Genomic DNA, 230,686 nt, shown 5'->3' with positions numbered 1-230,686 from the left:
TTGCAATAAGGCTTTTAATGCACCTATAGGAACAGCATTTGGAGTTATAGTAGGAGCTCCAGCAGCAATAGGACTTCTAATGGCAGATAGTGCTTTAAAAGCATCAAATGTTGATATAATAGATCACTGGTCACCAGCTTATAAAACTAGTTATAGCAATGAATGTGTAACAACAATTTATGGTGATTCAGAAGCCGTTAAACAAGCTTTAATTACAGCAAGAGAATTAGGTACAAATATTTTATCTAAAATAGGAAGTACACCTACTTCACAAAGTACTCCTTACATTTAATTTTAGAATTTATTATTTTAAATTTGTATATAGCTTATTTTTAAATAAAAATTATTTAAGGGGGTGGTTAAACTGGAGAGCTTTGCTTTAGGACTTATTGAAACAATTGGTCTTGTAGCTGGAATAGAAGCAGCTGATACTGCTGTGAAATCATCTAATGTAGAGGTCATAGGATATGAAAATTCAAAAGGTGGAACAGTTGTAGTTAAAATAAAGGGTGATGTTGGTGCTGTAAAAGCTGCAATTCAATCTGCATCTGCTTCAGCGGCTTTAGTTAATAAAGTAGTGTCTACATCTATTATACCTAGACCTAACTCTGAATTAAAAAATATTATATTTGCTAAGAACAAAGCTACTACATCCTTAGAAAGTAAAAAAAAAGTTAATAAAGTAGAAAATGAACATAAATCTAATGAGGAAATAAAAAGATTAAGTGATAAAGAAGATATTAAGACAGTCGAAGAAAAAAATATAATATGCAATTTATGTATGGACCCAATGTGTTCAAGAAAAAAAGGAGAACCTAGAATTTCTTGTATACATTTTAATGAAATAAAGAAATAAGAGGAGGATATTATTATGCATGATGCATTAGGAATGGTAGAAACAAAGGGATTAATAGGGGCTATAGAGGCAGCAGATGCTATGGTTAAAAGTGCTAACGTAATATTAGTAGGATATGAAAAAATAGGATCAGGACTAGTAACTGTAATGGTAAGAGGAGATGTGGGAGCTGTTAAAGCAGCAACAGATGCAGGAGCAGCAGCAGCACAAAAAGTAGGAGAAGTAGTATCAATACACGTAATTCCAAGACCACATATGGATACTGAAAAATTAATACCAAAAGTTGAAAATTAATAACTAAGATTAAGTTAAATAATATTATTAAGGAATTTGTTTTAAAAAATATGTTCTGAATATTTGGAATATTGTTAATGATTGATTTTAAGGAGGATATTATTATGAAAGATGCATTAGGAATGGTAGAAACAAAGGGTTTAATAGGAGCTATAGAAGCAGCAGATGCTATGGTTAAAAGTGCTAATGTAACATTAGTAGGATATGAAAAAATAGGATCAGGACTAGTAACTGTAATGGTAAGAGGAGATGTGGGAGCTGTTAAAGCAGCAACAGATGCAGGAGCAGCAGCGGCACAAAAAGTAGGAGAAGTAGTATCAATACATGTAATTCCAAGACCACATATAGATACTGAAAAAATATTACCACAGTCTAATCTTTAATATAAGAAAGGGGTAGAAATTTCATATGGTTCAAGTAGATATAGAAAAAATAATATTAACTGTTACAAAAGCAGTTATAGAAGAATTGAATAAGTATAATGAAAGTTTAATACCCGTAGGAATATCTAATAAGCATATTCATCTTGGATTAAGGGAACTTGAAGGCTTATTTGGAGAAAATTATAAACCTAATATAAAAAAAGAGTTGAGACAGCCAGGACAATATGCATATGATGAAACAGTTGAAGCTAGAGGTCCGAAAGGATATTTTGAAAGAATAAGAGTACTTGGACCATTGAGAGAATCTACTCAATTAGAAGTTTCAATATCAGATAAAATGAAATTAGGTATAAATGCACCTATAAGACAATCAGGAAAACTTAGTGGTACTCCAGGAATATTACTGAAGGGACCTAAAGGGGAAATAAAAATAGATCAGGGTGTAATAATTGCTGCGAGGCATATTCATTTATCTACAGACTTTGCAAAAAAATATGGATATAGAGATGGAGAGTTAGTAGATGTAACTAGTTATGGTCCAAGAAAAGTAACTTTTCACAATGTAATTATTAGGATTTCAGATGATTTTGTACCAGAAATGCATATTGATACGGATGAAGCTAATGCTTCAGGACTAAAAAATGGTGATAAGATAAGAATTACTAAAGTTGAAGGAGTTTAGCTATGGGGTTAGATGATGCAAACAAAGGGTTAGATATTTTTTATAATTTAATAAAAGAAGAAAAGTGCAATGAAGTTAGTAATAACTTAAAAGTTGGAGTAGATCTAGGTACAGCCAATATAGTTCTTTCAGTAGTTGACAAAAATAATAATCCAGTAGCTGGAGCATCATATCCAGCATCTGTTGTGAAAGATGGACTAGTTGTAGATTTTATTGGTGCTATAGAAATAGTAAAAAAGTTAAAAGCTAAAGTAGAGAAGGTTTTAGGTACAACTATAAGTTATGGATCAACAGCAATTCCACCTGGAACTTTAGAGGGAAATGTAAAAGCAATTGGAAATGTACTAGAAGCAGCTGATATAGAATTGGTTAGTATTATTGATGAACCAACTGCAGCAGCAGCAGTACTTGGAATAAAAGATGGAGCAGTTGTTGATGTTGGTGGTGGTACAACTGGAGTAAGTATTTTAAAAGATGGTAAAGTATTATATACAGCAGATGAACCAACAGGTGGTACTCATATGAGTTTAGTTTTATCGGGGAATTACAATATATCTTTTGAGGAAGCAGAAAAATTAAAAAAAGATTCTAAAAAAGAAAAAGATAATTTTATCCTTATCAAACCGGTTATAGAAAAGATGGCTTATATTGTAAAAAAACATTTACAAGGCTATGATGTAAATAAAATTTATGTTGTTGGTGGAGCGTGTAGTTTCAGTGAATTTACATCTGTTTTTGAAAAGATTATTGGTATAGAAACTATAAAACCAAACCATCCATTGCTAGTTACACCTCTAGGCATTGCTGTTAGTTGCATTAAGTGAGGTGATTAATTTGAACTTTGATGAGATTGTCCAAGTCGTTTTAAAAGAGGTGATGTCTCAACTGGAAAATAAATCATTTAGAACTAAAAAAGCTGTGGTTTTTTTTACAGGAAGTACAGTGGGATTAAAAGAGAGCATCACGGAATTGAAAAAATTAAAAACTCAAGGTATAAAATTAAAAGCAGTTTTATCAAAATATGCATCACAGATAATAGATCCAAATATTATAAATGAAATTTTTAATATGGAAGATATTTATATAGATGATTATTTAGAAGATAGTAACCATATATATGATGAAGAATTTGATTTATTAATAGGTGCAACGTTAAGTATAAATTCCTTATCCAAAGTAGCAAATGGAATAAGTGATACCATGCCGACTGCACTTATATCAAAGTGTATTTTAAATGGTACAAAAGTAATAATCTCTAAAGACAGTGTTGATTTTAGAGAATGTAATACAAGAAGAAATCCGTACAAAAATATTCCTGTTCCATATATGAATATGATTAAGGGATATTTAGATAGGTTAGAATCTTATGGAATAAAGTTAGTTGATTCAGATAATATATTTGATTCTATAATAAAAAACGATTTAAAAAAAGATAGTTTACCCAAAGTTAAATCTAAAATAGATGATAGTAATATAAATGAAATCGTATTAAGTAATTTTAAAAAGGACTTTAATGAAAATCATAAAGCTTTAGAATTCAAAATAAATAAAAAAGTAATTTCAAGTGAAGATATCTCTAATAATAGTGGGAATAAAAAAATTGTAATTTCAAGTAATTCTATAATTACAGCTCTTGCGAAAGATTTAGCAGAAGAGCTTGGAATACAAATTATAAAAAGGTAGGGCAAAAATATGTATTTAGCAAAAGTGGTTGGAGTAGTGGTTGCAACAACCAAAAGCGAAGGACTAGTAGGAAAGAAAATGCTTATTGTACAACCATTAACTCCAGAATATAATCCAGCAGGAAATATTGAAGTAGCTATAGATTCTGTAGGAGCAGGTAATGGTGAACTTGTATTAGTAGCAACTGGTTATGCAGCACATCAACAATTTAATGCTAAGGATGCACCTATAGATAGAGCTATTGTTGCTATAGTAGATAGCGTTGAAGTAAGTAAAGAATGAAATTAGGGGGAAAATAGAATGAATGATTTCAATATGATAGATATAGAAAGTATAGTTAAAAATATCGTTAAAGAGCTTACAGGGAATGAGAAAGAACAAGGGGTTATAACTACTGCCGCTGTCCCAAAAGAAGTAAATCCATTAGCAGATATTGAAAAGAAAATAATGGGATTTGTGAATACTCCTACAATGCCAATTGGTGAATATGGTGTATTTGAAGATATAAATGATGCTATAGAGCAAGCATGGATAGCAGAACAAGAATATAGAAAAGTTGGATTGGATAAAAGAACTGAAATAATTGAAGCATTTAAAGCAGAAGTGAGAAAAAATGTAGAAGAAATATCTCGTAGAACTTTTGAAGAAACTGGAATGGGTAGATATGAAGATAAAATACTTAAAAATAATCTTGCATTAGATAAAACTCCAGGGGTAGAAGACCTTGAAGCTGGGGTTAAAACTGGAGATGGTGGATTAACTCTTTATGAAATGTCACCATTTGGAGTTATAGGAGCAATTGCACCATCAACTAATCCAACTGAAACAATAATAAACAACGGAATATCAATGCTTGCAGGAGGTAATACAGTTGTATTTTCACCTCATCCAGGAGCAAAAGATGTTTCAGTATTTATAATACAACTTATTAATAAAGCAATAGAAAGAGTAAACGGACCTAAGAATCTTATAGTTACTGTTAGAAATCCAAATATTGAAAGTACTAATATAATGTTAGCTCATCCAAAAGTTAATATGATTTGTGCAACAGGTGGTCCAGGAATTGTTAAAGTAGCATTATCAAGTGGTAAAAAAGCAATAGGAGCTGGAGCTGGAAATCCACCAGTAGTTATTGATGAAACTGCTGATATTGAAAAAGCTGCAGTTGATATTATAGATGGCTGTAGTTTTGATAATAATTTACCATGTATCTGTGAAAAAGAAGTAATAGTAGTAGAGAAAGTTGCAGATTACTTAAAGACTTGTATGTCAAAATATTGTGCGTTAGAAATAACTGATAAAAATATGCTTGCACAATTAGAAAAACTTGTTTTAACAGAGAATGGAACTATAAATAAAAAATTTGTTGGAAAAAATGCTGACTATATAATGAGTAAGTTAGGAGTTAATATAGATCCAAGCATAAGAGTTATATTTGCTGAAGTTGAAGCAAATCATCCATTTGCAGTTGAAGAACTTATGATGCCAATTTTACCAGTTATAAGGGTTAGAAATGTAGATGAGGCTATAGACCTTGGTGTTGAGCTTGAACATGGAAATAGACATACTGCTATAATGCACTCAAAACACATAGATAATTTAAGTAAATTTGCTAAAGCAGTACAAACAACTATATTTGTTAAAAATGCTCCATCATATGCAGGAATTGGATATGGTGCAGAAGGACATGGAACATTTACTATTGCAGGCCCAACTGGAGAAGGTTTAACATCTGCAAGAACATTTACAAGAAAAAGAAGATGTGTAATGGTAGATAATTTCTCTATTAAATAGAATTGGAGATGAGATTAGTGGAAAAAAACTTTTTAGATTTAATAAAAGATGGTGGATTAATTGGTGCTGGTGGCGCTGGATTTCCAACTCATGTAAAATTAAATGCAAAAGTTGAATATGTTATTGTTAATGGTGCTGAATGTGAACCACTTCTGAAAGTAGATCAACAATTGATGGCAGAAAAATCTTCTGAACTTTTATATGCATTAAACAAAATAGTAGAGCAAACAGAAGCAACTAAAGGGGTTATTGCTTTAAAGGGTAAATATAAGTCAGCAATGAAAAATTTAAATGAAAAATTAGGAGAATATCCGAAACTAGAATTATTCGAACTTGGAAATTTTTATCCAGCAGGAGATGAACAAATTACTGTTTATGAAGTAACTAAAAGAGTTGTTCCAGAAGGTGGGATTCCTTTAAGTGTTGGGGTTATAGTTATTAACGTTGAAACATTATTAAATGTATATAATGCTTTAGAAGGAAAACCAGTTACTGAAAAATTTTTAACTATTACAGGTGAAGTTAAAAATCCTATTACTGTTAAAGTTCCCATTGGAATATCAGTAAGACAAGCTCTTGAATTAGCAGGTGGAACATTGATTGATGAGTTTGAAATCATTGATGGTGGTCCTATGATGGGTAAATTAATAGAAGATATTAATAGACCTATAAAGAAAAATACTAAAGGATTAATAGTTATACCTAAGAGTCACAATATAGTTGTTTCAAAGAAAAGAAACATACAATCTATGTTAAAACAAGCAAGAGCAGCATGTTGCCATTGTTCAATGTGTACTGAGGTATGTCCAAGACATTTATTAGGACATAAGTTAGAACCAGATAAGATGATGAGAATTGCAAGTTATGGTGGAACTTGCAGTAAAGAAATTTTACCAACAGCTTCATTTTTATGCAGTGAATGTGGACTTTGCGAACAAGTTTGTGTAATGGGACTTCAACCTTGGAAGTTAAATAGTTTCTTTAAAGGTGAATTAGCTAAAAATGGCATTAAAAATCCTAATCATAATGCTCCAGAAAAAGCAGATGATTTTAGAGAATATAGAAAATTCCCAGTTCATAAGCTTAAGCAAAGATTAAATATAGAAAAATACGATGCTGAAGCACCACTTCAAAATGAGGAATATGATTTTTCAGAAGTTGTAATCTTAAGATCTCAACATATAGGAGCTAAAGCAGAACCAATAGTTAATATTGGGGATGTAGTTAAAAAGGGTGATCTTATAGGAGATATACCTAATGATAAATTAGGTGCAAAGATTCATGCAAGTATAGATGGAGTTATAAAAGAAATAAATGATGATAGCATTGTTATAAGTAGATAGGATAACTAGAAAGGAGAGAGTGAAATGAGAAGATCTATTGGATTACTAGAATTTAAAAGTATCGCAAAAGGAATTCAAGCAGCCGATGAAATGGTTAAATCCGCTAATGTAGAAATTATCTTAGCAACTCCAATGTGTCCAGGTAAATATATAGTAATATTAGCAGGAGATGTAGGAGATGTCACAAATGCTGTAGGTGTTGGTAAGGAAGTAGGACTTAGCTATCTTATAAGCGAATATACAATAGCTAGTGTACATGAAAAAGTATTTCCAGCAATAACAGCAACTTGTGATTTTGATAACATTTCATCTATTGGTGTTATTGAAACAATGTCAGCTGTTGCTTCCGTAATTGCAGGTGATACAGCACTAAAGGCAGCTAATGTAGAACTATTAGAGATAAGAATAGCAAGAGGTCTTGGCGGAAAAGGATACGTTATCCTTACAGGAGAAGTATCGGCTGTTAAAGCAGCAATAGAAGCAGCAGAAGCTAAGCTTGAAGAGGGAGGAGATATTATAGGAACTGTAGTATTACCTTCACCAAGCAAAGAATTAGTTCAAACATTATTATAGTAATATATTTAAAATGTTTAATATATTAGAATAAAAAATCAACCTTTAGAGTACTAGAGATTTCGGTTGATTTTTTATTATTTAGGAATTTATATTATTAAATTAAGCTTATTAAAAGCATAGTCTAAGGTATTTTCTAAGTTTAATAAATTCTTACCAGCACCTTGTGCAAGGGTTTGATTTCCACCGCCACGTCCATCTATAAGAACTATTGCATCTTTTAATAATTCACCCATATTAACATTTTTTATATTTTTAGAACATGAAAATATAAGGTTTATTTTATCATCATTTACTAGTGCAATTAGAGCAATTTTATTATCTTTTTCTGTTATTTGTGAAACAATTGTATTAACAAATTTTAAGGTTTTATTATTATATACATATTTAATAATGTTTATATTATTAATTTGAGCTGAGTTTTCTATAATTTCTTTAATTTCATAATTTGAAAGTTCAATACTCATATTTTTATTTTCATTCAGTACATTTTTTAATTCTAAGTTTAAATTTTCTATTCCATTTAAAGCTTCTTTTTCATTGCAATTTAAGTATTTACACATAGAATTTGCAAATGAATCTTTTTCTAAAGAATCACTTACAGCCTTTGATCCGGTTATAAATTCAATTCTTGATCCTTTTTTATGTTTTTCATATTTTTTTATTTTTATAAGTCTTAAATCTAATGTTGATTTAGGGTGAACACCACAACAAGCATTAAGGTCTAAATCATCAATTTTAACAATACGTATTTGTTCATTAGTATCTGGAAGATCTCTTCTAAGTTTCATATTTTTAAGCTCTCTTTTAGTTGGAGTTAGAAATTCTACATCTAAGGATTTTTCAATAATATCATTAGCATATTTTTCACAGGAACGTACCTGTTCTTCTGTAAGTATAGAATTAAAGTCAATGGTACTAAATTCATTTCCATGATGAACTGCAATTGTATTTATATTAAAAAGCTTAAAGAAGCATGCAGATAGTACATGTTGAGCTAAATGATGATTCATTCCATCTAATCGTCTTAACCAATCTATTGAACATTTAACATTATGTATTCTCGAAGGTTTTCTATCTAGTACATGATAAATTAAATTATCTTTTTCATAGATATTTAACACTTCAATTTCATCGATTTTGCCTAAATCATGTTTTTGTCCTCCTCCCCCTGGGAAAAATGCAGTTTTATTTAAAACTATATGAAACTCATTACCTACTTCTTTGACCTCGTCTATTTCAGCAGTGAATTTCTTTAAATATTGATCTTCGTAGTAAAGTTTTTGCATAAGATATTCTCCTTGTATTAACTTATATTTTATATAACTATAAGAACATTATAACAAGTAATTGCAAAAAATCATTTAATTAATAAATAAATATATTGAGTTATGTAAATATTAACCTTAAGGAAGGTGATAAACTCAATGAATTTAATTAATTATACATTATTTAATTTTATTGTTTATTCTTTTATAGGATGGATTATTGAAGAAGTATATTGTTTTTGCATAACTGGAAAATTTAAAGAGGATGGTTTTCTAATAGGTCCATTTAAACCTATGTATGGAATAACTGTAAGCATTCTTATAATATTAAAGAATTATTTTTCTGATTATACAACATTAATGTTAATGTTTTGCTTTTTTACACCATCTACAATAGAATACATAAGTGGATATTTATTAAAGGAAATTTTTAATAAAGTTTATTGGAGCTACTCTAATTTAAAGTATAATTTTAAGGGATTAGTTAGCTTAAAATTCTCTATAACTTGGACTTTAATGACACTTTTAGGATTAAAATATATAGAGCCAAATTTTCTTAATATCTTTATAAGAAGTGAAGTAATGTTTGTAAAGTTAACTATATTTTTATTTATTTATTTACTAGTAGATTTTTATATAACAGTACATAACTTATTAAAAATAAATCATATGAGTAAAATATAAATTTTAATATAGTTTTATAGAGAAGTGTAAGATGATGAGAGATATATATAGGAATTTACGCTTAATTCTTTTTGTAATTTGAAAGATAAAGTACGAAAGTATATAAATATTAAAATATACTTACATAAAAACCAAGAGCTTTAAAAATATTAATGTAAATTCCTATAAGTTATATGTGTATTAAAATTCTATTAGAAGAAAATTATTAAAATCCTCTTTTTTTAGCTTCAATACCACTTTCATTTAAAGCTGGTTCTTCTATAGTGGTGTTAAAACTACTTTTAGCATATTGATTTTGAGATTTAGTCCCATTTCTTAAAAAGTTATCTTTATTAAAAGTTTTCTTATTATCATTTTTCAATGCAATCATCTCCTTACTATGTTATTACAGTTATAGTATTAACAAAATTATATAAAATTAAAGTGGTAATTATATGAACAACTTAATTAAAAAGTAATTTTAATCGTTAAAGATGAAGTAATGACTGAATTTAGGAATTATTACAATTGCAGGATTATTTATGGTAAGAAAATATTTGATAAATAAAAATATATCTAGTGAAATCAAAGACTAATATATAAGAAAGTATTCACTAGATATAATGTACAAAATATAATATAATAAAAAATATTTTATTATAATTTGTGAGCAATTAATAGGAGGTAATTTGAACGAAGATAATTTTAATAAAAAAGACCTAGTAATAAAGAAACTATATAAAATCTTAGGACATGCTAGAATTTTAGAGAATATAAGTGTTCAGACTAATTCAAATGATGAGTTATCTAAAAAAATAACGGTTTTTAAAATAGCTTTAAATAATGCTAGCAAAATAATAGTACAATATTATATAAAGTATTGTATTGATGAAATAATAAAGGAATATGACAAAGGGGAACTTTTAAAGTTCAATAATTTAATAGATAAAGTTTTAAAGTGATTTTTAATATTACTTTTTAATATAGTGTAAATGCATAGTGTGTTATTTTTTACATACTATGCATTTTATTTTTATGCTATGTTCTAAATATGTGTTGATATTTTAATATCAGTCCACGAGATTTATACTACAATATCAACATAGTCTTAAAGCATTTTTTTATCTTTCTTTAGAAAATCTTTAGTTTTTACAGAATCTTCTCTTTATTTATTAAATATATAATTTAGTTATAAGTTGAAAGAGAGGTGTGCTTATGAATGATTAAAAGCAAAAAGATAAAAGCTAATTCTATATCTTATGTTATTATATAATTGCAATGATTTTTATTCTTTAGACCAATTATAAAAATCTTAAATTTTAAAATAAATTCTAGAATACCATATTTTAAAATTATAATTAGTATTCATAAAGAATAAAAATTAATCATATTGCCGCACCATTATTCCTGCACTGCGTTTGGAAAGGGTGCATGGCTAAAAAAAATCGACAGTTCTAAAGTCGCCTTGGCGATTTTGGTATGTAAAGGTGAGGGTTAATATTATGAAATTATATAATGTTTTAATAGTTGAAGATGAAAAAGAAATATGTGATGCAATTGCAATATATTTAAATAACCAAGGATACAATGTTTTTAAAGCTCATAATGGAATTGAAGGTCTAGATGTAATAAAAAATGAAATTATACATTTAGCTATAGTAGATATAATGATGCCTAAAATGGATGGAATTCAAATGACCATGAAACTTAGAGGTGAATTTGATTTTCCTGTCATAATGTTATCTGCTAAATCAGAAGAAATGGATAAAATAATGGGTCTTAATATTGGAGCTGATGATTATATTACTAAACCATTTAATCCTATGGAACTTCTAGCAAGAGTTAATTCTCAACTTAGAAGATATTCTAAGTATTTAAATGTTATAAATAATTTAGAAGAGAAAAATAATAATTTTATAATAGATGGTTTAGAATTAAATGCAGAAACTAAAGAGGTATTTGTAGATGAGGAGCCAGTAAAATTAACACCTATAGAATTTAAAATATTACACTTATTAATTAAAAATCCTGGTAGAGTGTTTTCAGCAGATGAAATATATGAAAAAGTATGGAATGAAAATGCAGTAAACACAGACACTGTAATGGTACACGTAAGGAATATAAGAGAGAAAATAGAAATTGACCCGAAAAATCCTAAGTATTTGAAGGTTGTGTGGGGAGTTGGATATAAAATTGAAAAGTATAAATAAGAGTCCGTATATTATAAATATAATAGCAATATTAATAGTAATAATGACGTCAATTGGAATAATAAGCTTTTATCCTACAATAGAAAAGGTATCTCAAAAAGCAGAACCTTCATCACCATATGAAGAGTATAATATGTTAAAAGAAATTTATGATAGTAGTTATGTTTTATATAAAGATCTTTTAGAAAAGGAACAAGATAAGAGTTTGAATTTTTCAGAAGTTTATATACAAGAGATAAACAACAATATAGATGAATATGGGGATGATGTACCTCAAAAGAACCATATAGACAATAAAGAAAAACTAGTTAATTCTCAACTTAGAAGCTTAGAAAGAAATTTATCAAGAAATTTAAAAAATCTTGAATATTTAGTTATCAATAAAAATGGAGATGTGACAAAAACTAATAGTGAAAACTCATTACAAGTATTTTTTTTAGAAAACAATACAGAAGAACTAGAAAAATTACAAGATACTTATGGATTTTATATAGTCTTGCAATTTGATGAAGAAGGAAATATTAAAGTGAATACTGTTTATGGTGCAGATGAATTTAATGTACGAAATAATCTTATAAATTTCGAATTTGAAAATTCACTTCATGTTTATGATGATAACGTTAAATTAAATAAAATAAAAGATACTACATTTGTTTATGCTATTCCTAAAGAATTAAAATACAATGATAGTATAAGCGAAATGATAGAAAGATCTAGCGTAAATATAAATAATGATGTAGTAGTATCAACAGTACTAATAATATTATCAACTATCTTAATAGTATCATTATTGATTCCTTATAAAATTGGAAAAGAAGTACTTGGAATTAAGTATATATTTAAAGTTCCATTTGAAGTTCTTGTATTTATATTTGGATGTGCAGCCATGATGTGTGGTATATCATCATGTGCAGCAATATTAAAAACTTTACAAGGAACGTTCGGAAATGGATTTGTTGGATTTGGAATAACACAAGAAACGGATTGGATGCTAAGGATAATTATAAATACGGTTTTATGGAGTGTAATAACTTTTGCAATATTAAGTGGAGCTATGTTCTTAAAGCATATATTTAAGACTGGATTTATTAAATACTTTAAAGAAAATTTACTTATTGCTAAAATATTCAGATTATCAAAAAAATGGGTAAACAATCTAGTCGATTATATGTCAAATATTGATTTAACGGATAAATCTAATAAATTTATTATTAAAATATTAGCTATAAATTTTGTTGCTCTTGTGATTATTTGCAGTATATGGTTTTTCGGAATCATGGCAGCACTTTTATATACAATAGTCTTGTTTATAATTTTAAGAAAATATTCGGATGATATTAAAGGTAAATATCAAATTCTACTTAATGCTACAAATAAGATTGCAGAGGGAAACTTAGATGTTGAAATAAACGAAGACTTAGGTCTTTTTAATAGCTTTAAGGATGAAATTAAAAAGATACAACAAGGCTTTAAAAAAGCAGTTGATGAAGAAGTAAAGAGCCAAAAGATGAAGACAGAACTTATTTCAAATGTATCACATGATTTAAAAACTCCACTTACATCTATAATAACTTATATTGACTTATTAAAAGATGAGAATATTAGTGAAGAGGATCGTAAATCATATATAGATACAATAGATAAAAAGTCACAAAGATTAAAATTTTTAATTGAAGATTTATTTGAAGTAAGTAAAGCAACAAGTGGGAATGTTCAATTAAATTTAGTTAAAGTTGATATAGTTGAACTTATGAGGCAAACACAAATAGAATTAAGTGATAAAATTAATAATTCTGGTTTAATATTAAAAAATAATTTTCCTGAAAATAAAATTATTTTAAATCTAGATAGTCAAAAAACATTTAGAATATTTGAAAATTTAATAAATAATATAGCTAAATATGCAATGAAAAATTCAAGAGTATATATAGATATTTTAGAAGAGGATGAATATATAGAAATACTATTGAAGAATATGTCAGAAGTAGAAATTGATTTTAATCCAAATGAGATAGTTGAAAGATTTGCTAGAGGAGATTCATCACGTAACACTGAAGGATCAGGTTTAGGTCTTGCAATTTCTAAAAGTTTTGTAGAGCTTCAAGGTGGAAGCTTCAGTATTGAAGTTGATGGAGATCTTTTTAAAGTAATAATTAAATTTAAAAGATAACTATTAATTAAAGAAATAATAAGTTGAGTAACAAAAAAGAATCTATTTTTATAGGTTCTTTTTTGTTACTCAAATATACTATAGAATTATTAGAGTTAAAAAATATATAGATAGATAAGCGAATAGAAAAAAGTTAATTAATAATTGAGGGCGGAGATGGTGAAGCTAATAAAAAGTTAAGTGATGTGATTTTATGGAATTTAATAAAATAACCTTAATATTATTATATAAAACGTTAGTGAAACATACCTTTAAAAAATACAACACAATAAAAATAACAAAAAAAATAAAATAATAAAAACACAAAATAAAATAAGGAAATATAAAAAACATTCTTTGTATTAAAATTAGAAATTGTTACAAATAGACAATATTTTTTGAAAGAAAGCTTATTAAATATAAAGATAATATATAAAATTGCAAAATAAATAATGTTTTTATTGATATTTAGTATTGACATGGGTTCGTTTTATTGTTAAAATTACATTTGAAAAAGAGAATACTTATCAAGAGTGGTGGAGGGACTGGCCCTATGAAGCCCAGCAACCTACTTTTAAGGTTTAATAAATGATATTGAAATCAATATGTAAAATTTACTTTAAAGGTGTGGTGCCAAATCCCGTTAGATAAGAAGTCTAATATAGTATGAGAATATTTAAAGCTTCACTATTGGGTGAAGCTTTTATTTTTTAATTCTTTAATAAATTATAAAATAAACTTAAAATATTTGTAAAAAATTAATTAAAGAATAAAAAGAATATATTTCCATAAATTGCCTAAGTATTTCTTTGACAAAAAGTTTGAAATGACAAAAGGAGGAAACATTTTATGAAGAAAAAAACAAGTATAGCATCATTATTACCACTATTAGTATTTCTAATAGTATATGTGGGGGTATCAGTACTTGCAGGTGATATGTATGCAGTATCTGTAATTATTCCATTTTCAGCAGCAGCAGTAACAGCTCTAGCTATGAATAAAGATAAAAACTTAAATGAAAAATTAGAAATATTTTGTAAAGGATCAGGAGATAATAATGTCATTCTAATGATATTAATATTTATATTAGCTGGAGCATTTGCTCAAGTAGCTAAAGATATGGGTGCAGTAGATTCAACTGTAAATTTAGGATTATCAATTTTACCAAGTAGCTTGTTAACTGTAGGCTTATTTTTAATAGCATGCTTTATAGCTCTTTCTGTAGGTACTTCAATGGGAACAATAGTAGCATTAGTACCAATAGCTGTTGGAATAGCAGATAAAACAGGAGTATTAGTTGCAATATCAGTTGGGGCAGTTGTTAGTGGTGCTATGTTTGGAGATAACTTATCAATAATTTCAGATACAACTATAGCAGCAACAAGAACACAAGGTTGTGAAATGAGAGATAAATTTAAAATGAACTTTAAGATAGTTCTTCCAGCGGCAATAATAACTACAATTGTATTTGGAATATTAACAAGAAATGCAGCTACAACAGGTATAGAAGAATTACAATACAGCTTAGTTAAAATAATTCCATACATTGCAGTAATAGCATCATCATTAATGGGATTAAATGTTGTGGTAGTTTTATTTGCAGGAATAATCATTGCTGCAGGAATTGGGTTTATTTATGGCAGCTTTGATGTTATTGGTTTATGTAGTTCAATATCTACTGGAATATCAGGAATGAGCGAGTTAATAATTATATCATTATTAATAGCAGGAACAATTGCATTAATTAAAGAAAACGGTGGAATAGAGTACATATTAAATAAAGGATTAAAGAAGTTTAAGAATAAGAGAAATGCTGAACTTGGAATAGCCACTTTAGTAAGCTTAGTAGATGTATGTACTGCTAACAATACTATAGCAATAGTTACAGTAGGTCCAATAGCTAAAAATATTTCAGATGAATTTGATTTAGAACCTAAAAGAGTTGCAGGAATAATGGATATGTTTTCTTGTGTTTTTCAAGGAATAATCCCATATGGAGCTCAATTAATTTCAGCAGCTGGTTTAGCTGCAATATCACCTTTTGCTATAATGAAATATTTGTTTTATCCTTATTTAATGGGAATATGCGCATTAATATCAATATTTATATACCATAGTAATAAGATGCAAAAATTAAGAGATAAGAAAGTAGCTTAGATTATTTAAATAATTAAAACAAGTAGATGATAAAAGAATCATTTACTTGTTTTATTTTTTAGTTGAAAGTTATTTTGATAATAATAATATGCTATAATTGACTTATAATGTATTTTATTTGAATAAAACTAAAAATTATAATGAATATGTATATTAAAAAAATATAAATTAAGGATGGATTTTGATAATGACAGGATTAACAATAACTTTTATTATAACAATAATATTAATTAGTGTTATATATTTACATATAAGGCGAAAAAATTCATTGTTAAGTAAAAGCTTTATTAGTATATATTTAATTTTTGCTCCACATATTGTTTTGATGGAGTATTTTTTTAGTACTCAAAGTAAAATTGGACAAGACAGTGGTATATATAAATGGATAATTTTAATTGAAATAGGTATTATCATTTTTTATATTTGGATTAAATTAAATACAGTAGTGAATATAAAAAAGGAAATAATAAGTGTTAGATTAAAAATAATGATAGGTGGACGAAGTCTTATACTTTATGGATTATATCTTATATTCGTCCAAAGTATAATATACATAACTGTATTTAAAATAATATTTAAAGAACATATACCTAATAATATTTTTATAATAGATAGTATTATTACTGGACTAAGTATTATTTTACTAATTGCAAATGGGATTCTACGAATTTTATGTACTTCAAGAAGATTAAACATTATAAAAAGATTTATAATTGCTTTTTGGATTTGGATTCCAATTATAAATATTTTCATAATGCTTTATGCTTGTCATATTGCGAGAATTGAGTATGACCATGAATGTTATAAAGTAATTAGAGATGATGCACGTATTGATTCCAATATATGTAAAACTAAATATCCACTTGTATTAGTTCATGGAGTTGGATTTAGAGATTTAAAGTATATTAATTATTGGGGAAGAATACCCAAAGAATTAATTCGTAATGGGGCTACAGTTTATTATGGAAATCAAGAAGCCTGGGGAACAATTATATATAATGCACAAGATATTAAAGATAAAATTCTCCAAATTATAATGGAAACAGGAGTTGAAAAAGTAAATATTATTGCCCACTCAAAAGGTGGACTAGATGCACGCTATATGGTTAGTAAATTAGATATGAAAGATTTTGTTGCATCATTAACAATGATTTCATCACCACATGGAGGATGTAAGTTTGTTGATATAGCTTGCAAAATACCAAATAGAATTTATAAATTCATTGCGAAATTATTTGATAAATATTATAGAATATTAGGTGATAAAAATCCAGATTTTTATACAGCAAGTAGACAATTTTCAACGTATCATAGTAAAAAATTTAATGAAGAAGTAAAAGATGTAGATAAAGTTTATTATCAAAGTTATGCAAGTGTAGTAAAAAATGTATTTAGTGATTATGTAGTGGCTATTCCATATATTTTAGTAAAGTTAACTGAAGGTGAAAATGATGGATTAGTGGCAATAGATTCTGCTAAATGGGGTGAATTTAAAGGTGTATTGAAAAGTAAGTATAGACGTGGAATTTCTCATGGAGATATTATAGATTTAAGACGAGATGACTACAAAGGATTCGATGTAATAGAAAAATATGTAGAGATAGTATCAGATCTTAAAAATAAAGGGTTTTAATTAAAAAAAGACAGTATATAATTTTGTTTTCACACAAAACTATATACTGTCTCTATTCTTTTCTTAACCATCCTGCTGGTTCTCTTTTGCCACCAACATAATATTTATTGCCTATGAAAGTTAGTTCAAATTTATCACGAGATTCTTGTCCCATATTTTGTTGAACCACTTCTATGTAATCATCACCTACTTCTGAAATTATTACTACATGTCCATAATTTGTATCTGTAAAAACTAAAAGATCATCTTTCATAGGTTTTTCATTATCACCATTTTTATATTGATATAATCCTCTTTTTTCATTTAATGCACCTTGTTCCAATTCCTGATCAAAAAAATCTTTTGCATTTCCATATACATCTGGCATTTTGTGGGCTTTTGCTTCATAAAAAAATCTCTTTATATATTCTACACATTGCCATTTATAGCCATAATAGTATCCATCATTACTATAGCTTTTACCATGATTTTTACCATAGTCACTACCATTATAATAGACATCAACACCTTCATATGTGTCTAAAATAAGCCCTATTCCATTTTTCTTATCTTCAATTTCTCTATAAATTTTAAGTGATGCAAAGAGGCCAATACTAACTATGATTAGTAGGGTAAAAATTATAATTAGATTACGATATAACTTTTTCATAATAAACTCCTTCTATGATAATATTTTAATTCTAATTTTATCTATTCATAAATTGTAAGTTTAAATTATTTATCAATCTAATTATTTTACCCTAAAACAGTAAATATAACAATATTATGGTTATATTTATATTGTATAATAATAGATACTATTTATATAAATTATATTTTACATCAAAAAAGCTATAAAGTTGAAGATGCAGTTATTACAAATATAGATTATTATACTAATGGAAAATCTGGATCATATCAAAGTAGTGTGGAATACAAGATAAAAAATCAATCATTAACAAGCAATATGAGAACTTCAATTGGAGATTATGTGGGAAAAGAAATTACTATTGGAGTAAATAAAGATAATTCATATAAAATACTTCCTGATAAATTTACTTTTCAAAGAAAGACAATTGTACATTCTATTTTTATAATAAGTATTATTATATATTCAATATACTTAATTGTTAATTTGTTTAGAAAAAGAAATAGTCGTATTAAGAGGTGAAAAATTAAAAAGCCAGTAAGCAAGGGCAGAAACCCCAAGTTTACTGGCTTTCTTTAGTGGAGGCACCACCCAGATTTGAACTGGGGAATAAAGGTTTTGCAGACCTCTGCCTTACCGCTTGGCTATAGTGCCATAGATTTTTATTTATCCATCTAATAATATATATGCAATATTTATTATTTTTGTGCTTTAAAATTCATACTTTTTAAATTATTTAGGTAGTAATGGTATTCTACTGCTTTCTTAATATAATGTATGATAAAAGTTATATAAAAAGAACAGAATTCATAATTAAGAATAAATGATGTAATAATATTTGTTATAAATTGATAGTTTGAGTAGAATTTCTATTTATATCAAAGTTATAAAGTTGAATTAATGTTAATTAGAGTATAAAATTATATTCACTAGAACATGTATTAATGAGGTAATAAATGATTAAAAAACTTATAATTGTTAACGGAACAATGGGAGTAGGGAAGAGTACTATATGTGAAAATCTTAATAAAGCTTTGCTTAATTCAGCATGGCTTGATGGAGATTGGTGTGCTATGATTAATCCTTTTATTCCTAGTGATGAAAATAAAAAAATTGTTATAAATAATATTACTCATATATTAAACAACTTTTTAGAAAGTTCATCAATTGAGTATGTAATATTTAATTGGCTTATTGAAAGTGATGAAATTATGGATTCAATACTAGATAATATAAATTTGAAGAGTTTTAAACTCTATAAAATAACATTGACTTGTGGAAAAGAAGAACTTTTAAAAAGAGTTGGTAGGGATATTTTATCTGGAAAAAGGGATAGAAATTCATTAAATAGGAGTTTAGAACGCTTGGCGTTGTATGATAAAATGGATACTTTAAAAATAGATACTACAAATAAAGAAACAAAAGCAATAATATATGAAATAATAAGTGAAATTTTAAATATTAGATAAACATCTATAGCATATTACATCATCACCTATACTAATTCTGTTATAACTTAAATTAACACTAGTTTTTAATGCTTAAATTTAAATATTTCTTGTATGCGAGAGTTTAATTTTTTTAATATACAACACATATTTATAATATTAAAAATAAAAACTTACATCAATTAATTAGATTATAAATATTCATAAACATAAGTTTAATATATTTGTAACTGTTAATATGTATTGAAATGATATAATAATACTATTATTTGTAAATTGGTGGAGGTGGTGTTGTATGAGGAATATTTATGACATTTTATTAGGTTGCATATTAATTATATATGTATGTATAGTTAATATTCTCAGTAGTTCAAAAATTGCATTTAGTTTACCTATTTTTATTTTAGGTATCATACTTGTTTTATATCATTTTATAAAACAAAAATTGGCTTTTAATAGATATTTCATGAAAATTAATAAAGTAATGAAATTTTTTATATGTATAGGGCTTGTATTGTTTCTTGCTGTAGAGATAGTAATAATCTCATGTCCAAAAAGCAATAAAGAAAACACTGATTATATAGTAGTATTAGGTGCAGGTTTAAATAATGGGAATCAACTTAGCTATATTTTAAAATCTAGACTAGATAGTGCTTTACAATGTATAAATGAATTTAATAATAATAGTTATATTGTTGTTTCTGGTGGTAAAGGGAATGATGAAAGAATTTCTGAAGCAGAAGCTATGAAAAGATATTTAGTAGAGCAAGGTATTTCTGAAGATAAAATATTAATGGAAGATCAGTCAAAAAATACATTCGAAAACTTTAAATATTCTAAAAAGCTAATTGAAGATCACAGCAAAAAAAGTATTGATAATTTAAGTGTTAAGATAGTTACAACTGATTTTCATGGATTTAGAAGTAAAATGCTAGCAAAGAGAAATGGATATAATGAAGTGAAATTATATACAAATAAAACCATATATTATCTTATACCAATATGCTATACTAGAGAAGCTTTTGCAGTAGTAAAGAGTTTTATATTTGATATATAATTACAATAAATTAAAAGAAGTTAGAAGTAAATAATGAAAATAGGACATGCATAAACGATATTACATTCGTTTATGCATGTCCTATTTCTTATACAATTTCTTTACCAAAAGGCATTAAAGATAATTTTGCTAGTTTTAATGATTGAACTGCAAAAGGTATTCCGACTATAGTAATACATAATAATAATGCACTTAAAAGGTTAGAAATACAAAGTCCTAATCCACCAAATATAATCCATAATATATTTAAAAGAAAGCTTATGCCACTAGAATCAGTTTCTACAACTTCTTTTCCAAAAGGCGCAAGTTGCAATCCTGCCATTTTAAAACATTGAAGACCAATAGGAATACCGATTATAGTTATGCACCAAAAGATTCCTGTGAAAAACCAACCAATTGCATTAACAAATCCTCCAAAAATAAACCAAATAATATTTCCTAAACAACTCATTAATAATACCTCAAATCTACTAATATTTTTTACTAATATATTATACTAGGATTTTAAAATTAAAGTGTAATAAATCATACTATTTAAGCTTAAATTAAGGTTTTAGTTATTTTAGAATAGTTTGCACTTAATATTTGTGTCAATATATGAACAAGTTAAAAATCAGAGAGAGTAATTCTTATCATATAAATGACATGCAACAGTATGTCCATTTTTTAATTCCACAAGCTTAGGCTGGATTTCTTTACATATATTTGTGCAATTTGGACATCTAGTATGAAATCTGCATCCTTTTGGAGGATTTATAGGGCTAGGAACATCTCCAGATAATATAATTCTTTCTTTTTTTATTTCAGGGTTAGGAACAGGTATTGCAGAAAGCAAAGCTTTGGTATAAGGATGAAGTGGAGAAGAATATAATGAATTTACATCTCCAATTTCAACGATTTTACCAAGATACATAACTCCAACTCTATTACTAATGTGTTTAACAACATTTAAACCATGAGCTATAAACAAATAAGTAAATCCTAATTCTTTTTGAAGATCAGATAAAAGATTTAAGATTTGAGCTTGAATTGAAACATCTAGTGCAGACACAGCTTCATCACATACAATAAGTTTTGGACTAACTGAAATTGCTCTAGCAATTCCAACTCTTTGTCTTTGCCCACCACTAAATTCATGTGGAAATCTATCTTTGTGATAAGATGACAATCCAACATAATTTAAAAGTTTATCAACTTTTTTCTCAAGTTCGACTCCACTTGCTATATTATTAACTTTCATAGGTTCTTTTATAATATCACCAATTTTCATTCGTGGATTTAATGAAGCATAAGGATCTTGAAAGATAATTTGAATGTTTTTGCTTATGTCTTTTCTATTATTTTTTCTAATAGCATTAATATCTTTTCCTTCAAATAGTATTTCTCCATAAGTAGAGTGCAGTAAATTAACTAATAGTCTTCCCATAGTAGACTTTCCACAGCCAGACTCACCAACAATTCCTAAAGTTTCACCCTTGTATATATCAAATGAAACATCATCTACTGCTTGAACGTATTGAGGTTTTTGAAAAAATCCTGAGGAACCAACAGGAAAATATTTTTTTAAGTTTTTAATTTCCATTAACTTTTCCATCTATTTTTCCTCCTTTTTTTCATCATATAAAAAACATCTAATTTCTCTATCACCTAAAGAAATTAAAGGCGGCTGAGAAGTAGCACATTTTTCTATACATTTTTCACATCTATCTCTAAATGCACATCCAGTTGGTAATTCTAATGGATTAGGAACCGTTCCAGGAATTATAAATAATTCTTCAACCTCTTCATCTATTTTAGGAATAGAACTAAGAAGCCCTTTTGTATATGGATGCTTAGGATCACTGAAAATATCTTTTACCGAAGCGTTTTCAACGACTTTACCGCAATACATAACCACAACTCTATCTGCAACCTCAGCTACTACTCCTAAATCATGAGTTATAAGTAAAATAGAAGTATTTAATTTTTCCTTTAATTTTAGCATAAGTTCTAATATTTGAGCTTGTATGGTAACATCCAGTGCAGTAGTAGGCTCATCAGCTATTAAAAGTTCAGGGTTACAGCTAAGTGCCATAGCAATCATAACTCTTTGTCTCATTCCACCGCTTAATTGATGAGGATAACAGTCTATTCTTTTTTCTGGAGAAGGAATACCAACTAAATTTAACATTTCAATTGATTTTTTACGAGCTTCTTTTTTATTACATCCTGTATGTTTCATAACAGCTTCACTAATTTGTTTTCCGATAGTAAAAACAGGATTTAAAGAGGTCATTGGTTCTTGAAAAATCATGGATATATTTTTACCACGCAAATTTTGCATATCTTTTTCTGATTTTTCTAGCAAGTTTTCTGATTTAAATAATATCTCTCCAGATATTTTGGTTTTACTTGTTTTAGAATGAAGTCTCATTATCGATAGAGAAGTAACGCTTTTACCACTACCAGATTCACCAACTAATGCAACGACTTCACCTTTCTTTATATTAAAATCTACACCATTTACAGCAGATATTGTACCTTTTTTAGTTATAAATTCTGTCTTTAAATTTTTTACATCAAGTAGCATTAAATTGTACCCCCTTTATGAATTGAGCTTAGGATCTAAAGCATCTCTAAGACCATCTCCAAATAAATTAAAAGCTAGTACTGTAAGCGTTATTGCAAGGCCAGGAAATAAAATTATATGAGGAGCATTATAAAAATAACTTCTTCCAGATCCAAGCATAGTACCCCATTCTGCAAGGGGTGGTTGTACTCCAAGTCCAAGGAATCCAAGAGCAGAAGTTTCTAATATTGCCGTTGAAATACCTAAAGTAGCACGAACTATTATTGGAGATAAAATATTGGGAAGTACATGCTTAAAGATTATAACAAAGTCATTGTTTCCAATAGCTTTTGCAGCTTGTACATATTCACTTTCACGAACAGAAAGCACACAACCACGTACTATTCGAGCATACTCAGGGATTGTAACTATGCTAATTGCTATAACTGCTTTATCAATGCCTTTTCCTAAAGCGCTCATAAAAGCAATTGCTAAGAGTAAAGAAGGAAAAGCTAAAATTATATCCATTACTCTCATTAAAAACATATCAATCTTACCACCGAAGTAACCACAAATAGAACCTATTATTGTCCCAATTGATAGAGCTATGGAAACAGATATAATACCAACTCTTAATGAAATTTTTGTTCCATCAATAACTCTACTAAATATATCTCTACCTTGTTCATCTGTACCTAAAAAATGCTGTGCAGATGGTTTTTGAAGTGAATTTGATAATTCTCCAGTATAAGGATCATAAGGCATTATATATTTGCCTAATATAGCAACTAATAGAATTAATAAAATAAATATTAAACCTACTAATGCAGCGCGATTTGATACTGTTAGTTTGAAGAATTTTTTAAATCTATTCCATTTTGTGTTTTCATATAAATTTACTTCATCTATAGAAGCTGAATTTTCTTGTATTAAATTAGTATCCATAATAATATATACACCCCTTTTTTAAGAGTACTTTATACGAGGATCTATATAAGCATAAAGTAAATCAACAAATAGATTTACTAATACAAATATTATTGCCATTATAATTACAGCACCTTGAACAACAGGATAATCAGCTTTTAATATAGCGTCTATAGTATAACTGCCTATTCCAGGCCAAGAGAAAACTGTTTCTGTTAATACAGCACCACCAAGTAAGGAACCAAGTTGTAATCCAATAACGGTAGAAATAGGAATTAATGCATTTCTTAGACCATGTCTTATAATAACTATATTTTCAATAAGACCTTTTGATCTTGCAGTTCTAACATAGTCTTGTTCTAAAACTTCAAGCATTGTTGAACGAGTCATTCTAGCTATGATAGCAGTTGAATATGATGCAAGTGCTATTACTGGAAGAGCCATATGCTTTAAAGAATCCCAAAATGCTGTTAAGTTTCCTGAAATTAAACTGTCTAACAAATACAATCCTGTAATTTTAATAGGTTCCATACCTATTGTTGCACGGCCTGAAACAGGAAGTATATGTAGATTAACAGAAAATATAACTATTAGAATTAAGCCAAGCCAAAATATAGGCATTGAAACGCCAAGTAAAGAGCCACCCATACAAAGATAATCTATAATTGAATTTTGTTTTACTGCAGAAATAACTCCTAAAGTAACACCTATTATTGAAGCAATAATTATTGCAACTATAGCAAGTTCAATAGTTGCTGGGAATCTTGAAAAAATTTCTTTTGAAACTGAAGTTTTAGTTATAAGTGAGTTGCCGAAATTTCCATGCATCAAACCTTTCATAAAGTCAAAATATTGAATATACAAAGGATCATTTAATCCTAATTGTTCTCTTAAAGCTGATATTTGCTCTTGACTTGCATGCTGTCCTAAAATTATTGATGTAGGATCTGAACTAAAAACATGCATTACTAAAAACACTAATACAGAAACACCAAAAAGTACTGGTATAAGAAGAAGTATTCTTTTTATTATATACTTGACCATAAATTCACCTCTTTTTTTATAATATTAAATTATAAGGTCCCGATAAAATCGGAACCCTTAAAGTTTTGCTTTAGATTTTATTCTTTATCTACGTTTTTAAAGAAAATAGAACCCGTTGGATGAACACTAAAGTTTTTAACATTAGGTTTGGAAGCAGCCATTTGTTTAGCATAAGATATTGGAACCCAAGGCGCTTGTTTAGCAAGTAAATCTTGAAGTTCACCATAAACAGCATTTCTTGCATCACCATTTGGTGTTTGTTTACCTTTCAATAAAAGAGCATCTACCTCAGGATTATTAAACCTGGCAACATTTAAACTACCAGCAATCTCTTTACTATCAAGTAAAGAGAAGAAATTATCAGCATCACCGTTATCGCCATTCCATCCATAGAATACGATATCGCCTTCACCTTGTTGAGTTTTATCTTTATATTCAGTCCATTGATATACATCTATAGTAGAAGTAACACCAATCTTATTAAAGTAATTTTGAATTGCTTCAGCAAGTTTTTGTCCTCCAACAGAATTATATGGTCTTGGATTTGAATAAGTAATCATGTGTATGTTTAAATCAGATAATCCAAGTTCAGCAATGATTTCTTTAGCTTTTTCAGGATTGTATTCATATGCAGCTACATTTTCTTTAAATCCAGGTATAAAACTAGGTATCTCTGTTTTTGCTGGATCTGCATATCCTTGATATAAATATTGAACTAATTCATTGCGATCAATAGCATATGATAAAGCTTCTCTTAATTTTACATTATTAAAAGGTGATCTTTCACAATTGAATGCCATATAATTGATATTCATGCCAGGTTTGCTGAATATGGTCATATTCTTTTCTTTTAATTTATCAACATCATTTGGATCTAAACCATCCATAGCATCAATAGCACCTGTCATAAGTTCACTGGCTCTTACAGAGTTTTCTTTAGTAATTTTTAATACTACTTTATCCAATTTTGATTTTTCGCCCCAATAATCAGTATTTTTTTCTATGGTAATTTTTTCTCCTTTTTCCCAAGAAACAAACTTAAATGGACCAGTACCAACAGGCTTCTCATTCAAATTTCCATTACTTTCATCTAGAGCTTTAGGACTTACAATTGGAGCTGCAAGTGACATAGCTAAATTAGATATAAAAGGAGTGTTTGGTGATTCAAGAATAAATTCAACTGTATTTTCATCAATTGCTTCAACTGTTTTAACACCAGCAAAAGTGAATGATGCATAAGGCATATCATCAGTTCTATTTGGAGGTAATTGACGAACTACTGATTTAACAACAGCTTCTGAATTAAAATCAGTACCATCATGGAATTTAACTCCTTTTCTTAGATGAAAGGTATACTTAGTACCATCCTCACTAATATCCCAGCTTTCAGCTAAGCATGGCTGGATATTAGTATTATCATCACCATAAGCAACTAGACCTTCATAGATATTACACATTACTTTAGCAGATTCCCCATCATCAACAAAAGCAGGATCAAGACCCCTTGGATCAGCTCCTTGTGCAAAGATAAATGTTTTTTCTCCACTAGAATTTCCTGAGTTATTATCAGTTTGTCCACCACAACCTACAAGAAAAGTAGTAGAAAGTATCGCTGTCAAAATAAGCGATAATGCTTTCTGTTTCATAAAATATCCCCCTTAATAATTTAAATCTTTTTTAATATATAAAAAGAAAAAATATAGTTTTATGTATAAACATACGAAATGATATTCTTTCTTTTTTTAATAACAAAATAATATTTATTTAAAAATATAATAATTTAGATAATATTTCCATTTATTAATTTAAATTATTATATCATAAATTTGTAATTAAATGCAATAAATAAAAATAAATTAATATTATTAAAGGCGTTTAATTAAAAAATACATAATTAAAAATTAATTTTATTAATAAAATATTAAAACATATAAAACGAAATATGATAGAAATTTATAAACTTAGAGAGGATTTTTATATTTATAATAAAAAATATAAGTTTTATTATAAAATGTAGAAGAAAGTTATTTTTTTATAAAAATTCATTGTATAGTAATTATTATTCATTAAGATTTTTAATTTAAGTATTTAATACTATAAAATTTGAATTTACTATAAAATTTATATAAAATATAAGATATAAATTAAAAATAAGGGAGAAAGAGTAGTATGTTTACAAGGGATGAACTTTTAGTAATTGAAGATGCATTAAAGATAGCTGATGAGGAGTACATAAAATTACTTGATAAAAATAAAAATAATAAGAATATGATGGTATCTTATAATAGAAAACAGAAAAAACTATGGCTTGTTCAAAATAAGTTAAAAAAGCTTTTGCAAGATATTAAATAATATTAATTATTGATATTTTTAAATTGAAAAATATCTAATAAAAAAAATGTATAAAAAAGCAGATATATTTAAAATATATCTGCTTTTTTTCTAAAATAATAAATTTTATATACAACTATATAAATAAGTATATTATGGTATATAATGAAATTAACAAGAGATTTAAGGGGTTGAAAATATGGGCGAAAAAATGAAAACGTATAAAGAAAATTTTAAAAAGGTAGATTTATCCGAAGAATTTTATGATGCAAGATTACAAGTAAAAGAACTATATGAAAATTCCTTGAAGTTACATGAATATATTGAAGAAGAATATATTTCTTCAGAAAATATGTTTACAGTAAATAATATTTCTAGTGGTATTGAAATAAGTGAATACGGAATTACAGGTTGGAGTGAAATAAGCTGGAGTAAAGATATAATGAATGAGATTAATAGTATTATTAAAAAGTTATTATCGATTAAGATGAAATTAAAGAGTGAAACTTCTTTTAATCAAAAAGAAAACGTTTTGATAAGGTTTAGTAATAATATTATAGATGAATTTTGCAACAATCAAAAGGCTTTCAAAGCATTGAATGAAAAATTAAAATTATGTTTTGAGTGTGATATAAGTAATTTAGATGGATTAATTTTTGATTTAAATAAAATGAGCAAGGTAGTATCCAAAGAGAGTTTAGAGATATTTGAAAAGTATAATTACATTGTTGATAAACTAAAATTATTATGTCTAATATAAGTAAATTTTTATGAATAAATATGTGTGGAGATGAGGAATGCTGGTATTTTATTCAAATGATTTTTGTGAATTTCAATATATTAGCAAGATATTAATAATTAATATTTAATGAAATCAATTATTTTATAATAGGCTATTTCAATTAAAACGTATTTGTGGTATAATTATGCAAAAGAATCGTAGCAATTTATCATACAAATATAAGCCGGTTTATTTTTATTATAAAAGTAACATTAATTAGAGATACTATTAATATAGAAATAAAATATTTTAATTTAAGGAGAGATACGTATGTTTAATAAAATTGAATTACCATATAATTATGATGCTTTAGAACCGTATATAGATAAGGAGACAGTAGATATACATTATAATAAACATCTTCAAACTTATGTAAATAATTTAAATAATATTTTAAAAGGTCATGAAGAATTTGCAAATGGAAAATCACTAGGGAAAATATTATCTGATGTAAATTCTATACCTGAAGAAATTAGACAAGGAGTTATAAATCAAGGTGGTGGAGTATTTAATCATAATTTATATTTTGCTATTCTTTCTCCAACACCTAAAAAAGCTCCAGAAGGAAAGTTATTAGATGAGATAAATAAGACCTTTGGAAATTTAGAAAATTTAAAAAATGAAATAAGTAATGCAGCAATAGGACAATTTGGATCTGGATATGGCTTTTTAGTTAAAGATGCAAATGGAAAATTATCTGTAACAAATGTACTAAATCAAAATAATCCTATTAGTAATGGTCTTATTCCTATATTGTGTATAGATGTCTGGGAACATGCATATTATTTAAAATACAAAAATCTAAGAGCTGATTATGTTAAAAATATTTGGAACATAATTGATTGGGCTAAAGTAGAAGGATTATATCTGAACTATTCAATCTAATAAATTTTGATGCCCGTTAAATACCTATATAAGGTGTTTAACGGGCATTTTTTATGCGTTCATTTTTAAGTCATACTTTAAAATACCAACATAATTTAAATTAATTAAGCTTTATTTAAGGTTAATAATATTTTTATATAAGATTCAGGTACTAATATATAGACATAGCGAAAGAGAACAAATGAAATATGGAGGATAAAAATGATAGGATGGGAATTTAAAAAATTAATTAAATCTAAAGGTATGATAATTTCATTAGCAGTTTTAACTTTTACGTTGCTAATTGTATCCTTTATTGATCCAGCATTAGAAACTAAAAATTCTTATATAGATGCTGAAAAAGGATACATTGAAGATAGTAGAGAAAAGTCTGAAATAGCAAATGAAAAATTTAATATGAAAGTATCAGTTTTGGAAGAATTAAGTAAGCAAGAAAATAATGAAGATAAATTTTCTAAAACAATAGCTTCAATATCAAAACAAAAAATAAGTAATATGAAAAGCTCAAAATATGAAGAGGTAGGATTTTGGCAAGTGTTTAACTACAGGGCAACTAATCCACTTATAAATATATCAATGCTTGTAATTATAATGATAATTATATCTAACCTTTATACCGATGAAATAATATCTTCAGTAAAAGATATTATACTTTCATCAAAGCAAAAGAAGAAAGCATTAAATTCTAAAATAATAATAGCACTTTTAATACCAATAGCAGTTTATAGTGTTTATTTATTAGGAATATTTGTTATAACTTATATTCAGCAAGGAGCACCTATTAATGGAGAATTAGAAGCATTTAGAATAGTTGATAATATAACAATACTAAATGGGAATCCAACTATAATTTCGTACATATTAAGCAACATTAAAATAGCATTTTTAATGTTTGAGGGCTGGGCTATGGCATCAATGTTATTTTCATTTATAAGCATGTCATCTATAAGTTCAATAAGCATGTTTGGAGTATTTATTGTATTAAGTAAAGTAGTATCAACTTTAAAGTTTATGCCAGCAATTATACTTTCAGTATTCTCATATGGTAATTACTATGATTTAATATTTAATTTTAACAGTTTGATTGGAAGTTATATGGGAAGTGTTAATTTATTAGGAAATGAAATTGGAGTTATAAGTTTAGTAAAAATTATTTTAGTAGTACTTTTTATAATTTCAACTATATTGTGCTTTGTAATAAGCAGAACAAAATATATCAATAGATAATTGGAGGAATTAATAATGAATAAATTAGAAATAAAAGATTTAACAAAAATATATGGTAGAAAAAGAGCAAATGATGGTATTACAATTACATTAGAAAATGGTGTTTATGGATTATTGGGACCAAATGGAGCAGGAAAAACAACTTTAATGAAACAAATAACTACACTTATAAGACCAGACAAAGGTGAAATCTTATATAATGGTGAAGATATATTTAAGATAGATGATAAATATAGAGATGTTATAGGATATCTTCCACAAGAATTTGGAGTATATAAGAATTTTACTGCAAAACAATTTTTACAATATGTTGGTGCATTAAAAGGAATGAGTGGTAGACGTTTGAATTCTAAAGTTGATGAATTATTAGAATTAGTTGGTCTTTATGATGTTAGAAATAAAGCAATAGGAAAGTTTTCAGGTGGAATGAAAAGAAGAGTTGGTATAGCACAAGTTTTACTAAATGATCCTAAGATAATAGTTTTAGATGAACCAACAGCAGGACTTGATCCGCAAGAAAGAACAAGATTTAGAAATCTAATAGCTAAAATATCAAGAGATAAGATAATAATACTTTCAACTCATATAATATCAGATATAGAATCAGTAGCAAAAGAAACTATAATGATAAAAAAAGGAAAGCTTCTTATGAAAGGAACTCATAAAGAAATATTATCTGATATGACTAACAGGGTTTACAACATAAGTGTTAATGATGAAAGTGAAATTAATAGAATTCAAGATAAATACAAGGTTGTAAGTATTCAAAGTGATATTAATTCAACTATATTAAGAGTAGTTTCAGATACAATGCCAAAGGAAATAAACGTAGAGCCCACATCAGCAAGATTTGAAGATGTATATATGTTTTACTTTGATTTAGAAAATGCAAAAGAGGTGTAATTAATATGATGAATTTAATAAAAGCAGAATTAAGAAAAATATTAAGTAAGAAGAGTCTTCTAGTGCTTTGGGCGTTACTTTTAGGGTTTGGATTTATTTTAATTAGAGATTTTGGAATGTCAGAAACTTATGCAGATATATTTTATAAAATAGAAGGTTCAATCCCACTTATAGGCTTAGTTATGTTTATAGCAATCTCAGGAAATTATACTAAAGAGTATGAATCTAATATGGTAGGATTAATAAACACCACCAAAAATGGAAAAAAATACATAACAGTAGCAAAAGCAATATCAGCTGGAATAGCACTATCATTAATTAATGTTTCATTTACCTTACTTGTTGGATTAAGAGGATTTGCGCTTGAAGGATTTAAAAGTTTAAATGATCCTATTAAAAATCTATGGTATTTTGGAAATAGTGAATCAGAAATTACAGTATTACAAATGTATATAATTGTTGTGTTATCTGTTACTTTAGGTTCATTTTTATTTGCACAAATAGGATTAACTTTATCATCAGCATTTAAGTCAGCAGCAATACCATTTATATTAGGTGGCGCAGTTATGGGAATTCCATTTTTCACTCAAGGACTTGTTTCAAAATCACTACTTAACTTTATAGCATTAACACCAAATTGGGTTATGATGAGTCAATTAATGGTTAGACATCAAATACCAGTTATGTATAGAGGTTTAGCAGTAGTAATATCAATAGTATTAATATTTGTACTACCTTTAATTGCATATAAGAATTTTACAAATAGTAAACGACTTTAATTATAAATTCCTTTTATTATATCTACTATTAATGTAAAATTAAATTATGAAAATTTTGTCGAAGAATAAAAACAAATGAAAGAGAGGACAATGTTATGAATAATAGGGTATTAATAGTAGATGATGAGATTGAAATTTTGAAATTGTTAGAAACAGTGTTGAAGAAAGAAGGATTTAATAATATATATACAGCGAAAACTTTAAAGGAAGGTTTAGCAGAGTTTAAAAGAGTAAAACCAGAATTAGTTATATTAGATATAATGTTGCCTGATGGTGATGGATATGAAATATGCAAAGATATAAGAAGTACATCTAATGTTCCCATATTATTCTTATCCGCTAAAACAGAAGAATTAGATAAAATATTAGGTTTTGCAATAGGCGGAGATGATTATATAACTAAACCATTTAGTCCTAAGGAAGTTGCTTTTAGAGTAAAAGCTCATTTAAGAAGAGCCAGTTATGTTAATGAAAATTCAAATGAGCTTAATAATGAAGAAAAAATAATAAAATTTGGACCGTATGTTTTAAATGAGAGCAGAGCAGAACTAATGAAAAATGATAAAGTAATAGAATTAACAGCTAAGGAGCTTAAAATATTATCTTTATTAGCACACAATCAAAATCAAATAATAAGTAAAGAAAAACTATGGGATAAGGTATGGGGAGAAGACTACTTTGGATTTGATAATACAATAATGGTTCATATACGAAAATTAAGAGAAAAAATAGAAGATGACTCATCTAATCCTAAATATATTCTTACAGTTAGGGGACTTGGGTATAAATTATCTGTAAAGGAAGATTAGAATGAAGACAAAATGGAAAATAACGGGGAACTTCATAGCTACTATTGTTGCAGTTGTCATATTAGTAGTTATAATGAATATCTTAACTATATTTAGCTGGTATACTTTAGATGTTAATATTAACTATAAAAACAATGATTCAAAAGATCCTGAGAGTTTTGCAAGAGACTTTTCAGAGTATATGTATGAAGATAATGGAGAATTAAAGATAACAGAAGAAGGAATTATATTATTAGAAAAGTCTGGGGCTTGGATACAGGTTTTAAATGATTATGGAGAAGAGATATCTAATATAAATAGGCCACAGGATGTTCCTAAAAATTATACGCCTTTTGATATGGTTCATAATTATAAGTATAAAATAGGTCCATTTGTAAATTTTTTATTAGAAAAGGATTTAAGTAATGCTCATGTAAATATAATTCTTGCATTACCAACTACATATGCAGATAGAATAACACTAAATTATTCTATGGATACAGCAATAAATCAAGTAAAGATAATAATAATTTTAACACTTATTGTAGATGCAATAATAGCTTTAATATTTGGATATTTATTTAGTAGAAAATTAACTAAACCTATGGGAGAAATAATAAATAATGTAGATGTGTTAGCAAAAGGTAACTATGAAATATGTACTAAAGAAAAAGGAATTTATAAAGATGTTTTTGCAAATATAAATGATTTAGCAAGTGCATTAAGGCAAAATGAAATAGAAAGAAAAGAATTAGATTCAATGAGAGAAGAGTGGCTGGCTAACATTACGCATGATATAAAGACTCCATTAGCTTCTATTCAAGGATATGCTGAAATTATTAGTGATAAAGAATATGAATTTTCAAGAGAAGAAATTCAAGATTATACAGAAATAATATATAGTAAATCTAAGTATATAAAAGAGCTTGTGGATGAACTTAATTTATCTACAAGGTTAAAGAATAATGCTTTAACTTTAAATAAGCAAAATACTAATTTGGTGTCTTTAGTTAGAAACATAATAATTGATATATTAAATGACAGTAGATATGAAAATAGAGACATAGAATTTAATAGTAATATAGATGTTATTGAAAAGGAAGTAGATATTATACTTTTAAAAAGGGCATTAACTAATTTGATTTTCAATGCAATAGTTCATAATAAAGAAGATGTTTCAATAAAGATAGAACTAAAAAAAGTAGATAGAATAACAATCTTAATAAAAGATAATGGCAATGGAATAAGCACAAAAGATTTAAATCATATTTTTGATAGATATTATAGAGGAACTAATACAGGAGAACATCATAAGGGGTCAGGACTCGGAATGGCTATATCAAAAGAAATAATAAATAATCATGGTGGAGACATTAAAATTAATAGCAAATTAGGATATGGAACTGAAATTACAATAGTGTTATAAATTTATAATTATAAAAACAAGTGATAAATTAACATTTTAAATAGTAAATTGCAAGAATATCTTGTATTATACTGTAAATTAAAAAAGATTAGGAGAATTATTTATGGAAGATATAAAAAAAGGAATTGATGGATTTACTATCAAAATATTGGCACTTATATTAATGACATTTGATCATATAGGAGAATTTATGCCTTATTCAATGAATATTCCTGTATGGTTTCATTGGCTAGGTAGAATAGTAGCACCACTATTTATATTTATGGTTGTAGAAGGATTTTATCATACTCATGATAGAAAAAAATATATTGGAAGATTATATATTTGGTCTGTCATTATGATACTAGGAAATACTCTTATTCAAAAGATTATGCCACATCCCAGTGAAATTGCTATAATGAATAACATATTTGCAACAATGTTTTTAATTACAATATTTTTGCAAGGAATAGAATTTATAAAAAGATATAGAGTGGAAAAAGAATCTAAATTTATGTTTTATGGTTTAGCATTAATTATTGGGCCACTACTAATAGGCATAATAATTTTATTGACTTTTGATTTTTTACCTATGATTTTAATGCGAATAGCTATGATTTTTGTACCTACACCATTTTTAGTAGAAGGTGGAATTGCTTGGATAGTTTTAGGAATAATATTATATTCATGTAGAGGCAAAAAGGTGGCTTTAAGTATCTTATATACAGTATTCACTGCATTTATATTTGTATCCGGAGCTAATGGAGATTATAGTTTAAGCAATAGCTTTTTAATTAATTATCAATGGATCATGATAGGAGCATTACCACTTATGTTATTATATAATGGTCAAAAGGGTAAAGGAATGAAATACTTATTTTATGTATATTATCCCGTACATGTTTATCTATTATATATATTAGGAATTTTATTAATAAAATAAAGTATAAAAAAGATATATCAAATTTGTTATTAATAACATTTTGATATATCTTTTTTATATATTTAGATTTTAAAATTACTAACAGTTTCAATTAATCTATTAGTATTAGTGGTAACATCTTTAACTGTTTTAACTACAGTGTCTGAATTATCAGAAATGATATGCATATTTTCAGTAATACTATTTGTACCACTAGCTAATTCTGTACTAGACGCACTTATATCATCCATTGATTTAACTACCTCATTCATAGAAATAGTTATTTTATTAGATATATTACTAAAATCCGTTGTAATATTATTAATTTTTATTGCATCTTCACTGTATTGTTCACCAGTTTTAACAATCATTTCATAATCGTTTATAACATTGGTGTTTATAAATTCTAGTATTTCTTTTGAAGTATTAGCTAAGTTTTCTACTGCATTTATAATTACATCATTAATATTTTTAATTTCTGATGCTGTACTTTTTGAGTCTTCAGCAAGTTTTCGTATTTCTTCAGCTACTACTGAAAAACCTTTTCCAGCTTCTCCAGCACGTGCAGCTTCAATGGCTGCATTTAAGGCTAAAAGATTAGTTTGAGAAGTTATTTGTAGAATAGATTCTGATAATACATTAATCTTTTCGACTTCTTTAGATTTTTCAATAGCATCTAAGACCTTTTGCTGAGTTTGTATATTAATCTTTTCAGCTATTTCTTTAGACGATATAGCTATCATTTTTAGTTTATTTGCTCTTTCTTTGATTAATAATGAATCACTAGCTTCATCTTTAGCTTTTATCGCAATTGATTCAATATTTGAATTAATTTCAGTAACAACAGCATTAATTTCTTCTGTAGAAGCTGAAGTTTCTTCAATGCCACTAGCTAGTTGTTCTGTAGTTGCATAAACATCTTCTATTAAAGTAGATAAAGTGTTAATATCTGAATTGGTTTCTTTTACTTTAATTTCAACGTTATTAGATTCTTCCATAATGATCTTTATTATATTCCTAAAAGAATTTTGCATTAAATTAAAATTTTTAGCTAATTCACCAATTTCATCATTACTAACAAAATCAATGTTTTGAGTTAAATCTCCACTGTTATTAGCCATTAATTTTAATTTAGCTAATATCTTATTTATTGGATTAACAATATTTTTAGTTATATATATAGATGAAAATACTATTATAACTATTAAAATAATAACTGCAACTGCTATCAATATTAATGTTTGTTGAATTGACTTTTGTATATTTTTAATTGATACTTGTACATTGTTATATGAAGTGTCTTTAAATTTATCAACTTTATTATTTATAGATTCAGCAGTTGTATCAAAACTTTCCATATAGTTATTTCCTTCATTAGGACCACCAGTAATATATGCACTAGCCATTACCTTGCCTACTTCATAATATGGTTTAAAGTCTTTCTTTATCTCTTCAATTTCTTGTATATTATTAGAATTTAGTTTTTTAAGATCATCTATAAGTAACTCAATATTTTTAGCATACTTCTCAGCTTCGTCAAATCCATCATCAAAACCTTCAGCAGCTCTTGTAGCACTTATATCAGTAAGCCATTGCTGAACTTGTACTACATTAAGTTTTAATTCATCTGCTTTTAATGCTGTAGTAAAATAAGTAGATTCCATTTCATTAACTAAACTTAAGTTACTTTTTATTTGAGTAAATTCAATAAACATAAAACTTAAGAAAAATATTGAAATTAAAAAAATTGGTATTAATATTTTTGTTTTTATACTTTTCATTGAAAATCCTTCCTCTCTTTTGTTTTTTGTAGTTTTATTTACCAAATTATAAAATACATACTATTATATCATATTTATAATTAATCAAATAAAATATTTGTATGAAAATGTTAACATGTGTAAGAAAATGATTATATATGTTATCAAGACACATAGTAATATAAAATATTTAGTAAAGTTTAAAGTATATTTTTATATTAAACCTTAAACAAAAAGAAAGTGATATTATAAGGATTATCACTTTCTTTTTGTTTATAGAATTAATAGTTTATATTTGTTTATTCTAAGCAAGCCCGAGAATTCTAACTATTGATGTAACTATAAAACATATAGTAATTCCAGTAATAGTTGGAACTAAAAATGAAATAGCTGTCCATTTTAAACTTTGAGTTTCTTTCTTTATTGTTAAACATGTGGTACTACAAGGCCAATGCATTAAAGAAAAAAGCATTACACATACGGCAGTAAGCCAAGTCCACCCATTTTCAACAAGCAAGCTATGAAGCTGTGCTGTACTACTTAATTCTAACATGCTTCCTGCAGCCATATAACTCATAATGATTATTGGAATTACAATTTCATTGGCAGGAAATCCTAATATAAAAGCCATAAGTATATATCCATCCAATCCTATAAGATGAGCAAATGGATTAAGAAAATTAGCACAGTGAGTTAATATACTAAGTCCATTAACATTTAAGTTCGCCATTAACCATATAACCAAACCAGCTGGCGCTGCAACAACTATAGCTCTTCCAAGAACGAATAAGGTTCTATCAAAAATTGATCTAACTATGATCTTACCAACTTGTGGTTTACGATAAGGAGGTAATTCTAAAGTAAATGAAGAAGGAATTCCCTTCAAAATAGTTTTTGATAATATTTTAGAAATTGTAAGTGTCATAAATACCCCTAAAAGTATTACACAAGTTAAGATTAGAGTAGATGCTATTGATTGAAATGGTCCTACAAACATACCAGCAAAAAACATTGTAATAATAGCAATTAAAGTAGGAAATCGTCCATTGCAAGGTACAAAGTTATTTGTAATAATAGCAATTAATCGTTCTCTTGGAGAATCTATTATTCTACAACCAATTATGCCTGCTGCATTACAACCAAATCCCATACACATTGTAAGAGCTTGTTTTCCACAAGCACATGATTTTTTAAAGAAATTATCTAAATTATAAGCAATCCTAGGTAAGTAGCCTAAGTCTTCAAGCAAAGTAAAGAGTGGAAAAAATATTGCCATAGGAGGTAACATTACAGAAACAACCCAAGCAAGAGTTCTGTATACGCCTTGAATTAATACACCCTCTAACCACACAGGAGCCCCTAAAGAAAATAGGAATGCTGAAAGTTTATCTTGAATCCAAAATAATCCAGTAGCTAGAATTTCAGATGGAACATTAGCTCCAGTTATGGTTATCCAAAATATTACTGCTAAAAGTAATATCATTATAGGAATACCAAATTTTTTAGAAGTTAAAACTTTATCTATTTTCCTATCAAAATCATTATATTTTTCAAGGCTAAAAGCTACTACATCTTTACTTACTTTTTCAGCAATACATACTAATGTTGTTACAATTTCATCTCTAAGCATATTTTCATCTAATCCATTAATTTTTAAATATTCTTTAGCATTATAAATAGCCTTCGCAATACTAGTATCATCTAGTAATTTAAATCCAATATAATTATCTATTGAAGACAATAATGTTAAATCACCCTCTAATAGCTTTAAAGAAAGCCACCTAGTATTTAGTTTAGATTTTAATTTATCTGGAAATACTTTTTCAATTAATAATATAGCATCTTCTATAAATGAACTATATTTAATACTTATAATGTTTTTCTCTACACTATTAAAAGATAAATTATAAATTTCATCTTTTAATTCTTGCAGTCCTTTGCCAATGTTTGCACTTGTGCCTACTACTGGAACACCTAATAAAGACGAAAGCTTTTCTAAATTTATCACTATACCTTTTCGTTTAGCTTCATTCATTAAATTAACACAAACTAAAACATTTTCAGTTATCTCAAGTGTTTGCAATACTAGATTTAAGTTTCTTTCAAGGCATGTAGCATCAACAATAACCACAGTAGCATCAGGATTTCCAAAGCATATAAAATCTCTAGCAACTTCTTCTTCAACTGAATTAGCCATAAGAGAATATGTGCCTGGAATATCAACTAAGGTGAATTCTTTTTTCTTATGAGTGTATTTGCCTGTAGCATTAGTTACTGTTTTACCAGGCCAGTTACCTGTATGCTGATTTAATCCAGTTAAATTATTAAAAACTGTACTCTTTCCAACATTAGGATTACCAGCAAGTGCAATTACTTTATCATCTTTAGAGGTTCTAATAATGTTTAAATCTTTATCTAAAGCATTAGTGCCAGTAGACTGGTTAGTTAATCCCATTAAAAAGCTCCTTTATACATTACTTAAAATTTTATTTATAAAATTAATGGATTAGACATAAATAAGCTTAATATTAAAGTGTTTCCACTAAAATTTTAGAAGCATCTTCAGATCTAATAGCTATAACAGCTCCTCTTATTAAATATGCAATAGGATCTCCAGATGGACTTTGTCCTAAAGATTCAACTTCTGTACCCGTTATTAATCCAAGATCTAAAAATCTTCGTCTAATTACTCCATCAGCATCCAATTTGCTTACTTTACATTTATTCCCTAAGGGTAGTTTGTTAAGTGAAATTGTATTACTTAAAGAATTATCATTCATAATTTGTATATCTCCTTTTATATAATGTTTTTAGTTTAGAGAAAGAGTGTTTCTTAAGGCTAAAAATCTTTCTCTAAACTAAGATATGAGAAATAATTCTAAAGTGACACACATAAAGTAAAAATATATAAATAAATATTGGTGGTGATAAAATGAAAGAAAATTTTCATACAGTAAGGGGATATGAAAATATAAATTCAACTAGAAAATTACTTACACCTGCTATGGAAGATTACTTAGAAATGATATATAGATGCAGTCTTGAAGAAAGTTCAATTAGATTAAATAAGATTGCACAAATGTTAAATGTAAGGGATTCATCAGCATCTAAAATGATGAAAAAACTAGGAGATTTAGCACTTATAAATTATGAAAAGTATGGAGTAATTGAACTTACTGAAAATGGTATAACTTTGGGCAAATATCTTTTAGATAGACATATAATAATAGAAAAATTTTTAAAATATCTAGGTGGAAAAGATGAAGTACTTATAGAAACTGAATTAATAGAACACGTGATAAGCAGCGAAACTGTAGAAAATATAAAGATGCTGAATATGTTTTTTGAGGATAATAAAGATGTACTAGACAAATATAATAAATTTAAAAAGTGTAATAAAAATTATAAATAATTAATTAATAATTCAAATAATGAATATAATAAAAAATGTATTTAATATTAAATCAATAGTTTCTAAAAGTAGTAACTCAAATAAACCTAATATTGTGTATATTCCATAATTATTTGTAAACTATTCTATTTTTAATATAAATCAATGAAAATATATACACTAAGTTCTTGATTTTGATATTATATAAATAGGGTTATTTATATAATACTTAGGAAGAGATGATAATGAAAGTTGATAAACCATCTATTATAGGTGGGGGTATTAGTTATTTGTATATCATTTTTTGGTGCTATGATTTTATTTAAAGTACAATATAAATTTGTAAATTCTAAAAACTTTAATTTAAAAAATATTTTTGTTAATGGTTGGAAAGAAAAAAGTGGCTATATGTATTATTATGAAAATGGTCAAAACATACTAGGATGGTTTGAATATAATGATGAATGGTATTATTTGGGGGATGATGGGAAAATGAGAACTGGCTGGGTTAAAGATCAAGCTAATTGGTATTACCTAAATGAAGACGGAACAATGGCTTCAAATATTACTATTGATTGATATTATTTAAATGAAAGTGGAATGTTAATTGATTCACCTAATAATACAAAATAGATAAAAAATTATAATAAATTTGTTAAATAAGTTTTAAAGAAATAACTAGTATACATTCAAATGAAGGGTGTGAAAAACATGTTTTTTATAGGTGTGTTCGGTATAGAAAATAAAGATAAGGAAATAAAAAAACTAGAAAATATAAGTTGTGAAAAGTGTAACAAAAATGTTACTGCAACATTAATTAAGAACTTTGAATTTTTTCATTTTTTCTTTATTCCTCTTTTTAAATGGAATGAAAGTTATTATTTAGTATGCGATAATTGCAATACTATTTATGATATTTCAAAAGAAAAAGGTAAGGCTATTGAAAGAAATGAAGATATATCAATAACTTATTGGGATTTGCAAAGTAGTAGCTATGAAGGTACTAAAACCAATTTTGCAACAAAAAAATGCTCATATTGTAATGTTAATTTAGAACGAAATTTCAAATATTGTCCTCATTGTGGAAGAGAACTTAAGTAACATTATAAAACTAATTTCATAATATATAGTTGTAATTAATTATAAGATTGAGGTATATTTGTGAGACATAATCATTGGACTATATTAAAATTTCGAGGAGATGTTAATAAAATATCATTCAATGTGGATGAAGCAAAACAAATAGCTAATGCTTTGAAAATTGACTTTTCAAGAGAAAAATTTAATTTAGAGGAATTTACAATGGGCATAAATGTAGAGTTAGAACATGGCACAAGATTTCCCAATGCAAATGTTACTAACAATGATCCAATTTTAACAGGTAAAATAGCATTGGCTCATTTAATAGAATTTCCAGATTATTATACTAGGCTTAAAAAATTTGAAGAAGAAGCTAAGAGTTATTGGAGTAAAATTTTATAGATTAATTAAAAGTCACCTATAATACGTATATAGGTGACTTTTTATATCTAAAATTATGGTTAGTTAAAAAGGAACTGCTAGATTCAGAAATAAGAAAAGAATTCATCTCAATATAAAAAAAGATATAAATTAGAATAACACAATATTAAAAAATTAAGATAATTCATAGAAATATCTGATAATATATTAACAGAAAGTACCTAGAAATAATTTAAATCTATTTCTAGGTACTTCTTACTATGAATTAGCTTATAATTTTAAAATGTGAGATTAGTTAATAATTTAAAAGACTGTAATTAATAGTACCATTTATTATTATTAATGACATAATCTTAAGTTATATATTATGTCATATTTTGAAACATAGTTACTATGTTTAAAATTCCATATCCCCATTGAGGGTTAGGATAAATATCACCAATTCTTTTAGTAGTACCTCTTGCAAGAAAAGTTTTTATACTTTGAGAATACATATAAGGATAATTACCATTAATAATTCCCCATTCAAACAGCATAGCGCAAGTTCCAGCTAATATAGCAGCTGATACACTTGTCCCGTTAACAATTGCAGTTTGATTATTTGGTGCCACAGTTAAAGCATTTACTCCACCAGCAACAACATCTATTTTATTTTGAAAATTTTCCATAAATGCTACACCGGAATAATCTACCATATTATTATTATTTTGATTGTAAGCAGCAGCAGTAATTAAATATTCAGAAGTTCCTGGATTGGTAATGGTTCCATAAGGATCAGCCCAACTAAATCCTGTATCTTTATGTTTAATACCTTCTTGAGGCATCCACGCATTAACTTTTCCATCTAAAATATAGTTTCCAATTAATCTAAGTTTCCATAGTCCTGGTTGTATGTTATAAAATCTAATACGTATTAATTCATCACCAGTGAATTCTTCTGGCAAATAGTAATTAACTTTTATTGACGTTTTTTCAAATATAAATGTATAAAGTTCAGTAGAATTAATCAAAGGAGGCATTGTACCTGTATTTTCTCCAGATGGGGAAACTATATCTAAAGAAACTACATTTGGAGACTCTGTCCAAATCTCAACCCAAAGATTTTTTTCTTCAGGGGATACATCCATTTCAATTGCTTTTATATAGTTAGTATAAGACAATACATTACTAGTATGATTTTTTTTGTTTCTCTCGTTTCCAGTTCCCGTAACAACTGCAATCCCACTATTGGATGATAGTGTTTCTAAATATTTTTCTAAAATATCATTTCCAGTATGACTTCCTAAGTTACTTCCAAGAGGAAGATATATAACTATTGGTTTAGAAACACGTAAAGAATATTTATATAAAAATTCTAAGGCTGCAAAGATAGAAGTTATATTAAATACAGGTATATTTACATTAAATTGTTCTTTAAATGAATAATCCTCTACTAATTTTACCACTACAAAATCAGACGATGGTACTACACCTTTTAGATTTGGATTTTTACCAGTTCCTCCAATTAGTCCAGCCATATTTGTACCATGACCTATATCATCTTTTGTTGGTACTATTTCATATGGTGATTTTCCATTTATAGATGCTTTAATAGCTTCATCTATTTTATCTTTTAAATAAATGCTACCAAAAGGTATACGGTCACTATCAGTATCATTATTTATTGTTTGATCCCATATACACTCAATTCTTGTTTTTCCATTTGAATCCATAAATTCTTCACATAAATAATCAATTCCTGTATCTATAATACCGATATTAACACCTTTTCCTGTTAAATTTAAAGGTAAATCTATCTGTAAAAAATTAGCTTGAGAGGCTTCAAGTGGAGAAATAGATTGAAGTGTATACATTTCAGCAGGTTTTACATATACAATGGAAGGAAATTTTGACAGTATATCAGTTAGCTCTGTGTCTTTGGGTACAGATATTATTGCATATTTATCATTAATTAATAATACATAATAATTAGGTTCTTTAGAAATTTCGCCCATAATATCACCTTGATATTGAATAATATAATTATCATTATTTGTATCATTAAAAATATTTCTAGGAATATTAAATTGCCTTTTCATAGTTTACCTCCTATAATATCTTTTGGAATTCGTATAAACAAATCATCTACATAATATTCGATGAATTCATCATATGTATTAATAGAGTCCCTATATGATCTACGAACAAATGTATTAATAGAGTTTCTATATGATCCACCAATAAAATTAAAAATTCCTAATAAATCTAAATCACCATAACCAGTTTCTTCATTTGGAAATGTAAATATCTTATTTCTATATGCTCCATGCATTAAATAACTTCTAACTTTTTTTGAATATATAGCTGGATCATTTTTATTTATAATTGCCCATTCTAATAAAAGTGCACAAACACCAGCTACTATTGCAGTAGCTGCAGAACTTCCAGATAGCAAGGAAGTGCCACCAGAAACTTGAGTTGTTAAAATATTTATTCCTATAGTAGCAACATCAGGATTAATTGCATTATTTGTATTAAATCCTTTTCCTGAAGCAGCAATTAAAGCATTATCATTGCCGTAGTAAGATGTAGTAACAGTATTAAAAGCTGTACTTGGTATTGTTAATGTATTAAGAGGATTTGGTTCGAGAAATATTGTATTTTCTGGCAAAGTAATTTTAGGTTGAAGCCAAATATCAAATCTTCCATTAGTAATATACTCTCCTAATAATTCGAATTTCCATATTCCGGGTTTTATAGCATTAAAACTGATATCGATAACCTCATGACCTGTATAATATTCAGGAGTATAGTAGTCAATATTTACAGTAGTATTTACAAAAACAAAATTAAATTTTTGAGATTTACCTATTTTTGATTTAATTAATTTAGAGGATTCTCCAGTTGGAGAAATTATAGTTAAAGAAGCTCTATTAGGTTTTTGTACCCATATTTTAAATGAAAAATATTTAAGTTCTTTAGATATCTTTAATTCAACTGTTTTCACATCATTTACATTTTTAATATAACCAGATGTATGGCATTGAGAGTCGCCTTCATTTCCTACACCAGTCACTATAACTATACCTCTTATACTTGAAATAGACGATACATATCTAGAAATTAAATTCATACCATCATGGCTACCTTCAGTACTTCCAACACCTAAGTATATTACCATTGGCTTTTTTACTCGTAGAGCAAAATTTTTTAGATATTCTATTGCATATAAAACTTCTGATGCATTATAAACGGGAATAGGACTAATTCTATTTTCAACTAATGTTTTTTTAAAATTTGTTGATTCAAATAATTTTACAACAACAAAGTCACTATTTTCAGCTATTCCTTTAAATTTAGAATTATATCCTTTAGCACCAATAATTCCAGCAACTTTTGTTCCATGCCCAATTTCATCTTTTGAAGGAACAATTTTATATGGATCTTCATTATTTTTATAAGCATTAATTGCATTATTTATTTGCTCATTTGAATAACTTTCACCAATATATAAAGAATTATCAATATTGGACTTTTCTCTAATGCTTTGATCCCAAATATTAATAATTCTTGAAGTACCATCTTCTCTAATAAATTCTTCATTTAAATAATCTATACCTGTGTCAACTATTCCAACTAATACGTTTTTTCCAGTTAAATTTAAATACGGATTAATTTTAATAACATTTATATTATCAACAGAATTTGGAGAAATATCTTGCAATACAAACATAGCTCTAAAATCTACAAATATAATTTCAGATACATCTTTTAAAAGTCGAGGTAAATCAGAAGAATTTACTGCTATAACTCCAAGAGTTTCATTAATTATATCTCCACAGGCATATGAGATTTTATCTATTTTTTCTTTAAAATTGCCTCTATATTCGATTAAGTAGTTTTCTGGATTTGGATCAAAGTATAAATTACATTGACGTTTATCATTTATCATTCATATTTAACTCCTAAGAATTATTATTTATATTATTATATTGTAATAATAAGTGCTTAATGATATTAGATTTATAATTATAGCAAATAAAAAAGCTAAATTGCCTAAATGAAAGTATTGAGATTACCTTAAATAAAATATAAAATAATTATTTGTAAAACAACATATATGAATTTGATATATGCTATAATATAAATCGCTTAAAATTTCACGTAAAAGATTGGAGTTAATTATGAAAGTAAATACTTTTATACCTAAATATATATATGATTTTAAATGTATAGGTCCAAAGTGTACAGATACATGTTGTGCAGGATGGGATATAAATATAGATTTAGATACATATAATAAATACATTAACAGTGAAGGGAAACTTAAAGATTTAGTACAAGGAAAGTTTATTAAAGATAAAAATGAACATGATACTTTTAATCATGGATTTATGATACTTAAAGATAAAAGTACATGTCCTTTTTTAAATTCTAATATGCTTTGCGATATACATGGAGAAATTGGAGAAGAGAATCTTTGTATAACTTGCAAAAGATATCCTAGAGTGTTTAATATTGTAGATGGTGTATATGAAAAGAGTGGATTACCTTCATGTGAAGAAATATGTTTTAAAGCATTTTTAAATAAAGATAAAATGGAGTTTATTGAATCAGAAGAGGAGCTTGATGAAGATACCATAGAAATAAGACGAATTATTGATAGTGAATCATTCGATGGAACAGAAAGTCTTCTTCAATATTTTTGGGATATAAGAGTAATTTCTATAAATATTATGCAATTAAGAGATTTTTCTATAAATGAACGATTAAATATTCTTACTGAGTTTTATGAAAAAATACAAAAACTATACAATTCTAATAATTATGATGCTTTGGAAGAACTTTTAGAAGAGTTTAATGAAGAATCAATGAATTACTATTGTTTAAATGGAGTAGAACTGAGAGAAAACAATATATTTTTTACTATGTTAGCGGATGAAACACTTATAAATAATATAAGAAGTTTTAAACTTAAAAAGTGTGTAAATGAATATAAAAATGGTATTTTGAAAGTGAAGGATGTATCTGAATATTTAGAAGATCACAATAACATTTTTAATTTTATAAAAGAGTATAGTTATATTTTTGAAAATTATATGGTAAACCAGATTTTCAAAGATCTAATACCTTTTAATAAAGGACAGAATTTACTACAAAGCATTAATATATTAAAAAATAGTTATAGAATAATTAAAGCATACATAATTGGAATTTCTATAAATTCTAATAATAAAATAACAGAAAATGATATTATAAGAGTTATTCAAGCTTTGAGTAAAGATATAGAACATAACATGGTTTTTAAAGAACTGCTAGAAGGTAAAAACATCAATTAGCATTAAGGCGAACACTTTTTTTGTTCGCTATATTATCGGGTATCACAATTTCATATTTAGAATTTATATAATAAATGTCTTAGTATCTATAAATAATATTATTAGTACCTAGATATATAATATAAGCAAAAATGTTACTTTATATGAAGAGAGGGAAACTACTAGATACTTTTGCTTGAAAAACTTGTTAAAGATAGAGAATAAGGTATTAATCTATAAAATGAACATTAAATATAATTATCTCTTGAATTTTATTACATTTTTAGGTATCATTATATTATTCAATAAATTACCATAATAGGTATTAATTATATTTGTAATTAATTTATCTTTACATATTATAATGTCTTAAAATTAAAATAATCATTATAGTATATTTTTTTAATTATCAAAGCAAACGTTTGCATAAAGCTTAAACTTAATATTCTTAATTAATGCAAAATAATGTTAATATTTTATAATAAATAACATATTAATTAGCGTATTCTTTTAATAAAATAACCATTTAAATAAAGAAAATACTAATGATCTTGTTTTAATTATGAAACCAGTATATTTTTTAAAATTTACTCAATATAGCTTGTATCAATAGATAACTAGGGAAGGGGGTATAAATAATAAATAGTTTAAATACTGATTTTAAAGAGTTAAATAAAAATAAAGGGGGAAATAAAAAATGAAATTTATGAATAAAAAATTAAAAAAAATTTTAGGATTTGTATTAGTTTTAATGATAACGGTTACGTTAAATTTATCTTCTAATACTTGCATTTATGCATCATCTATTAACACAAATTACAAAGCTTATGTAATGGCTCCATTAGATAAGATAAATGATTGGGACAAGTTTAAAGAACAACTAATAACTCTTAAAAATAAGGGGATATACGCTCTTACCACAGATGTATGGTGGGGTGATGTTGAATGTCAAGGTGATAATCAATTTGACTGGAATTATTATAAAACATATGCAAATGTTGTTCGTGAATCAGGATTAAAATGGGTTCCTATTATATCTACGCATGAATGTGGTAGCAATGTAAATGATTCAGCATATAGACCGCTACCTTCATGGTTATGGACACAAGATACAGTTGATAATATGCAATTTAAAGATGAAATAGGACGTTGGGATAAAGAATCTCTTAGTCCTTGGTGGTCTGGAATTGAAAAGCAATATGATGAACTTTATGCTTCATTTGCATCAAACTTTAGTGACTATAAAGATATTATAACTAAAGTTTACCTTTCTGGTGGTCCTTCAGGTGAATTAAGATTTCCATCTTATAATATAGCATTAAACTGGAAGTATCCAGAACGTGGATATTTGCAATGCTATAGTGATGCAGCTGTATCAGATTTTCAAAATTCAATAAAAAATAAGTATACAACTATTTCTTCTGTTAATGATGCTTGGAATACAAATTTAACAAGTTTTGAAGAAATAACTCCTCCTACTGATGGAGATAACTTTTTTGAGAATGGTTATAAGACAACTTACGGAAAAGACTTTTTAAAATGGTATCAAGGAGTTCTTGAAAAACATTTGGATAAAATAGCTTCAATTGCACATGAAAACTTTGACCCAATTTTTAATGTTAGAATAGGAGCAAAAGTATCTGGTGTACATTGGCTTATTAATAGTCCAAGCATGCCACGTTCTACAGAGTATTGTGCAGGTTATTATAATTATAGCTCTTTGCTCGATGAATTTAAAGAATCAAATCTTGATTTAACTTTTACATGCCTTGAGATGAATGATTCAGATGCATATAAAGATCCATTTTATTCAGAACCAAAAAGCCTGATTATAAATGTTGCAAATTTAGCTAAAGAAAAAGGTATGAAAATCTTTGGAGAAAATGCATTAGATATTAAAGATAATAATCAATCATATGAAAATTGCGCTGAAATGTTATATAATTATAATTTTTCAGGATTTACTCTTTTAAGATTTGGAAATCTTTTTAATAATGATGGTACAGTAAAAGCTGAACTTGATTCTTTTGCAAATATTGTTGTAAAAAAACCTGTTCCTGTAACATTTACAGTAGATAATGTTAACTTAAGAAATGGAGAAAGTTTATATTTAACAGGAGATGGATGGGAAATGGCTGATTGGACTACTGGATTATATCCATCACAATTTGATTATAAAGATGGAAAAGCAGTAGTAACTGTAAATCTTGCTGAAGGTAATAATTATGAATTTAAAGCTATAAAGAAGGATAGCAATGGAAAAGTAATTTGGGAAAATGGAAGTAATCATTCTTATACTGTTCCAATAGGTGGAGGATCATATAATTTTAGTTGGAATAATTAAAAAAATAATAATTATTTAATGTTAAGGGGCTGTTGCAAAAATGCAGCAGCCCCAATTCATCCACTTAAATATTTTTTTATATTATCGAGTTACCATAGTTGCTAATTTATTTCCAAATGTAACAGGGTTATCAGGAACCCATACTTTTCTATTTTTATCATCAGTTACTTTTTTAAACGCAAATGTATTTTCTACAGTGTCTGATGATGGTTCTGCACCAGTACAGTTTTCTATTAACTTTGAAATATAAAGTTCAGATAATTTATTTAATGCTGTTTTTCTATCTGTAATATTCATATTTTGTACTTCAGTCATTGCATCATTAGCAGCTTTTTCATCAAGACCTACTATATCAACATGAGTTGTTTTTATTTTTACAACTGCAGTTTCAGCATCACTTGATACTGGTTCTATAGTACAAGTTGTTCTTTTTTGAGCATTTAATTGAGCTTCAAAAATATTATTTATGTTATCATCTGTAAATGATAAGCCAGCAGAATTTAGATTATTTTTAATTGCATCCTTAAATGTTTGTTCAAGTTGTGTGTTTAATGTGTTTGCTTCCTCATCATTAAGGCCTAGAGATGTTAGAGCACTTGTATCTCCATAAATTGTTAAGTGGTGAAATGCTTCAGCAAATTTTTCTGGTGTTTCAGTCTTTTTACCACATCCTGCTATCATAGTCACTAACATTAAAGTAGATAAAAGTACTGTAATAAGTTTTTTAAAATTTTTCATTATTAATCCCCCTATGTAATTAAATGATCTGTTAAGTTATATAAAAAATAAAGAGATCCTTTTATAATAGCTTAACAAATTCTACTTACTTATTATCGTACGCATATAACATAACTTTACTTTTTATATATATTTAATATATTTTAGTATAAAATGTTATGAGATATTAGTAATTAATATGAGTTATTGAGTAAAAAATAAGTGATGAATTTAATAAAAGCATTATAGAAAAAAGTATGTTGATAAGTTGAAAATGGTTATCGAGAAAAACTAAAAAATCATAAAAGTCAAATTGTTCAAAAATAAAGGAGGAATAATATGAAAATATACACAATAGGACATTCTAACTACTCTTTAGAAAGATTAATTTATATGCTAAAGCATTATGATATTGATACTGTTGTTGATATAAGAGGGATTCCATACTCTAAGTATAATGTTCAATTTAACAAAGAGACAATACAAAAAGCTTTAACACAAGCAGGATTTATATATATTTATATGGCAGAAGAATTCGCTGCTAATCGAAGTTTAAAAATATCTTATACTGGGGAAGGATATGCAGATTTCGAAAGAGTAGTTAATGAATCTTCTTTTCTCAAAGGTATAGATAGACTAAAGAATGGAATAAATAAAGGTTATAGAATAGTATTACTTGGAGCTATGCAAGACCCAATAAGATGCCACAGGAGTATACTTGTTGGAAGAGCTTTAAGAGATAAAGGATTTAATGTTAAACATATATTGGATGATCATTCTATAGGAACACAAGAAGATATAGAAAAAAATCTTTTGGATAAATACTTTAGCAATAGAGCTCAACTTACAATAGATAGTTTATTAGGAAATGAAGCTAGTGAGGAAGAAATAATAAGAGAGAGCTATAGGCTAGCTAATAAAGAAATTGGATTTAGAGTTGAGGGTATAAACCTTCTATAGTCACTTTATGTTTTCATAAAATATGGTGTGACAATAATTAATTTAATACATATTCATGTATTATAGTATTAATTTAAATAACTGTATTTAAGTACTAAATTAAGGAGATAAATCATGAATATAGATTTCCATGTACATGGTATTCTTAGTAAAAAACTTAATTTTGATCCTGAATTATTTTTGTTAGGAATAGAATATGCAAAAGAAAATGGCTTGGATGGATTTATTTTATGTGAACATTTTAATGCAGTTGATCTAATGTCTTCATACTCTTATTTAGAAAATAACTATGAATATGATGGAGATAGATATATTGTTAATGGGTTTTCAGTTTTTATTGGTATGGAAGTAGATATAAGATATGGCGGTCATGTCATAGTATCAGGAAACAGAGATTCTATATTAAAAATTAGAACTGCTCTTGAACCTCATGTTAAAAAAAATAATTTTATTCCGTTTGGAAAACTACTAGATTTAGGTGAAAAATATGAATGCTTAATTATAGGCAGCCATCCTTATAGAGAAAATCACAAATTATACTTACATCCTAAAAAGTATTTAGAAAGATTGGATGCACTAGATTTAAATACAAAAGATATTTATAAAAGAGGTCTTGAGATTGTAGAGAATGAAGTAGCAAATTTATCAAAAATTTTAAATATACCCTATGTAACAGGAAGTGATAGTCATTATCCGGTACAACTTGGTACTGTAAAGACGTGCTTTGAAAATGAATGTCATACAATAAAAGAATTAAAGCAATGTATTAAAAATAAAAAATATAAAATAGAGATATCTAAAGCTTTAAAATTAAAAGTATACACTTCTAAAATAACAAAAAATTATTTAAAAAAACAGATAAAACTATCAAAACAAAGCTGTAAATAAAAATAATTAAGATTAATTAGGCTTTATACATTTTTTAAATCATTCATATACTATTTTAAGAATAATTGTTAAGGATAATCGTAATGAAGGATTTTTTTAATAAACTTTTAATATACAATAGGAAGAATTTTATTGATGGTGCAGGAGCAAATTATGAAACTATTGTTACTAACTATGTTAATCTAAATAACTTTTCAAGTAAAACTCAATATTTTATATGGGTAGATTTAAAAAATTTCAAAGTAAATATATTTAATGGAAGTAAAGGAAAATGGAAAATAGTTCATAGTTATTTATGTACAATTGGTAAAAAAGAAACACCTACTCCTACCGGAACTTTTACAATTGGAGTGAAAGGCTTATATTTTGGAGTGAATAAGGGGTATAAGTGTTGGTATTATACACAATTTAAGGGAAACTATTTATTTCACTCTATAATATATAATTTAGATGGATCGATTAGAGATGGAAGATTAGGAAAGGCTTTATCTGATGGTTGTATTAGGCTAAATAAAATAAATGCAAAATGGATCTGGGATAATATTCCCGAAGCAACTAAAGTTGTAATAAGTTAAATATAATTTTATCCAACTTATTTCAAAAGCATGGATCTTAATAAATTGAGTTTTATCCATGCTTTTATTTTGTTATTGATAAGAAAAAATTATAGATATAAAATAGATATAAATATATTACTTTTATACTATAGTTTAAAATAAATCTTAGCATAAAATTATTTTTGTTTTAAATTTATGTAATTAGAATTAATTGCATATAATTAAAATATAATTGTTTTTCTTAAAACTAATATTAAAAATGGAGAATAAATATGAATATAAATAAAATAATAAATAGAATTGAAAAATTAAGCCCTTATATAAATGGATGGGAAAAAGACAAGAGAGCTTCTGTAATAATACCTTTAGTAGAAATAGATGGAGAAGTACATATATTATTTGAATTAAGATCAAAAAAATTAAATGCTCAACCAGGAGACATATGTTTTCCAGGTGGCAGAATAGATAATAATGAAACACCAAAAGAAGCAGGTATTAGAGAATTTTATGAGGAACTAGGAATTAAAGACATTAAAATAATAAATGAATTAGATCTTACTATAAGGCATGATGGAATGATAATTCATACTTTTCTAGGAATAGTAAATAATATTAATAAATTGTCTATAAATGAAAGTGAAGTAGATCATGTATTTTATATACCTCTTCAATATTTACTTTCATATAATCCATTAAAATCAATGGGTAAATTAACTGTTACTAGATCTGATGATTTCCCATACGATTTAATTTTTAATGGAAAAGATTATAGATTTAAAGAAGGTAAATATATTTCACTTTTTTATAAATATAAAGACTATGTTATATGGGGAATTACAGCAAATATTTTAAAAAATTTTTTAGATAAACTGTCTTAATGCCCCAAACCTAGAAAAATTCTATTAAACAACTCAAAGTGTAATAAGTTTGATTAAAATGAAGGATTAAGGAAGACTACTTAGTCCTTTTATTTTATAGAATTATAGAATAAAACAGTAAAATAAGATAAATATATAATGAAAATGATTAGATATAAATTTATTTGGCATTGAATCAAAATTAAATTATATACAAGTAAATATAATTAATATTTTATGTACATACTATTTTTATAAGTACTTTTATAGTAAGGAGAGATTAGTATGGAAAGAGAACATTATATTATTCAAGGTTTATCAAATTCTAACATGAAAACGCAAGTTAAGAATGCATTAATAAAAATAGAAGGTGTAAATCAAGTGTGTATTGATGCCGCAAGAGAAAGTGTTGAAATAATATACAATAGTCCTGCAACACCATCAAAAATTAGAAATTGTATTTATCATACAGGACATAATATAGAATAATAAAAATTTAATTTAAATTTTTTAAAAAAGTATTGTAATCAATTACAAGCTGCTGTATAATGAACTCAAGATAAAGGTTAAACAATTTATCTTAAGTGAACTGACACTTAAATCCGGCAGAGGAGCATATCAGAAATAGGTATGCAGTTGTGATGGGCAACGTAAAAATCCCTGAAGCAATGTACGACGTACGGCGTACCCAGTTGGCGGACAACTTAAAAATCAGTTACTGGGAAAGAGCAAACATTGGTAAAATGTTTGCTCTTTTTGCAGTTTAGAAAATTAGTATTTATCAACTTATAAGATTTTTTAGATATATCTTAATCATTTGGGTTAATTAACACATCTGAAGAGTTCTTGCCTTAAAACAACTTTTATTTATATATCTAGTTAAAATAAGTTTTACTAAGATTAAATTTAATTTTAAAAAGTGGATATGCTATTTATTGGATGAAATATTATTATTGAGTTACAATATGTATGTAAGCTAAAATTTATAAAAATAGATAATATATTATAAATCAATAGTGTGGAGGTAAGATTAAATGTTTGAAGAAAATACATACCAAGAAATATTAAATAGATCACATGAAAGGTGTATTAAATATGGCGTGGGAAACAATATTCATAATCCTTCAAGAATACTTAAAAATAAAGAACTTAATATATTGATAAGAAAAAACTGTGAGTTAATAAATATAGCTAGACCATTTATGGAAATACTTTATGACTTTTTAAGAGGATCAGGATTCTCATTATATCTTACAGATAAAAATGGAGTTGTTCTTACTATTATAGGTGATGAAGATATAATAATAGATCAGATTAAAGTTGGAATTATAGAAGGAACAGATATGAGTGAAAGAAGTGCCGGAACTAATGGTATAGGAACTGCCCTTTATGAAAATTCCTCAATTCAGATTCTGGGCGAAGAACATTTTATAAAAGCTTTTCACATTTGGACATGCTCTTCTGCCGTTATTCATAATGAAAAAAAAGATATAATTGGCTGTTTAAATTTAACTGGTCGACGTCAATTAGCCCACCCTCATACTTTAGGACTTGTAGTGGCAGCTGTAAAATCAATTGAAAATCAATTGAAGGTTGAAAAGACTCAAAAAGAGTTATTTAAAGCACATCAATATTTAAATAAAGTTATGAATTCGTTAAATTTAGGGATTTTTGCTGTAGACATAGAAGGTATAGTGAAAGCTATAAACAACAGTGCATGTGATATGTTAAATATAAAAGAAAAAGATGTTATAAATAAGAATGTAGATTCTATTTTAGATAATTGGGAAGAAATATTTGATCATCTTAAAAGTGGAAGAGCATATGAAAATATAGAAATTACATATTCGAATAAAAAGAAAAGGTTTAATTTGAATGTATATCCAATAAAAGATAAAGAAAGAAATATAAGTGGTATTGTATGTATATTTAAAGATATGAAAAATGTATATAATTTAGTTAATAAGTATACAGGTAGAACAGCCCAATACACGTTTAATGATATAATTGGCAAAAGTGAGCAAATCCTAAAGTTAAAAGAACAAGCGAAAAATATAGCTAATAGTCCTTCTACAGTACTCATTCAAGGAGAAAGCGGAACAGGAAAAGAACTTATAGCTCAATCTATTCACAATAATAGTAATAGAAGAGACTGTAGTTTTGTTGCAATAAATTGTGGAGCAATACCTAAAAGCTTAATAGAGAGTGAGTTATTTGGATATGAAGAAGGAGCTTTTACTGGAGCTAAAAGAGGAGGATGCGCAGGGAAATTTGAACTTGCAAATGGAGGAACACTATTTTTAGATGAAATAGGAGAAATGCCATTAGATATGCAGATAAATCTTTTACGGGTCTTGCAAGAAGGATGTATTACTAGAATAGGTGGAAATAAAATCTATTAAATTAGAAAAATGTATTCCAACAATTGACAAAAATCTATATAATAATCTATTAAATTATGATTGGCCAGGAAATATTAGAGAATTAGAAAATTGTATTGAGAATATTATAAATATGGATGGAAATACTTCTTTTAGTTTTGAAAATAAAAAACCAGTTAAAGAAGAGTCTAATTGTAGCAATATAGATTTACAATATGATATGTTCTCATTAGAAGAATTAGAAGAAAGAGCAATAAGAGTTTGCTTAAATAATTGTAAGGGGAATATTACTAAATCCTGCAAAATTTTAGGTATAAATAGAAGCACATTATATGCAAAAATCAAAAAATATAATATTAAGTTTAGATAAAATTAATGTATATATTAAAATTACTGAAAAGCAAATTATAATATATATTTTTATATTGTATAAAAAAACAACAGTGTTGCAAAATACAACAGTATTTATTTAAAAAATGTTGTATTTTACAACACTTTTTTTACTTTAAATTTTATAGAATACAGCATAAACTTTAAGTTTAAAAGATATTTATTAGAATAATGGCATGATACATAAGTTTTTACAGAAAACTTATGATTAAGGAAATTTTAAAATTAAAATTGGCATGATCATTGCTGATAATATATTATGATAAAACCTAAAATGAATTATAAATATATTTTTGCAGTTATAAATGGTATTTTTAAACCGCATTTTAGTGAAAATTAAACTAGGAGGGATTTAGTTATGAAAGGTTTTGCAATGTTGGGCATTAATAAGGTTGGATGGATTGAAAAGGAAAGGCCAGTTGCAGGTCCATATGATGCAATTGTACGTCCATTAGCTGTGTCACCATGTACATCAGATATTCATACTGTTTTTGAAGGTGCACTCGGAAATAGACATAATATGATTTTAGGTCATGAAGCTGTGGGAGAAATTGTTGAAATTGGAAGTGAAGTTAATGAATTCAAAGTTGGAGATAGGGTTATAGTACCTTGTACAACTCCAGACTGGAGATCTTTAGAAGTTCAGGCTGGTTTTCAACAACATTCAAATGGTATGCTTGCTGGATGGAAATTTTCAAACTTTAAAGATGGAGTTTTTGCAGAATATTTTCATGTGAATGATGCAGATATGAATTTAGCACTTTTACCATCAGAAATATCTTTAGAAAGTGCTGTTATGATAACAGATATGATGACTACTGGTTTTCATGGTGCAGAATTAGCTGATATAAAAATGGGCTCTAGTGTTGTAGTAATAGGAATTGGAGCAGTTGGATTAATGAGTATAGCAGGTTCTAAATTACGTGGAGCAGGTAGAATTATTGGTGTAGGAAGTAGACCAATTTGTGTGGAAACTGCTAAATTTTATGGAGCAACAGATATTGTAAACTATAAAAATGGTGATATAGTTAAACAAATCATGAATTTAACTAATGGAAAAGGTGTTGATCGTGTCATTATGGCAGGCGGTGGCCCTGAAACATTAGGACAAGCTATATCTATGCTTAAACCTGGTGGAGTAGTTTCAAATGTTAACTATCATGGAAGTGGAGATACTTTACCAATACCACGTGTTGATTGGGGATGTGGAATGGCTCATAAGACTATAAGAGGAGGTCTTTGCCCAGGCGGACGTCTTAGAGCAGAAATGTTAAGAGATCTAGTAATATATAATCGTGTTGATTTAAGTAAATTAGTTACACATGTATATAATGGTTTTGAACATATAGAAGATGCTCTTTTATTAATGAAGGACAAGCCAAAAGACTTTATTAAAGCAGTAGTTATATTATAAATAGATTACTATTAAAATATTACTGGAGATTTTAATTTTCAGTAATATTTTTTTATTTAGAAAATTAGTATTATTACTTAAATTAAGTGTGTTATTTATACTAGTAATTAATATATTAAAATTATGATAATATTTTTAATGACTTTTTATGGAGGATAAACATGTCTGATTTAAATAATAGTGAATTATTACTATTATCTAATTTAATATATCTTAAATTAAATGTATTTAATGAGAATACTGTTGGTAAACTTGTTAAATCTATGTTATATAAGACTAACTTAAATAAAGCAATTTTAACTAGACGTGAATGCAAAGAAGTTGTAAAGAAGAGTGAATGGTTAGTAGTTTTAAAGCAAATACAAGAAAATGATAAACTAAATAACTTAAAGATCGAAAATATAGAAGTTGATAATACTGGAGTGAAAGCTGCTTGCTTTGTTGATAAGCATGATAATCATGTTTTTGTTGTATTTAGGGGCACTAAGACTATAGAAGAGTGGAGTGATAATGGTGAAGGAGCTTATATGTCTGATACACCCGAACAAATAAGAGCATTAAATTATATAAATAATCTTAAATATAAAAACATTACAGTAACAGGTCATTCAAAAGGTGGTAATAAAGCTAAATATGTTGCACTTTTATCAGATAAAGTAAATAGATGCATATCTTTTGATGGACAAGGTTTTTCAAATGAATTTATCAACAGATATTATAATGAAATAAATGCCAATAAAGATAAAGTGTTATCTATTAGCGCTAAGTATGATTATGTAAATTGTCTTCTTAATTCTGTAAATGAAGAGAAAATATATATAAATACATCCTTTCAAAAAAATCCATTATATTATCATAAAGCTAATATAATGTTGGATGGTAATGGTCGTCTTAGAAAAGAGACTAATGAATGCTCATTTGTAAAAATAATATATAACTTTTCCACATCACTAATATCTGAATTGCCAGAACCACATAAAAGTTTTGCTATAAATAGTTTAACTGACATTATTGAACTTATTTTATGTGATAAAGATTTAGACAGTAGTATATTACAAATTGCAAAAGGAATGTTGGTATTATTAGGATATACTAAACACTATAATTTAAAAGCAGAGATAAATTTAGCATACAATTTACTTCAGAGCTTAAGTACACCTCTTGTATTTTGGAATGATTTTATCAGAAGTGAAGAAAGTAAGTCTACATTAATATTAAATGATACATTATCAAAATTTAAAGCTTATCAAGAAAATATAATCTTTAAACTTAAAAGTTTAGGAACAGAGGGTGAACAAATAGCAGTTGTTATTGATAATGCTACTGATAATTTAATATATGATTTTAAAAATTCTCATTAATGAGAAAAAAACCATATTGTTCAATTATTAATATGGTTTTTGTTATTAAAGAAGACATTATTCATTATATGTTATATAATGATATAGATATTACAAAATATTATTAGATAAACTTAATATTAGGGGAGCTTACGCAAGTAGGCTGAGAGGAAGTTAAATGCAACTTCGACCCTTAACCTGATTTGGATAATGCCAACGTAGGGAATACACATTAAATGTTTTTAATGGGATATATCTTTATTGGTATATCCCATATTTTATTTTTAGGAGGAATTTGTTATGAACAAGAAAAAAACTTTATTAAACAATGGCTTATTATGGTTTGGAGCCTCTGTATCCATTGCAGAAATACTAACAGGTGGTTTAATAGCCCCACTTGGCCTAAAAAAAGGTATTTTAGCAATACTTTTAGGACATCTTATAGGATGTACACTTTTATATTTTGCAGGACTTATAGGAACTAATAGTGGTTTATCTTCAATGGAATCATCTAGAATATCTTTTGGGAAACATGGTTCTTATATTTTTTCTTCATTAAATATTTTACAGTTAGTTGGATGGACAGCTATAATGATTATTGGTGCAGCAAATGTATTAAATGCAGTATCTAATAGTTTATTTGGATTTGAAAATAAAGCATTATGGTGTATTTTAATAGGAATATTAATTATTATATGGATATTAATAGGCTTTGAAAATCTTGGCAATCTAAATGTTATTGCTGTTGGTGGACTTTTTATTTTAACACTTATTCTTGGAATAGTTATTTTTAAAGGAACAAGTATTGAATTATATGATAATAGTTTAAGTTTTGGAATGGCAGTTGAATTATCAGTTGCAATGCCACTTTCATGGTTACCACTTATAGCTGATTACACTAGAAATATAAAAGATAGTAAATTAATAACACCTATAAGTGTTTTAAGCTATTTTTTTGGTAGTGTGTGGATGTATATAATAGGTCTAGGTGGAAGCTTATATGCAGGAACTTCAGATATTGCACAAATTCTTATGCAAGCGGGACTTGGAATTATAGCTATGATAATCGTTCTAATGTCAACTGTGACAACAACCTTTTTAGATGTTTATTCAGCAGGTGTTAGTTGTACAAACATAAGTGAAAAAATCAGCACAAAGCATATATCTGTTATTGTTTGTATAATTGGAATATTAATTGCTATGTTTACTCCAATAGAGCAGTTTGAAAACTTTTTATATTTAATAGGTTCTGTATTTGCACCAATGATAGCAATAGTTATAACAGATTACTTTATACTAAAAAACAGAGAATTAAATTCAAAACTTAATGTGTTAAATTTAATTATATGGATAATTGGTTTTATTATTTATAGAATGTTTATGCAAATAAATATAGTAGTAGGAAATACCTTACCAGTTATGATAATAATAAGTTTTATATGTATAGTTGTAAATATATTAAAAGAAAAGTTACATAGATTTAACGTTAAATAATTATATAATACGAAAACAAATAGGGTAGGGTAAAAAATACTTTACCTTATTTGTTTTTTATGTAAAATTATAATAAATAATATACAAAGTTTTATACTTATATTAGAAATATGATAATATAAGTATAAAAATAAAACTTTATAGAAAAATGAGGAAACAACATGTCTATTTTAAATAAGTTATTAGAACCTAAGTTATTAAGCTGCCTAGAGAATGATATAAATATTGAAGATGAACTAATTAATAAGAAAGATCTTTCAAATAATCTGATTCAGGATTGTAAATTAGATTATACAAATGAAGAAAGAGTAGAAATAAACGGATGTAGGTTTGTAAATGTTATATTTAATGAATGTTCTTTTAGAAATATAAGTTTGCTAGACGTTATATTTGAAAATTGTGATCTATCTAATATAGATTTTTCTGATGGAAGCATACACAGAGTGGAATTTAAAAATTGCAAATTAACAGGAAGTAATTTTGGTGGATCTAATATGCAAAATGTACTTTTTAAAGAATGTTTATGTAAGTATTCGAATTTTTCATATTCAAAGATGAAATTAATAAATTTTGATGAATGTAATATGGAAAGTGGAATTTTCTTAGAATGTAATTTTAACAAAGTAGCTTTTAATAGTTCTAATTTAATATTCGGTGAATTTACCAATACCCTTCTAAAAGGAATAGATTTTACTAATAGTGATATATCATCAATTATATTGACGGGAAAAGAGCTGAAGGATGTTATAGTATCACCTCTTCAAGCTTTAGAATTATCTAAAATACTTGGAATTATCATTAAGTAGAACTAAAAAATATATGTATATTAGAAAGTATTTCTATTATATTTAATATTTGTAAGGAGAATTATAATGAGAGAATTTAAAATTGGAATATACAGACACTTTAAAGGAAAAGAATATGAAGTTATTGATATGGCAATTCATAGTGAGACAAGGGAAAAGTTCGTAGTATATAAAGCGCTATATGGAGATTTTAAAACTTTTATTAGGCCTTATGATATGTTTATGAGCAAAGTTGATAAAGAAAAATATCCAGATATAAAACAAAAATATAGATTTGAATATATACATGACTAAAACAGTGGTTAATTATAGCTATATATTAAATTCATGATATATTGTATAATTGAAGTTAGACAAATTTTGAATTAAATTAACAATATTAATACTATAATAAGATATTTATAAATATTATTTAATTAAGGAGCTGATTTTTTAATGAGCAAAGTTATTGTTATTGGAGCAGGCCCAGCAGGAATGATGGCTGCAATAACAGCTGCAAAAGAACATAAAGTAACGTTATTAGATGGTAATGAAAGACTAGGAAAAAAGCTGTTTATTACTGGTAAGGGTAGATGTAATGTTACAAATGCTAAGGATATTTCTGAATTTTTTGATTACATACCTGGTAACCCGCATTTTTTATATAGTGCATTATATACATTTACTAATGAAGATACTATAAATTTCTTTTCTAATGAAGGAATTAAATTAAAAGTAGAACGTGGAGATAGAGTATTTCCTGAATCTGATAAATCTTCTGATATAATTAGGGGTTTATCAAATGCATTAAGTAGAACAGATGTTAAAATAAAATTAAATTCAAAGGTTACTGATATAAAATATAAGGATAACAACATAACTGGTATTGAAATAAATAATGACGAGATTTTAAAAGCAGATCATTATATTATAGCAACTGGTGGAGCTTCTTATCCTCTTACTGGTTCAAGAGGTGAAGGACAAGAATTTTCTAAAAAATTAGGACATAAAGTAATTCCATTAAAGCCAGCACTTGTACCTATGGTTGTAAAAGATGCAAAAACTAAAGAGCTTATGGGATTATCATTAAAAAATGTAGAAGTTACAATAAAAGAAAATGATAAGAAAGTTGTATATAAAAATTTTGGTGAAATGTTATTTACACATTTTGGTGTATCAGGTCCACTTATTTTAAGTGGAAGTAGATTTATAGAGAATAACAAAAACTATAAATTACATATAGATCTTAAACCATCATTAAACTTAGGTGAATTAGATAAAAGAATACAAAGAGATTTTAATAAATACTTAAATAAAGATTTTAAAAATTCATTAAATGAATTATTACCACAAAAACTAATTCCAATGATAATAGAAATGTCTAATATACCTGAAGAAAAGAAAGTTAATGAAATCACCAAAGAAGAAAGAAGAAATTTAGTTAACCTTCTTAAAGATTTTTCATTCGATCTAAATGGGCTAAGACCACTTGCTGAAGGAATTGTAACAAAAGGCGGAATAGATGTTAAAGAAATTGATCCATCTACTATGAGATCTAAGATTATAGATAATCTTTCTTTTTGTGGTGAAGTTATGGATGTAGATGCTTTTACTGGTGGTTATAATGTACAAATTGCATTTGCAACTGGAGTAATTGCTGGAAGTCATATTGAATAAGAACTAAATATCTTCTTGTTTGAAGTAATAAAAAATTATATAATCTTATTAAAGGTTTTTAAACTAATTTAAGATTTTTAGAAAAGAGGAGTAAGTTTTGAAAATAGCAGTAGCAATAGATGGTCCAGCAGGTGCTGGAAAAAGTACAATAGCAAAATTAGTAGGTAAAGAGTTTAATCTTATGTATATAAATACTGGTGCTATGTATAGAGCTGTAGCATTAAAATGTAAAGAAAATAATATATCTGAAAATAATATAGAAAAGATATGTTCATTAATAGATACTATGGAAATGCATTTTGAAGATGATGATTTAATTTTGAATAATGAAAATATTCAAGATAAAATAACTCTACCAGAAATAAGTAGTATAGTATCATCTTATGCATCTATATCTGAAGTAAGAAGTAAATTGGTTAAACTTCAAAGATACATGTCAAGTAAATTTGATGTTATAATGGACGGAAGGGATATTGGCACAGTTGTACTTAAAGATGCTAATTTTAAATTTTTCTTAACTGCTACACCTGAAGAAAGAGCAAATAGAAGATTTAAAGAACTTAAGAATAGAAATATTGAATGTTCATATGATAATATCTTAAAGGATATTATAGATAGAGATTACAAAGATACTCATAGAGAAATAGACCCATTAAGAAAAGCTGATGATGCTATTGAAATAGACACTACTGGTTTAAATATATCTGAGGTCACAGAAAAAATTAATTCTTATATCAGAAAGTCAATTTAAAATATTTAAAGCTTTAGGAGAATACACTAATGAGAGAAGTAATTTTAGCACAAAATGCTGGTTTTTGTTTTGGAGTAAAAAGAGCAGTTGATGAAGCTATAAAAATACAAAAACAAGAGGGCAGAAGAATATATACTTTAGGTCCATTGATACATAATAATGATGTTGTAAAATTTTTAGAAAAGAATAATATCTATTCTATAAACTTAGAAAATATAGATACTTTAAATAAAGATGATGTTATTGTTATAAGATCTCATGGAGTATCAGAAGAAATACTAAAACTTTTGCAAGAAAATAAGTTAAACGTTAAGGATGCTACTTGTCCGTTTGTAACTAAGATACAAAAAAAGGTAAATAAATATTATAAATTAGGATATAATATAGTAATACTTGGTGACGCTAACCATCCAGAAGTAATAGGAATTAATGGTTGGTGCAATAATAAAGCTATAATTTCTAAAAATGGTAAAATTGAAGGGGATGTACCTGCTAAGGTATGTGTAGTATCACAAACAACAGAAAAAGCAGCTAATTGGGAAACTTTAATCAAAAATATTTCTGCACAGGCTAAAGAAGTTTTAGCTTTTAACACCATATGTGCAGCTACAGATGTGAGACAAAGAAGTACTAATAAATTATCAAAAGAAGTAGAAACTATGGTCGTAATTGGTGGGAAAAATAGCTCTAATACAACTAAGCTATATCAAATTGCTAAACAAAATTGTGATAATACTATACACATAGAAAATGTTAATGAGTTACCTAAAGATTTTATAAATAATAATATAAATAAAGTAGGAATTACAGCTGGTGCGTCTACACCAGATTGGATTATTAAGGAGGTAATTGGAATTATGAGTAATACAGAAAATATTAAAAACGATGATCAATTATCATTAATGAATCAACTTGATAGAAAGTTTGTGATTGGTGATGAGGTAGAAGGAGAAATACTTTTAAAAACAAGAGACACTATTATAGTTTCACTTGTAGGATATAAAATAGATGGGGTTATTCCTTTCAATGAATTAACTTCAAATGAAGATATTGAGAGTATGGTAGAAAGTCTTAATATAGGTGATAGTATAAAATCTAAAGTTATAAAATTACAAAATTCTGATGGATATGTTGTTTTATCAAGACTTGAATATGAAAAAGAAGAGGCCTATAAAGAACTTGATATATTATTTAATGAAAGCAAAACTTTTGAAGTTAAAATTAAAGAGGCTTCAGAAAATGGACTAGTTGCTTATTATAAAGGAATAAGAATATTTATTCCAGCTTCTCAAATAGATGTTAGATTTACTAAAGATAAATCTAAATATATTAATCAAGTATTAGAAGTTAAATTAATTGATTATTCTGCTGAAGAACATAAAAAAGTTATTGCATCTAGAAGAGTTTTATTAGAAGTTCTTAAGGAAACAGAAGAAGAGAAAATTTGGGAAAGTTTAAATGTTGGGGATGTAATTAAAGCTGAAGTTAAGAGATTTACTAATTTTGGTGCATTTTTAGATGTTAATGGAATAGATGGGTTATTACATTTATCTCAAATTTCATGGAATCATGTTAAAAATATAGAAGATATATTGAAAAAAGGTGAAATGCTTGAAGTTAAGATTATAGCTATAGATAAAGAAAATAAGAAATTATCTTTAAGTAGAAAAGAGTTACTTCCAAAACCATGGGAAAATGTAAAAGAAAAGTATCCAGAAGGTTCAATAGTTTTAGGTAAAGTTGTAAGAATAAATGATTTTGGTGCTTTTGTAGAATTAGAACCTGGAGTTGATGGATTAGTTCATATTTCGAAAATTTCATTTAATAGAATATCACATCCATCAGAAGTACTTAGTGTTGGCGAAGAAGTCAAGGCAAAGATATTAGAAGTTGATGAAGAAAATAAAAGAGTAAGCTTAAGCATAAAAGATATTTAACAAAATATGTATAAATAAAAAGAACCTCAATATAATTTATATAGGGGTTCTTTTTACTTTGAAAAAATTAACTTAAAAAAATTAACTTCTGTTAACTAACGGTACTTAATTGACTAAGTATTTTTTTAATACTATACTTTATTTATTAGAAGTGAGGAGTTTTATGTTTATAATAGAAAAGTTATCATTAAAAAATCTAAAATACTTTAAAATACTACAAGAAGAAGCTAATGATAAGTATATTAATAATAAAGATTTTTTTGAATTATATAATGAGCAATCATTTATTGCTAAGTATATGAAAAGAAGAGAAATTAGGTTATTTAAATATGACAACAAATATATAGGTTATTTATGGATTCAATATCCAATAACAGAAGTTATAAAAATTTTATCTTTATATGCAAGTGAAGCTTATATTAATCTTATTTCAAAAGAATTAATTAATATGTTTAAAAATAAAACTTTAAATTTTGACGTAGCAGATAGCAACATAACTTATGATATAATGACTAAATTAAAATTCAGTCCAATAAGAGCTACATCTTTAATGAAAATAAGGACATCCAATTGTAAATTTGATTTTAAGAAAAATATAAACTTTAAAATTTTCACTAAAAGAGAAGATGAAGGTTTAAGATGTTTTATTCAGAATTCTGTGTTTAAAGATAATGATAGAATTCCCTTAGTTCCTTACGATATAAAGCTAGAAGAAGAGGAGGATTATTATATAAATGATTTATGCGTTTTTATAATGATTGGAAATGTAACGATAGGCTATGGACAAGTTATTTCAAAAAAAGACCTTTATACAATAGTTAATGTTGGTATACTAGATGAATATAGAAATAAAGGGTATGGCGAAATGCTTATAAAATATTTAATATATTTATGCTACAAAAAACATATTTCACAGGTTACAATAAATGTTGATGTGAATAATTATAAAGCTTTTAATTTGTATAAAAAAATGGGGTTCGAAGAATACGGAAAAATAACAACATGGAGCAATAGGTTATAAATAAAAAATGCAAACAATTTTTAAATTTATGGGGGATGATTTTAGTGGATAACAAATTAATTTGGAAAAACCATGAGAAAATAGTTTATGGAAGAAAAAGTGATTTTAAAAGTCAATTAGATTTTCTTAATACAGTTAAATATGAACATAAGAAAATGACTAGATATGACTGCTACGTAGATAATATAACATTGAAAGTTTATATTATTACTGAAGAAGGACTAGAAAAAAATACTTTTATTCCAATTTCAAATACAGATATAAATATAGAAACAATGTATTGTGGAAATTTTTATACTATGGAAGGATTAAGTGGTAATTAATTAAGTATTTGATTAAAGAATCATATATTAGATCATGGTCTTTTAATTAATATAATTATTTGTTATAATACAGAGGTATAATTTTTTAAACTTGGAGGAATACTAATGAATTTTAATATAGACGCTTTAAAGACAAATAAAATAGATAAAAAAGAATTCTTCTTTATTGAAACTTGGGGGTGCCAAATGAATGAAGAAGATTCTGAGAAACTTTCAGGAATGCTTAAATCTCAAGGATATGAAGAAACAGAAAATAGAGATGAAGCTTCAATTGTAATTTTCAATACTTGTTGTGTAAGAGAAAATGCAGAAAATAAAGTTTTTGGAAATCTTGGCAGACTAAAAAATCAAAAAGAGAAAAATCCTAATTTAATAATAGCTTTATGTGGTTGTATGATGCAACAAAAGGGGATGGCAGATGAAATTTTAAGTAGATTCCCTTATGTTGACATCATATTTGGAACTCATAATGCATACAAGTTCCCAGAATATTTGCATAGAGTTCAAGTTGAAGGAGTTCAAGTTAAAGAGATTTTTGATAAAGAAACTGAAATTGTAGAAGGTGTTCCAATAGACAGAAAAAGTGACGTAAAAGCTTTTGTTACTATAATGTATGGATGTAATAATTTTTGTACATATTGTGTAGTTCCTTATGTTAGGGGAAGAGAAAGAAGTAGAAAGCCAGAAGATATAGAAAAGGAAATAAAAGAATTAGTGTCTAATGGATATAAAGAAATTACTCTACTTGGACAAAATGTAAACTCTTATGGTAAAGGTCTTGAAGAAGAAATTACTTTTGCACAGCTTTTAAGAAGAATTAATGAAATAGATGGACTTGAGAGATTAAGATTTATGACATCTCACCCTAAAGATTTAACTTTAGATGTAGTTTATGCCATAAGAGATTGTGATAAACTTTGTGAGCAAATACATTTACCTGTACAAAGTGGTAGTAATGAAATATTACAAAAAATGAATAGACATTATAATAAAGAACAGTATTTAGAATTAGCTAAAAAAATAAGAAAAGAAATTCCAGATGTAACATTCTCAACAGATATAATAGTTGGATTTCCTGGAGAAACTGAAGAAGATTTTCAAGAAACACTTAATTTAGTAAAAGAAGTTAAATATGATGCTGCATTTACATTCATATACTCAAGAAGAAATCATACACCAGCGGATAAGATGGAAAATCAAATTCCTGATGATATTAAACATGATAGATTCAATAGACTTGTGGCAACTGTTAATGAAGGTATTGTTGCTGGAAACAAGGCAGCAGAAGGAAAGATATATGAAGTTTTAGTTGAAGGAACTAGTAAGAACAATGAAAACAAATTAACTGGTAGAACAAGAAATGCTAAGCTTGTAAACTTTGATGGTTGTAAAGAAATGATAGGAAAGCTTGTTAATGTGAAAATAATTGAAGCTAAGTCATTTTCTTTAGTAGGAGAAGTTGTAGAGTAGGAAAGTAGAGTTGTTATATAAACTGTATTAGGATTAATAGATATTTATCTTAATGCAGTTTATTATTATTTTTGGTAATATAATAATCTAAAAGATTCTATAAGTACTCATAAAACAATAAAAGATTATTTAATTGCTTAGTAGATTTTTTTTAGCATGTGGTCAAAAGATAGATATGTGTAAAAAAAATTACAGTTCCACAATAATCATTTTGTCGATTTTTTATAAAGGTGCCATTTTCATAGCTACAGAACATGTGTTCTATAATCGTGAAAATGGCATTTTTATAATAGATTTACATTAAATAAACACAATAAACCTCAAATATTGATAATTATCAATATATAATTAACAGGATCATCTTATCTATTAATATAATTTATTTAATTAAATCTATAAATGTACAATTCAGTATATTTTCTAATTGTTTTGGATTCATTTCAATTTGAGATCCAATTTTACCACCACTAAATACTATTGTTCCACAATTCAAAGCGGTATTATGAATAAAAGTTTTAAATGCTTTCTTCATTCCGATAGGAGAGCATCCTCCTCTTATATATCCTGTAATTTTATTAATATCTTTAACATGTATCATTTCAATACTTTTTTCAGATGCGGCTTTTGCAGCTTTTTTCATATCTAATTCTTGTGCAACTGGAATAACATATACATAAAATTCTTTAGAATGTCCTTGAGTGACCAAAGTTTTAAAAACTTCATTTTCATCCTTATTTATTTTATGAGCAACAGCTACACCATCTATTTTTCCATCTTTATTTTGATAGTTATAAGTGGTATATTCTATTTTACTGCTGTCTAAAATTCTCATAGCATTAGTTTTACTTTCTTTTGCCATAATTTTTTCCTCCTGTTATATAAATAAAATATTACTGAATAAAAATCATTAGACCATATCTATCAATTTTTATTTAATTCATCTACCTATTAATTTTATATAAAAAATTCTAAGTAAATACATATATATTATATATTATATTGTATTTTTGTCCAATTTTTCATTCTACTTCTATTTTTAAAATAGAATTTGAAAAACAACAAAAAGTGTAATTCCTAGAATAAAGGAAAATTCAAATTCAATTTTTGATACAAATTCAATATTATAATATGTGTAAAACTTTATATTTTAAGGAAAATCAAAGAGAATTCTAGTGATTAGTTTACTAAATAACAATCATTAAAAATTTAATTATTTTTACAATTTAAGGAATAAAATTATTCATGGATAATAATTCTTATCTAAATGAAAATACAAGACTGATAAATATCCATAAAATTAAAAGTATATAATTTAGCTTATTGGTTAATAATTTAAGTTAGATGGATAATTAAATTGCAAAATTAAATTTATATTTTAATAAGCATTAAATCTAAAACCAAGATTAAAATTTCAAATAAATCAATTTTAATGCTAAAAATCGCTTAATTTTATTTCGGGAAATATACATTTCCCGAAATAATTGATTAAAAATTCATTTATTGGTATAATATATTTAAATCTTATGAAAATAGATTTAAATTATAATAAATGATGGTGATAAAATATATGAATTATGATATTGATTTTTTTCAAAACAACGACTTACCTAATTCGGTAATAGATTTTTTAAATTACTTAGAAACCATAAAAAATAAATCTACAAATACAATTGCTGCATACAAAAAAGATTTAACTATCTTTTTTAAATTCATGAAATTATATCGAGGACTTATTAAAGATAAAAATATAGAATTCGAAGAAATAGATATTAGAGATATTGATGATGATTTTTTAAAAGGTATAAAGCTTAGAGATCTATATGCCTTTATGTCTTTCATTGAAAAATATAGAAATAATAGCGCTTATGCAAGAGCTAGAAAAGTTGCTACTTTAAAATCTTTTTTTAAGTTTTTACAAGGAAAAGCTAAAATAATTGTGGACAACCCTACAACAGAGCTAGAATCCCCTAAGATAAATAAACGACACCCTGTATATCTTACATTAGATCAAAGCATACATTTACTTGGATCTTTAGATAAAAATGATAAAAATTACGCTCGAGATTATTGTATATTAACTTTATTTTTAAATTGTGGAATGCGTCTTTCAGAATTGTGTGGAATATTAATTGAAAAAATTAGAAATGATATTTTAACTATTATAGGTAAAGGTAATAAAGAACGTACAGTTTATTTAAATGATGCTTGCTTAAAAGCAATTGAAAATTATATGGTGGTTAGGGATGATTCTAAAGCTTTGCCAGAATACAAAAAGTTTTTATTCTTATCTTCTCACAATAAACCAATAAATCAAAGAACAGTTGAGATAATGATTAAAAAACATGTAAAAAATGCAGGGTTAACAGATGAAAAATATACTCCTCATAAATTGAGACATACTGCTGCTACACTTATGTATAAGTATGGAGATGTGGATATAAGAAGTCTTCAAAATATATTAGGCCATGAAAATATTTCCACTACTCAAATTTACACTCATGTAGATGATGATACATTAAGAGATGCCGTAAAATCAAATCCACTATCAAAATTATAAAGAATTCTCTCCTACTTTATAAAAAATCTCTATTATTATAGTCTAAAAATATAATAATAGAGATTTTAAAAATATAAGTAAATTACTTTACATAATATTTATACTGTAATTTATATTTATTATCTTATAGGATTTCCTAAGGTTTCTTTAAATTGAGCAACATAGGTTGGATCATTACCTTCATATACAACCAAAGTATTCCCTTTTTTATAATAATTAGGTTTAGTTTTGTAATCTACAGTGGCCCCTTCTATTTTCATTCCATCATCAGATATCCTTTTTATATCTTCATCAATTTTATTAGAATCATCATATTCATAAACTCTAACATAATCATTTCCGACCATGTAGTCAGTTTCTGCTCCACTAAAATAATCTTTTTTACTTCCATTTACTGCATCTTTAAGTTCATTACCAGCATTTACTACATCATCTTTAAAGTTTATTGCTGTATATTTTATGGTTTCCCCAGCATCTTTTGTTGCATCTTTAACGTTATTACCTAAATCCTTAACATCTTCTTTAACATTTTCTCCTGCTTCTTTCATGTTTGTTTTAGAATCATCAGAATTATTAGATCCACATCCTATAAACATTGAACATGATAGCAATGTAGCCAATAGTAAGGCTAAAATTGATTTTCTTTTCATAAATCTTACACCTCATTTCTAATTAATCTTCTAATTTAGTTTGCCAAAAAACACTTAATATATTCACATTCGTTAAAACCGCTATTTTTTTAAACATAATAAACATTATGTAAACTAATATAAATAAAAAGATGAAATAACTCATAATACAAAGCTATTTCATCCGGTACGATTTTAAATGAATAAATTTCCAAACAATTTATTAAAGTGATACTCTTGCAGCACTTTTAATGCTATTACATGTTTTTATTATTCATAGACTTATATAAACAATATTGCTAATAATAAAATTAATTTTTTCATAAAAATTATCTTTCTTTTTCACAACTATTTCAATAATAGTTGTGTTAAAAAAGGATATATTTTTTTATGCTTTATTTTTGAATTTTCTTACGCCAGGATATACTTCTTCTGTAAGTTCTTCTATATTATCATCATTAAATAATTCATTATCATCTAAATATTCAATATGATCGAATGCATCTTCATATTCTGTTTCTTCAGTAAGTTTAAATTCATCACTATTTAATCCTTTAGATTCAATGAATTTAGAATAAATATCTTTTAAGTTTAAATTATTTTGTTCTAATTCTTCTATTTGATCTTCATCAAGAGATGATTTTAAGTTATTAAAAAATTCTTCTTCTAAAATCTTATTTTCATCTTTAGTTTTTGAAATTTCTTCTATTTTTATAGCTTTAATATCAACACCATCTATTTCTAAGCATTTACCACAATTATCACATATTTTATTTTCATATATATCGCAATAATCATCATCATTATATTTATTTGTCATTATTAAGTACCCTCATTTCTATAATGAAATTGTCATTCTATTATATCAAAACCATAAATTTAAATCAAATAAAATATTAACTTTAATCTTTGAAACATACAGAACATAAGTTTGTTATATTATAAAACCTATGTTATAATAACAATAAGATAGAGAGGTGTAATATTAATGATCGAGAGTAAGGACAGACAAACGGAAATTTATGAATTTTTAAAATTATATATAGAAAACAAGGGATATCCACCTTCAGTAAGAGAAATATGCGAAGCTGTTTCATTAAGATCTACATCTACTGTACATGGTCATTTAAAAAGATTAGAAAAAAAAGGATTAATTAGAAGAGATCCAACGAAACCAAGAGCATTAGAAATAGTTAAAAATAATAGAGATAAAAAAGAAATGGTAAACATACCTATAGTTGGTAAAATTACTGCAGGTATTCCGATACTTGCAACTGAAAATATAGAAGACTCGTTTCCGATACCTCTTGATTATATAAAACATGATAATGAATTATTTATGTTAAGAGTATCTGGTGAAAGTATGGTTAATGCTGGCATAAGAGATAATGATTTAGCAATTATTGAAAGCTGTAAGACTGCATTAAATGGAGATATTGTTGTTGCTTTAATAGATGAAGAAGCAACAATTAAACGATTTTTTAAAGAAAAAGATCATATAAGATTACAGCCTGAAAATGATTCTATGGACCCGATAATAGTTGATAATTGTTCTGTTTTAGGTAAATTAGTTGGAATATTTAGATCTTACTAACTTAATCAATTAAATTTAAAACAATATAATTTAGTCTTTATTAAATTTAAATTAGTGAATTAAATTAATTACTATGCTTTAATTAGTGCTGAAAAGTTATGAGCTGAAATACTAAGTTATAATTTAGTATTTCAGCTTTTTTAATGTTTAGTACTAATTAAATTTTTAGTTATTTTACTTCAAGTACTTTACTTAATCCTATTAAGATTCCTATTTTACCATGATCAAAGTTTAACCCACCTTGCATATAAGCTATATAAGGTTCTCTTATTGGACCATCTGCAGACAATTCAATTGTTGATCCAGATATAAATGCGCCAGCTGCCATTATTATTTCACTATCATATCCTGGCATTGCCCATGGTTCACACACAGCAAATGCATCAATTGGTGAAGCTGCTTGAATTCCGTTACAAAATTGAATTAATTTTTTAGGATCACCAAATTCTATAGCTTGTATTATGTCAGTTCTCTTATCAGTAGATGCTGGGAATCCCTTAAAGCCAGCAAGTTCCATTGTTTTAGCACAAAATATTGCTGTTTTTACAGCTTCCATAGAAATGTGTGGTGCTGAAAATAATCCTTGATATAAACTTCTCATAAGTCCATAAGTTGCGCCATACTCGCCCCCTATTCCTGGAACAGTGAATCTATAAGAGGCTTGTTCAACATATTCTTTTTTACCAACTATATATCCACCACCTGGAGCAATACCTCCACCTATGTTTTTCATAAGAGATCCTGCCATAAGATCTGCTCCAACTTCTGTTGGTTCAATAGCTTCAATAAATTCTCCGTAGCAATTATCTACAAAAATCACAACATCTTCTCTTACTTCTTTTATGCATTTTATTACTTCTTCAATTTCTGAAACTAAGAAAGATTTTCTAGAAGCATATCCTGTACTTCTTTGTATATGTATTAGTTTTATAGCTTTATCATTTTTTAATGTCTCTTTAATTTTATCGAATTTAAATTTTCCATTCTCATCTAATTCAATAACATCTGTTTTTATATTGTATTCATCTAATGAACCTTTAGTTTTTTTGTCAGCAAGTCCTAATACTCCTAAAAGAGTATCATAAGGCATTCCAGAAACACAAAGTATTTTATCACCAGGTCTTACATTTCCCATCATAGCAGCACCAATAGCATGAGTTCCGCTTACGAAATTAGGTCTAACTAAACCTGCTTCAGCTTTAAATATTCTAGCATAAACTCTATCTAAAGTATCTCTTCCAAAATCATCAAGACCATATCCTGTTGTATTAGTAAAATGTGATTCACTTATTCTTTCTTCTTGAAAGGCTTTTAATACTTTAAGTTGATTAAATTCTCTTATTTCATCGTACTGTACAAATATATCTTCAGTCTCTTTTAAAGCTTTTTTATATAATTTAAATGCTTCTTCACTAATATTGTAATTATTAATTAAAAATTCTTCTGTTTTCTTTAACATTTTTGTATATTCTCCTCCTAGGTATTACAAGTATATTTCCTCAAAAATAAATAGGCAAATAATTGCCTATTTATTTTAGTTTTCATTATCTACAAATAAAATTGGTTTTTCTGGAGTTACAGTGGTTATTGCATGTTTATATATAAGCATTTGTTTACCCTCACTATCTAAAATAACAGTAAAACTGTCAAACCCTTTTACAGTTCCATTTAGTTTAAAACCAGTTGAAAGATATATTGTTACAGGTATTTTGTTTTTTCTTGCACTGTTTAAAAATATGTCTTGTAGATTATTCTGTTGCTTATTCATAAAACCATATTTACCTCCATTTTATTAATTCTCTTTATACCATTATAAACCTAGTTATTTGTTATGTCATCAACAATTTTGCTTAATATTTCCTCATCAGACAATACATCTTTATCTAAAAAAGTACATCTAGGATCTCTTCTAAACCAAGTTAATTGTCTCTTAGCATAATTTCTTGAACCCTGCTTTATCAAATTAATAGCTTCATCTAATGAAATTTTTTTATCTAAGTAATAAAATATTTCTTTATATCCTATTCCTTGCATAGATTGCATATCAGAAGTATATCCAAGTTTTTTTAATTCTATGCATTCATCAATAAGTCCATTTTCAATCATGATTTCTACTCGCTTATTAATCCTATTATATAACTTTTCTCTATCCATAGTTAATACATAATAAAATACATCATAATCTGTTTTATAAAAATCATCACCTACATTATATGAACTAAATGGCTTTCCAGTAATTTTATAAACTTCAAGAGCTCTTATTACTCTTTTTCTATTGTTAGGATGTATCTCTCTATAACTTATTTCATCTATTTCTTTAAGCATTTCATGGACATAGGTATTACCATTAGCTTCTGCAAGTGATTCTAGATAAGCTCTATACTCATCATCTTTTTCAGATTCTGTAAAAGTAACATTACAAGTTAAAGAATTTATATAAAGTCCTGTTCCTCCAACTATCATAGGAAGCTTTTCCTTAGCTATAATTTCTTTTATTGCTTTTTCACCTATATTTTTAAAATCTGCAACTGAAAATTCCTCTTCTGGAGAAACAATATCTATCATATAATGATTTATATCTTTCATCTCTTCTTTTGTAACTTTAGCTGAACCTATATCCATGTTCTTATATATTTGCATTGAATCTGCTGATAGTATCTCTCCATTTAATTTTTCTGCAAGTTTTATTGAAAGTTCTGTTTTCCCAACAGCTGTAGGACCTCCAAGAACTAAAATCTTTTGTTTCATTATTTAAACAATCCTCCTAAATTTTTTATCTATATCTGTACTAGTAAATTGAATAATAGTTGGTCTTCCGTGAGGACAATGGAAAGGATCATCTATATACCGTAACTCTTCTATTAATTTAACCATCTCTAACTCATCTAAAGAATCATTTCCTTTTACTGCTGATTTGCATGCTTTAGTTGCTATAGCATTATATTTAACTTCAGTAGTTTTACCTGATCCTAAATTTTTAAGATTATCTAATATTTCTAAAAACAAATTCTTAGGTTTTAGCTTACCTAGAAAATAAGGTACTTCTTTTAATGCTATAGATGTGCCACCAAATTCTTCAATAGTAAAACCAGCTTCTTTAAATATATCTTTGTTTTCTTCAAAATACGAGTAATCATCCATGCTTAAATCAATTACTGTTGGTATCATAAGGGGCTGTATTATTATATCTCCACAATTTATATCATTTAAATACTTTTCAAACATTATTTTTTCATGAGCTGCGTGTTGATCTATCATATAAAGAGTTCCTGCATATTCCCCTAATATATACGTTTTATTATATTGACCAATAATTTTTATAGCAGGAAACTTTGGAATTTTTTCTTTTAATAATTCTGATGTTCCTACTGTTTTTGATTTACTTTCCTTATATTTCTCACCTTTACAGCTATCTTCATACTTATTAGAGTTAGATGTATAAGAGGTTTCATAATTTACTTCATTATTGTCACAAATCACTTCTTTATTAGAACAACTATTAGCATCATCTTCTAATTTAATGTGATCACTTTTTAAATCAACTGGAATATTAACATTTAAAGGAATCTTATTATGAATATCAGTGTCTTTTTTGTATTTTTCATCATAAATATGATTATTTATGCTATTATCCTCGTATATAGAACATATGTTCTTTTGTGACAAATGATTAGTATTAAGCTTAACTTTTTCTTGTTCTTCTTCAATTTTAAATGTTATTTCCTCAATATTTAAATTAGGATTCTTACGAGTAGCTTCGTTTTCTTCTTCTGGTATTGAAAATGTACTAAAAACTTCTTCCTTTAAAGATGTATGAACAGCACCAAATATCTTTTTAAAAATAAAACGTTCATCATTGAATTTTACTTCTGATTTAGTTGGATGAATATTCACATCTATATATTCAGGGTATATATCTATAAATAATATAAAGAAGGGAAACTTACTTACAGTAGAAAATGATTTAAATGCTTGCTCTACTGCAATTCCTAAACTTCTATTCTTTATATATCTGCTATTTACAAAAATACTTTGATTATTCCTAGAACCTCTAGCGATATCCTCTTTTCCTACGTAACCATAAATAGTAGCAATATCAGATGTATCTTCAAAATATAATACATTTTCAACTATACTTTTACCATATATAGTTCTTATAACATCTTTCATGTTGCCATTACCATATGTATGAACAATCTTTTTCCCATTATTAAATAGTTTAAAACTAATGTTAGGGTTAGATAAAGCTATTCTAGTTATAATATCATTAATTAAAGATGATTCTTTAGATATTGTTTTAAGAAACTTTTTTCTTGCTGGAACATTGAAAAATAAATCCCTTACTTCCATTATAGTTCCTTTATTAACTCCACATTCTGTAACTTCTGAAAATTTTCCACCTTCTATTGTAATTTCATATCCACATTCTTCAGTTTCTTGTTTTGTTTTTAAATTAACTCTAGCTACTGATGCAATAGATGGAAGAGCTTCCCCCCTAAAACCTAATGTGTTAATACTATATATATCTTCAGACTCTTTTATCTTGCTTGTGGCATGTGGCAAAAAAGCTTTCTCTATATCCTCTTTATAAATGCCATCTCCATCATCAATAATTCTTATTAAAGAACTTCCACCCTCTTCTATTTCTATTAATATATTCTTAGAATTTGCATCTATAGCATTTTCGACTAATTCCTTTACTACTGATGCAGGTCTTTCTACTACTTCACCTGCTGCAATTTTATTAGCTGTATCTTCATTTAATATATTAATTCTTTTCACATTTTGCACCCCCTTGTAAGTCTCTACTTTATAAGTAAATCTAATATAACATATTGCATGTATATTTAGATATTTAATTCCCATTTATAAGTTTCTTCAAATGTATTATATCCAATTTAATTGCTAATAACAAATCTAAATTATATTTACAAATACAAATTAAAAACTCTTAGGTTATATTTCTGAAAATAACACCTAAGAGTTTTTAATTATTTAATAAATCATTATAATTTTTATTTACGTCTTCTTGCAAAATCTACAAATTTAAACTTATCTGGTCTATGTCTAGACTCAGTATATTGAAACAGACTTGTATCATCTAAGTAAGTATAACTTTTAACAACAACAATCATATTAAAGTTTTTCATATTTAAATACTTTTTGTCTTCTTCTGTTGCAAATTGAACAGTTATTTCTTTTTTTGCATAAGCTATTTTTAATCCAAGTTCATCTTCAATATACTTATAAATAGATTCTTCACATATTTCTTCAGTGATATTTTCAACATATTTTTTTACTAAATAATCTTTATCTAAGATTATTCTTTCATCTGCGATGCTTCTAGATCTTATTATTTTCCAAACCTTATCCTTAGAGCTTAATTCTAGTTTTCTACTAATACTTTCATTTGGATGAACACATTCTAAAACTTCAACTTTAGTTTTAGAATTTGGTCCTAGTTTATCTGCAATTTCTTTAAAACTAACTACACCTGATACAGGAAAATCAAATTTATTTATATCTAACACAAAAGACCGTCTACCTTTTATCTTTTGTATATATCCATTTTCCTCAAGCAAAGTTAATGCTTTTCTTGCAGTATCTCTAGAAACTTTATATTCTTTCATAAGATCACTTTCTGAAGAAATTTCATCATTTGCTTTAAATATCCCATTTTCTATTTTATTTGCAATTTCACTATATATATTAAAATATTTACTCGCCATAATTTATCACCATAAACATTTTAACATAATATATACTTAATTCTCAACAATATAAACAACAGATTCATATGGTCTAAGTAAAATTTTATCATTTAAATCTATACTATCTTTATAATTTGAAATTAATATTCTACAATTTTTAAATAAAAGATTATGTGGTAATAATACCTCAGTCTTTTCAGCATAAAAGTTATTTAAAACTATTAATTTCTCATTGTTATATTCTCTAGTATATGCTAAAACTTTTTCATGTTCTTCAAGTATCATATTAAATGATCCATTTGAAACAACATCATATTCCTTTCTAATCTTTATAAGATTTTTATAATGATAGAATATAGAATCACTATCTTTTAATGCATTTTCTGCATTTATTTCTTTATAAGATTTACCTACTGGTATCCAAGGTACGCTAGTTGAAAATCCACTATTATTTTTATCATTCCATTGCATAGGGGTTCTTGAATTGTCTCTTGATTTTGATGCTAATATCTTATATATTTCTTCTTCATTAACACCATTTGCTTTTAAAATATCATAATAATTCTTAGATTCAATATCTCTATATTCATCTATTGAATTAAAATTAGGATTTGTCATTCCAAATTCTTCACCTTGATAAATATATGGTGTTCCTCTCATCATATGAATACAAGTTCCAAGCATTTTTCCACTTTCTTTATGATATTTATCAGTATTTCCAAATCTAGAAATTATTCTTGGCTGATCATGGTTACACCAAAATACTGCATTCCAACCATTCCCTTGTTCCATACCTTCTTGCCATTCTTTGAAGATAGATTTTAGTAATTTAAAATCAAAGTTCATAAGTGTCCATTTATCACCATTATCATAATCGACTTTTAAATGATGAAAGTTAAATACCATAGATAACTCTTTTTCATCCGGATTTGAATATTTAATACAATTATCTATAGTTGTAGAGGACATTTCTCCAACTGTTATTATATCGTTATATTTACCGAAAGTATTTTTATTTAATTCCTTTAAATATTTATGTATATTAGGACCATCTGTATAAAATCTTCTTCCATCGCCCATAGTATCATCTTCAAATTTTTCTGGTTTTGAAATTAAATTTATAACATCAAATCTAAATCCTTTAACACCTTTGTTTATCCAATGGTTTACTATTTTGTATATTTCGTTTTTAACTTCTGAATTGGTCCAATCTAAGTCTCCTTGTGTCTTATCAAATAAATGCAAATAGTATTCATCAAATTTATCTATATATTCCCAAGCACTCCCTCCAAATTTTGATTGCCAATTAGTTGGTGGTTTATCTTCTTTACCTTCTTTAAATATATAGAAGTCTTTAAACTTTTCCTCTCCATTTAGAGCACTCTTAAACCACTTATGCTCTGTTGAAGTATGGTTAAATACCATATCAAGCATTATATTAATATTTCTTTTTTTAGCTTCTTTAACAAGTTTATCAAAATCTTCATTGGTTCCAAACAAAGGGTCTATATTATAATAATCAGCTACGTCATAACCATTATCCTTTTGTGGTGATACATAAAAAGGAGTAAGCCAAATATAATCAATCCCTAATTCCTTTAAATAATCTAGTTTGTTTATTACTCCATTTAAATCGCCTATTCCATCTCCATTTGAATCATTAAATGATTTAGGATATATTTGATAAACAGTACTTTTTTTAAAGTCTTTCATACTGCTAATTCCTCCAATTTAAAATTATTATTTATTAGCTTAGTTTTTTCTTTCCAATTATTAAAGTTAACATAAATGGCACTACTATAGCTATTACCATTGCTACTGCAAACATAAGCATATGTTGTGGTTTAATTGATAGAATACCAGGTAATCCACCAATTCCTACAGAGTTTGCCATTACTCCAGTTGATACAGATATTACAGCGGCTATAGCTGATCCTACCATTCCACATACAAATGGGAATCTATATTTTATATTTATACCAAATAATGCAGGTTCAGTTACACCTAAGTAAGCTGATATACATGCTGGAATGGCTATTTGTTTTTCTTCTTCATTTTTTCTTTGAAGATAAATCATGGCTAAAACTGCTGATCCTTGAGCTATATTTGATAAAGCTATCATTGGCCATAAAGATGTTCCTTTGAATTGAGCCATTAATTGTAAGTCTATTGCATTAGTCATGTGATGTAATCCAGTTATAACAAGCGGTGCATAAAGGAATCCAAAGATTGCAGCAAATATACTACCAAATGCTGATGTTAATCCACCATAAACTACTGCTGAAACCCAAGATCCAATTGTCCAACCTATAGGTCCAAGAACAGTATGTGCTATTAATACCGTTGGTACTAAAGCAAAGAATGGTACAAATATCATTGAAATTGAAGAAGGAACTATTTTTCTAACTCCTTTTTCAAGATATGCTAGTACAAATCCAGCTAAAATAGCAGGTATAACTTGTGCTTGATAACCAATCATATCTATTTTTGCAAAACCAAAATCCCAAAATGGAATTATGTCAGCTTCTGCAACAGCATAAGCATTTAAAAGTTGAGGTGATACTAATGTAATACCTAGTACTATACCAAGTATTTGAGTTGTTCCCATTTTCTTGGTTACGGCCCATGTAATTCCAACAGGTAAGAAGTGGAATATCGCTTCACCTATTAACCATAGAAAGCTATGCGTTCCTGCCCAAAACTGTGATATTTCAATAAGAGTTTTTGTACTGTTTTCAAACATCTTAATATCACCTATGATATTTCTAAAACCTAATATAAGTCCTCCTACTATAATTGCAGGTATTAAGGGTGAAAATATTTCTGCTATATTAGCCATCATTCTTTGAACAATATTCATATTTGATTTAGCTGAACTTTTTAAGTTGTCCTTGCTTACTCCATCAATTCCAGCTAATGCAGTAAAATCATTATAAAATTCCGCTACATCGTTTCCAATAATAACTTGAAACTGCCCTGCTTGAGTAAATGTACCCTTAACAGATTTTATTTTTTTAATTTTTTCTTCATCTGCAATAGATGTATCATTTAAAACAAATCTCATTCTTGTTGCACAATGTGATACAGCACTTATATTTTCTTTTCCACCAATGAATTCTAATAACTCTTTAACTTCCTTATTATACTTAGACATTATTTTTCCCTCCCTCTCAATACATATACGTATATGTTGTGATTAAATAATAACCTATACGTATATGTATTGTCAATGTTTACATTAAACTTTTTTATTTAGTAAAAAATACCTTAAAACAAACTATTAGATTAGAATGTTTTAAGGTATCTTAAATTTAATTTACATCATCATTAAAAATCTTAGCTTCTCTAATTACATAATTACATTGGGGATTTGGACAAGCTCTCTCTATTATTATATATGCTCCATCTATTTTACGTTTTCTAAGTAGATTTTTACTGCATTTTGGACATTCTAAAGGAATACTACAACCACAATTCATAAATTTATCTCCTATTTATCATTTTTATTAAAGTTTTTTTGCATCTGTAACTAATTTATATAAAGTATTCATAGCTTCCATAGGATTAAGGTTTAATATATCTACTTCACTAAGTTCTTTTATAAAACTTTCTTTTTCTATAAATTCAAAGTTAATTTGCATATTGTCATTAGAAACATCTTTATGCTTCTTGGTGTGTTTATTATTGTTTGATTCTTTTAACTCTTTTATTTCAGATTTTAAAGATTTTATAGTTTCTTCATACTCTGCATTTTGAGTTTCAACTCTTAAGATTCTCTCTTCAGTATAGTTACAACTAGTTTCATTTATATCTATATTTTGATCTAGATTATTTTGTGCATTAGAAATAATTTTATCCTCTTCATTTTTAGTAGAATCAATAGCAATTTCTTTTTCTTCATCTGAATCCATTGAACATGCTGATACTTTATTTATATCAAAGGCATTTTTGCCTTCTAAATCCTCAAGAATTTCTCTAGCACGATTAATAACATTCTCAGGAAGTCCTGCAAGCTTTGCAACTTCTATACCGTAAGATTCATCTGCACCGCCCTCTACTATTTTTCTTAAAAAGACTACGTTATCTTTTAATTTTTTAACTGCTACAGAGTAATTTTTAACTCCAGGTAAAATCCCTTCAAGTTTAACAAGTTCATGATAGTGAGTTGCAAATAAAGTTTTGCATCTTAAATCCTTATTCTTAGTTATATATTCAATAACAGACCAAGCAATTGAAAGTCCATCATAAGTTGAAGTTCCTCTTCCCACTTCATCAAGTAAAACTAAACTATTACTTGTAGCATTTTTTAAAATATTAGAAACTTCCCACATTTCAACCATAAATGTAGACTTTCCACCTGCTAAATCATCAGATGCTCCTATTCTTGTAAAGATCTTATCACAGATAGATATGTTTGCACTAGTTGCAGGTACAAATGAACCTATTTGAGCCATCAATGTTATAAGGGCTACCTGTCTCATATACGTAGATTTACCAGCCATGTTAGGTCCTGTAATAAGAAGTAATTCCTTATCAGTTTGATTTAATGCAGTATTATTTGATACAAAGTCTCCCTTTCCAATTACTTTTTCAACTACAGGGTGTCTTCCATCAGTTATTTTAATTAATCCATCTGTATTTATTTCAGGTTTAATATAATCATTTTCTAAAGCAACTAAAGCTAAAGTTGAAATACCATCTAAATCTGATATTATCCTAGCGCTCTTTTTTAATCTGCTTATTTCTTTTTCAATTTTATCTCTTATTTCAACAAATATAGAATATTCTAAGTTAATAAGTTTTTCTTCAGAACCTAAAATTTTATCTTCCATAACTTTAAGTTCTTCAGTTATAAATCTTTCAGCATTAGCTAATGTTTGCTTTCTTATATATCTACCTTCTGGGATAGAATTATAATTTGATTTACTTATTTCTATATAGTATCCAAATACCTTATTATAACCAACCTTTAAAGACTTAATACCTGTAAATTCACGTTCTCTATTTTCAAGAGCAGCAATCCACTCTTTTCCATGAAGTTTACTTTGACGTAATTCATCTACTAAAGTATTATATCCATCTTTTATTATGTTTCCTTCTTTTAAACTTAAACCAGGATCTTCTTTAATAGAGTCATTTAATAAATCTCTTACATCAATCAATTCATCTAAATTTTCATAGTATCCTTTTAACAATTCAGAACTAGTATCTTTTAAAAGTTCCTTAATACATGGAAGTTTATCTAAAGATGATTTAAGAGATAATAAATCTTTAGCATTGACATTTTTATTGGATATTTTACCAACAATTCGTTCTATATCATAAATTTCTTTTAAAGCGCTTCTTAAGTCTTCATTGAAACCTATTGAATTAAATACTTCTTCAACTCCACTTAATCTTTTTTCTATTTCATCTTTAACTATAAGAGGTTCATCTATCCATTTTCTTAAAGTTCTTCCCCCCATAGATGTTGCACTTTTATCAAGAACCCAAAGAAGAGATCCTTTTTTAGTTTTTTCTCTTATACTTTCTGTAAGCTCTAAGTTTCTTCTTGAATTTCCATCTATGGTCATATAATTTATAATTTCATATTGTTCTAATAAATTGATATTCGTTAAACTCATCTTTTGAGTTTCATTTATATATTTAAGAAGTACTTTACTTGGAATCTCTCTTTCTATTGTTAATCCACTTACTTCTAAGTCTGAAAACTGCTCTATAAGTTCTTCTTTTGAAACTAAAAACTCATTAAAATCTTTTTTCGTTATAAGAACAGGAAGTACATTGTTTATTTCTTCTAACAATTCTTCGCTTATATTATTGTCAACTAGTATTTCTTTTGGAGAAACCTTTGAAATCTCATCTAATAAGCTCATCTTAATATTATTAAAAGATGTAGTTTTAAATTCACCAGTACTTATATCAGACATTGCTATTCCAAATTTATCTTCATATCCATATATCACCATTAAATATGTATTATCATTTTCTAAATTAGAATTACTATCTATAAATGTTCCTGGAGTTATTACTTTTACAACTCCTCTTTTTACTATTCCTTTGCTTTGCTTGGGATCTTCAAGTTGTTCACATATAGCAACCTTATATCCTTTAGTAACAAGTCTTGGGATGTATGCAGCAGCTGCATGATGTGGAATACCACACATTGGTGCTCTTTCTTCAAGTCCACAATTTTTGCCTGTTAAAACAAGTTCAAGCTCTCTAGATACAGTTAGTGCATCATCAAAGAACATCTCATAAAAGTCACCTAATCTATAAAATAGAATACAATCATTATATTCTTCTTTTGTTTTCATGTACTCTACCATCATTGGCGTTAAAGCCATAATAATTTCCTCCTTTTAATTAGGTATAATAACATTTAATATTCTTACCTAATTTTAAACTTAAAATCAAGTCTTATTTTATCATAGGGGGAACCAGTAATCAAAATTAACTTAAAAATTACTTTATTCAAATAATATTAATTTTACTATATAACTAAAAAACAAAATATTATCACCATTGTTAATAATAGTCCGTTATTTAAAACATTAAAAACCACAAGCAAGGCTAAAATAATAATTACTACCCATATAACTGAATAATATAATTTATAAAAATTTTAAACAAAATATAAAAAAGCCTTCCAAAATAAAATGGAAGACTTTCTTTTAAATAATATACTTTATAACACTATTTTCAAACAATTCATTTATTTTAATTGTAAAAAATGATTTAACCTCTTCTAGCTGTTCTTTAGTATAAACATATTTTCCATATCCAAATTGACCGTACTTATATTTACGTTCTTCATCATTCATTGGTAAAGTATTATCTGGAAATACTTCATTTATAACATTTTTTGCTCTTGTAGTATATCTATGGGTTATAACTTCAAATGATAATGGATATTTTAAATCCTTAGGCATCTTATCATGTAATCTTATCAGAAGCTCATTGTAGTCTTCTTTCCAATTTTCATATAAAAATACTGGGGCTATTATAAATCCAATTGGATACTGTGCTTTTGCAACTTTTTCACAGGCTTCAAGTCTTAAATCATAAGAAGATGTTCTATTTTCAAAATCATTTATTACTTTATTCGTATTTAGAGTAAATCTAATTTCTGTCTTTCCTTTATGATCTATATTCAAAAGCGTATCTACATCATTATATTTAGTTACAAATCTAAATTTACCTTTTTCTTCATTTGCAAAAAATTCAATAGCTTTTTGTAAAGAATGAGTATATGGTTCTACTGGTATAGGATCTGATGTAGCAGCACCTTCAAATATTGTTATCTCAGGACTTCTCTCAATAATATGCTTTTTTGCTTGATTTAATATATCATCTATATTTACATTAACTTTAATAAATGGTTTAGTACTTAAGTTAGTATTAAGATAGCAATACTCACAATGTCCTGTACATCCAGAAAGAAGAGGCAATTGATAATGTGCTGAAGGCTTACATGACTGGAACTTAAAACCCTTTTTAATTCCAACTACTAACGTATTTTTACCTTCTCTATAATAACTATAAGTATCATCTCCTGGAATATGCTGTTTTACCCTATTTCCACTTATATTTATAATATCAACATTTTTATTATCTTTAAATGTATTATATATACTTTGACCAATCTCATAATCTAAACTTCCCTTTTCAAATAATATTCTTTTAGGAATAAACATATATAATTTTCTCCTCTCAAAAAGTTGATTTTATAGATTTTATTTTGTAAAATTACCATTAAATCAATAGTTAACATTTTTCAATAATTGTTTTCAAACATATTTTTTAATATTTGAAAATCTTAAGTATAGAAATCTAACATAATCTAATTTTTATTTTTAGTTAAATTTAGATATTTATACATATTGAAAATTATTTTATATGTATAAACACTAACTATGATCTTTTAATGCATATAATTAACTACATACTATTAATGTGCATATGATTACTAAATAAAAATAACTGCTTATTTAATAAAACAAGCAGTTATTTTGGTTAATTATCCATATAAATTACAGGTGGTTTTAAGACCTATTATATATTTTAACTTTATAATTTTATTTTATTCATTAGATTGATAATTTGTGATTTATTTCATTATATATCCTGTATATATTGTAACTCAGATAATTTAATACAAATTTTATTAATATCATCGTAGCTTTTAGATATACTGTTAATATTGTTATTTAAGTCATCAATACTTGATGATACTTCTTCCATTGAAGAAGCAATATTTTCAATATTTTTACTTACATAATTAACTTCTTTTAATGTATCATTAAATTCTTTTTCTAGAATACTACAATTGCAATTTATGTTTTTTGAATTGTGCAATACATTTGAAGTATTGTTGTTTATATTATTAAATAAGTCCTTTACAGCTTCAGCATGCTTATTGCATACTTCAATTGATTTTTGCTCATTTAATATTTCATCTGAAACAATTATAGTTTTACCTGATATATTATTTAGTATTAATGATATTTTTTCCGTTGCATCTCTTGAATTTTCTGCAAGTTTTCTAACCTCTTCTGCAACTACTGCAAAACCTTTTCCATGTTCTCCAGCTCTTGCTGCTTCAATTGATGCATTAAGTGCTAAAAGATTTGTTTGATTTGATATTTCACCTATTGAATCAATTATTTGTACAATTTTTTTGTTTTCATTGCTAAGCTCTTTAATTAGATCAACCACATTTATAATGTTAGAATTCACTTTATTCATCTCTATAGAAAATTCATTAAAACTATTAATACCGTTAGTTACAACATTTTCAGTTTTTAAAGATAAATTCTCCATTTTTTTAATTGAAGTTGTAACTTCGTTAAGATTTTTTGCACCATTTTTCATCAATTCAATAACTTTATTTATAATTAGGACTTCTTCAGTAGTTTTTGCTGCTACAGCATTTGATGACTTGGTAATTTGATTGAAAATTTCTCCGGTGTTATCAATTCCAGATTTAATCATAATATTTGCATCAGTTAAATGATTAACAGTCTGATTAATTTCAGATAATAATTCATTAGACTTAGAATTTGATTCTATTATTGCTTTAGCATTCTCTTCAGATTTTTTATATGCCTTTTTAGTTAATATAGATAAGAACACCAATATACCAGTCATAACAACAATATAAGCTATAAAAAGTCCAAGTTGTTCATAATTAGCATTATTAAATACTTCAATTCTATATTTGAAGAAAAAGTATATAACTACTCCAATATTTATAATAGAATTGTATATAACAACTTTCTCTTCTTGATAAATACTTGTTAAGATAATTCCATAGTAGATAAGTACAAAAGCAGCTAAACCTGGCTTTAAATTCATTATTAAAATATTTAATATAGGAAATATTGTTACTGAATAATACATAGCACCAATCATATGATCTTTCTTAATTAAACATCCTAAAATAAAAATACAAATTCCACCAATTACTATTATTGGCATTATAACATGGATTCCAGATTTAAAAAATAAATCAAAACTTATTCTTCCAATCAAAGAAACCAAAAGCCCAAGTAACATAACTATATTTTTGAGCTTTAACATTTCACTGTGATTCATTTAATTTCCTCCTTAGTTAAATTCAACTTATAAAAATTATAATATTTTTATATATCATAGTCAATTATTGTTATTAAATGAAACATTTTGTAAATAAAGGTATTTTTATGTTTAAAAATATAACTAAGATATAAAAACACGTTTATTTTCTTCAATTAGAATCTTTCTTTTAATCGCCAAGGTAAAAATCACCTAAGATAACTAAATCTTAAGTGATTTTTTTATTTAATCGTAATTTAAATGATTATATTATTTCCTCTACACAACAGACATCTTCAATATTATGAAGTTGAAGAGTGTAGTCAGAATGATTCCATTTTTGAGAGAGTTTTAATGTCATTGTTAAAGCAATTATACGATCATCCTTATTCGTAGTAGCTTTTTTCACTTCAATATTAGATATTTTAGTTCCGTCAGCTTGTACAGTTTTCATAAAATTAGCAACGCCTCTTATATCTCGAAGTTCTGTATAAACATCCATAACTCTAGAATGAGTTCTTGAATATAAATCTAGTCTATGAAGTCCTGTAACTACAGCAAGCATAAACACACATGCTATAATTGCACCCTCGTAAAAACCTATTCCAATAGCTAATCCCATGCATGCACATGCCCAAAGACCAGCTGCTGTTGTAAGACCTGTAACTTGATTTTTCCCAACTACTATGATTGTTCCTGCGCCTAAAAATCCTATTCCACTAATAACTTGTGCACCCAGTCTAGTTATATCTCCAGTACTATGAAGAACATCTCTCATATATTGACTTGTTATCATAATTAATGTGGCACCAATGCATACTAAAATATGTGTCCTAAATCCTGCAGGTCTATTTTTTCTTCCTCTTTCCGCACCAATAATTCCTGCACAAATAGTTGCTAAAGCAAGCCTTACAATTATTGATACTGTATTAATTTCTCTTAAGTATAAAATAAAATCATTCATACGCTATTAATCAACCTAATTTTACATTAGCTGACTTTTAATCACCCACCTTTGTATATTTAATATAATTATAACACTATAATATTAAGATTTTACGCCTTAGATATTAATGTAAACTTTTTATTTCAATCTATAGTATACGATATTCTTCTTCCTTTGAATCATCAAATAAATAATTCTTTTAGTACATTTGGATAGTTAGTTATTATTGCATCTACTCCTAAATCAATCATATTTTGCATATCATTTTTATCATTAACAGTATAGACATTTACTTTTAAATCATTATCATGTGCTTTTTCAACAATTTCTTTATTTACGCTATGATATTCTGGATGAAGAGCATTTCCACCAACCATTTGTACATAATTATGAGGTTCAAATATACAATCATAGTATAATACTCCTGTTTTTATTGTTCTATCTAGTCCTATACATCTTCTTACAGAGTAATGATTAAATGTAGATACTATGACTCTTTCTTCTAGCTTATATTTTTTGATTAAATCATAAGTTGTTTTTTCTATATTTTCATAATCAATTATGCTATTTTTAATTTCTATATTTATAATAATATTCTTATCACTAATATACTTTAAGAATTCTTCTAATGTTGGAATTTTTAATCCTTTAAATTCCTCACCAAATTTTATTCCAGCATCAAAATTCATTAATTCTTCTAATGTATAATCTTTAATTAAGCCTGTGCCAGTTGTAGTTCTATCAAGTTGTTCATCATGGCATATTACTGCATATCCATCCTTAGTTAATTGAACATCAGTTTCTATTCCATCACAGCCAACTTCTATAGCTTTTTCAAAAGCTAGCATTGTATTTTCTGGATATACTCCACTAAATCCTCTATGAGCAATATTTACTATTTTTTTCATTTATAGTTTCCCCCTAAGTCAATCTACTTTTCAAGTAATAACTAAACATAAATCTATTCTAGTTTTTTATACTAATTATTTATTTTTATCTAATAAAATTTTAAAATAGATTCTATATGATTATAATAACAAAATAAATATTATTATTAAAGAGTAGCAATAATTGGATTAATAGAATATTCTACTCTTAATATATTATTTCTTACTATTAAATTTTAATTCAAATAAAATGGACTATTTTATTTGAATCTATATCATTTCTTCAACCATACAAACTCCTTCTATATGATGAAGTTGTAAAATATATTCCATATGATCACAGCTTTGATTAAGCTTTAATGTCATGGCTAGTGCAATAACTTTTACATCACTATTTTTATTCTTAATTTCAACATTAAATATTTTAGTTCCATCTTTTTTAACGCAGGTCATAAAGTTCATAACTCCTTTAATATCCTCAAGTTCAACATAAATATCAATAGTTTTAGAATGTGTTTGCATATATTCATCAAGTTTATGAAGTCCAGTGACTACACCCATTAAAAATATACATGTTATAATAGCACCTTCATAAAAACCTATTCCAATAGCTAGTCCCATACAAGCACATGCCCAAAGTCCAGCTGCTGTTGTAAGTCCCTTAACTTGATTTTTTCCAACTACTATTATTGTACCTGCACCTAAAAAGCCTATCCCACTAATAACTTGAGCACCCATCCTACTTGCATCACCTGGTAAATTTAATACATCAGTCATATACTGATTTGTAATCATTATAATTGTAGCCCCAATACACACTAAAATATGTGTCCTAAATCCTGCTGGTCTGTTTCTTCTTCCTCTCTCAGCTCCAATAATTCCAGCACAAATAGTTGCTAAAGTAAGTCTAACTATTATTGATACTGTATTAACCTCTCTTAAATAATTTATTAAATCTAAACTTTGCATATCATCACCTACTTTTAAACTCTTAATAAAAATCTTTTGTATTTCTAATTTAAATAACAGAGATTTTATAAATGCCTAATCTTATTTAAAGTTTTATATAAGAAGAGAGACAATGTAACCAAAATTTTGACTACATTGCCTCAATAGACATTGTATGTTTTAATTTATTCTATTTAAGTTTAAAGTTATGTTTTGCAAAAAGTTTATATATTCATAAACAAAGCTGGAGTAAACAATTGAACTTGCCTTTAAAACATAGCTTCATAAATATTAATTGAATAAATTAATAATTTGTTCTTCATTTAAAGTATTTATAAATGAACCTATGTTTAAATCATCACCTAGGATTGTATCTATAAGCTTTCGTTTACTATCTTGAAGTTCTACTATCTTTTCTTCTATTGTGCCTTGTGCTATAAGTTTAATTACTTCAACAGTGTTTTCTTGACCGATTCTATGTGCTCTGTCAGTTGCTTGATCTTCTACTGCTGGATTCCACCATGGATCGAAATGTATTACTATGTCTGCACTAGTTAAATTAAGACCAGTTCCTCCAGCCTTTAAGGATACCAAGAACACATTATTCTCTCCATCATTAAAATCATCAACCATTCTCATTCTATTAATAGATGATACTGAACCATCCAAATAAGAAAATAATATATTATTTTCTTTAAGTAAGTTACCTATATTTTTAAGCACAGATGTAAATTGAGAAAACACTAATATTTTATGTCCTGAACTTATGCTATGATCTAGTATCTCTAAAAGTGCATCAATTTTCCCACTTGTACCTAAGTAATTTTCCATAATAACTGATGGATCTAAGCAAATCTGTCTTAACTTTGTTATATATGATAAAATTTCTATTTTGCTATTCTTAAATTCATCATCTTCAACTTTCTTTTGTATTAAATCTCTAGCATATTCAGAATAAGTTTTATATACTAATTTTTGCTCATCACTTAAAGGAATAACTAATCTTTTTTCAATTTTATCAGGTAATTCTTTAATTACATTTTTCTTATATCTTCTTAATATAAATGGCTTTACAAGTCTATTTATTTCTTCTAATATTTCTTTTTCTTCTTCAAGCCTTCTATAATATCTACTTGTAAATCTTTTTTCATCATAAAGATACCCAGGCATTATAAAGTCAAAAATAGACCAAAGTTCCATTAATGAATTTTCTATAGGTGTACCTGTTAATGCAAATCTTGATTTTGATTTAATACTTTTAACAGCTTTTGCATTTTGTGATGAAGCATTCTTTATGTTTTGAGCTTCATCTAAAATACAATAATCAAATATCATGTCATATAAATCTAAATCTCTTCTCAAAAGATTATATGTTGTTATAATAACATCATAGTTATTATATGCTTTAATAAGCTCTTCACGTTCCTCTTTATTCGAATTTACTATACATACTTTCATTGAAGGAGCAAATTTTTTAAATTCATTAAACCAATTATATATAAGAGAAGTTGGTGCTACTATAAGTGAATGTGAATTTTCTTTTGATAATAAAAATACTATGGCTTGAAGTGTTTTCCCAAGCCCCATTTCATCACCTAATATCCCACCAAATCCTAAATAATCTAATGTTCTAAACCAATTATAACCATCTCTTTGATATTCTCTAAGTTCTGCTTGAATACCATATGGTGGTTGAAATGATTTATTCTTAATGTTTTTAAGTTTATCTCTTATATCAGTGATTTTTTCTCTACCAGTTATAAATCTAAAATCTTTATCTTCTAAATATTGTTCTAAGTAAATCCCTTTATTTTTATATAAAGCAATTGTGTTATTATTTAAAGTCTCTTCTAAAAGTAAATTATCTAAAAGAGTTAGTATTTCTTTTAGGTCTTTATCTTCTAAATCTAAGAACTCACCATTTTCTAATTTATAGTACTTTAAATTACTTCTAAAGCTTCTTAATATATTAGTGGTTTCTTCTTTAGATAGGTCTGATAATATAAATTCAAATTCAAAATAATCAAATTTACCTTTTCTAACATCGCCTTTAAAGTCAGCTTTTGATATATTTCTTATTCCTTTAAAATTCTCTGAATAAAAAACTTCACCATAATCCTGAAATCTTTCTATATCATATTTGAAGAATCTAAATATATAATCATCATCTTTTAAAAAGATAAATTTATTATTTACATCTTCAAATCCAAATTTTTTCACCAATTTATATACTTCTTTTTCTTTTTGAGAATCTCTATATATAACTTTTTCTTTGAATTCTTCAAAGTAATTAAATTCATAACCACCATATGAAACCTTTAATGTTAAATAAACATTTTCCCTGTCTTTATCAAAGTAAAATTTGAAGATAACAGGTGCTATTACAACCTTATTTTTAAGTTTTTTAGATAAATTTAATCCATTACTTACATTTTGTATTGATGGTATAAGCTCTTTTAACACTCTTTTTTCATCATTTTGCCCAAATGCTATACTCTGTGTATTATTAAATACTTTAAGATAAGGAACTAATCTTTCACTTTGTTCTGTAGATGGAACATATATTGAAGTACCATAAAGAAATACATCTTCATCTTGTGTAAGTGCTTCTGGCATACCATTAGGAACTTCTAATATTATATTATTTCCACTGTCACATAAAGAAAAAGGAATTGGTATATCTTCATAAAGTATTTCTGAATCGATTATTCTACAGAAAAACCCATCGCCTAAATATATTCTGTGATTCTTTATTATATCTAAAAAAGTTTTAACTAAGATATCAGGTATAGTTAAAGTTTTTCCATTTATAATTTTATCTTGACTTCTTTTAAATGAGCTTTGTAAATTTTCTTTTTCACTCAATCTATAAATAAACTTAATAAGTCTTCTATCATCAAATGATAAATTCTGCTTCCTTATATCAAAAATAAAATCTTTTCCATATTTGATGGGCATTTTATTGTACATACATGTTAAAAATTGATTTATATCTTTTAACACATACATTTTATTATTACAACTTTTTAAACCGATTTTAAACTCAGCTTGAAGTTTTGAAGACCATGTATTTCTATTTAAGGTTATCTCAAATTTAACATTTTCTTTATTATGTTCTAATAGTGAACTTAATAAATCTTGAGATTTTGCTGCTTTAGAAAAAAAACTCTTATCATCATCTTTGCTCTCTTGCAAAAATAATAACTTTTCTTTTAACTCTTTATCATTATCTAAACTATTTAAAAAATAGTAAAAAGATGCTATTAAATGCTTACAACAGTAATTATCCTTTGAAAATTCTTTTTTCTCAAAATCTGTACAACTACAATATGTACCTATAACCTCTTTTGTTTTACTATCAATTTCTATTTTACAGGAATATTCATTAAAAAGACTTTCTGATATTACAGAAGAGATAATATCTATCATATGATTATCTACATTAACTTTTATATCTTTTACTAAATCATTTTTAAGTATTACCTCAGCTTTAACTCTATTTCGTCCGCTTATGCTATTATTGAATCCTTCCATTAATACTTGTTTTATCATAAATTATCACCATATTTATAAATTACTTATTTATTTCTCTCATTCTTGTTATTAAAGAAGATTCTATATACTCAGATTTAGAAAATCCTTTTCTAAAATATCTTATCTGCTTATACTTTTTCCCTTGAAGCTCCATATCTAAAACATCGATTCTATCACCTTTAAATATTAGAGGTTCTTTCTTTCCTTTTAAGTAAACTTGTAGTTCCACTATAAATCCTCCATTATTGTTTTTTCTTTAAATTATATTCTTCTATTGAAGCTGCAATTTCATTTAAATATTCCCATCTCTCATACTTCTGCTCTAATTCTTGCTCAAGAGATTCTTTTTCCTTCATCAATTCATTAAGCTTTCCATAATTAGTAGCATTTTTCTCTAAATCTTTATCAAGCTGTTCTATCTTACCCTCTAAAGTAGATATATCTGCATCTATAGTTTCAAATTCTTTTTGTTCCTTAAAGGTAAACTTAGGTTTATCTTCTTTATTTTTAATTCTTTCTTTTTTCACTTTATTAGTAGACTTTTCATTTTCTAAAGATTTATTATTTTTTTCTATCTCTTTTGCTATTAAGAAATCACTATAATTACCATTATATTCTTTAATTAATCCATCGCCTTCATAAGAGAATATTTTATTACAGATTCTATCTAAAAAATATCTATCATGTGATACAACAATTACAATACCCATAAATTCATCTAAAAATGATTCTAGAATTTTTAAAGTTTCAATGTCCAAATCATTTGTAGGCTCATCTAATATCAAGAAATTAGGCGATTCCATTAATACTCTTAAAAGATGTAATCTTCTTTTTTCTCCACCAGATAATTTTTCAATTGGAGTATATTGCATTGTGCTATCAAATAAAAATCTTTCACACATAGAAGAGGCTGTTATTTTAGTTCCATCTTCAGTTGGAATATACTCTCCACCTTCTTTTACATAATCTATAACTCTTAAATTATGATCAATATGAGCATTGTCTTGTGCAAAACAACCTATCTTTACAGTGTCACCTATTTCAATTCTACCACTATCTAGTGGTATTAAACCTCTAATTAAGTTAACTAAAGTTGTTTTTCCTGCTCCATTTTCTCCAACTATACCTATTCTATCATCTCTTAAAAATAGATAATTAAAATTTTTTATAATTTGTTTCTCATCAAAAGATTTATTTACATCATATAACTCAACTATTTTTTTACCTAATCTACTTCCTACAAAAGATATATCAACATTGTCTTTTATTTCAATAGATTTTGTATTTACTAATTCATCAAACCTTTGTAATCTTGCTTTTTGCTTAGTTGTTCTAGCTTTAGCACCTCTTCTTACCCATTTTAATTCATTTCTAATTAATGCATCTCTCTTTTCTTCTTTAACTTGTTCTGTTTCAAGTCTTTCAACCTTCTTTTCTAGAAATGCAGTATAATTTCCAGGGTATGTATAAAGGTTTCCTCTATCTAATTCAATTATTCTATTAGTAACTCTATCAAGAAAATACCTATCATGAGTAATCATTAAAAGTGCACCTTTTCTTGTATTTAAGAATTCTTCAAGCCATTCTATAGATTCAGCGTCAAGATGATTTGTAGGCTCATCTAATATAAGTAATTCACAAGGTGTTATAAGAGCTGATGCAAGGGCAACTCTCTTTTTTTGTCCACCAGATAAATTATCCATTATTTCATTATAGTTAGATATTCCTAGCTTATTTAAAATACTTTTAGCTTCACTTTCTAAGTCCCATAAATTAAAAGAATCAATTTGACCTTGAAGTTTTATGAGTTTATCATTTAATTTATTAAATTCTTCACCGTTGCAAGCGTTTATCTTTACTAATATATCTTCATATTCCATAAGAAGTTTCATTTCTTTAGTGTCACCTCTAAATATTTGTTCTAAAACTGTGGCTCCACTTTTAAAATCTGGGTTTTGAGAAAGATATTCTATTCTAACATTTTTTCCTTTTGTTATAGAGCCATCAAAAAATTCATCTTTTCCCCCTACAACTTTTAAAAATGTTGATTTTCCAGCTCCATTAATGCCTATAAGTCCAATTTTATCACCATCGTTAATTCCTAACGATATATTGTTTAATAATATTTTTTCACTGTAACTTTTATATATATTTTCTAAAGTAATTATATTCATTAAAATTAAAACTCCTTCATGTATTTCTTCATAATAATAATCTACCTCTTATTTTAACACATTTTTAAAAATTCCACCTTATAAAAGAAAGATCCAATAGAATTTAAATAATTATATATCTATGATTATAGCAAATAGAGTCAACATTTCTTATAAAAGAAACACTGACTCTATTCTTACTTTTATTTTTTTATTGGCTTTGTTTTAGCAGAGTGTTGATATATGCATAAGGATTAATATGTATTATTTTTGATTGTGTGCTCCAATATCAATTATTATTAACACTGACCAATCAGTTTCTGGATTTTGAATCCACTTACATTCAATATCAAGAAATTTAAGCCAAGCATTAAGTCCATGACTTTTTTTACTAACATTAGGCGATTTTCTTCCATGAACTTCTTTTATAAATTCTAATAATTCTATTTGTTCATTTTTTTCAATTTTTTGATCTAATAAGTCTCTTATTTTTTCACAACATTTGTTGTAAGCCATTGGATCTTCTAAATATAACTCATCTGAATATACTTGTCTTTCCTTATTTAAAAGATCAGAAATTTCATTAATTTCATCTATGTTTGACAAATAGTGTTTAACTCTCCTTAATGCCTCAATATCAGCATCTAGTTTATTTATTGTTTTTTCTAATTTCTCAAATTTCATTTAATCTTCTCACTTTTCTTTTTTTATTTGCTATGTTTTAAAATATCAATTATAAAACATAGCTTTGTTTCATAACTATGATACCTCATTATAACACTATTTTTCATTCCTTCAAATTAATTAATAATTTTATTTTAATTAACTAATAATTTTATTTTAATTAACTTGTATTATGCTTTATCGATCACCTTTTCAGTGTGTATAATTTTACCAAGATTATTTGTTGATTATTTGACAATAATAACAATAAAATTAAAGAATAAATCAATAAAATATTGGTTTTTCTACTTATTTAATTTTTGTATGAGGTATTAGATATGAATAAAAAAATCATAGTAATTGGAAGCGGTATTGGTGGACTATCTGTAGCTGCACGCCTTTTATCAAGGGGTTTTAATGTTACAGTATTAGAAAAAAATTTAACAATAGGAGGGAAAACTAACTTTTTTGAAGTTAATGGATTTAAATTTAATTTAACAGCATCATTAATCATGTTTTTTAGAGACTATATTGAGGTTTTTGAGTATTGTAATAAAAATTATAAGGACTATTTTTCTCTTATTCCTATAGAAACACTCTATAGAGTGTTTTATTCTGATAATAGCATTTATGATTTTTCAAATAAATTTTCATCACTTTCTTCAAATATCAACCAAATTACAAATGGAAATATAGAGGACATATACGGTTATTTTAACTTTTTATCTTCTAATTATGAAAAATATCAAATTGTAAACAAGTATTTTTTAAACCAAAATTTTTCTAATAATAATAATTTTTTTAAATCTATAATTAGTAATACACATCTTGATTTGAAAATACTTCATTCATCTTATAAGGATTGTAAGAAATATATTAAAAATGAAAAGCTTATAAATTATTTTATGTTTCAAACTATGTATATAGGAGGATCACCATACACTTTATCAAACATATATAATTCAATTCCAGCTGTAACTCAAATAGAAGGGTTATATCATATGCAAGGAGGAATATATTCTTACATAAAAGCATTAGAAAATTTAATATTAAATCAAGGTGGAATTATAAATACTAATTGTAATGTAAAGAAAATATTATTTGAAGATAAGAAAGCTATAGGGGTAATAGTTAATAATCAAAAATTAAATGCAGATGCAGTAATTTGCAGTAGTGATTACTCTTATACAATTGATAATCTTATACAGGATAAGGATATAAAAGATTCAGTTAAACCAGTAGAACAATTAAAATATTCTTGTTCAACATTTATTTTATATTTAGGCTTAGATAAGAAATATCCTATGCTTAACGTAAATAATATCTATATAAATAAAAATTTCAAGAAAAACTTAAAAGCTCCTTTTAAAGGAATACTTTCAAAAGATCCATCAATATATATTTATTGCCCTAGTTCAGTAGATACCACTATTTGTCCAAATGGATATGAATGTATTAATGTTATGATTAGAGTTCCTAATTTACTTTACAATAATATTACTTGGAATTTAAAAACCAAAAATATGATAAAGAAAGAACTTTTAGATATATTATCATCAATAGATACCCTTAGTGATATAAAGGAACATATAATACTTGAAAAATATTTAACGCCACTTGATTTTAAGTACGCATTCAATACATATGGTGGAACTGCATTTGGTTTAAGTCATACACTAAATCAGACTAATATATTTAGACCTCAATGTGAAATCAAAAATATTAATAATCTATTCTTTACAGGTGCTTCTACTCATCCAGGTAATGGAGTGTCCATGGTTATTAAATCTTCTAAAATTTGTAGTGATAGAATCTGTGATTTATATAAATAGAGTGAAAATATATCTTAAGTCTATTTATATAAGTTTATTTATATTATAGTTTTACTTTAAATATTAAGATAAGTAGAATTTCTTTAACACATAAACATACTCTTATTTGGATAAACTACATTCATATTAATTTTAAATGGTGGTGAAAATTTATGAGAAAATTGAGCATTTTTTTTATATGCTTTATTATACTTTTTAATATACCTATAATATCAAAGGCTGAAGAAATTAGAGATTATGAAGTACAAATGAAACAAGATTTATTGGTCTTAATGTTATCATATCCTAACGACATTGTAGGAATTGAAAAAAGCGATGATAAAGTTTATATTGTTATGAAATCTGGAAAAAAAATCTTATATGATGATAAAATTCAAAAAAGTCATGAAGAAAAATTAGCAAATCCAGACCTTCAAGATATGTTAGAACAGTACTATCCCCTTGATAAAAATGATGTAATTATGGATAAAAGCATTGATCCTGGAAGAGGTAGAAATTATGAATTATTAAATGAAGTATACGGTAGTTCAAGAAATGCCATAGAAAAAAATTTAAAGAACTTAAAATATGGATATACAAATTACCAATTTAATAAACAAAATAATGCTAACGCCTCTTTAGATAATGCCTTAAAAGACCTTGTTCCTTTATGCAAAACTAGAAATGATATAGCTAGTATACTTTATCCTGCTAGTGGAACTTACAATTATAGAGTAATATCTGGTACTGGTAGGTTAAGTCCTCATTCTTATGGAATAGCAATTGACTTAAAAAGTGATAAAAGAGATTATTGGAAATGGGGTTCTGAAAAAGATGCACAAAAAAGGCTTTCTGAATATCCTAAAGATTTAGTAGAAACATTTGAAAATAATAACTTTGTTTGGGGTGGAAAATGGGGGCATTTCGATATATTACACTTTGAATATAGGCCTGAAATTATTTTAAAAGCTAAGTATTTTACTAATTGGAATAATGAAGAGAATTGGTTTTATGGAGTTCTTTTAGAAGATGAAACTACAAAAAATTATATTGATATTATTGAAAAAGCATTAACTTAAAATACTATTTAGAAAGAGGTAGTAATATATGTACATATTTAAATTCACTAAATTATCTCTAAAAAAAGCAATTATATTATTTACTATAATTTTAACATTATTTAATATATTTTCATTTAAAAATGCTTTTGCTAGTGACACAGAAGATGAGTTAAAAAAACATATAGAAAATATTTTTTTAATAAAGAGTAGAGCTGTATTAACTCAAGATTTAGATTGTCTAAGAAGTCTATATTGTGATAATACAAAAATTGCTCAATGGGCCTATGAATATGAAGAAAAGAAAGTTAAATATATAAATAACTGGGCAGAAAAGCAAGGAGTTAAGTTTTTAGATATAATACCAAAAATAAAAATTACCAAATGTAATATTGGTGATAAAATATGTTCTTTTTATGTGTTATGTGACACTGAGTATAAGTATGAATATTTAGACAAACCTAATATAATTAACAGTTCTAGAATTGGGACTTCACATTCAATGAGACTCACTAAATATGATGATGAATGGATAATAACAAAAGAATGGTACAATGATCCCTTTGCTGATTCATTAAGTTTAGAAAACATTAAAGTAGATGATATTAAAGAACATATTAAAAATCAGACTTCAAGAGATTTTTCTTCTTTAGATGAGAAACGAAAGAATGCATTAGAATATGCTGAAAAACATTGTGGTGTATCTTCATTAGATGAACATAAATTTAAATACAATAAAAAATATAAAAATTTTAATTGTGAAGGTGGAGATTGTGCAAATTTTGCTTCCCAAGTGCTTCATGAAGGGGGTAAATTTAAAAAAAATTCTGTTTGGAATTATGATAAAGGTAGTGCTACTGGTCCATGGGTAAATGCTGATAAATTTACTCGTTATATGTTAAACAGTGGTAGAGCTTCTGTTATAGCTACTGGTAATTATGAGAGAGTTTACAAAGCCTCTTATAAATTACTACCTGGAGATTTTATAGCTTATGAAAAAAAAGGTCATATAACGCATGTCTCTGTTGTTACTGGTGCTGACTCTAAAGGTTATAGTCTAGTTACTTGTCACAATACAGATAGAAATAATGTCCCTTGGGATTTAGGCTGGAGCGATAAAAAAATGAAATTTTGGCTAATTAGGGTTCACTATTAGATAAAAAAGTAGGCTACGTTAAAACATAGCCTACTTTTTTAAATAATGTAATTTTCGTATAAGTCTTGAACTTTATTCCAATCAATTATATTCCATATATTTTTGACATAATCTGCTCTTAAGTTTTTATATTGTAAATAATAAGCATGCTCCCAAACATCTATACAAAGAATTGGAGTTAACCCATTACTAATTGGACTATTTTGATTTAAGGTTTTTAAAATTGATAAATTTCCATTATTATCTTTTACTAAAAATCCATAACCTGATCCAAACTGACTTATGGCCAAATTAGTTAATTGAATTTTCAAATTCTCTATATCTGCAAACTTGCTATTTATCTCATATAATAAAGTTCCTTCTGGTTTTAATTTAGGATTTGGAGATAAATTATAAAAATATAAGTTATGATTAGCAACTCCTCCACCTTGATTTATTATATCTTGCCTTATCTCTTTTGGAAAAGATTCTACATTTAATAGTATTTGCTCTAAGGTTTTCCCTTCAACCAGATCTGTATGTTTTTCTAATATTTTATTTAAGTTATTAACATAAGTCTGAAGATGTTTATTGTAGTGTATATTTAGTGTTTCAGCATCTATATATGGTTCTAATGCATTATATTCATATGGTAATTTTATTTTATCAAACATGTGTTTCCCCTTTCAACAACAATATTTTGGTTATATTATATTAATATTCTAAAAATTGATTTTAGTTATAAAATTACTCTATTTTCATTTAATAAAATATATAAATTTTAATATTATTGTTTACTTTCTATTCCACACTTCATATAATTATTTAATAATAAATTAATTTCAACTATTATAATCTATAGAATTATAATTTCTTAATATTTGGGTAAATTAAATAAAAAGAGGTTTATAAATATGAAACAAATGACATTTGGAGAAAAACTTAAAGATAAAGAATACAGGCAAAGAATTGGTGCATATGCACTAATCTTTAAAGAAAATAAAGTAGCTGTTATAAAATTGCCAGGTGGATATTTCTTACCTGGTGGTGGTATAGAACAAAATGAAAGTAATGAAGAATGCTTAAGAAGAGAATGTATGGAAGAATTAGGTTGCACAATAAACATAAAAAAATTTGTATGTATAGGTTCTTCTTATCATTGGGGACGTAGATTTAATGGTTATATTCATAGCATTGGTAATTTTTATTTAGCAGATTCATTAAAAAAAGTAGCAAATCCAATAGAAAAAGATCATGAGTTAGTTTGGCTTAATATTGAAGAAGCATATAGTAAAATGTTTTTGGCACATCAAGCTTGGGCTATAAAAGAAGGAGCTATCTTTAACGAAAATTTAAATAAAAGATAGAAATAATATAAAGTGTACTATATATTTAGTATTTTTAATATATAGCACACTTTTCTTTAATAAAGCTTTTTAATTTTTTCATTAAATTTATTATAAAGTTCAATCATATCAGGTTCATTTGAATATAAATTAATTTCACTTATAGGAATCCATTTAACACCACTATTTTCATCTTTCTTTATTATAAGTTCTTCATTTTCATCACATTCTAAAACATAAGCCACTGATAAATGTAAATGTGCAGATATATAATTTTCTTTTTTAAAATGTCCTTTAACAGGTAATACATCTAATGATAAAATCTCATTAGTAACTACATTAAAATTTTTAACACCAGTTTCCTCTTGAGCTTCTTTTATTGCAACATGTAGAAAATCACTATCACCATCAGTATGACCACCAGTCCATGCCCATGTATTATATATATTATGATGAATCATTAATACTTTATCTCTGTTTTTATTTACTATGTATCCAGAGCTGGTCATATGAGCCAATGAATTTTCTCTAGTAAGCAAATTATCATATTGATTTATACAGTCTAATATAAATTTTTTATCACTAGCTTCCTGCTTATTATATGGATTATAATTCTCTATTTCTCTAATCCAATTCATTAAAATCTTCCCCTTATATATATTATTTGGGTCTATACTTATAGATTATCCATCTGTTTTTATTGTAACATATCCATCTTTAGTAAGAAATGTTTGCGACTTTATTATTGTTATTACTTAAAAATTCTAATTCCAATAACACAATAATTTATAAAAGTATAGGACTATCTTAAAATAATTCTTTTAACATAGTCCTATTATATTAAATGGGGTTAATTGGCTCCAATGTTACATGTTAGTCCTATATCTTCAACAATTTTTTTGAAATTTAACATTACTTCTTCACTTGGGGTATTAATATCATTTTGCATTAAATATTCTTTACCTAAGCAATCATATTTATTTAAACCTAATTTATGATAAGGTAATAAATGAATCTCTGTTATATTGTTTAAGCTTTTTGTAAATTTAGCAATATCTTGTATGCTTTTTTCATCACAATTAAACTGAGGTATAACAGGAACTCTAATAATAGTACTAGTTACCAATTCTGATATTAACTTTGCATTTTCTAGTATTATCTTATTGCTTGCTCCAACATATTTTATATGCTTATCTTCATTAAGTGTCTTTATATCTAAAAGTACTAAATCAACCCAAGGTGCTATTTTTTTAAAAACCTCTTTATCTACATGCCCTGTGGTTTCTATCGTTGTATGAATTCCTATGCTTTTACATCCTTTTAATATTTCTAGCGCAAACTCATGTTGTAATAATGGCTCTCCACCTGAAAGTGTAACTCCACCATTAGATCTTCTAAATTGAGAGGAATCTTTATTTAACTCATCTAAAACTTCTTTAACGCTCATTTCTTTTCCTGAAACAACAAGAGCTCCTGGATAACAGTTTTCTGCACATTTTCCACAACTAATACATTTATCTCTATCTATTCTATTAAGATTATTAAAATCAATAGCATTATATTCACATATAGTTTCGCACTTATGGCATCCTGTACAATTCTTTATATTAAAAAGTAATTGTTTATTTACATTTTGAGATTCAGGATTGCTACACCAATGGCAAGATAATGGACATCCTTTTAAAAATACTATAGTGCGTATGCCTGGTCCATCATTTACTGAAAATCTTTGTATATTAAAAACAGTACCTATTTTGTTTAAATCCACTTCGTTTTTTAGCATAGCTTTTTCCTTTCATAAGAGTATTTATATTTATTTCTATATTTAAAATTTACTTATAGTAACTTATTTATAAATTTTGTTCTGTTCTCTTTATAATATCATCTTGTACGCCCTTATCTAAACAAATAAATTGAGCACTATAACCAGCAACACGTACTATTAAATCTCTATATTGTTCAGGATGTTCTTGAGCTTCAAGAAGAATTTTTTTATCTATTACATTAAATTGTATATGCATACCTTTTCTATCAAAATAGCTTCTTATTAAAGATCCTAAGTTTTTCAACCCATTATCTCCTTGTAGAGAATTTGGATTGAACTTTTGATTAAATAATGTTCCACTTGGAGCTGCAAAATGTTCTAATTTAGATACTGAATTTGCAGCAGCTGTTGGTCCATTAACGTCTGCACCTCTAGTTGGAGATACTCCATCTGCTAAAGGTTTAAATGCACTTCTACCATCAGGTGTTGCACCAACAAGACTGCCTAAATATACATTATTTGAAACCGGATATAATCCTGGAATGAATTTTCCTCCACGTTGATTTGTATATTTTAATACTTCTTTACAATAAATAAGTGCACCATCACGTGTAAATTCATCTACTTCATCTATATCATTACCAAACTTAGGAACTCTATTTAAAATTAATTGTTTTATATCTTCATATTCTGCTTTTTTAATTGGATCATCTTCATTTTCACCAAAGTTACTATCAACAGCAGCTTTTAATTTTAATAAAGTAATTTTGTTTTCATCAAATATAAGCTTCTTTATAGCCATGAATGAATCACCAACATTTGCAATTCCAACACCTAAAGGTCCTGAAAAACGATAGTGTCCTCCACCTTCTTGAATTGACTTTCCTGTGCCAATACAATCATCAAGCATAGATGATAAAAATGGAAGTGGTGCCCTTTCAGCATGTGCTATATCAACACAATTATCTGCTGCAACCATATGGAATACAAAATATTCTATTTGTTTTTTATATGCATTTATAAAATTATCTATATTTTTAAATGAAGTAAACTCACCAGTTTCAGGACCAACTTGCTTGCCATTAAGTCTACCATTATTCATAGATAGTTCTAATATCTTTGCTAAGTTAAAGAATGCAGCATCATACCAACCATCAGTTTTTCCAGGCTTTTGAGGTTCAACGCATCCTACAATTGCATAATCTCTAGCATCTTCTATTGTTAAACCTTGATTAATCAAGGTTGGAATAACCACTTCATCATTATAAAATGCTGGCAGACCAGTTCCTAAACGAGTTAATTCACAAGTTCTAATTAAAAATTCATCAGGAGTTTTGCTCCATATTCTAACACAAAGAGATGGTTGTGGTAATTTTAAACTTCCAGTAGCTTCAAGGCACATATAAGATAATTCATTTGTTGCCTCCTTTCCATCTGGAGTTTGTCCACCCACAATTAAGTTTTGGAACATAGAATAGCCACTAAAAGCTTTAGTTGTTGTTTCATCACGAACTTTAGTAAGATCATTAAATTTAACCCACAAACAATGAAGAATTTCTGTATTTATTTCTTTAGTTGCAAATTTATTATCAATATCATTCTTATAATAAGGATACATATATTGGTCAAAACGTGCTGGAGATATAGCATGTCCGTTAGATTCTAAGCTAATTATAGCTTGTACAAACCAAAATGATTGACATGCTTCATAAAATGTTTCTGCTGGATTAGCTGGAACTTTGCTACAGATTTCAGCAATTTTTAACAATTCATTTTTTCTATCTATATCTAGTGTTTCGCCTGCTAATTTTTTAGCTAATTCACTATACCTATTTGCATATTTTATTGCTGCCTTACATGAAATTATTATAGAATCCCAGAATACTTTCTTTTTAACATATTCAGGATTGCTTTTATCAGCATTAATTATAGCATTCTCTGTTTCATTTATAATTCCTAAAAATCCTTTTTCTAGTACTTTAGGATAATCTACAGAAATATGACCTAAACCATTAAAATGATAATTAGCCACTGTAAATACTTTTGTATTCATAGCATCTTTAGTTTCATTAGACATATAAGATGTAGCTAATTCACTTACTGTTTTTCCTTGCCAATACTTAAAAACTTCTTTAAGCTTAGATTTTGTTTCTTCTGGAATTTTGAATAAATCTGAAGTTCTTTTCTCAAATTTATCAAATTCATCTACTAACCATTGGTTTGAAAATTCAGGAAAAACTTGACATGATCTAGGATTCTTAGTTAAGCTTCCTACAATAAGTTCATTATCTCTAATTACTATAGGTATTTCACTTAGTATCTTCTCAAGAGATTTAGCCTTTCGAATAATTATAGGTTCATTTTCTGTTTCTTTAAATGATTCAGTTAATATTATTGCTCTATCAGCTTCAATACATGGAATTGCTGAAAATATCTCTTCTTTTAATTTTTCTACTCTTTTAGTAGGATTTATAAATCCTTTTGCTAATATATCCATAGTTCTCCCCCTCTTATTACAAGATATTTTATTTGTAAGCTAATCAAGGTAATTTTTATAAGAATACGTTTACTTATTTTAGCTCAAATAATTTATTTCTTATATACTATAATACAGGTTGACTTAGATATTTTTTAATACTTATGTGTCCAATCGATTATAATATTTTTCCAGTAAATATTATAATCGCTGTTTTTTATTAAATTTAAGTAATTATTTAACTATAAGCTATATTTTTATGTCATACTTTTTCTCTATATTCAGATGGGGTAATGCCTTCTTCTTTTTTAAATACTTTACAAAAATAATTAGGCTCATTGTACCCCATATCAAATGCCAAATCATTTATGCTAATATTAGTTTCTTTTAATACACGTTTTGCTTCTTGTACTCTTATTTGTGTTATATATTTATTAAAATTAACACCCACATATTTTTTAAAGCTCTTACTAAAATATGCTGTACTATAATTCATATACTCTGCTACTTCTTTAAGTGTTATATTTTTTTTGAAGTTTTTTTCTATATAATTTAAAGTTTGATTTAACTTATATTCATTAGATAGATTTTCATCTAAAAGCATACACTCATTATTTTTCATGTATTCATTTAGTATCTCTATAACCTTTTCTGGTTTGACTGGTTTTAATAAATAGTCATCTGCCTTTACTTTTAAAGCCCTTTGTAAAGATTCAAAGTTATCATAAATACTCATTAATACAATTATTTTCTCTTTATAATTTTTCTTTATAATTTTAGTTACTTCAAATCCATCTTTTCCTGGAAGCATAGTATCTAAAAAAATTATATCTGGATTTAAATTATTATTCATGCTAATTACTTCATCACTATTACAAGCTAATCCAACAATACTAATATTTTTTATCTTTTTATATATAATTATTTTTAAAGCTTCAAGTTCTAAAATGTCATCAGAAGCTATTAATACTTTACACATACTAATGCTCTCCCCCCCCTTTACATTTCCCTGATTTTTTTAATTTTAGACTCTATTTTTAATGTGTGTTGATATATTGTTTAGGTAAAGTTTTCTTGTAATTAGACTATACATTTTAGTATTCCTAATTCCAATTACTAAGTCCTTATTTTGCCTATACACTTATACATATATCAACGTTTTACTAAAAAAATCTATAATGGTAGTTTAAAACTCACATTAGTCCCTATATTTAGTTCGCTTTTTATATTAACTTTATATTCTTTTCCATAATATTTAACGAGAACATTATTAGCATTATATATGCCTGCTCCTAAAGAGCCTTTTTTGCATTTACCATTTAATATTGAAAATAATTCATCTTCAGAAATTCCTATGCCATTATCTTGAATTAAAATAGTAGCATTATTTTCACAGCAGTCTCCTTTAATAAAAATAGTTCCTCCATCTTTTTTAGGGCATAGTCCATTTAATATTGAATATTCTATAAATGGTAAAAAAATCATAGTTGGTATTTTAATGTGATTAATTTTTTCATCTATATTAATTTCATATCTTATTCTCTCACCAAATCTAGTTGATTGTATCTTTAAATATGTTTTGATGTTTTCTATAGCTTTCTCCATAGAAACTAAGTTACCAATATTTTTAAAGTTATATCTAAATAGTTTTGTTAAAGAATATATCATTTCTTGAGTTTTAGGAGCATCTTCTATTAGTGCAAGACTAGATATTGTGTTTAATGTATTAAGAATAAATTCAAAACTTATAGGTGTCTCCAAAGAATCCAATTCACAAAACTTAAGTTTTTCTTCTAATTCTTTTCTTTCCTGTTTTTCTCTAATAAGCTTTATATTATTAAAGCTTAATTCTTCCTGAATTGAACTAAGTTCAGATTTTTCAACCAATAAATTTACAATTATATTAATTAAAGAATATATTGATTCAATCTTAGAATAATCTATAAATTTTGTGCTATTGAAGTCATTTAATAATTCATTATCATTTCTACACATTTTAGAATAATAATTTGATTTTCTAATTGGTTCAAGCTTATCTTTATTAGTTCTAACTTGTCCAAAAAAAACTGCGCCAAGATAATTACCATTTACAATAATAGGAATAGCAACATCTACTAAACCTGCTGGACATTTAAAAACATATGGTTTTTGTCTTATAGCCGCTTCTAATCCTGCATGCGCATTTGTATCATAACATATTTTCATACCTTCTTTAGTATTTCTAACTTTACTACAAAAATCACAAAAGTTTGAATAATTATTAATTGGATTACCCTTAAAATCAACTATATTATATGCAAGTCCAGTAATTTCAGCTAATCTATCTTGTATTGATTTTAATAAATTAATATCAATTATATCATTTAAATTTCTATTACCAATCATTTAAATTAACCACCTTTTGGTTAGTATATTTTTTACATTTAATCTTTTTTATTCCACAGCTAATTCTAATAATATTATCCCATATTAATTTATGCTGTCAAGAATTTGATGGTTTTTTACTTTTTTGTGTTTTCTTTTGTTTTTTTATCTTTTATTTTATTGTGGAGTTATGTTTTGAAGGTATGTTACATTAACGTTATAATATAAAATATCCAAATTAGTTTTTTAACAAAAATCACAAAAAATAAATTAGTATATTAATACTAATTTATTTTTTGCTGTTTAATTATTTATGACCTTGTGAATAAATACTGTCTGGATCTGATCAACATCTAATATTTTCATCTAATTCAGTGATTCTTATAATATCGTCTTCACTTAACTGAAAATTTAATGCTCATATTTATCCTATTAGTATTTTAGCTTCTGGATATTTATATAAAGTCCTTTTTCTTCTCTTAGTTAATGCTAATGCAACTGTTAAAGGTCCTACTCTTCCTAAATACATCATTATAATTATCATACCTTTACCCATACTACTTAACCTTTGAGTAACTCCTGTAGTTAACCCCACGGTACCAAAAGCTGATGTAGCTTCATATAAAAGTGAAATAAGAGATTCATTAGGATCAGTTATTGTTAATATCATAGTAACAACAATAACTAAAGTCATACCAATAAATAACAATGAAAAAGCTTTGTATACCAATTCTTTTGGAAATCTCCTACCAAAAAGTTCAGTATCTTCTTTCCCTTTTATAACACAAAGAACAGTAAGAATTATCACGCCAAAAGTAGTAGTCTTAAGTCCTCCAGCAGTTGATCCTGGCGATCCACCAATAAACATCAGTATAATGGTAAAAAACTTGCTTGCAGTATGCATTTCATCTATTGGTATACTATTAACCCCTGCTGTTCTTGGCGATACTGATGCTAACAATGAATTAAATATTTTATCTTTTAAATTCATATTACCAATTGTATTTAAATTAGTATATTCTAATGCAAATATGAAAACACCTCCAAATACTATTAATGCAGCAGTAACTAAAAGAACCAACTTAGTGTGACTAGATAATTTTTTTATACCTTTGAAATTATATATTTCAAGTAAAACAGTAAATCCTAATCCACCAATAATAATTAAACTACTAACTGTTAATAATACAACAGGCTTATTATAATATCTTGTTAAACTTTCAAAATTCCCTATTACATCAAATCCAGCATTACAAAAAAAAGATACTGAATGAAAAATGCTATAAAAGCTACCCTTTTTCAATCCAAATTCAGGTACAAATTGTGTTGATAAAATGCATGCGCCTAATATCTGTATTGAGAAAGTAATTCCCATAACATACCTTAACATCTTTACAAGACCTTGTATGCTTAATGTATTCATAGCTTCTTGCATAACTAATCTATTTTTCAGTGTGATTTTTTTACCAAATAGCATAGCTATAAATGTAGCAAACGACATAAATCCTAAGCCACCTATTTCAATAAGTATTAAAATTATTACTTGTCCAGTGCTACTCCAATATGTACCTGTATCTTTTACAACTAAACCAGTTACGCAACTTGCAGATGTAGACGTAAATAACGCATCCAAAAAATTAGTTGATTCTCCCGAAGCTGATGACATTGGTAAAGATAATAATAATCCTCCTATAAAAATTAGTATGACAAAACCTATTGCTAGTATCTGCACAGGATTTAATTTAAATTTATTATTTATTATTGACATAACGATCACTCCACATAATATAGTATTCATATATTATAATATATTTTTTATCATTAATGACCAATTAATATATTATTTAACATAAATATAACGCTATTTTACTACAAAATTTGAACCTTATGGTAAAATAGCGTTGTAAATGTTATACTTCTATGATTAATATTTAAATTTATATGCTTAATTGATCAATAGCTGACTTTATTTTACATCTAATTTATAATAATTTATCACTAAGTTTCATAAACTCTTCTATGTCTTCTTCTATTGTCTTTAAAGAGTTTTTCCAAAATTCTTTATCATGTATATCTATTCCCATAACTTTTGTTACATCTGCTATTTTATTTTTACCTGTAATTGAAAGTAATTTTTCATATTCATTAGGGAATGACTCTCCTCTTTTTAAGTATTCAGCATATAGCCCTTTAGCAAATAATAACCCAAACGCATATGGAAAATTGTAAAAATTACTATCTGCATAATAATAATGTGGCTTCCAAGTCCACATATATGGATGTAAGTAAGTTTGATCTAATCCATCACCATAAGCTTCTCTTTGAGAATTTAACATTAATTCTTTAATTTTATCTACACTTAGAGCGCTTTCTTTTCTTACTTCAAAAAATGATTTTTCGAATAAAAATCTTGAATATATATCAACTATTACTTGAGTACAATCACTTATTTCAGTTTCTAATATTGATAAGGCCTCATCTTTAGTAGCTTCTTTTATAGCTGCTTTTTTTATTATAGTTTCACAGAAAGTCGATGCAGCTTCTGCTATTGGCATAGGATAATCAGAATTTAATGTTGTTTCATTATTTAAACACTCACCATGAAATCCATGACCTAATTCATGAGCAAGTGTTACAACATCACCAAAACTTTCACCATAATTAAGTAAGAATCTACTTTCACCTATAAAATGTAGATTTTCACAAAATGCTCCTCCTACCTTACCAGACTTTGGCATTACATCTATCCATGCATTATCTATAGCTTTCTTAGCAAAATCAGCTAAGTTATTACTAAAAGTATTGAAATTTTTAATAACAAATTTAGTTCCTTCTTCATAACTGAACTTCATATCAGCATCATTAATCGGTGCATATAATTCATAAAATGGCAATCCATTATTATATCCTAAAATTTCGGCTTTTCTTCTTAAATACTTTCTAAAAATAGGTAAACTTTCTTTCATTGCAGAAATCATAGCATCTAAGGATTCCTCATCCATTCTTGAATCTTTAAGTGTTTGTTCTAATGGAGATTTATATCCCCTTAAATCACATACAGTTAAAACTTCTCCTTTTATTCCATTAAGAGCTGCTGCTACCCCTTCCTCAACCTTTTTATAAGAAGCTATTTCAGCATCATATGCTTTTTTTCTAACAGTTGAATCTTTATCATATGCCATATTTAAGACTAAAGTTAGTGGTATAGATTTAATTTCTCCATTTTCTTCAATTTCTACTTTTAAGTTAGAAATTAGTTTATCCTTAAGTTTAAGCCAAGCATTAGATCCCGTATTTTTCATACTAGCAATTATATTTTCCTCTTTGTCACTAAGTAAATATTTACTATTTTCAATTATATTTTTTAATATAAACTCATGGTCTTTAAGTAATCTTGAATTACTTATAACTTCATCTATATTTTCTATGCTACTAATCCATCTTTCTAATTTAGTACTGCTTTCAACAATTTCTGTTAACTTTTTCTCTATAACATCTGAATATTTTAAACCTTCTTTATCTGTAGTGTCAACACTTAAAACCAAATTTATATATATTGATAATTTACTTGCTAAATCAGTAAATTTAGTAAACTTCTTTATATATTCTTCTAATTTAATTTTTAAGTTTTCTTTATCTAAAGTTATCTCTTTACTCCACTCATTAATATTCTCTATCATATAGTTAAGCGATTCTAAATCACCTTTAAATTCCTCACTATTAAATGATGAATATATTTCTTTTAAACTCCAATTTAATTCCATTCTCTTTACCTCTACTTCATTATTATTAGCTATGTAAAATTTGCCTAAATCAATAATCTACATAACCATTATATATTGTATCATGTAAATAATGGATTATAAGCTTTTGTTTCAAATTATTCCTCTTTAAATTTATTATATTAATGTTTTTTCAATAGTTCTTATTTGTTTACTTATAGTTTTTATTATATTGCTTAATATTTCATAAGTTTTTGGCTGAGTGTCTTTTGTATTATTTACAAGTCTACCTTGTATATCAACAAATAAAGAATATTTATCTTTAGCTAAATTAAGTGAGAATTCTAAATATTCCCTAACATTATTCACTTTTGGATTATATAACTTATTGTTAAATTCATTTATTAAAAAAGACATTTTATCATAAGTCATAATGTCTATTTCTTCAAGTTCTGTATTACTCACTTCATTTCTTAATTCTTCATAATGTTTTATCATTGCATCTAATTGATTAGATAATACTTTTGCTATTACTTTTACAGCAGGATTATTAGTATTTTCATTTACAACACTATTAATTATTATTTTTCTTCTTTCTTCAATATTTATAGCTTTATCAATGATATCAATTCCATTATATCCCATACAATAAATTCCTTTCAATTATATTTTATGCATATAACCATACATACTGTTATTGTTTGCTATGTACATATAATTATATTTTTGTTATAACACTGTTTATTATTTAATGTAATATATTGCATTATAATTAATAATATATATTAACTTAATTTTATAGAAAAATATAAGTTTTCAATGTATAATTATAATATATTATTTATCTAAAGAAAGTTGAGGTTTATTATAAATGTATAAAATGAAAGAAGAATTTAAAACAGGCATTGAATTTATTGATGAACAACATAAAAAACTCTTTGAGATAGCTGATAAGGCATATAATTTACTAACCAATAATTTCACATTAGATAAATATGATTCTGTTGTAAATATTATTGAAGAATTAAAAGACTATACAACATTTCATTTTAAATCTGAAGAAGAATACATGGATAGTATAAATTACAAGCGAAGATTCTCTCAAAAAATCGCACATGAAAAATTCATTGAAGAACTTAATAATGTGGATTTAAAAATTGTGGATGAAAACCAAGATGAAGGTATAAAAAAAATACTAGAATTTTTAAATACTTGGTTAACTGAACATATATTATATAGCGATAAACTTATCGGAAAATAAAAAATAATACTATAAAGATTTTAAGTTATCTTTATAGTATTATTTTTTTATTTACTTTTTATACTTTATTTTAAATTATATATTTGTTTCTTTATATTTAGTTTTTAAAGCTATCATTGCTTTTTTTAATCCTTGATTTGCAGCTTTTTTATACCATATATATGCAGTTTTACGATCTTGAGCTATTCCATTTCCCAAATAATACATAGTAGCTAAATTATATTCTGCATATGAGTATTCTTGATATGCAGCTTTTTTATAATACTTAACAGCTTCTTCATAGTTTTTTTCTATTCCAATACCCTGTTCATACATATAACCTAATGTATTTTGAGACTTCTCATAGCCTAAAATTGAAGCTCGCATGTGCCATTTAAATGCCTTTTTATAATCTGTATCAACGCCTTTTCCATACATATATAAATTACCTAAGTTATATTGTGCATAAAAATCTTCTTGTAATGCGGCTTTTTCATACCATTTAATAGCTTCTTCATAGTTTACTTCAGTTCCTAATCCCTCTTCATACATACATGCTAAATTACATTGTGCATCTGGATTTCCTTGATTAGCTGAATATTTAAAATATTCTATAGCTTTTTCATAATCTTGCTTTACTCCATTTCCACAATAGTACATATCTCCTAAATTATATTGTGCAACATCATAGCCTTGCTTAGCAGATTTTATATACCATTTAACAGCCTCTTCATAATCCTGCGTAATCTCCTCACCAGTATAATATCTATCACCTAAAACATTTTGTGCTTTTTTGTTTTCTCTATCTGCATATTTTCTTATTTTTTCTAAGCTTAAACTTTCAAAATCTATATCTGCATTTTTATAATTATCTATAATGTTCTTTATTGTTATTATTCCACCCACTGCTTCATCCCCCATTTATTACAAATTAAAATTTAATTTGCATATAAATTTGATTCAATATTATTATACACTATTTAAAAACAATATGTTTTTCCATTTTATATATTTTTATTTTAGGCTCTGTTTTAAATGAGTGTTGATATATGCAATAGGTAAAGTGGCATTGTAATTGGACTTTGAGAATTCTCAATGAGTATTGTCACATTTACTGCTTGTCTCAATTTTATATTGGGAGCAAGCTAAAATGGGACTATACTCATTTTAGCATTCCTAAGTTCAATTATTCCGCTCACTTTGCTTATGCATATATCAACACTCTGCTAAAACATAGCCTTATTTTAACTTTAATTCACATAATTTAATAATAAAGGTTTTATTTCACACTATAAATTAGCAAAAATCTCAAGTATCGTATCAATAACGTAATATAGTCATATAATATTATAAATCAATATATAGTAGTGATAAAATGAGATACCTTCTAAATGTTAAACAATGTGAATTTTTAGGTAAAGGACATGAAGGAAAGGTTTATTTAACTCCCGAAGGATTTGCTTTAAAAATATTCTATAATAAAAAGAAGGCAGAAAAAGAAGTAGAAATTCTTGAAAAAACAAAAAAGAGTAGATTTTTTCCTAATGTACTGTTTATGGCTGAAAATATGGTGTTACGAGAATTCATAGAAGGTGATAATCTTTATGAGTTTTTATGTAAAAATGGATTAACCTATTCTTTATCTGTAGAGATTATAGATTTAATTGAAGATTTTAAAGTCTTAGATTTCAAAAGATTAAATATTAGAAATGCACATATATTTGTAGATAAAAACAGTAAAATTAAAGTCATAGACCCTCGAAATCCTTATAGTAAATTTACGCCCTATCCTAAGGACATTATAAAAACTTTAGTAAAATTAAACTTATTTGATAATTTTTTAAAGAACCTTTTAGATTATAAGCCTGATCTTCTTAGTTATTGGATTCACGGTTATGATTATTTTACTCTTATGTCTGAGAAAAAATTACATTGTAGATGCTACGCATGTTAAAAACAAATAAAAATACAAGAACGTACATATGTATTTCTTGTATTTTTATTCTAATTTATTATATTAAAATCTTATCTAAAAAGACTATTTGCTTTTCTCTTAAATTTAAAATATTATCCATAATAAATGAAATACTAATTAATACTATTGCTGTTTTTATAAAATAATTTAGAAGCATATACAAAGTTAAAATCTCCATTAAAATTAGTGAAAGCTTAGATTTAGTTAACGTATAAATCATTCTGTTTATATACTTGTAACTATCTTGTAACAAAAAGTATATAACTATATATTTTATTGAATTTAATATTATATTTAAATGCACAAATTTACTTATTTCTATATTTAAATATAATATATACATACTTGACAAATATACTATTCCAATGTTTATGATTTTCTTAGAACAACAAATTACTATTCCGTATTTCTTAAAATTTCTTATAACTAAAAATTTTTTATTTGACACACAACTTAGTAGATTTAACTTTTTTCCTAAAAATAACGATGCGATGTATGTTATAAATGTAGTTCCTACTGGAAGTGATATTATTAAAATGTAATATAAAACATTTTTTAATGTTTTATTTAAAAATAATAATTTATCCACATATATTTGAGATTCTTTAAGTAGGCTATATCCTAATATATTAGAAAAGTTTATATCAATCATAACCATAACAACACATGACAGTATTGAACAATAAAATAAATCATCTAAAATTGTTTCTTTCTTTTCAACAAATATTCCACATATAAATCCTAATACCATACTTTGACTTATACAGATTCCTGAAACCACATCTCCTATAGTTAATGCTATTATTAGAATTGAAGATACACTAGATAATAATGTATATTTAAAACCACATCTTAGGTATATAAGTATGGTAATTATTGGAACCATAAAATCTAAATATCCTAAATATCCTATTCCTGTACCAATTGCTATAATGCTTATTACTACAAATACAGCTGTAAGAACTCCTGCTTCTGTCATTTTTTTTGTTTCCAATTTATTCACCTTATTTATTTAATCTAATATTGTTAGTTACTATTATATATCAACTAAACATAAATATTAAAGTAAATTTATATTCTAATTGCTTTACTTAGTATAATTTATATTCATATAGTTTTCAAAATGATAGTTTTCTTAAATACCATAAGTAAAATAAATATTTCGTTTATATAAAATATATATCTGAAAATTCTATATTGCATTTTTCTATAGTACTATCTAAATTTTTTTTATTATTAACATTATCATCTGTTAATCTCACTGGAATTGAAAAGATAAACTCTGTTCCTTTAAGTGGATTATTCTTAGCAATTATCTTTCCACCATGCATTCTACCAAAGATTTCACAAGAGATAAACCTATTCCTGTCCCCTCGCATCTCCTATTAAGTATATTATCTGAATATTTAAATCTTTGAAAAATATTGTTTATATCTTTACTAGCTATACCTATACCATTATCTTTTATACTAATGAGTATATTTTTTCTATCTTTACTGTATTTTATTCTTATTTCTATAATTCCATCATCATTTGTATATTTTATAGCATTAGAAAGTAAATTTAACATTACAGTTTCAATTTTATTTTTATCCAAAGCCGTTATTATTTCCTCTTCACTTGTGTCAAAAATTATATTTCTAGTATTTTCTTTTATATATTCTCTTACTGACATTACTATGTCTTCAATTATTTCAACTGCATTACAATTTTGTAGTTGGAAATTACAATGACCAGAATCTATTTTAGTTATATCTATTAGATTATTTATAAGTCTTAACAGCCTATAAGAATTTTTCTTAATTCCATCTATGTATTTAATTAAATCTATTTCAGCATTTTTGAAATTATTATTTTTATCTATAAGCTGTACAGTTGCAAGTATTACATTTAAAGGTGTCTTAAATTCATGTGATATATTTGCCAGAAATTTATTTTTAAAATTTTCAATCATAACAGCTTCTTCTAGTTCTTTTTTTTCTTGCTCTAATTTTTTTTGTTCTGTAATATCTTTAGCTGCTAAAAATACATATCTTTCCTCTTCAATACAGCTCCAATTCCATTGAAATATCTTATATTCACCATTTTCACATAATACTTTAGCAATAGAATTTTCACCTTTTGCATCTTTTATAAATTTTATATATTTTCTTGCTCGCTCTCTATCATCTGGATGTACCATATCAAATACATTCATTGTTGATATTTTTTCATTACTCCATCCTGTAACATCAATAACACTTGGAGATACACACTTAAAACGTTGTTTATAATCCATTATTGCCCATAAATCTGTTGCAATTTCTAAAAAAGATTTTAATTTACTTTCATTTAATGTTCTTTTTACAAGTTCTTCTCTTAATTTATTGGTTAAAATTTTATTCTTAATTAATAATTCTAATTTCTCACATTCGTAATCGATAACACTATCATTCATATTATCTAAATTAGTATTTTCAGTATAAAAAATACTTAAAATACCTATCAATTTATTTGTATCTTTTATTGAATACATTCTAATATATCCGTAGTTTTTATTTGTGTCAATATTATTGTTTTCTATATGTTTTTTAAACCAATACGTTTCTTTTATATCTATAGCCCTGTGATCATATTTACTTGTAAGTAACTTTTCTTTAGATTGTTCATTTAATTGTGTAGTGTAATCCTCTCCTATTACAGACACATTTCCTAATTTAAATTTTAATCTTAACATATTATATTCTTCATCATATAAAAACAAAGCAATTCCATCAGACTGCGTTTCGCTATTTAAATTTATTAATATATTTTTAAAATTCTCAGTTTCTTCTTTGATACACTCATTAATATATTTATTATTTATAAGTTCTTTTGATGGTTTTAATTTTAACAAATCCTTTAAATCTTTAAAAATATATACCTCATTTTCTTCTTTACTCATTTTCTTATCCCCTTATTATAGTATCCATGGCTTTCTAGTATATATCAGAAAATTCTATATTGTATTTTTCAAACCTTGAATCTAGTCTTTTATCATAAAGATCACAAACGTCTTTATCTTCCATTTTAATTATAGGAAGATAAAATACAAATTCAGCCCCTTTTTTTATTTCCTTATTAACTTTTATTGCTCCACCATGCATCTCTATTAAAGATCTTACTATGGATAACCCAATTCCAGTCCCTTCACATCTTCTCGTAAAAACATCTCCTGATTGCTTAAATCTTCTAAATATGTTTTCTACATCTTTTTCAGGTATTCCAATGCCATCATCTTTTATCTTTACAATAACATTATTATTATTTATATCCATACTTAAACTAACATAAATATTACCACCATTATTTGTATATTTAACTGCATTAGATAATAAGTTTAATATTATTCTTTCAATTTTATCACAATCTATTGCAAGTATAATTTCTTCTCTAGTGGTATCAAATATTATATTACGATTTTTTTCATGTATATATTTGCTAACAGATAGTACTATATTTTCAATAATACTTACAATATTACAATTTTCAAGGCTTAATTTATAAATTCCACCATCTATTTGAGTTATATCTATTAAATTGTTCACCAGTTTTAATAATCTATATGAATTTTGTTTTATTCCATTTATATACTTAAGATTTACTTTTACTTCTTCACTTAATTTATTATTTTTTAATTTATCAGATAATAACTGAACTGTACTTAAAATAACATTTAATGGTGTTTTAAATTCATGTGATACTGTTGAAAAAAATTCAGTTTTTAGACTTTCCATAGCTATTGCTTCTTCTAATCTTCTCTTCTCTTCTTCTAATTCTTTCTTTTCAGTAATATCTCTGCCAGTCAAAAGCACTGTTTTTCCCTCTTCTAAACAGCACCAATTCCATTCTATTAATTTATATTTACCATTTTTACATAGAAATCTATTAAGTAAAAATGTTCTTTTATCTTTATTAAATGAAAATTCCATTTTTTTTAATATATTTTCTCTATCATCTGGATGGGTTAAATTAACTGCATTTAAATTCTTAAATTCTTCTGATGTCCATCCAAAAGTTTTAATACAATTATCACTTACATCTTTAAAATGATAATTTGCTTGCAATATTCCCCATAAATCTGTCGAAATCTCCAAGAACGATTCTAAACGCCTTTGTATTTTTGAACGTTTGGTCATCTCTTTTTTTAATAAAGTCACATCTCTTGCAACTGCTAATTCCCAATTATACTTAGTACCAGTAGGTAATACTGTTTTATAAACTGAGAAGTACCTCTTGTTTTCATTAAATTCTACTTCTTTTATTAGATTTTCTTCAGTTACTAATACATATTCACCGTTATAATTATTTAGTTCTGTTTTTCCTATAATCTCTTTTTCTGTTTTTTTAAATGTAGTCAAAAAATATTTATTTACATATCTGTATCTATTTTTTTGATCTTTAATCCATATTAGATACGGAAAGTTATCTAATATTCTTTCTAAGTCATCTACGCTATATTTTTTATTTATAGTACAGCCTTCCATTACTCATATTCCCCTTCATATAAATTACACAAATAAAATAATTTAATTTATTCTCTTCAACTAATCACTCTATAATTTATATAATTACATGGAGTATATATCAGAAAATTCTATATCAAACACTTCTATCTTGGAAGAAATTTTTTTATTATTATATTCGTCTAGTTTTTCTTCATCAATTTTTCTAATAGGCAAAGTAAAAATTACTTCTGTACCTTCTTCTGGGTTACTATTTATCCATATTTCTCCTCCATGCATTTCAACAATTGATTTCACTAAAGATAATCCTATTCCACTTCCCTCATAATTTTTATGCAAAGAATTTTCAACTTGTTTAAATCTTTCAAATATTTTTTCCTTATATTCTTTTGGAATTCCTATTCCATTATCCTTTACTGATATTATTACTTCATTATCATCTAAATTAGTAGAAATATTTACTTTTATTATTCCATCTTTTTCTGTATATTTTAATGCATTAGATACTAAATTTAAAATTATCCGCTCTATTTTTTCTGGATCGCAAGCAAGTATTATTTCTTCTTCATCAGTATCAAATATTATATCTCGCTCTTTATTTTTAGTATATTCTGCTACAGATAAAACAATTTCTTCAATAACATTAACTATGTTTTTATTCACCATATTAACTTTATAATGACCACCATCTATCTTAGTGATATCAATTAAATTGTTTACAAGTTTTAATAGTCTATACGAATTTTGTTTTAATCCCTTTATATACTTACACATGTTTTGTTTTTCTAATATATCGTCAAATTTTTTTATATAAGACTCCATAAGTTGCGCTGTTGTTAAAATTATATTTAATGGTGTCTTAAATTCATGAGATAAATTTGCAAAAAACTGTGTTTTTAAACTTTCTAATGCAATTGCATTTTGTAAACGTTTATTTTCTAAGGCTAATTTATTATAATTAGTTATATCTTTACCTGTCATTATAAAAGTTTTCCCACCATTTATATAACTCCAATTCCATTCTAGAGTCCTATATTCTCCATTTTTACAAATACATCTATCTATAAAGCCAACATATTTCCATTTATTATAATTGTAAGCTAAATTTAACAACTCATATATCCTAGGTAAATCATCCTTATGTATCAAATCAGTACAATTCATATTCATAAGTTCTTCCTTAGACCACCCTAATACTTTTGTCCAATTATTAGTTACTTTTATAAAAGATCCATCGTTTTTTGCTATTCCGCATAAGTCAGTAGCTGTTTCTAAAAACAATTCTAATTCTTTTTCACTTTCTACACGCTTATTCAATTCTTTATTAAGTGTTGAATATAAAAATTTATTATTAATAATTATTCCTATAACATCACAAATTGATTTTATAAAATCTTCATTATTATATTTATGAATATCTTCTTCTCTGTATTGTACATTTAATACTCCAACTAATTCACGTTCACATCTTATACAATAAAATTTATTTACAGGAGTATTATTAATATCATCTTTTGATATCACTTCATTACTCTTATTCATCACTCCGCTTTTTACATAATTTTCAAATATTTCTTTTTCAGAATTATATATATATACGCTCATTCCTTGCGCACCTATTATTTTTTTAAAATCACTTATTATTTGTTTCAATCTCTCTTTATTTTTTAATTCATCATATTTGTTTTTATTACAAATATTAATTGATGCGTCTTTTATATGTGAAACTACCTTCTTCTCTGTTGTAATTTTTCTTACAACTCCACCTATTAAATTTGTTTTTTTACTACTCAAAAATGGCATATTATAAGTTTCAACACATATATCTTCTCCATCACTTTTAATTTTTCTCTTAAAATAAGCACAACTTTTTTCTTCTAATATTTTTCTTTCATTGTCTGGCCAGTTTTTCAATATCTCATTATCTTTAAAATCTGAATTCTTTTTCCCTAAAAGATTCTTTTGTTCTAAATCTAATTTCTCAGTTGCTAATTTATTAGCATACTTATACCTTCCTTCCTCATCTTTAATCCATATTATATATGGAATATTATCTAATAAGTTTTCTAAATCTTCTATTGTATATTGTCGTTTTTCTTTCTCATCTTTATTAACCATATATCTTCTCCTAATTTATTATTAAATTACAATAACCCTATAACTTATTTTACCATATATGACTTATATAGCGAAATTTTATTTTATTTTTGTCATATTTTTTATTATAAATGGAAAAATATGTTTTAAAATGTATTTTTTGTAAATTATATGTGTATTTTCTAAAAATTTTACATTTTATCGTAATTAACTATAAAAACAAAAAACAATAATTTAAATTTACTGCCAAAAATAAAAATTATATTATGATATGTTATCATGTTAATTACTAAATAATAATTTATACTTAGAACAAAATCGCTAAGGCGACTTTGGAGCCGTCGATTTTTTTAGCCATGCGCCCTTTCCAAACGCAGTGCAGAAATAATGGTGCGGCATATGATTATTTTTTATTCTTTAGGGGTACTCATAATACCTTCAAAATACATTATTTTAAAAGTTATCCACAAATTTTTTAATAATATAAATTCCTAAAGAATAAAAAAACATTTTTCACTATAGAAAAATATGATAATATCAATATAGTAAAATATTTTTAGGGGGACAAAGTAAATGACGTGTGCATCAAAATATCTTAGCCAAGGTTATAATTGTGCTGAATCATTAATTAAATTTTATAATGATGAATATAATGAAAGTATTCCACTTGGATTAGGTAGTGGTATGGGGGCTGGCGTTGGAATTGGAAGTCTTTGCGGCGCTATAAATGCTGGAATTGTAATTATAGGCTTCTTAAAAGGAAGACATAATAATAACGAAATCAATATGGCTAGAGATTACTCTAGGGAGTTTGTAACAAAAATCAAAGAAAAATATTCTACAGAAATGTGTAGAGAATTGAAAGCAAATAAAATTAGTTGTGGTGAAATAGTGGATTTTTCTTATAATACATTAATTAATGTATTACAAAATTAATATTTTATCATAAAAAATGTACTATACACTAATAACTTAGTGTATAGTACATTTTTATATTTTTATAATTCTTGCCTATTATTTTTTTTAGCAATATAAGGCATTATAATACCTAATCCAATTAATATGAATGGTGTTATAATATTAAGTATTAATTTAAATATATCTGTAGAGTACATACCACTAATACATGCAAAAGCAGTAAATACAAAGCACCATGCTCCTAAAATAATACCTATAGTATTATTCTTAACAAAGTAGTACTCTCTATTAAACTTTTCTCCAGCTTTCTTTAAAGCAATATAAGCAATAAATACCCATAAATAACGAAGTGGCATACACACTGCATTTAGCTTTACTAGCCATTTAACTAGATCGTCAACATTTTTAATTCCAATAGCTGGAACTATTATTAATATAGATACTATTATTAATATAAGTTTGTGACCATTTGTATAAGCCCCATTTTTATTTTTTATGAACATTTTTTCTGGAATGAAATTCTTATCTGCACTATCAAGTAACATACGTAAAGGTGCATCAATTGATATAATTAATACTGCAAATTGTCCAATAAGATTTGTAATAGCATATATAATTACGAAGAAATTTCCTAGATGATAATATTCACCTAACTTTTGGAATGCATAATATGCACCATTTGTCATTAAATCATTAGGTACATTATTTGAATCAAACATCATACCAAGTGAAACTGTTCCTAAAATTGCACATACAGCTACCATAATTGCAAGAGCAATCATACCTTTAGAAAATCCTTTTTCTGGATCTTTCATTTCATTAACATAAGGTGAAATTTTCTCACATCCACCAACTGCAAATACTAAGATAGCTAAATTAGTAAAAAATTTAGTATCAAAAGTAGGCATAAATGTTTTAAAAGACCAATCAATCGTATTTAGCTTTGCATCTGTAATTGCTGGTGCTGCTACCATTAACACTATAAATAAAATTGACATTACAAACATTGATGTACCAGCAAGTGCAGATAATTTTTTTAATGGATTTAATCCTTTAGATGCAATATACATTCCAACTAAAAAAACTACTAAACAAGCTAATTGTAATACTTTGGGATTCATTGCACTAATTCTATTATCTTGAAAAATAGCCCAACTTGAAGCAATTATAAATCCTGATGGCTTTTGTGAAATATAAGGCATGTGTACTACCCAGTATGTCCATCCTGCATAATATGCAAGCTTAGGTCCTATAGTTTCGTTAATCCATGAACTAACTCCGCCACCATAATCTTTAAACGCTGAACCTAATTCCCCTACCATTAAAGCATATGGTATGAAATAAATAGCAAAAATTATAATCCATGATACAATCGCTTTAAGACCATCATATTCTGAAAATCCATTAATAACATTTCCAAATCCCCATACAGCTGAGAATGCCATAAATGCTAATGTATACCACATAATCTGTTTATCTTTCTTTTCTGACATAACTTTCCCCTTACTTTTATTAATTATTTTAATATTTATATTAAAATAATAACTTAACTTTATATGTTTGTATACGTATTCGACAAAAGTAGATTTTATTTTTTTATTTCTTTTATAAAATAATATTTATATATTTTTTATATAATATTATTTTATATGAATACACTTTTAGTCTTCTTTATTTATCATTTTTAAAAATATAATGTCATTTAATAATTAAATTTGTTATATTCACCGAATATTTTTTGTAGTTTGTATGTTTTTTCTAAAGATTAATTGAAAAATAACGATAATTATAATATATTTATCTACTGTTAAGTAATATAGTCTTTAACATTATATATTAGTATAATCTCTTAATTATAAAGTAGCTTTTTCACTAATGAACGTAGTTTTTTACTAACATACAAAGAGAATCTCAATATTTCTTAGCAAATATGAAAAAATATTAGGAGGGTTAATTAAATTATGGAAACAAAATTTAAATTTACAAGTATTCGTTTTAAGCTTATTATTAGCTTTATATTGATTTGTTTAATACCTATTTTATTCCTAGGAATTTCATCTTATTCTAAATCCAAGTCAATTTTAGAAAAGAATTTCGAAGTTAATAGTGCTCAAACGCTTCAACAAGTTGATGAATCTCTTAATACTCAACTTAAAGTTTTTATAAATCCAATTGAAATGATGTCTAATAATATTAACTTTAATGAAGGTGATTTATCCGATGAAAGAATTGCTTTTGCACAAGAAACACTTAATGATGTAGTGCAAAGTGACAATAATATTTTTAGTGCTTACTACGGTACTGAGAATGGTAAATTTACCATTTATCCTGAAGGAGATATGGGTGAAAATTTTAATCCTAAAGAAAGATCATGGTATAAGAAAGCATTAGAAAACAAAGGTCAAGTTGTTATATCAGAACCTTTTAATGATGCACGAACTGGAAAACTAGTTATTTCTGTTTCTAAAACAGTTGAAAGAGATTCTAATATTATTGGTGTTGTGTCTATGAATATTTCTCTTGAAAATATTTCTAAATCTTTATCAGAAATTACTATAGGAAACGCAGGATATGTATATGTTTGTGATTCTAATGGTATAATGTTATTTCATCCAAATAGTGAACTTATAGGTTCAACTGATGTTGTTCAATTAGAAATTTGGAATATGATTAATTCTAACAATAAGGGTTTTTCAAAATATTTATATAAAGGTACTAATAAATTTGCAAGTTTCACTTCTAATCATCTTACTGGATGGAAACTTATAGCCACTATGGATGATTCAGAAATAAGTGATGATGTCAGTGCAATAAGAAATTTAATCTTTATTGTTTCATTTATTGCATTTATTTTATCAATTATTGTTGCTTATATTTTAAGTAAATCTATATCAGATAATGCTAATAAATTAAATATTGCATTTAGTAAAGCATCAGATGGTGATTTAACTGCTAAGGTTAATATAAAAAGTAAAGATGAATTTGGAAGCCTTGGAGACAATTTTAATTCTATGTTAACAAATATATCAGAACTTATGCTAGAAGTAGAAAATTCATCTAAAGTTATACTTGAAACTTCTTCAAGTCTTGCAATAATGGCACAAGAAACAACATTATCAGTAGAACAAGTTTCTCATGCTATAGATGAAATAGCTCAAGGTGCTACACAAACCGCTCAAAATTCTCAAGATGGATCAGTAGAAATTCTTGATTTATCTTATGGAATAAATAAAATAACAGATGCTAATAATCATATTGTAAATATTTCTGAAGGATCTGAAAATTTAAGTTCACAAGGTTTAGATATGGTGAAAATTTTAGTTGAAAAATCTACTAAAACTAAAGATTCAACTTTACAAGTTAGTGAAATTGTTAATGATATGAATTTAAGTACTGAAAAAATTAATGCTATGTCTGATTCTATAGCTGAAATTACAGAACAAACTAATCTATTAGCTTTAAATGCTTCTATAGAAGCTGCAAGAGCTGGTGAAGCGGGGAAAGGATTTGCTGTTGTTGCAGAAGAAATAAGAAAACTTGCAGATCAATCAAAAAATTCAACAGAAGAAATAAAAAAAATAATAGATGTAATAAAAAGTAAATCTTTGACTGCTGTGTCAGCTATGAAAGAAACAGAAATTACAGTAAATGATCAAGAAAAAGTAGTAAATGATACTCATAAAATATTTATTGACATAATAGAGAATATAAAAATTCTTGCTGAAAAAATCAATGATGTTAAAGATGATACTTCAATTATTGATTCTAAAAAGGATAAAGTTGTTCTTCAAATAGAAAACATATCTTCTATTTCAGAAGAAACCGCTTCTGCCACAGAAGAAGTTTCTGCTTCTGCTGAAGAAATAACTGCAACAATGCAAGAGATGGAAAATTACGTAGATAATTTAAGAAAACTTTCTGAAAAACTTGAAGATGGTGTAAATAAATTTAAAATAAAATAAATATATTTAAAATAAACGATGTAGTTAAATTGTATATTTACTACATCGTTTATTTTTGTAATTTTCATAAATATTAAACTGATTCAAATCAAAAAAATATAATAAATTTTGTGTTTTAATTTTAACTTTAAACTAATGGACCTCATTACCACGTCTTTTTATTATATCAATTTATAAAGCTCATTTTCTTCCTTGTTCATTCTTCTTGTTATTTTTAAAAGAATACTATTTGTTTCTGAAACAATATGATTTTTGTTTTCTTTAAGTTTAATCTTAGTGTTAAACTTGTCTTTATAACTTATAAATTGTATCAATATCCCACCCATTTCATCTACATATTTTTGAGCTATATGTTTTACATTATCATCCTTTAATAAATTGGGGTATAAAAATTTATCTTCTGTGTTTAAATGAATTTGTAATTTACCAGAAAGTTTGTTTATATTACTTGCTAATTCATCAAAATAATCACTTATATCATCTTTAATTATAATTTCCTCAATTTTTTTGATTATATCGCATATTTCTATATGTTGTCTTTTAAAGTTTTTTAAATCCATATCAATCCATCCTTTTTACATTATTAAGTATAATTTCTATATTTTAATTATACTTATTAAGTTAAAAAGTGTATGTAACAAATGTTACATACACTTTTTTTATTCTAGAGATTAATATTTAATTATAATTCCGTATACTTTTTGCTACTTCCTTTACACTTTTCTACTGGATATTTCTTTTCATTCTTATTCATCTTATTATTTATTATTTCTGTTAAATCAACCTTTAAACAATCACTCATATGTATGCAATAAATCATTACGTCTGCTAACTCCTCAAGGACATGTTCTTTATCATAGTTTTCTTCATCCCATAAAAAATTTTCTAGTAATTCCCCAGATTCTATTGAAATAGCTTTTGAAAGATTAGCTGGTGTATGAAACTTATCCCAGTCCCTATCACTTCTAAATTTTTTTATTCTGTTTAATGTACTTTTCATAAAAAATCACTCTTTTCTTATTAGTTGTTTTTATTCTATTTATATAATTTTAATATTATATTTTTTCAGTCTTTATCATCATTAATTGCTAAATTTTTAACAATTATATTTGATTTTGATATTTAATTTTTCAGTATATTCTATATTACTTTTTATTATAACTTATAATAAGAAATTATTTAGGGTTTTTACAATAAAACTACAAATTCACTCTAAAATACATAATAAAATTTTAAATTTAAGAATAATTTTACTTAATCTAAATATACTTATGAAAAGATTTAAATTAAACATTTGTTAAGTATGTTAAAACATACAGAAAGGAGAAAAATGAGTAGACTAGAGATTACAACGCCTAATGGAGCTCAAACTGTTGTAGAAGGACTTTATAAAGACTTAGAACGTAGAATCATTGCAAGTCCTCCTGGTTTGTGCCCTGTAGATATGGCATCTTCTTTTTTAAAATTATGTCAAGCACAAACTTGTGGAAAATGCGTACCTTGTAGAATTGGACTTGCTCAATTAGAAAATTTGATTGATGATGTTTTAAATCGTAAAGCAACTTTAGAAACTATTGATTTAATTGAAAAAACAGCAAAGGTAGTTATTGATTCTGCTGATTGTGCTATAGGATATGAAGCAGCTAATATGGTTTTAAAAGGAGTAATAGGTTTTAAATCAGACTATATTGAACACATAGTCAACAATAGATGTATATGTAACTTAAATCAGCCTGTTCCATGCGTTGCCCTATGCCCTGCTGGTGTAGACATTCCTGGATATATTGCTTTAATTTCGCAGAAGAGATATTCTGATGCTGTTAGATTAATAAGAAAAGATAATCCTTTCCCAACAGCATGCGCCTTTATATGTGAACACCCTTGCGAAGCTAGATGCAGACGTAATATGCTTGATGACTCTATAAATATTAGAGGTCTTAAGCGTTTTGCTGTTGATAATGCTGGTAAAGTTCCAATACCCAAATGTGCTTCTCCTACTGGTAAAAAAATAGCAGTAATTGGTGGTGGACCAGGTGGTTTAAGTGCAGCTTATTTTTTATCATTAATGGGACACAAGGTTGTAATTTATGAAAAACGTGAAAAATTAGGAGGTATGCTTAGATATGGAATTCCTAATTATAGACTTCCTATAGAACACTTAGAAAATGATATTTCAGATATATTATCAACAGGCATTGAAGTAAAAAACAATATATCTATTGGTACTGATATATCTTTACTTGATATTGAAAATTCACATGATGCTGTTTATATTGCAATTGGAGCACATATTGATAAAAAAATAGGTATTGATGGAGAAGAAAGTACAGGTGTTATTTCAGCAGTAGAAATGTTACGCGCAATAGGTGAAGATAATCCACCAGATTTTTCAGGTAAAACAGTTGTAGTAATTGGTGGTGGTAATGTAGCAATGGATGCTGCTAGATCTGCTATAAGACTTGGTGCAAAAAAAGTATGTAATGTATATAGGCGTAGAAAAGTAGATATGACTGCTCTACCTGATGAAATTGAAGGTGCAATTGCAGAAGGTTGTGAAATTATAACGCTCAAAGCACCTCTTAGAATTGAAAGTGATAAAAATGGTAATGTAACAGCCCTTTTTGTTAAGCCTCAAATAATTGGTAAAATTGACGATTCTAGACGTCCACGTCCTACATCATCATGCCAAGAAGATCAAAGAATCCCTTGTGATATATTAATTGTAGCAATTGGACAAGGCATAGAGTCTAATCATTTTGCTGAATCTGGAGTTCCTGTTAAAAGAGGTGTTATTGAAGCTATGAGCTCTAGTGGTGTTGAAAATAGTCCTGGAATTTTTGCAGGTGGTGATTGTGTAACTGGTCCTGCTACTGTGATTAGAGCAATAGCTGCTGGCAAAGTAGCTGCAGCTAATATAGATACTTATCTTGGGTATAACCACATTATAAGTTCTGATGTTGAAATTCCAAGTGCAAGACTAGATGATAGACCTCTTTGTGGACGAGTTAATACTTCTGAAAGAGATGCTGATATACGTAAAAATGATTTTGAAATTATTGAATATGGAATGACATGTGAAGAAGCTCATCAAGAATCTTATAGATGTTTAAGATGTGATCACTTTGGATATGGAGTATTTAAAGGAGGTAGAATTAACAAATGGTAAAACTTAAAATTGATAATATAGATATTGAAGTAAAAAAAGGAACTACCATCTTAGATGCAGCTAAATCTTTTAAAATTCAAATTCCGAGTTTATGTTATTTAAAAGATATTAATGAAATAGGCGCTTGTCGTGTTTGTATTGTTGAAGTAAAAGGAAAAGATAAATTATTACCTGCTTGCAATAATGTAGTTGAAGAAGGTATGGAAATTTTCACAAATAGTCCTAGAGTTAGAGAAACTAGAAGAACTAATATAAAACTTATACTTTCACAGCATGATTGTCATTGTGCAACTTGTGTAAGAAGTGGTAACTGCAATCTACAAAATATAGCTAATGATTTAGGAGTTATTACAATTCAATATAAAAGAATGATCGAGCCTTATTTATGGGATGAGCAATTCCCATTAATACGTGATGCAAGAAAATGTATTAAATGTATGAGATGTATTCAGGTTTGCACTAAAATACAAAATCTTAATATATGGGATGTTTCAAATACAGGTACTAGAACAACTGTTGACGTTTCACTCAATAGAAAAATTCAAGATTCAGATTGTTCATTATGTGGACAATGCATAACTCACTGCCCTACTGGAGCTTTAAGAGAAAGGGATAATACCCAGAAAGCATTTGATATTCTTTCAAATAAAGATAAAATCACAATACTTCAAATCGCTCCTGCTGTTAGAGCGTCTTGGGGTGAATCTCTTGGACTTACAAAAGAAGAAGCAACAGTAAAAAGACTTGTTTCTGCACTTAGAAAAATTGGCTTTGATTATATCTTTGATACTAACTTTGCTGCTGATTTAACTATAATGGAAGAATGTAGTGAATTTTTAGAAAGATTAAAAAATAATACAAATTTGCCTATGTTTACATCATGTTGTCCAGCTTGGGTTCGATTCTTAAAATCTCAATATCCTGATATGACTAAAATGCTTTCTACTGCAAAATCTCCTCAACAAATGTTTGGAGCTATTGCAAAAAGCTATTATGCAAAACTTTTAAATGTAGATCCATCAAAGATATATTGTATCTCTATAATGCCTTGTATTGCTAAAAAACATGAAGCTGAAATTCCTATTATGAATGATGCTGGATACGGTCAAGATATAGACTTGTGTCTTACTACTCGTGAAGTAGAGAGAATGATAAGATCAGAACATATTATAGCTAAAGATTTAAACGAATCTGACTTTGATACACCTTTAGGAATAGGTTCTGGTGCTGGTATTATTTTTGGTTCTACTGGTGGTGTTATGGAGGCTGCTCTTAGAACTGCTTACTTTTTAACATGTGGTAAAAATCCTGATCCAAATGCCTTTAAAGAAATTCGAGGTATGAATGGAATTAAGGAAGCCACTTTTGAAATTAATAATACTAAATTAAAAGTAGCTGTGATAAGTGGTTTGGGTAATGCTAGAAATTTAATTAAAAATTTAAGAAAAGGAAATGTTTATTATGACTTTATAGAAGTAATGGCCTGTCCTGGTGGTTGCTCTGGTGGTGGCGGACAACCAATTAAAGATGGTATAGAACTTGCAGAAACTAGATCAAAGAAGCTTTATGAGCTTGATGAATTATCTGACATCAGATTTTCTCATGAAAATCCATCAATTTTAAATGTATATAAAGAATTTTTAGAAAAACCTTTATCTAATGTCTCTCATAAGCTTTTGCATACTAATCACAACTTATGGGAAATGCCTCTTTCTCCTGGACTTGATATAAATGATAATTAATTTAAATATATAAAGATAACAGTATAGAAATTTAAAATTTCTATACTGTTATTTTACATTATCTATTTTGTTTTTTAACTATAAAATTCAATAATTTCATCTTTTAAAAGCTCAGCTGTACCACAGCCAACATTTTCAGTATAAAATTTGTTAAATCGTTCATCGTATACATACATTTCTCCTAGTCCTATATGCGTTTCTTTGAAATAATTTTCATATAAATTATATAAATAAATTTAATCCTGAATCTTCAGTAGCACCTAGATAAGATGCAACTCCTCCTATTTCAACGCCATCAATGAATTCTTCTTTTTTTATTCCCATAAGATCCATGCTCATAGCACATGCAACAACCTTAACCCCCATATTTATTGCGTTAGTTATCAAACTTTCTAAATCGTCAACATTATGCTTTTTCATTATTTGTTTTATCATTGCAGGTCCCATTCCCATCATGTTCATTTTAGATAATGGTAATTTTTCTGGATGTCCTGGCAACATAATATCAAACATCTTCTCCATAGTATCCTTATTTACTTTTGGCTTATTTTTACTTTTTAATATATTAAGACCCCAGAAAGTAAAGAACATAGTAACTTCCTTTCCCATAGAAGCTGCTCCAGTAGCTATTATAAATGATGCTATAGCTTTATCAAAATCTCCACTAAATACTACTAAAGTTGCTCCATTTTTATCTACAGCCGCATTTGAAGATAGTACTTCCTCTTTCTTTGTTCCTTTTTGTATATAAGCTACAAAAGCATTTTTACTTTTATTAAATTCTGATTTAAGTAAAGTATTATTAGTTTTTTCACACCATGCTTTTATATCCTTACTAAATCCAACATCACTTGCTTTTGCCTCTAAAATTTGACCTTCTTCCATTTTATTAATTTCTTCAAATACTCTTCTTATCGGTCCTGGACATTGAAGTCCACAAGCATCTAACGTAACTTTTGCATTTATTTCTGTTATATCTAAATCTTCTAAACTCATAGCTGCTACCTCTTCTTTTATCTCGTTAAGTTTTTCATGTTGATTCTTTAAGTTTTCTTCTGCTCTTTTTACATACATATAAGTCTTTAAACCACCATCTATGTTAGTGCAATTTATTCCTTTTTGTTTTAATATTCTACAAGCTACATATCCACGTAACCCTACTTGGCATGTAACATATATATGTTTATCTTTTGTTATCTCATTTAATCTATTTCTCAAATCACCAAGAGGAATGTTAATTGAATTATCAAATTTCCCAGTAACTAATTCAAACTCTTCTCTTACATCTAAAATTATAGAATTACTTTTATCTATATTATCTATTTCATCCCATTGAATTGTATCAACTATTCCTTCTATAATATTTGCTGCATAGTATCCTAACATATTAACTGGATCTTTTGCTGAATTGTATGGTGGTGCATAACACACCTCAATGTCTTGTAAATCAAAAACACTAAAATTCCCTTTAATTGCTGTAGCTAATATATCAATACGTTTTTCAACTCCACTCATTCCTACAGCTTGAGCTCCAAATATTTTCCCATCCTTAGGATCAAACAACATTTTAATTGCTATTGGAAAAGACCCTGGATAATATCCTGCATTAGAACCTGGATGTATATGAATTGCTTTATAATCAATCCCTAGTCTTTTAAGCGTTTTTTCATTATTACCAGTTGCAGCTACTGTATAGTCAAATACTTTGGCAACTGATGAACCAAGGCTTCCTTTATACTCCTCATTTTTTCCAATTATATTATTAGCAACTAATCTACCTTGACGATTTGCAGGCCAAGCTAGAGGAATCATTGTAGGCTTCTTATTTACAAAATCCATAACTTCAATTGCATCTCCTAGTGCAAAAATGTTTAAATCAGAAGTTTTCATATGCTTATCTACTACAATAGCTCCTCTTTCATTTAACTCAATGCCTGCTTCTTTAGCTATTCTAGTTTCTGGTTTAACACCAATTGATAAAATTATCATATCAGTATTAATTTTTCTTCCACTTTTTAAAACGATTTTCTTTCCTTCGTCTTCAAAAGACTCTACACCGTCTTTTAAAATTAATTCTACATTCTTATCAATTAAATGATCATGTACTATACTTGCCATTTCTATATCAATTGGAGCCATTACTTGATCACTAGCTTCTACTAAAGTTACATCAATGCCTCTTTCCTTTAGATTTTCAGCCATTTCAAGTCCTATAAATCCTCCACCTATTACAACTGCTTTTTTAGGATTTTTATTATCAACAAATTCTTTTATTTTATCCGTATCTGGTATATTTCTAAGTGTAAATAAATTATCACATTTATCAATTCCTGATATTTTAGGTTTTAAAGGACTTGCTCCTGGAGATAATACTAAAATATCATAGTCTTCTTCATAAACTTCATTACTCTTGTAATCTTTTATACTAACTTTTTTATTTTCCTTGTCTATTTTTATAACTTCACTTAAATTTCTTATATCTAAATTGAATTTTTTACTCATTTCTTCTACAGTTTGAACTATAAGTTTTTCTCTATCATTAATGGTCCCTCCTATATAATATGGAAGTCCGCAATTAGCAAATGATATATATTCACCTTTTTCAAACATAATTATATCTAAATTTTCATCTAGCCTTCTAAGTCTAGCCGCAGTAGATGCTCCACCTGCAACTCCACCAACAATGATAACTTTTTTAGACATTTTATCTCTCCTTACTTTATTATTTTTAACATAAACATTTCTATGAAATAGTATTCTCTAATATTGCTTTCTGTATTTATTTAAATGCTACAAGTCTTTGTTTCTTATATTTTAATAAAGTTATACCATAATAAGCTTATTAGAATCTGTGACTTTATCACACAAATATAAAATTAGTTTTAATATTGTTTAGTATATTTCCTTTATTTAAAACAGCTACTATAAATTCTTCTTAACAACATAACTTTTCTTCTATTAAAATTAGACTTTAACATTTCAATTTGATATTATACAAATATATAGAAATGTATTCTAATAAAGGTAAATAATAAATATGTTACATAAGGAGAAAAGATGAAAAAAATACTAATAGTAGAAGATGACATTATCTTAAATTCTGGATTATGCTATAATCTCCAATTAGATGGCTATGTTGTTACACCAAAATATAACATAAATTCAACATTAAAAATTCTAAATATAGAAAATTTTGATTTAATCATTCTGGATGTAAATTTACCTGATGGTAATGGTTTTGATTTATGTAAAAGCATAAAACAAATTCAAGATACTCCTATAATTTTTTTAACTGCTTGTGATTTAGAAGATGATATACTTTCTGGATTTAAACTTGGCGCTGATGATTACATAACAAAACCCTTTAGTATAAATATATTTAGACAAAAAATAGCTGCAATACTTCGTAGATGTAATAAAAATTTATTTTCTTGTATTTATAAAGATTCTAATCTTACAATGGATTTCAATGAAATGACAGCAACTGTTAATAATAAAGCTATTTCATTTACTCCAACAGAATTTAAAATGCTAAAGATCTTAATTTCCAATAAAGGACAAGTTCTTACTAGACAAGTTCTTCTTGAAAAGCTCTGGGATTGTGATAGAAACTTTGTAGATGAACATACTTTAACTGTTAATATAAATCGTCTAAGAAATAAAATTGAAACTAAAAATGTTAAATACATAAAAACCATCTATGGTATGGGGTATATGTGGGTAGGTGGAAAATACAATGAAAATTAATTTATCATTCAATAAAATTTATAACTTAACTATATCACTGTTAATTTTGCTTTTTATAAGTTTTACAGCTTTTATTTTTATCAAAATAGAAAATTTCAACGTGAAAATTTTAACTCTTTTATTTGCTTTATCTTATATTTTTCTTGGATTAATTTTTATTATTTTAATAAGAGAAAGAATTATCTATACATTTAAAACTATAGATAATTGCATCGATGATATGATCTCTGGAAAGGATAATATTGCTTTTAATCTTGAAGATGAAACTTTGGTATCTAAATTTCAAAATAAATTAAAAAAATTATATAACTTAATGCTTGAGAGTAGAAATAAAAGTGAAATAGAAAAAATAGAAATTCAAAGTTTAATTTCTGATATTTCTCATCAAGTTAAAACTCCTATTGCAAATTTAAAATTATATAATTCTACCTTAATTGAAAGAGAACTTTCTAAAGAAAAAGTTAATGAATTTTTATTATTAATAAACAATCAATTAAATAAATTAGACTTTTTAATGCAGTCAATAATAAAAATGTCTAGACTTGAAACTGGTTTAATATCTTTAAATATAAAGTCTTCTCTTCTCTGTAATACGATTGCATCTTCTTTAGGCAATATAATATTTACAGCAGAAAAGAAAAATTTAAATATTAATGTATCTTGTGATTCTTCATTAATTGTAAAACATGATGCCAAATGGACAAGTGAAGCTATTTTTAATATTTTAGATAATGCAGTAAAATATACTCACTGTGAAGGTAATATTTCTATAAGTGTTACTCCTTTAGAGATCTTTACTAAAATAGATATAAGCGATGATGGCATTGGTATAAATTCTAAAAATATATGTAAAATTTTTAATCGTTTTTATCGAGAAGAAGATGTTTATGACATTTCTGGTATTGGCATCGGTCTTTATCTTTCTCGTGAAATCATTTCAAAAGAAGGTGGCTATATTAAAGTAAGTTCAAGTAAAGGTAACGGATCTACTTTTTCAATATTCTTATTAAATCAATAGCTATTTTTTGATTTAGTCAATTTTTTATCAGAATATTGATATATGCATAAATAAAACTGGATAGAGATGTGATTTAAAAGTAGTATTTATATTTTAATATAAATCATAAGCAAATTATCTCAAATTTGTAACATTATATTTTTAAACTGTGAGATTTTTGTTACATTTAGTTTCTAAAATATATATTGAAAATACATTTTAGAAAGAGGTAATTATATGAGTAATGAAAATTCGTCTAAATCTAATAAAAAATCAAAAACTAAAGTAATTTCTTTAATTTTAATAATGTTCTTAGTTATAATCTTGACTAGTATATGGTATCTTCATAGTAATAATATGATAATTTTTAAAGAAAGTAAAATACATGAAGTATATGTTGATTTAGGAGAATTTACTGTTGGTTTAAACGATACTTCTAAAAATAGATATTTTAAAGGTAAACTTTCTGTAGGTTATAATAAAAAAGATAGTATTGCTAAAAATCAATTAACAAAAGAGAATAAACTTCCTATTGTAAAAGATATAGTAAATAATTATTTTAGAAATAGAGATTATGATTATTTAAATGATTTAAATAATGAAAAGAAAATTAAACAAGAATTACTTGATGTAATAAATAAAAATCTTCAGGACTTTAAAATTATAGACATAAGATTTTCTCAATATTTATTGCAATAAATATACTAAACTTAATAAGGGGTTTTAATATGTCATTATTAGAAACTATTAATTTAAGTAAACAATATGAACAAGGTCTAAATATTGTTAAAGCTTTAAACAATATAAATTTAAAAATAGAGAAAGGAAACTTTATTGCTATAGTAGGTACATCCGGCAGTGGAAAATCTACTTTACTTCATATGTTAAGTGGTCTTGATAGACCTACTTCTGGGCAAGTTTTTGTTAATAATAAAGATATTTCTAAGTTTACTGAGGATGCTCTTACTATTTTTCGCCGTCGCAATATTGGTTTTATATTTCAAAATTATAATTTAATTCCTATGTTGAGCGTTTGTGAAAATATATTACTTCCTCTTCAACTTGATGGGAATAATATCGATACTGATTTTTTCAACAAAATTGTTACTATATTAAAGTTAAAAGAAAAACTTTCTTGTCTTCCTAACCAGCTATCAGGTGGACAACAACAAAAGGTTGCCATTGCACGAGCATTAATTACTAAACCAACAATTATACTTGCTGATGAACCCACAGGAAATCTTGATAGTAAAACAAGTCAAGAAGTTTTAGGATTACTAAAAATTTCAAGTGAACTTTTTCATCAAACAATTGTTATGATTACACATAATGAAGAAATAGCTCAACTTGCTAATTCTATAATTCGTCTTGAAGATGGAAAAATAATAAATTAGAACTATAATCTAAATATTAAAACATAGACTAAATAAAAAAGGAGGGGTAATTATATTTGAAAATGACAATAAAAAAGTTATTTTTATGCTTTGTAAAAAAAGCTTTAAAGCTAATAAAATCAGAAATGTACTTGCAATTTTCTCTATAATATTAACTACTGTGTTATTTACAAGCTTATTTACTCTAGCTTTTAGTATATGCAAATCTGCTGAAATTTCAACAATGCTTGAACAAGGTAATTCATCAAATTTCACTTTACAATATATAACAAAATATGATTTTAACAAAATGAAGGAGCATCCTTTAGTAAAAGATATAGGTATTTCTATACCTATATCTAAAATTACAAATAAAGAATTTATTAATTCAAATATTCAAATGTTATATTGTAATGAAATTTATGCCAAATGCAATTTTTCCTATCCTAAAATTGGAACTATGCCCATAAAATCAAATGAAATAATGACTAGTACAAAAGTTTTAGATATGTTTAATATTCCTCATAATATAGGTGCATATTTATCTTTAAATGGTAAAGATTTTGTATTAACAGGATTTTATGATAATTCTTATGTTGAAAGTAATAATAAAATTTATGTTTCAGAAGAGTTCTTAAAAAATAATTTCATACATTACAATGAATTAAATTCTGATAAAATAATTGTTGCTGATATAATATTAAAAAATAATTTTAATGTTAACAAAAAAATTAATAGAATATTAAACGATTGTAATATAGAATCTGATATAAATCTACGTATTAATTGGTCATATGATTTTATTTGTAGTCCCGAAATAATTTTTTCTTTATCTCTTGTAATTTTATTTATAACTTTTACAGGATATTTAATTATTTATAATATTTTTCATATATCAATAGTTAAAGATATTCAATTTTGGGGTCTTTTAAAAACTCTAGGGACAACATCAAAACAAATAAAGAAAATTCTTTTTATACAAGCTCTTTTTCTTTCAATTATAGGTATACCCATAGGCATATTTTTAGGTTATATGATTAGTATTATTCTTTTACCTATAATTAATAAAACTTTAATGAATAATTTACTTGCTTATCAAAATATTCATTTTTCCTTGCACCCAAATATATTTATTTTAACAACAATTTTTTCTCTTATTACAGTTTTTATCGCTTGCATTAAACCTAGTAAAGTAGCTGCATACATAACACCTATTGAAGCTATAAAGTATTCTCATGTTAGTAAAAATAATATTTTCCTAAAAAGAAACATAAATACAAACGGTAAAATATATAAAATGGCTTTTTTAAATTTATTTAGAGATATAAAAAAATCTATAATTATAGTAATTTCATTATCCCTTAGTTTAATATTGTTTAATGCTGTATTCAACATTGTAAATAATTATAATATAAATATATATTTACAAGAAAATTCATTATGTGATTTTCAAGTTAGTAATAAGAACTTTTTTAGCTATTTGACTTTTCAATATGATAATGAGGATATACTTCCAAATAGCCTTATAAGTTTAATAAATGGCAATGATTATATTAAAGAGAGAGGCTATTTATATTTTGATGGTGTTCCTCATACCGTAAGTATCGACGCATTAAATAATATTAATAATACACTAAATTTAACTTATCCTAAAAGTAAATATTACTTAAATGAAAAATTTGATGAATTTAAAAAAATTGGAAAATGTAATATTAAATTATATGGAATGAATGATTTTCTTTTACAAAAATTACTAATAATTCAAGGAGATCTTAATTTAGAAAAATTTAAAGAAGGTAATTATATTCTTATTTGTCCTACTACATCTAATTATAATAACACAATAAGTTACTATAAAATAGGAGACAAAATTACTATAAAATATGATGATTTTAAAACTAAAACTTATGAGGTTATAGGATTTTGCACTATACCTGATCAATTACATTCAAATTCTAATGGATTTCATGGAGATAAAAATTCAGATTTTAATATTGAATGTATTTTACCAGATAATGAATTCAAAAATCAATTTGATAATCCTTTGTTAGCAAGTTATTACTTTAATGTAGATAATAATAAAATAAATGAAATGCAAAATTTTCTTGAAAATTATACTATGAATATTGATTCCAACATAAAATATAAATCTACTGCCACATATATTTCTGAACTAAAATCAATACAACGCTCCTACAGTATAGTTGGATATGTTTTAGTACTTATTATTGGTTTAATTGGAATACTCAATTTTATAAATTCTTTTATTACAGAAATAATTTCTTATGAAAAAGAATTTGCAATCCTTGAAAGTATAGGAATGACCAAAAAACAAATATTAAAACTTTTAACATATGAAGGATTATATTATGCAATTTTAACTATAATATTTGAAATCACTATAGGTATATATTTTTCTTCTACTATAATTAAATCATTAACTAATAATATAACTTATATTAATTATTGTTTTAAACTTACCCCTATTTTCATAGCATCTTCAATTTTAATTGTTATTTCAATTATACTTCCAAGAATTATATACAAAAATACCTATAAAAAAAGTCTTATTGATAGAATAGAAAATTTTTAATAACAGAAAACCTTGTAATTCTAAAACTACAAGGTTTTATATTTTTTATTTAATATCTGAAAGTTCAATAAGTATTTTACTATCAATTTCATCTTTTTTATGCAAATTGAATTCAATATCATCTAACTCTTCCTCTATCTTTACATTAGGTAAATTGATTATAAATTCACAGCCTTTTTCTTCATTATCTTTTAGATTGATCTCTCCGTTATGAGAATTTACTATATATTTAACTAAAGATAAGCCTATTCCACTTCCCTCTACATTTCTTCTAAAAGACTTATCAACTTGTACAAATCTTTCAAAAACGCTTTTTCTAAAATCTTTTGGAATTCCTATTCCATCATCTTTTATAGTTATGCTTAAATACTCATCATTATTTTGACTTTCAATATTCACAAATATATTTCCATTATCACTTGTAAATTTAATAGCATTAGAAAGAAGATTTAAAATTGCTCTTTCCATATTTTCTGGATCACACTTTATTTCAAGGAACTCACAATCTGTATCGAAAATTATATTCCTTTTTCTAGCTTTCTCATATTCTGCTATTGATAGAGTTATATTTTCAACCAAACTAATAATTTCACAATTAACAAAATTCATTTTAAAACATCCAGCATCAAACTTAGTAACATCAATAATGTTATTAATAAGTCTTAACATCCTAGAACAATTTTGTGAAATTGTGTTTTCATATTTATTGTAATATTTTAAAAATTCTTCTTCATTATAATTGTACATTCTTAAAAGTTGAAAAGATGAAATGATTATATTAAGTGGTGTTCTAAGTTCATGAGATATGTTTGCAAAAAATTGACTCCTCATTTCCTCTTCTTCCTTCAATTTATACATTTCATTTTTTTGATTAACCACTTCATAACTTAACTCCTTGTTTTCTTTAGACTTAGTTATTATTTCTATAAATACACTGATTATTATTATGAAAAAACCTAATGCCAATAGACAGCGATTTAATACATACATCATCTTTTCGTCTTTATATAAACTTTTAACTAGTAAAATTCTGCTCAAAAACATAACACTTAAACTAGCAAAAGTTATAAAATAATTAAATTCTTTTTCTTTAAAGTATTTTATACATACTTCTAATATTAATAAGTACGTCGCTAAATTTATTATACACTTAATAATCATAAGAATATTTATATTAATTGCATGTGAATAGTACTGCATTATATTTAACTCCATTAATATAAATAATACATTAGAAATCAAAACAAATATTACTGTAGCAAATCTATTTTTACAAATACCTTTGGTTACTTTGTTTTGATTGAATATAGTTAAATATAATAATAGCGTTCTAAATATTGATGCAAAACCTACAAATGATGAGTTAGAATGCATAAGAACACTTATATTTATATGTTTTGTTAAAAAATCAACTATTAAAAATTCAGAATATATAGATAGATAGATTAGTGAAAACATAAAAAAATAATTTTCTTCGTATAAATAATAATATAAAAAACAACAAAACACTGATATAAATCCTATTATATAATTTATACCTTTTATATCTTTAACAAGAGTTAATTCAGCTAAATCTACATTATTAACCATAAAAATATTCAATTTAAATATAATATAAAAGCTAATTACATTTGTTATTATAAGCAATATTAACTTTTTGTTAATCCCCTTTATCCCTTCCGTCAGCACTTTAAAAGTCCCCCCTGTTAAATAAGTTAAGTATTTTCTTTCTGTTTATATAAAACACATACTCATATATAAATTTATTAACAACATTGAGATATTAATTCAGTACATATATATTGAAATAAATTCCATATTTATATATGTTTATATAAAATATCCTATTAATTCCTGTCCGTATTATAGCATTAATTTAAATTAATTAAAATAGTATTTGTATCTTTAATACTTATATCACCTAACACTAATCCTTAATTATTAAAGTAAATGATTGTGATCCTGCATTGCCACCAGTATCCATAAGCATAGGGATAAATGCTGTAATTATTCCAACTATTCTATCTTCTTTGTCAACTACAGTCATATCAGCTTTTAAATCCAAAAATTCAATTGTCATTATTGCACCTTCTGATATTATTTTAGCTATATCTACTGAATTCATATCTTTAAAATAACTACCTATAAAACCACCTTAAATTAAGTTCATTTTATAGATAGATACTTATACTATTTAGTTATACATTTACTGTGTTAATTTCTTTTCTAAACTTTTTGATTGCTTTCTTTGAGCCTCTTTTTAAATCTTTGTCTAATTTTCTTTCTTTAAAACTTACAAATAATTGATTCAAATCATAATCTTTTGGATACAATTCTTCTGCTGTAAATTCCAACTTTAATCTTTTAAAATTCACTTCTACAAATTCATTATTTAAAAATACAACTACATTATTAAATCTATCTTTTGTTTTATAGACTACTGCACTAACCTTTTTATCTAATAATAAAACTTTATCACCTATTTTATAGTCATACTCATTAATTATATCTTCATATTCTAAGTTTTCATTTTCAGTTTTATTCTTTAATAATTTTCTTGAATCTATAATCTCATAATTATATTCTTTGCTCTTAAAATATCTCTTACTTCTATCAAGTATAACATCATCAATGCCCATTTTTTTTGCAATATATAAGGCGTTACTTTCCCCACTTTTTCCTATATTAAGCCTATACATAGGTTCTAAAGTATCTTTTTTAAATTCCATTGCAGCATTTTCAAAATGTGGATGATTATAAGAAAAATTTTTAATTTCACCATAATGAGTGGATGCAACTGTTATACATCCTTTTTTATAAAACTCCTCTAATATCGCAATAGCTAATGCTGCTCCTTCATTAGGTTCTGTACCACTTCCTATTTCATCAAATAAAAGCAATGTATTTTTAGTGCTTTCTCTTAAAATTCTTGATAAATTACCAACATGTGATGAAAATGTACTTAATGAATTTTCAACGCTTTGATCATCACCAATATCAACAAATATATTATCAAACACAGCCATTTCAGAGTTTTCATTTGCACTTATATGAAATCCACTTTGGATTGCCATTGTAAGAATTCCCACTGTTTTTAATACTACTGTTTTTCCTCCAGCATTAGGACCAGTAATTATTAAACTTCTATATTCCTCTCCTATTTTTAAATTTAAAGGTATTGAATTTTTAATCAATGGATATCTTCCATCTACTATATTAATAAAGCCGTGATTATTTAATTTAGGTTTAACGCCTTTAATATCCTTACTATATTTTGCTTTAGCTAATATCATGTCATATTCAGATATAACTTCAACATTAACTTTTAATTCTCTAATTCTTGAAAAAATCATTTCTGTTAAAGTTGATAGTATCTTATATTCTTCAATGCTTTCTTCACCCCTTAAAGAAGCTAGTTCAACTGTATATTTAGATATTATGTTTGGCTCCATAAATACAGTGTTTCCTTTTGAAGATACTTCCACAATACTGCCACTAACTTGATTTTTATATGAAACTTTTATTGGAACAGTATATCTTCCATTTCTTTGACTTACAAAAACTTCTTGCAAATATTCTCGATTAGATGGACTTTTTATAAATTTTTCAAGTTTTTCATTTATCTTTCCTTCACATAAATCAATGTGCTTTCTTATTTTTTTCAATTCTTTTGTTGCATTAGAATCAATTATCGTACCTTTAATTGATATTGAAATTTCCTCTTCTATATATTGAAGTTCAGTTATATTTTCTCCATAGCTGCTTAATGTAGGCGCATATCCTTCTTTGTCTTTAATAAATAATTTTACTTTTCTACATCCTCTTAAAAAATCACCAATAGTTATTAATTCTGAGGGTTCAAGCACTGCCCCTTTTTCCATTTTATTCAATAATGGATTTATATCAAATATTCCTTCAAGAGGCATATGATAAGATGCATCTATAAGTCTTCTTCCTTCTGAAGTTTCATTTAACATTCTATTTACTTGCTTTAAATTCTTACTTGGCATAAGTTTATCTATTAAATTTTTACCTAAATTGCTTATACAATATGATTTTACAATTTCTTTTAAATTTTCATAATTTAATTTTTCTATTGTTATATTATTCATTCTTTTCGTCCTTCTTTTTTTAAATTCAAGTCACGAAAATCTATATAGATTTCAAGATTTAAATTATATTATTTTAGTAATATTATTGTTTTTAAGCCTATAAATATAATTACAAAATAAATAAAGCCATGGATATCTCCACGGCTAAAAAATCAACATTAATAAAAGATATAGTTATTTATATCTTTTAAAGTAAAGTTATTTCATGACTCGTAGTGTATCTATAATAATTAATTTTTCCATCAACAAATAAAGGTTCTATAACCCATTTTTTGATGAATATTAAATTAGTTATAATTAAATACTTACTACACTCACAAAAATACCTTCCTTTTTCTGAAATCTATATATTTTTATATTATTTTAAAACTTATAGTTTGTCAATAATAAATTTTAAAATAATAATCTTTATTCTACTCAAAGTATTTACATAAATTAAATATATCTATTTTTCTTATAGTATCTACCATCACATCATCTTTTGATAAATCTTGATTACCTGAATTTACATTATCAAAACCTATACATTTCATTCCAGCTCTTTTAGCAGCTTGTACACCATTATGAGAATCTTCAACTACTATACAATTTTTTGGACTTATACCTAACTTTTTGCTTACTTCTATGTAAACATCAGGATATGGTTTACTTCTTTCAACTTCTTCTCCACTTACTATACAATCAAAAGCACCATGTAAATTAAACTTATCTATAACAGCTTCTATTAAACTTCTAGGAGAAGATGATCCTATAGCTGTCTTTATATTATTTTTTCTTAAAGCATTTAATAATTCTCTAATTCCATTTATAGGTTCTAGTGACTCTTCTTTTACTTTGTTAATAATAAGTTTAGATTTATACTCCATAAGCTCACTAACAGATTTCTTTATTCCATATCTTTCTTTTAATTTTGTAAAAATATATTCATTTGTAGCACCTGCATATAATGCTAATTCTCTCTTAGATATATTTATACCCAAGGTATTCATAATTTCGCCATGCACCTGACGATGTATTGGTTCACTATCTATTATTACACCATCCATATCAAATATAAATGCCTTCATAACTTCACACACCCTTTTCTATTTCTTTTATTAATTATAACATAATTAGAATTTTTTACCTATTAATATTTGAAAGTTACTTTTTTAACAACACTTAAATAAGTGTTACTTATAATCTTATTGCTACGACTTATTATATTCTAAGCTTACATATGAAAATAAGGATTATTTTCATAAAACAATCCTTATTTTTTATTGTATATATCTCTAAAAACTCATACTATACTTTAATAATTTAAATTCCTTGTTGCATACAAGTCCTTAAATCATCATCAGGTTCACTTATTAATTGTAGATTAAATGTATCAACTAAATATTGTAGTACATTAGGGCTAAAGAACGCAGGTAAAGTTGGTCCAACAAATATTCCTTTTATGCCTAATGAAAGTAATGCTAAAAGGTCAGCAACTGCTTTTTGTTCATACCAAGATAAAATTATTGAAAGTGGTAATCCATTTACATCTGTATCAAAAGCATCTGCAAGTGCTGTTGCAATTCTAACTGCTGAATATGCATCGTTACATTGACCAACATCTAACAATCTTGGAAGTCCTGCAACTTCTCCAAAATCTAGCTTATTAAATCTATATTTTCCACATGCAAGAGTAAGAATTATACAATCCTTTGGAACTTTCTCTGCAAATTCAGTATAATAATTTCTTCCTGGCCTTGCCCCATCACATCCTCCAATTAAGAAGAAGTGTCTAACTTTCCCATCCTTAACTGCATTTACTATTGTTTCTGCATTACTTAAAGTTGCATGATGCCCAAAACCCACTAATATTTCATGTGGTTCTTCTGATTCTTTAAATCCACCAAGTTCTAATGCCTTTTCTATTATCTCTGTAAAATCTTTGTAACCATCCTTCTCTGCCTTTATATACTTTACTCCATCCCAGCCAACTACACTTGTAGTAAATATTCTATCCTTATATGTTTCCCTAGGTCTCATAAGACAATTTGTAGTCATAAGAATACATCCTGGAATACCATCGAATTCCTTTTGTTGATCCTGCCAAGCTCCACCATAATTACCAACAAGATGTTTATATTTCTTAAGTCCTGGATATCCATGGCTAGGTATCATTTCCCCATGAGTATATATGTTAATTCCTTTTCCTTCTGTTTGCTTAAGTAGCATTTCTAAATCTCTTAAATCATGACCAGAAACAATTATAAATGGTCCTTTCTTAATATGTACATTAACCTTGTGTGGCGTTGGATTTTTATAAGTTTCAGTATTAGCTTCATCTAATTTTTTCATAACTGCTACACTCATATCTCCAGTTCTCATTGTCATTCTAATTAGTTCTTCAACACTTAAATTACCATTTGTTGTACACTCTAGTCCTCTAAAATAAAAGTTATCAACTTGATCATCATAATAACCTAAAAATCTAGCTTGATGACCATAAGCACTTATACCTTTTAATCCATAAATAATTGTTTGCCTAAGTGATCTTACATCTGCATCTATATTTTGATCAAACATAATTCCAGCTTTTTTAGAGTCTTTAAGCATTTCTTCCTTGGTTTTAGTTAAATCATAAGTTGCTTCTTCTGGATATTCCTTATCATTCCCTACTTTATTTCTCAATTCTTCTTTGATTTTTTGAGAATCTCTAAGCATTTCAACATGAACTTCTGCATCAAAATTAACATTAGTAAGTGTCGTAAATAATGAATTTTCTACGAATCTAACAATACTCTTATCTATGTTTTCTCCCTTTTCTATAAGTTCCATTGCATAAACACTTATACCTTTACATTGGTATATAAGTAAATCTTGAAGATTAGCTACTTCAGGTGTCTTTCCACATACACCTAATTTAGTACAACCTTTTCCCCCTGCTGTTTGTTCGCATTGATAACAAAACATTGGATTTTCTTCCATAACATATCACTCCTATTAAAATTAGTCTATCTTAATTGTTTCACTTAATAATAATTAATATGTACTTATTTCTATTTTTATAAAAAAAATCTTTAACAATACTCTAAATGAACATTGTCAAAGATTTTATTATATTTGAAAATCTCAATATTTAAATTAAAACAAAACATATAAGTAGAAAATTATATACTTCTAACTTTAAAAACTTTCATAATTAAATTAAAATTCTATAATCTCAGATACAATTCCTTGTTCCTTCATTTCCTCAATTGCACCTTTATATTCTTCTATTTGTGGTGCAATCTTAACTGCTTCTTCATAACAATATAATGCTTTCTTCTCATCATCAAAATGATGATAACAAGCTGCTAATTTATTAAGTAATAAATGATTGTTCTTGTTTATTTTTAGTGACATTTTGTAGTACTTAATAGCTAACTTATAGTTAAGACTAAACTTGTCATTTTCTTTAAACTCTAAAACATTTTCTCTATTCATATAGATATTTCCGATACACTCATATACAGTACACATTAAACTACTATAATTATGCTTTTCTTCTTCTGTAAATTCTTGTTCACCTTTTCTAAAATAATCTAATGCATTATCAATATCACCTAACTCTGCATAGCAAAACCCTATGTGAATAAGACTCAACGACTCCTTGCTAAGTTCATAATATTCATCAAATAATTTAATTGCCTCATTAAAATTTCTTGAAGCTCTGTAAATAAGTCCTTTTATAAACATTGCATAATAATTCTTAGAATCAAATTCTAATGCTTTACTCGCAAAATATAATGACTTTTGAAGTTTTCCTTTTTTTAAATCACTCATAGCAATGTTGTTTAGAACTAATGAAAGTTCCTCTTCTGTTTTTATAATTCCGCCTGTTATATTTATCTTGTTTTCCTTTAAAAAATTATCTATTTTATCTTTTAAGTTTTCTTTCATTTCATCTACACCTACTTTGGTATTTAATTTTTAATTACATTTTAACATAAAAGTGAAATTTTTAGTGAATATATTATAAATAAAAGAAAATGAATATTATTTTACTTTTTAGTAAAACTATACTTGGAGGTGTTCTTATGGTAAATCTAAGTATGAAAGAAAGAATGTTGTTGCAAGATGAAAAAAGTCATGAAGAATTATGTGTTGAAAAATACAATAGATATTCTGATAAAGCTTGCGATGTAGAATTAAAAAATTTATTTTCAACATTAGCTCAAAAGGAACAACAACATTTAGATACTATTAATCAAATGTTAAGTGGAAGTGTTCCAAGTGTAAATCAAGGTCAACAATCTAATCAAAATCAAACTGCTAACCAAAATCAAACTTCTATGCAAAACATGAATATGAATAATGCTACTAATTCTCAATTAACTCAAAATGATATTAGTAATGATAAAATGTTATGTCAAGATTCATTATCTACTGAAAAATATGTATCTTCTACCTATAATACAACTATATTTGAATTTAAAGATAAAAATATGAGGCAAGTGTTAAATCATATTCAAAAAGAAGAACAAGAACATGGTGAACAACTATACAATTATATGAGTCAACATGGAATGTACAACTAATTAAACTAAGGCATAAATAAAATCACAAAAATGGATTCAAGTAATCTGAATCCATTTTTTATTTAAAACCTAATTAATATTCTAAAATAATTTCTTTATTCTAATCTAGATTTCTACTTCAATTATGCTGTTTTGTTCATGTTCAATTTCTTTTAAAGCTTCAATACATATAATATAATACTTATGTTCATATTTCTCTTTATTAAGCATTACTTTTGTATGTATGTTTGAAAAAGACTTTACTACTATAATAATAAATGCAAGCAATATAGCTAATGTCATAATTGGTCTGTTAGAATATTGTGTGGAAATTCCTCCCAAAAAAGCAACTACAGCTATCATAAATATATTTAAGTAATATTTTTCTGAATATGCCCTACAAGATATAAATCTCTCATTTAAATATGCCTTTTCTAAATCTATGTCCAAATTTTTATTTTTTAAATAATCATTCTTTACTCTTTCATACATTTGTCTAATATCTTTATCACTGTCTTTGTATTTAACATAGTCTAAATGTATATTACCAAATGGTCTATTTCCAATTGCATGTTTTCCTCTCATCTCTCCATCTCCTATATATAACACTTTTACTATATTATGTATTATTTTTATAAAAAAATAAAGAGGTAAATATAGAAAATTAATTTCTATAAATACATCTAATTTCTACTCTCCATATTTTTTGCTGTATTTGACTTCAACTTTTATATTAGGATACTTTTTACAAAACTGGCTAATTACATAATAGCAGCTTGGACACGGCTCTAATTTAGTATATAAAATAAGAGTACCTTCATCTTTCAAGGCTTTCTTCTCTATTTGTCTATGTATTTCTTCAAATATCTTTTTTTCACTATCATTAACTCTGTTATATCCTATTCCTAAATTACCAAGCTTATTAACTTTACTACTTTTAAAAGTTGCATTTTCTAATAAAGTTACCTTGCAATAGTTCTTTATATCATTACTTCCGCTTATTGCTTTAAACTCTTTATTATCATATGTTGCCACAGCTATATTTATAGAATCCTGTAAAGCCATACTTTGATTTATGTTAAAAGTTGATTTTTCTTTTTCATCAACTTTCATATATTTATGTATATTCTTTATTAAACGTTGTATTCTTGGTATGTTACTACTTAAATAATCATGATATTCTACAGAACCTTCCTTAGCTATAATATGTTCATACTTTATTTTTTTAGGTATTTCTATAGATATTGTTTTAATCTTAGACTGACTATTATACTTTTGTTTCACATTTTCATTTTTAATAAGAACCATTTTTTTCAATAATTCAATATCTTTTGTATAAAGATATTCCTTATTTATTTCTTTTTCTAAATTTTCTAATCTAATCTTACCTTCTCTACTTATTATTCCAGATATATCATCTTTTATTTCTTCTATAGCCTTTATTATATCTTCAACATTATCTTGAATGCTAGATTCTCGTTCATATTCAACTCTATCTATATTTAATTTTTTTATTGCACTTATTTTTTCACATAACCTATTATGCTCATTTTCAAATAATATCATCTTTTTTATATAATCAATTAAATCGCTAGTATCATAAACTTTATAAGTAATTTCAGGATTATTAATATATGTATGTAGAATCTCTATTACACTATTATCTACTTGAAAAATTTTCACAATATCCGCTTTAAATTTTTCTTCATCAAACTTATTTATCTCATATCCTTCTTTTTTCAATGCATCTTTAAATTCATCTAAATTATTTATCTTAATCCGACTTTTTTTTGTCTTCTTTGATAAAGTATTTATTGGAATCTCTTCTTCAATACTTTGAGTATTGCCTCTTAAAGAATTAAAAGTTTTCTTTTCCTGCACAATAACTCCTCCAAATTAACGTTTTTAGTACATATTTTTTATCTTATGAATAAGATTTCAGAGAATATACTAACTTATATTATACATTTTATTTTACAGTATGCAATTACAACTAAAATACTTAAACATATCATGTGGGATTTTATATTTTCACTCTAGTTTATACTTAGTTATTGATTGCATAAAAATACTCTCCTTTCAAAGTTATAGATTTTTAATCTTTCTACTTTAAGGAGAGCATATATTTTTTAATAATACAATCTTGGTATATATTATTAAGTTATTATTTATAAATTGAAATCAATTAATTTAACTTAAATTTTAAAAATAATCTGAAAAATATGGTGACTGCTGCTCTATTGCATCTTCCAACATATCTACAGTCTTAGAACTACACACAATACGTCCAATTCTATGCAGATAATCTGGGCGTTTATATCCTAATAACATAGTTGTCATAGTTTGAATATCGATTCTATCTGTAGTTTTTTCTACTGAATGAACTACCTTACCTTTTCCATCATTTGAAATTTTCAATGTAAATGTTCCTTGATTCCAAGCAAGTAATGGATCACTAAGTGTAAATGTCCATTCACGCTCTATAGTATCAGCCTTAAAAGGATATTCTTCAATAAAATGTTCAAAATCAACAATTCTAGCCATAAAATATGGTGAAATAATTTCTTTTATATCAGCATCCTCCAATAAAAATGCTAATGGCTCATCTGTAAATGTATTTCCTACGACCTTTGAAATCATAGAAAAATGAGCACTTACAAAGTTCCATAATCCTATTCTTGCATCTTCATTAACAAATATCATATCTTTAATATGAAAAACATCATCAGCTATCCAATATATTACATATCCATCTGGTTTATCATCTTCATTGTAATATACTGCAGCCATTATATCATCTGTATCCCACAACCAATATTCATTCCAAGCCAGACTATCTCTCAATAGCGCACCGTGTGTCAAATAAGCAAATCTATTATAAGCTTCTTTCACTTGGTCACTATCTATATGAACACGTCTCACATCTCCAGCTACTTGCCGATTTTTTGGCAACTGATAATCATTAATTTCATATGTGATTTTATCAGATATTATTTCCCATCCCTTCCTGCGATAATAAGGAATAGAATATGGATATAAATAAGATATAAATTGTTTACGTTCTTTCATATTGTATAATGATTGATACAATAGTTTATGCATTAGCCCTTGATTTGAGTACTCCGGATAAGTTCCAACACCAGTAAGACCACCCATATCATATGTGCAATTAAAAATACGAACTTTCATAGGATAAACAGCCACCTGTGAAATCAGATTATCTCCATCAAACCACCCTAATACATCTGCCTGTTTCAATGTTGGTGATTTAGCACGAATAATTTCTTTATCTTGCCAACCAATTTGATTCAGTTCGTGTTCAGTGACTTGAAAAACATATCTTAATAACTGGTTATATTGCTCAAGATGTTCTATTCCAATACTTTTTAACTTTAATTGTTTTTTATTCATATAATATTACTCCTTTAACCAAATTCCGTTTATCTTACTATTGATTATAACATATCTATGAATATCAAATTATTAAAAATCCCAAAAGCACATTATTTAACTCATATTCTTTATATTATTTGAAAGTTTTATTATTTTTGTAAATTTAAACTCTTATTTGATAATTTTTTAGTGTTTGATTGCACATCTTTTTGTATTTCATCCTTTTCTATATCTTCATTAGATACAGATAATTTTCTTGCCAAAATCACTGCAAAAATAGGCATTACTATTAAAGTACATAGTGCTGTGTGTATACCATAGTTATCCGAAACCCATCCAAGTATCGGTGATACAACACCACCCATGGTAACTCCTAATCCCATTGTTACCCCTGAAGCTAGTCCAACATGATTAGGCAAATACTTTTGTCCAAGTGCTATCATTGGGCTATATGGCATATATAAGAAAAATCCTAATGGAATCAATATTATAGTAACTATTATTGGATTTTTTACACTTAGAAAAGCTATTAATAGTGGTAATAAACAAGAATAACCCATTATTATCACCTTTTTATTTCCAGCCTTATCAGCAAGTTTTCCTGAAAATAATGTTCCAACTGCTCCAACAACAATTAATGTAGATAATGCTATACTTCCATGTACTTCTGATTGATTTAATACATGTACAAAATAAAGTGCTAAAAATGTATTAAGTCCGAAAAATACTGTGGATCTGCAAAGAAGTGTAAGTGTTAATCTTCCAAAAGCACCCCACTGATCAACTTTTACTACTTCTTCATTTCTTATACAATTGCCTTCCTTAACTAATTCATTTTCATTTTTAGAAAAATATCTTGATTCGTATAAAAGTATTAGTCCCATTATTATTGCAGGAATACACAATATTATAGTTCCCTTTAAGCCCCAGATTGATAAAATTACTGTTGTTATTATTGGCCCTACTGCAAAACCAATATTTCCACCTGCTGCAAATTGACTCACTGCAGTTGTTTTATTTTCACCTGAAAATTTATTTGTAAGCCTAGCACCTTCTGGATGATATAATGCTATTCCTACTCCACTTAAAGCTACTAAAGCAAATATTATATTATAACTACTTGTAACTCCTGATACTCCAATTCCTATACCACCTAGCAATACACCTGTTCCAAGTGCCCAAGGAAGCGAAATTTTATCTGCATAAATTCCAAATAGAGGTTGTATTATTGATGAGCTTGCATTGGCTGCAAAAATTAAGAATGCTGCTGCTGCATAACTTAAGTTTTTCTCTGATATAAGAAATGGTAACATTGCTGGTAATGCTCCTTGATAAATGTCTGTTACTAAATGTCCAGCTGCAAATAGTCTTATAAATTTTTTGTTCATATTAAACCTTCTTTTCATGTAAGTTTATATTTTTAAGTAATTTTGTATTATTTATCTTTACTTGTAAAAATATAATTTATTCCTTATTATTATATCAAGAGAAAATCTATATTTAAAATACATATTAGGAATAGATCTATACTTAAAAGATATGAATAGATAGGTGAATGATAATGGATATAAGACAGCTTAGATATTTTTTAACCATAGCTGAAGAAGGTCATATAACAGCAGCAGCTAAAAAACTTAATATTTCTCAACCCCCTTTAAGCAAACAGCTTAAATTACTAGAAGAAGAACTTGGAGTAACATTGTTCAATAGAACGAGTAGAAGTTTAGAATTAACAGATGCTGGTATTTTGCTTCAAAATAAATCTTCACAACTCCTTGAGTTGTATAAATCAACTGTTAATGAAATAAAGAATTTTAATGATGGAATAGAAGGAACACTAGGTATAGGAACAGTTTGTTCTTCAGGGATTAATATTTTGCCACAAAAAATAAAGGAATTTTGTAAACAACATCCTAAAATAGATTATGAAATATATGAGGGCAATAGTTTTAAAATAATGGAACTATTAAATAATGGACTAATTGATGTTGGATTTGTGAGAGAACCATTTAATCTATCACTATATAATTCATTTGTAATTAAAGATAATCTTGAAAATAACTTAAATGACTATTTTGTTACAATTGCAAAATCTAAATTCTATGATTCCATAGAAAGTAACACTATTCTCATTAAAGAATTAAAAGATAAGCCATTAATAATTAATCGAAGATACGATGATGTTATAAAAAGTGCTTGTAATAAAGCAGGCTTTGAACCACAGATAATATGTAAAAATGATGATATTATTACATCTTTAAGTTGGGCCGAAGCTGGAATTGGAATTTCTATTTTACCACTTACAGCTTCTAATATCTTACCCAATGTTAATCTAAAAATAAAAAAGATAATAGAACCATCAATTGAGTCATATTTAAGATTAATATGGACTAAAAATAAACCTCTATCAAATATTTCACGTAATTTTATAGAAATGTTTGATAAAAATATTTTTAATTAATCTAGATTAACTCCTTTTTTTAGATACTATAAATAATGGTATTATAAATAGACTCACTTATAGTAAGATTGATTGCCGTCTTTGAAATATGATGAAGGACTTTTTTTATTTATTTTTTAACTTGTCTATAATTTTACTATTATTTTGTTATGTTATCTATATTTCTTAAATATTGTAATATTTCTTATACAATGTTATTTAAAAAAATACCAATAGCAGTAACTATTATACTTACAATCATTAATATTGCTACGTTTGAAATCGCAAGTACGATAGGATGATTTCTCATAAACATTTGATATTTATTTATTTTAATTTCTTCTTCATATACATCAAATATTTTATTTCTACCATTGATAATGCTCATTCCTATTTTATAACATAAACCAATATTTAAAAACTGAATAATAAGTAAGAATTTTGTAAATACAGCTATTGTTGTAAATATAATTGCTAATATTATTATCCCTTCAAAAACTTTCTTAGGTGTAACAAAAGACATTCCTGTCAAAACTAGAAAAAGTACTACTTGAAATTGAATCCATACTGGCATTTCCTTTCTCACTTTCTATATTTTCTTAAATTCTACAAATAATTATTTAAATAATCTGCTAAAGCTCTATTAACTATTTCACTTATAAAAATATTATCATGATTTAAAATAAGAATTTTATTTATATTAGATACACCTCTTTTTATTATTTTAATGAAATTTCTTATACTTCTATTTCATAATAACCTTTTAAATATCCTTCTTGGATCGGCACATCATATTCATCTATAAATAACATAACTCTATTATCATAATGCTTATGCATACATTTAATCAAAAAATTAACTCCATCACAAGTATCTGTAAATGAAGCACTTTTACTCAATATATCATAATATTTTTTCTTATCTACAAAGTAATTATCATTTTCTATTAATTCTTTAAAATCTGATAATCCTACACTTATGTTTTTTTCAATGTATGCACCTTCCTTCTTCTAATACAGTAATAGTAACACATTACAAAAATTTTACCAAGTGATTTGAAAATGTTATCTACATCATTTATCATCTTATAAAATTCTTCAATTTGATTATTCTTTTGTGTATTTTATTTCCTGTGAATATTTAATTATAAAAGAATAAGAGCCTACATTACATAGACTCTCATTCGTATCTCATATTAATTTTTAAGCTCTGTACTAAATATGTATTCGTATATTCAATAAGTTAAGTTCAATTACTCAGTTCACTTTACTTATGTATACATGAACACTTTGCTAAGATAGATCTTATTTTAAAAATACACTAATCTTAGAATATACTTACGTAAATTAAAGCTCCTGCTATTGCTCCTAATATTGGTGCTACTACTGGTATCCATGCATAGCCCCAATCTGAAGTACCTTTATTTGGTACTGGCAATAAAAAGTGAGCAAGTCTTGGTGCTAAATCTCTAGCTGGGTTTATAGCATATCCTGTTGGACCACCTAAACATAATCCCATTGCTAATATTATTACACCTATAGCTACTGGCTGAGTTCCACTTACAAATGGTTGAGCTGTTGCTCCCATTATTGCAAAAATTAATATGAATGTTCCTACAAACTCAGTTATAAAGTTGAATACAGGTTTTCTTATTTCTGGAGCTGTACAAAACACTCCTAATTTTGTAGCTTGATCTTCAGTTTCTTGAAAATGATTATAGTAAGAAACAAGAACTAAAGCTGCTCCTATAAATGCTCCTATAAGTTGTGCTGCTATATACATTGGAACATCAGCCCATGCAAATTTTCCAACAGTAGCTAATGCTATTGTAACTGCAGGGTTAAAATGCGCTCCACTAATATTTCCAAACATATATACTGGAATTGCAACAGCTACAGCCCATCCGCTTGATATAACCATCCATCCTGAATTTTGACCCTTTGTTTTCTTAAGTATTACGTTAGCTACAACAGCATCTCCTAATAATACTAATATTAAAGTTCCAAACATTTCTGCAAAAAATGTTGCCATGTTCATTATATTAGTCCTCCTAAAATCTTATGTTTTTCTATTAATTTATCTTATGAATTTATATAATTTCATTTAAAGAACCCCTTTAAAAGTAAAGGGGTTCTCATAATAGTTATGTATTATCTACTTTTTAATTATCTTAAAATGCAGCTTTAAATATTGCAACTATATCTTTTTCGTTTCCTTTTCTTGGGTTACTGAATGCATTACCATCTTTTAATGCCATTTCAGCCATGTATTCGAAATCTTCTTCTTTTATTCCCATTTCTTTTAAGCTTGTAGGAATTCCGATATCAGTTGAAAGTCTGAACATAGCATCTATAGCTTTTTCTGCTGCTTCCATAACTGATAATCCTTGTATGTTTTCTCCCATGAATTCTGCTATATCAGCAAATTTTTGTGGGTTTGAGATTAAGTTGTATTTTTCAACATGTGGAAGAAGCATAGCATTAGCTACTCCATGTGGCATGTCGTATAATCCACCTAGTTGGTGAGCCATAGCATGAACATATCCTAAGTTAGCATTGTTGAATGCCATACCAGCTAATAATGAACCGTATGCCATGTTTTCTCTTGCTACTAAGTTTTCACCTAAAGCAACTGCTTGTCTTAAGTTGTTTGATATTAATTTTATTGCTTGTATAGCAGCAGCATCAGTTACAGGGTTTGCATCTTTTGATACATAAGCTTCGATAGCATGAGTTAATGCATCCATTCCTGTAGCAGCTGTTAAACCTGCAGGTTTTTTAACCATTAATTCTGGATCGTTGAATGAAGCTAATGGTAAGTTTCTCCAGCTAACTATAACATATTTAACTTTAGTTTTAGTGTTAGTTATAACACAGTGTCTTGTAACTTCACTTGCTGTTCCAGCTGTAGTGTTAACTGCAACTATTGGTGGAAGAGCTTTAGTTAAAGTTTCTATTCCAGCATATTCATAAAGATCTCCTTCATGAGTAGCAACTATACCAATACCTTTACCACAGTCATGAGCACTTCCGCCTCCAACTGTAACTATCATATCACATTTTTCTTCTTGGAATATTTTTAATCCATCAGCAACATTAGTATCTTTTGGATTTGGTTCAACTGCATCATAATATGCAACTTCTATTCCAGCTTCTTGTAATGATTTAACAGTTAATTCTACTGCTCCACCTTCCATGCTTCTTAAAAATTTATCTGTTACTATTAGAGCTTTTTTTCCGCCTAATATTTGACATCTTTCTCCTACTAATTTTACACATCCAGCTCCCATAAAGTTAACACTTGGTACTAAATAATCGTACATTCTCATTGTAAATTCCTCCTATTAGTTAATCATATATTTAATCTTTTATATATTAATTTAAAATATATTTGCATTGTTAATACTATAGATATTTTTACTTGTTAAAAGCATCTACTGCAGCTTGAGCTATAGCCATATCTTCTTCTACAGTTCCACCACTTACTCCAACAGCTCCTACAACTTGACCATCAACTATTATTGGTAGTCCACCGCCAAATGGAACTATTCTGCAATTGTTTGTAAGTTGAAGTCCATAAAGACTTTGTCCTGGTTGTACACATTCAGCTATTCCATGGCTTCCTTGCTTTAAACATGCTGCTGTATAAGCTTTGTTTATTGCTATGTCAATGCTTGTTATGAAAGCATCTTCCATTCTGTGCATTAACATTAAGTTTGCTCCAGCATCTACTGCTGCAAAAATTACTGGTACATTCATGCTAGCTGCTTTTTCTTCTGCTGCTTTAGCCATTTCTTTTACTATTTCTAAGCTTAATTGTTTTATTTCATTTAACTTTTTCATAAATTAATCCCCCTAAACTATTTTTCTTCATTATATCTAGCAAATGCATATAAAACGTCTGATAGTCTATTTATATACATTTTAACTGGCTCATTAACATGTTCCTCTTTACTAAGTGTAGCAATTATTCTTTCTGCTCTTCTAGTTACAGTTCTTGCTACATGTAAAGCTGCTGATATTTTATTTTTTCCTGGAGTTACAAATCCATTAAAAGGTCCTGCAAGCTCCATATATTTATCTATTAGAACTTCTAGTTTTTCTATATCTTCATCTGTTATTACTTCTTTTAAATATGTTAATCCCTTTTCATCACTAGCAAGTTCTGCACCTAATACAAATAATTTCTTTTGTATTTCTTGGAGTGCATTTTTTTCTTCTTTATCTTCACTCTCAGCATAAGCTAAGCCAATGAATGAAATAACTTCATCAACAGTTCCATATGCTTCAACTCTTAAACTATCTTTATCTACTCTACTGCCACCATATAAAGCGGTAGTTCCTTTATCACCTGTTTTAGTATAAATTTTCATAATACAACTACTCCTTATACTCTACTTAAAAGCAATTCCCTTAACTAATCTTCCTGCATTAGCTCCTAAAGCTCTTAAAACTTTATCACCATCATCTAGACTAACAGTAAACAACGGTTCATATTTTTTAAGTTTATTTAAAGTTAATGTTACTTTTCCACTTTTATCGATACCTATACCTACTGCTAATTTTGAATCTTGTGAAGCTATATGACTAAGCTCTTCTGAACTTAAGGAATCTTCTTTACTTGATACCTTACAAGGTATTCCTTCTTCTTCTAATCCCCATAAAATTTCATTGAATATAGTTAAGTCTTCTAATGTTGAACAATGATAAAGACATATGGTTGGCATGTCATATTTAAAATGTCTCATCATCATTACTTAATTTCTCCATTTCCATTAAAAGCTAATACAAGTCCTGTAGCTACAGCATTTCTTGGACCTTCTGTTCCTCTGATATTTCCTCTTCCAGCTACTACTCCATATTGTGATAAAGCATTAGTTACTACTTGAGGAACTTCGAAATCTAATGAAGATCCACCTACTAATACAACAAATTCAATGTCTCTTATATTTCCTGTAGGTGATACTATTTTTAATGCTCTTAAGCAGTTAGTTACAAACACCTTTTCTTTAGCACATTTTCTTATGTTCCTAATTTTTTCTAAAGAATTTTGTCCATCTATTGGCACAAGCATTCCATCTTTTAAGATTACAACCTTAGCAAAAACTTCTGGTTCTAATGGCTTTTCGAAAAACTCTACTGTTCCATCTTCATGTCTTATATGGAATAAGCTTTCTACCTTTGCTAATGGATGTTTTTTAATATCTTCAGCTAAATTGAAATCCTCTAATCCAAGTTCTGACTTTATAAGCATAGTTACCATGTTACCTGCTCCAGCCAAATGGATTGAACAAATTTCTCCTTGCTTATTTATTATTGATGCATCAGTAGATCCTGCTCCCATATCTAAGATTGCAAGTGGTGTACTACTCCCTGGAGTTGTTAATGCTCCTCTTATAGCCATATCAGCTTCTACTCCGCCAACTTCAACAGGAACATTTAATTGTCCTTGTAATTTATCTGCAATCATCTGCATTTGAAGTTTATCAGCTTTAACCATAGCAGCTATTCCTACTGCATTTTCCATTGAGAATTCTGCTGCAAGACCACCTTTTACCATTTGAGGTATAAAAGTATCAACTGCTAATAAGTCTTGAATTGTGATATCTGATATTTTTTGCTTTGTAAGATTTGCCATTACTTGTCTTACTCTTTCTAACATTCCACCAGCATTTGTACCAGCTTCGCCTTTAACATCTTGAATTGGAACACATAAGTTAACTGCATCCATTATTTTTTCTGCACCATGCTCTACATCTACAACTTCTTTTCTTTTTAATCCATTTATATGGATTTTACCTGCAGGTATACTTTTTTCTTGAACATCACCTTTAGGTGTTTTTATTACTACTGCAGATCTATTTCCTATTAAAGCTCTAGATATTGGTACTATCATTTTTGTTTCTTCTGATGTTAAATTAAACACTGTAGCAATACCGTATGGATTAGATAAAGTTTCAACAACATCACCTTGTGCAGCAACCTCTACTGCAGCTTTCATTCCTACTGGAACTTTTTCTAAAAACATTACTTCATCTACTATAGGTATTTTCTTTTCTAATCTATTATTAATTAGAACTCCATCATCTCTTTGAACTATTGCTGATGTTATGTTTATACCTCTTTGAGTTGCAGCATTAATTCTAGCTGCAGCCTCTAAGAAGTTAACTCTATTTAAAATTAACGGAATAAATTGATTTTCTTCAATTTTATCTACTTCTAAGTTGTCTAAATCTTCAATATATATAGTTTTTCCTATTCCAGTACCTACACCACCTGGAGTAGATGGATTATGTCCAATCATTGTAGATTCTGTTATTATAGTTTCAGTAATAGTTTCCATAGCAACATCACCTATAACAGGGGCTGCTTCATTGATTCTAACCAAGTTCAAATCTTTAAGTTCTAAATTTACTTTTTTTAAAGCTCCTTTTAAAGAGGAAAATACTCCATCTATGTTTTCTTCAGTGCCTTTTATTCCTGTTGTTGGAACTATGCCACTTGAAAGAAACTCTACGTTTCCATTTTCAACCTTTGATAACGCCACTTCCGTTGTAGCATTACCAATGTCTACACCTGCAATTATTTTCATTAAATTTCCTCCTTAATTCAAAGCCAATTATTCTTGTCTTAACTTTTGTCTTGCCTCATAAACTTCAATAGCTTCTCTTACGAAATCAGCATTAACTTTTGCTCCATAAACTGTTTCAAGTTCTTCAGCTATTGCAAAAAGTTCTTCTTTTGTTGAACGATTTGGTCTTAATGCATTATATATTTCAAGAATTCTATCATCTGGAACTTTTATAAGTTCTGCTGCTCTTCTAAAGTTTCTAGCTATAGCATCTCTCTTCATACCTTCAGCAATTTGAGCTTGCATTTCTAAAGTTTCTGGTGATATTCTAACGTCTTCTGCTTTAATATCTCCTTTTAATACATTCTCTAGAGTTATATCTTGTAGATTTTTTCCTGTTGGTGTCTTTATGCTTTCAGGTCTTTTTGTAGCCAAAGGATAATCTTGTGGATTCATTTTTCTTTGTTCCATAAAAGTTATTCTCCCTTCAAATTAAAATTTAACTTCAATTTCTATTGGTTTTGCTCCAATTTCTACATGTTTAGTTTCTTTTATGTGAAATAGGGCAGCTATTGCCATAAACTTAGGTCTAACCATTTGATCATTCTTTGTAGGAACTGGTGTTGGTGATTCTCCCTTAGCATATTTTGCTGCATTCTTTCCTATTAATCTATAAGTTTCTAGTGTTAATAGTGGTGCTTGTGGGAATAATTCTAAGTTATTTAAAGGAAGTAAATCTTTTTGATGGATAACTGTTGTTCCTTTTGATTGTATTCCTATACCTATTCCTGATCCACTTAGTTTTGCTGCATCATTTGATATAAATGAAACGTCAGATGTTCTTATTACTCTAACAACACGAGCCTTTAGTCCTTCTTCTTCTATTCCAGCTATAATTTCTGTTAATATATCATTGTGTGATACATTAACTAATGTCTTGCTTTGAAACTTAAGGAAAGCTGGTGCTAATCCTATAACAACTTCATCTACCTTAGTTCCAACTTTTGCTTCTCCTACTTCAGTAAGCTGAAGCTTTGGTATAACATATTGATTTGTTGTATTTTCCATATTGCTCACCTCTACCCTTACTCTATATCTTCTGGTTTTATTACGTTAGGGATGTTCTTTATTTCTTCCCATCTCTCTGGACTAATTCTATAACCAGTTCCTGGTCCCATATAGTCATTTTTATCATTAACTGCACTTATAACATCAAAATCATTATCTAATATAGCTGATGTTTGTAAATAGTCTCCAGTTACTCTTTGCTTAAGCATGTTTAATATGTTACCTGCAACATCATCAAATCCACCAGTGCTTAATGCTTTAACTATATCTAATCCACTTACTCTCTTCTTAAGCATTTCTTCTGCTGCCTTTAAGTCTTCAACTATATTTCTTTCAGGCATATCTTTACTTCCATGAGCATAAGTTGCTGCTTCAACTTCTTCATCGGTTATAGCAGGGAAGCCTAATTCTCTAAATACTGCTTGTATTGCTTTTGCTGCTTTATTTCTAATTGCAATTGTTTCTTCTTCTGATACTGGTCTTAATCCACCATCTACCATTAAGTCTCTTTGAAGAACGTTGTAATCATCAAAGTCTTCAGCATCAAAGTTTGAACCTGCAAACATGTTATCATAGTTTGGAACTGCACTATATCCTGAGAATATGAAGTCTGTTCCTGGTAGCATTTGCATTAATGTTCTTGCTGTTCTTCTTATATCTGAATGTGAGAAAGTTTGGTCATTTGCTGACGCAACTTCTATATCAAGCATTGCTGCTATTAAGTTTTCAGCAAGTACTGCTCTTATTCCTGATGGAACTGCTCCTGTCATACCTATACAACTAACTGCACCATTTTGAAGTCCTTGAACTCCAGCACCCTTAGTTATATATATACATCTTGACTCTAGGTAAAGCATTGATTTTCCTTCTGAATATCCCATTAATGCTTCTGAACCTGTACCTGATGTATATCTCATTTTAAGACCTCTTGAAGCATAAGCTGATGCTAAGAATGCCTTTGACCATGGAGTATCATCTCCATCTGTAAATACTGCTTCAGTTCCATATACTGAAACTGTTTCTGCATAACTTGTAAGTCCTCTCATACCAAGGTCAAGTTCTGTAGCTTCTTCAACTGAACATTGAGTTAAAACTCCTCCACGACCTACTTGTGAACCTATTAATATAGCTAATGCATTAAATGGAGCATATCTAACTATACCAACTGTAGTTTCTTGTTCTGAAAATCCTCTTATCCCTGCTTCTGCTGCATCTGCTGCAATTTGAACTGGGTTATCTTTTAAGTTTGTAACGTGACATTGATTTGAAGGTGTTTTTCTTGCTCTCATTTTTTGAAGAGCCATCATCATTTCAACAACATTCATGTGTGACACAACTTCTACTACCTTAGCTGGAGTTATAGATGTTGTTATGTCAACTATCTCATCTCTACTAACATTTATATCTACAAGTTTTCTTGCTATTTCTACTGAATCTAAACTCATAGCTTTTTCTGCATTTTCTAAATTGATTGCATAGTCAGCTATAAATCTATCTATCATATCAAAGTCTTCTCTTTTTTTGTTATCTAGCTCTACTACTGTTCCATTTTCAATTTTTATTGAAGATTTTGGATCGTTAGCGCTATTCATTGCTACTAACCCTTCTTCTGGCCATTCTCCAATAAGACCATCTTGATTTACAGGACGCTTAGCTAAAACCTGGAATCTTTTTGATTTCACTTGCATTTCCTCCCCTGAACATAACATTTTATATTTTGACTTTAAGTTATGTTTGCTTTGTTATTTTTTTATCATGATTTGATTGTACTAAATTTTCTGACAAAACTCATTGCATTTTTTTGCTTTTTTCTTGCATTTTATTGTTAACTTTTTAGTTTTAAAATGTCATTTTTTTGCTCACTTTCTTTTTTGAAACCTTTAACTATAAAAAAATAGTCCTAAACCTTAAAGTTATAGGACTATTTTTTTATGAATATAGTAAAAACTTAATAATATTCATTATATTTTTTAACAATCTATTTTGTTTTAATAATTTCTCTATATTTTTTAGGAGTAATTCCTTCATATTTTTTAAAAACTCTAATAAAATATCCGCAATCTTCAAATCCCAAATCTAATGATATATTTAAAATTGGCGTATTTGTATTTTCGAGCATTTCCTTTGCTTTTCCAACTTTCTTTTCATTAACGTAAACCGTGAAATTTACTCCCATTTCTCTTTTGAAGAGTTTACTAAAATAACAAGTACTTAAATTACATAAATTAGCCATTTTTTCTAAAGTTATATTTTCATTTAAACTTTTTTCTATATATTCTATAGATGGATTAATAATAGATTCACTTTCCGAAAAAATTATTGTATCTTTATTTATTTCTTCTTCGCAATCTTCGTTAATTTTTAAATTAACGAATAGCTCTTTCATTATTGCTGAAATTTCATCAGGTTTAAATGGCTTCAATATATAATCATTGACCCCTAAAACCAATGCTTTACGCATAAGTTCAAAATCATCATAAGCAGTAACCATTATTATAATTTTATTAGGGTATTCTTCTTTTATTATTTGAGAAGCCTTTATTCCATCTATTCCAGGCATCTTTACATCCATTATTATTACATCTGGATTAAATTTTTTATTAAACTCAATAGCTTCCCTTCCATTACTAGCTTCTGCTATAACATTTGCGTATTCTGTATTACCAATAACCATTTTTAACGCTTGTCTTTCTAGTGCTTCATCATCTACTATCATTATTTTAAGCATTATAAAACTCCTAATCATACTTCTTTTGGTATAGTAATCTTTATTACTGTACCATTTCTTATCTTACTATCTATATGTATCTCATAATCTTCACCATAGCAATAGCCCATTCTCTTATTTGCATTATTTATACCTATTTTATCTATGTTATTATCAAATTTAAAACTTAATTGTTCTCTTATTTCATTAAGTTTTTGTCTTGATATACCCGTTCCATTGTCTTCTATGTATATATTCAAATGAGCATTATTTTCTTCTGTATAAATTTTTATACAACCTCCACTTTCCTTAGTTTCTAATCCATGAACCACTGAATTTTCAACAAATACCTGAACAACCATAAATGGTATTTTAATATTTTTAAACTCTGATTTTATATTAATATCATAATTTAGCCTATCTACAAATCTAACTTTTTGAAGATTTAAATATGCTGTTATATAGTCTAACTCTTCTTCCAGAGTAACTATCTTGTTAGCTTTTTTTAATGTATATCTTAGCATTTTAGATAAATCATAAATAACTTCTTGAGTTTTTGGAGCCTCTTCTATTATTGCAAGTGATGAAATACTATTTAAAACATTAAATAAAAAATGAGGATTTATTTGAGATTGCAATGCTTTTAATTGACAAGACTTAAATTCTTTTTCAAGCTCTACTTTAGCTTTTTTTGCTTCTATAAATTTCATATTTTTTTCATTTAGCTCTTTTTGTGCCATTTTTAGCACAGCCTCTTCAACAATATAATTACTTATATGAAACATCATTTGAGCAACTGATTGTATTTTACTAAAACTAACTCTTGGCAATTCTTTGTAAAGGTTTAAAACTTCTTCCCTATCAGTTTTACTTAAGTCATTAAAATCATTTTTTATTGCCACTATTTCCTCTAAATCTATATCTTCATCATCTATCAGAACTTGCCCTGCCATAACCGAACCCAAATGTTGACCATTTATTATTATAGGTGTAGCAAAATCAACTAATCCTTTATGACATTTATATATGTATGGTTTTTCAATTCTAAGGGCCTCTAGTCCCCCTCTTGAATCACATCTCTCACATAATTCAAAATAAGATTTGCTAGATCTCATAAATTTACAAAAGTCACTACATTTACTATGTTTTGTAGCTGGCTTACCTTTGTAATCCACAGTAATTATTGACATTTCTGTAGCTTCAGCTATATCATCTTGTATTTTTTGAAATACTTCTATGTCTAAAATATCATTTAAGTTCAATAATTCCTTCAGTTGTCTCCCTTCCTTTCTACATTTTCGGTGTTTTAATAGCTAGTTTCTTAATTAATTGTTATTTTTTGTTTAATATCATTATATTGTTGTAAAAAAGATTTTTCAATACAATTTTTATCCCTGAGTGATTAAATTTTTTTAAAACTCTACTAAAAACAAAAAAATATTACTGCAAAACAAAATTTCCAGTAATATTTTAATAACAAATTTATAAAATTCTTATTTTCTTTTTATAGATTTTATACCATTTCCTAGCAAAGCCAGTTTCACGGGATGCGAGTCTTTTTGAATAATCACCTGGTAAAAATATAGTATTTTTTAATGCTTTTTCTATCTTATATTATTAAATCTTCGCCTGTTGCATTTGAAGTTTCCCCTAGTATTTCTTCTCCAAAAACATTGTCATTCATTAATTTTATTATACAAATAAAATCTTCACTTTTATCTATTACTGAGTTTATATCTTTTTTGAACCTTATTAATTTAGATGGAGACATTTCTCCTCTAAATACAGATTTTTGAAAATGTGATAGGTATTTTTTACATACTTTAAATACTTTATTTACACGTTTTTCATTTACATCATAAAAAACAAAAGCATAATTATAATTACTAATTTTACTCATTAAAAATCCTCCATATAAAATAAATACATTTTGCGTTCTCTTATTACTGTTAAAAAGCCTAATTCATAACTACTCTATAAAAATCAAAATCCTTCTTTCAATCTAAATGGTATAAACTCTTTTTCTTCCATTATATATTTTATAAGTTTATAACAATCAAGCTTCATCGCAGTTCTATAACTGACTCTTCTTTTTAATTTAGGATGATTAAAGACAGTTTCTAGCCTATCTTCAAATGCCGCAATAAATATCTTTTTACCTTCTTCATTTAATAAACAGTAATTTACTTTCTTATCAAAATGCTTACTTACTTGCAATTTTTTATTATTAACTAAATCAAATATTGTCTTATATACTATTACGGGCTTAAAAACTTCGCTTATATCTAAACTCAAGGAAAACCTCCCCTCTGAGGGTTCATGCAAGTAACTTATTCTTTGATCTAAATGTGTTCTATAAATTGCCGAAATTGTTTTTGTATATAAAAGCGAATTTCCAAAAGAAATAAGTGCATTTATTGGATTATCAGGTGGTCTTTTTACTCTCTTATTAATAATAAAGTCCTCTGGTAAAAAATTTTTAAATTCACTATAAAATCTTTGCCATACTTCCCCTTCAGCAGCCATAAGCTCTTTTATATTTTGTGAATTTTCTACTCTATTAAAAAACTCATCTTTAATCCAATCTATAGTATTCTTTACTTCTTTTTTATTATGTTTATAGTAATGATATAAAACTTCACTTATATTAAGTCCTATACCTTTTACTATGGCTTTTGCAATAATTAATCTAGATGTATTATTTTTTTCAACTTGTTTTACTAATAATCTTCCACTATTGTATTGATCTTTAGGATAAAATGTTCCACTATAGCCTTCAAAGTAATTAAAGAAATGAACCACCACATTATTCTTTGATAAGAAATCTAATAATTTTGTGTTTATACTTACCTCATTTAGGCAGTAAATTTCTTTGGTATTTTCAATTGGAATATATACATTTTTTCCATCTCTTCTAAAACATAATGAGTTATCTTTTCTAGTCAATTCTCCCATAGATGATATATATCTTGTACTTCCCATATAAATCCTCCATACATCCTAACTTATATTTTTTTACATTTCGCATATTTTAAGTACTAAAATTTTATTAAATATAGCAATACTCATAATATGCACATTTCTTGCAGGTTGGTTTATTTAATACTTTAGGTATTTCATTGTCTGAAATTAATTTTTTAATTTCCACTACATATTTATCAAGTTGTTTTTCTAACTCTTCATTTAAATCAATATAGACAATTTTTTTATCAGATTTATTTTTTTCTACACATTCTAATTTTCCTTTTCTTATTATGCCCTTACTCTTTAGCACTTTTAAATAATACAATAGCTGCCACTTGCCAGCTTCCATATCTGCATCTGATTTTTTAACTTCTGTTAAATATTCAGATGTAAGCTTATCTAATTTGATATTATCAATTGTTATTTCAGTGTTATTAGACTTTGCTGCCTTTTCTTCATGAATTGCTTTTCCGATCTTAACAATTTCACTATTGTCTTCTAAATTAAGTCTATTTCCGTGTAGATAACACTGCCTTTTACAGTGAAAATAATAATTAATTAAAGTACCATTTACTCTCAAACTATAATATCTCCTTTCATTAAATATCTAAAAACAACCCTATTTCATTTACAAATTTCTCTTTATTAAGTTTTTCACCTTGAAAATATTGTTCTCCATTTTCTATATAATAAAGTTCTCCAATTTTATCAGTATAAGGCAAGTCAACATTCTTTTTAATCTCATAAATAAAGTAATTCATTTTACTTTTGGCTACAGATAACTTAACTTGCTTTTCTGAATAATCCATAGAATTGTTATTTAAAAGACTTTTATATTCTTTCCAAACTTCTCTTCCATCAATTTCTATGATTTTATTATTTTCATTCTTTTTTATAGTTCTACCTAAATAAATAGACATGTTCCAATTATTCTCTTCTATAAGTTTCATTCTTCTTTCAACATCTACAAAATTAAGCTTCCCAACTACTTCTTTAAAGAAATTTTTCAAATTACTTTCATTAAAAGAATCATTGTATTTAACCTTTATCATATTAAGTACAGGTTCATAATACTTATTAAAATCTTTATTCACTAAAACTTTTCTCATTTCATCATTTAATAAACTTAAATCACTATTAACTCTAACATCATTTTTATATATTAAATCCGTCTTATCTAAATTAAAAAAGTATACTTCTCCCTTGCTTTTGCATGATCTATTGATTCTCCCCATAAATTGTTCGTCACTATCTAACTTAGAAACATCCTTATATCCTATATCCATATCAATATCTACACCTGCTTCAATAACTTGAGTAGAAATTAATATTATTCCTCTTTTCTTAGTTTCTTCACTACTTATTAAATCTAAAATTCTTTTTCTCTCTATAGCATTATCATCACCTGTCATAAGCTCTATAATTGGATTTAGTTCATCATTCTCTATATTTTCCTTAATATTATTATAGAAATCATATGCGCTTTGCTTTTTTATAAACTCAATAAGTATCTTCTTTTTTCTTTTACTATTTTCTTTTACATGTTCATAAAGTGTATCTAATGTATCATCTAAATCCATAAGCTCATAGCTTACTTTTACTCTATCTTTAAATAGTGAATTAGAAAAATATTTTTCTCTATTCTTAATTAAATTTGCACTATCAAAATTATTTTTACCTTCTTTCGATTCTTGTAACTTAGTATCTATAAAATTATATTCATCATTAATTAGAGCATTAAGATTTGGCAAAGTTGCTGACATTATTATTACTTTCATATTCAAGACTTTAGCAAAATTATTTAAGAATGATATTATTTCACTCCAAATAATATTCTTATAACTTTGAATTTCATCTAAAACTATTATTGAATTAGCTAATTGATGAAATCCAAATTCACACTCTTTTGAAAAACCAAACATTGTATTAAATAAACTTACATGAGTTGTTAAAATCATTGGATAATTTAAAAATTGTCTATTTAATAATGCTTTAGCATAATACTTATAATCTGCTTCTTCCTCTTCTAATCCTTTATCTTTTTTATCCATCTTTATAGGAAATATAGAATTTATAATAGCTATCTTATTTAGTATTTCTTTATCTTTCCCAAAAATTTTATTTAAAGTTTCTAAGTTTTGTTCCACCAATGTATTAAAAGGATATACATAAAATATCTTTTTAAGCTCCGTATTATCTTCTATTAGTTTAAAACTTAAATTCATAGATACATTGCTTTTACCACTACCTGTTGGTGCTTCTAAGAAGAATATGTTCTCATCCTTATTTTTAGATAATTCTCTTTCTGCATCTAAAAACATCTCATTTCTTAATATATTAATATCTTTTTCATTTTTCAAATCTTTATTTTCATTTGTATAATCATTAGATTCATATTTTCTTATACTCTTATATACTTCTGTATCTTTATATACATGGTAAAATTCATCTATTTCTTCTAATTCACCAAAAGTCTTTATCTTAGTGCCACTCATAAATTCACTAGTAGAATAAAAGTCACAAGCTACAAGCAACGAATATAATAATTTGCTATATGTATATAAAACAATTGTATTCTCTTCACTTGTTCTTTTAATATATTTCTTTGTATTGTCACATTGCTTTTTTATTTTATTCTCTGACAAAACAAATTCTTTTGTATAGATCTTTCTATAATTATTTTCAAATATATTGATTACTTTGGCTCCATCTCCACCCTCATAAAACATATCTAAAAATCCTAAAAAATCATCTAAATTTCCATGATGCTTAGATATAATGTACGCATTTAAAAACAATATTGTTCTCACTTGCTTTTTTTCTGCTAATTCTAAACTTAATACTTTATTAAGATAATAATCTATATATAATACAGCTGATATTATTGAATGCCTTGTACCAATTTGACTAAAGCTTTCTACATCTTCTTTTAAAGGATTATCCATATTTTTGATTTGAAAGTATGGATTTATCTTGCCAATATCATGAAATGCAATTGTGTTTATTAAAAGCTCTCTAAAAACTTTTCTTCCATCATTACTTAAATCTTTAAAATATATATTTTCAAAATTTAAAAATATTTTATCTAATCCTTTTGATTTAATTATTTTATTAAAATACTCTTTACATAGATCTGTATGTTCTTTTAATGTTTCTTTTTCAATACACTCTTTTTTATATTTTTCAAATTCATTCTTATTTGTTCCTTCTTTTAAATGAGCATAGAAATCATATTTACTACTTATTAATTCTTTTGTATCAATTACATTAATTTCATCAAAATACAAACTAAATCCTCCTAAATTTAAAGGAGGGTTCCCCCTCCTGAAGTTCACATCCTAATAGATTTGTTCTATTAATATTAATAAATTTCTACTAGTCTTATTTAATTAATAAAATACAATATTATTATTTTTAATCTTATATACACTACATTTGCTATCACTGCATACTTTGATATTTGTATATAAAAAGCTTTTTAACTCATACATATTAGTATCTTCATTTAAGCTAATAGGCAATTTCTCTTCATACTTAAAAGTTTCTTCATAAATATCATCTTCATACTCATCTTCTTCATCCAAAACTACTTTGAAAGATTCTTTAGTAAAAAGACAATTAATTTTATTAACATTACTTCCATCTAATATAGACTCTGTATCCAGCAATTCTACATTAGATATGTCAGCATAATGATCATTTTTACCTAGGTATGGTGAATATACAGCTTTATGATTAATTAAATTATCTGCAATTTTTTGACTTTCTTCATTTTCAATTAAAACATATATATCCCAAGAAGGATTTTCAAGCCATTGTTCCTTAACTATTAAATTGCCTCCTTGTTCTTTTGATGCATATCCAACAGAATTATTAAAGCACTGCACTTTCTTAGGTATAAATCCCTTTTCATTACTAGGTGCTATAGATACCTTTAGATCTTTTAGTTTTTCATAAAACTCTGGAAATTTAATTTTAACTTCATCTTTTTTCTTTTTTTCGCTTAATTCTTCCGTAAGCTTCATTTGATTATATCCACCATATCCAAGCACGGAGCCAAATAACCCTAATAAAGCTACTTTATGAATATTTCCATAAGTAAAATAGAGATAAGTATTTACATCTGGTTTCTTAAAAAATGCTGTTTTTCCACTCAATTTAAACTTTAAAACCTTCATATTTTACACCTCTTCTTGTGTAAATATATTATAAACTTTAGCTCCTTTTATTTCAGATTCAAGGATAGTTGTATATGGATTATAATAAATTTGAATATTTTTAACTTTATCAGAAACAGAATTAATCAAATCTGAACACTCTAATTTTATAATGTTCTTACCTTTATCTTTATTAAAAATTACAAACTCTGATAAATTAGGAAGATACAAATCTCCTTCAGTTTCTACAAATAAAGCAAATTCATTTTCGCATCCAACCTTTGAATTAGTTGCAAATGAGGTTGCACTTACTAGAGAAGCTTTCTTAAATTTTTCATAATCTTCTTCAGTATATCCATCAGTTACACCAAGTTCTACAAATTCCTTATATGCAAGTGGATTTATTGTAAATGGATAAAAATAATGAGCTTCATTACTTACAATTTTAGTTCCAAGAGTTGAGTTTTTAGCTTCATCAGAATCACTGCTATCTTTTGAACCATCTCTAAAAGGAGAAAGTATTTGTTGTTCTTCTGGATTTGTATCTTCATATTTATTAAATCCTTGACCGATTTGAACAGCTCCAGTTATAGATATATTATTACCTGCCTCAGCAAAGGTTGCTCCAAAATTTTTAACATCAATAGCACTAAATAAATTCACCAAAACATCTTTAGTATTTTTACATTTTTTTAAGTCTTCAACATTAAAAATTTGCTCATATCTTTCTTTTAAAGCTCTTGGAACTAATTGAACCTCATCTTTTTTTTCAGAAAACCTCATAGATTTAATATATAAAACTTTTTCCCCGTTGTTATCCCACATCTTCTTCATAGGATATTTTAAAGCTTTATCACTTCCAAATGTATCTCCACCTGAAGTTGTCTTTGGATATCCAGTAAAATCTGCATTCCAATTCCCCATAACAGATGAAATTCCGATTACTCCATAAACTCTCTTATTCATTTATATCTCCTCCTTATTATTACTTTCATAAATTAAACTGCTATTTAAATATCCTGCAATAATCATATCTTGATTCACACTACTTTCAGGTTTGTATCCTAAAATCATTGCATATAAATTTTTAAATCTTCTTCCATTCATATTAATATCATAATTATATTTCTTATAAAAATTTCTAAGTTTCTCTTTTATCAATTCATTATTTTTAGCATTAATAAATGGATTCGCTAAAGAATGCATTTTTTTATTCCCTTTATTTTTAGCTAATAAATAGCTTACCAATTGTCCCACTGCAAAATAATATTCATCATCATTTTCAAATTTATCTGTTGTAGGTGAATTTATCTTATTTCTTAAAGTTTCCTTTAAATTAAATATTATATCTGCCATATCATCATTTCCTTTCTCAAAATATTCAATAAGTGACCATCTCAAATTAAACTGATGAGATGACTTAATAATATATCCGTTTACAATAGACCCCTTTACTAAACTTAAAGAAATCCTATTTAAAATTTTGAAAACTCCATTATCTATTCCTTTATAGATCCAATTAAATAATGATTCTCTAGCTAATAATAAATTGCTTTTCAAACATCCATCATTTATTTTTAAATCTCCTGGATCTGTGAAATAGTTTTTAATTAAAATATTTTTGAAAAATACTTCACTTAATATACTTTCAATATCTTTTATTGTTGTACACACTCCATATTTTTGAATTGATACATTTTTTGAAGCTAAATCTATATTTAAAATATTCTTAAATTCAAACTTTTTAATTAGGTTGTATTTATATTTAGTTATAATGTCATAATCATGTATTTCAGCTTCATTTTTCCCTTTTAATATTCTCAAAAATATTCCACTAAACTTACCTTTTGGTGATTTACCATTTTCAAAAGATAAAATTTTCATATTAACATTATCTATAAAAATATTGCATTTTCCTAATGAAACTAAATTATATAAATAATCAAAAAATTTTTTCTGTAATATAGCCTCATTTTTATCTATTAAATAAGGTTGAATAAGTTTTCTGCTTTTATTTTCTAAATAAGTTTTTTTTGTATTAAAGCCCATATTATTATCTGATAATCCATACAAAACTTTATTTACTTCTATATTCAATTCGTTTTTATTATAAATATTAGGAATTAAGTATCTTTTTCCTTCTCTTATATATTCCTCAATATCATATTTAAAAAATATTTTTATATAGTCCTTTTGATCATAATCAATATCTATTTTATAAAGATTATTTTTTATCCAACATCTTATTTTCTGAATTTTATCTTTATCGACACTTCCTATTTCCTCTTCTACTTTTTTATAAATTTCTTTATTTTTTTCTTTCTCATACTTCAAATATGGATTAGTTAATGTGTCATAATAATTATCAATAATATCTATTGTTAATTTTCCATTTTTAATGTTTTCTTTTTTTGATATAAAAGACATATAATTATTGCTTAGTATTATTTTTTTTGTAACATATTTTTTGCTTGCCATTGGCTTATTAGTATTAATTATTTTGCTATTGTAATCCCACACACAAATATCATCAAAGTATTTATTACTTCTATCTATTTCTTTAGTTTTCTTATTTTGCTTTATGTTAACTACTTCCTTAATTCCAAACGAGTCATCTTTAGGTTCTACTATGACATAAGTTCCGTCTGCTGGCACATATGTATCTAGTATTATTTTATCGCCTTTTTTTTCTAACTCATGTTGAAATACTTCTAAACATTCTTTTAACAAATTATATTCACCTCCTTAAAGCCATCTATAATTTATAAATCCAAAACCCCTTCCATTATTCTCAAGTATGCCTGTCCCAATACTCATATATGCTAAATTTTGAGCCATTTCATTTTCAGCTATATTTAAAGAAATTTTATCTCCTAAAAGTTTTATTTCTTTATAAGATGTGGCAATTGGTTTTTTATTTTTAAATTCTATTGTAGTATACAAATCAAAATCTTCATTTATTTTGGTATCTAATATAGAATTATATTTTTTAATAAGATTTTCTTTTAATCTACGTTCAAAATCGTCTAGAGTCATTTTACTCTTCCAGTAACCATTATTACTTTTCATAATAGCTGGAGTTATAGAATAAATCTTATCAATATGCTTTTTAGGAATTATTCTTATTTCAGAAGTTAGTGCTTTTATATAATTATCAAATTCATTTACCAATACATTATTAAAAAATTTTGCTAAATTTTTATCTATTGTCCTAATAGTTAATGTATATACATTATTCTTTTTATAAACTTTATCTTTTTCTATTGGATATAACGAATCAAAACAATAATATTTAAATTTATTACTTTTATGAAACTTTAAAAGTTCTTCATTCTTGGATAATCCTTTATCAATAAACGCACTTAAATTTGATTGCAAATTTTCTAAAATTATATCTTCTAAAAGAAAAACTTTTAATTTTATTTGAAATACATTCATAATCATACCTCCTTGTAACAATTTTACTATTAATTGATTTATTTGTAAATAATTGTAGTATTATTACATCATATGTTATTATTAATCATATATAATTTTTTATTATAAGCAACATATACACTACCAATACGCTTGAAGGATTTAATTGTCAAATACATAACTTTACCAAATTTAGAATCATTTTCCCAACAGATGAGTCTTTAAACAAGTGTGTCTATCTAGGCTACTATGGAAATAATTGAGATACTAAAAAAGGTAATAAAAAACATTATTAGTATTTCTCAAATAAAAAAATATCACTGGAAATTTTAATTTCCAGTGATATTTAAATAATAAAAATGATACTTACACAAAATTATCTATTCTCTCGATATAGCATTTAAATACATCTCATGTTAATGTTAATCGAATCATACATATTCAAATACTTAGTCGCATTGCTTATTTAAATACATCTCATGTTAATGTTAATCAAACTTACTTATATTCCAGAATGTCGTGATATTTCATTTAAATACATCTCATGTTAATGTTAATCTATGGTTGTCCTTTATAATCTCTTCCTATATAAAGTATTTAAATACATCTCATGTTAATGTTAATCCAATGTCCATCATACAAGCTAAGACTAGCAAGAGAATTTAAATACATCTCATGTTAATGTTAATCGAAAATGCTAATCAAGAAATAATTGATATTCAAATATTTAAATACATCTCATGTTAATGTTAATCTAAAAGTGGAGTTGCAACTGGATATATATTAGAACTATTTAAATACATCTCATGTTAATGTTAATCCAAAACAATAAAGTTGAGGTCGGTACGTGGATCAAATTTAAATACATCTCATGTTAATGTTAATCATACCTTATAGAAAGAGGATAGGAAATTATAAGGAGATTTAAATACATCTCATGTTAATGTTAATCAAATTATATTCCGCTTACGAATGTTGGAAAACAATAATTTAAATACATCTCATGTTAATGTTAATCTTATAGCAATTTAGATATAAAAGAATGTTTTAGAAAATTTAAATACATCTCATGTTAATGTTAATCCAAAAACTGATCCAGTACAAAGATATAAGATTTCATTTAAATACATCTCATGTTAATGTTAATCTACAAAATTTAAAACTAGATTGCATAGTTGAATGTATATTTAAATACATCTCATGTTAATGTTAATCAAAGGTAGACATTTTTCAGAGAATGTTTGGGATAAATTTAAATACATCTCATGTTAATGTTAATCCCTTCATTAAAACCTTTAAAAGCATCAATATATTGTATTTAAATACATCTCATGTTAATGTTAATCTATACTTTTTTTCAGTTAAATAAAAATACTTTTCTATTTAAATACATCTCATGTTAATGTTAATCCTAGGAGTACTATTGTTTGGAAGATAACTAGATAATTTAAATACATCTCATGTTAATGTTAATCTTGCCTTTATCGCCTATGTTTCTTTTGCCCTTTAAATTTAAATACATCTCATGTTAATGTTAATCTCAATTCCACCCATATTAGCAATAATTCTATCAATTATTTAAATACATCTCATGTTAATGTTAATCAATCCTTATCTAGCTTTTCATCAAAATAAATATCAATTTAAATACATCTCATGTTAATGTTAATCATAGCAACTTTAATTCATATGGTAGACTTTTTCTTATTTAAATACATCTCATGTTAATGTTAATCTCTGAGCACCCTATCATTCTTTGTATCTTCTTAGGATTTAAATACATCTCATGTTAATGTTAATCGATAATTTTTTATCTATACTTTTATTAATTTCTTTCATTTAAATACATCTCATGTTAATGTTAATCATGGTAGATGGTATTACTTAGACTCTAATGGAGCTAATTTAAATACATCTCATGTTAATGTTAATCATAAAGTAAAATTAAGTATTAACAAAGTAAGTCCTAATTTAAATACATCTCATGTTAATGTTAATCATGGAATTTGAGAGCCAAAAACCAAAAGAATCAGTATTTAAATACATCTCATGTTAATGTTAATCTAAATATTAAAGATTCTAAGCCAGTAAGCAAATAGATTTAAATACATCTCATGTTAATGTTAATCTTAGCAAAGAGGGAGTAAATATAATGGATATAATATTTAAATACATCTCATGTTAATGTTAATCCAAATGAGTTATGGCTTACGGGAGAAGATGCTGTTAAATTTAAATACATCTCATGTTAATGTTAATCTTTCATTAGTAAATTCAACTTCATTAGAATTAACAGATTTAAATACATCTCATGTTAATGTTAATCCATTGAAAATAAGCCATTCTTAAAATGTTAAAATTCCTCTAATACAGTAATAGTAACACATTATAAAAATTTTACCAAGTGATTTTTAAATATTATTATTCTCATTCCTCAACCTATATAACTCTTGTATTTACCTAGCTCTGCAGCAATTTTAATATAATAATCACCTGGTAAAAATATATGCTATTATTGTACTTTGCATATTAAAGATGTTGGATTTAGATTAAAAATAAATTGGTTAATAATATAAACAAATAAGTAAAATTGACATTTAAATATAACATGCTTCAAAAAGGTAGATAACTTTTACATAAGTCATCTACCTTTTTACAAAAATTCTTATTTTCTTTTTATAGATTTTATACCAGTGATCTCTTCTATATACTCAAATTCAGGATTTATTTCATTTACAAAAGCTTTAATCCATAAACTTCTTAAAAAGTAAAAGTAGTCTACATCACCATTTTCTTTATCCCAAATTTCTTTATGTACGCAATTCCTTCTAGTCCATTCCACAAAATTTTCATTACTATTTATAATTTCATTTACTCTGTCACATGGCATTCCATCTAATATATAATCATTTACTTTGTTAAATATATCTTCTGCACTATCTAAGATAAATCCCTCTTCTTTAACTTCTTTTGCTGCCATGATCCCTTGATTAATATACACTTGTTCTAGTTTTGTTTTAGCTTCTATATTATTATCTATTATGATAGTCGTCCAAGCCGCTACTCTTCCTTCTGATGAATGTATCTTTTCTTGTAACCATCCATGAATATTACTTGTATCTATAATTTCATCAAGAGGTTTATTCGGTAGCTTATCTCCATACTTACCTTCAATTTCTCTTTGTAATTTTGAAATATCTAATCCTTGGCTTTTTGCAACATCAATTATTTCATTTTCTAATCCTTCAAACCATAAAATCTTATTAAATAACCAAAAATGAATTTTTCCTAAAAATAAACTCATATCTTTTCCTCCAATATTGAATAATTTATTATATTAATGTTTTGCTGTAATTTAAGTATACATTTTTTACTCAATTAATTATGTAACAAATGTTACTATTAATGAATTTATTTTAATTAAACAGTTAAAAGGACTCTATTTTTAGAGTCCTAATTAATTTTGTAAATTAATATTTATTTTCACATTACCCTTCCAGGCAATACTGCATCTAAAATCCCAATAACTACAGATGCTAATAATGCTCCAATCATAGATACTCTCATATTAGGAACTACAAATTGTGCTAAATATATTATTAAAGCAGCAATTATAAATCCCTTTACACCTTTTCCAATAGGTGATGCATCAATTCCCATAAACATTTCTACTACATAATCTGATACCGTTATTACAACCGCTGCCAATAAAAATGACCATAATCCATTAATACTAAATCCTGGTGTTAAAAATGATGTTATTCCTAAAATGATTACAACTAGTGCTAATCTTGTTAACCAATTCAAAGCACTATTACTATCTGAAGTTTTTCTTTTATGTTCCATAAATATTCCTCCTTATAATGATAATTTGCTTCACATATATTATGCCCATGTAATAAAAATAATATTAAGAAAAAAATATTATAAGAAAAAAACACTCTATAGATATGTTTTAATATCTATAGAGTAACACTTATAATTTTACATTTCTTTATTACAATCATTTAATAAAGAAAAGTCAATACATGTATAGTCATTAATGTTATTATCTATAATTTTTTTATTTAAATTAAGCCAACTTTTACATTTATCAAGAATAATTGCATCACTTGTTATAACATTATCTAAAGTTTCTAATATTGAATCAACATTGTTGATATTTTCAACTTGCAAATCAAAATTAAACTCACTTAATAATTCTAATATTTTTTCTTTTAACTTTCCTGAATTAGATACTGGCGCATCTAAATAAAAAATAGCTTTTCTCACTTTATTTTCTTCTAATATTTTTCCAATTAGTGTAATTGCTGTTTCAGTTTTATCTATTATACGATATGTGCCTCTCAATCCTGCCAAATCTCTAATTGTTTCATCCATGCATTTTAATAAAGATGAATTAGATAATGCAACTTCCAATGTTATTATGGTGTTAAATCCATCTATATTTACAACACATCCATCTAAATTGCCTTTAATTTCTTTAGCTTTTCTGATTAAAATTCTATTTTTTGCAGAAACAGCTCTTACTAAAGCTAATCTTTGACGTTCAGATAATAGATAATGATTTCCTATAAACACCGAGGCACTTTTTATGTTATATCCTTGATTTAAAAGATAATATAAATCCTGTCCAGCCTTATGTAATTTTAAAAGTGATTTTTCATTAAACTCTTTTTCATCAGTAGCTACATATCCTCTTTTAACAACTTTACTCATATGTTAATATCCCCTTATTATTGTATCTTTGAATTAAATAGTTTATTTCTTGATTAAATATATTATGAGTTTTTAATTTATATAATTATACTTTTAAATATAACTATCTAAATTTATTTACTTATTTTTATATTCCACAATTATGAGTAACTCCCAAAAAACATTCCATAAATTCTTTAAAATTATTATTCTTAATAGCTAAATCTACTTATAATGTATCTATCGTAAATATTATACATCTCTTTACATTTATTTTTCAAAATAAGTGTAATAGCTTTTAAAAGACTACTAGATTTAATCTAATAGTCTTTTAAAAGCTAATATTTACTATAAAAATACTCCATTCCTATTCTACTTATTTTAAATGAAGGTATTTTTCTAAACTTCTCTTTATAATACGATGTATTGTGTATTTTTACATACGTGTTATATATATTCTTAACTTCTATTTCACCTTCTTGAACTATTTTATTAAAAAATGATTCAATAGATATTATTTTTAGCTCTCTCATAAATTTTCTTTCATAATTATAAATAACATTATCTATAATTTTAACTAACAATGGATTTTCTTCATATTCAACAACACTACGCCTTATATCACTTTTTGCTCTAGTATAAGTATAATCAGCTATAAAGTCATTTTTTCTTATTTGTGCTTCTTCAGATGCTATCTTCATATCAGCCATGGATATTTTTTGAACTGAATTTTCATAATTTTCTTCTAAATCTTTTTCTAAAATTATATATGGTTTGTAATAATAATCTATTTTCTTCCCATTTTCCAAGGTATTTGTTCCAAGAAATACTGTGTAATTCAGATTTATCTTCTTAATGTTGTAATTGCTTTTTATAAATTTTTCTATAAACTCTTTTGGTTTAAAGTTAGCATTTATGTCTCCTATATTTACTGTCTCACAATACTTCTCATATCTATTTTCCTCTTTAAAGACATAAGCATCATTCATAAAATTTTCCTCCTCAAATCTTATATTATATAATATGAAAAGAAAATTTCTTTTAGTACTACATAATTCTAAGCTATAAATTAATATTTATACAATAATCTTAATATTAACTTTAATAGTATTACGATTTTTGTTGATTATAAAAATAAAATTAATTATAATCTATAAAGTATGATGTTAACATTTACTTTAAAAACATAATCTTTAATTAGTTTTATCAAAATCAAGAGGGGGACTTTTTTTGAATACATATAGAGGACTATTATATGCTATTTTATCATCTGTAGCATTTGGGCTCATGCCTATATTTGCATCAATAGCTTACAAAAACGGATCTAATCCGACAACGGTCATAATATTTAGATTTTTATTATCATCAATAAGTATATTTATATATCTTTTATATAAAAAAGTTAAAATTAAAATTGAAAGAAAACCCATGTTAATCTTATTAGCAATTGGGATTATTGCATACACTATTACAACACAAACTTTATTTATGTCTTATAATTATTTAGGTGCTGGACTAGCTACTACTCTTCATTTTATATATCCAGCAATTGTATGTATTATTGGTTTTGTCTTTCTTAAAGAGAAGATTAGTAAAAGAAAAATAATATCATTATTTCTTTCAGGCATAGGCGTTTATTCTCTTGTTGCTTTTGAAAGTAAATCATTAAGTACATTAGGAATATTTTTAGCATTATTTTCCGGAGTAGCTTATGCAATTAATTTAATTGTATTAGGACTTGACTGTATAAAATCAGTAGATAATAAAATTTCAACTTTATATATGTGTGTAGGGGCTACTCTAGGTATGGTTACATATGGTCTATTTACAAAATCAATAGTATTGAGTTTTAATACTAAAATAGTAGGATCATACATAGGAATATCATTAATCTCCACTATAGTATCTATAATTTTATTACTTAAAGCTATTGAATTAATTGGAACTTCATCAACATCTATTTTAGGAACTTTTGAACCAATAGTCAGCATAATTTTTGGTGTATTACTTCTTGATGAAAATTTATCTTTTGAATTAGTAATTGGAGCTGCATTAATATTAACTGCAACTATTGTACTAGCTAAAGATACAAAAGGCGAATAAAGATAGCAGTAGGTAAATTTGTACTTATTATAAATTTACCTACTGTTATTTTTTATTTAATATTTATCTCAGCCATCAAAGGATAATGATCTGATGGATATTTACCATTAATATTATATTTTACTATTTCTACATCAATTATTTCAAACTCTTCTGATACAAATATATAATCTATATGTGATCCCTTTTCTTTATTTTTAAAATGACCCATAGTAGCTTTATTATATAATGACTTATTCATATCTTGTACAGCTACAAGTCTTTTATTGAAAATATCTCCATTTATAAAATTCTTAATTAATTTACTATTAGGACTAGCGTTAAAATCTCCCATAATTATTAATGGAAGTTCTTCTTTTTCTTGTTCTTTCTTTATAAACTCTGCAATCTTTTTAAGTTCATATGCTCTTGCTTGTGGCAAAAGACAATCTAAATGCGAATTACAAACTCGTATTCTTTTCCCATTTTCTAATTCAATTATGGCTGTTGTGCAGATTCTTGGAAACATTGAATACCATCTTGATCTTCCTATCTTTTCTGGATTATCACATAGCCAAAATGTTTTATAATTATCTATCTTATGTTTTTTGGAAATCAAAATATCATTTCTCTCTGAAAACAACTTTTTACTTCTTGGATTGCCTACAATAGTATATGTATTGATATTATTGTATATATCTTTAAACATTTTCTCAGTTATTTCTTGAGTACCTATAATATCACAATCATATTTATTTACTATATCAAACACTAAGTTTTTTCTCTCAGCCCATCTATTATTAAAATCTAAAATAAAATCACATCTCAAATTAAAAGTCATTACCTTCATAGCAATATCCTCTTTTCAGCTTGTTTTAAAAATTCATTTATTAAATTATTATCAACTTTGTTTTATCATTCTTTAATATATAGTATCTGTACTTTATAAAAAAAAAGACCATCTTTATTATAAAAATAAAAGATAGTCTCTTTACAACCACATAGATTTCTTGCTAACAATTCTTATATTCGGTTGTGACACTTCAGCGTAGCACCAATACTGTCACATAACCGAAGGATCGATTTTTAATGTGCACAGTATTGGTAGCGTAGCGAATTGCGCGCAACCTAATGATGTGTGTCTGACAAATCTCCACCATGGCGCAACACCACAGTATAAAGGCCAAAAAATCTATGTTTTTTAATTTTCTTATTTATTGAATTATACCATATACAAAACCAAATTTCAACATTTTTTAACTTTTTTAATAAAATAATCTTATTGATTAAAATTCTTTAATTAGTTATAATATAAAATATAATTCAATTGATATTGAATATCAATTGAATTATACATATTGTTTTTACAAAGGAGGGATTATATTGAATAATATTTTATTTGCTTTCTCATTAACTCTTTTTTCAGGATTATGTACAGGCATAGGAAGTGCTTTTGCTTTTTTCGCTAAAAAAACTAATACTAAATTTCTTTCTATAAGTCTTGGTTTTTCAGCAGGTGTTATGATTTATGTATCAATGATTGAAATATTTTTTAAAGCTAAAGATGCTCTTACAGAACAATTTGGAATAAAGACTGGTTCTTGGCTTACTGTAGTATCATTTTTTGGAGGAATGCTTACTATAGCACTTATTGATAAAGTTATTCCAGTTGGAGAAAATCCACATGATATATATAAAGTTGAAGACTTAAATGCAAATAAAGTTAATTCAAATAACAAACTTTTAAGAACAGGATTATTTACTGCAATAGCTATTGCAATTCATAATTTTCCTGAAGGGCTTGCAACATTTATTTCTGGCCTTCAATCTCCATCTATAGCAGTTCCAATAGCCGTAGCTATTGCAATTCATAATATACCAGAAGGTATCGCAGTATCAGTTCCTGTTTATTATGCTACTGGTAATAAGAAAAAAGCTTTTGTATATTCTTTTCTTTCTGGATTATCTGAACCTTTAGGAGCTATTATCGGATATTTAATCTTAATGCCTTTTATTAGTAATGCGGTATTAGGTATTATTTTTGGAGCAGTAGCTGGTATAATGGTTTTTATATCACTTGATGAACTTCTTCCCTCTGCAAGAGAATATGGGGAACATCATCTTTCAATATATGGACTAGTAGGCGGTATGATACTAATGGCTGTTAGCTTATTATTATTTCTATAAAATTTAGTCTAGTTCATATTTAAATTTAAAATTACACAGTTTATTAATTTTCTTAAGCGTGTATAGGTATTATACGGTTATTTAAAATATAAATTAAATTTTATTCATTGAGCAAATTTTGAACTTTTAATAAGGCTATGTTTTAAGTGAATGTTGATATTTTAGTATAAGGGCGAACTGGCATTGGAATTTGCTTTTTAGAACTCTTAATGAAGATTTGTACAATTAATTGCTTGTCAACAATCTTTGATTGGGAACATGCATTAATTGGACTAAGCTTTATTTTAGAGTTCTTAAAGTAAATTCCTCTGTCCATGAGCTTTATACTACAATATCAACACTGTTTTAAAACATAGCCTTTAATAAAAGCAAAATCACCCCTAATGTGATTAACCTAATATATTATAATTTTTAAAACAACTTTATAACTAACTATTAATCAACTCCATTGCAGAATCAATGATAGCTTTGTATCTTTTTTCATTAACACTTTTTATCCATGATGTCATTCCTGATATTTCATTTATAACTTTACTAGATAATACTTCACCATTATTTTTATCTTTATTAGCATTGTAAATAGCAGCCCTTAATTTTTTAATCCATTTTTTAGGTACTCCAATTTCTTCGTTATTTATTACAATACCTGTTATACATTGACAATTATTTTTTCTTAAGAATTTTGTTTTATCCTTGTTTATATTAAAACCCTCTTCTTTAACAATCTTTGAAACTAATCCTATAAATCTGCCAATATTTAATTCATCATCATCCCCATTAAAGCTAAAACTCATATCATCGGCATACCTTGTATAAGTAAAATTATATTTAGAGGAAAGTCCTTTTAATCTTTTGTCTAATTTTATACAAATTATATTTGTAATCATTGGACTTGCTGGTGAACCTTGTGGAAGAATTCTATTTGATGTCTTTATATATTTTTCTTCTCCTCTAACCTCTATTTTCATACGTTCGCAATATGTACAAATCATTGCTAACATAGATGCAATATATCCAGAATATCCAAAGGATTTAAACATTCCTCTTACTCTTTCAAATGTAATTGTTGGAAAGAAATCTTCAAGATCTATATTAATAAGCAATTCAGGTTGTTTAAAATGACTTTCTGCCGCCGAAACTACAGATTTTCCCTTTAAAAATCCATGAGCTTCATCACTAGTAGGAATTTTTAATAGAATGTCATCTAAAATTTTTCTTTGTGAATTCTTTAATACTGATTTCGGAGCTGCAATATTACGAACTCCTCCTCTTTTTTTAGGAATAGTGTATCTATAATAATGATCAACAGATACTACATCTCTATGATAAACTAAAAATCTCAGCTTTTTATATTCTATTCCTAGAAAACTAGCTAGTTCTTTGTCATCATTTATAATAGGTAAATCTTGTGCTAATAACTTTTCCTTATGAGTTTCTTTATCTTTAAGTAAACTAGAATATCCTTTTCCTATAAATACAATTTTATCTTCTTTTTCTTTCTTCCATTCCTCTGAGCGCTGTCTTTTTTCAAGTTCTCTTTGTTTTTTTCTTTCAGCACGCCTTGCAATAGATTCCTCCATAATAGTCTTAGATACATCCAATCTTATTTTCTCATAATCCCATGTTTCATCGTACTTTTTTTGAAGTTCTATTAGCTTTGAATTTATTTTATCTTTTTCTTCATATAAATTAGCAATTTCATCAATTACTTTTTCATATTTTTCTAATAGATTTTTTCTATTCTCATACTGTTCACTTGTTTCATTTTCTTGTCTTTCATAAGGGGTAGGTAGATTCTGTGGCCAAAACCCATATTCCTGCATCTTTACAAGGGTAAATTCCTTTTTACCCATTGCATTTACAGCTTCTCTATAATCTTTTCTATTATTTTCTTGGTTCTCCATCATAGTACCGTCTCCATAATATCATTAATTTTATATTCTTTATTTGGTTCTAATTTTAGCTTTAAAAATTTTGTAGAAATTAAATATAAAGCTAAAATATGTGAACAAGGAGCTGAAATATTTCTAGGTCCTTTATTAAAATCTCTACAGTCACATTTAACTTTTGAAAGCTGACCTTCTTCATCTATTTTTATTAAAGTTTCTGTAAAATCAAATTCTCTATTAAAATCATCTGTCCTATAATATTTCCACTTTTTATATTTAGGATTTGGCGTCTTTAGCGAATGTGTAAAAATAAACTCATTATCTTCTGTCATTGTCACCCTAAAGTTATCCATGCCTTCATCTATATGTTCTTGGACCTTTAATTCCATAGGTGTTGTTTCATATAATTCTTTTGGAATTTCTTCATTGCATAATCGTCTAAATCTTACAGAGTCATTTATTGCATCATAATAACCTTCTCCACGTCTTAAAAGCATACCTATTCCTGCTTTGTTTTCACTCTTTGAACTTTCAGTTAAATCTTCATAAATTTTATCTATTGAAGCAAAACGTTTTTCTTTTAATAATTCATAAACTTTATCGTAATTTCCTTCTCCAATAAATCCACCTAATATGTTAAATGCTGTCCCTTTTACCCAATCGTTAGAAGACCATGATGAGAAACCTATAGTCATCTTCATCGCTCCCATATCTCCTATAATAAATTGTGGCATTCCAAATCCAAGAAGTCTTACTTTAAAAGACTTAACTAAAGGAATTATCTTTTCTAAAACAAGCCAACGTCTTCTTCCCCATATTTTTTCTTCTCTTTTCTTTTCTCCATTATAAATTGAATTAAGAGTAAGAGTCTTTCCAAAAGGTTCAAAAATAATTTTAATTGGCTTATCAGGTTCTAATATCCACTTCATATATCTTGGACTTTCTTTTGCTTTATGTCTTCTTAAAAATGAACATATATCATACATATCCATTGGTGATAACTCAACATCCACTCCACCTAAACTGGCAGCTGAAGAAACTTGATTAAACCCCTTTATCCATGTCTCAGGAAGCTCTATTTTCTTTTCCATATGTTCAGGCATTACTCCGCTATCTACTCCAAAACCCTCTGGATTAACAGATAGATTTACATCACTATAGGTTCTAAATCTATCAATTTCTTTAGCTAATTTAGCTGAAAAATCTATATTAGTTGTTCCTAAAGATGGTTTTTGTAGTAACTCAAATTCTTCCATATCAATTGATAAACATCCATATGTAGACTCATCTACAGAAAATGCTTCAAAAGATACTTGATCAGGATGAACTGTTATTACAGGATCTAAAACAAACCACAGGTCCATATCTCTATCCTTTATAAATTTCCAAAAGTCTTTTTCAATCTTATAATAATCTTTCCATATATCATGTTTATCAATTTCTTTTTTTAGATTGTTTTTAATATCAATTAAATTAAATATTTCTTTATTTTTATCCTCAATGGAATTTAATAATGTATTCATATCATTATTAAGGCTATTTCTTATTTCTGGCAAATACTCATCATGTTTTAATATTCTTCTTTCAATTTCTTTGTCAAGCCACTCAAAGAATTCAACTCTTTCTTTCTTTTTTTGACTCATATCAGAAATAACAATTTCACGAAGCATAAGCATTGCATCTCTAAAAATAAGTGGATGCTTTAACTTCCCTAAAAAAGATACTTTTTCATTTCTTGAAAGATCTGGACTAAGTCCCAAAACTGTTTCATTTCCTTTATTTAGACACATAGATGGACTTGCATATTCATACTTAACCTTCAAGAGACATTGCCCCCTTTCTTATTTTAGCTAATGCCATAAGTGCACGTTCTGAATCTACTATAATATTTGAACCTCCGATATCTAGTAACATATCTTCGATTTCATTTAATTTATTTTTATATTTAGTTGCAAATTTAGGTATAACCTCATATATACTGTCTTTGCTCTTAGAAATTCTATTAGGAAGAAATATCAATGTTTTTACATAATACATAAAAAGTTCCTCATCTCCATCACCTAAGTTTGCAAGTATCTCAGTTGTTTTATTAGAAATATATTCTTTTACTTCACTTGAAGTATGTTCTAACATTTGAATTATAAATTCTTTAGGAATTAAGTCGCCATATATCTCTTTTAATTTTTTAATTCCAAATAGATAAACTTTGTTTACTGGAGAATCGATTATTATTCCATGTAACTTCTTTTGTTCCTCATTAATCATATTCTCAAAAATTTCTTCTGCTTTTTTATTAAGTATAGTTATATCAGATTCAAACATAATTAATAGGGTAGAAAATCTTTTACTTAATGCTTCACTATTTCTTTCAATAATGCCAAACAATATCTTAATCATTTGCGCTGTAGCAGATTCTAATATACTTACTAATTGAGAATCCTTAGGTATCTCATTATTTTTTATTGATTCTAATAGAGAAACAACTTGTCTATTTCTTTCTGAAATTGCTTTTTGTGTATCTTTTATATTAACTCCATTAAGTAGGTTCTCTAATTCCTTATATGAAAGTGAAAAAATTGCTTCCTCTACAAATATCTCAGTCCACTCTGGCATACTAGATTTTTCAAAAATTGATGAAATAACATATGATATTAAATTCATCTTTTCATTATTAGATATGCCTTTAAGTTTATTAACTGAAAGTGAAAGCAAGTCTCTAATTTCTTTAGATAAAGTAACATTGGTCTTTCTAAATCTATCAGAATTATCTATAATTTCTTTCACAAAGTTTAAATACTCTTTTTCATTTAACGATAAAATGCTTTCCTTAAATAAGTTTATCCAATTATCAAGATCATTTAAAAACATGAAATTCACTATATCACTAGATTTAAATTTTCCATTAGTCCTTTCAAAAAAACTAATAGCAAGCTCATGAACATTTTCATTTTTACTATTGATTAAATCTATCATTAATTTTGAATCAAATTCATCTAGTTTATTTAACTTTTCTGTAAGAATGTTCATAAACATGTTGGCAAGTGGTTCATAAGAAACTAATGTTAAATCACTTAACTCTTTATATGACATATTATTTATAAGTTCATTGGTTCTTTCTGAGTCTTTTAAAATATAATAACATGCCTTAAATATTGGATTAATATTTGAATTTATAGCTATGTATAATACATCATCTAAGTGATTGTCCCATATTTCCTTAACAAATTCATATCGCCCTTGAAGTTTCATTAATTGATCATTTTGCATCCACTCACTTCTAGCTTGCCAATTATCCCAGCCTATTGGAGGTTTTTCTTTAAAATCATTATATAAATAATATTTTATAAAATCATTGAATTGAAAATTCCCTTTAAATTTACATACATAATCATGCTTTGTATAACTTGTTAGAAGAGATTTCATAGCTATTATAAATTTCTCTTCATCATTTTTTGCATAAGAATCCATAATTTTTCTTACATATCGCTTAAAGTATTTTAGTTCTTTTCCTTTACCAGTACCTTTAAAATAATATGTTAATCTTGGTGAATCTAAATAATAAGCTATTTTACCAATAACATCTGCTAATCCATATGCTTCTGCTTCTTGAATTGTATTTTTAAATTCAATTGTATTTAACATTACTCCATCAGTGTAAATCCCTTCTTTATAACGCTGAGGAGATCTAGACTCTACCCACTCACCCTTTTCATAATCATATCTTCCATAGTATTCTTTTAAGAGCTCTTGAGCTGCATACTTTCTATAATGTGCTCCTTCAAGTACTTTATTAGAAGGAATATCTTTACCATTAATATGAATAAGATGTAAATCCATTTCTGATAAATGTGTACGTATAAAGCTTTCTCTTTTTTGTCTTAATTCTTCTGTTATTATATTTACATATATTGTTACACATCGTTTTACACCTTTTGTATAATTTTCGCCGCCCCAATTTATATTTGATTTTAAAATATTTTTTGCTTCTTCTATCAATAATGAATTATTATATCTTGCAAACTCTAAGAATAAACCTGATATCATTTCAGTACTTCCAAGTTTTAAAAGTAAGTTGTAAATTTCCTTTGGTGGATTGCTTTCAATTAATTGAGATAATCTTTTTTTTCTCATATAAATATTTTTATTGCTAAACATATCATAAATAACTAAATAGTATTTATGATATTCTTCATCCAAATTTAAAACTTCATTAGGATGATTAGCTAATCTAAAATTAAGAAAACTTATATTTTTAGCTTGTACATTTTTCACGCAGTCTTCATATGATATTTCTTTAAAGTAAGGTAATACTATTTTATTTTCCTCTTCTAAGTTTTTGAATTCATTAACTAAATAATTTTCATCTCTTTTCCAATACCAACTATAATCAACTCCATTTTTATAATACATTCTAGGAAATTCTTCATCTTTATTCCTATTATAATATCCATCTTCTTGTATAATTTTTACTGATTCAAAAGATGGTAAATGTCCTTCACATCCATTAAATATAGCATAACTAGAATATTTAACTTCGTCTTCAAGAATACTAGTTACAGATTCTCCATCACTTTGAGTATTTTTAAACTCATGTTTTCCATAAAGTATAAGAAAACTTGGATTATTGTTATTATCCCATCCCCATAAAACTATGCTTCTTAAAGGATTATAATCCTTTTTCCATACTCGGTTTAATGTTTTAGTGTTTTTTATAGGACAATTTATGCTATCAACACTATCATTTAATTCGATTTGATCAACTTTATCTTCTTTTGATTTTAAGAAAGAAAAAACTGTATTTAAAAAGTTGTTTTCTTTAAACTTTGACATAACAGTAAACCACCTTAATCTTTTAATATTTTTAGACTATGTTTTAAATTTAATACAAAATATTAATTCCACATAATTCTTTTCAAACTATTTTATCACAGTTATGTTTAATATTAAATATTAATAATTTAAAATAAAAGACTATGTTTTAAATATGTGTTGATATATCCAATTATTCAGTCCACTTTTCTTATGCATATATCAGTACGCTGCTAAAACATAGACAAATAAAAAAATAACCTAACACATTTATTTTTTTACAAATGCATTAAGTTATTTTAATTGTGAATATATTTTAAGTTATTTGTTAGCCTTATTTTAAAATATTTTTAATCGTTTACAAAATAACTACATTTTAATATCCATATATTTTTCATTATCTATTCTAATATTCTCCAATTCATTGGTTATAGCTTTATCCATTGATTCTATATACCTTTCTATTTTTTTTGCTTTTTCTATATCTTTTATATTATTTATGCAAAAACTCAATATTTTTTTATATGCATCTCTTTGCACTTTAATTAATTTCCTATATTGTTTGTTATTTAAATCAACTACATCTACTTCATTCATAATACCTCACCCTCCTAAAAATATAATTCTACAAAAATTCTTATTATCCTTTTTTTGTAAATCAATATTATGATATTATAGGTATAATAAATAATATAAAAAAAACATAATAAACAAAAACACAACTAGAAAATATATAAAAACTTTAAATATTTTCCTGTGTTTTCTCTATTATGTCTCAACAGGTAAAAATCTTACTATATAATTTTTACTAATATGTCACTATTATACAACATTAGTCATATAATTCGATATGCTAAAATCTCATTAGCATTATGTATTACTTAATTCTCTTTTATTTTACTATATACTTCATTATATTTCAACATATTTTTTGAAAAAATATGCTTTTTTAGAAAATAAATAGGAATTTTCTTGATTAAATTCATCAAGAAAATTCCTATTATTCTTTATTATTTAATTTTTTCATCAAATTGCGACTATTAATTAAATTATTGAATCTTAAACTTAGAAATTTCTTCTCTTAATTTATCAATATGTTGTTTTGTTTTTGAAACTTCTTCAACAACTTCTACTGATTTATTATTAACATCACAAGTTCTATTTGCTATTCCAGCAGTTCCAGTTGCACCTTGTGACGATGCTTGTGATACTTCTTCAATTGACTGCATAATATTTCCCATAGAACACATCAGTTCTTCAGCAATAATACTAAATTTAGTAATTATATCACCTATTGTTTTAGCATCTTCATTGTATACATTAGCCACATTTAACATAGTTTTATAATCTTTATCTATATCTATAGATACAAATTTTAAAACTTCATTAGCACTACTTGAAAGATTATTTACGCTACCAGTAACTTTACTAGTTACTTCTTGTATTTCTAAAACAGTATGTTTTGATTGTTCAGCAAGCTTTCTAATTTCTTCAGCTACTACTGAAAATCCTTTTCCTGCATCTCCAGCTCTTGCAGCCTCTATTGCTGCATTTAATGCAAGCAAATTAGTTTGTTCTGTAATTTTCATAATAGCGTCAGATAAAATATTAATTTGATTAACCACCCCTGAAGATTCAATAGCTTCTTCAAGTTTTTCTTTAGTATTAATAAAAATATCATTTGCCTTCTTTTGAGATGCTATAACATTTTCTTTTGTTATATTAGCTCTATTACTAATTTCTTTTGCATTATTTGCACCTTCTTTTGACTTATCTGCAATAGATATAATTGCTTTTTCTATTTCTTTTGAAGTTGTAGTCATCTCATCTGTAGTAGCTGCTGTTTCTTCAACACTAGCTGTTAACTCTTCAGTTGCTGCAGATATATCTTCTAAATTAGAATTTAATACATTTACATCTTCTATAACATTATTAACTTCATTTTCTATAGAGTTTGATTCGCTTTTGATTTTACAAATTAAGTTTACTAATGCAGTTCTCATATCTTGAATGCCATTTATTATAACTCCAATTTCATCTTCTCTTTTAAGATACTTAGAATTTACTTCTATCATAAAATTACCTTTACCAATTTCGGCTAAATATTTTGCAGCTTCTTTGATAGGATTAGTAATTTTCTTTACATTTTTAATAATTATCACACTTATAGCTAGTACCATAATTACAGCTATACATAAAAATACAATGTTAGTTTGTATCATATTTTGTTTTAATTCTTTTTCTGAAATAAGAGCTGCCAGATTCCATTCTGTACCTTCAACTCCCTTAGAATTTACAAAATATTTTTCTCCACCAATATTAACATTAAATTGCTTAGAATCTCCTTTTAATAAATTATCTAAATTCTCTATATTGACATCTTTTATGTTTTTAAAATTATTTTCTTCATTGTTTCCATCTGCCATAATTGTTCCATTTTTATGAACAATCATAAAAAATCCAGTTTTTCCAGTCTTCATATTATTTAATATGTTACTTATAGAAGACTGTTCAACATCAATCCCCACAGCACCAATAACGTTTCCATCAGTATCTTTAACAATTCTGGCATTGCTTGTAATCATTGTATTAGTAGTATCTATGTACGGTTCTGTCCTTTTAATTTCTCCGTTACCATCAATAGCAAGTTTATACCACTGTCTTATTGTAGGATCATATTTTTCCGGTATATATGTTTCTGGCCAATTAATATATCCACCATCTTTTGTAGCTAAATAAATATATTTAGTTTCTGGATGACTTGCAGCGTATTGATCGAAAACTTCATATATTTCCTGTTCAATTCCTCCATTTATGGAAGGTGTCATGTCAACTTTAGTACTATTGTCTTTATATTTAGTAATAGTTGCATCACCTTTCATTACAGTAGGATTTGTGGCCATCATATTAATATTAGCATCAACTTGATTGTAGAAATTATTAATTGCACTTGATACAATGTTCATTTGTTCATTGGAGTTATTAATGTATTCACTTTTAGCTTGTACACTTATTCTATAAGAAATAAAAGTCATCATTATTACCAAAAACAAACAAATCATTCCTACTGATAGTTGTAAAAATCTAGTTTGTATACTTCTATATTTTTTCATAATTATATACTCTCCTTCCATATCTGTAAAATTAAGTTTTAATATCCCAGCTTTCGTTAATATTATATATAATCAAATTATTCATTTTTAATATTTTGATATAAGCTGTAATTGAAACCGTATTAAATAATATTACTTTAAGTATATATTATCAAACATTAAAATTCAACAATATTTGACATATTATGTTATTATTATAAAAAAACTCCCCTTCAATATTAATTTATTAAAAGGAAGTTTTTTGTTATTTAAATATTTTTAGATTAAGAATTTTAATACAAATATTATTCCTATTACCACTGTAGCTAAAGTTATATCCTTTATTTTTCCTGTAAATAATTTTAATAGTATGTATGAAACAACTCCAAATACGATACCATCTGATATACTATAAGATAACGGCATCATAATTATAGTTAAAAATGCTGGTATAGCTTCTGTAAAATCCGAAATATTTATTTGTTTTATTGGCTCAATCATAAATAATCCAACTAATACTAATGCTGAACAAGTGACTGCTGGAGTAATTGAAGCAAATATAGGTGCAAAGAATAATGATAATCCAAACATTATAGCAGTAGATACTGCTGTTAATCCTGTTCTTCCACCTTCCGCAACTCCTGAGGCACTTTCTACAAATGTACTTACTGTACTTGTACCAACACATGCTCCAAACGTAGTTCCTATTGCATCTGCAAAAAGAGCTTTCTTTATATTTGGAACTTTTCCATTTTCATCCAACATTTTTGCTTTTGTTGTTACTCCAACTAAAGTTCCTATTGTATCAAACATATCCATAAATAATAATGTAAATAAAGCAACTACCATATCTAAAGAAAATATATTATTCCACTCAAATTTAAAGAAAACTGAACTAATTGATGGTGGTACACTCATTATACTATTAGGTGTTGGAGTAATTCCAAAAGGAATTCCTATTACAGCTGTAGCAATCATTCCAATAAATAATGCACCTTTAATATTCCTTGCTAAAAGAATACCTGTAATTACGATACCTATTATTGCAAGTAGTGCTGTTCCACTTGTTATATTCCCAAGTGCAAGAATTGTTGAATTATCTTCAGGGTGAACTATAATTCCTGCCCCTTCAAAACCTATTAGTGCAATAAATAAACCAATACCAACTGAAATTGCTTTTTTAATGTTTTCTGGTATTGAATCAACAATAGCTTCACGCACATTGAATAAGGTTAATAAAATAAATATAATACCTTCTAAAAGTACTGCTGTTAATGCAAATTGATATGAATATCCCATACCAAGAACTATTGTAAATGCAAAAAATGCATTTAAACCCATACCTGGCGCTTGAGCAAATGGTAATTTGGCATATAAACCCATTATCAAAGTTGCAACTACTGCTGATAGTGCTGTAGCAGTAAACACTGCTCCACTATCCATTCCAGCTGCTGATAATATAGTTGGATTTACTATTAATATGTACGCCATAGTCATAAAGGTAGTAATACCTGCTATAATTTCTGTCTTAACATTTGTATTTTTTTCAGTAAGTCCGAAATAGTTATCTAACATTCCATTCTTTTCAAATAATTTCTTCATAAAACCACTCTTTCGTAAATCTTTTTTCCACCTGAACTATAATAAGTTATTTTTCGATATATTGCAACACTTTTGTGAATATTTTACGATATTTTAGTACTTATTTTCGCTTTTTATGATGTTTATACGAATATTAATATATATCTATCTTTCTCATTATTCGTTTTTTATTTTTGCAATCATTATAATTTTCTATTTTTTATAGTTAAGTTTTTAATAATTAATCTATATTATAGATAGATAATCTTAAATTCCAAATATAGGTTGATCAATATTTCTCTTATAAATACCTTTTGTACCATTTAATGTATAATATGAAGATATCAAGCCAAAAATATTTCCTAAATTAATATCTATATTAGGTCTAAGTGAATAAGTAATTTCTCCATTAATATATTTTTTATATAATTTATTGTATTTAATAAATCCTATTTCTGTAGTCATTGATCTTGAAATTAAACCAAGATAAACTGATTGTAATGCTGGAATATCAGGATTAGGTAACTCATTTGAATTTACTTCCTTATTATATTTACTATAAATTAACTCAATACCTTCTAGTGTTGATATATAAGAAAGTATGTTTGCATATATAGATATTGTTTGAGCACATTTTTGTGTATCTAATAATCTTAATAATTCTATATCATCTTCAGTGAAATTTTTTGTGTTATTAGTTTTTATATATTCATTATATTTTCTACTATTATGAGAGTTATTATGTTTATAATTTGAATTTTGTTTCAACTCCTTTCAACTCCTTTACTTTATTGTCTTAATTTGCAATACAAAATTTTATTTTAATGGAAATTTATTATTACATTAAGATTCCAATTACATTAGTATATGATTATATCTAAATATTTCCCCATGTATATATTTAGATATGGTGGCTATAGTAATTATATGAACTTCAAAATAATTTAATGATACATCTTATAAGATTGTAAACACACATAATTTAATACTATATTAATTTTTAATATAGATTACATTTATAATATGATTTTAATAATTAAAGAGCACTAAAATAAGCATAATATTCTCTTAAATTATCTCTATTAAAATAATTTAATATGAAAATATTATACTTATCATCATCTTATATGTTTACAAAAACTTAATTCTATAACATATATTTATATAAGTTTTGATTACTATGATAATTAATATATAGATTTAGAATTAACAAATTCTTCAGCTATTTTATCTGGATTATCAACTTCATTAAATAAAGCAATTGAATAACAAACATCATTTTCTTTCCAAATATATACTAAACAATAATTATACTCATTGCTTTCTTCGTATTTAAATACCTCATTATTATTAATGTTTAATTTTTTTACATTAATCTTTTTAGGTATATTATCTTCTGTATTTTCATTAATAAAATATTCATTTTTCTTTATATCATCATAAAACTTTAAATCTTTTTTAGCTGTAAAAGTAATTCTCAAATTTTTACCAACATAAAAATTATTCATTTCGTAATTTATAATATTGTTTTCTATATCAGAATCTCCTGTTATCCCAACTCCTGACCCAGTTATTTTTATATCTTTATCTACTTTTAATGGAAATTTAGGATTAAATCCAAGAATTTTTTCAGCTTTCTCTAAGTCTCCTTTATCATATATACTCATTACTCCTATTTCTGTTGAAACTTCTCTTGTTGGATAGTAATTTACGTTTTTTATATCTTCTGAATACTTCAAAGATTTTGCTATTTTAAATATATTATCTTTATCAATACTTGTCCATTGATTAATTTCATCTTCATTTTTACATTGCTTATTATAATTTAAGATATAACATATACCAGAATCTTTCCACACAAAATATCTATTTATTTCCTTCATTTCTTTGATCACAATATCAATATCTTCTATTTTTCTTTCTGGAGAAGTAATTGTAACAGTAACCTCTTCTCCATGAATTCCATTAAAGTCTACTAAATTTCTTTCACTTTCTACTTTAAACTCTTCTTGTAGTGCACGTAAGCTTTCTGATTTTTTTATTATCTCTATTGGATCTGATACTCCTGTGATTAATGAAAATTCATTGTTTCTTTCATTGTTATTATCAAAAAACATTTGTACTGCATTTTCTTTATCAGACACTTTTATGACTTGAAATCCAGCTCCAACTTCATTTCCATCTAAAATATAATCTGGTACTTTGAATTTAAATCCTGCTATTTCTTGTGCTTTTTTAATATCATCATAAGATTTTAAAGGTGCATCAATTAAAAATTTAGAATTTTCTTCTTTATTAGATATTATTTTTGAAACATTATCATTATCAAATCCTTTTACTTGAATACTGTTTGTAAATATTGCTATTGTCGCTACTAAACAACTTAATATAGCAACTGTTGATACTTTATATGAACCTTTTTTAAAGTCTTTTATCATTTTAATTCTCCTTTTTATTTGGTTATTATTTTCAAAACAAATTAGCAATCTAGATTGCTCTTTTTTATTAAAAAACATTCTTGAAAAATCTATAAGCGTCATACCATAATCTATTCTTTCTTTTTCTTCAAGGCACTCTAAAACACATGCATCACAAGCATATTCTCTATACAACTTCATTTTATTTATAGCAATCCATACTAAAGGATTAAACCAATGTATACAAAGAGCTACTATACTAAGAAAGTTATAATATAAGTCTTTTCTTTTATAGTGCATAAGCTCATGTAATAGACTATAGGATAGTTTATTGTAATCTTCCATTTTCAAAACATATTGTGGTATATAAATTTTAGGCTTTAAAATTCCAAATATTCCAGGACTTTTTATTCCATCATATATAAAAATTTGAATTTTTGAATTTATATTTAACTTATCTTTTAAATTGTTGATTATAGATTTAATTTTAAAATCTTTATATATTTCTAAAGGTATAATTTTTCTTTTAAATCTCATTAAAGATAATATGAATGTTAAGCTTAAAACGATTATCCCTATAATCCAAATTAAAGAAGCTATCTTTATAAAATTAGAAATCCATATTTGTTTATTTATAGATTCTTCTTTATTTTTTTCATAATCATTAATTTTTTCTATCTTCTTTGTATCATTATTGTAATTATTATATCCTATGGAAATTTCTCTATTTTTACCTGAGGTATCTAATATCATTTCCTGTAAACTATTTGTATATTTATCACTAAAAATATCAAATAAATTTATATTTACCTCTGGAATTACAGGCACAAGAAGTCTTAACATTACTAAAATCCACAATCCATGTTTAATCCGCACACTAATATGATTATTAAACATTTTTAAAATCAGAATTATTATTAAAATAATGATAGCTGCTGTTAAAGATGTTTGAAAAAACCATAAAAAAACCTTTTCTAAACTCCCCATAAAAATATACCCCTTCTCGTTATCTAGTTAAAAATCTTTTATATTGATTTTTTCTTTTTTTTCTTTAAGAATTTTCTCTAATTCTTCAATTTCATCAATAGATAGATTCTCATCTTCTAAGAAGCTACTAAAAAGAATATTTAAAGCTCCATCATATACTTTTTTAATAAAAGATTTATTTTCAAACTTCATACAATCTCCCTCAGAAATTAAAGGATAGTAATTATATACTCTACCATCTTTTTTAAAACCTATAACCCCTTTTTTTATAAGTCTTGTTATAAAAGTTTTTATAGTTTGTTTTGACCAACTCATTTTTAAACTCAATGCTTCTATTATTTCTTCAGATGTTAAAGGATTTGTTTTCCATAAAGTTTTCATTACTTCCCATTCAGCTTCTGATATTTTAGGAATTTCACTCAAAAAGTACATCTCCTTTCTTTTAAATCTACAAATGTAAATCATTAATTTAAGTCTACACTTGTAGATTTATAATGTCAAGAATATTTTTACATTTATTCCAATTTCAATTGTTTTTTCATTTTATCACTTATAATTTTAAAAAATATTATTATAAATGTACTATCCTCATTTTTTTTATTTAAATATTAAATCTTTATCCTCTACCTAAATCTTACCTTAAATAAAACTTATTATTTATGTTTATAAAATATATGAATAAGCACATATATAATAACTATGCTTCCTATTAACCTTAATATTGATAATATAAAATTCTCCAGATTGAATTTTTTCATTACTTTTTCATCCTCTCAGATTTCTTACAAAAGTTTAATCTATATCTCTATCTTAAGTATAATATATTATTTGTTATATATTTATACTTAAATATATTAAGCTTATTTAAATCTACAACTCTAATCTACATTTTATCCATCTTTCTGATGAGATTGTATGTAATAAAAATTTAGTATATAAATTAAAAACCACTTAAATATCTTTTAAAATATTTAAGTGGTTTTTAATTAAATCCTATTTAAAATATTGTTCTCCATATCCATAATGTTCAACAACATAATCAATATCTTTATCACCACGTCCACTTAAGCAAACTAAAATAGACCCTTGTTTCATTTCTTTAGCTTTTTTCATTGCGTATGCAACAGCATGTGAACTTTCAATTGCTGGTATAATTCCTTCATATCTTGATAATTTAAAGAATGCTTCCATAGCCTCTTCATCATTTATAACTTTATAATCTACTCGTCCTAATTCTCTTAAAAATGCATGTTCAGGACCAACTGATGGATAATCAAGACCACTAGCTATAGAATATACTGGTGCCGGTTCACCATTTTTATCTTTTAGCATTATGCTTTCAAATCCATGCATAACGCCTTTTTCTCCATACTTCATAGAGGCAGCATGGTCTCCTAATTTTTCACCTCTACCTAATGGCTCTATTCCAATTATTTCAACTGGTTCCTCTAAAAAAGGTATAAACATTCCAGCAGCATTACTTCCCCCACCTACACAAGCTGTAACTACATCTGGTAAAAAACCTGTCATTTCCTTAAATTGATCTTTAGCTTCATAACCAACAACAGCTTGAAAATCTCTTACCATAAGTGGAAATGGATGTGGACCTAATGCTGATCCTATACAGTAAATTGAATCCTTATAATTTTTAGCATATGAATTAAAAGCAGAATCCACAGCTTCTTTTAAAGTTTTTAAACCATGAGTTACTGGAACAACTTTAGCTCCTAATATTTTCATCCTAGTTACATTTGGCGCTTGCTTTGCAATATCAACTTCTCCCATGTGAATTTCACATTCCAATCCAAAAAATGCAGCAGCTGTTGCAAGCGCCACACCATGTTGTCCTGCTCCTGTTTCTGCAATCAAACGCTTTTTCCCCATAAATTTAGCAAGTAATCCTTCACCCATACAATGATTTAATTTGTGTGCCCCTGTATGATTTAAATCTTCTCTTTTTAAATAAATTTGACAATTCCCTATTGCTCTAGATAGTCTTTCGCAATGATAAACTGGTGTAGGTCTACCTTGAAATTCTTTACGGATTCTTCTAAGTTCATTAATAAACTGTGAAGAATGACAAATCGTTTGATATGCATCAGCAATCTCCTCAAAAGCTGGAATTAGTTCAGCTGTTAAGTATGCCCCACCGTATTGACCAAAACGACCATTTTTATCTGGATACTTCTTTAAATATGTTCGAAAATCCATTTACAATCCCCCTTATATGCTTTAAGTTTAAATTTACCTATTTAAACATTTACATATAAAATTATACTATATATACTTTTTATTTACAATTTTCTCTCATATTACCATCTATATTCATTCTTAAGTATTTATCATTTATATCTCTAATAAATTTAGAAGGCATACCATGTGATGTTAAAAATAATTTTTCAGTAGCTCTTGTCATTCCAACATAAAGTAACTTTCTTTCTCTAAATTCTAGCATGTCCATATCCTCTTCTTCATTTTTAACTGGACATAGTGGCATTACTTTAGCATTTAGACCTGCAATTATAACAACTTTAAATTCAAGTCCTTTTACAGAGTGCATAGTTACAAGTTTTACCTCATCTTCTGAAAAGTTTATTTCATCATTATCATTAAAAATTGAACATAGTATATCATAAGCTTGTAAGCATTTCCTAAATTCTTTTAACTGTTTTTTTAATCTAGCAATTATTACTATATCTTTTAATTTATATCCTTCTTTGAGAGTTTCATTTATTAAATTTACTATATATATACATTCTTCAAATTTACTTTCAAAATTTTCATAGGTTGGATAATCACCTTGCTTGTCTATCAAATTAGGTTTAACTAAGTTGTCATTTTGTAGTAAATCTTTATGAATATCAATTAAACTGAATGCTGCCTCAGCTATTTGAGCCGTTGTTCTATAATTTTTACTTAATAAATTAGATTTACCAGTCATATCATATCCTAAGCTAGCAAATGAACGATTTTTTATTAACCAAGCTTGATGGTATATGCTTTGAGCTGCATCTGAAATAAATGTTATACTGGAATATGGTTTTTTATCGTACAAAGCCTTTAAAAATTCCAATTCAACTCTAGTTAAATCTTGACTTTCATCTATTAAAATATGAGTATACTTTTCAATAGGATATTGTTTTGCTTGATTTAATGCTAATAGTGCCATATCTTGAAAATCAACTTTATTTATATTCTGTAAATTACTATTATATTTTAACAAGACCTCAAATATTGCTCTTCTCTTTTCTGAATTTTTTCTGAGTTTTTGAGGACCATCATTATTTATATTACTTATTCTTCCTATTCTATCAACCAACTGATATTCCTCAAGATCTATATAATTACATGCTTTTATCCACATAATCTCTTCTTTAATAAACTGAAGATACTTAGAATCTATGATTTTTACATCTTTATATATATTACCAATAAAATTTATAGCATTAATTAGTTCACATTTACATTCTTTACGCGAAGCAAGTTCTATATTTATATTATTCTGTTTTTTATATTCATTGAAATAATCAAAAAGTATATCGTCTATTCTTTTAATGTATAACTTCAAACTGTTGTCCTCATCAAATAGATTTACCTGAACATTAACCTTATCTTTGACTTTATCATATATATTTGATACATATTGTTTTAGTGATTTATTATAAGTTACCATAAGTACTTTGTCATCTTTAAGTGGACAATAATGTCTTAATAATAGTGGAATTTTATTTACTGCAACAGTAGTTTTCCCAGAACCTGCTACCCCTTTTATTAATGAATGACCATTTGGTTTATTTGCAATTATTCTTTTTTGTTCTATATTAAGTTGCATTTCTACCCCTCTTTATCTAATTATTTCTATTTTTTGGAAATTTCATATACTAATTGTACTATATTATGTAACGCTATGTAAAGTTTTGATTCACTGTGAATTGAAAGAAAAAATTATTTATATCTAAATATATTTTTCTACACAAAAATAACCCTGTTAAATAGATTTTATGGCAGCACTTTTACTGCATCTACTTAACAAGGATTATTTTATTATTAGGCTATGTTTTAAATTAGTTTTATGATAAAATTATATCTTTTTAACAAATTCAGACTTTAATTGCATAGCTCCAAATCCATCAATTTTACAATCAATATTATGATCTCCATCAACTAAACGTATATTTTTAACTTTTGTTCCTATCTTTATAGATGATGAGCTTCCCTTTACTTTAAGATCTTTAATTACTGTTACAGAATCACCATCATTTAATATATTTCCATTAGCATCTTTAACTAAAGTTTCTTCTGCAGCTTGTTTTTCTGATTCTAAAGTCCATTCATAAGAACATTCTGGGCAAATAAACAGATTTCCGTCTTCATAAGTATATTCTGAATTACACTTTGGACAATTTGGTAAAGTATTCATAAAATTCATTTCCTCCATTGTTTATTAATTTAATATATAAAAACCATTCTTATGCTGTTAACCTCATAAAAATAGTAATTCACATCTTTTTTTGTATTGTTTATTTTAAATATTAATAAAATTTCAAGTTATTATTTCTTTAGTAAACTTGCTCTCTAAATAGCAAAAATTTCTCACAGTTTTATATAATATCATAGTATTATTATATTGACAAATTATTTTAATTAATGCTTAAACAACCAATATTCTTTATATTTACCTAAAAACACTATTATAGCTTTAAAAAATGATATTTTCATACTCTTACTTTATAAATTCATTTAAATCCTTCAAAATAATTATTTTTCCTCGTTCTAAATTTACATATCCCATTTGTTCAAATTTCTTTAACTTTCTACTAACAACTTCTCTAGTAGAATCAATTTCAAAAGCAAGTTCTTTATGTGTGCTATAAACAATTTTGCTTTTCTTACTTATGAGTAGCTTTGCAATTCTAGTTTCTAACGAATCATGTCTCTTTTCTTCTTTCTTTTCTATGACAGTATTAAATTTACTATATATATCTTTATACATATATTTTAAAAACTCACTATCTTTAAATAGATGTTCTGTTACTATTTCAAACGGAATTATACATATTTTAGATTGTTGGAGTGCTTTTCCTATAATATTTAATGATTTAAAATTTAAAAGACAGCTTAATGCCTCATGACATAGTTCTCCCTTTTTAATATTAAAAAGATTTGTTTCTTCTCCATTTTCATTAATTCTCTGTATTTTTATTGTTCCATTTATAACAAATATGATCCCTTCACAGGTACAATTTCCAGATGATATATACTCATCAGCATTTAATGTTTTAAATTTTGCTTTTTTACTTATTATTTTATTATTTTCTTTGTCAATATACTCTAAAACTTTATAAATTTCATAAAATTCTTTTAAGTTCTTTTCTCTAACATTACTTGCAAAATTACTTTTTTCCATAATTCCTCCATCTAAAAATATATTATTTTAGCTTTATAATTTAAGTCGTTTTTAATATAATGCTCTTTATTACAATTATTTACTAGCATTATACTATTTAAAACAAAATTAAAAAAGATTATAAAACTATTTATTAATTAAAGATGCATTTAAGATTGCTGAACATTCTGATGGAAATGAACATAACTTAATAGCTAAACTTAGAACTTCTGAAAGTTATATTCCTGAACTTTCATTATTAGCAGAAATTGATGTAAACTTTAATAGGTAGTCTAATTTAAATTTAGACTACCTATTACTATATATTTTTAATTATGCCACACCATTATTCCTGCACTACGTTTGGAAATGGTACATTGCTAAAAAATCGCCGTCTCTAAAGTCGCCTAGGCGATTTTATTCTATTATTTAAAATTATATTCTGTAACAATACTATTTCTATTCATAGTCTTATCATTATAATACTCATAAAAAGATAGTCCTAAAAAGCTTCCTGTTATGTTATAAATATTAGTATATCCTAAATTTTGAAGTGCTAAAGTTGCATTATAACTTCTTTGTCCTGTTCTACAATGAAGGTATACTGGCTCATCTTTTGGTATTTCATTTACTCTTTCTCTAAGTTCACTTAATGGTATATTTTTTGAATTTTTTATATGGCCATTTTCATATTCTCTTCTTTCTCTAACATCTATTATTGCAGCATTATTTTCTACAAGTTCTCTAACCTTATCTATGTTAACTTGCTTAAAATCATTATTTAATAAATTAGATCCAACATATCCTGCATAATTAACAACATCTTTTGCTGTTGAAAATGGTGGTGCATAACATAATTCTAAATCTTTTAAATCTTCTACTGTTCCACCAAATTTTATTGCTGTAGCGATTATATCTATTCTTTTAGTAACATCTCCTTTACCTATAGCTTGAGAACCTAATATTTTTCCAGTTGGTACTTCATAAATCATTTTGAAATGTATTGGCGAAGAATCTGGCATTATTCCAACTTTGTCATTAAGAATTATATTCACTATATCATAATTTATGTTCATATTAAGTGCTTTTATTAATGATTCATTTAATCCTGTTGATGCTCCATTATAGTTAAATACCTTTATAGCTGATGATCCTATATACCCTTTATTTATTGTACTTTTATTGTTTATATTATCTGCTACACTCCTTGCTGCCTTTTGAGCTGGTCCAGCTAGTGATAATTTAGTCATAGAATGAGTAAGTGAATTATACACTTCAATTGCATCACCTACAGCATAAATATTTTCATCATTTGTTTTATAGTTTTTATCTACTTTTATTGCTCCTGTTTCTCCAAGTTCTATTCCAGCATCCTTAGCTAAAGTTACTTCTGGTGCAACTCCTATTGTCATAATAACTGCACTTGCATTCACTTTTTTTCCTGATGACAAAACTATAATATCTTCTTCAAAACGCTCAACCTTATCTCCAACAATTAAATTTACACCATTATCATAAATTTCCTTATGAAGTATTTGTACCATATCATAATCAAAAGGTTTTAGAATTTGTTTAGTAGCTTCTATAAGTGATACATTATATTCTGCTTTTCTTAAATTTTCAGTGGCTTCTACCCCTATGTAACCACCACCAATTACAGCTACATCATTACTATTTATCTCCTTTAAATATCTATTTAATTTATCTATATCAACTACGTTTCTTATTGTAAAAACATTAACTTTTTCAATGCCAGGTATATTAGGTACTATTGGATGTGCTCCTGGAGATAAAATAAGTTTATCATAAGATTCTTTGTAAACTTCTCCACTCATTAAATCTTTGACATCTACAGTTTTATTTTTTCTATTAATTGAAATAACTTCATTATTTACTCTTGCTTTAATATTATATTGTGATATAAATTTTTCTGGACTCATTAAAACTAATCTATTAGGAGAATCTATTACTCCACTTAAATGATAAGGTAGTGCACAATTTGAAAAAGATACATGAGGTCCTTTTTCAAACATTATTATTTCATCTTCCTCACTATTTCTTCTAAGTCTTGCAGCTGCTGAGGCTCCTCCCGCAACTCCACCTACTATTAATATTTTCTTTTTCATAATATCATCCTCCTAATTATTATGTAACTTGATTTTTAACTTTACACTATAATATCAACACTGTTTTAAAACATTAACTTAAGTTACCTCTTTTTTGAGCCAACATAAGATCCTACCCCTCCAGAAACGTTAATAACATCATATCCCTGTTTTCTAAGACTACTACATGTTCTTGCACTTCTTCCACCTGATTGACACATTATGTAATATTCTTTATCTTTATTTAAATATTTATTAGGTTCATTTAAAAGGGTACCCATTGGAATATTTTTAGCAGATTTTATGCTTCCATTTTTATATTCATAATCTTCTCTAATATCAATAAGTTCAACTTTTCCTATTAAATCATCAATATCATTAACATTAATTACTTTTCCATTCTCTCTTTTTAAAAATCCAAACATATTCTTCCTCCTGTGTTTTATATTAATCTTTTATAAAAAATTTAAATATCTATTTCTTATACAAACTCATCTATAATTTATTAATTTCATTATAATTAACAGATATATTTTCTTCTGTGACTTTATCACTTAGCAATAAGTAAAAATAAAAAAATCTATCATGTATATGCTTTTTAGGTTACATTTTTTAATCTTTGGCTAAAATTATAATTTAAGTTATTTAAAGACTTCAGCGCTTTGTACTTTCTTAAATAATAAAAAATTCCTTTAGATATTTTGTGTATCTAAAGGAATTTTTATTAATCTTTTTTATGTGTCTTTTTACTATGTTTAACTCCACAATTATTAGCTTTCTTCTCCTTTTCTTGTTGGCTTGCACAAGAACAATCATGTTTTTCACTCATAATATTTATCGCTCCTAAAATAAATTTTTATTATAATTTTATACTACTATTTTGTTCAAGTTCTAAATATTTATTCTTTATTTTTAATTGTATTATTAAAAAACTCCCTTAGATATTTTATGTATCTAAAGGAGTTTTTATTTAATATTATTTGCTATTAATAATAATTTTAATTTATAGTATTCTTATAATTAAAATATTAGAACTAATATTTGGGGTAATAATATAGAAATTACTATTGCATATATTAGATCAAGCCAAACTATTGAACCATATGCACCAATATAAATTAGTCCAATCACTGGTGTTACTAAAATTTTAAATATTATAGACACTTCTTTATTCTTTAATATTGATTCAATCATATTTTCTGCATCAACTTTACTTGGAAATGCATGCATTAATATAGATATTCCAATCCATACTAAAAATAAATTTAACAAATTGTTATAATTTTTAAATTCAAATACTTCTATTGATACAGGCAACATAATAAACATTCCCAAAATGGTATTTATTAAAAATGGTCCTATTGAAACAAAAAAAGATTTTAATGGGTTATCTGCTGGTTCATGTACAACATAACCACAAGGATTTTTAAATTGAAAATATTTTACTTCATATACAGGAACCCTCATTAAACGGCAAAAAATTTGATGTGCTAATTCGTGTACAATAACACCTGGAAATGTTACTGCTGATATTAAAAAACCTGGTATAAAATACATAATCTAAATCCCCCTATTTATCCTAAATAATAATCATCAATAGTACTATTTCCATCTAAGAAATTCATTATATCATCATCAAATCCGTCTCCATTTGAAGTATATTCTTCTTTATATTTCTCAGCTTCATCGTCTTGTCCATTTGTTATAAGAGCAATAATTAAAGTTTCTAATACATAAGTTTCTTGTGGGTCTGCATCATAAGCTTTTTTAGCAAGATTTACTCCCTCTTGTTTATTCCCTTCAAGCATTTCTACTATAGCTAATCCCCTTAATGCACCTGCATTATCATTTTCTTTATTTAATACAGTATTAAACTTTTCTCTTGCACTATTAAAATCTTTTTCTCTACGTAAAATATTAGCTAATTGGATTTTACTATCAGTTATATTATTGTCTTCTTGAATAGATTTACTAAGATATTCTTTAGCTGCATTATTATCATTAGATGTAGATCCTAAATAATAATATAGTAATGATTTATTTTGACTCTTATCATTTAATAAAATTTTCAAATTATTTGATATTAGTTGGTTTTTTTCATTTGGACTAGCATTTTCATCTAAATTGCTTACAATATTTCCAAATGCATCATAAGTTTTATAATATGAATCAATATATTTTGTGTATTCAGTAATTAAAGTATATGTTGAGTTATCTGCTTCTTTTCCTGATAAATAAGTATCTATTATGTATCCTGCATAATTATATTTACCATTTTCCATGGCTATTTCAATAATTTTTACAGCGGTATCTAGCGAATCAGGATATTCTTCTAATACATTTTGTAAATTTTTTAATGTACTATTTACTTCTCCTTTTTTTGCATTATCTTCTGCCGCAGAATATATTTTATAACTATTAAATACTTTTGGAAATTTTAAAAATGAAATTCCTATAAGAATAATAAGTCCTATAGCAAGAATTGCAAAGATCTTTGGAATTGGATAATGAATTTGTTCTTCTCTACATGTATTGCATAATATTGAATTCTTACATTGTGAAGTGTCTGCATTAACTTGTCCGCATTTATGACATATGCTTCTTTGATAATTCTCTTCATAAATTGAATGTGTTTGTTCATTGTATTCTGTCATATTTAATTTCCCTCCTTTAATTGTACATATTTTGGCATAACATATGAGATTCTACATTATTTTTCAAAATATGTCAATTAAAAGAATTTATATAAAATTCTGTAGTTTTATATGAAATCGTGGTCATCTTGAAATTCCTAATAATAATTACTACATATTTTTATAAAAAAACTTCCTGCTGGTACATCTACTTTTTCTAATTTAATTTCACCATCTTCTTCTGATAATTCTTTAGCATATTTCATAGCTTCCAACTTTATTTATGTATATATCAACATTTGTTTAAATCATAATCAATTATTGTTATCCTTCGCTTATATTTATTATCGTAACTTTTTCTAAATAATTAACACATACTATATTAAAATGCATTAGCTTTATATAGTCATATTGAATCCTCATTTATATAACTTATATTTATAAGTAAAAAATTATACTTTATTAACACTAATATTTTTAAGCTATTAAAGAATCGGTTTTCTTACTTGTAAATAGAAAAAACCTATAAAATAGACGTTTTGTCTACTCTATAGGTTAATTTTATTATATTAACTTAAAATATTTATATTATTTCAAGACCTTAATTTATGATACTTAGCAATCACATTCAAAATTAAAAGAAGCATACTCAGCAAAAGTTTTTACTTTTAATGAAAGTGGATCACATAAATCAGTTTCAAATCCAAAACAGAACCTAAATGTATTCTCTACACAAGGTATCTCAGGTGTTGTTGATTCTGGCATACATGCTTCACAAACCTTAAATCTTAAAACATCTTCCTCCTCCTCATCACATACTAATACGCCTATAGCTACTTTTCTATTTTCACATGCAGTTACTGTTACATCAACTATTAATAATCTTCCTTGACATTTTAAGTTAGTAATTTCTATTGGAACATTTCTAGATTCTTCACAACCTACAAAGTTAGCATCAACAGCTTCGTTACAGCAACAATCACACTCAGAAGAACAATCAGTACTGTACCTAACTTGTGCTATTCCAAATCCAAGTGCCGGTGGTACTATAATTTCAATACGATCAAATGGAGTATCGCAACATGTTTTTGCAGCAAATAACCTTGCACCATTTGGAGAAGTAACTGTTCTAACTATATTTCCTACAAACTCATTTCCTGAATAAAATTCAACTGTAAGAGGAAATGTTCCAAAAAGATTAGCTTCCATTTCAAATCCAAAAATGCAAGATGGTTCAGATAAAGTTATAGTCATAGAATTTTGGAAGTTTGAAAATAGTACATCTGGAGTGGAATCTTCAGATAATGGAGGTGAAGACCAATTATTCCAACCTGAAGGTACATTAAGTTTTTGCATATTTGAACTAAAAGTAACTGTTTGGGTACCATCAGTTATAGAGTTTAAAAAGGTTCCTTGTGATATACCTGAAATATCTATTTTTTTTGTAGCTGCTGTATAAGCAGTATCAGGGTTATCAAAAGTAGTAAAACAATCTAAAGCAACTAAAGTAGTAGGTTGTTTTACATTTTTTGTTTCTTGATTCATATACTTATCAACTAAAGTTGGACTGTAGCAATAACTTATTTCTAAATTTCTAATTTCATCTATAGTATTTTCACAATTAATATTATCATTCATGATATCTTTCTCCTTTGAATAATTTAGATATTTTTCATCTTAATATATACTATTTTTTATATGACAAAATGTTATTTATTATTTAGATTATTCTAATATACTTACAATGTTACTTTTTAATTTTAAAATATATACGTTCTATTTATCGTCATTCCTTAAAGTCAATTTGTAACATTAATATTATTTTCGACATAAAATATAATATTATATGGAGGTGACTACTAGTGAAAACAAATGACTATGATATTCCAACTGAAGTAGAGCATATTGTATTTCCCAAATACTGTGATTGTCTAAATAAAAAAATCAACACCTCATTAGAGGACACTGGGAAATTATTATTAGTTAAAGTACACTTAAAAAATATTTTATGTGATAAAAATTTAGCTGTAGGAGTTTTAGTTTTTGAAGGACCTATCTTACGAGCATTTAAAGTAAAAGAAATTTACACTGGTAATTGTGATGGAATGTGTAAATATCGTGATATTAAAACCCCTACTTATTATTTTGTTTTTGCTGATAAAGAAGATTGCTCTAAAAAAGATTTTTCCATTAAAATTATAAAAAATTATACCAATATAAATAAGTGATAAAAATATTAAATTTATACAATATAGTTCTTTTATTAACTAAGTTCATTAATAGTTGTCATAGAAAATATTATTGATTGCATAATCATCACTAAAAAACTGTACTAAAATCTTAGTACAGCTTTTATATATTATTTAATTTAATTACAGTAAAAAATAAACTTTACTATAAATTAAACCTTAATAATATAGTTGGAAAATTTACTATATTATTAAGGTTTGAATACTTTTACAACATATATTAAGGTATTATGTATTTCTTCTTTAAGGCTATATATTACAATATTTGGTTATTCTATGTTGACGTTTTCATTGCATTAGACTATACTGAATATATTTGGTAAATTTTTTCAAATGGGAGGTTGTTTTATGGACACTAAATATTCAAATTTATTTGAACCAATAAAAATTGGTAATATAGAAATTAAAAACAGATTTGTAATGGCCCCTATGGGACCTGCTGGATTATGCTCAGAAGATGGTAGTTTTAATGAACAGGGAATAGAGTATTATGTTGAAAGAGCAAAAGGTGGTACTGGTTTAATAATAACTGGTATTACTTATGTTGAAAATGAAATTGAAAAATGTACTATGCCTTCTATGCCTTGTCCAACTATTAATCCTGGAAATTTTATAAAAACAGCAAAAGTACTTACAGAAAGAGTTCATGCATACAATTCAAAGATATTTTTACAATTAACTATGGGTTTTGGTCGTGTTAGTATCCCTAGCATGGTTGGTGGCGTTCAACCAATAGCACCATCTGCTATACCTCATAAATGGGTACCTGATATAAAATGTAGAGAACTTACAATAGAAGAAATTGAAACTTATATAAAAAGATTTGGTGAATCAGCTGCTATAGCAAAAGAGGCTGGATTCGATGGAATCGAAGTCCATGCTGTTCATGAAGGATATCTTCTTGATCAATTTACTATTGCATTGTTTAATAAAAGAACAGATAAATATGGTGGAAGCTTACAAAACAGATTAAGATTACCTATAGAAATTCTTAAATCAATAAAAAATGCTTGTGGAGAAGATTACCCAGTATCTCTTCGTTATAGTGTTAAAAGTTATGTAAAAGGCTTAAATGATGGCGCCTTACCTGGAGAAGACTTTGACGAAAAAGGTCGTGATCTTAAAGAAGGTCTTGAAGTTGCTAAAATACTAGAAGAGGCCGGATACGATGCATTTAATTCTGATGCTGGTACTTATGATTCATGGTATTGGAATCACCCTCCTATGTATTTTAAAAAGGGAATGTATCTTTCATTAAATGAAAAGTTAAAACAAGTGCTTAAAGTTCCTGTTATTACTGCTGGAAGAATGGACAATCCTGATCTAGCAAGTGATGCTATTGCTACTGGCAAAACAGATATGATTGCTTTAGGAAGACCACTTTTAGCAGATGCATATATTCCTAGAAAAATTAAAGAAGAAAAAATTAAAAATATTCGTCCATGTTTATCTTGTCATGATGGATGCATGGGAAGATTAGCTACTGGTGGCGGAATTTCTTGTGCTGTAAATCCATCTACAGGTAGAGAAAAGGACTTTGAATTGCACACAGTTAAAGAAATCAAAAATGTAATGGTTGTAGGCGGTGGTGTTGCTGGATGCGAAGTTGCAAGAGTTTGTGCTATCAGAGGCCATAAAGTTTCTTTATATGAAAAAACAGATAAATTAGGTGGAAATATTATACCAGGAGGAGTTCCTGATTTTAAAGAAGATGACAGAGCTCTTGTAAAATGGTATGAAAATGAATTAAAAGAAAATAACATCGATATTCATTTTAATATTGCAGTTACAAAAGATTTAACTGATAAATTAAATCCAGATGTAATTATTGTGGCTACAGGTTCAACACCTAAAATATTAAATTTAGAAGGAAATAAAAATAAAGTTTATACTGCTCAAGATGTACTTTTAGGAAATAAAACTCCTGGAAATTCAACTGTTATTCTTGGTGGTGGTTTAGTAGGTTGTGAAACAGCACTTTGGCTTGTAAAACAGGGTAAGAAGGTTACTATAGTTGAAGCTCTTGATGATATATTAGCTTCTGGTCCTGAAATATGTCATGCAAATAGCCAAATGCTAAGAGATTTATTAGCTTTTTATAAAGTTGATATTAAAACAAAATCTATCTTATCTAAAGTAGCTGATGACGGTGCTATAATAATAGAAGATGATAAAGAAGTGACAATTCCTGCTGATTCTGTAATTTTATCTGTTGGTTATAATTCTGAAAAATCACTATATAATGAATTAAAATTTAATGATAAAGAAGTGTACCTATTAGGAGATGCAAGAGAAGTTAGAAATATTCTGACTGCCATTTGGGATGCTTTTGAGGTAGGTAGAAATATATAAAATTTAATATTGCTTTAATGATGTAGAGCTTATATTTTTTTACAAAGTTCAACATTCAATTAAAACATAGTAAATAAAAAAAGTGACTATCTAACAAAAATTTTGTTAGATAGTCACTTTTTAATCTCTAATAAAATCTGTTCATCTTACTCATTGCCAATAACTTTGATACTCCTGTCTTTTCCCATTCTTCAACCTGTTCAATAGCTTCTTGAGGAGTTTTTCCTAATCCTACAAGTACACCTGATAAAATAAATTCCTGATATAAATGTTCTGGATTAATTCCTGCCTTAGCTTCTTCCAATGCACGATTAACTAATGGGGTAATATATTTAACCCAATCATCAGGAGTAAAGTTAGATTTGTTTTGCATTTCACTTCTGTTCATAGTTACAGTATTCATTCTATTATTTGCTTTAAGTATCCCAACTTTAGATAGGGTACTTAAAAATTTAGGTACTCCATGACACGATTTGAATTGTTCTGTTAAATCTTTACCTGCTGTAAGTCCAAAATGTGTTCCGTTAGCCCAAACTGCTTTTTCGCTTAAATCATAAACTATACCTTCTATGGCCACATAAGCAGGTTTTCCGTTACTTCCATCATATTGTGCTAATTCTTCTAATGTAAATTCTCTTTGTTCTCTATAATTATCTCCTATAAGTTCTCTAATAGTTTTGACATCAAAATATATAGACATATCTACCTCGCAAATATTTTTCTCTATATTAGTATAGTTTAAAACTAGTAAATGTTTAAATATTCTTTTTTAAATTCTAAATATCCATTTTTTCTCAATTTACAAGCTGGACATTTTCCACAACCATTACCTATTACTCCATTGTAACAAGTTAAAGTTTCTTCTTTAACGATATTAAGCACACCTAAATCATCAGCCATTTTCCAAGTTTCTGCTTTATTAATCCACATTAATGGTGTAAGGATTTCAAACTGATAATCCATAGCTAAATTCAGTGTAACATTTAAAGATTTTATAAATACATCTCTGCAATCTGGATATCCGCTAAAATCACTTTGAGATACGCCTGCTATAATAGTATTTACTCCTCTTTGCTTTGCGAATACTGCAACAAAAGTTAAAAATAACATATTTCTGCCATCTACAAATGAGTTAGGAACCCCTTCCTTAGGTGCATCTTTATCGACATTTATATCTTGTCTAGTTAGTGAATTAGGTGCTAGTTGATTTAATAAATTTAAATCTAAAATATGGTGTTCTACATCATATTTTTTACATATATCTCTTGCACATTCTAATTCTAACTTATGTTTTTGATTATAATCAAAAGAAACTGCTATAACTTCTTTAAACCTCCTTTTTGCCCAAAATAAGCAAGTTGTGCTATCTTGCCCACCACTAAATACTACTATTGCTTTTTCTTTATTCATTTATAGTACACCGTCCTTTTAATATGTATATATATTCTTATTGTCTATCCCATAGCTAGTATCTGTAATTTCATAACAGCTACACACTCATGGATAACGGTTTCTAAGCCTCAGAATAGGTTTAAAAATCCATATGAGGCTAAAAACCTTATTTATAAAGCATCATTAATTTGTTATTTAAAATTGGGTCAGTATTAAATCTTCCTCTTAGAGTAGTTGATATTGTTCTAGCACCTGGCTTTTGTATTCCTCTAGTAGTCATACAACCATGTTCTCCTTGTATAATAACTGCTACATCTTCTGATTCAGTTACTTTTTGCAATACTTCAGCTATATCTGTTCCTATTCTTTCTTGAAGCTGCAATCTACGTCCTACCATATCAGCTATTCTAGCTATTTTACTTAATCCAATAACCTTTTTATTAGGTATATATGCTATTGCAACTTTCATGTTATACATAAGTGCCAAATGATGTTCACAATGACTAAATATTTCTATGTCTTTCATAAAAACTATATCATTATTATTTTCTTTTATTAATAAATCATCTTCAAAAGTAGTATTAAACATACCTGCAATTTGATCATTACTGTAACACATTCCTTGAAAGATTTCTTCGTACATTTTAGCTACACGTTTAGGAGTATCCTTTAATCCTTCTCTGTCAGGATTATCACATAAAGCTATTAAAATTCCCCTTATATGTTCTTCAATTGCTTTTATATCGATTTCCATATTATACACCCCTCTTGCTTGGTTCCCATATAACCTTATGAAGTTGTATTTGTAAATTAACTTTATTCATATTATTTTCTTTCATAAATTCTACTATATCATCCATATTAATTTCCCTAAATACAGGACTAATATATACACTAGTTTTATCCACAAGGTTATAAGTATCTATTATGTATTTCGCTTTTTTTAAATCTTCAATGCTACCTGATACAAATTTCACTGTATCTTTATTAGTTAAATATTTAAAATTCTCTAATTCCATTTTACCTTCCATATTACTTGAAGGAAGTTTATAATCCATAGTAAAACTTGGAGGATTTTCCATAGTTAAAAACTGATCTATCAATACACTTCCATTAGTTTCTATTTCAACATAAAGTTCATTATCTTTTAATAATAGTTCTAATAGCTCTATTATTCCTTCTTGAAGAAGAGGTTCTCCTCCAGTTAAAGTTATGTTTCTAACTTTTGTTGATTTAATATATTCATATATATCATTAGAAGACATTAACTTATAAGAAACATTTTTTTCATTTGCCCAAATTGTATCACAATAGCTACAATTTAAATTACATCCTGCAAATCTTATAAATACTGCTAATTGCCCACAAAGGCGGCCTTCTCCATTAATGCTAACAAACTTTTCAACTACTTTAAAATTCACTTTAACACCCCTCACTTTCTTCATATACAGCACTATTGGTAGGAGTCTCATAAACTGTAGCTCTTTTTACGTTATATCCCTTGTTTTTCATTGTTTTAAAGAAAAATGCTGCAAAGTTTTCAGCTGTTGGCCTAAAATTAACGTCTATTACTTTAAATCCATCTTGTTTTATACAGTTTAATGTTTCTTTCCTCATAGTCCCTTCTTCTATAATCAATGCATGATCATAATAATCTACCATATCTTTAACATCTTTCTTTAAATCCCCAAAGTCTATTAACATACCATCAAGTTGCCCACCTTTTACTAAGGTTTCTGATTGTATTTCAATTTCAACCTTCCATCTATGTCCATGAATATTTCCACATTTTCCTTTATATCTAGCAAGAAAATGGGCACTATCAAAACTATGTTCTGCTTTTAAAATATACATAATTATTTCCTCCAATAACCTATTGAATATTTCTTCAAATCTATGTTTTTAACATAGCACCTTACTCCCATAATAGCAGCATCCAATTGCTCCATTAAATTGTGGCTGTTTTACTTCTACTACTTCTTCATAATCATTTTTTAGATATTTTTTTATTGAAGTATTGGTTGCAACACCACCAGTTATAATTAATTTTTTTCCTTTAAATTTACTTAAAAGAGGGCATAGTCTTTTATAAAGAGAATAATTAACTCCTGCACATAATCTTTCTATACTTACACCTTCCGCTATTTTTCCAATTAACTCTGATTCAGAAAATACTGCACAAGTTGAATTTAGATCAATGGGATTTTCTGAGTGTTTACTCATTTCATCAATAGATATTTCAAGCACATTAGCCATATTTTCTAAGTATCTTCCACAAGAGGCAGCACATTTTTCATTAAGTTCTAAATCTTCAATAATGCCTTTCTCTACTTTTATCACTTTAACATCCTGACCGCCTATATCTAAAAGTATAAAATCTTTTAATTCAGTTTGATAAATTGCTCCATAAATATGAGCTTTTAATTCATTTATAGGAGTAAAAAGTTTTAAATCCGTATTATTTTTTCCATAGCCTGTTGAAACAGCTTTATCAATTGGTCTTATATTAAGCTTTTCTAAATCTACTATTACCCTACCATCAAAACTGCAATAATCTCTATAAAAGCTCATGGTACTTATCTTTTTCATTTCTATTATCTTATTGTCATCCATTAAAGCAATTTTAACTTCCCTACTTCCAAGATCTATTCCTAATATTCTCATTCTTTAATCTCCTTTAAATCCAATAGCATATCAAGAAAAGCTTCTAATCTAAGTTTTGTTCTTGCATCTAATGTATTTAATTTATCGCCTTCAATATTCAATATTGGAATATCTAATTGCTTTTTTAAGACTATATCCTCAACTGCTCTATGACAAAAAGCTTGAGTGTAATGAATTATTCCATCTAATTTTCTATCTCTAATTTGCTTTTTTAATTCCATAATTCTAAATTCAGTGTTATAAGGATAAGTGTAATCATAATATTGCTCAAATATACTTACTGCTTTATCTACTCTAGGAAAAGCAAATTCTCTTTGCACTTCATTATATACAAAATGAGCATTTAAATTTTCAACAAATTCATATATATCACTAGTCATAGGTGGAACACCTATATATCCTAATCTTAGTTTTTTATTTAGTTGTTCTCTTTTCTTTATATCGTCAATAACTTTTTTTAAATCTGCTTTAAAAACATTTAAGTCTCCATTAAAATCACTTAAACTTACTTGATATAAATGATTTTCAAATCCACTAGCTTTATTATGTATATATGTTAATTCATCAATTTGTTTTGATAATTGCCTAATTTCATTTAGTCTTTTTCTAACTATTTCAATTTCTTCAAGACTTACATTAAAGATAGTCATAAACTTTCTTATTTCATTTTCTATATCTTCTATTTTATGACTATGTGGAAATGAAAATGGATAAACCTTAATTCCTTTTAATTCAAGTACCTCAATAAGAACTTTAGTATTAGAACAGTCTCCTTCCATAACTCCAACTATTTCTTTAATATCATTTTCTATACATGCGCCATAAATTCCCTTTATCCAAGCGCATAAACTTTTAGGAAACCCATCTATTTCTGCTATATCTATGTATTTTGAATAATCAGTAGAGGTTATAAAAATGTTATTTAAATCTACAGGTGTATATCCTGCTGCAATAAGAACCTCTACTGGAACTGTTGTTGTTAACCCTATTTTTTTCATAATCAAGACCTCCTTACATATTGATAAAGGGCATAAACTATATAATTATTCTGTCCAACTTTACTTATACATATATCAACATTCTACTAAAAAATAGGCTACTAATTAATTTTTTTGCAAATAAAAAAGGGCAAAAACCGCCCTTAAACAAAAAAACTACCTATACGGGTAGTTACGCCCTAGTTTTGTTTATAGACAGGATGGTTACACGAACTGTCTTTATTATTTAATACGTGTACAGTGTACTATATGCTCTTTAGTAAGTCAAATTTAATTAAAAAACTGCGATAATATTAATATAGGATTAATCATATTTCTTAACTCTTATATATCAACACTCTAATAATCCAATATTTTTTATTACTAAAAATTTTTTTGTTGCATCATTTAATCACTTTTACATTCTCCCTTTATTGGCATATATTCTAATAAACTTTTTATATAATATCTATTAAAAAATATAGTATTTAATAATAATGTGAAATTTTGTCGAAATACTTTTAAAATATACTTTTAGCTTTTTAAATATTGTGATATTATAACTTTATAAAAATTTTATAATAAGATGTAATAAACTAATAAAAAAATAAGTTAATTTATATGTAATTTTAATACATATGCCGCTCTTAATCTTAATACATATATGTATTATATTACCAATATATAGATTGCTTTTTATAATATATAAGTCTTATTTAGAAATACATATAATTTGTTTTTCTATATTTATTTTACATAATTTAAAACATATATTCCGGGGGGAATAAACATGGATATTTTTTTGATTATAGGTGTTATTACAGGTCTTCTTGCAGTAGTTGTAGGGATGATTGTAAAAGGTGCGAATGTTGCAGTATTATTAAATCCTGCTGCAGCTATTATAATTCTTATTGGTACTACTGCTGCAGTAATGAACTCTTTTCCGAAAAAAGAGTTTCTTTCAATTCCTAAAATTATGGGTGTTCTTTTTAAAGAAAGAAAAGGTGAAGATCCAGTTTCAATTATAAAACAACTTGTTGAAATATCGCAATTAACTAGAAAAAATGGATTATTATCGCTTGAAGGTACAGTACAAAAAATGGAAAACAAATTTATGAAAAAAGGTTTAGAAATGGTAGTGGATGGTTTAGACTCAGAAGTAATAAGAGATACTTTGGAAATGGAGATTGAGAGCACAGAAGAAAGACATCGTAATGGTGCTGCTATTTTTACAGCAGCAGGTGGTGCTGCACCAACACTTGGAGTTTTAGGAGCAGTTGTTGGTTTAATTGGTGCTCTTGGAAACTTAAATGATACTGAAAAATTGGGTCACATGATAGCGGGAGCATTCGTTGCAACGCTTTATGGTATTTTCGTTGGTTACGTAGTTTGTCATCCTTTTGCCTCTAGACTAAAAAGAAAATCTCATGAAGAAATAAGTAATATGTATATTATATTTGAAGGGGTTTTAGCTATTCAATCAAGCGCAAATCCAAAGAGTATTGAAAGAAAACTAGTTGGTATGTTACCACCAAAAGATAGAGCTGAAATTGAGAGAATGAATAATTAAACTTAAATCAAAGGAGAATAAGGATGAAAAAGAAAAAAGAACATCATGAAGAACATGTTGACGAAACATGGCTTATTCCGTATGCAGATATGCTAACACTTTTATTAGCTCTCTTTATTGTTATGTTTGCTATGAGTAAAGTAGATAACCAAAAGCTACAACAAGCTAGTGAACAATTCAGCGTTATTTTTTCAGGTACTAACAGTGCAATGAAAGGCGGAAACCCCGCTATGTCTACGGAGGAAGCTAGTATATCAGAGTCTAATAATTCTACAATTGAAGACGGAAAAATGAATGAAGTAAAGCAAATGTTAGAGAAAGAAATTAGTCAACAAGGATATTCTGATAAAGTTAAGGTTGATCTTAATGAAGGTGGATTAGAAGTTTCAATACAGGATGTTATACTTTTTAATTCAGGTGATGCAGATGTGTTAAAAAATGTACATCCATTACTTTTAAAAATTTCTGGCATGCTTCAGGGTCTAGATAATGATATTAAAATTGTAGGACATACAGACAATGTTCCAATTAATAATACTAACTTCCGTTCTAATTGGGATTTAAGTGCAATACGTGCTATAAATGTAATGAATTTTATGGTTGGTTCAGGAGGCATTAAACAAGAAAAAATATCAATTCAAGCTTATGGTGATCAAAAACCTAAATTTGATAATTCTACAGATGAAGGTAAAGCTAAAAATCGAAGAGTGGAAATTTTTGTAGGTCGTAAGTACCCAGCAGAAAAGAAATAATAAAAATCAACCATATAAAAACAAGGAAGAACACTTAAAGTTCTTCCTTGTTTTTATATATTTATACTATATTATTATATTTATGTTTATCTAAAATAACCAATGTTTTTGTTAATTCCTCCACATGTTCCTTTTCATCTTTAGTTATTTCTTTTATAAGTTCTATGGCCTTTTCATTTTCTAGATTTTCAATAAAAAATTCATATAATACTATAGCTTCTAGTTCACCTTTTATAGCATCTCTTATATGAGTAAGTAAATTGCTTTTACTTCCCTTACCATTATATTCTTTATATTTTTCCTTTGATGATATTTCTAGATGTTCATCTACTTCAGCCTTTACTGCTGCTTGCTCTTTATCTACACTTCTTAATGCTTGCAAAAACAGTCCATAATGCCTTTTTTCTTCCTCCATTATATGATGGAATATATCTTTTACTTCTTTATTATCAGTTAAACTTATAAAATAACTATAATCATTTATTGCAACTATTTCAGCAATCATTCCTTCTCTAAAAAAAGTTTCAATATTTTTTAAAATTCCTTGTGGTTGTCTATTTGTAGTGTAACTCATAAATATCTCCTTTAATCAATTACTTATTAATATTTTATTAAAGCAAATACCTATTGTTACACTTGGTCATAATATTAGAATGTGTTTTAAATCAATATTAATGAATTATCATATCTATAGTATAATAAGCATAATCTAAATATTGGATATTTATTTTTATAGCATTATAGTAAAATCTTTAATATTTATTTATGAGCTGGCCATTTGCATTCTGTAAATTGTATTTCTGTAAACACAGCATTAAATGAAGATTTTTCCGGACTACAAGCATATACTCCTATACGTATTTCATCACTTGCTTTAAATAAATGGAAAATTCTCATTTGTTTAAAATTAACTCCGTCATATGAATTTTCAATACAATAATCATTTTCACGGCGACTAAGTCGATAATACATTTGTTTGTATTTTGCAGAAATATCAGTAGTTGCCCAATCCGAATAACCATAATTAGTTACTACACTTCCAAGTCTTTGGTATTCTTCATTTTGATATTCAATAGATGCTTTAAACCAATTATCACTATCTTGGTAAATTATAACACCACATTGATCAAAACGATGATTACTGTCAAATTGAGTTTTCACTACAAAAGAAAATTTTTTTTCATTTGTGCTAACTAACAATGCCGGTGCATTATTGTTTTGAAATCCATAATAAGTTCTTTGCCAAAGATCTGTTCCTGGCTCAGTTTTAATAACAATCTTTTCATCTGATATAATATATGTTTTGGGTTCAAAAATCCAAGACGCTTCATTATTTTTAAATAACATTATTTTCCCTCCATTTAGTATTATTCTTCATCTATAATTCTTATAACTCTACAAGGATTTCCTACAGCTACTGCATTATCTGGAATATCTTTTGTAACAACACTTCCTGATCCAATTACTGCATTTCTCCCTATTTTAACTCCTGGATTTATAGTTGTTCCTCCACCAATCCAAGCTCCATCTCCTATTTCAATAGGATGTGCATACTCTAGCCCTGAAATTCTTTGTGAAGGTGATAATGGATGTCCTGCTGTAAAAATATTCACATTAGGACCTATAAGTACATCCTTTCCTATTGTTACTTTAGCACAATCTAATATTGTACAATTATAATTTACATAAGAATTTTCACCCCAATGAATATTGTATCCATAGTCACATCTAAAAGGTGGTTCTATATAAAAATTTTCACCCACATATCCAAATAGCTTTGCAATTAGTTCATTTCTTTTTTCTACTTCACTCGGATGTAATGAGTTAAATTCAAAAATCACCTCTTTAGCATGTTGTCTTTCAGAAAATAGATCTTCTCCAAGAGCTAAATATAAGTCTCCATTTAACATTTTTTCTTTTTCAGTCATAATTAATTCTCCTTTAATATATTCTAATTTATAAATAAACTTTACTTATTTTGCTTTTGTTTCTTGCAAAATATCTCTATAATGATATTATATTTAATAAAAGTAATATATACTTGCAATAAATTGATAATAAATAACACAAAACTGACATTAATGGTGATAAAATGATAAAAGATAATTGTAGAGAAAAAAGAGAACATGGTAGTTTTTTACTACCGCTAGGCATATATAATGTTTCCTTAGGTAATATTGAAAAATCAATAACAGCACATTGGCATAATGAACTAGAATTAATTTTAGTTTTATCTGGACAATTTAATTTAAAAATCAATGCAGATTCTTATACTTGTAAAAAAGGTGATATAATCCTAATAAATAGCGGATTTCTTCATTATTTTAGTACTGAAGAAAATCATTCTAGCACTTGGAATTCTATTGTTTTCAATATGGAACAATTAAATAGCAATATTATTGATAATTGTTCCGTTAACTTTATAACTCCTATAATAAATAATGAATTTGAACTTCCAGTAATTATTAATAAAGATTCTCTTATTAATGATGAATTAAAAAATATAATATTAAATATTACTGATACTTATAATTCAAAATATTATGGTTTTGAACTAGAAATCAAATCATTGCTTTTTAGATATTTTTCTCTTCTATTTAAATTTAATTTGATAAAAAAGAAAACAAATAATACATATTTAAATAAAGAAAAAATTGAAAAAATTAAAATTATACTCAAATACATACAAGAAAATTATAATAAAGAAATAGATATTAATACACTTTCTTCTATATGCCATTACAATCAATATCACTTTATGAGATTTTTCAAAAAGTACACTGGTAAAACCTGCATTCAATTTATAAAAAATTATAGATTAGAAAAAGCTGCAAATTTAATTTCAAATACTGATTTATCTATAACTGAAATATCATTAGAAGTTGGTTTTAGTAATATTTCTTATTTTATAAGAAGTTTTAAAGAAAAGTATAATGTAACCCCTAAAGAATTCAAAATAGGCTTTAAATAATAAAAAAATAGTAGCTAATTTATAAATTTAAGACTAGCTACTATTACATATATTTTTATATTTGTCTATCATAATGGAATTTATACTATTATATAGACTCTTTTTTACCTGAGTTCATCTTTCATAAATAAATTTAACTCATTAGAAAATCTAATATATTCCATCCATTCTTCGTATTAGCCTTGTACAATTCTGTATAGCCACATTGAGAACAAGAAATTGTAATAAACTTCTTATTTTGAATATCAAATATTTTAGCAAAATTTCCACCAGTTGCTTGAAATTGATCACTTTCGTATCTATTGCATCCGCATTTTGAACAAACATATTGACGTTTTTCCATAGTATCCTCCTGAATTTTCTCATTTTAAATTATTATACTAATATATTAACATAGCTAATTTACATGTTTCCTTAATCTATTCTTAAATTTATGTTTATAAATAATTAATAGTTACTAAACTGTATTCTTTGATAAAAACATTAATATATGATAGAATTAATTTAACCCTTACTTTAAGGATATTCCTGAGAGAAAAGGTAACAATTAAAAAAATGTTCTGAAATACATGAGGGTTTTACCCAAATGAGAAGGCGAATATATAATTAAGTATGTATCTCTATGCCTTTTTTGCATAGAGTTTTTTATTTTTGTGCCAAATTTGTTTTATATAAATTTTAAAATGCATATTAATAAAAATTCAAAGTTCATTATCACATTATGAATTTTGTTATTTACTTAATATTTAAGAAGGGATGGATATTTATGGATACAAGAATTGCTTTAATAGGCATAATAGTTCAAGATACAACTGTAACTGAAAAAGTAAATACTATCTTGCATGATTATAATAAATATATAATTGGAAGAATGGGACTTCCTTATAAGGAAAAAAATCTTGCCATTATAAGTATTGTAGTTGATGCTAGTAATGATATTATAAGTTCATTATCAGGTAAATTGGGTATGCTTAAAGGCATAAATGTAAAAACTATGTATTCAAAAACAAATTAATCCCTATTAACTTTAATGTTGTCAGAACAGCTTTAATAAAATTAATATGGAAAGAAGATGTTTGACATGTATAATGTAAAATCAAGTATAGCAACTGAATTTATTAATAACGAAGAGATTTTAGAAACTCTTAAGTTTGCAGAAGAAAATAAGAGAAATAAAGTTTTAATTAATGAAATTTTAGAAAAGGCAAAAGAATATAAAGGCCTTTCTCATAAAGAAGCTGCTGTACTACTTGAATGTGATTTAGATGAAGAAATAGCCAAAATACATGATTTAGCTAAAGAGATAAAACAAAAATTTTATGGAAATAGAATTGTTATGTTTGCACCTCTTTATTTATCAAATTATTGTGTAAATGGATGTACTTATTGTCCATACCATCATCAAAACAAACATATAAGTAGAAAGAAATTAACTCAAGAAGAAATTAAGAGAGAAGTAATTGCTCTTCAAGATATGGGACATAAAAGACTTGCTTTAGAAACTGGAGAAGATCCTATTAATAATCCAATAGAATATGTTCTTGAAAGTATAAAAACTATTTATAGCATAAAACATAAAAATGGTGCTATAAGAAGAGCGAATGTTAATATAGCAGCTACAACAGTTGAAAACTATAGAAAACTTAAAGAAGCTGGAATTGGAACATATATTTTATTCCAAGAAACTTATAACAAAGAAGCTTATGAAAAACTTCACCCAACTGGACCAAAACATGATTATGCTTATCATACAGAAGCTATGGATAGAGCTATGGATGGTGGAATTGATGATGTTGGTTGTGGTGTTTTATTTGGATTAAATCTTTATAGATATGATTTTGTTGGTCTATTAATGCATGCTGAACATTTAGAAGCTGCTAAAGGAGTTGGCCCTCATACTATAAGTGTTCCTAGAATAAGACCTGCTGATGATATAAATCCTGAAGATTTTGCAAATGCAATTTCAGATGAATTATTAGAAAAAATAGTAGCTATTCTTAGAATTGCAGTACCATATACAGGAATTATTGTTTCTACAAGAGAATCTCAAGAAGCAAGAGAAAAACTTTTAAAAGTTGGTGTTTCACAATTAAGTGGTGGTTCTTGTACAAGCGTTGGTGGATACGTTGAAAAAGAAAAAGAAGAAGATAATTCTGCTCAATTCGATGTAAATGACAATAGAAAATTAGATGAAATAGTTAATTGGTTATTAGAGATGGGGCACATTCCTAGTTTCTGTACTGCTTGTTATAGAGAAGGAAGAACTGGAGATAGGTTTATGAGTCTTGTTAAATCTGGGCAAATAGCTAACTGCTGTCAACCAAACGCTTTAATGACTTTAAAAGAATACTTAGAAGATTATGCTTCTTCAAAAACTAAGAAAAATGGTGAAAAAGTAATAGAAAAAGAAATTACTAGAATTCCAAGTGATAAAGTTAAAGAGGTAGTAATTAAACATTTAGAAGAATTAAATGAAGGAAAACGTGATTTTAGATTCTAATATAAATTCAAAGGCTATTGCATATTATTTTGCAATAGCCTCTATTTAAATAACTTCATTTACATTATATATGTGTATCACAATTATTCACTGTATCTTTTTCCTGCCATCCACCTCATTTGTTGTGCTATATATTATGTAACGAGTATAAAAAATTGTTACAAATTACTTTTATTTTACTTATCGCAGTTTCTAATAATATCTATATTTACTCTTTTAGGTGGTTCTCCTTCATTTTTTCCTCTTACTGTAACTTCTTCTACTGGAATATTCATCTCTCTTGATATTATATTTTTTACTCTAGGTCTACAAAAATTACCTTGGCAAAATCCCATTCCTGCTCTTGTACGTCTTTTTATAGCATCTGTAGATTTTATTGGAATCCCTCTATTCATTGCATCTATTATCTCTGCTTCAGTCACACATTCACACCTGCATATTATATTTTTCTTTGGATCTTCATCATCTATCTTTCCAGCAAAATCTTTGTCTTTTTTAATTATTATAGGTTTTCTATACGGATTAAATCTTTCATTTTTAATTAACTTTAATCCAGATTCTTTAATAATTTCAACTATTTTTTCTGCTATAGCTGGTGAAGATGTTACCCCTGGTGAATCTATGCCTGCGGCATTTATAAATCCTTTAATATTACTTTCACCTATGACAAAATCGCCTGAACTACTAACTGCTCTTACCCCTGCAAAAGTAGTTAAAGCTTTACTCACATCAAAATTTGGTATAGACTTTCTTGCTGTTTCTATTATGTTTTCAATACTTTCTTTATCTGTTCCTATGTCTTCTCTATCATCTGTTTGTTCAGCATCAGGTCCTATCATAAAATTCCCATGATAAGTTGTAGTAACCAGTATTCCTTTTCCCTTTTCTGTAGGAACTGGGAAGATAACTCTATTTACAAGATATCCTTGATCTTTTGTAGAAAGTACATACTGTCCTCTTTTCGGCAATATTTTAAATTGATCTAATCCTATCATATTAGCTATTTTATCACTATAAAGCCCCGCTGCATTTACAACATACTTACTCTCTATTATTCCATTATTAGTACTTATTTTAAAAGCTTCATCTTTTTTCTCTATACCTAATACTGTTGTTTCTAATTTTAAATCTACTCCATTTTCTATTGCATTCTCCGTAAGTGCTATTGTCATCTCATAAGGAGAAACTACTCCAACACTTTTAGCATATAATGCAACTTTTACTTCTTTATTTATATGAGGTTCTAATTCTTTTATTTTATCTCCATGTATTATATCTAAATCATTGCATCCAACTTTTAAACCATTTTCATATAAATCTTCTATTTTCTTTTCATCTTCTTCATTAAATCCTATTACTAATGCACCTGGTTTTCTATATCCAAAATTAAGTTCTTTTTCAAGCTGACTATACATACTATTTCCTTTTATACATAATTCACCTTTTAAAGTTCCATATTTAGCTACATATCCACCATGTACAATACCGCTGTTTGCTTTTGAAGCTCCTGTTGCAACATCCTCTTCCTTCTCTATAAGACACACTTTTAAATCATATTTTGATAATTCTCTAGCAATAGCTGATCCAACTATTCCTGCTCCTATAATACTAACATCATACATAAATTGCCCTCCCAAATTCAACATTTTATATTAAATGATATTTATTATTATTTAATTAATATTATTTTACAACTTTTAAAAATAAAATACTAGTATAATTTCATAAAACTTTTAAAATTTAGAAATTTAATTTTCTTATTCTTTACATTATATATTATGTATAATAAATTTATATAAAATACTTGATATGAATAAGTGATTTATTTAAAAATAAAAAAATCAACCCATATTAACTACAGGTTGATTTTTTGCATTGCTAACTTTTTTAGGTTATAAATTTAATTTTTAAAATAAACATCCTATGTTTACCTATGGATTATCTTTTTTTAACTTTTGGAAAATACTTTGTATGAAGTAATTCATGAGCCTTGTGGCTTAATGGATGATCTAAATATTTCTCATAGAGAGCAATTACTTCTGGATTTTCATTAGATCTTCTAAGCACTTTACTTCTATCTATCTCATTTAATCCTTCTGCCCTTTTTTCTAAAACTTGTTGTTTATTTTTTCTTATTTTAGGTTGACCACCGCCACCTACGCATCCACCTACACAAGCCATTATTTCTATTGCATGAAAGAATTCTTCACCTGATCTTATTTTATCTAGCATCTTTGCAGCTTCTTTAAGTCCATGTGCAACCCCTATTCTAAGCTTAAGATCACCTA

General features: G+C 26.4%; 200 protein-coding genes, 1 tRNA gene, 3 pseudogenes, 1 CRISPR repeat array and 2 riboswitches (2 of these 207 only partly in view). Of the genes and pseudogenes, 81 read left to right on the top strand and 123 right to left on the bottom strand.

Annotated elements, in window-relative coordinates; translation table 11 throughout:
• From pduB to NG901_RS03290, 11 genes are all read left to right on the top strand, one after another.
• Positions 1–292, top strand: the end of a protein-coding gene (gene pduB, locus NG901_RS03340) for a propanediol utilization microcompartment protein PduB (RefSeq protein WP_252212326.1). It extends 527 nt beyond the left edge of the window; only the last 292 of its 819 coding nucleotides appear in the window; the start codon falls outside the window, past its left edge; the stop codon is at positions 290–292.
• A 63-nt stretch (positions 293–355) separates the two neighbouring features.
• Positions 356–856 (top strand): BMC domain-containing protein, encoded by a 501-nt coding sequence (locus tag NG901_RS17085; protein WP_353847532.1) that lies wholly within the window; start codon positions 356–358, stop codon positions 854–856.
• A 12-nt stretch (positions 857–868) separates the two neighbouring features.
• Positions 869–1,150: a BMC domain-containing protein gene (gene pduA / locus NG901_RS03330; RefSeq protein ID WP_222629469.1), complete on the top strand. Its 282-nt coding sequence runs from the start codon at positions 869–871 to the stop codon at positions 1,148–1,150.
• Between the two features lie 101 nt (positions 1,151–1,251).
• The gene (gene pduA, locus NG901_RS03325; protein ID WP_222629467.1) at positions 1,252–1,533 is read left to right on the top strand and encodes a BMC domain-containing protein; all 282 of its coding nucleotides are present in this window, start codon (positions 1,252–1,254) and stop codon (positions 1,531–1,533) included.
• Between the two features lie 25 nt (positions 1,534–1,558).
• Positions 1,559–2,215 carry a phosphate propanoyltransferase gene (locus NG901_RS03320; protein ID WP_252212325.1) on the top strand — a complete coding sequence of 219 codons (657 nt, stop codon included), beginning with the start codon at positions 1,559–1,561 and terminating at the stop codon, positions 2,213–2,215.
• Positions 2,216–2,217: 2 nt separating this feature from the next.
• Positions 2,218–3,039, top strand: coding sequence for an ethanolamine utilization protein EutJ (gene eutJ / locus NG901_RS03315; RefSeq protein WP_252212324.1), 822 nt, complete (start codon positions 2,218–2,220; stop codon positions 3,037–3,039).
• Between the two features lie 52 nt (positions 3,040–3,091).
• On the top strand, positions 3,092–3,898 hold the full coding sequence (locus tag NG901_RS03310) for a flavoprotein (RefSeq protein WP_252212426.1): 807 nt from the start codon (positions 3,092–3,094) through the stop codon (positions 3,896–3,898).
• A gap of 9 nt (positions 3,899–3,907) precedes the next feature.
• Positions 3,908–4,180 carry a EutN/CcmL family microcompartment protein gene (locus tag NG901_RS03305; protein WP_252212323.1) on the top strand — a complete coding sequence of 91 codons (273 nt, stop codon included), beginning with the start codon at positions 3,908–3,910 and terminating at the stop codon, positions 4,178–4,180.
• Between the two features lie 18 nt (positions 4,181–4,198).
• Positions 4,199–5,692, top strand: coding sequence for an aldehyde dehydrogenase family protein (locus tag NG901_RS03300; RefSeq protein WP_252212322.1), 1,494 nt, complete (start codon positions 4,199–4,201; stop codon positions 5,690–5,692).
• Positions 5,693–5,709: 17 nt separating this feature from the next.
• Positions 5,710–7,035, top strand: a complete 1,326-nt coding sequence (locus NG901_RS03295; RefSeq protein ID WP_252212321.1) for a 4Fe-4S dicluster domain-containing protein — start codon at positions 5,710–5,712, stop codon at positions 7,033–7,035.
• Positions 7,036–7,059: 24 nt separating this feature from the next.
• A complete protein-coding gene (locus tag NG901_RS03290) occupies positions 7,060–7,608 on the top strand; it encodes a BMC domain-containing protein (protein ID WP_252212320.1) in 549 nt (182 codons plus the stop codon).
• Positions 7,609–7,697: 89 nt separating this feature from the next.
• Here the strand turns inward: NG901_RS03290 and NG901_RS03285 are convergent, their stop codons facing one another.
• Positions 7,698–8,897, bottom strand: a complete 1,200-nt coding sequence (locus tag NG901_RS03285) for a DHHA1 domain-containing protein (protein ID WP_252212319.1) — start codon at positions 8,895–8,897, stop codon at positions 7,698–7,700.
• A gap of 138 nt (positions 8,898–9,035) precedes the next feature.
• On the opposite strand from NG901_RS03285, the gene NG901_RS03280 reads away from it, so the two are divergent.
• Complete coding sequence (locus NG901_RS03280; RefSeq protein ID WP_252212318.1) at positions 9,036–9,560, top strand: putative ABC transporter permease; 525 nt, start codon at positions 9,036–9,038, stop codon at positions 9,558–9,560.
• Between the two features lie 205 nt (positions 9,561–9,765).
• Here NG901_RS03280 and NG901_RS03275 read toward each other — a convergent pair whose 3' ends face one another.
• Entirely contained in the window at positions 9,766–9,921 is a 156-nt protein-coding gene (locus NG901_RS03275; RefSeq protein WP_252212317.1) for a hypothetical protein, read from the bottom strand.
• Positions 9,922–10,228: 307 nt separating this feature from the next.
• Between NG901_RS03275 and NG901_RS03270 the strand changes: the two genes are divergently transcribed.
• The 5 genes from NG901_RS03270 to NG901_RS03250 all read left to right on the top strand — a co-directional run bounded on the left by NG901_RS03270 (position 10,229) and on the right by NG901_RS03250 (position 17,688).
• Positions 10,229–10,501 carry a metal-sensitive transcriptional regulator gene (locus tag NG901_RS03270; RefSeq protein ID WP_252212316.1) on the top strand — a complete coding sequence of 91 codons (273 nt, stop codon included), beginning with the start codon at positions 10,229–10,231 and terminating at the stop codon, positions 10,499–10,501.
• Between the two features lie 540 nt (positions 10,502–11,041).
• A complete protein-coding gene (locus NG901_RS03265; protein WP_252212315.1) occupies positions 11,042–11,749 on the top strand; it encodes a response regulator transcription factor in 708 nt (235 codons plus the stop codon).
• The gene (locus tag NG901_RS03260; protein WP_252212314.1) at positions 11,733–13,919 is read left to right on the top strand and encodes a sensor histidine kinase; all 2,187 of its coding nucleotides are present in this window, start codon (positions 11,733–11,735) and stop codon (positions 13,917–13,919) included. The genes NG901_RS03265 and NG901_RS03260 overlap by 17 nt, the downstream gene beginning before the upstream one ends.
• A gap of 500 nt (positions 13,920–14,419) precedes the next feature.
• Positions 14,420–14,571: riboswitch (SAM riboswitch) on the top strand.
• A gap of 176 nt (positions 14,572–14,747) precedes the next feature.
• Positions 14,748–16,055: a Na+/H+ antiporter NhaC family protein gene (locus NG901_RS03255; protein ID WP_252212313.1), complete on the top strand. Its 1,308-nt coding sequence runs from the start codon at positions 14,748–14,750 to the stop codon at positions 16,053–16,055.
• A gap of 187 nt (positions 16,056–16,242) precedes the next feature.
• Positions 16,243–17,688: a lipase family alpha/beta hydrolase gene (locus tag NG901_RS03250; protein ID WP_252212312.1), complete on the top strand. Its 1,446-nt coding sequence runs from the start codon at positions 16,243–16,245 to the stop codon at positions 17,686–17,688.
• Between the two features lie 52 nt (positions 17,689–17,740).
• On the opposite strand, the gene NG901_RS03245 is transcribed toward NG901_RS03250, so the two are convergent.
• Positions 17,741–18,337 (bottom strand): CHAP domain-containing protein, encoded by a 597-nt coding sequence (locus tag NG901_RS03245; protein ID WP_252212311.1) that lies wholly within the window; start codon positions 18,335–18,337, stop codon positions 17,741–17,743.
• A 258-nt stretch (positions 18,338–18,595) separates the two neighbouring features.
• Between NG901_RS03245 and NG901_RS03240 the strand changes: the two genes are divergently transcribed.
• Positions 18,596–18,838: a hypothetical protein gene (locus tag NG901_RS03240; protein ID WP_252212310.1), complete on the top strand. Its 243-nt coding sequence runs from the start codon at positions 18,596–18,598 to the stop codon at positions 18,836–18,838.
• Positions 18,839–18,895: 57 nt separating this feature from the next.
• On the opposite strand, the gene NG901_RS03235 is transcribed toward NG901_RS03240, so the two are convergent.
• Positions 18,896–18,970 (bottom strand) — tRNA-Cys (locus tag NG901_RS03235).
• 302 nt (positions 18,971–19,272) lie between these two features.
• Between NG901_RS03235 and NG901_RS03230 the strand changes: the two genes are divergently transcribed.
• Both NG901_RS03230 and NG901_RS03225 read left to right on the top strand, forming a co-directional pair.
• A complete protein-coding gene (locus tag NG901_RS03230) occupies positions 19,273–19,785 on the top strand; it encodes an AAA family ATPase (protein ID WP_252212309.1) in 513 nt (170 codons plus the stop codon).
• A gap of 274 nt (positions 19,786–20,059) precedes the next feature.
• Entirely contained in the window at positions 20,060–20,821 is a 762-nt protein-coding gene (locus NG901_RS03225; RefSeq protein ID WP_252212308.1) for a YdcF family protein, read from the top strand.
• Positions 20,822–20,909: 88 nt separating this feature from the next.
• Here NG901_RS03225 and NG901_RS03220 read toward each other — a convergent pair whose 3' ends face one another.
• From NG901_RS03220 to NG901_RS03195, 6 genes are all read right to left on the bottom strand, one after another.
• A complete protein-coding gene (locus tag NG901_RS03220) occupies positions 20,910–21,272 on the bottom strand; it encodes a YccF domain-containing protein (RefSeq protein ID WP_252212307.1) in 363 nt (120 codons plus the stop codon).
• Positions 21,273–21,434: 162 nt separating this feature from the next.
• The gene (locus NG901_RS03215) at positions 21,435–22,415 is read right to left on the bottom strand and encodes an ABC transporter ATP-binding protein (RefSeq protein ID WP_252212306.1); all 981 of its coding nucleotides are present in this window, start codon (positions 22,413–22,415) and stop codon (positions 21,435–21,437) included.
• Positions 22,416–23,390: an ABC transporter ATP-binding protein gene (locus tag NG901_RS03210; RefSeq protein ID WP_252212305.1), complete on the bottom strand. Its 975-nt coding sequence runs from the start codon at positions 23,388–23,390 to the stop codon at positions 22,416–22,418.
• Between the two features lie 15 nt (positions 23,391–23,405).
• Positions 23,406–24,314, bottom strand: coding sequence for a nickel transporter permease (gene nikC, locus NG901_RS03205; protein WP_252212304.1), 909 nt, complete (start codon positions 24,312–24,314; stop codon positions 23,406–23,408).
• A 21-nt stretch (positions 24,315–24,335) separates the two neighbouring features.
• The gene (locus tag NG901_RS03200) at positions 24,336–25,340 is read right to left on the bottom strand and encodes an ABC transporter permease (RefSeq protein WP_252212303.1); all 1,005 of its coding nucleotides are present in this window, start codon (positions 25,338–25,340) and stop codon (positions 24,336–24,338) included.
• 77 nt (positions 25,341–25,417) lie between these two features.
• Complete coding sequence (locus NG901_RS03195; RefSeq protein WP_252212302.1) at positions 25,418–26,986, bottom strand: ABC transporter substrate-binding protein; 1,569 nt, start codon at positions 26,984–26,986, stop codon at positions 25,418–25,420.
• A 523-nt stretch (positions 26,987–27,509) separates the two neighbouring features.
• On the opposite strand from NG901_RS03195, the gene NG901_RS03190 reads away from it, so the two are divergent.
• The 9 genes from NG901_RS03190 to NG901_RS03150 all read left to right on the top strand — a co-directional run bounded on the left by NG901_RS03190 (position 27,510) and on the right by NG901_RS03150 (position 35,382).
• Positions 27,510–27,692, top strand: a complete 183-nt coding sequence (locus NG901_RS03190; RefSeq protein WP_252212301.1) for a hypothetical protein — start codon at positions 27,510–27,512, stop codon at positions 27,690–27,692.
• Between the two features lie 178 nt (positions 27,693–27,870).
• Entirely contained in the window at positions 27,871–28,431 is a 561-nt protein-coding gene (locus NG901_RS03185; RefSeq protein WP_252212300.1) for a hypothetical protein, read from the top strand.
• 291 nt (positions 28,432–28,722) lie between these two features.
• Positions 28,723–29,337, top strand: coding sequence for a superoxide dismutase (locus NG901_RS03180; RefSeq protein WP_252212299.1), 615 nt, complete (start codon positions 28,723–28,725; stop codon positions 29,335–29,337).
• A gap of 201 nt (positions 29,338–29,538) precedes the next feature.
• Positions 29,539–30,564, top strand: coding sequence for a hypothetical protein (locus NG901_RS03175; RefSeq protein WP_252212298.1), 1,026 nt, complete (start codon positions 29,539–29,541; stop codon positions 30,562–30,564).
• A gap of 15 nt (positions 30,565–30,579) precedes the next feature.
• Entirely contained in the window at positions 30,580–31,467 is an 888-nt protein-coding gene (locus NG901_RS03170; RefSeq protein ID WP_252212297.1) for an ABC transporter ATP-binding protein, read from the top strand.
• Positions 31,468–31,472: 5 nt separating this feature from the next.
• Complete coding sequence (locus NG901_RS03165) at positions 31,473–32,246, top strand: ABC transporter permease (protein WP_252212296.1); 774 nt, start codon at positions 31,473–31,475, stop codon at positions 32,244–32,246.
• A gap of 95 nt (positions 32,247–32,341) precedes the next feature.
• Positions 32,342–33,055: a response regulator transcription factor gene (locus NG901_RS03160; protein ID WP_252212295.1), complete on the top strand. Its 714-nt coding sequence runs from the start codon at positions 32,342–32,344 to the stop codon at positions 33,053–33,055.
• Position 33,056: 1 nt separating this feature from the next.
• Positions 33,057–34,460, top strand: coding sequence for a sensor histidine kinase (locus NG901_RS03155; protein ID WP_252212294.1), 1,404 nt, complete (start codon positions 33,057–33,059; stop codon positions 34,458–34,460).
• Positions 34,461–34,563: 103 nt separating this feature from the next.
• Positions 34,564–35,382: a TraX family protein gene (locus NG901_RS03150; RefSeq protein ID WP_252212293.1), complete on the top strand. Its 819-nt coding sequence runs from the start codon at positions 34,564–34,566 to the stop codon at positions 35,380–35,382.
• A 62-nt stretch (positions 35,383–35,444) separates the two neighbouring features.
• Here the strand turns inward: NG901_RS03150 and NG901_RS03145 are convergent, their stop codons facing one another.
• The 3 genes from NG901_RS03145 to NG901_RS03135 all read right to left on the bottom strand — a co-directional run bounded on the left by NG901_RS03145 (position 35,445) and on the right by NG901_RS03135 (position 39,901).
• Complete coding sequence (locus tag NG901_RS03145) at positions 35,445–37,142, bottom strand: methyl-accepting chemotaxis protein (RefSeq protein ID WP_252212292.1); 1,698 nt, start codon at positions 37,140–37,142, stop codon at positions 35,445–35,447.
• 283 nt (positions 37,143–37,425) lie between these two features.
• Positions 37,426–39,576 (bottom strand): ferrous iron transport protein B, encoded by a 2,151-nt coding sequence (gene feoB / locus NG901_RS03140; protein ID WP_252212291.1) that lies wholly within the window; start codon positions 39,574–39,576, stop codon positions 37,426–37,428.
• Positions 39,577–39,649: 73 nt separating this feature from the next.
• Entirely contained in the window at positions 39,650–39,901 is a 252-nt protein-coding gene (locus tag NG901_RS03135; protein ID WP_252212290.1) for a FeoA family protein, read from the bottom strand.
• 152 nt (positions 39,902–40,053) lie between these two features.
• Between NG901_RS03135 and NG901_RS03130 the strand changes: the two genes are divergently transcribed.
• The 4 genes from NG901_RS03130 to NG901_RS03115 all read left to right on the top strand — a co-directional run bounded on the left by NG901_RS03130 (position 40,054) and on the right by NG901_RS03115 (position 41,994).
• A complete protein-coding gene (locus NG901_RS03130; RefSeq protein WP_252212289.1) occupies positions 40,054–40,533 on the top strand; it encodes a metal-dependent transcriptional regulator in 480 nt (159 codons plus the stop codon).
• 252 nt (positions 40,534–40,785) lie between these two features.
• The gene (locus tag NG901_RS17225) at positions 40,786–41,091 is read left to right on the top strand and encodes a hypothetical protein (RefSeq protein WP_353847530.1); all 306 of its coding nucleotides are present in this window, start codon (positions 40,786–40,788) and stop codon (positions 41,089–41,091) included.
• A 132-nt stretch (positions 41,092–41,223) separates the two neighbouring features.
• On the top strand, positions 41,224–41,613 hold the full coding sequence (locus NG901_RS03120; RefSeq protein ID WP_252212288.1) for a zinc-ribbon domain-containing protein: 390 nt from the start codon (positions 41,224–41,226) through the stop codon (positions 41,611–41,613).
• Between the two features lie 60 nt (positions 41,614–41,673).
• Positions 41,674–41,994 (top strand): DUF5661 family protein, encoded by a 321-nt coding sequence (locus NG901_RS03115; RefSeq protein ID WP_252212287.1) that lies wholly within the window; start codon positions 41,674–41,676, stop codon positions 41,992–41,994.
• A gap of 344 nt (positions 41,995–42,338) precedes the next feature.
• Here NG901_RS03115 and NG901_RS03110 read toward each other — a convergent pair whose 3' ends face one another.
• Both NG901_RS03110 and NG901_RS03105 read right to left on the bottom strand, forming a co-directional pair.
• Positions 42,339–44,051: a S8 family peptidase gene (locus NG901_RS03110; RefSeq protein ID WP_252212286.1), complete on the bottom strand. Its 1,713-nt coding sequence runs from the start codon at positions 44,049–44,051 to the stop codon at positions 42,339–42,341.
• Entirely contained in the window at positions 44,048–45,904 is a 1,857-nt protein-coding gene (locus tag NG901_RS03105; RefSeq protein WP_286673933.1) for a S8 family peptidase, read from the bottom strand. Before NG901_RS03105 ends, NG901_RS03110 begins: the two co-directional genes overlap by 4 nt.
• 232 nt (positions 45,905–46,136) lie before the next feature.
• Between NG901_RS03105 and fliB the strand changes: the two genes are divergently transcribed.
• Entirely contained in the window at positions 46,137–47,291 is a 1,155-nt protein-coding gene (gene fliB / locus NG901_RS03100; protein WP_252212285.1) for a flagellin lysine-N-methylase, read from the top strand.
• Between the two features lie 676 nt (positions 47,292–47,967).
• Positions 47,968–49,614, top strand: coding sequence for a family 14 glycosylhydrolase (locus NG901_RS03095; protein ID WP_252212284.1), 1,647 nt, complete (start codon positions 47,968–47,970; stop codon positions 49,612–49,614).
• A gap of 81 nt (positions 49,615–49,695) precedes the next feature.
• On the opposite strand, the gene NG901_RS03090 is transcribed toward NG901_RS03095, so the two are convergent.
• Positions 49,696–50,352, bottom strand: coding sequence for a DUF5105 domain-containing protein (locus tag NG901_RS03090; protein WP_252212283.1), 657 nt, complete (start codon positions 50,350–50,352; stop codon positions 49,696–49,698).
• 318 nt (positions 50,353–50,670) lie between these two features.
• Between NG901_RS03090 and NG901_RS03085 the strand changes: the two genes are divergently transcribed.
• From NG901_RS03085 to miaB, 17 genes and pseudogenes are all read left to right on the top strand, one after another.
• On the top strand, positions 50,671–51,291 hold the full coding sequence (locus NG901_RS03085; RefSeq protein ID WP_252212282.1) for a DUF488 domain-containing protein: 621 nt from the start codon (positions 50,671–50,673) through the stop codon (positions 51,289–51,291).
• Positions 51,292–51,405: 114 nt separating this feature from the next.
• Positions 51,406–52,179, top strand: a complete 774-nt coding sequence (locus NG901_RS03080; protein ID WP_252212281.1) for a PHP-associated domain-containing protein — start codon at positions 51,406–51,408, stop codon at positions 52,177–52,179.
• An 83-nt stretch (positions 52,180–52,262) separates the two neighbouring features.
• The gene (locus NG901_RS03075) at positions 52,263–52,754 is read left to right on the top strand and encodes a L,D-transpeptidase (protein WP_252212280.1); all 492 of its coding nucleotides are present in this window, start codon (positions 52,263–52,265) and stop codon (positions 52,752–52,754) included.
• A 254-nt stretch (positions 52,755–53,008) separates the two neighbouring features.
• Positions 53,009–53,614: an NUDIX hydrolase gene (locus NG901_RS03070; protein ID WP_252212279.1), complete on the top strand. Its 606-nt coding sequence runs from the start codon at positions 53,009–53,011 to the stop codon at positions 53,612–53,614.
• A gap of 264 nt (positions 53,615–53,878) precedes the next feature.
• Entirely contained in the window at positions 53,879–54,082 is a 204-nt protein-coding gene (locus tag NG901_RS03065; protein ID WP_252212278.1) for a heavy-metal-associated domain-containing protein, read from the top strand.
• A gap of 545 nt (positions 54,083–54,627) precedes the next feature.
• Positions 54,628–56,344 (top strand): annotated as a pseudogene (locus NG901_RS17075) (sigma-54-dependent Fis family transcriptional regulator).
• 378 nt (positions 56,345–56,722) lie between these two features.
• The gene (locus tag NG901_RS03050; RefSeq protein WP_252212277.1) at positions 56,723–57,778 is read left to right on the top strand and encodes an NAD(P)-dependent alcohol dehydrogenase; all 1,056 of its coding nucleotides are present in this window, start codon (positions 56,723–56,725) and stop codon (positions 57,776–57,778) included.
• Between the two features lie 161 nt (positions 57,779–57,939).
• Positions 57,940–59,139, top strand: a complete 1,200-nt coding sequence (locus NG901_RS03045) for an Mbeg1-like protein (protein ID WP_252212276.1) — start codon at positions 57,940–57,942, stop codon at positions 59,137–59,139.
• Between the two features lie 111 nt (positions 59,140–59,250).
• Positions 59,251–59,361, top strand: a riboswitch (TPP riboswitch).
• Positions 59,362–59,418: 57 nt separating this feature from the next.
• Entirely contained in the window at positions 59,419–60,612 is a 1,194-nt protein-coding gene (gene cytX / locus NG901_RS03040; RefSeq protein ID WP_252212275.1) for a putative hydroxymethylpyrimidine transporter CytX, read from the top strand.
• Positions 60,613–60,773: 161 nt separating this feature from the next.
• Positions 60,774–61,418 (top strand): pentapeptide repeat-containing protein, encoded by a 645-nt coding sequence (locus tag NG901_RS03035; RefSeq protein WP_252212274.1) that lies wholly within the window; start codon positions 60,774–60,776, stop codon positions 61,416–61,418.
• Between the two features lie 66 nt (positions 61,419–61,484).
• On the top strand, positions 61,485–61,712 hold the full coding sequence (locus tag NG901_RS03030) for a DUF1653 domain-containing protein (protein WP_252212273.1): 228 nt from the start codon (positions 61,485–61,487) through the stop codon (positions 61,710–61,712).
• A gap of 141 nt (positions 61,713–61,853) precedes the next feature.
• Positions 61,854–63,074: a BaiN/RdsA family NAD(P)/FAD-dependent oxidoreductase gene (locus NG901_RS03025; protein ID WP_252212272.1), complete on the top strand. Its 1,221-nt coding sequence runs from the start codon at positions 61,854–61,856 to the stop codon at positions 63,072–63,074.
• A 97-nt stretch (positions 63,075–63,171) separates the two neighbouring features.
• A complete protein-coding gene (gene cmk, locus NG901_RS03020; RefSeq protein ID WP_252212271.1) occupies positions 63,172–63,825 on the top strand; it encodes a (d)CMP kinase in 654 nt (217 codons plus the stop codon).
• 29 nt (positions 63,826–63,854) lie between these two features.
• Positions 63,855–65,762, top strand: a complete 1,908-nt coding sequence (locus NG901_RS03015) for a bifunctional 4-hydroxy-3-methylbut-2-enyl diphosphate reductase/30S ribosomal protein S1 (protein WP_252212270.1) — start codon at positions 63,855–63,857, stop codon at positions 65,760–65,762.
• Positions 65,763–65,925: 163 nt separating this feature from the next.
• On the top strand, positions 65,926–66,783 hold the full coding sequence (locus NG901_RS03010; protein ID WP_252212269.1) for a GNAT family N-acetyltransferase: 858 nt from the start codon (positions 65,926–65,928) through the stop codon (positions 66,781–66,783).
• Between the two features lie 35 nt (positions 66,784–66,818).
• Entirely contained in the window at positions 66,819–67,106 is a 288-nt protein-coding gene (locus NG901_RS03005; RefSeq protein ID WP_252212268.1) for a hypothetical protein, read from the top strand.
• Between the two features lie 105 nt (positions 67,107–67,211).
• Positions 67,212–68,576 carry a tRNA (N6-isopentenyl adenosine(37)-C2)-methylthiotransferase MiaB gene (gene miaB / locus NG901_RS03000; RefSeq protein ID WP_252212267.1) on the top strand — a complete coding sequence of 455 codons (1,365 nt, stop codon included), beginning with the start codon at positions 67,212–67,214 and terminating at the stop codon, positions 68,574–68,576.
• Positions 68,577–68,955: 379 nt separating this feature from the next.
• Here miaB and ybaK read toward each other — a convergent pair whose 3' ends face one another.
• Complete coding sequence (gene ybaK, locus NG901_RS02995; protein ID WP_252212266.1) at positions 68,956–69,435, bottom strand: Cys-tRNA(Pro) deacylase; 480 nt, start codon at positions 69,433–69,435, stop codon at positions 68,956–68,958.
• Positions 69,436–70,143: 708 nt separating this feature from the next.
• On the opposite strand from ybaK, the gene NG901_RS02990 reads away from it, so the two are divergent.
• Positions 70,144–71,133, top strand: a complete 990-nt coding sequence (locus NG901_RS02990; RefSeq protein WP_252212265.1) for a tyrosine recombinase XerC — start codon at positions 70,144–70,146, stop codon at positions 71,131–71,133.
• 119 nt (positions 71,134–71,252) lie between these two features.
• Here NG901_RS02990 and NG901_RS02985 read toward each other — a convergent pair whose 3' ends face one another.
• Both NG901_RS02985 and NG901_RS02980 read right to left on the bottom strand, forming a co-directional pair.
• Positions 71,253–71,783, bottom strand: a complete 531-nt coding sequence (locus tag NG901_RS02985) for a YtxH domain-containing protein (RefSeq protein WP_252212264.1) — start codon at positions 71,781–71,783, stop codon at positions 71,253–71,255.
• Between the two features lie 367 nt (positions 71,784–72,150).
• Positions 72,151–72,582, bottom strand: coding sequence for a hypothetical protein (locus NG901_RS02980; RefSeq protein WP_252212263.1), 432 nt, complete (start codon positions 72,580–72,582; stop codon positions 72,151–72,153).
• Positions 72,583–72,750: 168 nt separating this feature from the next.
• Between NG901_RS02980 and lexA the strand changes: the two genes are divergently transcribed.
• A complete protein-coding gene (gene lexA, locus NG901_RS02975) occupies positions 72,751–73,356 on the top strand; it encodes a transcriptional repressor LexA (RefSeq protein ID WP_252212262.1) in 606 nt (201 codons plus the stop codon).
• Between the two features lie 169 nt (positions 73,357–73,525).
• On the opposite strand, the gene NG901_RS02970 is transcribed toward lexA, so the two are convergent.
• The 18 genes from NG901_RS02970 to NG901_RS02885 form a co-directional block, all read right to left on the bottom strand.
• Positions 73,526–74,815 carry a methionine gamma-lyase family protein gene (locus NG901_RS02970; protein WP_252212261.1) on the bottom strand — a complete coding sequence of 430 codons (1,290 nt, stop codon included), beginning with the start codon at positions 74,813–74,815 and terminating at the stop codon, positions 73,526–73,528.
• A gap of 75 nt (positions 74,816–74,890) precedes the next feature.
• Positions 74,891–75,124, bottom strand: a complete 234-nt coding sequence (gene hfq / locus NG901_RS02965; protein WP_252212260.1) for an RNA chaperone Hfq — start codon at positions 75,122–75,124, stop codon at positions 74,891–74,893.
• A gap of 50 nt (positions 75,125–75,174) precedes the next feature.
• Complete coding sequence (gene miaA / locus NG901_RS02960; RefSeq protein ID WP_252212259.1) at positions 75,175–76,104, bottom strand: tRNA (adenosine(37)-N6)-dimethylallyltransferase MiaA; 930 nt, start codon at positions 76,102–76,104, stop codon at positions 75,175–75,177.
• Between the two features lie 3 nt (positions 76,105–76,107).
• Positions 76,108–78,138 carry a DNA mismatch repair endonuclease MutL gene (gene mutL / locus NG901_RS02955; RefSeq protein WP_252212258.1) on the bottom strand — a complete coding sequence of 677 codons (2,031 nt, stop codon included), beginning with the start codon at positions 78,136–78,138 and terminating at the stop codon, positions 76,108–76,110.
• Positions 78,139–78,371: 233 nt separating this feature from the next.
• Entirely contained in the window at positions 78,372–79,085 is a 714-nt protein-coding gene (gene treR, locus NG901_RS02950) for a trehalose operon repressor (protein ID WP_252212257.1), read from the bottom strand.
• Positions 79,086–79,121: 36 nt separating this feature from the next.
• A complete protein-coding gene (gene treC / locus NG901_RS02945; RefSeq protein WP_252212256.1) occupies positions 79,122–80,780 on the bottom strand; it encodes an alpha,alpha-phosphotrehalase in 1,659 nt (552 codons plus the stop codon).
• A 34-nt stretch (positions 80,781–80,814) separates the two neighbouring features.
• A complete protein-coding gene (treP, locus tag NG901_RS02940; RefSeq protein WP_252212255.1) occupies positions 80,815–82,221 on the bottom strand; it encodes a PTS system trehalose-specific EIIBC component in 1,407 nt (468 codons plus the stop codon).
• Positions 82,222–82,378: 157 nt separating this feature from the next.
• Positions 82,379–82,546 (bottom strand): hypothetical protein, encoded by a 168-nt coding sequence (locus tag NG901_RS02935; RefSeq protein WP_252212254.1) that lies wholly within the window; start codon positions 82,544–82,546, stop codon positions 82,379–82,381.
• Positions 82,547–82,573: 27 nt separating this feature from the next.
• Positions 82,574–85,414, bottom strand: coding sequence for a DNA mismatch repair protein MutS (mutS, locus tag NG901_RS02930; RefSeq protein WP_252212253.1), 2,841 nt, complete (start codon positions 85,412–85,414; stop codon positions 82,574–82,576).
• 327 nt (positions 85,415–85,741) lie between these two features.
• Complete coding sequence (splB, locus tag NG901_RS02925) at positions 85,742–86,764, bottom strand: spore photoproduct lyase (RefSeq protein WP_252212252.1); 1,023 nt, start codon at positions 86,762–86,764, stop codon at positions 85,742–85,744.
• Positions 86,765–87,185: 421 nt separating this feature from the next.
• The gene (locus NG901_RS02920) at positions 87,186–88,664 is read right to left on the bottom strand and encodes a methyl-accepting chemotaxis protein (protein WP_252212251.1); all 1,479 of its coding nucleotides are present in this window, start codon (positions 88,662–88,664) and stop codon (positions 87,186–87,188) included.
• A gap of 244 nt (positions 88,665–88,908) precedes the next feature.
• The gene (locus tag NG901_RS02915; RefSeq protein WP_252212250.1) at positions 88,909–89,607 is read right to left on the bottom strand and encodes an MgtC/SapB family protein; all 699 of its coding nucleotides are present in this window, start codon (positions 89,605–89,607) and stop codon (positions 88,909–88,911) included.
• Between the two features lie 164 nt (positions 89,608–89,771).
• Positions 89,772–90,497 carry a glycerophosphodiester phosphodiesterase gene (locus tag NG901_RS02910; protein WP_252212249.1) on the bottom strand — a complete coding sequence of 242 codons (726 nt, stop codon included), beginning with the start codon at positions 90,495–90,497 and terminating at the stop codon, positions 89,772–89,774.
• Positions 90,498–90,746: 249 nt separating this feature from the next.
• Entirely contained in the window at positions 90,747–91,445 is a 699-nt protein-coding gene (locus tag NG901_RS02905; RefSeq protein ID WP_252212248.1) for an MgtC/SapB family protein, read from the bottom strand.
• A 270-nt stretch (positions 91,446–91,715) separates the two neighbouring features.
• Positions 91,716–94,976 carry a DEAD/DEAH box helicase gene (locus tag NG901_RS02900; RefSeq protein WP_252212247.1) on the bottom strand — a complete coding sequence of 1,087 codons (3,261 nt, stop codon included), beginning with the start codon at positions 94,974–94,976 and terminating at the stop codon, positions 91,716–91,718.
• 22 nt (positions 94,977–94,998) lie between these two features.
• Positions 94,999–95,187, bottom strand: a complete 189-nt coding sequence (locus tag NG901_RS02895) for a hypothetical protein (protein WP_003374128.1) — start codon at positions 95,185–95,187, stop codon at positions 94,999–95,001.
• A 13-nt stretch (positions 95,188–95,200) separates the two neighbouring features.
• Positions 95,201–97,132 (bottom strand): ABC-F family ATP-binding cassette domain-containing protein, encoded by a 1,932-nt coding sequence (locus NG901_RS02890; RefSeq protein ID WP_252212246.1) that lies wholly within the window; start codon positions 97,130–97,132, stop codon positions 95,201–95,203.
• Between the two features lie 243 nt (positions 97,133–97,375).
• The gene (locus tag NG901_RS02885) at positions 97,376–97,795 is read right to left on the bottom strand and encodes a hypothetical protein (protein ID WP_252212245.1); all 420 of its coding nucleotides are present in this window, start codon (positions 97,793–97,795) and stop codon (positions 97,376–97,378) included.
• Between the two features lie 317 nt (positions 97,796–98,112).
• Between NG901_RS02885 and NG901_RS02880 the strand changes: the two genes are divergently transcribed.
• The 3 genes from NG901_RS02880 (at position 98,113) to NG901_RS02870 (ending at position 101,799) form a co-directional block, all read left to right on the top strand.
• Positions 98,113–99,606, top strand: coding sequence for a phytoene desaturase family protein (locus tag NG901_RS02880; RefSeq protein WP_252212244.1), 1,494 nt, complete (start codon positions 98,113–98,115; stop codon positions 99,604–99,606).
• A gap of 152 nt (positions 99,607–99,758) precedes the next feature.
• Entirely contained in the window at positions 99,759–100,664 is a 906-nt protein-coding gene (locus NG901_RS02875; protein WP_252212243.1) for a M15 family metallopeptidase, read from the top strand.
• A gap of 28 nt (positions 100,665–100,692) precedes the next feature.
• Positions 100,693–101,799: an amidase domain-containing protein gene (locus tag NG901_RS02870; RefSeq protein ID WP_252212242.1), complete on the top strand. Its 1,107-nt coding sequence runs from the start codon at positions 100,693–100,695 to the stop codon at positions 101,797–101,799.
• A gap of 38 nt (positions 101,800–101,837) precedes the next feature.
• Here NG901_RS02870 and NG901_RS02865 read toward each other — a convergent pair whose 3' ends face one another.
• A complete protein-coding gene (locus NG901_RS02865; RefSeq protein ID WP_252212241.1) occupies positions 101,838–102,452 on the bottom strand; it encodes a superoxide dismutase in 615 nt (204 codons plus the stop codon).
• 240 nt (positions 102,453–102,692) lie between these two features.
• Between NG901_RS02865 and NG901_RS02860 the strand changes: the two genes are divergently transcribed.
• Positions 102,693–103,145 carry an NUDIX hydrolase gene (locus NG901_RS02860; protein ID WP_252212240.1) on the top strand — a complete coding sequence of 151 codons (453 nt, stop codon included), beginning with the start codon at positions 102,693–102,695 and terminating at the stop codon, positions 103,143–103,145.
• A 56-nt stretch (positions 103,146–103,201) separates the two neighbouring features.
• Here the strand turns inward: NG901_RS02860 and NG901_RS02855 are convergent, their stop codons facing one another.
• From NG901_RS02855 to NG901_RS02820, 8 genes are all read right to left on the bottom strand, one after another.
• Entirely contained in the window at positions 103,202–103,762 is a 561-nt protein-coding gene (locus NG901_RS02855; RefSeq protein WP_252212239.1) for an NUDIX hydrolase, read from the bottom strand.
• A gap of 212 nt (positions 103,763–103,974) precedes the next feature.
• Positions 103,975–104,907 carry a glycyl-radical enzyme activating protein gene (locus tag NG901_RS02850; RefSeq protein ID WP_252212238.1) on the bottom strand — a complete coding sequence of 311 codons (933 nt, stop codon included), beginning with the start codon at positions 104,905–104,907 and terminating at the stop codon, positions 103,975–103,977.
• A 67-nt stretch (positions 104,908–104,974) separates the two neighbouring features.
• Positions 104,975–107,386, bottom strand: coding sequence for a glycyl radical protein (locus NG901_RS02845; RefSeq protein WP_252212237.1), 2,412 nt, complete (start codon positions 107,384–107,386; stop codon positions 104,975–104,977).
• 241 nt (positions 107,387–107,627) lie between these two features.
• The gene (locus NG901_RS02840) at positions 107,628–108,344 is read right to left on the bottom strand and encodes a response regulator transcription factor (protein ID WP_252212236.1); all 717 of its coding nucleotides are present in this window, start codon (positions 108,342–108,344) and stop codon (positions 107,628–107,630) included.
• Positions 108,345–108,538: 194 nt separating this feature from the next.
• Positions 108,539–109,750: a sensor histidine kinase gene (locus tag NG901_RS02835; protein WP_252212235.1), complete on the bottom strand. Its 1,212-nt coding sequence runs from the start codon at positions 109,748–109,750 to the stop codon at positions 108,539–108,541.
• Positions 109,751–110,153: 403 nt separating this feature from the next.
• Complete coding sequence (locus tag NG901_RS02830) at positions 110,154–111,497, bottom strand: TrkH family potassium uptake protein (protein WP_252212234.1); 1,344 nt, start codon at positions 111,495–111,497, stop codon at positions 110,154–110,156.
• Positions 111,498–111,711: 214 nt separating this feature from the next.
• Positions 111,712–113,493 carry a M3 family oligoendopeptidase gene (locus NG901_RS02825; RefSeq protein WP_252212233.1) on the bottom strand — a complete coding sequence of 594 codons (1,782 nt, stop codon included), beginning with the start codon at positions 113,491–113,493 and terminating at the stop codon, positions 111,712–111,714.
• Positions 113,494–113,628: 135 nt separating this feature from the next.
• A complete protein-coding gene (locus tag NG901_RS02820; protein WP_252212232.1) occupies positions 113,629–114,114 on the bottom strand; it encodes a hypothetical protein in 486 nt (161 codons plus the stop codon).
• Between the two features lie 208 nt (positions 114,115–114,322).
• Between NG901_RS02820 and NG901_RS02815 the strand changes: the two genes are divergently transcribed.
• Positions 114,323–114,712: a bacteriohemerythrin gene (locus NG901_RS02815; protein ID WP_252212231.1), complete on the top strand. Its 390-nt coding sequence runs from the start codon at positions 114,323–114,325 to the stop codon at positions 114,710–114,712.
• A gap of 75 nt (positions 114,713–114,787) precedes the next feature.
• On the opposite strand, the gene NG901_RS02810 is transcribed toward NG901_RS02815, so the two are convergent.
• On the bottom strand, positions 114,788–115,597 hold the full coding sequence (locus tag NG901_RS02810) for a tetratricopeptide repeat protein (protein WP_252212230.1): 810 nt from the start codon (positions 115,595–115,597) through the stop codon (positions 114,788–114,790).
• A 469-nt stretch (positions 115,598–116,066) separates the two neighbouring features.
• Here NG901_RS02810 and NG901_RS02805 point away from each other — a divergent pair, with 469 nt between their 5' ends.
• Complete coding sequence (locus NG901_RS02805; protein WP_252212229.1) at positions 116,067–116,645, top strand: serine/threonine protein kinase; 579 nt, start codon at positions 116,067–116,069, stop codon at positions 116,643–116,645.
• 58 nt (positions 116,646–116,703) lie between these two features.
• On the opposite strand, the gene NG901_RS02800 is transcribed toward NG901_RS02805, so the two are convergent.
• The 5 genes from NG901_RS02800 to NG901_RS02780 all read right to left on the bottom strand — a co-directional run bounded on the left by NG901_RS02800 (position 116,704) and on the right by NG901_RS02780 (position 123,268).
• The gene (locus NG901_RS02800) at positions 116,704–117,669 is read right to left on the bottom strand and encodes a DUF2232 domain-containing protein (RefSeq protein ID WP_252212228.1); all 966 of its coding nucleotides are present in this window, start codon (positions 117,667–117,669) and stop codon (positions 116,704–116,706) included.
• Between the two features lie 163 nt (positions 117,670–117,832).
• On the bottom strand, positions 117,833–117,997 hold the full coding sequence (locus tag NG901_RS02795; protein WP_252212227.1) for a hypothetical protein: 165 nt from the start codon (positions 117,995–117,997) through the stop codon (positions 117,833–117,835).
• A complete protein-coding gene (locus tag NG901_RS02790; protein WP_252212226.1) occupies positions 117,979–119,589 on the bottom strand; it encodes a sensor histidine kinase in 1,611 nt (536 codons plus the stop codon). The genes NG901_RS02795 and NG901_RS02790 overlap by 19 nt, the downstream gene beginning before the upstream one ends.
• Before the next feature lie 34 nt (positions 119,590–119,623).
• Entirely contained in the window at positions 119,624–121,171 is a 1,548-nt protein-coding gene (locus NG901_RS02785) for a PAS domain-containing sensor histidine kinase (RefSeq protein WP_252212225.1), read from the bottom strand.
• An 84-nt stretch (positions 121,172–121,255) separates the two neighbouring features.
• On the bottom strand, positions 121,256–123,268 hold the full coding sequence (locus tag NG901_RS02780) for an ATP-binding protein (protein WP_252212224.1): 2,013 nt from the start codon (positions 123,266–123,268) through the stop codon (positions 121,256–121,258).
• Positions 123,269–123,820: 552 nt separating this feature from the next.
• Here NG901_RS02780 and NG901_RS02775 point away from each other — a divergent pair.
• Complete coding sequence (locus tag NG901_RS02775; RefSeq protein WP_205454950.1) at positions 123,821–124,183, top strand: C-GCAxxG-C-C family (seleno)protein; 363 nt, start codon at positions 123,821–123,823, stop codon at positions 124,181–124,183.
• A gap of 62 nt (positions 124,184–124,245) precedes the next feature.
• On the opposite strand, the gene NG901_RS02770 is transcribed toward NG901_RS02775, so the two are convergent.
• Complete coding sequence (locus NG901_RS02770; protein WP_252212223.1) at positions 124,246–125,658, bottom strand: APC family permease; 1,413 nt, start codon at positions 125,656–125,658, stop codon at positions 124,246–124,248.
• Positions 125,659–126,126: 468 nt separating this feature from the next.
• Between NG901_RS02770 and NG901_RS02765 the strand changes: the two genes are divergently transcribed.
• Complete coding sequence (locus NG901_RS02765) at positions 126,127–128,127, top strand: methyl-accepting chemotaxis protein (RefSeq protein ID WP_252212222.1); 2,001 nt, start codon at positions 126,127–126,129, stop codon at positions 128,125–128,127.
• A gap of 161 nt (positions 128,128–128,288) precedes the next feature.
• Here the strand turns inward: NG901_RS02765 and NG901_RS02760 are convergent, their stop codons facing one another.
• Complete coding sequence (locus NG901_RS02760; protein ID WP_252212221.1) at positions 128,289–128,687, bottom strand: hemerythrin domain-containing protein; 399 nt, start codon at positions 128,685–128,687, stop codon at positions 128,289–128,291.
• A 122-nt stretch (positions 128,688–128,809) separates the two neighbouring features.
• On the bottom strand, positions 128,810–129,127 hold the full coding sequence (locus tag NG901_RS02755; RefSeq protein WP_252212220.1) for a nucleotide pyrophosphohydrolase: 318 nt from the start codon (positions 129,125–129,127) through the stop codon (positions 128,810–128,812).
• Between the two features lie 330 nt (positions 129,128–129,457).
• On the opposite strand from NG901_RS02755, the gene NG901_RS02750 reads away from it, so the two are divergent.
• Together NG901_RS02750 and NG901_RS02745 are read left to right on the top strand one after the other, a co-directional pair.
• Complete coding sequence (locus NG901_RS02750; protein ID WP_252212219.1) at positions 129,458–131,293, top strand: NAD(P)-binding protein; 1,836 nt, start codon at positions 129,458–129,460, stop codon at positions 131,291–131,293.
• Complete coding sequence (locus NG901_RS02745; protein ID WP_252212218.1) at positions 131,287–133,035, top strand: NADH-dependent [FeFe] hydrogenase, group A6; 1,749 nt, start codon at positions 131,287–131,289, stop codon at positions 133,033–133,035. Before NG901_RS02750 ends, NG901_RS02745 begins: the two co-directional genes overlap by 7 nt.
• A gap of 74 nt (positions 133,036–133,109) precedes the next feature.
• On the opposite strand, the gene NG901_RS02740 is transcribed toward NG901_RS02745, so the two are convergent.
• The gene (locus NG901_RS02740) at positions 133,110–133,271 is read right to left on the bottom strand and encodes a TipAS antibiotic-recognition domain-containing protein (RefSeq protein ID WP_309556464.1); all 162 of its coding nucleotides are present in this window, start codon (positions 133,269–133,271) and stop codon (positions 133,110–133,112) included.
• Positions 133,258–135,738, bottom strand: coding sequence for a CoA-disulfide reductase (locus NG901_RS02735; protein ID WP_252212217.1), 2,481 nt, complete (start codon positions 135,736–135,738; stop codon positions 133,258–133,260). Before NG901_RS02735 ends, NG901_RS02740 begins: the two co-directional genes overlap by 14 nt.
• A gap of 354 nt (positions 135,739–136,092) precedes the next feature.
• Between NG901_RS02735 and NG901_RS02730 the strand changes: the two genes are divergently transcribed.
• From NG901_RS02730 to NG901_RS02710, 5 genes are all read left to right on the top strand, one after another.
• Positions 136,093–136,782, top strand: a complete 690-nt coding sequence (locus tag NG901_RS02730) for a response regulator transcription factor (RefSeq protein ID WP_252212216.1) — start codon at positions 136,093–136,095, stop codon at positions 136,780–136,782.
• On the top strand, positions 136,772–137,800 hold the full coding sequence (locus tag NG901_RS02725; RefSeq protein WP_252212215.1) for a sensor histidine kinase: 1,029 nt from the start codon (positions 136,772–136,774) through the stop codon (positions 137,798–137,800). Before NG901_RS02730 ends, NG901_RS02725 begins: the two co-directional genes overlap by 11 nt.
• 216 nt (positions 137,801–138,016) lie before the next feature.
• Positions 138,017–138,478, top strand: coding sequence for a flagellar basal body-associated FliL family protein (locus NG901_RS02720; protein ID WP_252212214.1), 462 nt, complete (start codon positions 138,017–138,019; stop codon positions 138,476–138,478).
• A gap of 29 nt (positions 138,479–138,507) precedes the next feature.
• On the top strand, positions 138,508–139,173 hold the full coding sequence (locus tag NG901_RS02715) for an ABC transporter ATP-binding protein (protein ID WP_252212213.1): 666 nt from the start codon (positions 138,508–138,510) through the stop codon (positions 139,171–139,173).
• An 85-nt stretch (positions 139,174–139,258) separates the two neighbouring features.
• Entirely contained in the window at positions 139,259–141,745 is a 2,487-nt protein-coding gene (locus NG901_RS02710) for an ABC transporter permease (RefSeq protein WP_252212212.1), read from the top strand.
• A 45-nt stretch (positions 141,746–141,790) separates the two neighbouring features.
• Here the strand turns inward: NG901_RS02710 and NG901_RS02705 are convergent, their stop codons facing one another.
• The 6 genes and pseudogenes from NG901_RS02705 to NG901_RS02680 form a co-directional block, all read right to left on the bottom strand.
• Positions 141,791–143,434 carry a sensor histidine kinase gene (locus NG901_RS02705; RefSeq protein ID WP_252212211.1) on the bottom strand — a complete coding sequence of 548 codons (1,644 nt, stop codon included), beginning with the start codon at positions 143,432–143,434 and terminating at the stop codon, positions 141,791–141,793.
• A gap of 212 nt (positions 143,435–143,646) precedes the next feature.
• Positions 143,647–143,762, bottom strand: a pseudogene (locus NG901_RS17290) (magnesium transporter); the annotation flags it as partial.
• 181 nt (positions 143,763–143,943) lie between these two features.
• On the bottom strand, positions 143,944–145,857 hold the full coding sequence (locus NG901_RS02695) for an endonuclease MutS2 (RefSeq protein ID WP_252212210.1): 1,914 nt from the start codon (positions 145,855–145,857) through the stop codon (positions 143,944–143,946).
• 413 nt (positions 145,858–146,270) lie between these two features.
• Positions 146,271–146,924, bottom strand: coding sequence for an HAD family hydrolase (locus tag NG901_RS02690; protein WP_252212209.1), 654 nt, complete (start codon positions 146,922–146,924; stop codon positions 146,271–146,273).
• Between the two features lie 235 nt (positions 146,925–147,159).
• The gene (hcp, locus tag NG901_RS02685; protein ID WP_252212208.1) at positions 147,160–148,818 is read right to left on the bottom strand and encodes a hydroxylamine reductase; all 1,659 of its coding nucleotides are present in this window, start codon (positions 148,816–148,818) and stop codon (positions 147,160–147,162) included.
• Positions 148,819–149,037: 219 nt separating this feature from the next.
• On the bottom strand, positions 149,038–149,772 hold the full coding sequence (locus NG901_RS02680; protein ID WP_252212207.1) for a tetratricopeptide repeat protein: 735 nt from the start codon (positions 149,770–149,772) through the stop codon (positions 149,038–149,040).
• Between the two features lie 137 nt (positions 149,773–149,909).
• On the opposite strand from NG901_RS02680, the gene NG901_RS02675 reads away from it, so the two are divergent.
• Complete coding sequence (locus NG901_RS02675) at positions 149,910–150,410, top strand: spore coat protein (protein WP_252212206.1); 501 nt, start codon at positions 149,910–149,912, stop codon at positions 150,408–150,410.
• A 105-nt stretch (positions 150,411–150,515) separates the two neighbouring features.
• On the opposite strand, the gene NG901_RS02670 is transcribed toward NG901_RS02675, so the two are convergent.
• From NG901_RS02670 to NG901_RS02655, 4 genes are all read right to left on the bottom strand, one after another.
• Positions 150,516–150,974 carry a hypothetical protein gene (locus NG901_RS02670; RefSeq protein ID WP_252212205.1) on the bottom strand — a complete coding sequence of 153 codons (459 nt, stop codon included), beginning with the start codon at positions 150,972–150,974 and terminating at the stop codon, positions 150,516–150,518.
• A gap of 105 nt (positions 150,975–151,079) precedes the next feature.
• Entirely contained in the window at positions 151,080–152,270 is a 1,191-nt protein-coding gene (locus NG901_RS02665; RefSeq protein WP_252212204.1) for a deaminase domain-containing protein, read from the bottom strand.
• A 321-nt stretch (positions 152,271–152,591) separates the two neighbouring features.
• A complete protein-coding gene (locus NG901_RS02660; protein ID WP_252212203.1) occupies positions 152,592–153,800 on the bottom strand; it encodes a GNAT family N-acetyltransferase in 1,209 nt (402 codons plus the stop codon).
• Positions 153,801–153,931: 131 nt separating this feature from the next.
• A complete protein-coding gene (locus NG901_RS02655; protein ID WP_252212202.1) occupies positions 153,932–155,170 on the bottom strand; it encodes an MFS transporter in 1,239 nt (412 codons plus the stop codon).
• A 173-nt stretch (positions 155,171–155,343) separates the two neighbouring features.
• Between NG901_RS02655 and NG901_RS02650 the strand changes: the two genes are divergently transcribed.
• Positions 155,344–156,243 (top strand): LysR family transcriptional regulator, encoded by a 900-nt coding sequence (locus NG901_RS02650; protein WP_252212201.1) that lies wholly within the window; start codon positions 155,344–155,346, stop codon positions 156,241–156,243.
• 184 nt (positions 156,244–156,427) lie between these two features.
• Here NG901_RS02650 and NG901_RS02645 read toward each other — a convergent pair whose 3' ends face one another.
• From NG901_RS02645 to cas6, 20 genes are all read right to left on the bottom strand, one after another.
• Positions 156,428–156,796 (bottom strand): hypothetical protein, encoded by a 369-nt coding sequence (locus NG901_RS02645; RefSeq protein WP_252212200.1) that lies wholly within the window; start codon positions 156,794–156,796, stop codon positions 156,428–156,430.
• A 752-nt stretch (positions 156,797–157,548) separates the two neighbouring features.
• Positions 157,549–158,259: an MIP/aquaporin family protein gene (locus NG901_RS02640; RefSeq protein ID WP_252212199.1), complete on the bottom strand. Its 711-nt coding sequence runs from the start codon at positions 158,257–158,259 to the stop codon at positions 157,549–157,551.
• Between the two features lie 133 nt (positions 158,260–158,392).
• Positions 158,393–159,550 (bottom strand): iron-containing alcohol dehydrogenase, encoded by a 1,158-nt coding sequence (locus tag NG901_RS02635; protein WP_252212198.1) that lies wholly within the window; start codon positions 159,548–159,550, stop codon positions 158,393–158,395.
• Between the two features lie 88 nt (positions 159,551–159,638).
• On the bottom strand, positions 159,639–160,064 hold the full coding sequence (locus NG901_RS02630; RefSeq protein ID WP_252212197.1) for a GlcG/HbpS family heme-binding protein: 426 nt from the start codon (positions 160,062–160,064) through the stop codon (positions 159,639–159,641).
• 17 nt (positions 160,065–160,081) lie between these two features.
• Positions 160,082–160,594: a cob(I)yrinic acid a,c-diamide adenosyltransferase gene (locus NG901_RS02625; protein ID WP_252212196.1), complete on the bottom strand. Its 513-nt coding sequence runs from the start codon at positions 160,592–160,594 to the stop codon at positions 160,082–160,084.
• A gap of 21 nt (positions 160,595–160,615) precedes the next feature.
• The gene (locus tag NG901_RS02620) at positions 160,616–160,975 is read right to left on the bottom strand and encodes a glycerol dehydratase reactivase beta/small subunit family protein (protein ID WP_252212195.1); all 360 of its coding nucleotides are present in this window, start codon (positions 160,973–160,975) and stop codon (positions 160,616–160,618) included.
• Positions 160,975–162,813 carry a diol dehydratase reactivase subunit alpha gene (locus tag NG901_RS02615; protein WP_252212194.1) on the bottom strand — a complete coding sequence of 613 codons (1,839 nt, stop codon included), beginning with the start codon at positions 162,811–162,813 and terminating at the stop codon, positions 160,975–160,977. Before NG901_RS02615 ends, NG901_RS02620 begins: the two co-directional genes overlap by 1 nt.
• A gap of 27 nt (positions 162,814–162,840) precedes the next feature.
• A complete protein-coding gene (locus NG901_RS02610; protein ID WP_252212193.1) occupies positions 162,841–163,263 on the bottom strand; it encodes a diol dehydratase small subunit in 423 nt (140 codons plus the stop codon).
• A gap of 21 nt (positions 163,264–163,284) precedes the next feature.
• Positions 163,285–163,860: a propanediol/glycerol family dehydratase medium subunit gene (locus NG901_RS02605; RefSeq protein WP_252212192.1), complete on the bottom strand. Its 576-nt coding sequence runs from the start codon at positions 163,858–163,860 to the stop codon at positions 163,285–163,287.
• Between the two features lie 17 nt (positions 163,861–163,877).
• Positions 163,878–165,542: a propanediol/glycerol family dehydratase large subunit gene (locus tag NG901_RS02600; RefSeq protein WP_252212191.1), complete on the bottom strand. Its 1,665-nt coding sequence runs from the start codon at positions 165,540–165,542 to the stop codon at positions 163,878–163,880.
• Positions 165,543–165,838: 296 nt separating this feature from the next.
• Positions 165,839–166,588: a response regulator transcription factor gene (locus tag NG901_RS02595; RefSeq protein WP_252212190.1), complete on the bottom strand. Its 750-nt coding sequence runs from the start codon at positions 166,586–166,588 to the stop codon at positions 165,839–165,841.
• 14 nt (positions 166,589–166,602) lie between these two features.
• Positions 166,603–167,841: a sensor histidine kinase gene (locus tag NG901_RS02590; protein WP_252212423.1), complete on the bottom strand. Its 1,239-nt coding sequence runs from the start codon at positions 167,839–167,841 to the stop codon at positions 166,603–166,605.
• 335 nt (positions 167,842–168,176) lie between these two features.
• Entirely contained in the window at positions 168,177–168,467 is a 291-nt protein-coding gene (gene cas2 / locus NG901_RS02585) for a CRISPR-associated endonuclease Cas2 (protein WP_252212189.1), read from the bottom strand.
• Between the two features lie 83 nt (positions 168,468–168,550).
• Positions 168,551–169,549 carry a type I-B CRISPR-associated endonuclease Cas1b gene (gene cas1b / locus NG901_RS02580; RefSeq protein WP_252212188.1) on the bottom strand — a complete coding sequence of 333 codons (999 nt, stop codon included), beginning with the start codon at positions 169,547–169,549 and terminating at the stop codon, positions 168,551–168,553.
• Between the two features lie 67 nt (positions 169,550–169,616).
• Entirely contained in the window at positions 169,617–170,111 is a 495-nt protein-coding gene (locus NG901_RS02575) for a CRISPR-associated protein Cas4 (protein WP_252212187.1), read from the bottom strand.
• Positions 170,112–170,130: 19 nt separating this feature from the next.
• Positions 170,131–172,818, bottom strand: a complete 2,688-nt coding sequence (cas3, locus tag NG901_RS02570) for a CRISPR-associated helicase Cas3' (RefSeq protein WP_252212186.1) — start codon at positions 172,816–172,818, stop codon at positions 170,131–170,133.
• Between the two features lie 102 nt (positions 172,819–172,920).
• Complete coding sequence (gene cas5b / locus NG901_RS02565; RefSeq protein WP_252212185.1) at positions 172,921–173,709, bottom strand: type I-B CRISPR-associated protein Cas5b; 789 nt, start codon at positions 173,707–173,709, stop codon at positions 172,921–172,923.
• 3 nt (positions 173,710–173,712) lie between these two features.
• Positions 173,713–174,654 carry a type I CRISPR-associated protein Cas7 gene (locus tag NG901_RS02560; protein ID WP_252212184.1) on the bottom strand — a complete coding sequence of 314 codons (942 nt, stop codon included), beginning with the start codon at positions 174,652–174,654 and terminating at the stop codon, positions 173,713–173,715.
• On the bottom strand, positions 174,655–176,418 hold the full coding sequence (locus tag NG901_RS02555; protein WP_252212183.1) for a type I-B CRISPR-associated protein Cas8b/Csh1: 1,764 nt from the start codon (positions 176,416–176,418) through the stop codon (positions 174,655–174,657). It abuts the gene before it with no gap.
• Between the two features lie 15 nt (positions 176,419–176,433).
• Complete coding sequence (gene cas6, locus NG901_RS02550; protein ID WP_252212182.1) at positions 176,434–177,126, bottom strand: CRISPR-associated endoribonuclease Cas6; 693 nt, start codon at positions 177,124–177,126, stop codon at positions 176,434–176,436.
• A gap of 113 nt (positions 177,127–177,239) precedes the next feature.
• Between cas6 and NG901_RS17285 the strand changes: the two are divergent.
• Positions 177,240–177,438 (top strand): annotated as a pseudogene (locus NG901_RS17285) (transposase); the annotation flags it as partial.
• Positions 177,439–177,503: 65 nt separating this feature from the next.
• Positions 177,504–179,431: direct repeats of the CRISPR family, unit length 30 nt; unit sequence ATTTAAATACATCTCATGTTAATGTTAATC.
• Between the two features lie 339 nt (positions 179,432–179,770).
• Here the strand turns inward: NG901_RS17285 and NG901_RS02540 are convergent.
• From NG901_RS02540 to NG901_RS02525, 4 genes are all read right to left on the bottom strand, one after another.
• Positions 179,771–180,409: a hypothetical protein gene (locus NG901_RS02540; protein ID WP_252212181.1), complete on the bottom strand. Its 639-nt coding sequence runs from the start codon at positions 180,407–180,409 to the stop codon at positions 179,771–179,773.
• Between the two features lie 179 nt (positions 180,410–180,588).
• On the bottom strand, positions 180,589–180,951 hold the full coding sequence (locus NG901_RS02535) for a phage holin family protein (protein WP_252212180.1): 363 nt from the start codon (positions 180,949–180,951) through the stop codon (positions 180,589–180,591).
• A 138-nt stretch (positions 180,952–181,089) separates the two neighbouring features.
• Complete coding sequence (locus NG901_RS02530) at positions 181,090–181,824, bottom strand: DUF434 domain-containing protein (RefSeq protein WP_252212179.1); 735 nt, start codon at positions 181,822–181,824, stop codon at positions 181,090–181,092.
• Positions 181,825–182,141: 317 nt separating this feature from the next.
• Positions 182,142–182,792 (bottom strand): hypothetical protein, encoded by a 651-nt coding sequence (locus NG901_RS02525; protein ID WP_252212178.1) that lies wholly within the window; start codon positions 182,790–182,792, stop codon positions 182,142–182,144.
• Positions 182,793–183,033: 241 nt separating this feature from the next.
• Between NG901_RS02525 and NG901_RS02520 the strand changes: the two genes are divergently transcribed.
• Positions 183,034–183,906: a DMT family transporter gene (locus NG901_RS02520; RefSeq protein WP_252212177.1), complete on the top strand. Its 873-nt coding sequence runs from the start codon at positions 183,034–183,036 to the stop codon at positions 183,904–183,906.
• A gap of 52 nt (positions 183,907–183,958) precedes the next feature.
• Here the strand turns inward: NG901_RS02520 and NG901_RS02515 are convergent, their stop codons facing one another.
• Complete coding sequence (locus tag NG901_RS02515) at positions 183,959–184,735, bottom strand: endonuclease/exonuclease/phosphatase family protein (protein ID WP_252212176.1); 777 nt, start codon at positions 184,733–184,735, stop codon at positions 183,959–183,961.
• 533 nt (positions 184,736–185,268) lie between these two features.
• Here NG901_RS02515 and zupT point away from each other — a divergent pair.
• On the top strand, positions 185,269–186,072 hold the full coding sequence (gene zupT, locus NG901_RS02510) for a zinc transporter ZupT (RefSeq protein ID WP_252212175.1): 804 nt from the start codon (positions 185,269–185,271) through the stop codon (positions 186,070–186,072).
• A gap of 428 nt (positions 186,073–186,500) precedes the next feature.
• Here zupT and NG901_RS02505 read toward each other — a convergent pair whose 3' ends face one another.
• From NG901_RS02505 to NG901_RS02420, 18 genes are all read right to left on the bottom strand, one after another.
• Positions 186,501–187,979 carry a reverse transcriptase family protein gene (locus tag NG901_RS02505; protein WP_252212174.1) on the bottom strand — a complete coding sequence of 493 codons (1,479 nt, stop codon included), beginning with the start codon at positions 187,977–187,979 and terminating at the stop codon, positions 186,501–186,503.
• Positions 187,976–189,784, bottom strand: coding sequence for an SWIM zinc finger family protein (locus NG901_RS02500; protein ID WP_252212173.1), 1,809 nt, complete (start codon positions 189,782–189,784; stop codon positions 187,976–187,978). The genes NG901_RS02505 and NG901_RS02500 overlap by 4 nt, the downstream gene beginning before the upstream one ends.
• Positions 189,774–192,791, bottom strand: a complete 3,018-nt coding sequence (locus tag NG901_RS02495; RefSeq protein ID WP_252212172.1) for a hypothetical protein — start codon at positions 192,789–192,791, stop codon at positions 189,774–189,776. Before NG901_RS02495 ends, NG901_RS02500 begins: the two co-directional genes overlap by 11 nt.
• A 348-nt stretch (positions 192,792–193,139) precedes the next feature.
• Positions 193,140–193,367: a hypothetical protein gene (locus tag NG901_RS02490; RefSeq protein ID WP_252212171.1), complete on the bottom strand. Its 228-nt coding sequence runs from the start codon at positions 193,365–193,367 to the stop codon at positions 193,140–193,142.
• A 452-nt stretch (positions 193,368–193,819) separates the two neighbouring features.
• Positions 193,820–195,883: a methyl-accepting chemotaxis protein gene (locus NG901_RS02485; protein ID WP_252212170.1), complete on the bottom strand. Its 2,064-nt coding sequence runs from the start codon at positions 195,881–195,883 to the stop codon at positions 193,820–193,822.
• A gap of 258 nt (positions 195,884–196,141) precedes the next feature.
• Complete coding sequence (locus tag NG901_RS02480; protein WP_252212169.1) at positions 196,142–197,464, bottom strand: NCS2 family permease; 1,323 nt, start codon at positions 197,462–197,464, stop codon at positions 196,142–196,144.
• Between the two features lie 246 nt (positions 197,465–197,710).
• A complete protein-coding gene (locus NG901_RS02475; RefSeq protein WP_252212168.1) occupies positions 197,711–198,211 on the bottom strand; it encodes a hypothetical protein in 501 nt (166 codons plus the stop codon).
• Between the two features lie 419 nt (positions 198,212–198,630).
• Positions 198,631–200,847 carry a M56 family metallopeptidase gene (locus NG901_RS02470; RefSeq protein ID WP_252212167.1) on the bottom strand — a complete coding sequence of 739 codons (2,217 nt, stop codon included), beginning with the start codon at positions 200,845–200,847 and terminating at the stop codon, positions 198,631–198,633.
• A 27-nt stretch (positions 200,848–200,874) separates the two neighbouring features.
• Positions 200,875–201,270 carry a BlaI/MecI/CopY family transcriptional regulator gene (locus NG901_RS02465; RefSeq protein ID WP_252212166.1) on the bottom strand — a complete coding sequence of 132 codons (396 nt, stop codon included), beginning with the start codon at positions 201,268–201,270 and terminating at the stop codon, positions 200,875–200,877.
• 570 nt (positions 201,271–201,840) lie between these two features.
• Entirely contained in the window at positions 201,841–203,058 is a 1,218-nt protein-coding gene (trpB, locus tag NG901_RS02460) for a tryptophan synthase subunit beta (RefSeq protein ID WP_252212165.1), read from the bottom strand.
• 79 nt (positions 203,059–203,137) lie between these two features.
• Entirely contained in the window at positions 203,138–204,679 is a 1,542-nt protein-coding gene (locus tag NG901_RS02455) for a 3'-5' exonuclease (protein ID WP_252212164.1), read from the bottom strand.
• A 249-nt stretch (positions 204,680–204,928) separates the two neighbouring features.
• A complete protein-coding gene (locus tag NG901_RS02450) occupies positions 204,929–205,267 on the bottom strand; it encodes a zinc ribbon domain-containing protein YjdM (protein ID WP_252212163.1) in 339 nt (112 codons plus the stop codon).
• Between the two features lie 303 nt (positions 205,268–205,570).
• Positions 205,571–206,254 (bottom strand): Crp/Fnr family transcriptional regulator, encoded by a 684-nt coding sequence (locus NG901_RS02445; protein WP_252212162.1) that lies wholly within the window; start codon positions 206,252–206,254, stop codon positions 205,571–205,573.
• 404 nt (positions 206,255–206,658) lie between these two features.
• On the bottom strand, positions 206,659–208,359 hold the full coding sequence (locus NG901_RS02440) for an FAD-dependent oxidoreductase (RefSeq protein WP_252212161.1): 1,701 nt from the start codon (positions 208,357–208,359) through the stop codon (positions 206,659–206,661).
• A gap of 83 nt (positions 208,360–208,442) precedes the next feature.
• Complete coding sequence (locus NG901_RS02435; protein WP_252212160.1) at positions 208,443–208,763, bottom strand: rhodanese-like domain-containing protein; 321 nt, start codon at positions 208,761–208,763, stop codon at positions 208,443–208,445.
• Between the two features lie 595 nt (positions 208,764–209,358).
• The gene (locus tag NG901_RS02430; protein WP_252212159.1) at positions 209,359–209,895 is read right to left on the bottom strand and encodes a metalloprotease family protein; all 537 of its coding nucleotides are present in this window, start codon (positions 209,893–209,895) and stop codon (positions 209,359–209,361) included.
• A 17-nt stretch (positions 209,896–209,912) separates the two neighbouring features.
• Complete coding sequence (locus tag NG901_RS02425) at positions 209,913–210,992, bottom strand: tetratricopeptide repeat protein (RefSeq protein WP_252212158.1); 1,080 nt, start codon at positions 210,990–210,992, stop codon at positions 209,913–209,915.
• Positions 210,993–211,586: 594 nt separating this feature from the next.
• Positions 211,587–212,609, bottom strand: coding sequence for a hypothetical protein (locus NG901_RS02420; protein ID WP_252212157.1), 1,023 nt, complete (start codon positions 212,607–212,609; stop codon positions 211,587–211,589).
• Between the two features lie 224 nt (positions 212,610–212,833).
• Here NG901_RS02420 and NG901_RS02415 point away from each other — a divergent pair, with 224 nt between their 5' ends.
• A complete protein-coding gene (locus NG901_RS02415; RefSeq protein WP_252212156.1) occupies positions 212,834–213,199 on the top strand; it encodes a hypothetical protein in 366 nt (121 codons plus the stop codon).
• Positions 213,200–213,568: 369 nt separating this feature from the next.
• Positions 213,569–215,572 carry an oxidoreductase gene (locus tag NG901_RS02410; RefSeq protein WP_252212155.1) on the top strand — a complete coding sequence of 668 codons (2,004 nt, stop codon included), beginning with the start codon at positions 213,569–213,571 and terminating at the stop codon, positions 215,570–215,572.
• Between the two features lie 127 nt (positions 215,573–215,699).
• On the opposite strand, the gene NG901_RS02405 is transcribed toward NG901_RS02410, so the two are convergent.
• From NG901_RS02405 to NG901_RS02375, 7 genes are all read right to left on the bottom strand, one after another.
• A complete protein-coding gene (locus tag NG901_RS02405; protein ID WP_252212154.1) occupies positions 215,700–216,272 on the bottom strand; it encodes a cytochrome b5 domain-containing protein in 573 nt (190 codons plus the stop codon).
• A 44-nt stretch (positions 216,273–216,316) separates the two neighbouring features.
• Positions 216,317–216,982, bottom strand: coding sequence for a 7-cyano-7-deazaguanine synthase QueC (gene queC / locus NG901_RS02400; protein WP_252212153.1), 666 nt, complete (start codon positions 216,980–216,982; stop codon positions 216,317–216,319).
• Between the two features lie 148 nt (positions 216,983–217,130).
• Entirely contained in the window at positions 217,131–217,718 is a 588-nt protein-coding gene (folE, locus tag NG901_RS02395) for a GTP cyclohydrolase I FolE (protein WP_252212152.1), read from the bottom strand.
• 1 nt (position 217,719) lies between these two features.
• On the bottom strand, positions 217,720–218,385 hold the full coding sequence (queE, locus tag NG901_RS02390) for a putative 7-carboxy-7-deazaguanine synthase QueE (protein WP_252212151.1): 666 nt from the start codon (positions 218,383–218,385) through the stop codon (positions 217,720–217,722).
• A gap of 1 nt (position 218,386) precedes the next feature.
• Positions 218,387–218,818, bottom strand: a complete 432-nt coding sequence (gene queD / locus NG901_RS02385) for a 6-carboxytetrahydropterin synthase QueD (RefSeq protein ID WP_252212150.1) — start codon at positions 218,816–218,818, stop codon at positions 218,387–218,389.
• A gap of 48 nt (positions 218,819–218,866) precedes the next feature.
• A complete protein-coding gene (locus NG901_RS02380) occupies positions 218,867–219,628 on the bottom strand; it encodes an acyl-CoA dehydratase activase (RefSeq protein ID WP_252212149.1) in 762 nt (253 codons plus the stop codon).
• Positions 219,625–220,626 carry a 2-hydroxyacyl-CoA dehydratase family protein gene (locus tag NG901_RS02375; protein WP_252212148.1) on the bottom strand — a complete coding sequence of 334 codons (1,002 nt, stop codon included), beginning with the start codon at positions 220,624–220,626 and terminating at the stop codon, positions 219,625–219,627. Before NG901_RS02375 ends, NG901_RS02380 begins: the two co-directional genes overlap by 4 nt.
• A 769-nt stretch (positions 220,627–221,395) precedes the next feature.
• Between NG901_RS02375 and motA the strand changes: the two genes are divergently transcribed.
• On the top strand, positions 221,396–222,175 hold the full coding sequence (motA, locus tag NG901_RS02370) for a flagellar motor stator protein MotA (protein ID WP_252212147.1): 780 nt from the start codon (positions 221,396–221,398) through the stop codon (positions 222,173–222,175).
• A 23-nt stretch (positions 222,176–222,198) separates the two neighbouring features.
• Positions 222,199–222,927 carry an OmpA/MotB family protein gene (locus tag NG901_RS02365; protein ID WP_252212146.1) on the top strand — a complete coding sequence of 243 codons (729 nt, stop codon included), beginning with the start codon at positions 222,199–222,201 and terminating at the stop codon, positions 222,925–222,927.
• A gap of 61 nt (positions 222,928–222,988) precedes the next feature.
• Here NG901_RS02365 and NG901_RS02360 read toward each other — a convergent pair whose 3' ends face one another.
• The 3 genes from NG901_RS02360 to NG901_RS02350 form a co-directional block, all read right to left on the bottom strand.
• A complete protein-coding gene (locus tag NG901_RS02360; protein WP_252212145.1) occupies positions 222,989–223,501 on the bottom strand; it encodes a ferritin family protein in 513 nt (170 codons plus the stop codon).
• Between the two features lie 185 nt (positions 223,502–223,686).
• Positions 223,687–224,274 (bottom strand): DUF1349 domain-containing protein, encoded by a 588-nt coding sequence (locus NG901_RS02355; RefSeq protein ID WP_252212144.1) that lies wholly within the window; start codon positions 224,272–224,274, stop codon positions 223,687–223,689.
• Between the two features lie 20 nt (positions 224,275–224,294).
• The gene (locus tag NG901_RS02350; RefSeq protein ID WP_252212143.1) at positions 224,295–224,855 is read right to left on the bottom strand and encodes a sugar O-acetyltransferase; all 561 of its coding nucleotides are present in this window, start codon (positions 224,853–224,855) and stop codon (positions 224,295–224,297) included.
• A gap of 164 nt (positions 224,856–225,019) precedes the next feature.
• On the opposite strand from NG901_RS02350, the gene NG901_RS02345 reads away from it, so the two are divergent.
• The gene (locus NG901_RS02345) at positions 225,020–225,898 is read left to right on the top strand and encodes an AraC family transcriptional regulator (protein WP_252212142.1); all 879 of its coding nucleotides are present in this window, start codon (positions 225,020–225,022) and stop codon (positions 225,896–225,898) included.
• A 133-nt stretch (positions 225,899–226,031) separates the two neighbouring features.
• On the opposite strand, the gene NG901_RS02340 is transcribed toward NG901_RS02345, so the two are convergent.
• On the bottom strand, positions 226,032–226,241 hold the full coding sequence (locus NG901_RS02340) for a zinc ribbon domain-containing protein (RefSeq protein ID WP_252212141.1): 210 nt from the start codon (positions 226,239–226,241) through the stop codon (positions 226,032–226,034).
• 423 nt (positions 226,242–226,664) lie between these two features.
• On the opposite strand from NG901_RS02340, the gene NG901_RS02335 reads away from it, so the two are divergent.
• Positions 226,665–226,913, top strand: coding sequence for a TM1266 family iron-only hydrogenase system putative regulator (locus NG901_RS02335; RefSeq protein WP_252212140.1), 249 nt, complete (start codon positions 226,665–226,667; stop codon positions 226,911–226,913).
• A gap of 66 nt (positions 226,914–226,979) precedes the next feature.
• Complete coding sequence (hydG, locus tag NG901_RS02330) at positions 226,980–228,398, top strand: [FeFe] hydrogenase H-cluster radical SAM maturase HydG (RefSeq protein WP_252212422.1); 1,419 nt, start codon at positions 226,980–226,982, stop codon at positions 228,396–228,398.
• Between the two features lie 176 nt (positions 228,399–228,574).
• Here the strand turns inward: hydG and NG901_RS02325 are convergent, their stop codons facing one another.
• Positions 228,575–230,020: an NAD(P)/FAD-dependent oxidoreductase gene (locus tag NG901_RS02325; protein WP_252212139.1), complete on the bottom strand. Its 1,446-nt coding sequence runs from the start codon at positions 230,018–230,020 to the stop codon at positions 228,575–228,577.
• Positions 230,021–230,336: 316 nt separating this feature from the next.
• Positions 230,337–230,686, bottom strand: partial view of a [FeFe] hydrogenase, group A gene (locus NG901_RS02320; RefSeq protein WP_252212138.1) — the end only. Its footprint extends 1,591 nt past the window's final position; the window shows 350 of its 1,941 coding nt (coding positions 1,592–1,941); its start codon lies off the right edge, out of view; it ends in the stop codon at positions 230,337–230,339.

It is taken from the genome of Clostridium sp. CMCC3677, assembly GCF_023845585.1.
Taxonomy (GTDB): Bacteria; Bacillota; Clostridia; order Clostridiales; family Clostridiaceae; genus Clostridium; species Clostridium aquiflavi.
This window is presented reverse-complemented; position numbering and strand designations above follow the sequence as displayed.

Bases quoted from the DNA above. Each gene is read 5' to 3' on its own strand.
- NG901_RS02640 (WP_252212199.1), bottom strand. From the start codon at position 158,259: ATGAACATGGCAACATTTTTTGCAGAAATGTTTGGAACTTTAATATTA.
- NG901_RS02625 (WP_252212196.1), bottom strand. From the start codon at position 160,594: ATGAAAATTTATACTAAAACAGGTGATAAAGGAACTACCGCTTTATAT.
- hydG (WP_252212422.1), top strand. From the start codon at position 226,980: ATGTATAATGTAAAATCAAGTATAGCAACTGAATTTATTAATAACGAA.
- NG901_RS02990 (WP_252212265.1), top strand. From the start codon at position 70,144: ATGAATTATGATATTGATTTTTTTCAAAACAACGACTTACCTAATTCG.
- NG901_RS02935 (WP_252212254.1), bottom strand. From the start codon at position 82,546: ATGAATTGTGGTTGTAGTATTCCTTTAGAATGTCCAAAATGCAGTAAA.
- NG901_RS03215 (WP_252212306.1), bottom strand. From the start codon at position 22,415: ATGGAAAAGTTAATGGAAATTAAAAACTTAAAAAAATATTTTCCTGTT.
- motA (WP_252212147.1), top strand. From the start codon at position 221,396: ATGGATATTTTTTTGATTATAGGTGTTATTACAGGTCTTCTTGCAGTA.
- queD (WP_252212150.1), bottom strand. From the start codon at position 218,818: ATGTATATTTTAAAAGCAGAACATAGTTTTGATAGTGCCCATTTTCTT.
- NG901_RS02635 (WP_252212198.1), bottom strand. From the start codon at position 159,550: ATGAGAATGTACGATTATTTAGTACCAAGTGTTAACTTTATGGGAGCT.
- NG901_RS02380 (WP_252212149.1), bottom strand. From the start codon at position 219,628: ATGAGAATATTAGGAATAGATCTTGGAAGTAGGGAAGTTAAAATTGCT.
- NG901_RS02745 (WP_252212218.1), top strand. From the start codon at position 131,287: ATGGTAAAACTTAAAATTGATAATATAGATATTGAAGTAAAAAAAGGA.
- NG901_RS03280 (WP_252212318.1), top strand. From the start codon at position 9,036: ATGAATTTAATTAATTATACATTATTTAATTTTATTGTTTATTCTTTT.
- NG901_RS03035 (WP_252212274.1), top strand. From the start codon at position 60,774: ATGTCTATTTTAAATAAGTTATTAGAACCTAAGTTATTAAGCTGCCTA.
- NG901_RS02420 (WP_252212157.1), bottom strand. From the start codon at position 212,609: ATGAATGATAATATTAATTGTGAAAATACTATAGATGAAATTAGAAAT.
- NG901_RS03025 (WP_252212272.1), top strand. From the start codon at position 61,854: ATGAGCAAAGTTATTGTTATTGGAGCAGGCCCAGCAGGAATGATGGCT.
- queC (WP_252212153.1), bottom strand. From the start codon at position 216,982: ATGAATAAAGAAAAAGCAATAGTAGTATTTAGTGGTGGGCAAGATAGC.
- NG901_RS02770 (WP_252212223.1), bottom strand. From the start codon at position 125,658: ATGTCAGAAAAGAAAGATAAACAGATTATGTGGTATACATTAGCATTT.
- NG901_RS02985 (WP_252212264.1), bottom strand. From the start codon at position 71,783: ATGAAAAGAAAATCAATTTTAGCCTTACTATTGGCTACATTGCTATCA.
- NG901_RS03305 (WP_252212323.1), top strand. From the start codon at position 3,908: ATGTATTTAGCAAAAGTGGTTGGAGTAGTGGTTGCAACAACCAAAAGC.
- NG901_RS02355 (WP_252212144.1), bottom strand. From the start codon at position 224,274: ATGTTATTTAAAAATAATGAAGCGTCTTGGATTTTTGAACCCAAAACA.
- NG901_RS02485 (WP_252212170.1), bottom strand. From the start codon at position 195,883: ATGAAAAAATATAGAAGTATACAAACTAGATTTTTACAACTATCAGTA.
- NG901_RS03135 (WP_252212290.1), bottom strand. From the start codon at position 39,901: ATGAATGATAATTCTTTAAGTAATACAATTTCACTTAACAAACTACCC.
- NG901_RS02720 (WP_252212214.1), top strand. From the start codon at position 138,017: ATGAGTAATGAAAATTCGTCTAAATCTAATAAAAAATCAAAAACTAAA.
- NG901_RS03200 (WP_252212303.1), bottom strand. From the start codon at position 25,340: ATGGTCAAGTATATAATAAAAAGAATACTTCTTCTTATACCAGTACTT.
- NG901_RS02525 (WP_252212178.1), bottom strand. From the start codon at position 182,792: ATGAATGATGCTTATGTCTTTAAAGAGGAAAATAGATATGAGAAGTAT.
- NG901_RS02335 (WP_252212140.1), top strand. From the start codon at position 226,665: ATGGATACAAGAATTGCTTTAATAGGCATAATAGTTCAAGATACAACT.
- NG901_RS02430 (WP_252212159.1), bottom strand. From the start codon at position 209,895: ATGTATTTTATACCAGGTTTTTTAATATCAGCAGTAACATTTCCAGGT.
- NG901_RS03085 (WP_252212282.1), top strand. From the start codon at position 50,671: ATGAAAATATACACAATAGGACATTCTAACTACTCTTTAGAAAGATTA.
- NG901_RS02860 (WP_252212240.1), top strand. From the start codon at position 102,693: ATGAAACAAATGACATTTGGAGAAAAACTTAAAGATAAAGAATACAGG.
- NG901_RS02775 (WP_205454950.1), top strand. From the start codon at position 123,821: ATGACGTGTGCATCAAAATATCTTAGCCAAGGTTATAATTGTGCTGAA.
- NG901_RS03090 (WP_252212283.1), bottom strand. From the start codon at position 50,352: ATGAAAAATTTTAAAAAACTTATTACAGTACTTTTATCTACTTTAATG.
- NG901_RS03080 (WP_252212281.1), top strand. From the start codon at position 51,406: ATGAATATAGATTTCCATGTACATGGTATTCTTAGTAAAAAACTTAAT.
- NG901_RS02815 (WP_252212231.1), top strand. From the start codon at position 114,323: ATGTATAAAATGAAAGAAGAATTTAAAACAGGCATTGAATTTATTGAT.
- NG901_RS02845 (WP_252212237.1), bottom strand. From the start codon at position 107,386: ATGGATATATTAGCAAAAGGATTTATAAATCCTACTAAAAGAGTAGAA.
- NG901_RS03285 (WP_252212319.1), bottom strand. From the start codon at position 8,897: ATGCAAAAACTTTACTACGAAGATCAATATTTAAAGAAATTCACTGCT.
- NG901_RS02710 (WP_252212212.1), top strand. From the start codon at position 139,259: ATGCTTTGTAAAAAAAGCTTTAAAGCTAATAAAATCAGAAATGTACTT.
- NG901_RS02750 (WP_252212219.1), top strand. From the start codon at position 129,458: ATGAGTAGACTAGAGATTACAACGCCTAATGGAGCTCAAACTGTTGTA.
- NG901_RS03015 (WP_252212270.1), top strand. From the start codon at position 63,855: ATGAGAGAAGTAATTTTAGCACAAAATGCTGGTTTTTGTTTTGGAGTA.
- NG901_RS02425 (WP_252212158.1), bottom strand. From the start codon at position 210,992: ATGACAGAATACAATGAACAAACACATTCAATTTATGAAGAGAATTAT.
- NG901_RS02495 (WP_252212172.1), bottom strand. From the start codon at position 192,791: ATGTCAAAGTTTAAAGAAAACAACTTTTTAAATACAGTTTTTTCTTTC.
- NG901_RS02835 (WP_252212235.1), bottom strand. From the start codon at position 109,750: ATGATTGGTAATAGAAATTTAAATGATATAATTGATATTAATTTATTA.
- NG901_RS02865 (WP_252212241.1), bottom strand. From the start codon at position 102,452: ATGTTTGATAAAATAAAATTACCATATGAATATAATGCATTAGAACCA.
- mutS (WP_252212253.1), bottom strand. From the start codon at position 85,414: ATGGCTTTAACGCCAATGATGGTAGAGTACATGAAAACAAAAGAAGAA.
- NG901_RS02880 (WP_252212244.1), top strand. From the start codon at position 98,113: ATGAATAAAAAAATCATAGTAATTGGAAGCGGTATTGGTGGACTATCT.
- NG901_RS03050 (WP_252212277.1), top strand. From the start codon at position 56,723: ATGAAAGGTTTTGCAATGTTGGGCATTAATAAGGTTGGATGGATTGAA.
- NG901_RS02905 (WP_252212248.1), bottom strand. From the start codon at position 91,445: ATGCAAAGTTTAGATTTAATAAATTATTTAAGAGAGGTTAATACAGTA.
- NG901_RS02875 (WP_252212243.1), top strand. From the start codon at position 99,759: ATGAGAAAATTGAGCATTTTTTTTATATGCTTTATTATACTTTTTAAT.
- NG901_RS03255 (WP_252212313.1), top strand. From the start codon at position 14,748: ATGAAGAAAAAAACAAGTATAGCATCATTATTACCACTATTAGTATTT.
- NG901_RS03030 (WP_252212273.1), top strand. From the start codon at position 61,485: ATGAGAGAATTTAAAATTGGAATATACAGACACTTTAAAGGAAAAGAA.
- eutJ (WP_252212324.1), top strand. From the start codon at position 2,218: ATGGGGTTAGATGATGCAAACAAAGGGTTAGATATTTTTTATAATTTA.
- miaB (WP_252212267.1), top strand. From the start codon at position 67,212: ATGAATTTTAATATAGACGCTTTAAAGACAAATAAAATAGATAAAAAA.
- cas5b (WP_252212185.1), bottom strand. From the start codon at position 173,709: ATGAAGGTTTTAAAGTTTAAATTGAGTGGAAAAACAGCATTTTTTAAG.
- NG901_RS02325 (WP_252212139.1), bottom strand. From the start codon at position 230,020: ATGTATGATGTTAGTATTATAGGAGCAGGAATAGTTGGATCAGCTATT.
- NG901_RS03265 (WP_252212315.1), top strand. From the start codon at position 11,042: ATGAAATTATATAATGTTTTAATAGTTGAAGATGAAAAAGAAATATGT.
- NG901_RS03070 (WP_252212279.1), top strand. From the start codon at position 53,009: ATGAATATAAATAAAATAATAAATAGAATTGAAAAATTAAGCCCTTAT.
- NG901_RS02435 (WP_252212160.1), bottom strand. From the start codon at position 208,763: ATGTTTGGATTTTTAAAAAGAGAGAATGGAAAAGTAATTAATGTTAAT.
- NG901_RS03180 (WP_252212299.1), top strand. From the start codon at position 28,723: ATGTTTAATAAAATTGAATTACCATATAATTATGATGCTTTAGAACCG.
- NG901_RS02915 (WP_252212250.1), bottom strand. From the start codon at position 89,607: ATGAATGATTTTATTTTATACTTAAGAGAAATTAATACAGTATCAATA.
- miaA (WP_252212259.1), bottom strand. From the start codon at position 76,104: ATGAAACAAAAGATTTTAGTTCTTGGAGGTCCTACAGCTGTTGGGAAA.
- hfq (WP_252212260.1), bottom strand. From the start codon at position 75,124: ATGAATAAGCAACAGAATAATCTACAAGACATATTTTTAAACAGTGCA.
- NG901_RS02630 (WP_252212197.1), bottom strand. From the start codon at position 160,064: ATGAAAAAGTTAAATGAAATAAAACAATTAAGCTTAGAAATAGTAAAA.
- trpB (WP_252212165.1), bottom strand. From the start codon at position 203,058: ATGGATTTTCGAACATATTTAAAGAAGTATCCAGATAAAAATGGTCGT.
- NG901_RS02535 (WP_252212180.1), bottom strand. From the start codon at position 180,951: ATGGAACATAAAAGAAAAACTTCAGATAGTAATAGTGCTTTGAATTGG.
- NG901_RS02900 (WP_252212247.1), bottom strand. From the start codon at position 94,976: ATGATAAAACAAGTATTAATGGAAGGATTCAATAATAGCATAAGCGGA.
- NG901_RS02735 (WP_252212217.1), bottom strand. From the start codon at position 135,738: ATGTCTAAAAAAGTTATCATTGTTGGTGGAGTTGCAGGTGGAGCATCT.
- nikC (WP_252212304.1), bottom strand. From the start codon at position 24,314: ATGGATACTAATTTAATACAAGAAAATTCAGCTTCTATAGATGAAGTA.
- cas6 (WP_252212182.1), bottom strand. From the start codon at position 177,126: ATGAATGTATTTCAAATAAAATTAAAAGTTTTTCTTTTAGAAGATATA.
- NG901_RS02645 (WP_252212200.1), bottom strand. From the start codon at position 156,796: ATGCCAGTATGGATTCAATTTCAAGTAGTACTTTTTCTAGTTTTGACA.
- NG901_RS02560 (WP_252212184.1), bottom strand. From the start codon at position 174,654: ATGAATAAGAGAGTTTATGGAGTAATCGGAATTTCATCTGTTATGGGG.
- NG901_RS03010 (WP_252212269.1), top strand. From the start codon at position 65,926: ATGTTTATAATAGAAAAGTTATCATTAAAAAATCTAAAATACTTTAAA.
- NG901_RS02515 (WP_252212176.1), bottom strand. From the start codon at position 184,735: ATGAAGGTAATGACTTTTAATTTGAGATGTGATTTTATTTTAGATTTT.
- NG901_RS03075 (WP_252212280.1), top strand. From the start codon at position 52,263: ATGAAGGATTTTTTTAATAAACTTTTAATATACAATAGGAAGAATTTT.
- NG901_RS03160 (WP_252212295.1), top strand. From the start codon at position 32,342: ATGAATAATAGGGTATTAATAGTAGATGATGAGATTGAAATTTTGAAA.
- NG901_RS03250 (WP_252212312.1), top strand. From the start codon at position 16,243: ATGACAGGATTAACAATAACTTTTATTATAACAATAATATTAATTAGT.
- NG901_RS03150 (WP_252212293.1), top strand. From the start codon at position 34,564: ATGGAAGATATAAAAAAAGGAATTGATGGATTTACTATCAAAATATTG.
- NG901_RS02980 (WP_252212263.1), bottom strand. From the start codon at position 72,582: ATGACAAATAAATATAATGATGATGATTATTGCGATATATATGAAAAT.
- NG901_RS03130 (WP_252212289.1), top strand. From the start codon at position 40,054: ATGAAAGAAAATTTTCATACAGTAAGGGGATATGAAAATATAAATTCA.
- NG901_RS02830 (WP_252212234.1), bottom strand. From the start codon at position 111,497: ATGTCAATAATAAATAATAAATTTAAATTAAATCCTGTGCAGATACTA.
- NG901_RS03290 (WP_252212320.1), top strand. From the start codon at position 7,060: ATGAGAAGATCTATTGGATTACTAGAATTTAAAAGTATCGCAAAAGGA.
- NG901_RS02530 (WP_252212179.1), bottom strand. From the start codon at position 181,824: ATGAGTAAAGTTGTTAAAAGAGGATATGTAGCTACTGATGAAAAAGAG.
- NG901_RS02855 (WP_252212239.1), bottom strand. From the start codon at position 103,762: ATGAATTGGATTAGAGAAATAGAGAATTATAATCCATATAATAAGCAG.
- NG901_RS03220 (WP_252212307.1), bottom strand. From the start codon at position 21,272: ATGAGTTGTTTAGGAAATATTATTTGGTTTATTTTTGGAGGATTTGTT.
- NG901_RS02345 (WP_252212142.1), top strand. From the start codon at position 225,020: ATGATAAAAGATAATTGTAGAGAAAAAAGAGAACATGGTAGTTTTTTA.
- cytX (WP_252212275.1), top strand. From the start codon at position 59,419: ATGAACAAGAAAAAAACTTTATTAAACAATGGCTTATTATGGTTTGGA.
- NG901_RS02755 (WP_252212220.1), bottom strand. From the start codon at position 129,127: ATGAAAAGTACATTAAACAGAATAAAAAAATTTAGAAGTGATAGGGAC.
- NG901_RS03195 (WP_252212302.1), bottom strand. From the start codon at position 26,986: ATGAAACAGAAAGCATTATCGCTTATTTTGACAGCGATACTTTCTACT.
- NG901_RS02505 (WP_252212174.1), bottom strand. From the start codon at position 187,979: ATGATGGAGAACCAAGAAAATAATAGAAAAGATTATAGAGAAGCTGTA.
- NG901_RS02805 (WP_252212229.1), top strand. From the start codon at position 116,067: ATGAGATACCTTCTAAATGTTAAACAATGTGAATTTTTAGGTAAAGGA.
- NG901_RS03210 (WP_252212305.1), bottom strand. From the start codon at position 23,390: ATGCTACTTGATGTAAAAAATTTAAAGACAGAATTTATAACTAAAAAA.
- NG901_RS02365 (WP_252212146.1), top strand. From the start codon at position 222,199: ATGAAAAAGAAAAAAGAACATCATGAAGAACATGTTGACGAAACATGG.
- NG901_RS03045 (WP_252212276.1), top strand. From the start codon at position 57,940: ATGTCTGATTTAAATAATAGTGAATTATTACTATTATCTAATTTAATA.
- NG901_RS02350 (WP_252212143.1), bottom strand. From the start codon at position 224,855: ATGACTGAAAAAGAAAAAATGTTAAATGGAGACTTATATTTAGCTCTT.
- folE (WP_252212152.1), bottom strand. From the start codon at position 217,718: ATGGAAATCGATATAAAAGCAATTGAAGAACATATAAGGGGAATTTTA.
- treC (WP_252212256.1), bottom strand. From the start codon at position 80,780: ATGAAAGACTTTAAAAAAAGTACTGTTTATCAAATATATCCTAAATCA.
- NG901_RS03105 (WP_286673933.1), bottom strand. From the start codon at position 45,904: ATGATAAATGATAAACGTCAATGTAATTTATACTTTGATCCAAATCCA.
- NG901_RS03225 (WP_252212308.1), top strand. From the start codon at position 20,060: ATGAGGAATATTTATGACATTTTATTAGGTTGCATATTAATTATATAT.
- NG901_RS02605 (WP_252212192.1), bottom strand. From the start codon at position 163,860: ATGGAAAATACAACAAATCAATATGTTATACCAAAGCTTCAGCTTACT.
- NG901_RS02730 (WP_252212216.1), top strand. From the start codon at position 136,093: ATGAAAAAAATACTAATAGTAGAAGATGACATTATCTTAAATTCTGGA.
- fliB (WP_252212285.1), top strand. From the start codon at position 46,137: ATGAAAGTAAATACTTTTATACCTAAATATATATATGATTTTAAATGT.
- NG901_RS03170 (WP_252212297.1), top strand. From the start codon at position 30,580: ATGAATAAATTAGAAATAAAAGATTTAACAAAAATATATGGTAGAAAA.
- NG901_RS02795 (WP_252212227.1), bottom strand. From the start codon at position 117,997: ATGCATGGTGGAAAGATAATTGCTAAGAATAATCCACTTAAAGGAACA.
- NG901_RS02540 (WP_252212181.1), bottom strand. From the start codon at position 180,409: ATGAGTTTATTTTTAGGAAAAATTCATTTTTGGTTATTTAATAAGATT.
- NG901_RS02445 (WP_252212162.1), bottom strand. From the start codon at position 206,254: ATGGAAAAAAGTAATTTTGCAAGTAATGTTAGAGAAAAGAACTTAAAA.
- NG901_RS02790 (WP_252212226.1), bottom strand. From the start codon at position 119,589: ATGAGTAAAGAAGAAAATGAGGTATATATTTTTAAAGATTTAAAGGAT.
- hcp (WP_252212208.1), bottom strand. From the start codon at position 148,818: ATGGAAGAAAATCCAATGTTTTGTTATCAATGCGAACAAACAGCAGGG.
- feoB (WP_252212291.1), bottom strand. From the start codon at position 39,576: ATGGGATTAACTAACCAGTCTACTGGCACTAATGCTTTAGATAAAGAT.
- NG901_RS02680 (WP_252212207.1), bottom strand. From the start codon at position 149,772: ATGAAAGAAAACTTAAAAGATAAAATAGATAATTTTTTAAAGGAAAAC.
- NG901_RS02870 (WP_252212242.1), top strand. From the start codon at position 100,693: ATGTACATATTTAAATTCACTAAATTATCTCTAAAAAAAGCAATTATA.
- NG901_RS02970 (WP_252212261.1), bottom strand. From the start codon at position 74,815: ATGTTAAAGAAAACAGAAGAATTTTTAATTAATAATTACAATATTAGT.
- NG901_RS03095 (WP_252212284.1), top strand. From the start codon at position 47,968: ATGAAATTTATGAATAAAAAATTAAAAAAAATTTTAGGATTTGTATTA.
- NG901_RS02455 (WP_252212164.1), bottom strand. From the start codon at position 204,679: ATGCAACTTAATATAGAACAAAAAAGAATAATTGCAAATAAACCAAAT.
- NG901_RS03175 (WP_252212298.1), top strand. From the start codon at position 29,539: ATGATAGGATGGGAATTTAAAAAATTAATTAAATCTAAAGGTATGATA.
- NG901_RS02490 (WP_252212171.1), bottom strand. From the start codon at position 193,367: ATGAATGAAGTAGATGTAGTTGATTTAAATAACAAACAATATAGGAAA.
- NG901_RS03230 (WP_252212309.1), top strand. From the start codon at position 19,273: ATGATTAAAAAACTTATAATTGTTAACGGAACAATGGGAGTAGGGAAG.
- cas1b (WP_252212188.1), bottom strand. From the start codon at position 169,549: ATGGGAAGTACAAGATATATATCATCTATGGGAGAATTGACTAGAAAA.
- ybaK (WP_252212266.1), bottom strand. From the start codon at position 69,435: ATGGCAAAAGAAAGTAAAACTAATGCTATGAGAATTTTAGACAGCAGT.
- NG901_RS02650 (WP_252212201.1), top strand. From the start codon at position 155,344: ATGGATATAAGACAGCTTAGATATTTTTTAACCATAGCTGAAGAAGGT.
- NG901_RS03110 (WP_252212286.1), bottom strand. From the start codon at position 44,051: ATGAAAAGGCAATTTAATATTCCTAGAAATATTTTTAATGATACAAAT.
- NG901_RS02440 (WP_252212161.1), bottom strand. From the start codon at position 208,359: ATGAAAAAGAAAATATTAATAGTAGGTGGAGTTGCGGGAGGAGCCTCA.
- NG901_RS02655 (WP_252212202.1), bottom strand. From the start codon at position 155,170: ATGAACAAAAAATTTATAAGACTATTTGCAGCTGGACATTTAGTAACA.
- NG901_RS03310 (WP_252212426.1), top strand. From the start codon at position 3,092: ATGTCTCAACTGGAAAATAAATCATTTAGAACTAAAAAAGCTGTGGTT.
- NG901_RS02765 (WP_252212222.1), top strand. From the start codon at position 126,127: ATGGAAACAAAATTTAAATTTACAAGTATTCGTTTTAAGCTTATTATT.
- NG901_RS03300 (WP_252212322.1), top strand. From the start codon at position 4,199: ATGAATGATTTCAATATGATAGATATAGAAAGTATAGTTAAAAATATC.
- NG901_RS03320 (WP_252212325.1), top strand. From the start codon at position 1,559: ATGGTTCAAGTAGATATAGAAAAAATAATATTAACTGTTACAAAAGCA.
- NG901_RS02360 (WP_252212145.1), bottom strand. From the start codon at position 223,501: ATGAGTTACACTACAAATAGACAACCACAAGGAATTTTAAAAAATATT.
- NG901_RS03120 (WP_252212288.1), top strand. From the start codon at position 41,224: ATGTTTTTTATAGGTGTGTTCGGTATAGAAAATAAAGATAAGGAAATA.
- NG901_RS02610 (WP_252212193.1), bottom strand. From the start codon at position 163,263: ATGGAACAAAGAAAAATGAATCCACAAGATTATCCTTTGGCTACAAAA.
- NG901_RS03165 (WP_252212296.1), top strand. From the start codon at position 31,473: ATGATGAATTTAATAAAAGCAGAATTAAGAAAAATATTAAGTAAGAAG.
- NG901_RS03155 (WP_252212294.1), top strand. From the start codon at position 33,057: ATGAAGACAAAATGGAAAATAACGGGGAACTTCATAGCTACTATTGTT.
- NG901_RS02480 (WP_252212169.1), bottom strand. From the start codon at position 197,464: ATGAAGAAATTATTTGAAAAGAATGGAATGTTAGATAACTATTTCGGA.
- NG901_RS03245 (WP_252212311.1), bottom strand. From the start codon at position 18,337: ATGAAAAAGTTATATCGTAATCTAATTATAATTTTTACCCTACTAATC.
- NG901_RS03065 (WP_252212278.1), top strand. From the start codon at position 53,879: ATGGAAAGAGAACATTATATTATTCAAGGTTTATCAAATTCTAACATG.
- NG901_RS03005 (WP_252212268.1), top strand. From the start codon at position 66,819: ATGATTTTAGTGGATAACAAATTAATTTGGAAAAACCATGAGAAAATA.
- NG901_RS02760 (WP_252212221.1), bottom strand. From the start codon at position 128,687: ATGGATTTAAAAAACTTTAAAAGACAACATATAGAAATATGCGATATA.
- NG901_RS02785 (WP_252212225.1), bottom strand. From the start codon at position 121,171: ATGGAAGGCTGTACTATAAATAAAAAATATAGCGTAGATGACTTAGAA.
- splB (WP_252212252.1), bottom strand. From the start codon at position 86,764: ATGTTTATTCCTAAAAGAATATTATTTGAAAAGGGAAGTTTAGATTAT.
- NG901_RS02620 (WP_252212195.1), bottom strand. From the start codon at position 160,975: ATGATGATGAGACATTTTAAATATGACATGCCAACCATATGTCTTTAT.
- NG901_RS02920 (WP_252212251.1), bottom strand. From the start codon at position 88,664: ATGAATCACAGTGAAATGTTAAAGCTCAAAAATATAGTTATGTTACTT.
- NG901_RS02825 (WP_252212233.1), bottom strand. From the start codon at position 113,493: ATGGAATTAAATTGGAGTTTAAAAGAAATATATTCATCATTTAATAGT.
- NG901_RS02780 (WP_252212224.1), bottom strand. From the start codon at position 123,268: ATGGTTAATAAAGATGAGAAAGAAAAACGACAATATACAATAGAAGAT.
- NG901_RS03145 (WP_252212292.1), bottom strand. From the start codon at position 37,142: ATGAAAAGTATAAAAACAAAAATATTAATACCAATTTTTTTAATTTCA.
- NG901_RS02840 (WP_252212236.1), bottom strand. From the start codon at position 108,344: ATGTGTAAAGTATTAATAGCTTCTGATGACATTTTAGAACTTGAAGCT.
- cas2 (WP_252212189.1), bottom strand. From the start codon at position 168,467: ATGAGTAAAATTAGTAATTATAATTATGCTTTTGTTTTTTATGATGTA.
- NG901_RS02340 (WP_252212141.1), bottom strand. From the start codon at position 226,241: ATGGAAAAACGTCAATATGTTTGTTCAAAATGCGGATGCAATAGATAC.
- NG901_RS02595 (WP_252212190.1), bottom strand. From the start codon at position 166,588: ATGCTTAAAATAATGATAGTAGATGATGAAGCACTAGAAAGACAAGCG.
- treR (WP_252212257.1), bottom strand. From the start codon at position 79,085: ATGGCGAGTAAATATTTTAATATATATAGTGAAATTGCAAATAAAATA.
- NG901_RS02910 (WP_252212249.1), bottom strand. From the start codon at position 90,497: ATGAAAAAAATAGTAAATATTGCTCATAGAGGATTTAGTGGAGTATAT.
- NG901_RS02470 (WP_252212167.1), bottom strand. From the start codon at position 200,847: ATGGGGAGTTTAGAAAAGGTTTTTTTATGGTTTTTTCAAACATCTTTA.
- NG901_RS02885 (WP_252212245.1), bottom strand. From the start codon at position 97,795: ATGAAATTTGAGAAATTAGAAAAAACAATAAATAAACTAGATGCTGAT.
- treP (WP_252212255.1), bottom strand. From the start codon at position 82,221: ATGTCTAAGTATAATAAGGAAGTTAAAGAGTTATTAGAATTCATTGGT.
- NG901_RS02450 (WP_252212163.1), bottom strand. From the start codon at position 205,267: ATGAATACTTTACCAAATTGTCCAAAGTGTAATTCAGAATATACTTAT.
- NG901_RS02850 (WP_252212238.1), bottom strand. From the start codon at position 104,907: ATGCTAAAAAACGAAGTGGATTTAAACAAAATAGGTACTGTTTTTAAT.
- lexA (WP_252212262.1), top strand. From the start codon at position 72,751: ATGATCGAGAGTAAGGACAGACAAACGGAAATTTATGAATTTTTAAAA.
- NG901_RS02725 (WP_252212215.1), top strand. From the start codon at position 136,772: ATGAAAATTAATTTATCATTCAATAAAATTTATAACTTAACTATATCA.
- NG901_RS02690 (WP_252212209.1), bottom strand. From the start codon at position 146,924: ATGAAGGCATTTATATTTGATATGGATGGTGTAATAATAGATAGTGAA.
- NG901_RS02695 (WP_252212210.1), bottom strand. From the start codon at position 145,857: ATGAATAATATAACAATAGAAAAATTAAATTATGAAAATTTAAAAGAA.
- NG901_RS02375 (WP_252212148.1), bottom strand. From the start codon at position 220,626: ATGAAAAAAATAGGGTTAACAACAACAGTTCCAGTAGAGGTTCTTATT.
- NG901_RS02715 (WP_252212213.1), top strand. From the start codon at position 138,508: ATGTCATTATTAGAAACTATTAATTTAAGTAAACAATATGAACAAGGT.
- NG901_RS03190 (WP_252212301.1), top strand. From the start codon at position 27,510: ATGTTTACAAGGGATGAACTTTTAGTAATTGAAGATGCATTAAAGATA.
- NG901_RS02410 (WP_252212155.1), top strand. From the start codon at position 213,569: ATGGACACTAAATATTCAAATTTATTTGAACCAATAAAAATTGGTAAT.
- NG901_RS02670 (WP_252212205.1), bottom strand. From the start codon at position 150,974: ATGAGAGGAAAACATGCAATTGGAAATAGACCATTTGGTAATATACAT.
- NG901_RS02615 (WP_252212194.1), bottom strand. From the start codon at position 162,813: ATGAAAATAATTGCAGGTGTAGACATTGGTAATGCTACAACGGAAGTG.
- NG901_RS02405 (WP_252212154.1), bottom strand. From the start codon at position 216,272: ATGTCTATATATTTTGATGTCAAAACTATTAGAGAACTTATAGGAGAT.
- NG901_RS02660 (WP_252212203.1), bottom strand. From the start codon at position 153,800: ATGAATAAAAAACAATTAAAGTTAAAAAGTATTGGAATAGAACATCTT.
- NG901_RS03185 (WP_252212300.1), top strand. From the start codon at position 27,871: ATGGGCGAAAAAATGAAAACGTATAAAGAAAATTTTAAAAAGGTAGAT.
- NG901_RS02675 (WP_252212206.1), top strand. From the start codon at position 149,910: ATGGTAAATCTAAGTATGAAAGAAAGAATGTTGTTGCAAGATGAAAAA.
- NG901_RS02890 (WP_252212246.1), bottom strand. From the start codon at position 97,132: ATGAATATAATTACTTTAGAAAATATATATAAAAGTTACAGTGAAAAA.